Raw genomic sequence first — 230,686 nt, 5'->3', positions numbered from 1 at the left:
ACGAAAAGCTGAACATAACGACCGCCTAGCCATTCTTGGTGAAATAACCGCCGGTATAGCGCACGAGTTGAATACTCCTTTAGGAAATATCTTGGGGTTTGCTGAACTTATTCAAGAACATAATCAAGACGAGCAAACCATAAATGATCTTGAAAAAATAATCAAGGCAAGTATTTATTCTAGAGAAATTGTAAAGAAATTGATGTTTTTCGCCTGTGAAATGCCGCATCAAAAGCAACCACAGCAAGTAAAACCTATTATCGAACAGGCTTTATCTTTATTGGGTCCAAATCTCAAAAAAGCAGGTATCACTTGTAATTTTGAAATTGAGAAAGATAATATTGTTATTCCGTTAGATATTGTACAATTTACCCAAATCATTTTTAATCTAGTAATTAACGCCATCTACGTTTCACCTCCTAAAAGTATTATTCTAATTTCAGTTACCCATACTAAAAATAATATCCTGATGGAAATTAAAGATCAGGGGCCTGGAATTCCAAAAGCGCTGCGAAAAAAAGTATTCCATCCCTTTTATAGTACAAAGCCACTTGGGGAAGGTTCTGGTTTAGGACTAAGCGTTGTGCACGGAATTGTAAAGGCACACCAAGGAGAAATTAAAATACTAGAAAATATACCTACCGGAAGTAACTTTCAGATTTTATTACCGATATAACTTTAACTATGACATTTAAAAAAGCTAATATCTTGATAGTTGATGACGATTTCGATATGCTAGAACTGCTTCAACGGCAACTTCAAGATCAAAACTTTCATGCCTACAAAGCATCCAGTGTTATGGAAGCTATAAATATTCTAAAATATAGTCAGATTGACTTACTTGTTACCGATTTGCAAATGCCACAAATCGATGGAAGAGAATTATTAAAATATGTATCCGACCATTACCCAGCTCTTCCTGCTCTAGTTATCACAGGATTTCCGTCTATAGATGGTGCTTTAGAAACTATGAGATCTGGCGCAATGGATTATCTAATTAAGCCATTTACCAAAGAAGAATTAAAAAATGCGATAGCCAAAGCTTTACCTAAAAACTTACAAAAAACTCCCCAACATCAAGCTGGTCAAAGTATTTCCTATGCCGGAATTATTGGAAATTCTGAGCCCATGCAAAAACTTATCGATCTTATAGAAAGGGTTAAAGACAACAAAGCTACGGTTTTAATCCAAGGAGAAAGTGGTACCGGCAAAGAGCTCATTGCAAGAGCGATTCATTATAAAGGAAGATTTGCCGCTCAGCCTTTTATAACTGTTAATTGCGGCGGAATTCCTGAGGATCTGCTCGAAGCAGAATTATTTGGATATACTAAAGGTGCATTCACGGGTGCTTTAGAAAACCGTCAAGGATTTTTTCAGGCTGCCGATAAAGGAACTATATTTTTAGATGAAATCGGAAATGCTCCTATGAAGGTTCAAACTAGATTGCTAAGAGTACTTCAGGAAAAACAAATACAACGCATCGGTGAGCAGGAAGCTAAAAAAATCGACATTCGCATCATTGCAGCTACCAATAGTGATCTTTTCAAAATGGTGCAAAACGATAAATTTAGAGAAGATCTTTATTATCGTTTAAATGTGGTAAATATAAGTACTCCTCCCCTGCGTTCGCATAAAAGTGATATTCCATTTCTGGCGAATAATTTTTTAAGAAAATATGGATCGGAATATGGAAAACGAGCAAGACTTAGTGAAAAGGCCTTAGAATTATTACAGAATTACGATTGGCCCGGAAACGTAAGAGAACTTGAAAACATTATTCAGCGTGCATTAATTTTAAGCGATGATGAAATTAATATTGCGCAACTTCCAGATCATTTTAAATATAGCATTAATACTAGTGATATAGCTTTTAATTCTTTAGCTGAAATTGAAAAAGAATATATTCTAAAAGTGTTAGCATATACCGATCAAAACAAAACGCAAGCTGCAGAAATTCTAAAAATAGATCGTAAAACACTTCGGAATAAACTAAAGTAATAAACGGTGCATTATTACCCGGCTGGGTTAAAACCCCCAGCATCGGGCAAAAAACAAAAGTTTTTTAGAAATATAAAAACCTATAAACCAATATTATAAATATTTCAATTAAAATATTCCTCTTTTGGGTATAGCGTTTGACTTTGTGGTATAGACGAAGCTCAATTATTATGAAAACGAATCTTATCAACAAAAAGTTAACCTCAAAAAGTTCTTTAGGTAGCCTCTTACCGCAAGAAATGCTTAAGGGACTTTGCTTTAATTGTGATCACCAAACAAACTGTACCTGGAAGGACCACCGAAAGTTGTTTTGTGAACATTTTAAATAATACTCATGAAAAAGGAAAAAACAAAAAAACAATCAATGCATGCTACGGTAATGAGCCAGTTTAATAAAACGGCAGACCGTATGGACCTCAATATTAATATTAGAAAGATCCTTTCCATTTCCAATAGTGAAATTATAGTTCACTTTCCAGTTAAAATGGATGACGGAAGTGTAGAAGTTTTTACAGGATATCGTGTACAGCATAACAATGCCCTTGGCCCTTACAAAGGAGGTTTGCGTTATCACGACACCGTAGATATTGATGCTGCCAGAGCTTTGGCCATGTGGATGACTTGGAAAACCTCGCTTGCCGGTTTGCCCTTTGGTGGAGCTAAAGGAGGAATAGAAATAGATCCCAGAAAATATTCCATTGGAGAACTAGAGCGAATAACTCGTAGATTCACTTACGCATTGGGAGAAAACATAGGACCCGAACATGATATTCCTGCTCCCGATATTAATACTAACGCCCAAACAATGGCATGGATTGCAGATACCTATATGTCGACCATTCCAACTTCAGAGCGTTCTCATAATAGACATATTGTTACAGGAAAACCATTAGGCGTAGGCGGACTAGAAGGTCGAGATAGAGCAACTGGCTATGGTGTATTTCTTTCAGCAAAACTTTATTTAGAAAATAAAGGCGAAAGTTTAGGGGGTAAAACATTTATTGTTCAGGGCTTTGGTAATGTTGGCTATTGGGCTTCTCATTTTCTGGTAAAAGAAGGAGCGCGTTTATTGGCCGTGCAAGATGCTCATGCAACCTTATACAAAAAAGAGGGCATCGATGTAGAAGGATTAGCGGTACATTCTAACCCTAGAAAAGGTTCTATTGCAGATTATCCTGATGCATTTACTATTGATCCCGAAGATTTCTTTGGTTTAGAATGCGATATAATTATTCCCGCAGCACTGGGCAATCAAATTACTGCAGTTGTCGCTGAAAAAATAAAAGCAGCACTAATATTGGAAGGTGCTAATGGTCCAACAGATAGTGAAGGTGAAACTATTTTATTAAGAAACGATATTACTATAATTCCGGACATTTTCTGTAATTCAGGTGGGGTAATCTCAAGTTATTTTGAATGGCTTCAAAACCGTAATGGCGAGTTATGGGATTTGGAAGAAAGTATGGGGAAACTTCAGAAAAAACTTACTGAAAACTTTAAACGAATTCAACGCGAAGTTGAAGAAAAAAAGATTGATTGGAGAACCGCAGCTTACATGCTCGCTATATCTAGAATTGAAACTGCTTATCAACAAAGAGGAATTTTTCCTTAAGCATTAATGCAGAAAGATAAAAAGTGAGATTAGATATTTAAAGCTTTTTTATGAAAAATGAACCAGTACTAAACGATGAAAATAATGTCGCTACAATGGAAAAGTATGCGAATGACTGGCTTAAAAGTCTTCAAATTATCGATTTTGAACTTGTATTTTATAAATCCTATTTGGAAGATCATCATGCAGGAAAAACGGAAACTAAAAAAAGTTCGATCAATTTACTATTAACGTACATTAGTGAACAGATGGGACAGAACAAATTTCATCTACGTACTTGTTTATTTTATAAAAATAGAGTTTCAAAAATTAAGGAATGTGATGATGTGGCTTGTGAGCAAATTTATCTAGATGCCCATTCTTTGTTTAGAAATAGGCTTCAGGATCATTTCAAAAAAATTAATCTCCTTAAGCATCAGATAATTTATAAAACAAAGAAATATTCAGCATTAAAAATTGAATAAAATAAACAAATTAACTAGCATAAAACTCATTTACAATTACGTTGAACTGTTTGTTTAGATGTTTTTTCCGCTGCCGGACGCCTGCTGAAAGTGTAAATTTTAGAGCTTCACTTTTTATGCTAGGTGTTCGGTTTTTTTGTTGAAGTCAGATAAATAAAAAAAACGAATGCCATATCCTACAATATTGATTAATTCGTAAAATTCCGTGTTTTCTAAGGTATTTGCGATCTCTTAAAGACACTATTAGCATATTTATTTGAGCCATTGCAACATGTTCGGACTTCTGAATAAACTCAATCTATAAAGGATTTTTATATACCACTGCTTTTTAGTTTTATATAAATCGTATTTTTGCGGGCTCTAAAAAAGGATTAGTATGTCCTACAGTAGGTTTCTCTTTTTATTTATTTTTCAATGCATTTTTATATCGGCGAAGGCGCAGGATAAGTATTCTAATTTTAAAGCTTTTCCTATACTTCCCTCCAATGTAGACCATGTTCTTTATGAAAGATTAGAAGATACGAATAAACCAGAAATACGTCTTGCTTATCTAGATACCATTGCCCAGATTTTTGATAAAACAGACTTGGCAGATTCTTTATTGGTATATGGTGAGCGTATTCAAAAATCTGCGTTACAATTACCAGATAATAACTCAGAATATACATTTTATTTTTACCGCGGAATATATTATGAAAGTGCTGCCAAAAGAAAAACAGGATTACTGGATGAGGCTATTGCAACTTACATTCGAGGTATTGAAAATATAAATACTGAAAAAGATAAATTATTTTCCAGCTATCTTAAATTAGGTCTAGCAGAAACCTATTTACAAAAAGAGGAATTAAAAAAAAGCAAGGAAATTCTGGATAAACTTTTACCGGTTGCAATAACACAGGATACCTTTAATTCCTTTCTTACCGCTGCATTTGGTGATTATTATTATAGAAAACAAGAATGGGAATTAGCTGTAGCTTCGTATAATAAAGCATTACAATTACCTGCCACAAAAAAGCTTAAGAAATTATTCAACCGCATACAATTAAACCTGGCTAAACTTCAGGCACAAGAGAGTACTTATCAACAAACATTAGAGAAATTTCAGCGACTAAAAAAAGATTGTTTAAATCAAGGCTTTTATGGTTTGTATATCGAAGCTGTAATAAATGAAGGCTATGTTTATTTGAACGAAAAAAATTATGAAGCTGCTGAAATTGCCTTGAGTTCCGCCTATATTAACACCGTTTCTTGGAATCGATTAGAGTTACAGAAAAAAGTAAATAGAGCTCTTGTAAATCTTAATGTTGCCAAAGAAGATTTTGAGAATGCTTATAATTTAATGACTCAATATGAGTCTATTAATAAAATAATTACAGCGCAACAAAATGAACGACAGGTTAGAGAATTAGAAGAAAAATACGAAAGCCTAGAAAAAGAGCGGGAGATTATAAAGCTTCAGGAATCTCAGCTAAAAGATCAAATAGAAATTGATCGCCAACGCACTATTAAAAATGCGGTTTTAATTGGTTTTCTAATCATTTTGATTCCTATAATTTTATTGCTAGTGGTGTACTATCAAAAGTTACAGGCACAAAGTGAAATAAATCGGCAACAAGAAGATTTAAATCGCAAAGAGATGCAAAGCCTGCAACAGGAGCAAGAATTAAAGCTTGCCAGAACTTCCATGAAAATACAAACCAAAGAGCGCGAACGAATTGCGCAGGAGCTTCATGATAGTATAGGTGGTAATCTCGCAGCTATTAAACTTCAGATGAACAGGCTTTATCTAACATCAGAAACAGCTATCAATCTAAAGAACCAATTGGATAGTACTTACGACCAAGTTCGTGAGATTTCACATAGTTTATTACCCAAAGAATTTAAAGAGCAGTCTTTCGTTCCCATCGTAGAAAATTATATTGAACAATTTAACGATCCTGAAAATAAGTGCTATTTCTTTAATGCCTATCCTGAAGAAGCCATTAATAATTTACCTACGAAACTACAGGTTACCATCTTCAGTATCATCAAAGAATTAACAACAAATGCAGTGAAACATGCCCAAGCCCATCAGATTGTGATTCAACTAAATTATATTTCTGAAGAGGAAAATCTGTTTTTAATGTATGAAGATGACGGGAAAGGTTTTGAAACCGAAAAATCGGAAGGTATAGGTTTAAAAAATCTAAAAAATAGAATTTATGAGCTTAAGGGGAGCTTATCTATAGATAGTAATTTGGGCAAAGGAACGGTAATTAGTATTAGTATTCCGAAGGAATAAGAAAACTTAGCAAGAGCATGAAAACAGCTTATAACATTATCATTGCAGATGACCATAAAATGTTTGTAGACGGTCTACGAAGTATTTTAGAACAGGAAGACGATTTGCATATTATACATACAACATCGAATGGAGAAGAAGTTTTGAAATATCTAAAAATAAATCAAAATGAGCAAATTGACTTGCTTATTACAGATCTTAATATGCCTGGAATGGATGGTGTAGCACTGAATCAAAATATTAAAAAGAAATTCCCCGGAATTAAAACAATGGTGATAAGCATGCTTGAGGACGGAGCTAAAATTAAAACCTTAACCGAAGATGAGGTTAATGGTTACCTTTCTAAAAATGCGGAACAAAATGAATTACTGAGAGCAATTAGAAAAATACTTTCAGGAGAAAATTACTTTTCTTCTCGTATTCAATCTATATTAATAAAGACACTTACAAGTAATAGAAAAACTTCTGAAGTTAGATTAACTCAAAGAGAAAAAGAAGTTTTACAACTCATCGCAAAAGAATATACCACCCAAGAAATTGCAGATATGCTTTTTTTGAGCAAACATACAATTGAAAGTTATCGCAAAAACCTCATCAATAAGCTAGAAGTAAGAAATTTAGCAGGACTTACCCGCTATGCAATAGAAAATAATATGATTTAATTATACCCTGTTTACAGGGATATCAATTTCACTGGTTACCGGCTAATATAAGGCTAGCTAACAGTGGATATTTGTATCTAGATAAACTTAAATAATTATATTATGATTTATGGAATTTCGTTAATTCTACTCAGCATCATTGCTGTACCTTCCTTGATTCTTTCTAAGAAACCAAATGCAAAAGAACTACTGGATAAAGTGGAGCCATACCAGGGATGGATTGGAGTTATATTTTCAATTTTTGGTATTTGGGGAATTATTTCTAGCATGCTTAGTTTAAATGTTTTAAGCAATGCTCCTATTTGGTGGATTACCCTATTTATTGGGAGTATTGTTGAAGCTAGTTTAGGCTTTCTTTTAGGTTTCCCTATCATTAACAAAATGCTTGCTAAAAATGCATCAAACTATCAGAAAAAAAGCGAAGAAATAAGGGGAAAACTTGTACCCCTTCAAGGGAAGCTTGGTATTTTGGGATTAATTTCAGGAATATGGATAATTACAGCTTCTTTTTTATTTACAGTTTAATCAAAAGAAAATATAAGTTATGAAATGGTATTTAAAAGTATTCCGTCAATATTCAGATTTTAAAGGCAGAGCTAGAAGAAAAGAATATTTTATGTTTGGGCTAATCAACGCCATATTTTCTATATGTTGTATGCTCTTAAGTTTTTGTCTAAGTAATTGGTTAGAAACTCCGGCTTTTATAGGTATTTATGTTTTATACATGTTAGCTTCCTTACTGCCATCGCTCGCGGTATCGGTAAGGCGTTTACATGATATTGGTAAAAGCGGATGGATGTTATTAGTTGGGTTTATTCCATTAGTAGGATCTATATGGATGCTTATCCTGCTTATTACAGATAGTGAGCCAAGTGACAATCAATACGGCCCAAACCCCAAAGAGGATGTGGTTCTAGAACATATTTAGAAGAGATCTAAAATAAGACATATGATAATTTCTAGGGGTTGGGGACTATTAGGATTATTAATCCCGATTACTATATTATTAGGTGGTATTCATTTTTTTAGCGACGATGGCAATGCATCAAGAACTATAATAGCTAACAGTTTAATAATTTCAGGCATCCTTAATCTATTTACCGGAATTATTATTCATCAAAAAAGTAACAAAAATCATGATCTATTTTTTATGCCCCTAAGTATTTGGGGCATAATTTGGATCATTCTTGGTTTATTCATAGCGATAGGCACATAGAAAGTATCTTATAAAACAATCATTGTTACAAGTGAATTGCCTTTGAAGAAAAAAGGAAAAAAATTATCGCTATTCAAATTGAAATAAATCTATAATAGATCAAAAGGTTTTAATATAATAGAACCACTGCAATAAAAAAAGCCATCCTAAGAAGGATGGCTTTTTTATTGAAAATCGCTAATAAAGCTTTACGTAGCAATCATTCAATTACTATCTACTGCTGATAGCCTGGGTTTTGTTCGATAGCTCCACCACTTCTTTGAATCTCTGCAAAAGGTATAGGTAAAAAATACTGTCGTTCTACCCAATTTCGGTTTTGCTGAGTTACAAAATCGTAATTATATTCAAAATCACCATTAGATAATTTATAGACATCGACACCCATTGCCGGTTGATCCAAAATCTCATCAGCAATCATCCATCGTCTTATATCAAAGAATCTATGATCTTCTAAAGCAAACTCTACTCTGGTTTCATTTCTATAATCGTTAATTAATTCATCTCCAGATGAAGTTACTTCAGGCATTCCTCTAGAAGTTCTAACTTCATTAATTGCTTCCTTGGCTTCAGCTTCGTTACCTAATGCTATCTGCGCTTCAGCATAATTTAAATAGAACTCTGTTTTTCTGAAGAAAATATAACGTCCTGTATTTCCATCGAATTCTCCCAATTCCGGCAGACTCCATTTTAAAAAGTTATATCCCGTTCTAGTTGCATTATGCGGAGATATGCTTGAAATTCTTGAGTCCAGACCAGCTAATTCAGCATTTTCTGGTTCATCCTTATCTAAATAAGGATCGTATGTCCCGTCTTTAAATGAAGCTCCGTTATAAAGAATTGTTTCGTAGAATCTAGGATCCCTATTTTGATAAGGATTTTGCGGATCATAATTTGATGATTCTGATGGTCGTTCACCAGTGCTAAGCAATTCAAAACTATCTACCAGACTTTGCGTAGGTGTTGTAGTTGCCCAACCACCATTGCTGTTTGGGAACAACCAAATATTTACACCATATCCTTGGTTGTTTTGCTGTGAGTATTGTTTTTCGAAAATAACTTCTTGATTGTTTTCTCCTCTAAACATTGCTCCCCAGTTGCTCATGTCTACCAAAGAAATAGATTCTAAATTCATCACATCTCGATTTGCTTCCATAGCTTTTTGCCATTTACCCTGATCGTTAGAATCGTTGAATAATGGACTTGCGGCATAAAGTAATGTTCTACCTTTTAATGCCATTGCGGCTTCCATTGATGCTCGACCTGTAATTACAGAATTCATCCCGGGTAGTTGACTTATCGCTAAATCTAATTCCTGAACAATAAAATCTACCGTTTCATCTATAGAATTTCTTTCTACAGCATAACTATCTTGATCAAGCTCAAAAGTGTCATTAATTAATGGTACACCGCCATACCACTTCAATAATTGAAAATAATTATAGGCTCTTAGAAAGTGCATTTCTCCTTCCATTACCGCTAATTCATCTTCGTTAATTGGAGAACCTTCAATTTGCTCAAAAAATAAATTAGTTCTACGGATATAGTAATAAGCATTCGCCCATAAATTAAAGGTTACGCTTTCACCATTATCACGGGTTACCTCTCCCTGGTTGTAACGTCTTATTTGTGCTTCGGCACTACCATGTTGATTATAAGCATTATCGCTAAGGCCATCTGTAAAAGTGTTTTCATCTCTAAATGGTGTTCTTAGCCCTCCATAAGCTCCATTCACATAATTTCTTAGTAGTGAAGCATCTGAAAATACAGCAACATCGCTATATCCATTTAAAGGTTTTGTATCTAAAATATCATCGGAACAGGACTGGAAAGCAAAAAGGTTTACTAGCCCAACGATATATAAAAGTTTATATGTTCTTTTCATCATTAATTTTTTAAAACGTTAAATTGAAACCTAAACTTACATTCTTGGTAATAGGGTATTGCCAAGCCTCAATATTAATCGATTCTGGATCTGTAAGTCCATCACCTTTAAGATTATCCCATGTAAGTAAGTTATATCCACTTAAAGAAATTCTAGCATTCGTTAGACCAACTCCCGTAATCCAGTTTTTTGGTAAATTATAAGCTAGCTCTGCAGAACGAAGTCTTATAAAAGATATATCTCTATAAAACATCGTACTCCTATCCACTATATTTCCTCTATTAAGTGATGGGAAAGTACCATTAGGATTTGTTTCGGGATCATAAGCAGTTTCAAGGAAATATTTTAGTCCGTTATTACCGGGAGCGAAACTATATCTTAGATATTGGGTAGCTCTAGCCTGACCTGCAAAAACAGTGTTTAGTTCAAAGCCTTTATACTCTCCACCTATTTGAAAACCATATTGTATTTGTGGAATATTCGTTAAATCCTGTCTAGTTCTATCGGCATTGTTTATTTCTCCATCCCCGTTAACATCTCTAAAGATAGGGTCGCCAATGCCTCCGCCGTAACCAGGAAGGTTTTCTAATTGCTCTTGTGAAGTATAAATACCTGTATATTCGTAAGCAAGTTCTGCTCTAACAGGGTAACCTTCTGCACTTTGATAATCTTCTGGATATAAACCTTCTTCATCAAGATATACTTGGTTACTCTTAGCATAAGTGAAGTTTCCACCTACATAAAAGCTAAATTCGTTCACTTCTCCCTCGTACATAGCTTCTAACTCTATACCTTTATTGTGTACTTCTCTAATATTTTCATCTGGTAAGCTTAAGCCGGTATAACTAGGTACACTTAAATTTCTTGGACCTAAAATATTATCTCTTACCTCTTTAAATACGTTCGCGCTAAAGTTTAATTTATAGCCGAAAAAACGTGTGTCTATACCTAAATTGTAACTCTTAGATACCTCCCAGGTAATATTTGGGTTTGCTGCAACTCCGGGAAATAAAGCATTAACGTTCTCATTACCAAACACTAATCCTCCGCCTAGAGTATATAAGTTAAGGTATTGAAATTGATCTACTCTATCGTTTCCTAATTCACCATAGGAACCTCTAAGTTTTAGAAAGCTAAGGAAATCGCTGTTTTCTAAAAAAGATTCGTTTGATACAATCCAACCGAGAGTTACCCCTGGAAAAAATCCAAATCTATTATCCTCTTGAAAAATTGAAGATCCATCATATCTGAAGACAAATTCAGCTAAATATTTATCGTCAAAACCATATTTTAAACGTCCAAAGTAATTCTGTCTAGTCAGAAGACTTGCTGAGCCGTTGTTACTTTGTAACTCTGAGTTAGCACTTCCAGCAAATAATTCATCTATTTGATCGGTCTGAAAGCCATTACGTTGCACCCAATATTCAGATCTATCATCTCTATTTTGCTCATAAGCTAAAAGCAAATCAAAATCGTGATCACCAAAATGCTCAATATAGTTTATACTTGCATTTAAAGTAACAGATTTTCTATTTTGAGAATCCAAACGTAGAAATGTATTATTAAAACTTGGTCCACCTCTATATTCTTCAACTACGCCGTCTACTTCCTGATAGTATGAAAACGGTTGATTAAAGTGTTTTCTTTCGTTTCTATAAATATCTACAGCCATCCATCCAGAAACACTTAGTCCATCCAAAAACGGAACAGCGTAGTTCGCTTTAAATGTACCATTGAAAATATTGTTGTCCTGCTTTAAATATCCATTTCCCTGAGCAATAGCCAACGGATTGTTAGCTTCTCGCCCTCGTGCTGGTAATCCATTCACTGTTGCAGGAATATCTGGAGCGGCTCTTAGAGTATTACCGTAAATGGTATTGTTATCGGACTGAAGGAATGAGCGTAAATCCTGTCTTCCTAAAAGATCTAAGCTTAATGTAAGATCCTCAGTAACATTGGCATCTAAATTGGTTCTAAAGTTATATTGCTTAAAACCGCTAGTTTCATCTCCACTAATAAGTCCATCTTGATACGATGTTCCTAAGGATACGAAGTACTTAACTGCTTCGCCACCACCACGGATGGTAAAACTTTGTCGCTCTTGTGAAGAATGTGGCTTATAAACCTCATCAAGCCAATCTGTTGTAGGTGTGGTTCCATCTTCAAAATTCTGAATTTGTTCCTGGCTGTAAACCGCTTCTTGACCACGCTGACTTGAATACGAGTTCACGCTACGCGCATATAATGCACCATCTGCCAATTCTACATCTCGTGTAGGACTTACAAAAGACCGACTATAACTATAATTAATTGTTGGCTTTCCAGACTTACCCCTTTTTGTGGTTATCAATATCACTCCGTTTGCTGCTTGTGCACCATAAATGGCTGCTGATGCATCTTTAAGTACAGAAACACTTTCTATATCATTTGGATCAATTCTGGAAAGATCATCGCGATTAGCCACTCCGTCGATCACATATAAAGGTGTATTGTCTCCTGTAGTACCTAATCCTCTAATCAAGATTCTAGCATCATCATTACCAGGTTCTGAATTATTTTGATTAACAATCAAACCAGGAATTCTTCCTGATAGAGCATTTCCTGCATTAATAACAGGAGTCTGATTTATGCTTTCTCCATCCACCTGTTCGATGGCTCCTGTAACTTTACTCTTCGACTCTGTACCGTATCCAACTACAACAACTTCATCTAAATTTGCTGTTTCAGGTTCCAATTGTACGTTGATCTCAGATCGACTATTTACTGGAAATTCTAAAGTCCTAAATCCAATGTATCTAAACTCTAAAATAGAATTCTCAGAAATCCTAATATTGTAATTTCCATCAAAATCTGTAATTACACCGTTGGATGTTCCCTTTTCAATAACATTGACTCCGGGAATCGGCATTCCATCTTCTGCGCCAGTAACAGTACCTGTGACTGCTATCTCTTGTGCTTGAGCTTTCATCTGAAAAAAGATGAAAAACAAAAATACGAGTAAGTAAATTTTCTTCATAAATTCTAAATAGTTGTGAAATTTTAAGTTTTATTAACAAATAATTATTGCCAAAACTAAGAATAACAGCACTTAGAAATGATCACAAATTTTGCAATCATTTGAACGATATTTGCTTTTTTTAAATAAACTTAAATGAGTTAGTGTATTTTTTACAATAAGATTAAAATAATAGCATCATTTTTCACATAAAAAGTATAATAATAAACACCGCTCTTCTTAACTTGTCCTCAAATTATTACTGGAATCAGTAAAACGGAATTCATCATTCATTAACATAAAGTTTATACATCCCCTTCATCAATTATTTTATGAAAGCGCAATTGCAAAACAATGGACTATATGATAATGTCACATGTATACGTAGAAAGCAGGAAAAAATTCAGGAATCTTGTCACTATCATCCCGAGCTTGAAATTATTTATATTTTAGAAGGTAAAGGAACTAGTCTTATTGGTGACTTTGTAACTAATTTTGATTCTGGCGATTTGTTTATAATTGGTGGAAATTTACCTCACACTTTCAAAAATAAAATTAAAAATTGCTCTAACCCTGAAGTTATCATCCTATATTTTAATGCTAATTTTTTGAAACGTCTCTCGGAATTTGAAACAGATTTTCACTTTCTAAAGGAGATTCTTAGGTTATCACGACTAGGTATAAAATATTCTATTCAACATGATAAAACGATCACTAATCAGCTAATAAATCTTGCAAAACATGGAAATAGTTGCTCATTGCAAGCCTTAGCATTTCTGAACGAATTGCATAAGAGTCAGGAAAACAAAATCATTGGCACTTTAAATTCTATGAATGATGAAAATCATAGAGACGAGAGACTTCAACTAATTACCGACTATACCACCACAAATTTTAAAGAAGATATAAACCTGAACTCTATAGCGTCAATAGTAGGCATGAATAAAAGTGCTTTTTGTAGATTTTTTAAAAATAAAACAGGAAAAACTTACGTTACTTACCTAAATGAGGTTAGAATAAATAAAGCCTGCCAAATCTTAAAATTAAAAAATGCAAGTAATACTATTTCCGTAGCTTGCTTTGAATCTGGATTTAATAACCTCTCCTATTTTAATCGAATCTTCAAAAAATTTATGGGGATTACACCTTCTCAATATTTGTGCGAATAATTTCGAATTTGAATTAAAGCATATATCATTCAATAATCCACGAAAATTAGATATAGTTCCTTCACTACCCATTTTCAATAATAATTCTTCGAAGACATTAATTTATTAATAAAACATAGTACCTTCAAGCTAAAATCTGGCTACAAAATAAATTATGTTTAGTGAACTTTATGACCAACTCGAAGAAAAAATTGAACTAACCGAAAGCGCTAAAAAGAGTATTCCTAATTTCTTTGAAACCCAAAAACTGCAAAAAAAGCAATTCTTATTGCAGGAAGGGCAATATTGTAGAAATTTGGCTTTTGTTGCAAAAGGAGCCTTAAAATCCTATACCATAGACGATAAAGGACAGGAACATATTAGTTTACTGGCTTTAGAAGGTTGGTGGGTATCAGATTTTAAAAGTTTTATAGGGGACGAAAAAGCAATTATGTACATCGATGCTATTGAAGACAGCGACGTGTTATTGATTTCTCGAGCTAACTATGAACAACTTCTCCTCGAAGTACCTTCTATGGAGCGATATTTTAGAATTTTATATCAAAACAGTCTTGTGACAAAAGATAGAAGGTTAATAAGTTCTAATACGCACACTGCAGAAGAAAAATACGCCCATTTCTTAAAGTTACACCCAACAATTTCACAGCGTATTCCGCAGCATTTAATTGCGTCTTATCTTGGTTTATCTCCAGAAACCATTAGCAGAATCAAGAAAAATCTAACTCAAAATAATTGATTCACTCAATTTTGGTTCTTGATTTACATCAATGCACAGCAATCAAATTCAACTTAATTTTGTAATAATTTAGAAAAAGAAATTATGAAAGATATAGCATTAATAGTTGGAGCTAGTGGAATTGCAGGAAGCAATCTTGCGCAAGAGCTACTCGAAAATAACTGGACCACCTACGGTATTACCAGAAGTTCTGATGTAGACCTTAAAGGATTCAAAAATATTAAGGCAGATTTGCTGGATCCAGAAGCCTTAGAGAAAGCTTTAAAAGATGTAAAACCAACTCACGTATTTTTTACCGCCTGGATATTAAAAGATTCAGAAGAAGAAAATATCAAAGTAAATAGTAAGATTGTTAGAAATTTACTAGATGTTTTGTCTCCGAAGAAATCAGTGAAACATGTTGCTTTAGTAACCGGACTTAAACATTATTTAGGGCCGTTTGAAAATTATGCGAAAGAAGGATTTTCACCAGAAACTCCTGTAAGAACAGAACACCCAAGATTAGAATTAAAGAATTTCTATTACGCACAGGAAGATGAAGTTTTTGAAGCGTCTAAACGTGATGGATTCACTTGGAGCGTACACCGCGCACATACGATGATAGGACAGGCTGTTGGAAACTTAATGAATATGGGAACCACATTAGCCGTTTATGCAAGTATCTGTAAAGAACACGGCACACCTTTTATCTGGCCAGGTTCTGAGGCACAATGGAATGGAATTTCTGATGTTACTGATGCTAATATTTTAGCCAAACAATTTGTATGGGCTGCTACTACTCCTGAGGCAGAAAATGAAGCCTTTAATATTGTAAATGGTGACGTATTCCGTTGGAGTTGGCTGTGGAAAGAGATAGCAGATTATTTTGGTGTTGAATATCAGGGTTATGTTGAAAACAACAAAACGCTTGAGGAAATGATGAAAAATGATGAAGACATTTGGAAACAAATTGCCGAGCAATACGAATTAGTGGAATCTGAGTTAAAGAAACTAGCTTCTCCCTGGCATACAGATCTGGATTTGGGAAGACCAATAGAAGTGATGACAAATATGGCCAAAAGCCGTAAACTAGGATTTAAAGAATATCAAGATACTAGAGAATCATTCTTTAACTTGTTCGATCAGCTAAAAGAACAGAAGATCATTCCAGCTAAATAAAGTTAATAATTGAATCTTATAATTATCAACGGTTTGAGTCTCTACTCAAACCGTTTTTGTTTGCAGTATGTGGTATAACTCCGAAGTCTATCACAATCTAAATCCAGTAATTTTTGCCTTACAAATCAGGGTGAAATTTTAAAATTATCTAAACATAATGTTATTTATGTCAAACTCTTTGTTTCGGCAAATTTTATTGATGAGATTGAATCTTAAAAATAAGAGTTATGAGTAACAAAGAGAATAAGACCGAAGTTGTAAGATTTCACGAAACTGGTTCAGCTGATGTATTAAAGATTGAAGAAATCGACTTACAAGAGCCTAAAGAAAACGAGGTAAGAATAAAGGTAAAAGCTCTTGGACTGAATCGCGCTGAAGTAGCCTACAGAAGCGGACAATATTTAGAAAATCCTAGATTCCCATCTTTAATCGGTTATGAAGCCAGTGGTATTGTTGATGCTGTAGGAAGCAAAGTTTCAAGCGTAGCTGTGGGTGATAAAGTGAGTACTATTCCTTCCTTTTCTATGAATGATTACGGAACTTATGGAGAAACAGCCATTTTACCAGAACATGCAGTTAGCCACTATCCTGATAATCTTTCACCAGAAGAAGCTACCGCGATATGGATGCCATTTATTACCGCTTACGGCGGAATTATAACCAACGGTGAAATTGCTAAAGATGATGCTGTCCTTATCACCGCAGCAAGTAGTAGTGTAGGATTTGCTACCATCGCCTTAACAAAGTTAAAAGGAGGTATTGCAATTGCCACCACTAGAAAAGAAGAGAAAAAACAGCAATTATTAGATGCAGGCGCCGATCATGTGATTGTTACTGATGATGAGGATCTAGTGGAAAGAGTGATGGAAATCACGAATAACAACGGTGCCAATATTATATTTGATCCTATTAGTGGTCCTATAATTGAAACATTAGCTAAAGCTGCTGCACCATTAGGTAGAATCGTTGAGTATGGATCTTTATCTAGTGAATCCGCAAAATTTCCGTTTGGTCAAATGCTTCAAAAGCGATTAACAATTCAAGGGTATATTTTAATGGATATTACCACAAATCCAGAAAAATTAAAGCCGGCTAAGAAATTTATTTTCGAAGCATTAGAGAAAGGAAAACTGAAACCTACAATCGACAATACGTTCGATTTTGAAGATATCAAAAAAGCCCATGAATACATGGAATCTAATCAGCAACTTGGTAAAATTATAGTTAAGCTGAATTAAATATAAACTGAAGAATTTTTTAAAAGGCAATGATCAAAATTCGCTATTTTCATTGCCTATTTTATTTTGAAGTAGAGTATGAATTCAGAAAAAATTATCCATCTGCATCTAACTTGAAATTAGAAGATGCTACGGCATTTGAAGTTTCAGTATAAACCAAATTAGGTGCAAGTTCAAAAAGATGTGCCTGGGTTTCAAAAAAGTGCATCATATAACCCGCAGTATTTACAAAAACCACGATATCATCAATTTCAGGAAGTTTTGGTAGTGTTACTTTTCGTTTTAATAGAACATCTCTCTCTAAACAATAGGCTCCGGTAAAATAAACTTCTACAGATTTATCTTCTGTTTTATTTTCATCTAAATTAGCATACATCACATAGGGATCCAGCATAAAATCGGCACTAGAACTCATCATCTGGCTCATATTCATTTCTAAACCAATTAACCACTGCCCTTTCGCATCTTTTTTTCGATGAACTACTTTTGCCATGGTAATACCAGATTGGTTTACCAAAGATCTTCCGGTTCTATTCGTATTTCTATATTTTCCTTTTTAAGTAAAGAAGCTACGGAATTCCCTTTTTGATTTGAATATTTTAAAATCTTATCCAGAAATTTATCTGAATTGATTTCGTTAAAATAAGGATAGGTTTTTCTTTCCCCTTTTATAATTCCGTCTTCTAATCTATAACCCAATCCATTTTTATTGAAGGTAACTGGAGAAATTTCTCCTTTTAAGCTTTGTTCTAATCTCGTATCAAAATCCAGCCATTCTTCTTTATGTTTCAGGTAGTTAATTAAAATTCCTCCACCCATATCAATAAATCGAAATGAAAAATCATGCTCTTTCAACCTTTGCGTTAATTTTATACATTGCAATAAAGCTTCACTTCTTTGCTGGGTAGAATAGCCATCTAAATGAAAATGCAAGCCTTCTACTTTGAAATTATTATAGGCTTTACCTTCACCAACATGGTTAATCAGGTATTCTTCAATTTTATCGATATCGAAGCCAAAACGACTATAGAGTTTACTTCCCTCGACATGAAAGCCACTTAAACGAAAAGCTACACGAGCTTTCTTATTATTTTTTTCAGCTATATTATTAACCAAAATGCATTCATCATCGTTATCTAATACGATCGGAACATTATTCTGAATCGCAATTTCGATTTGCCTTTTAGTTTTGATTGCTGAAGTTAATACCAAATGCTCCCCATCTCCACCAAGTTGAAGGGATTGTAAAAGTTCCCGCTCACTAGCGGTATCTACTCCAATGTTTTCTTTGAAAGCCTGTTTTACAAATGCCTTAGCTTTGTTGGCTTTTCTAGCGTAGAAAATTCCATACTTCACCTCATTGCTCTCAAAAACTTCTTTAAATTTTATACAATTTTGAGTAAAAGAAGCAGGATTAAGAATGTTTAGCGGAGAGCCAAACTTTGTGAAAAGCTCATTTATCACTTTTGGATGACTCATAATTTCTTGCATCCATTGCGATGTAATTGGCGTTAATCCTTTTTCCTGATTTCCCTTGATATACTTACTATTTATCATTTAATATTATTAGAATTTGAAATATTTTTTTTGAAATGATGTATTACATTTTTTGCCCAGATTGATGAAAAATCATTTCGGTTTCTGGATAGCGTATCATTATCGAAAGTAACACCTTCAGTAGGTGTGCCATAAATCGTAATATTATCTATACATTTTCCATCAATATTTATTGGATGTCCTTCCTTCGTGAGGTCTAACCCTCCGGTTTCGTAATTTCCGGTTTCATCTGTATTCTGAAATAATTGCATTTTGTTCTCTCCAAAAAGATTTCTAAAAAGTAAAGAAGACTGTGAAGGGATTTTCATTTTAGGAATTCGTGCATCGATATGATAATCTACGATTGAAGTATTATCTGCTTCCGAAGAGAAATTTGATAATTCAAACTTTCCATATTGAAGTTCTTTGACTTCCGGAGATTTAGCAAATGAGAAATCTAAAATTACGGCTTTAATTAAAGCTAAAACTTTATACATATTCTCTAGCGGTGGCCCGTAACTAATTCGGTTAAAAAATGGAGCGTATTGATGATCAAAAATTTGGTGAGACCTCGCTGTTAATCCTCCAAAACTATACAGTTCATTAAAAATCGGACTTATATCGTGCCATGCGCTAATTGCTGCAAGTAACGGACTTTTTACTCCGAAAGATACCATTGATATGGTTTCTTCTAAAATCTTTGCTACATCCTCAGTATTAGTGGTTTCAGAATTTAAAAAAGGTGATTGTAATTCTTCAAATGAAAATCGCTTTTCCGACGGATATTTTTTGTGAAAAATTTCAATTTCTTCCAGCATTTCAGAAAAACCTAAAGTTTCCTTCAAATTTTCATCTAAATTTCTGAAAGCTAACTTATAGTATCTATAAGTAAATTCTTGCCTGATTAAAAGTAGTAGTTCTTCTGAAAAATCGAATTTATGAGCGAAATTTTTTCGAATATTATTTAATTTTTCTGAAGTAAAAAAACGTAACTTGGGAACCTTAGGCATCTCTCCTACTCTTGGAATCATCAAAGCACCAGACCTCGAATATGGATAAATAATAGCAGGTTCGTTTCCTAAAGGCAAATATTGCATGTTTTCACCGTCACCATTAAAACGACCTCCTCTTCCTTCAGTTAAAGCTAAAGCAGCATCTATAAAAGTTAATCCCATTCCTTTAATCGCTACAATCGAATTTGATTGAATTCCGGCTAATTTTTTTTCAACAGGATATACAAAATCAATATTTGAAGAATTTCCTTTGTTTTCTGAAACCTCGCTACGATTTCCCGCATGACCTGTAGTTAGTAGTACATTATGGACTTTTACGAGCGTTTTATCCTTTGATTCAGAACGTGTTTCTAGTTGTAGCAGTCCCTCGTTTTCCGTAATATTGATAACTTCCTGGATACGACGATGTATCTTAATATTTTCTGGAGCTGAAGAAATTAGATCTTCCAAACTGGCGCTGAGATATTCACCTACCATTTTACGAGATGAAAATTTATCTTTTAACTGATTTTCATCAATTCCAGTAGATGCGCTAAGCCATTGCACATAACTGCCCGTATTATTAATCGATTCTGGTTGCTTATGCGAGCGAACATCAATTTTAGTATTCGCGAAATTCATTTTCAAAAAATCTGGCTGATCCATTCGATATACATCACCAGCACCAAAATACTGGTTATTATTATAAAGATGAATATTTACTGTTTCCTGAACATTTTCACTTTTTAAATGAGCTAGCAAACGTTCCAGACCGTACAAGCCTTTAGGCCCAAGCCCTACAATAGCTACATTATATTCTGATGAAGGTTTTATTTTCCATCCACCAACGGGCGTTAAAGCATCATAGGCGCCCGGTATATTGTTTAGTAACCATTCTTGATTAAATATAGTATCTAAATATCTGCTTCCGCCATCACTTAGTATAAACGCACAACGTGAACCTTCTTCCATCTGGTGCTCGTATTTCTGAAATGCCTTTATAATCGCTCCCGAAGAGCCGCCCACAAGAATACTTTCTTTTTCTAGTAATTCCCAGCAGCCTACAGCACATTCCAGATCATTTACCTTTACAAAATCATGGATATAATCTTCATTTAAAAATTGAGAATTTACACCCGCACCGTGGCCAGGTATTTTTCGGGTTCCAGCTTCACCTCCAAAGAGCACACTTCCAACTGCATCTACAGCTATAATTTTTGTATTTGGATGATTGGCTTTAATATAATCTGCACATCCCATTAAGGTTCCGCAAGTACTTGTAGCTACAAAAAGATAATCTAATCTTCCATCTAAAGCTTCATAGATTTCTTTTGTAGTTTGATAGTGCGTTTTGGGATTATCCAGATTCCCGTATTGATTACTCCAAAAGCTATTTTTCGTCGTTTTAAGCAACTCTTTTACCTTTGCTAAGCGAGCACCTAAAAATCCACCCTCTTCTAAAGGTTCGGTAACCATCTCTATAGTTGTTCCATAGGTTTCTAACAACTGCGAAGTGAGTTTATTTAATTTAGGATCTACAACAACGATCAATTTTAATCCCATAACTAAACATGCCTGGGCTAGACCAATCGCCATATTGCCAGAGCTGGACTCAATAACCGTGTCTCCTTTACGTAATTCTCCGGCTTCCATTGCTTTCTGGAGAATATTATAAGAAGTTCTAGCTTTTACACTTCCGCTAGGATTAAAACTTTCTAATTTGCCATATACTTCGACTTTAGAATCAAAAAAAATATTCTTCAATCGTACTAGTGGCGTATCTCCTATAGTTTCTAAAATAGAATTAGAAACCTGAAGTTTATCTTTCAAGCTTACGTTCAAATTCAACAAGATTGGATTAATTAGAGAATAAATTTAAATACATTTATTCAGGAGAAAATTCATATTAGTTAAACAATAACATATTTGGCATAATTATAACATATGAAAGCTTTTTGATTTCAGGATTTAAGTCTTGAAAAAATTAAAAATAGTTCCGAAGGTCTTTGCTTATGAATATTTGTTCTGAGAAGAATAAAAGTGATAATACTTTAGTGATTTTCTTCTATCGAAGGATTAACAAATACTGCATTATAAGATCTGAAGTCTATATCAAATCCCATTAACAGCTTGCTCTTGAATGTATTTATTCTAAATTCTATTTAATAACCAATAATTCTTATGAAAAGCACTTTTAGCTTGCAAAAGCTAATGAATATACTTCTCGCTGATATAATAATTATTCATTTTATCTAATTTCAATTTGTTTTAACGCTTTACAAACAAGTATCATTCTTCGCTATTTTAATTTAAAAGGATGGCCAAGTATCTGTCCTAAAAGGTGAGGCCGGCAGGCCTTCTTTATTATATAAATTTGCTTTATCTGGATTGTCTGCCCAGCCATATCGAACCGCTACAGGTTTTTTAATATCGGGACTAAAAACCATTATTTTATCTCCTTTAAGTGTAGCTTCTGCCCAAACAAAGTTCTGATCTTTTCCTGCAATGGCAAAACCTCCTAATTTGTTTCCGTCTTTTATTTGCAGGCCACTGCCTACATTCTCGAAACTAAGGATGATAGTGTCGCTTTTAATTACTGAAGATTTATAAATTGGCCCAGAGCCTACAACTGAAGTTTCCCCGTAAGCAGTATGTTTTGCAGCCCTGGCCAATCGATCTGCCACCGTATTTATAAGTTGGTCGGGAGAATTGTCTCGAGATATAGCTGAAATTTTAAGACAATGGATTCCTGGAGTAATACAGGCAGCAAAACCCTATTATTCACCTGATGACATAACAAAAGGAACTAGATGGAATTCAGAAATATCAAAAGAACTTGATGCGTCTAAAGTTGGTATTATTTGTCTGACAAAGGACAATTTAAATAGTCCTTGGATAATGTTTGAGGCAGGTGCTCTATCAAAAAACCTTGAAAAATCAAAAGTCTGCCCTATACTTTTCGGAATTGAACCGTCAGATATTAAAGGTCCATTAATACAATTTCAGGCTTCTAAATTTTCAAAAAAGGAAATCAAAAGAGTTACCAAAATGATTAATGAAGAATTATCGGATTCTTCATTGTCAAACGATGTATTGGAAAATGTATTTGATATGTGGTGGCCAAGATTAGAAGAACAAATTAATGGAGCTTTAGAGAAAGCAAGAACTGTAAAAGATAAAGATTTAAGAAGCGAAAGGGATTTACTAGAAGAAATTTTATCGCTTTCAAGAAGTTTATCTATCAGTCGAAAGCGAAGAAATGATGATTTTATACATCCGGGAGCCATAGAGGACATAATTGACACGATTGAAAATTTAACAAATTTAGCGACTGAACAGAGTAATTCAGTCATCTTAGATTCTTTAGAAAAATTTAGACCGCCACTTGATTACATTATTGATAGATTAGAAGAATTTGTTGGGTCCAGAAGAACAAATTTGATTAGAGAAAAATGGTCTAATATAGAATTTGAAAGATTTACTTCAAACAAAAGAAATATTTTTCGAAAATCCCCTTTACCACCACCTCCTTCTACAAAAAATAACTAATGGCAACAATGGCTATAAGTAATTGCTTGTTCTCGTCTACTTCTGAAAATCCTCGCGGATTTTCAGTTTGGTGTGTACTTGCAAAGTTAAGTGCTAACCCACGCAACTACTCATAGCCGAGACCGTTGGCGGTAATTTAAAAAAACAAGTGAAGTACATAATAATAGGCATAATTGCAATAGTAATTATTTTAATTCTTTTCAATCAGTTTGGAGGGAAAAAGGAAGACAATTTAATTAGTCAAAACACTAATAGTTTTGGGATTAAAGAAAATACCGCTGAACAAGAAAAATCGACCCTCGGAAAAATAAAGAAAATAAATAGCGAAGATTACGACAGATTTATACTTACAAAAAGCACAACTGAAAGTTACATTCTCAAAGGAATTAAAGAATATGGAGAACTTTCAGGAAATGAAGAATATAAAATATACAGTTTCGGAATTGCAGAATACGGAGATTGGAAAATAATCAAAGTTGACCAATCGATTAGCTTTTACGTTTATCACAATCTTGTTGGTTGGTTAAGTGGATATGAGGAAAACACAGCGATTCCCGAACATTCAATTGGATTTTCTAAAAATAAATCTGATTCACAAGAAGATTACTTATTCTTTTTAGACCCTGAAAACGAATATGGAGACACGCAAATCGGAACTTTTAGAAACGGAAAATCATTTTCAATCTATTTACCAGAAGCTTATGAAGAATATGGAAATTTGACCATTAAAAAAGAAATTCAAGTTTCAATGAAAGAAAATGTGGACTATATTTCTAAACAGGGATTTAATATTTCGGACATTGAATCTTTGAAAGATACTGAACACAAAATAAAAATGAACGACTAAAAAACTACCGCCAACAATGGCTATAAGTAATTGCTTGTTCTCGCATACTTGTGAAAGTCCTCACGGGTTTCCTATCTGCTATTTATTTGCTAAATTAGGTGCTAAACTACGCAACTACTCATAGCCTAACCCGTTACCCAACATTTGAGAAAAACGATTTTCATATTAAACTTTATTTTCAGCACATTAATTTTTGCTCAAAATCCTGAATCATCTACTCTGTATGAAAAAGAGTATTATGATTTACTAAACTACATTCCAAAAAATCTAGAAACTGATTCTATTCATAAATTGGAAAATCCAATTTTAAAAGGTAGCTTAAATACAATTGGGAGTCTAAAACTTTACAACGGATTTAGAGAAGATTTTAAATTATCAGATAATGACAAAAATTGGCTGGAAAATAGAATTGACCAAATCGCAACCGAATTATTTGTTGATGGAAAAAGAATTTTGATAAGTGCAGTTGGTGGATATTCTGGTTGTCCAGACAAGATGATTGACACTTTCAGATTAGAAGATATTGAGATTACCAACCTAAAGTTTTGCCATACCTGTACTGACTTTTATCGAGACGAAAATTTCATTGAAAGATTTAATAACAAAATGTATTCTTTAATGAAAATTGAACCACCGAATGGAAAAACGCATAGATTCTATGGGAAATTTAGTGGGTATAGAAAGAATAATAGCGGAATTGAATTAATTCTGGCTAAAGACAGAACATTTAGATTTTGGAAAAGAAAAGGACACGGTTCTGATTTTACCGAAGGGTTTTGGAAAAATAAAAATGATACGCTGATTTTAAACTCGAAAACTCTGAACAGAACAGATAGTTTGACTTTTGCATTGTCAAGTGCAAAATGGATTGAATTTAAAGATTTAGAATTTCGATTAAAAAAAGAAAAACTGACTGAATTAAATGGCGGAAATCGGAAATTAAAACAAAAAGATGAATAAAAAACGTTGGGTAACACCGTGTATAATTAATTGCTTTGGTCGTTGCCTACTTGGAAAATTCCTTCGGAATTTTCTCGCGTTCGTTTTTGTTTACTAAATTAGTTGCTGAAACACGCAACTAATCATACACAATCACGTTAGCATACATTATGACTCGTCCTGAATAAAGGCTACATAATTTCAAACATTATGTATAAAAATGACAGAGTAATCAGACGGTATTCCGAATCGTTCAAACTAAAAATTTTAGACGAACTTACGGCAGGAAAATTAAACAAGTATCAACTAGGTAAAGCTTACGGTATTGCTCCAACAACCATAAACGAGTGGATCAGGAAATATAACCGTAAAGACCTTATGAACACCAGAGTGACTGTGAAAACAAAAGATGAGATTACACGCATCAAACAGCTTCAAAAAGAAATTGAACAGCTGAAGAAACTTCTTTTGAAAAAGGATATAGACGCCCTTATAGAAGATTCTTATCTTGAAGTGGCAGCAGAACAGCTGGGCTATAAATCAGTGCTTGAACTTAAAAAAAAACTAAGTATCAAGCCTTGATCAAAGCAAAAGAGAACGCTAAAGGATCTGCTACTCTTTCAGCTATAACAGCTTGTTTTGGCCTTAAACGGGATGCATACTACAAATACAAAAGTAGAGAGGACAAACGTTTGAAAATAGAGAAAAAAGTTATTGATATAGTCAAGAAAAAGCGCAGATCACTTCCCAGAGAAGGGGTTAGAAAACTTGCCAGATCACTGAGCAAAGAGTTTACAAATGCCGATTTAAAAATAGGCAGGGATACCTTATTCAACATTCTTAGAAAACACAATATGCTGACACTTAGAAAAAAATACAGCTCTAGAACAACGAACTCATTACACAGGTTCTACAAGTATAAGAATATCATTAAAGATGTAGAAACAACTAGATCAAACCAAATCTGGGTGAGCGATATCACTTATATCAGAACTATAAAAGGCTTTTGTTACCTAGCACTCATTACAGATATGCATAGTCGCAAAATTGTCGGCTATGACATCAGCAATAGCCTAGAACTAAAAGGCTGTGTAAGAGCTTTGAACAAAGCCTTATATCAAGCTAAAGATATTGACGCACTTATACACCATTCTGACAGAGGTATCCAGTATTGCAGCAATGTATACACACAGATCCTTAAAAGAAATAATATAGGAATCAGTATGACCGAAGAGAACCATTGCTACGAAAACGCGATGGCAGAACGTGTAAATGGCATATTAAAAGACGAGTTCTATCTCGACCAGACCTTTGATAGTCTACAACACGCTAAGAGGGCTACAGAAAATGCAATTAATTTGTATAATGAAATAAGATTACATTTATCTTTAGACTATCAAACACCAAATATGGTTTATAAATTAACAGCTTAAATCAATTTTAACCTGTAGCCATATTTTAGGACTAGACATTAATAAAATAAAAATAAAGATACGGACAAATACCAAAAACAAAAAAAGACTTTATAAAAAAATTAAATGAATCTTTTGGAAACATACTTTTACATAATTATTGTATTATATCAACTCTTTAGTCTTTTTATTGTGACGACCAGTGAAGATTTAAAAGAGAATAAATATTTTAATAAATATTTTAAAATAACAATAATAATAGGTCCATTAGGGTTAATATTTGAATTATTTAATTGGATCTATTTGTGTAAATACAATTGTATTTTATTGACATTCTCACCTTTAATTACTTTACTAACTTCTAAAGGAATTATATCATTTTGTGAAAAAATAATTAATAAAGAAGGTTTTGCTGTGGGCATTAGAGGCGTTCTATTAGATGGAATTTGGGTTAAAAATAAATGTAGTTCAAAAAGCGTATTCGATCAATTGTATAATGCTATATACAGTTTAAGCTTATCAATTATTCCCTATTTAATTATTGAAGGAACATTCGACCTTATTGAAAAAAACGTATGCTAACAATGTATAAAAATAATAGCGGTTTAATCGCTAAAACAAAGATAAATAAATATAAAAAAGGTCTGTGTTTAACCGAAAAGTTAGTGCGTGAAAATCCGCTACAATTCTTATACTAGACAGTTACCCAAAATAGCTCCTGACAAAATCGACCGAAGAAAATTTATAATCAAAATTAGTAAAATTCAGAGTAAATTATTTTAGAAACTCAAGAAATAATCAAGCAATCAAATATTGCGCTGAAATTAATTTAAATGAAAATTCTAATTTAAAAAACTAAGCAACACCGCGGACAAGTAATTAAAAAATATTAGTGAAATTGTAAAATCTGGCTGGTATTTTTTGGGATATAGAGCACTACGGAAAACTAATAATTAAAATAACTTCAATTTAAAATTCAAACTTAAAAAGCTAATGCTGCGCGGAACCAATCTCTCTCCGATTTAAATTAGAAAAATTCAACTTAAAATTTAATCCCACGATGGAGAAACTTCAAATTGTAAAATTCTATTATCAATTTGGACGTTCAAAAACCTCTCTCCTACTCTAAAAAATTTAAGAATTAAAATCACATCTAAACCGATATTCGATAAATCTGACAACATTTTAAAAAAGGATAAGAACAAAACCAATCAAAGTGTGTCGCTACATTGGGTAACATCGGTTATAATTAATTGCGGCGGAATTTTCTACTGAAAATTCCAGGAATATTTGCTAAATTACAGCCGTAACCGAAAAGTCCTAGCGGACTTTTCCGCAACAAATCATAACCGGAGCCGTTGTGAGCAATAAGCGCGGCTTTTACACCAAAAGGAGTATTTTCTAGAATCAATAAAGGACGTAGCCTTGCGTAAGTGTGATAGTTGGGGAATGGCAATTCCTCAACCCAGGCTTTTCGATGAGATCGTATGAAAGTGCACTTTCAAATACGAGCGAACTCGTATAAAAGCCTGAGTTAAGGTAATGGATTTTTTTGACAAAATCAAGTACCTTAATCACAATGGAGCAAGGCTACGGACTCCCCTATCTTACTTTGATCCTAGAATTTTGGCAATAACTGCGCATATCAGTCCCGACCTTGATAATGAGCAATTATTGTCAAAAACATACCCTTTAAATGATTGCGCCGCGCTTACTCCGTAATTTTTTGAATAATTGAAATAGACTAACATAATGATCTTTAAAAGGTCGCTGCTAAGGACAGTTCAAAAAATTACTGCACACAACAGCGGATCATCGAAAATAGCCAAATGGAGGTCTATTGGAAAAGTTTTAGTATTTTTACTCTAAACAGTGATAACAGACTAGCCAGTAATTAAATGGCTACTTTCGATATCCGCAGACGTTGTACACCATTATTTAGATTAACATTTTTAATTATATTAAAGTAAAATCTGGTATTTAGTAAAAGCTCAAACACTTATGAGATGTATAAATAGAAATTTAATTTTGCTTATGATCATTGCTATAGTTTTAGGGTCTTGCAAAGAAAAAGAGAAACGAGATTTAAATGAAAGAATTAATACTAAACGTCACTCAGATTCTTTGATGAAAACTAACTTAGCTTCAAAAATTAATTTTACCGATACGATTAAAAAAGCATTTAAGGGAACAATAGCTCCAGATTTTAAATTAGAAACGGTATCTGGTTCAGAATTTCAACTAAGTTCGATAGAAGACAAAATTATCATTTTAGATTTTTGGGGGTCTTGGTGTGTTCCTTGTTTAAGGGATTTTCCAAAAATGAAAGAATACTACAATAGATATAAAAGCAAAATAGAGATTATTGGTATAACTAATTTAGATAGTAAAAAGAACTGGAAATTATCAGTTAAAAAACATAAATTAGAATGGATTAATGTAATTAATGAGGGAACCAGTGATCCAGATTTAACTTACATATATGGAGTTGAAAGTTTTCCTACAAAATTCATTCTTGATAAAGACCGGAAGATAATTGGCATATATGGAACAACAGATGATTTCTATACAAAAATTGATGAATTAATTAGAAATTCGGAATAGCAGTTAATTTGAAAAATTAAATTTCTAACTTAATATAAGGTTGAAGGTCAATAACGGTGTACAACAACGGTTAATCGCCAATAGCCGGTAGCGTTAGTAAGAAAATAATTAACTTGACCCACAAACCAATACTAAGCCGACAAATCCGCGTGACCTACTCCGCCAACTGGCGATAACCGAAACCGTTGGCAAGAATATCTATGAAAAACAGAATTACAATTTTAATTTTTTTAATCAGTTTTAGTAAAATTTCCTTTGCACAAATTGAGAAGCATATTTATCAAATGAATTCCATTGATAAATTATTAACTGAAGATGTAAAAAATATAGTCTCAGAAAATATTGATGGAAAAAGAATAGTATTCTTAGGAGAGTCAGCGCACCACATTGGATCGGATTTTTTAGCAAAAACTGAGTTTGTAAAATATCTCGTTAATGAAAGAGGCTATAAAAACATTGTTTTTGAGAGTGACTTTTTTGGATTGTATTTTGACCATAAGAAATATAATATTTTCCCACATTGGACAAGGTCTGTACAATGCCAGGATTTATTCAAATTTGTGGAAGAAAATGAGATAACCATTTGGGGACTAGACAATCAAACTCACTCATACTTTACTTATCATAATTTTGCAAAGAAATTAAGTGAGTATTTAAAGCAAAATAATATTTCGGTGAGTGATAGATTTATTCCATTAACGGATAAATTCATCAAAACGGCAGGAGACGAATTAGGGAAAGATGAAGTCGGCTATCTTCTAGGCAGCTTAGATTTATTATTATCAAATGAGAAAATTAATCCACTTTGGCACCAGTTTTTAGAAAGTTTTAAAAGCACTGTTGAGATTTATACAATTCATAGTAGTAAGAAAGAAGGTATTCCAATTAGAGATGAACAAATGGCAAAAAATTTAGATTTTCTAGTTAATCAAAATCCAGAAAAAAAATTTATAGTTTGGGTTGCAAATGCTCATATGGCAAAAGTTGAAAAAGACTTTATGGAAGGTCAAACTATGGGAAGCGATTTTGTGAAAATGAATCCGAATATTTCTTATCACCTTGCTTTCACCTATATACATATGCCGTGGATTAAAGAAAGAAAAGTAGAAAAAGCCCAAAAGAACCAAGATAATCTTCTCCGTTACCTACCAGATACCAATCAAAATTATTTCATTGATTCGAACGGATTGATAGAAGAAAATATAGAATTTTCAAATAAAGAATATGATGCCTTTTTCGGATTAAATAGCGATATAACAAATTACTTTAAACAATTTGATGCTTTAATATATATTGGAAAAGGTATTCGGTCTAAATTAATTGAGTATGAGTAAGAAGATACTCTTGCCAACAACGATTAATCGCAAATAACGGGTATTGCCAAAAAAGTGTAATTTTAGATCCAAGGAAAGAAACTAACTAAACCGACAACCCCGTGTTCCTACTCCCGCAACTTGCGATAATAGGGGACGTTGCCCACAATTATGAAAAAACTACTACTTCCATTTATATTAATTGTTTTTACCGCAAATGCACAGCAAAGAGAAACCGTTGATTTGAAATGGAAAATTGCTGATACTTTGACTTACAAAACTGTAATGCAAGATGTGATTCTTGAGAAAAGTAAAGAACAAACCGAAAATGATTCGATTGCCGAAAAGATGAGCGGAATGTTTAAAGCAATGCAAGAGCAATTGAGCGACTTGAAATATGAAACAAAACTATTTCCTGACAAAAACGGAAATGTGGACATTGCAATGATGCTCAAAAAGAACAAAACAGATACAACCGAAACTTTATTTTCAGGAATGGCTAAAATGACCGGAAATATAGTTTTAAGAGGAAAAGTAAGTCCACAAGGAGAATTATTGAGCTTTTACTACAAAAGTGCTCAAAACAATTTGATTTCGATATTATTTGAACTTCCGACTAAACCGGTTGCAATTGGAGATGAATGGGATTTGAAAGTTGATATGATTTCGATGGACCAAAACTTTAAAGCGGACACTCTTTACAAGAAAAACGTGGTTAGACTTAAAGACATCAAAAGGAATAACGGAAATAAGATTGCTGTTATCGAATATGATATTGAAGAATTCGTTTCTGGAGATTTCGGGAATGGAATGATGGCGATGTTTTCAAAAGATAAAGCTGATAAAAAAACATTTATGAGAATGTCCCACAAAGCAACAGCTGAATTTGATTTAGAAAAAGGATATTGGATATCATATGACGGAATTATGGACGTTGAGACTAATTTTTCGCTTATGGGAATGAGTGGAAATAAACGAACTGAATTTAAACTTACACCTGAAAAATAACTGTGGGCAACAACGTATATAGCTCATAGCTAATCAGTTGCTTAAATGATGTAAAGGCATATTTGGAAAGTCGCCAAATTTTTAAATTTGACGATTTCCAATAAAAAAGATAAATAGTTAAATTTAAAAATCTGGCTTGTGCTTAATCCGAAAATAATTTTCTAATTTACATGCTACGAGCCATATACAGAGACGTTACCCAAAATTATAAACCAAGTTTTCGTTGCTAATGAAAAATCCGATTTTAAGCGTTGATGAGTTAAATGAAATTTTAGCAAATGAAAATATTATAATATTAGATTGTAGCACGGAATCTAATAAAGCAGGACTTCAATCAGATTTTGAAAAAATTAAGATCAAAGGAGCGAGATATTTTGACCTTAAAAATGATTTTAGAGACTCTGAATCCATTTTTCCCAACACGCTACCTAATCCTGAGCAATTTCAAATTAACAGCAGGAAATTAGGTATTAATGACTCAAGCAAAATAATATTGTATGATAATTTAGGTGTTTACCATAGTCCAAGAGTTTGGTGGATGTTTAAAATTATGGGTCATAAAGATGTTTCGGTTCTTAATGGAGGATTACCAGAATGGATTAAAAGAAAATTTCCAACTCAACAAGAATATGATTTGGAATTTAATGAAGGAAATTTTAAATCCGACTTCCAGTATTATATGATTTCAGATCTAAATTTTATAAAACAGAATTTAGAAAATGATGAAATATTAGTAATTGACGCAAGAAATTCTAAACGATTTAATAGTTTAGAACCAGAGCCGAGAAAAAACCTTAGAAGTGGAAACATACCAAATTCAATAAATATTCCTTTTGAAAAAGTTCTAAATAATGGGAAATTTAAAGAACCAGAGAATTTGAAATTAGTATTTAAAAACATTAATGCAACTTCTACGAAATTGATCTTTAGTTGTGGATCAGGAGTAACAGCTTGCATCGTTTATTTAGCGAGTGAATTAGTACTAGAAAACAAAAAGTCTTTATACGATGGTTCCTGGACTGAATGGGGAACTTTGGAGAAAATCTAAATATTATAACTTTGGGTAACAACGATTCATCGCAAATAACGGGTATTGCCGAAAAAGTGTAATTTAGAAAACCAATAAATAAAACGGTAAGCCGACAACTCCGCATCCTTACTCCCGTGACTTGCGATAATCGAAACCGTTGTGGGCAATTTAAAAAAACATTCATCTAACATTAAATATGCATACTGATTCACCACTTATTGACCCAAAAAATGATAAACTTGGCAGATTATTATTCGCAACTGAAATTGCCTCAGGTTTAGTTTATTCATTTGAAAAAAATAATGAAAGTGTTGTCTTAGGTATAAATGGAACTTGGGGTTCAGGAAAGTCAACTTTGATTAACTTCATCATAGATGAAGTTGAGCGTATATCGCAAAAAAGCGGACAAGATATTATTACTTTAAGATTTAATCCTTGGATGTTTTCAGGACAAAAAGAACTTCAAAATGTTTTTTTAAAAGAACTTTTTTTAAAGCTTGACGCAAACAAAGAAAAATTAAAAGATGCTTCCAAAAAAATAGCACAATTTTTGGGACATTTAAATTGGTTAAAATATGTCCATTCTGGTGCAGGCGAAGCTGTTAAAGATGTTAAAGATTTTTTGGATGGTATTAATCAAGAAAAAGATTTAGCACAGCTAAAAGCTGATGTTGATGAATTACTTATCGAATCCAAGGTAAAGTTATACATAACTATTGATGATATTGATAGATTAACACCTTCAGAAATTACCGACATATTTCAACTCGTTAAGCTAAATGGTAATTTCGCAAATACGATATTTATTCTCGCATATGATCAAAAGGTTGTTACTTCTGCTTTAAGACATCAATTTGGCGAAAATGGAAAAAAATATATTGAAAAAATAGTTCAAGTTGATTATACTCTTCCTTCTGTATCTAAAGAAAATATTTCAAGAATTTTCATCGATAGTTTAAACAACCTTTTTGATAATGAAGTGATTGAAATATGTATATCTGAATTAACGCCAAAAATTAAAAACCAATCTTTTATTAAATTCTTTAGTTCATTAAGAGATATTTATAGGTTTAATAATAGCATAAAATTAAGATTACCATCAATTTTTCAAGAATTAAATATTCTTGACTTTTTGAAAATAGAAGCATTAAGAATTTTTAATCCAGAAGCTTACGAATTTATTATTAATTCAAAAGATGCATTAGTCTACCAAAAAAAGAGAAAACTTACTCAGTTGGGATAAATAAGGAAAATGAAACTAAAGATTTTATAAACGATAAAGACTTCGGTAATCTTACTAAGCAAATACTAATCGAATTATTCGTTATCAATGATACTTGGGCTTTTAGTTCTGAAAAACCTGATGATCTCATTAGAGAAAAGAGAGTAGCAAATCAGAATTATTTTGACAGATATTTTAATCTTCAGCTTGGAAGTCTAGATATACAAGAAAATCTATTTGAAAAATTTATCAATGAATCAACAATTACAGAAAAAGTAGAGATTTTAGAAAACATAATTGATGATAAAAAGCTCTTTCAATTTTTAAATTGGATAGAAATAAAATCTAAAAGAACTGAACTGCCTAAACTTAAAAGTATTGTGGAAGCGTCGTTTAAAGTAACAGATAAAATAGCTTACTCGAAAGAAGCCTTTTGGGGATATGATACTGATTTTATGATTATACAACGATTTTGTTCTAGAATTATAGAGCAATTTCCAGAAATTAAGGACAAAAGAAACTCTGTAATCAATCATATAAAAAAAACTAAAGATGATTTTTCATTTTCATCACTTTACAATGCTGATAGCTTGATTTTCGCAAAACAAAAATTGGATGAAGGGAAATTATTTCACCATCAAATGTGGAACGGATTATTTTCGAGAGAAAAGATGGATGATGATAAATTCATAAAAAAAATTCTCAGTTTTCAAAAGAAAATATCTAAATACCTTTTCGAAAAGGAATTAGAGAAGAAAGGAACTCTAAATAATGATGAGTTAACTTTTGTATTACCTTTAGTTAGTAAATATTACACGAAATTTTATGATGAAAAGTTTCCGCTATTAATCAAAACTGACGCTAATTTAATTAACTACTTATGGTTATCAATTAAAAGGAGTTATATGACGTCTGGCACTCAAGTTGGTTATCAAGTAGCAGAGTACCAATTATTTTCAGGTATTGATAAAGAAGAATCGAAAAATAGATTAGAAAAGTTAAATGAAAAGGATTTTTCCCAAGATGAAATAAAAATCGTAAAATTATTTTTGAAAGCTTATAATGATGGTTTTAAAGAGAAAATATTTTATAATATTGATACACTTGAAACAATGGGAAACTGGTAAAAAAACTGCCCACAACAACGTATATAGCTCATAGCTAATTAGTTGCTTAAACGAAGTTAAGGCATATTTGGAAAGTCGCCAAATTTTTAAATTTGACGATTTCCAATAAAAAGATAAATAGTAAAATTTAAAAATCTGGCTTGTGCTCAACCGAACAAAAACCGCTTATTTGCAAGCTACGAGCCATATACAAACACGTTGCCATTAATTATAAGAAACATCGTCACATTCGACAAAATTTATCGTCTTTAAAGAAAAATACATTGAATGAAACATCAATTTTATAGTTTATTGATTGTCTTATTAATTCTTACTTCCTGTCTGAATAGTGCTAAAACTCAATCAGAAGAAAAGAATATTCAGACCGAACAACTCGATTCATTGTTCAATTTCAGCCACTCGAATGGAATGTTTAATGGAGCTATTTTGGTTACAAAAAATGATTCCATTATTTACAAGGAATCATTTGGTTACGCCCACGAAAAAACGAAAGAAAAGATAACAACTGAATCTGTTTTTTACATCGCATCAGTTTCCAAACAATTTACTGCAATGGGAATTATGATGTTACAAGAACAAGGCAAATTATCATATGACGATAAAATCAAAGACATTTTCCTAGATTATCCAACCTATTTAAAAACTGTAACCATAAGACAACTTTTAAACCACACATCAGGACTTACGGACACGGAATATTATAAGTTGACCGAACCAAGCAACAAAGATGTTCTTGAAACCCTTATGAAACAGGATTCCCTTGGACTGGAAAACGGAAAACATTTTCGTTACAGTAATTCTGGTTATGTAATGCTCGCTTTAATAATACAAAAAATTTCGGATAAACCAATTGACCAATTCTTCAATCAAGAGATTTTCGAGCCTTTGGAAATGAAAAACACCACAGCGACAAATGCCAGAATAGAAAATATTTCTAACAAAGTAGCCGGATACAATCTAATTGGGTCAAAGGTTGATTATGAATCTTCTGTAATCGGACCAGGAGGAATTTATTCAACTCTAAACGATTTAGAAAAGTGGAACAAAGCATTGAATACAAATAAGTTAATCTCACAAAAAACGCTTAAAGAGGCATTTAAAAATGGGAAACTAAATGAAAATTCAATATCCATAAATATGAACGATCAAGAATATGGTTACGGTTTTGGTTGGATGCCATACGAGAAAAATGGAAAAAAGTATGTTCAACACGATGGAACTGTGGAAAATTACAGGTCTTTAATAAAGAAAAACCTAACCGATGGTTATGACTATATATTTTTGACAAATCAAGGTGGTAGATTAGCAATGAACGAATTGACAACATCAATTGATAACATCCTTGAAAACTCGAAATACATAAAACCTGAAATACCGATAGCGAACAAAATTGTGCAGGAATTTGAAAAAAACGATACAAATAAAGCAATCACTATTATAAAAAATGCAATTAGTGGAAATCCGAGTGAATACAACATTGACGAAAATAATATAAACAGACTTTCTTATACCTATTTAAGAGATGGTCAAATGATTAAATCTATTGAAGTTTTCAAACTAAATACGGAGTTGCATCCGAATTCAGCCAATGCATTTGATAGTTTGGCAGAAGGCTATTTTGCGAATAAACAGTTTGGACTTTCAAAAGAAAATTATCGAAAATCATTAGAATTAAACCCTGAAAACGAGAATGCAAAGGTTATGATTGAGCGAATCGGAAAAATAACTAATGGCAACAACGTATATAAAAAATAGCGGTTTTATCGCTTAATCGAAACAAAATGAATAAATTAGAGGTCAGTTATAATCCGAAAAGTTAGTGCTAAAAACCCGCTACTTTCTATATACAAACTCGTTGTGTGTAATGCAAAAAAAACAAATCTAACTATGAAACAGATATTTACAATTTTATTTTTCTTTGCTTTTTTGTTTTCATTTGCGCAAACAAACTCCAATCACGTGTATGTAAGCGGCTACTACAAAAGCAATGGTACTTATGTTCAACCGCATTATCGGACTGCACCAAATAGCACGAATAGAGATAACTTTTCTACTCGCGGAAATACTAACCCATATACAGGACAACCTGGTTATATTACGCCCGACAGTAATACATCTTCAACATACACCCCAAGCACATATTCTAATTCAACTACAACCTACCCTAAAACTACTTACAGCACAACATCTACGAGTTCATCAAATAACTCATATAACACTGCAAATATTTATACGACTACAAGCTCTTACGGACAACTATGGAGTAAACCATCCCAGTTTGATGCTATTCGCCCAATTAAAAAAGGTAGTCGAGTAAAAGTTATAGAATATGAAGATGGATTTTATAAGGTTATATCAAATGGAACAATAGGCTATATAAATAGTATAACCATTAATGAAAACTCAACAATGAAAAGCCTTAAAAAAGGCGAAATAGAATATTCAAATACAACAGAAACCAAAGCTACTGTAAATGAAATATTTGACATAGAAGTATCGAAAATATATGCACTACCAAGTAAGTACGTTTCTGCAAGAGAAGCTAATTTGCGATTAGGACCGACCACAATTACTAATGTTTTGACTACAATTAAGCGGAATGATAAAATAAGGATTATTGACAGCTCAACTTATAGTTCTTGGACGAAAATAATTGTAGAAGCTGATGACGGATTTTATATCGGATTTCTGAGTAACAGTTTAATCTCTGATGACAAAATAGAAAATAAAGAACAGACTGACGGCCCAACTTCAGTTGTAAAAAGTTTCCTTAAGCATTTAGGCGAAGAAGAATTTTATAGTGCATTCTCATTGACAAATAGCCCAAGTTGGAATAAAAACGGTGGATATAGCTGGTTTTCTTCAACAGATGCATATGGCGGAATTGATTATGTTTCAATTTATGAAGTTAGACTTGAAAATGCTTACGAAGACCAAGCTGTGGTATTTGCCGATTATTATGCCAGCGACCCTTTACATACTTCCAGAAGATGGAAGCAAATTTTGATTTTGGAATACCAATATGGAAAATGGAAAATAGTCAAAACCAAGTTAGCGGAATAGCACTACACACAACAACGTATATAACTCATAGCTATTCAGTTGCTTAATCGAAGTTAAAGTATATTTGGAAAGTCGCCAAATTTTTTAATTTGGCTTATTGAGAAAAGATAATAAGAAAAATTAAAAAATTCGGCTCGTGCTTCATCCGAAATAATTTCATAATTTGCACGCTACGAGCCATATACAATACCGTTGGCAATAATTTGAAAAAAGACAGAGTAAATATCGTAGGAATTGGAATTCTATATATAATTATCTTGATTTCTTGTAAATCAGGTTTGAATTATTATGAAAACCAAAAGATAATAACAAAATCCTGTGAATTGGAAAAGTTGATAAACACTTCGGTGGTTGTTCAAGGAGTTTATTATGAATGTATGGAATATAATGGATTTCAAACTTCCGATAAAGGTTCTTGTAAAGAAAAATTTGATATTTATTTGAATTTTGAACAAATTGAGATTCCTGAAAATTTATTAGATAAGTTCTATCAAATACATGGTTGTACTGGAACAATAAAAATGACTATCAAAGGAATTCTAAAAAATGACAGTGAAAATGGATACGGACATTTAGGTTCGAACAATTCTGAATTGATTGTTCAAAAAGTCATTGATTTCGGAAAAGTAAAGTATATTAAACCATAAAATACATAAAACTCTGAAAATATGAGATTAATTTCAACACTCATTTTTATGTTAACCCTTAACAATATTTATGCTTGTACTTGCGAAAGTTTGGGAAAAATAGATATTAATCAATTCAATGAATATGACTTAATTGCAACTGGAAAAATATTAAGTGTAGATTTTGGAGAATTTACTCAAACAATTGAAATAGGAATTCATAAAATTTTTAAAGGTAAGGTAAAAAAAATGACGGTTAACCTATTATCAAGTAGTCAATCTGAAATGTGTGGGATTTTTCCAAAAGTTGGAGAAAAATGGTTGATTTATGCAAATGGAAAAGACATTGAATTTTCAACTGACCTATGCACAAGAACACAAAATATGACTCGAACAAATGACAAAGAAAAGAGAATAATAAAACGAGATTTGAAATTCTTAAAACAAAATTCAACTCGAAATAAAAACTATTGCCAACAATGGCTATAAGTAATTGCTTGTTCTCGCCTACTTCTGAAAATCTTTGCGGATTTTCATCTTGGTGTGTACTTGCAAAGTTTCGTACTAGCCCACGCAACTACTCATAGCCGACACCGTTGTGCGTAATTTTATAATTTATGAGGAACACCAAACTTTTACTAATTTTTATACTTTTTCCTATTTCTTTAATATCTCAAGTTAAGTTACAAGATTCAACATTACTCAAATTTCAAACCAGAATTGACTCAATTTCAATGCAATATGATAGGTTGAAAAACTCTTATAATCATCAAAATTTAATTTATGAGAAGACATTAAATGGTATATCAAACCAGCTCTCAGCTGCTTCCTACAACCTAACTATTTTTAGTATACTTTTTGCCATAGCCGCTATAGGACTCGGTGTATATGTTACTTACATAGAAAGAAAGATTGTCAAAATGAGAGAAGAAAATACTTCCCTCTTAAAAAAATCAATAGAAGCAAAAGAAAAGGTTGAATCATTGAATAAATCAATTCAAAAAGATATCTATGGACTATATATCAAAATTAAAAGAGAAGAAACTTTAAATATCCTAAATAGATTAATTAAAGTTCCTCGTGATATAGTTAATGTAACTAGTCAGTTATTTTCGAGAGATTTAAAAGAAGAGGATTTTACTTTATTAAAGAAAGCATATGTAGAATTAAAAGATGAACAAGCTAGTGTCCCTAATAAAAATTATGAGAGAGATAGAAGAGTTTATTGTCTTTTATTTTTCCAACAGTTTCTAGATCTGAGTATTAAAGATTCGGATATTGGAGAGGAAATTTTAAGATACTACGGTTTATCGGTTAGAAGTGCTAATACTAAGGATATTATTAAATCCACAGAGGATTTCGGAAAAGCTATTATGGACCTAGGATTTCAGTCTCGGAAAAAGGAGATTAATCAATTTTTTAAGGCTATATCAAATTCTAGTTTCTCTAACTTTAATAAGATTTATGAAATTCTGTTAACCGATTTGTACAGTCGAAATAATCAATTTAAACTCTATGAACTTTTATCAAAGGATAAAGATTTAAGAAAAAGTAAATCAGCATATGGGTTATTATTAAAAGAAAAATATGCTAATGATAACCTAACTATCTCAGAAGAAAATGTAATAAAAGATGCTGAAAAATTACAAGAAGAATTAGAAAAAGATGAAGAGGATGCAAAACAAAAAGTTTAGCAAAAATAAAACTACGCACAACAACGGTTAATCGCCAATAAGCGGTATCGTAAGTAAGAAGATAATTAACTTGACCAACGAACAAATACTAAGCCGACAAATCCGCGTCCATAACTCCGCCAACTGGCGATAACCGTAACCGTTGTGCGTAATTTGAGAAAACATCATAAATGAAATTAAAAATCCTTTTTACAATTATATTAACTCTCAATGTCGCCATTTCACAAGCGCAGAATTTACTCAGTAAAAAACAGATAACTGAAGATATTGAATTTCTGACAAAGACTTTAAATGAAAAGTCTTCCTATGTTTACCTAAATGCCTATGATTTTAATACCGATTTTGAAGACTATTTAAAAACTTTAAGCGATTCCACCCGACTTGAAAACTTTGGAATGTTTATTACCAATACTTTAGCGAAAATTGGAGACAGACATTCTTCCTTAAGTGGAGTAAGAGGTTATGATTTAAAGGAATCGCTGTTTTTACCATTCATTTACGCACCTTTAAATGATAGAGTTGTTGTTTTAAATAAAAATCAAAATAAAGAGTTAGAAATACTCAATCCTAAATTTCCTTATCTCAAAAAAATTGACGGAATTGACATTAATGATTTCCTTCAAAAAACACGACCAGAAGACATAAAAGCACCGCAAGAAACCTATTTTACATATGCTGTAAGAGATATTCGGGACATTGAAAAAAATTATATGCTTCTCAATAAAACACTTTCTAAAGAAATAGAATTGACACTTTCAGATTCTACTTTCAACAATGACACTATTTTGACTGTTATACCAATTAATAAATCGCAAAGGCAACGACCTTGGGATGAAAGATTTGAGGTAGATTATCTTAGAGTAAAAGATGAAGATTATAATAAACCTGTAATAATCGAAAAGCTCTTTAGTATAAAAGAAAACATTGCATATATCAAAATTCCCGAAATGGTTGATAAAGATGAAGCACCTCTTCTTTTTGACAAAGTAAATTCCTTTATGCAATCAATCCAAAATGATAGCGAAGCCTTGATTATTGATGTAAGAGCAAACAGTGGCGGAACCCGTGATTTGTTGTATGAATTCGCAAAATACTTAATCCATCCAGATTCTATATATGTTGTAAATGCTACTAAACAAAGAGGCCCACTTCCATTACCAGAAGATTACAAAAAAAGTTTACACAACCGTTTTTTATATACCTTATCCGAATTAGACGATGAAGAACAAAAAAAGGCAACAGAATTTTTAAAAAGTTTTAAGCCAATCTATGAATTGGATGAAAACAAATACAGCGAATATTATTTTGGATTGTTGAATGGAAAGAAGCTAGGTAAACCAACTTTTTACTATAACAAACCTGTCTATATTTTAGCCAATGAAAAAACATTTAGTGCAGCATCTGTTTTCGTTTCTGCTTTCAAGGGCTTACCAAACATCAAGATTGCAGGAGTAACAACAGACGGCTCAAGTGGAAACAGCGAATGGGTTGACTTGCCAAACTCAAAACTATTTGGAAAAATAAGTACAATGGTTTCTTTTCAAAAGAATGGGGAAATTTTGGACGGTTTCGGAACAGAACCCGACATCAAAATTGAAAGAGGACTAAATCAGGTTCTTTGGCTATCGGATACGCAACTTGATAAATTAAAAGAGTTGATATTAACACGAGAATAAAAAACTACGCACAACAATGGCTATAAGTAATTGCTTGTTCTCGCCTACTTTGGAAATTCCTGTGGAATTTCCAACTTGGTGTGTCCTTGTAAAGTTAAGTGCTAAAACACGCAACTACTAATAGCCGAGACCGTTATGCCACATTTGATTAAAAATTCGTTGTCAGACAACCATTTCACCAAAAATTACGTCTATAATAATAGAACTAAAAACTAAACGAAATGCGAAAACTAATGCTTTTGGGGATTTTAATCTCATTCCTTTCTTGTAAAACAGAAAAAAAACAAATCGACAAATTCAACGTTGATTTCAATAAAAACATAGAAACTTACTTCCTGGCAGAGATACTTTCCATAGAGCATAGGAAAACCAATAAACAATGGGAAGAATACAAACTGAATACCTGCAAAGAATATCAGCCAATAGTAGCAAAAGCACTAACCTATTTTGGTGATTTAAAACAAAGCAAAATTGCTATAAAAACTGCAAAGTTGAATGATACATTGATTAGTTTTGGATATGGTAACGACGTTATGATGGGAATTTTATTGGAACAGCCAGAATTCAATGTTTCTAAAAAACCTTCCGATTTCAAATTTTCACAAACACATTTAAATGGAGAAGATAAAAATCGATTGGAGGAAATAATTTCAAATTATTTACAATCCCTTTACGACTTCTATCAAACCGAAAATGTAGAGGATTTTTATAATAAAAATGTCAACTTCTATAATGGTGCAATCAATGAAGTTGTATCTCATTTACCACAAGGGTTTACAGATGCTATGGAAACTTATTACGGAGATAGTAGAGAAAAATACATTGCACTGGTAAGTCCTATGATGATTTGGCCAATAGAAGATAATGAAGGTCGCGGAATTGGCGCAACAGTCGAACACAAAAATAGCAAAATTGTTTATGAAATTATGAGTCCATACGTACAAGTTCCTTTTAATTCAGATAATGAAGATTACGACAAATTCGGCTTTGACTACAAACCGAGAGCAACAACATTAACGGTACACGAATTCGGACATTCTTTTGTAAATTCAGAACTTGAACCGTATCAAGAAAAAATTGAAAACTCTTCATACCTATTTACAGATAAGCTAAAAAAGAAGATGGAATCAAAAGGCATTCAAACTTGGAACGTTTATGTAATCGAAAGTCTTGTCCGTTTAGGAGAGATTAGAGTTTCGGAAATACAGAATGATAAAGAACGAGCTGATTATTTGCGTAATTATCATACAAATCAAGAGGACTTTATCTTCATTCCTCAATTAGAGAAAAAAGTACTTGAGTATGAAAATAACCGAGAAAAATATCCGATGTGGAAAGATTTTATTCCAGAACTTTTAGAGGTTTTCAGAGAAAATAAAAGTGAGTTTGTAAATGAACAGTTGAGTCAAAAAAACGTGGCATAACAATGGCTATAAGTAATTGCTTGTTCTCGCCTACTTCTGAAAATCCTCGCGTATTTTCAGCTTGGTGTGTACTTGCAAAGTTAAGTGTTAAACCACGCAACTACTCATAGCCGAGACGTTGGCAACAATTTAAAAAATGAGTAAATCAATAATAATAATACTGATTTTAATAACACTTTTATCTTGTAAAACTGAAAAGTCAACTGAGATAATAGTTATTGGAACACTTCATAAACCAGAATATAATTTTAATTCTGAGATTCTCTTCAATATATTGGAAAATGTACAACCCGATTTTATATTAGAAGAATTAGACTCTTCTTTCTTCACTTCTAATTTTAGACACAAAAATGTTTCAAATAGTAATGAGCGAATGGCATCGGAAAAATATATTGAAAAATACCCGACAACTAAATTGAGACCATATGAATTTGAAGGTAGAAATGAATATAGGATAAATACTGGCTCACGACCTACAGATGGATTAACAACAAAACTCATAGATAGTTTAAATAATGTTGGTTTATTATCTGATAAAGAAGCTAAAATTCATAATAAATACAAAGCGCTCTTAGATCCATTAATAATATTAGCATCTAAATCCCCCGAAAAATTCAATAACGCATCAACTGACAGTATTTGTGCCATAAGACAATATTATCAATATAAAATGCTAAAAAAAATAACGAATAAAAGAGATGAATTTGCAACTCGTTTTCATACCAAACCAAACGGAGAAAAAATTAGTTACCGAGATGGATATCAGTTAGCTGATGATTTTTGGGATTTAAGAAATCAAACAATGGCTAAAAACATAATGCAAATTTCTGAAAAGAATCAAGGTAAAAAAATTGTTGTGCTTTGCGGATTTATGCATAGATATTATATTTTAAGTGAATTGAGAAAATTAAAAGAAGGGAAAAATATTATCTTAAAAGAGTTTTACGAAAAATAAAAACTGTTGCCAACACCGTGTATAATTCATTGCTAGTTCTAGTCTACTTACGAAAGTCCTCACGGACTTTCTATCTGTGATTTATTTGTTAACTTTAGTGCTCAAACACGCAACGAAATCATACACAATCACGTTATAAGCCATTTTTCATAGAAAATTTGATTTATATAATTTGATTTTTAAAAATAAAACCTTTACCTTAGCGTCGTGTTATCGTATACGATAACACGATATAGTATTATTTCGCTAAATACGATAAAAACTAACTTGAATATTTGCATTTTTATTAATACCTTTGCATACTATAATCGTATACGATTATAGTAAATAGTAATAATAATGCGAAAAGAATCATTTGAGGCAGCCCAACCCAGTATAAAAGAATATTTTTCTCAAATAAATGAGAAAGCATTTACTACACATGATTTGTCAATAATATTCGAAAATAAAAGATTCGATTGGAAAATAGCCACCTATAGAAATTCAAAACACTTTATAAAGTTTTTAGCTGATAATAACATTCTCAACTCAACTAAACTAAAACATCAAGTATCTGGATCAATAAAAACCATTCTCTCAAAACAAAATGGTAATTTTTACGACATTGCTCTTACAATAAAAAAAGATGGTTATCTAAGTAACTATACAGCAATGGCCATCCATGAATTAACTCTACAAATACCTAAATCCATTTATATAAGTTTTCTAAAAAGTGATGACAGAGTAACACAAAAAACCATAGTTAAATTATCTCAAGATAGCATTGATAAAGCTTTTTCAAAAAAGCAGCGACAAACATCTGAAATTTATAAATCTGAAAAAGAGAATTACAGAATTTACTTAATTCAGAAAAATTTTACATTAGATAATGTTGGTGTGATTACTAAAAACGGTCTAAGGTATACTGATTTAGAAAGAACACTATTAGATATAGCAATAAGACCTGCATATTCTGGAGGTGTATTTGAGGTATTAGATGCTTTTTCAGCAGCAAAAAAGAAAGTAGATTTAGTTAAATTAGAGCGATATTTAAATACTTTAGATTACACTTATCCTTATCATCAGTTAATTGGTTTTTATTTAAATAAAGCAAATTATAATCAAGAAGAATTAAGAATTTTTCAAAATAAAATAACCAATTATAATTTTTATCTTACTTATAATATTTCAAATAAGGAATTTGATCAAGATTGGAAAATATTCTATCCTAAAGGATTTTGATTCTTTCAATTAAATCCATTACATATTCAAAATAAAAATCAAATCCCAAATTCTCTGAACCTAATGTATCCTCGACACTGCTCCAGTTTTCCTTCTGCAAATCATGATACTCATTAAGTAATCCTAAAAATTCAATTGGCACCCTTTTGGCTTGGAATATTTCTTTCATTAAATTCTTATTTTCTTCAGTAGAAAGATCCATGGAGAATTGATTACAAATATTCCAAATATCATAAAAATCTCTAGCCCTTCCTTTTGTTCTAGCAGTAGAAACAATTTTCTGATATTCTGGAATAGATTGACAGAGTGCTCTTAATTTTTCAATTACAATCATTGCTGGAGTATATACCATAAGTACAGTACCATCAAGATCGTGTTTCTTTGCGCTCTGGATATATTCAAAACTACTTATATCAATCGAAAATTTAGTAGATTGTCCAAGTATCTTGATAGCTTCCCTTCTTGTTTTATCTAAATCTTCATCATACCAATTTTCTTTATGAGCAATCTTAAATTCAATATTATATCCTTTCCATTCCTTGACTTTATTAGTTTTTGGCTTTTCTTTAAACCTAATATCAAAAGCTATTAAATTCTCTTTATGAAATTCATCATTTAAAAGTGCATCCAAAGCTCCATTAATTCTATTGTAGTCCAAATCCGAAAAATCCCCTTCAATCGAAAAATCAATATCCATTTAAGCCCTGTCTGTTATATCATAAACCAACTGCAAAGCATTTCCTCCTTTCAAAACCAACCCGTACATCAATTGCTCATCATGCATCAAAGCTTTTAGAGTTAAAATCTTTATTTTATCTAACATTTAATTTTTAATTTAATTCAAATATAGTTTTTTCAAAACGGCTTATAACAACGCATATTCGCAATTGCGGCCATTGTGCTAAAAGAAAGTTTAATAGAAACCAGGAACAAAAAATACTTTATCGGACAAATCCGTATCTTCATTGCCACAACTGACGAATATACGAGACCGTTGTGAGCAATAAGCGCGGCTTTTACACCAAAAGGAGTATTTTCTAGAATCAATAAAGGACGTAGCCTTGCGTAAGTGTGATAGTTGGGGAATGGCAATTCCTCAACCCAGGCTTTTCGATGAGATCGTATGAAAGTGCACTTTCAAATACGAGCGAACTCGTATAAAAGCCTTAATCACAATGGAGCAAGGCTACGGACTCCCCTATCTTACTTTGATCCTAGAATTTTGGCAATAACTGCGCATATCAGTCCCGACCTTGATAATGAGCAATTATTGTCAAAAACATACCCTTTAAATGATTGCGCCGCGCTTACTCCGTAATTTTTTGAATGATTGAAATAGACTAACATAATGATCTTTAAAAGGTCGCTGCTAAGGACAGTTCAAAAAATTACTGCACACAACAGCGGATCATCGAAAATAGCCAAATGGAGGTCTATTGGAAAAGTTTTAGTATTTTTACTCTAAACAGTGATAACAGACTAGCCAGTAATTAAATGGCTACTTTCGATATCCGCAGACGTTGGCAGTCATTGCGAAGAAACAAAACGAATGAGGAATGAAAAGATTTAGATTAATACTGATAATGTTCTTGGGAATATTAATGATGCCCAAAATATCAACTGCCTGTTCGGTACTTTATTACATTGATTCAGCGACAGGGAAAATATATGCCGTTAATAGTGAAGATTACTTTTTGGACGTGGATGCGTACATTCAAATTGAACCAAAGTCAAAGAACAAATTTGCAAGATTATGGTACGGATGGGACAAATTCGCCCAAGGAGGCATTAATGAAGAAGGTCTTTTTTTTGATGCTGCCGTTACACCTGAACAACAGAAAATCAAAGGATACGGAAACCCAAAAAATAACTTGGGAGACAAAATTTTAGCGAATTGCTCAACAGTTGACGAAGCACTGAAATTTTTGGAAAGAGAGAAAATAGCGTTAAACAAAAGCCATATTATGTTCGGAGATAAAACGGGAAAAGCAGTTGTAGTAGAATGGGTAGATGGCAAAAGAAAACTTCATTGGATTAAGGATAACAAATTGATTATGACCAATTATCTCTTGTCTGAACCAGAAGCGGGTAATTATCCTTGCTATCGGTATGAGAGCATTGAAAACAGGATTTCGGAACTTGAAGATAATGGAGAGGAAATCAACCTTTTAAGGGTTGGGAATACTTTCGGACAAGCTGGACAGCCTGCAAGAGAACTTGAGAACGGAAGAAGCGGAGGAACAGTTTATACCTCATTTATTGATATTACGGACAACAAATTTTTTCTATCCTATAAATTGAGTAATAAAAATGTAATTCAACTTGATTTGAATAAGGAGTTTACCAAATCAAAACGACAGAAAATTGAACTTAAGGAATAACAACGAACTGCCAACAATGGCTATAAGTAATTGCTTGTTCTCGACTACTTCTGAAAATCCTTGCGGATTTTCAGTTTGGTATGTACTTGCAAAGTTTCGTGCAAAACCACGCAACTACTCATAGCCGAAACAGTTGTAAAAAATAGCTCCTGACAAAATCGCTATCAAAAACCGAACTGAGCGCAAATGGGTAAAATTAGATCAAATCGGATAATATTCTTACAAACAAAAACGGACAATTCACGCTCTAAAACTAATCTAAACAAAGAAAATTATATTCAATATTCGATAAAATCAGAACTAATTATTTAAAATCTAAACTGACAAAATCACGCTCTCAAATTCACTCAGAACAAAATTAGAACTTAAAAGATTAGCAACACCGCGGATAATAAATCAGAAAATATTGGCGAAATTGCATAATTAGACATTAGTTTTCTAGCTTTCAACATAACGGACAACTAACCTGGCTGGAGAATGAAATTAAATAATATATAAAAGCTAAAAAAGTCTAGCATTGCGCGGAATCAATCTCTCCCAAAATTCAAATTGAAAAATCAACTTAAAAATTAAAAAACCAACGCTGGATAAACTTTAAATTATAAAAAATTACCATCGATTTTAACGCTCAAAAGCTTCTCTCCCGCTCTATAAATCTAAAAAAGATGAAATCTGATAAAATTCATATTCATTAAAAAAAAACAAGAATTTAAAGATAAGAAAAAAGGAAATATTGTTTATCAGAACGTGTCGCTACATTTTACAACAACGTATAATAGCAATTGCGGCTTTGTGTAATTCGGATAAAATCAAGCAAGCATAAAATTCAGTAATTTTAGTTATCTTAGTTTTCAACCAACCAGCAACTGACGATTATACGAAGACGTTGGCAGTAATGTGAAAAAATTTTAGTAAGAATCTTTTATGAGGTACATTTGCAAAATGTTTTATAGAAGAAAAATTATATTGTCATTATTACAGCTTTTGGGTGGTGAAGTGGAAAAAACTAAGCTCCAAAAACTACTTTTTTTATATAGTCAGAGAAAGCAAAAACCTGAATATGAATTTGTTCCATATAAATATGGTTGTTATTCATATTCTGCTAGTGCTGATTTGAAAACAATGATAAAAAAAGAATACTTATTAAATAAGGAAAACGGTTACGTAAAAAATGATGAAAAAGACTATATAAAATTATTAAAACCGGCAGATAAAAAATTATTGGTTAATACAGTCATTACATATGGAGAAATGAATAATGATGCTTTAATACAACATACTTACATCAATTTTCCTTATTTTGCGATTAATAGTACAATCGCAGAACAAGTACTGAATGAAAAATTTTTCAAGAGAATTGTGGAAGCTAAACCAAAACAAAAGAAAAAAACACTTTTTACTATTGGTTACGAAGGAATATCATTAGAGAATTATTTAAATAAATTAGTAAAAAATAATATTAAACTTTTAATTGATGTTCGTAAAAATCCTTTAAGTATGAAATTTGGTTTTAGCAAAACCTTACTTAAAAAATATTGTGAAAACTTAGGGATAGAATATTTACATATTCCAGAAGTAGGGATTGACTCTAGCAAAAGAAGAAAACTAGAAAATCAAGAAGACTATGATTTACTATTTGAAGATTATAAAAATACAACTTTAGAGAAAACAAAAGATAATCAAAACATAATTCTTAACCTTGTAAATAAATATAATAGGGTTGCTCTAACTTGTTTTGAAGCCGATATTTGCCAATGTCACAGATTACCGCTATCAGAATCTATTGGTGAAATTCAGCATAATTTAGAGATTAAGCACATATGATATAATGGCACTTACCAAAGTCTTACTAACAGTAAATACATATCCATTACCATCAAGAAGTTATGATGAATTGGTTTGTACCGCTGGAATATTAGAAGATGGTAGTTGGATTAGAATATATCCTGTTCCTCTGAGCTTTTTATTAGGCCAAAGAAAATCGGGTAAAATGAGTTCTTTCAAGTATAACTGGATTGAAATTGATTTAGAAAGAAGAACAGATGATTTTAGACCAGAAAGCTATTCTCCAAAAAATTATGATTTTAAAGATTTAAAAGTAATAAAGCGCTTAGACACAAAATCTAATTGGTATTTGAGAAAACAATATTGCTTACAAAATGTTTATAAAAATTTTGATGAGCTTATTTTAGAATGTAGAGAGCCTAAATACAAATCTTTAGCAACTTTTAAACCTACAGAAATAATAGGTATTGAATTTCAAAAAGATGACCCTGAATGGAAAAATGAATGGAAAGAATTGAGAAAACAAGGTGATTTATTTAGTCAAGACAAAAAACCAGAAATCTTAATTCCAAAATTGCCGTTTAAATTTTATTACAAATTTAAAGATGTAACGGGGAAAATAAGAAGATTAATGATTGAAGATTGGGAAATTGGAGCGCTATATTGGAAATCTTTAAGTTTTTATGAAGGGAATGTTTCTTTAGCTTTGGATGCTGTAAAAAATAAATATGAAACAGAATTTATAAAAAAGAATGATATTTATTTTTTCGTTGGGACTACAAAACAATGGCATATGAGAAAAGCACATAATCCTTTTGTTATAATTGGAGTCTTCTATCCACTAAAGGAAAATCAATTAAGTTTGTTCTAGAAAAAACACTACTGCCAACAACGTATATAAAAAATAGCTGCATCTTTTCTAAAACGAAATTTTCGGTATATTTGGTAAGTCGACAAATCTTTTGATTTGGCTTTTTGAAAAGTAAAGATAAAATCAAAATGCAAAAGTTTTGGCTTGTTTTATAACGGAAAAATAATCACTAATTTAAACGCTACTTTTCATATACAATCACGTTGTGTTCAATACCTTTCAAAATCAACTTATAAATGAAAACCCTAATTCTTGTTACTTTTAGCTTAATTTTCTTTACTTCTATAGCTCAACAAAAAACAAATAAATTTGAAAATGAAATCTCACATAATTTCTATAAGAATTTGGATTCATTAATAGCTAAATATAATATTGAAGATATTCGAGAAGATAAAAGTCAAGCAATAAGGATCTGGAAATCAAATGAAATTATTTTATTAAAAGAAAAAGAAGCTATTTATACTTTTCACACTTCCAATTCAAAAAAAGAAATTATTAAACAAAAGAAGTTTAGAAGTGAAAGTGATCTAAAATCCGAATTTGAACTAATAGAAAAAATTTTAGATTCAAATCAAGATAACAAATATGCTATAGATGCATTTCCTATTATTATAGAATTGAAAAACTCTAAGCGGTATCGAATAATATCATTTAATAGGAATGCGAATTTAGAAGAGATCCTTGAGACAATCAAAATAGAAAACTCAATTAATAAAGTAAAAAAAGAGATAATCCATACGCTTCCTGCTGGTAATTACAGGATTGGAATGTCATCTTTAAAACTTGATTACATACCCCGAAAAAACAAATCAAATTTCTATCGAAAATTAGAACCTGAAATTAAATCAATACTTAAAATTAATAATAAAACTGAGCCTACTAAAATGCCTTTGGTTTTAATTAATAATAAAATAAAATACTTTGGGGATCTAAATAACCTAAAAATATCCGATGTAGAGAATTATAAAATAATAAGTGATAATTCTAAAATTCTTTACGGAGAAAATGGCAAATATGGAGTTATAAAGGTTACAACTAACTAGACGGTACAGCACACAACAACGCGTATAGCCAATTGCAGCTAAATACTTAATCGATATTCGATGTTTTTAGCTATATTTATTTTAAACGGACAAAATCTGGCTAACCAACCCGCAACTGGCCATACTCAATACCGTTGGCAACAAGCTAAAAATAATGACATGAAAAACAAAACTAATGAACAATTAGAATCAAATTTAAATTTACTTAAAGGTATTACAATAGCTCTTATTTTTGTATTGACACTATTAATTGTAATTTCAATCTATGGGTTAATAATGAAAGAGAACAATTCGACATTTGTTGCTTCTATTACTGTTGCAATTTCTTGTAGTGCAATTCTTCCTTTACTGTTAATAAATATGAACAAAATTAAAAAGGAGCTGAATTCGAGAAAATAAAATGTTTAAATACAAATAATGAACTTCAAAACAACTTTTCATTATATAAGTTATCTGCAATATCCGCTAATGATAATTGCTCTTTATTTTGCGTTTAGTCCATATTTCTTGGAATTGGAAAAATTAAAAGTAAACCCTGATTTGATTTTTCAAAACTTAAATAATGTATTAATTTTTATGGGACTTGCAGTAAGTTTTTCCTCTTTACAAGATACTACTAAAACACAAAATAAGATTTCAAGAAAAATTTATGAAAGCCCGAGAAAAGGAAAAACCTTCATTATACTATTGTGTTTAATAATTATATCCATATTAATCTCTGGCTTAATTGGTTACTTTAATAGTGTTGATGGTATTTTAAAAGATTTATCCGTTGGACTTATTATATTGAGCTTAGGTATGTTTGGCTTTTTAAAAGCTGTAATCGAAATGTTTGAAAATCATAGAAAAGATAAAAATATTACTGTTGACAATCTAGTAAACAATTAAAGATAAAACAGAAATTTAAAAAGAGGTATTAAAAAAGCCAGTTGCCAACATCGGTTCATCGCAAATAACGGGTATTGTAGAAAAAGAGTAATTTTAGAAACCAGGAAAGAAAATGGTAAGCCGACAAGTCCGCGTCCCTACTCCCGCAACTTGCGATAACCGTAACCGTTATGCGGCAGCTAAAAAAAACGACAGTTTAATAAACAAATAATGGCAAATTTTTATAGAATATTGGTTTTATCAATCATATTTGGACTGACTTTAGTTTCGTGTAAACAAAACAAAGTTGAAGGGATTTTGATAGACCATACACTTTATGAAAATCAAAGCTTTTCAAAAAATCAAGAACTAATTCAGCTAATTAAAAAGACCTTAAATAAAGATGAAGAAGCATTAGCAAAACTAAATGACTTTTGGTGTGGTGGCGGAGCAGGATGTTACGACCTAGGTTTCATTTTTACTCAAATAATTTATAGAATTGGAGAGCAGGACTTTATTAAAATGGTTGAGAAACTTAGCTATGAAAAAGTAAAAGGACTTAAATGGTGGATTATGCTTGGTCTCGAGTATGGAGATAATGATAAGGATGGAAAAATGGATCATAGGAAAATTGAGAATGAGTTTCCTGAACTCTTAAGTCTTATAAAATCTAAACAAGAAAATGAATAAGTGGAAAGTAGCTTTTTGGTGTTGTTTGATCCTTTTGGTTACAGTGACAATTTTTGCGTCCTATTCAATCATTGACCAAGCCTACACATTAAATTATCACAAAGTTAATTACGTTGACACAGAAAGCGATTTTGAAAATTTGATAGAAATAATAAATAAAACTGACTTTACAAAAACCCAAGTTCAAAAAGTACTTAAAGACCATAATAATTATGAGTTTATGGAATTTCAAAAAGATACAATTTCGTTAAACCAAATAAAATTAATTTTTTAAAGTGGAAAATTGAGTAATATTAAAGAACAACGATAGAAAAAGCCGACCGCATAACACCGTATATAATAAATAGCTGCGTTGTTTCAAAACCGGAAATTTCGGTATATTTGGGAAGTCGCCAAATCTTTTGATTTGGCAACTAAAAATGAAAAAGTAGTTACAAAACACAAAATTTTTGGCTTAGGTTGCGGTCGAATGTTAATCGTAAATTTGCACGCTACTTATCATATACAAACACGTTCTAAGCAATTTGAAAAACATACTCAAAATATTAATTCTGACTCTGATTTTTGTTTCTTGTAAAACAGAAATTAAAACTGATTTACCTAAATCTGACTTTGTTTTAAAGAAAGATTATGCGGAATTGACAAGTAAAATAACAGAATTGGATACGATAAAAGTATGGATGAATTTAAGTCAATGTATGTTTCAAGGAATTGAGAAATTGAAAATCACAAGACAAGGAGATTCTATTACAATCCAACCTGAATTTGCAGAATCTGCATTTATAGGTACGGAATTTAAAAAATCCAAACCTATTCTTCTTTCAGTAAATGATACTATTTGGAAGTTCAATGATTTTATTAAAAAGAATAAAAACAGATTAGAAACTGACAGTCTAAAATATGGTCGAATGCAAATAACCTTAAATAAAGAAAGGTTGAATTTTATGACTGAAGGTCTTGGAGATTCTGCTAAATTTATGATTGAATATTGTAATACGATGAAGAATATTATGCCGAATAGTGATTATCATATCTATGCAGGTACCGACATAACTATTGAAGAGGAATAAAAGCGGAGAAAAACTGCTTAGAACAATGTATATAAAAAATAGCGCAAGACTCTGCAAACACTAAGGCTTGGGTGTTTTTGGAAAGTCGCCAAATTTTTAAATTTGACGATTTCAAAAAATAAATAAATAGTAAAATTTAAAAATCCGGCTTGTGTTTAAGCCGAAAAGTAACAGCTTATTTTCAGCGCTACTTTTCATATACGAGACGTTGGCAACAATTAAAAAAATTTAAATTATCATTCTAAGTTTTGAATTATCTGAAAAATTGAAATACTTAGATATGACATCAAGAGGTAAAGAAAAAGCTTCCGCTAACTCGTGGTCAGTGTAATTCAATTCTGTTTTATGAAGTTCATAAGCGTTTTTAAAGGCAATTGGACCATCAATATCGACTATAGTTTTTTCGACCTTTCTCTCTCCCATTCGACTTAATTCAATCATAAAATAAGTAGCTTTTTTATCAGAAATAGCTTTCAAGTCTTTCGCTCTTCTAATAATAGACTGTTTTGAAGTATGCCAATATTTTTTAAGAGGTGCTAAATCATATAAACTTAAACCAATTAAGGAGTTTTTTATACCTTCTTCAGGCATTAGAAATTCAGAAGCAAATCGATTAGCTTCAATTTCTTTTCTTTTTTCATCTCTATGCTTTGGTAAAGGAAAATCACCCGTTATATGCATTAAAATATGTCCTAACTCGTGAGCTAGTGTAAATCTCTTTCTGTCATTTGAAAAGTTTTTATTAATAATAATTATTGGAGTACCCTTATCAGACATTAAAGAAACACCATCAAACTTTTCAGTTACATCATCAAATTCAATTACAATAATCCCTTTACTTTCTAACAAATTAAAAATATTAAATACTGGTTCTCTTTTAGTAAGACCCATTAGCTTTCTAGTAAATTTAGCTACTTCTTCAGGTAAAAACTCTTCTGGATCTAATGGTTTTAAAGAAAATTCTGGAAAATCAATTGATTGATTTAATTGATCAACTATATAGCCTAAAAGTCTATTATTAGTTTCAATTTGAGTTTTTAGTCCTTTTGTTATACCTGACCTTTTTCTATAATGAGCAATTTCAATATCATTATTAATTACTTTGCCAAAGAAACTTTTTGGAAAACCAAGGAATTCAATAAGTGAATCTATTACTGATTCAGATAAAACATCGAAGCCTTTTTCAAATTTAGATAAGTTTGATTGAGATAACCCTTTAACTTGTTTAGATAATTCAGTTTGACTGATACCTTTAAACTCTCTAGCGAAAACGAATTGAGAATGGTTGATTTTCATAATTATTAAAAATTAAAGAAAACTTTATTCTATGACTTAAGGTGTCTATTATTAATTATTGATTAGAAGCTTTTCTCCTAACGAGTTGCTCCTTTACAGAGACATTAACTGATTTATTAGAATTTTTTGATTCAAATAAAGTTTCAACAGAGGTAACATCACTTTCAGACACTATCCATTTAACTTGATCTTCATCAATATAAACTATTTGAGGAGAAAAAACTTCTCCCATTCTATCAATTTTATATCCAAAAAACAAAATTGGATCATCTTGATAAACGTCATTATCAAACAAAGATAAACTCAATTGATTTGAAATCGTGTTTACGTGTTTGGTTTTAATATTCATAGGTTTATTCCCATTATTAAATTTTTTAACCAGGAAGATATAATCTCCTAGTTTCAGGATAAACCTTTTGTACTTGCCCCATTTCCAATTGTTTGAAAATTCATCTTGTAAACTTTCAACAATAGACGTATTCAATACAGAAGCATCGAAACGAACTTTAGAATTAGGGTTAAACATTGATGCTACCTTATTATATTTTTTTACAGCCCTGTTAAAAGCTAAAAAAAACTTAGGTAAATCTTTCTTTAAATCTAATAGACATTCCTCCCTTGAGATCTGCCTTCTTTTACCGCGTCGACTTGCGGATTCAATTTTTGTAACTATATTTGCCATATAAAATATTTGTTTTTGACACCTTAAATCAAAGAACATTATAAAGAACTCTGCGCCAACAGAGTTTTTTTACATCTACAAATATATAAAATAAAAGTTTTATTGTAATACAAATTACGAAAAGTTGTAAACTTATTTTCAACAATTTTTAGCAGTTGCCAACATCGGTTCATCGCAAATAACGGGTTTAGTGGAAAAAGTGTAATTTTAGAAACCAAGAAAGAAAAAAGTTAATCCGACAAGTCCGCGTCCCTACTCCCGCAACTTGCGATAACCGTAACCGTTAGCGGCAAACTTCGTTGAACATCTTGCTATTAGTTTTATGAATAATGTTCCTGTAATAAGAAAAGAAAAATTTAAAGATTATTGGATTAATGGTTGTTTTGGAGGAATAATAACTGGAACTATTGTTTTCCTACTATCTCTAATAGAAAATAGTTTATTAAACTCATTTTATAATGGGCTAATATGTTTTTTTACAATGATTTTTATTTTTTGTGGTGTAGGCTTTTTAAGTGAAGAATATTATTTGAGAAAAAAGAAAATTAAAGAATTACAGTCTGTAAAGTATAATTTCTTAGATAAAAACAACTTTAAATTAAATCCAGATCTATTTTTCGAAGGTGTTTATAAAAGTTTTTATTTCAAAATCTATAATATTAGCGAAACTGTGAAAGTCGATAAGAAAAATAGAAAATTGCAATATGAAATTATTGAAGCTTTTTATGATTATGATCAAAAATTAAATGATAATGATTTCGAGGATAAGTTGAGCGGTGATTATTACGTTGGTAATGTTACATTTGAAAATCATCACGCCTTTTTAATCCCTAAAGATTGGGAAAATCCAAATTTTGAGGAAAATATGGATGCTCTAATTGAAATATTTCATTGGTCTAAACTATATCCGTTGACTGCAGAAAAATGGGAAAATACGATCGGTAAAGAATTAGAAAAAAAACAACTAGAAAATGAAAAGTTGAGAACAAGACAGATTTTGAAAATTGGAAAACTCGACATAAAATATATAAAAAATGAATAATCAGTCAGCCGCTAACAACGCGTATGGTCAATTGCGGCTAAATACTTAATCGATATTTGATGTTTTTAGCTATATTTATTTTAAACGGACACAACCTGGCAATTCAACCCGTAACTGTCCATACTCGTAACCGTTGGCAACAAGGTTGACTCGTCCTGAATAAAGGCTACATAATTTCAAACATTATGTATAAAAATGACAGAGTAATCAGACGGTATTCCGAATCGTTCAAACTAAAAATTTTAGACGAACTTACGGCAGGAAAATTAAACAAGTATCAACTAGGTAAAGCTTACGGTATTGCTCCAACAACCATAAACGAGTGGATCAGGAAATATAACCGTAAAGACCTTATGAACACCAGAGTGACTGTGAAAACAAAAGATGAGATTACACGCATCAAACAGCTTCAAAAAGAAATTGAACAGCTGAAGAAACTTCTTTTGAAAAAGGATATAGACGCCCTTATAGAAGATTCTTATCTTGAAGTGGCAGCAGAACAGCTGGGCTATAAATCAGTGCTTGAACTTAAAAAAAAACTAAGTATCAAGCCTTAATGAAGGCCAAGCAGAAATCCAGAGGATCTGCATCCCTCTCAGCCATAACAGCCTATTTTGGGCTTAAACGTGATGCTTACTATAAATACAAACATAGAGAAGACCAACGTTCAGAAGTAGAAAATAAGGTTGTTGCCATAGTCAAGAAAAGGCGCAGATCCCTTCCTAGGGAAGGTGTTAGAAAACTGACCAGATCACTCGACAAAGAGTTTACAAATGCCCATTTAAAAATAGGTAGAGATACTTTATTCAACATTCTTAGAAAATACGATATGCTCACACTTAGAAAAAATACAGCTCTAGAACAACGAACTCATTACACAGGTTCTACAAGTATAAGAATATCATTAAAGATGTAGAAACAACTAGATCAAACCAAATCTGGGTGAGCGATATCACTTATATCAGAACTATAAAAGGCTTTTGTTACCTAGCACTCATTACAGATATGCATAGTCGCAAAATTGTCGGCTATGACATCAGCAATAGCCTAGAACTAAAAGGCTGTGTAAGAGCTTTGAACAAAGCCTTATATCAAGCTAAAGATATTGACGCACTTATACACCATTCTGACAGAGGTATCCAGTATTGCAGCAATGTATACACACAGATCCTTAAAAGAAATAATATAGGAATCAGTATGACCGAAGAGAACCATTGCTACGAAAACGCGATGGCAGAACGTGTAAATGGCATATTAAAAGACGAGTTCTATCTCGACCAGACCTTTGATAGTCTACAACACGCTAAGAGGGCTACAGAAAATGCAATTAATTTGTATAATGAAATAAGATTACATTTATCTTTAGACTATCAAACACCAAATATGGTTTATAAATTAACAGCTTAAATCAATTTTAACCTGTAGCCATATTTTAGGACTAGACAGATCAACTTATCCTAAAGGAGGGCTGTTATAACTGCGCTGATTCTGAAGAAACAGAAGCTACATGGGAAGATGAAGATGGTTCAATCGATGAAAAAGCCAAAGGTCTGAAGGCCATTTATGCCGGTGGCGAGGACAATACCGGACTAGGTATGTATATAGAAATTGACGGCGAAGTTTTAAGAATTAGTGACCTTAAATCATTCTATAACCGTAAGGGCTTAACACTAACCATACCTGCTTCCGTAGCTATAAAACTACAAACCGGGAATTTAGGCAATGTGATCATAGAAGATCTAACTAACGAACTGGAAATTAATACTGTTGTAGGCTATATTAAATTAACAAATGTCACCGGACCTATAACAGCACATAGCTCTACCGGAAATATTGATGCCATCTTTAGTAGTGTTAATCAGAGCGCTCCGATTTCCATCACCTCCTCTACAGGGATGATCGATGTAAGCCTACCTTCGAATACCAAAGCCTCCGTGGAATTAGGTTCCACTATGGGGTCGGTATTCACTAATTTTGACCTGATTAAACCTAGAGAGGATGGTCTTAAAGCCGTAGGTGGTCAAAAATCAATTGCGGGAAATATCAATAAAGGAGGTGTCAAAATAGCTTTGAAAGCTTCTGTTGGAAATATCTATCTAAGAAAAAAGTAAAATTTAAAATCAATCAAAAAATGAACATTATGAAACAGTTTATCACGTGTACACTCATCATCCTTTTTACTTCGGTTATCCAGGCCCAACGGGCAATCGAAGAAAGTTATAACGTATCTGAAAAACAACAGATCAGTTTAAACTTCAAATTTGCTTCTGATATAAAAGTCATCCAATGGGATAAAAAGGAAGTCAACATTAAAGCCAGCGTTCTTGTTGAGAATGGAAAAGGTAATGAATCTTATAATTTGAAAACAGAAGAATCTTCCGGAGAGATTTATATCTCTTCAGATTTCGGAAATTACTTCAAGAAAAGAAACAATATCATGCTCAACAACAGTGATCAAAAAACTGAAATCAATTATTTGGTTTACGTGCCTATAAATAGTGAACTGAAAATAAAAAGCATCACGGGTAATGTTATTGCTGAAAACTTTTCAGGAAAACTGGAAACCGATCTGATCTCAGGAAGTGTAGAATTGAAAAGATATGAGGGAGAGCTCTCTTTAAAGACCATTAGCGGAAATTTAGATGTGACCATGAAAAAAGCCAAAATAGATGCTAAAACACTTACCGGAACTATATATTCGGATCTTGATATCGATATGAATGATGATAATAAGAAACCTTCAGTTTCCAGTCGGGTTCAGGGAATTGTTAGTAATGGAAATCAAAGAACCAAGCTTGAAACCATTTCCGGTAATATCTATATGCGTAAGGAGTAAATAAACCGACTTCTTGTTTGCATATAAATTATTATAGCCATTCAGAGAATTTATAACTATATTCTCTAAATTTTTAGTAGCGGAAAACAAGTGGCCACACCTAGTGCATGATTGACCAACAAGGATTGATAAAAACAGCCTTATTAGAAAGTAATCCATAGCCAAATCCTGAAATTTCAGGGTTTGGTTTTTTAATTCATAAAATGTTTATATCCCCAACTCTACTATTCTGATTGAATATCAATAAATATCTCTCTGAACATAAATCAAAAAAATCCAGTTTAAGGTACTGGATAAACCTTTAAATGCTATACCATTTCTAAAACGGTATTAAATAACTTTTGATCCAGACGCTTTTGTTGCTGAAAACTTTTCTTAAGTCTGGTGTGTAAAACGTGATTTAAAGCATTATAGCCTAGCCAAAAATTAGGTTCTTCATTAAACAATTTCGATTCTTGTGATAGGATATCTAATACCTCTCTGGATTTCTTTGAAGGCTCAGGATTTTTATCACTGCATTCATATCTAAATAAGTTCAGGTGCTCTACAATATCTTTCACGAATTGCCTGGTATCTAACAGCTTTATGGACTGTAATTTTCGGAATTTGGAAACCACACTATAGTATTCATTCTCGATAAATTTCTCAAATAGGTCGCTCATTTTGGGCACTACTAATTCAGTATTATTTCGGGTATGTCTCACTGAAAAAGCTATTGATGTATCTGCTACATGTAAACCATTACTACATACTTTACGAAAGAAGCCAAAGTGTCCAGTTGTGTTCTCACTTCCATCGTAAGAATTTGTAAATCTAAGCATGGGTAAGATCTGATCATTTTCATTTTTAACTCTAAACTGGTTTTGATCCTCAATGATCAAGTCGAGTACAAAAGAGCGATCGTTACGATTAATACTCCGTCTTTGAAAGCTCAAACCAGCTTCAATTAGCATGTTTTCTGCTTTTTCAAAAAACAAACGATTTGATAGATGTCCATAACTTTTGGAGACTACATTAACGATCTTTCCATTACTTAGAATAGCATTCTCAAGACCTTTTCGTGATGGATAACCGGTTAGCAGATCAAGGGCTACCATCTCATTCGGTAAGTAAAGGTTGTCTTGTTGAAGATTTGATAAATACATAATATGTGAATTTAGTTAAACAATAATTTTAACCTCATCACAAACGGAAGACAAAATTCCAAACCAGAAGGAAACGGAATAAATAGCAAGGCATCGAGCGGTTTATGCCGTAGTCTTATGGAAAGGGATATTTTGCGAGTTTAGCTTTGGTTTAAACTATTGATTATTAAAATCAATTACTAGGCTATAGTATTTAATTTCGATAGGTACAATTAAACTGTAAAGGGCTTATACATGCCTTATTTGAAGTTCGAATTTGACTGAAACAAACACGAATTAATTTTAGCTGCATTTTACAATCTGCTTCTATAGCTATAAATGGTGCTAATTAGCTAATCTAAAATCGATAAAATTAAAAGAAGTTATCCTTTTCAGGAATGCTCAAATTGTTTTCCAAATTATTCTAATTGCTATAAAGCAATCGAGAATCTTTAGGAAGCATATTTAAATGCCACCAACAATATATTTTCCATGATAAGCCGATGCATTAATAGTTTTATGAAGATGGTCAAAATTAGCTGGTGATATATCGCCTTGAGCCATAATCTCTATTCTATCTCCTACAAGAGTCATCATTTTTTTGAGCATATCAGCTCCTTCTCTTGCATTTAATTTACCACCAGATGTTAACACCGTACTTATTTCGGGGATTTGAAGTAGCTGTTTCAGGGCAATCAGAATATCAGGTGTTTCATCTATCGCTTTATGAATAACTACTTTTAAAGGAAAGGCTAATTTTGCAAATTTGGAAATAGCTTCCAAATCGAGGGTTTTGTCTGCCTTAAGAATTCCAAATACAACCCCGTCTACGCCTATTTTTTTACACGACTCAATACCCGCTGCAATACATTTTAATTCACTATCAGAGTATAAGAAATCACCAGAGCGCGGTCGTATCATCACCCGTATGGGTATGCAAACATTTTGCAATACTTGCTTTATCAGATGTTCCGAAGGAGTTAACCCGCCATCAACCCACCGTGTAACAAGTTCCAACCTCGTAGCCCCAAGCTTTTGAACTTTTATAGCTTGCTTAATACTTTCTACACACGCTTCCTTAATCACTTCTTTCATGGTTATTGCTTTTACTTTTATTTGGCTAATTCATTCATAAAACCATAGTTTTACCAGTGCTACAAGAGCGCACCTTATATTTTTGAACATCCTATCAAAATAAAAAGTATACCAGTGGACACAGGCTATTTTTTTAGGTGCATGTAATTAAATTTTCTCGGTGATTTAGTTCTTTTACAATAATTCGCTGCCAAAAGGGATCAACAGGATAGATGCCTTTGAAAAAGTCGAATCCCAGCAGAGTTAAAAAGGTTACAAAGAGCCATAAAAGACTTAATGGTAACACTATCATCTTATATGTTAACTAAACACCGCTTGTTTTAGCAATATAAAGAAGAGCCCGGTCCTCAACGCACTAATCATAAAAAATAAAACTAAACAGGTGATAGGCATTGGTATTGATCAAAGCAGATGTTGTGAATGTTTTCAAAAAGAATCTCTTGAAATTTACCTGTAGGCCCGTACAAAAATAAGGTAGCCTAGGGATAGGTAGTTTTCATAGGTTTATGATGACTTTCTTTTAAAAAAGTACAGGGATAATATCTATAATTATTGCTCTTCGTAAAATTGAATACCGAGAAACTCCCACCTCCTTTTTATCTGCTCCAGATTCTGCTTAAAACGAGTGAAATCTTTGCTTTCGGCAGGGGTCCAGCCTACTTCGGCATAAGCAGCAAGACGGGGAAAAATTTGTTTTTGCATCTGGGCGACTGTAGGAATCCATTCGCTCCACATTTGTGCTCCCGCTCCCAAAATATGCGACTTATATTGTTCATTCAATCCTTCCGGAACTGGATCAAAAGCATAGGATTTTGATAAAGGAATACGTTCGTAGGTGTAATCGAGATAGGTGTCCCAGTGATTGGAATTAACCACATCATAGCCTTCTTCCACCGCCTGGTTTATCAGATTCAAATCCCCTTTCCAGAAATGGACAATAGTTGATTTTGCCAATTTCTGTTTAACTGCCGCAGCATCTTCACCACGTTCGTCGTGAATATCGCTTCCCATAATATCATTCCAACCCATCATGCGTTTTCCTTTATGATCCAGATAATTAGAAATCTCATTGGTAAAATAAATCTGCAGGTCTACAGGAGATGCTAATTCTTTTTTCTTCATAAAATCCAGGACTTTCGCAGAATGTTCCCAAGGTTTAAAATTTACCTCATCACCTCCTATATGGATGACTGCCCCGGGAAATAGTACAATTACCTCGTCGAGAATATCTTTTAGGAATTGTACCACCTTAGGGTCGGCGATCTGAAAGGAATCGTCAAATTTGCCAAAGGTTACGGCCACCTCCTGCGGCGTTTCCATCGCCCCCACCCAAGGATAGGCTGCAATTGCTGCAGTGGCATGTCCCGGCATTTCGATTTCCGGAACCACTTTGATGTGTAAACGTTTAGCATACTCTAGAATCTCTTTAATTTCGTCCTGCTTATAAAAACCACTATGGGGCTCACCCGTTCGCAATTCACTATTCCTGCTAATCTGGGTATCCTTTCGTTCCGAGCCAATCTGTGTTAATTTTGGGTATTTTTTGATCTCAATACGCCAGCCCTGGTCATCGGTTAGGTGCCAGTGAAAGGTATTCATCTTGAGCATGGCCATTTGGTCGAGTAAATCTTTAACTACTTCTTTCCCTTTAAAATGACGTGATTCATCAAGCATTAAAGCCCTCCAGGGAAACCTTGGACGATCTATGATTTCAAGGCAAGGTATTTTTACAGATTGATACTGTTTACCGTATTCAAAAGTTATGGGTAAAAGCTGTCTGATTGACTGTATTCCATAAAAAATACCTGCAGAAGTTGCTGCAGTAATTTTTATCCCCTCTTCTTCAACGAGGAGCTTATATCCTTCCTCTCCAAGAGTACTTAAACGGTTTGCATCCAACATTAATTGAATATCTCCATTTTTAGAAACCTGTTTAGGACCTCTTGAAAGTCCCTTTTGTAACAAAGATTGTAATAATTCCAGTTCTGACTGAAGTTCAGCAGGAGCCTGGATGCATACCTTCTGATTTAACACTAGCTCTCCCTTACCATAGGACAAAGAAGTAGGTTGAGGAATGATCTGTACCTTGCCATCAGCAAGGGAATTGGTTGATTTAAATACCGCCAGAATCACAATAAAGAGGCTTAGTGCGTATTTTATTTTTGTAAACTGTATCATTATGTTATTAGAATTAAATAGTGTAGACTAGTTCTCCTCCCTTCAGAGTTTTATGAAGTCTTGTTTTTGAATTCTTTAGTTCAAAGACAATCAGATCGGCATGACTCCCCGGCATCAACTCATAGTGCTCCCCGCCCCCCAACAACTCAAGTGGTTTTAAAGAAGCCATCTCAAAAACATCCGCTGGTTTTACTCTATTGAGTTCAAGGAGGTGGTTAACACAATCGAGTAGAGACTTCGCAGAACCTGCAAGCATTCTGGGGTTACCCTGAATGCATAATTTACCGGCCTCATCTAACTCTACTGCTCCTCCGATATGACTTTTATAGACACCTGGAGGCAATCCTGCAAATCGAGTCGCATCGCTCACTAATACACTTTTGCCTTTTTTGACCTTTAGAAATACGGAAAGAATTGCCTGAGGCAAATGAAATCCATCTGCAATTAAGGTGGCCCAGAGTTGTTCCGTTGCCAGCTGTTCCCATATGTAATTATCATGTCTGGGTAGGAACTGATGAGAGGCATTTCCCAAATGGGTTGAGCAGGTGGCACCTGCAGAAACAGCATCCTGTATCTGCCGCGCATTTGCTGCTGTATGCCCCAAAGCTACTTTCACCCCGGATGCCACGCATTTTTTAATAAAAGAATCAGCTCCCGGTAACTCGGGGGCAAGGGTGATGAGTTTGATCATTCCTTTTGACTGCTCCTGCCATTTGCAAAAAAGATCCCAATCTGGAGCTTTAATATATTTTAAAGGATGGGCTCCACGGGAGCCTTCTTCTGCAGACAAAAATGGTCCTTCAAGATGAATCCCCATAATACTATTTCTTACCAGAGGAAAGGCTTCGCAACTTTTTACGAGGACTTCAATGGTCTTACTAATTGCTGCATCGCTATTGGTGATCAGGGTGGGAAAATAACCGGTAATCCCTGTTTTAAAAAGTTCTTGTGTTACTGTTAATACCTGCTGCTGGGTTAGATTTACCTCATTAAAATCAATGCCTTTAAATCCGTTAATTTGTAAATCTACCAGCCCTGGAGCTATAATCAATTCTTCTTGTAACTCCTGAAGTGGGCTAATACGGGAAATGTAGCCGGAATTTATCTCCACTTCAATGATCTCATGAGTTTTATAATGTATTCCCTGTAAACGAATTCCCATTGCTCTTATTTTAATGATTCTTATCCAGATTGGTATGAAGCTCCTTAACGTGCTGCGGCACCTCTTTGGTACTGATAAATCCTGCAAAAATGTAAACTATCAGTGAGACCAGTGTAGGCCCACCCACTTCCAAAGCGAATGAATCTACCGCAACCCATTTAAATACAAAAAAACTACTCAAACCGCCTACTATTGAAATTAGGGCTATAGTGCCATTACTTTTACTAAATGCAGGAAGCAGTCCTAAAATCATAGGAATGGCTATGGGACCTAGCAGTGCCGCAAACCACGAAATTATCAATCCGAAAACCCCGCCGAAAAGGCCGGCATTAAGGGCAGTAACAATAGTCAGCAAGGTAAATCCAAAGGTGGTTCCACGTGCCAGCACCAGCAATTGTTTTTTGGAGTATTTTTTTACTTTAGGAAATATATTGGGTAAAATATCACGGCTAATCACTGCCGAAACGGTATTAGAATCTGACGCTGTCATAGATAGGGTGTTTGCAAATAACGAAGCCAGCACCAACCCCACCAGGCCGGTAGGCAGAAAATCAAGTACCAATTTACCATAGGATAAGCTTGGATCTGAAAGATTTTCAAAAAATAAAGGGGCCGCAAACATGGGGTATAATAAAATAAGAGGCCAAACAAAATACAAACAGGATGAGAAAAGGGCGGCTTTTCTTGCAGTTTTCCCAGAAGAAGAGGATATAAAACGGGTGGCAAGATTCCAGGTTCCTCCACTGTAACTGAAAAAGTTGATAACCAGCATTACCAAAGCAAAGTTAATGGTATAGGGATCATTAAAGAAAGTGGCATTTCCTTCCGGCAATTCATCCCACATCTGAAAAATCCCACTTATACCCATGTCGAGTTTTAGGATGACCATGATAAACATCGTCAGACCTGCCAATAGTTGTACAATAAATTGTCCAAAATCATTCCACACATCTGCCCAAAGTCCTCCAATAGTGATGTATATAAGCGAAATCCCGCCCACAAGAAGAATCCCAAAGGTGATTGAGGTCCCGCTAAATACATTTAATAGTACTGCTATAGCCGCCAGTTTTCCTCCCGTATCAAAAACTTTTATGATTGCTCCGGTCCAAGCTATAAGTTGCTGTGTAGTTAAATTATAACGTAATAACAAATATTCGGTAGGCGATTGAATGCCTGCATAGATACGAAGACGTGACCATCTGGGAGCTATAAAAAAAGCTGCTATGAGCGTAGCTACACCTACCGTAAAAGCCCACCATATATAAAGGGTAAAACCATGGGTGTAGGCAATTGCTGCATAGGCTACAAATACCGCACCGCTATAGCCCGAAACATGATGCGAAATCCCGGAAAGCCACCAGGGCAATTTTCCACCGGCAGTATAAAAATCTTCAGAGTTCTTAACTCGAAAGTATGACCATAATCCTATTGCTAACAGCATTACAAAGTAAATCGACAGAACTATCCAGTCTAATAATTGCATGGGGGCTAGGCTTTTAATATGAGTTTTATTTTAATTTTGACAAGCGATCGTACAATACCTCTAACTTCTGTGTACGCAGATGATTTTGCTCCTCAATTTCAGCATCGTACAGAAAGCCTTTATTTAGCTTTGAGAAACGCTCATTCAATGTCTGGGCTTCTGCGAGTAGTTCATCAAGACGTGCAAGAAGCAGGGGTGCCTTTTCTAACGAATAGGAAGGATCGTTATAGCGCACCTCTACTTTTTTGAAATTAAGATAATGCATTCTTAAATCAGCCATCAGTTTAAAATGATTGAATTCTTCTGCATAGGAAGTAACCTTAATGCTTTTTAGTTTATTCCTGATAGGATTAAAGTAACTTATCATTTCATCAATACTTGAACTTCGTTGAGGTTTTCCATCTACAATCAATTCGGGATTGCTATATAGAAATTCCAAAAAACTGTCAGTAGCTTTTTCAGAGAGGCCAAAACGCTCTTTAGCATATTTCTGAATAAAATCACGGGTATTTACGGTATCTTTCGTGTTCAGGGTCTCGGCATAGCTAGCAACCAGTATTCTAAATCCGGAAAGCGGATAGGTATTACGGAGCTGCACCATATCTACTACGCTGTAGTCTACGTCCCATGTGAAGCCATACACCCCACTGGTAGACCAGGAAGTCATTATCATTCCTTCATAACCAGAGTTACGGGCGTAGGGAATAAAACGTTCCTGATTGTTGAAATGTGTTTTCCAGTCAGTAACATACCAGTTATCAGGATGGCTGCGTATTGCCGGGGCTCCCCAAAAAGTAAAGCCCTGATCCTGAAGTTGGGGAATATCTCCAAAGTGGTTGATTTTCCAGCCGTAGTTCCAGTCTACAAAAATGGTCTCTTCAGGGAGTTCCTGGGCAGCTTCCGGATGTTTTAAAATAATATCGGCCCACATCACCGGTTTTTTCCCCAGATCAACGACTAACTTACAAATCATAGCCATGTAATCTACAAACAGCTTAGAGGTGCCGACCTCCTCTACCTTTTTTTGACATAAGGGGCAGTGTCCCAAAAGTCTGGTTTCATCACCCCCAATATGTATATAGTCTGAATTATGGATTTCTGCCATATCAGCAAACAATTCGCTAAAAAGCTTTTTGCTTTCCTCTATTTGCATGGGACAAACCTGAGAGATATCTTTTCGATCTTCTTTTAGTGCACCATACCTGGGATTCCTGAGGACGTATTCCAAATGCCCCAGGCTCTGCTGAAGAGGTATCACTTCAATCTCCAGATTGTTGCAATACTTTATAAAATCTTCAATTTCGGCACGGGTATACGCATATTCATTAGCGATTGTAGCATGTTTTTTAAAAGGATAGGTCGCTTCATATTCCATCACAAGGGTATTCATTCCTAGTTCTGCAAGCTCTTTGGCAAATGCTTTCAATGCATTGGGAGTCATCACCTGGATACGAAGATCGAGATGAAAACCCTTAACCTCAAAACCGGAATCTTGCTTAACCTGGGCAATACTGCTAGAGGAACCATAAAATAAGAGCGTTACGAATAGAATAAAGTGGTACAAAGATGGAAACTTCATAATGCTGTTTGTTTTAATTATCATATACAGTTTTGACTTTTGCTAATTCTTTAAATGCCGCTGTATCAAAAAAGAATTCACATTTTTTATGCGTTGTCAAAATCGACGCCGGACACCAAGTATTTACCCCGGCAAAGGTATCTTTTACAGCCTGGCTCTTTTTCTCGCCTACCACCACACAAAATAAACGCTCACCGCTAAAAAGCACAGGGATGGTAAGGGTAAGCGCACGTTGTGGCACTGCGTCAATCGAAGAAAAACACCCGTCGTTAACCTGCTGCATGCGACAAGAAGAGTCTAAGTTAACTTCTTTTAGGATAAGAGGATCGTTAAAATTTGCTACCGGGGGATCATTAAATGCGATGTGCCCGTTCTCACCAATCCCCAGGCATACGATATCTATAGGTGCATCCTGTATTAAACGGCTATATCTGTTAATCTCTTCCTCTATTGATGCTTCAGCATTGATGGTATGCTTCTCCTTAAGCTTTACTTTAGAAAACAAATGGGTTTCCAGATAATGTGCAAAAGTCTCAGGAGCCTCAGAAGAAAGTCCAATATACTCATCCATGTTAAAAGCGACAATTTTATCCCACCGGATTCTTTCTGATTTTGACAAATACGCAAGCATTGCATCCTGTGAGGGTGCTGCTGCAAAAACAATACGAATGCTGTCCTTTTTTTCCTGTAATTCTTCGATATGACGTTCTACTTGTATACCGGCATTGCTGCCGGCCAGCTTAGCTGTAGTAAACACATGGATATCTTTACTGGATTCTAACATTTACTTTACTTTTTAAATTGATTTTTATAAAAATGGCACCAATAGGTTATACCATCATTTTTCACTATAATAGAACGGACTTTAGTAAACCTCAACCCGGTCTATGATCAGTTCACCTCCGGTACCATTGACCGGAGCCGCTCCGCGGAATAACCACAAATTTATTTTTAGACGCTCGTTATTTTCAGGTGGAATGTTTTCGTCTGTATAATTCCACGTACTATATATATCAGACGCTTCCGGCTCCAGAGTATGCCCCCTGTAACTTGCAAATGTTATCTGGTCGGGTTTCCAGTCAAAGAAATGTGTAGAGGTATTGCTTTCCATATCCATATCAAACCGTTCCTTGTTCTCGGCTTTGGAAGAAGGCTGCACAGCAAACTGCGCGTTTTGATTTTCAGGATCTGCCCATCGGGAAAACTCGATATCAATTTCCTGGCTATCGGTTTTATGGGTAAACAGCCCCGCAATGATATTCTCATCGAGATGATCTACACGACTAGAGAGGTAAAACACATACTTTTTAAAGCCGAGGGAACTACGCATAATAACCCCTGAACAGTACCAGTTTCCGTTTCGTTTCACAAGCCTTAGGTGGAGGCGGCCTGCTGCATCAACCCAAACATTCTCTTTGGAGTCTGAAAAGTAATTGGGGCCCGGCCCTACTTTATCCCCATCAGAAGTTCTCACGATCCATTGGTAGCCGGAAAACTCTATAATCCGGGTGGTTTGTACCTCAGGTAACTCCTCATTTTGCTGAGAACTGTCACAGGAACTAAAAAGCAGTAAAGTCAGGAAGGAATAATAAACTAACATCGAACACATGCTTATTATTTTGAAATAAATTATACTCGTTTTTGATTATTGAATTGCAATATCAAGCAGAAAACTTTCAAGGCTTGATCCTGCCCGGTCTCTTGCAGAAACTACAATACCGTCACTAGTTCCAGAACCGTTGCTGATGTATATCATATTTCGGGAGTTGACATCAAACTGGGTAAAACGATCACCGGGCTTAAGAATATCGGCTCCGCGGATGAGCCAGCCATTAAGCGGTGCTTCCTCCAGATTGTAAATAATATCTGAGGCGTCAGCTCCGGTGACTTCGACAATCTCGTTGCTCAACACAAAGGTTTCACCGCCTTGCACCGTAAAACCCTTATTGGTTTGAAGTACCAGCACATTATTTCCGGAGGCTATGGTAGCGATAAGTATAGGGGCATTATGGGTGGTGTTTTCTTTTGTGGCAAACTCATCGGTTTCATCAGTACCCGGCTCCCCATCGAGAACAAAAGAAACCTTTTGTTTATTATCAAGTGAGTTATAATAGTCAGTGACATCAAATGCAAAAGTGCTTATCTTCGTCGTGGTCAAACTGGCAATTGGATCTCCTTCAGGTAAGGTAGCATTATCAAAGGTAAGGCTTGTCTCATTCCACAGGGTATCCTTAGAAGTAAAAAGATTCATAGCTACACCTTTAGCTGCGGTAAATTTCACCGCCATTTCCAGCTTCACATCAGTAATAACTCCCTCATCATCAAAATCTTTCAGATCAAACATAAGAAAGCCCTTTCGGTCATAATCTCCATTATCTGTTACATTTTTTACTTTTATAAGCACATCCCCACCGTAATTAACCCCAGAGCTGCTCCCCCCATTGATATAGGTATCATGATGCGGATAAATGGTGTCAGTCTTTACAGAAGAATCCGGAATATTTAAATTGCCGGCCGGGGCAGAAAAGTAGACGATAGAAGATACCACATGAATCGCTCCATTTTTAGGTTCCAAATTAGAAGTCACAATGGTCCATTGCTTACTGGTTTCTTCATTCACTAAACCCTGATAATTAGTATTATGAGACAAGAACATCAGCTGTCCGTTTTCTGTATCGTAGGCTATAGGATTGTTACTTTCGGCCAGGTCAGGATTCGTAAACAATACGACCTCTTTAACGATATGATATTTCAGTGTGTTTTTGAGAATAGGGAGTGGTACCTCCTCCAGACTGGCATAAGCATTAGTGGCTAAATACTGCTTGAAAGCCTGATTTGTGGGAGCTATAAATGTTCTTGCATCCATCCCATTATATAAAGACTCCAGGTTGGCTTTACTTATTGCAGATTCAAGCAATGTCAAAGAGTCATTAGCCTGAATGAACTCCCATGCAGTCACCCCTAATTCTCCAGTGGTTCCCGATTTCTGGTATTCAAAATTTTCCTGAATTTCACAACCAATTAGCAGGCATAACATTGCCCCGCATAGTAACAGGTAAGTTCTTTTAATAGTTTTCATCACATTTAGTTTTAAGAATTATACAGTGATTAGGATTTAGTTACCGGGGGTAAAATGAATTTTGTTCCAAGCCTGGATTTCTGTTGAGCGCATCTTCGTGAAGTGGCCAGATCAGATTTGCCTCATCACTTAACCCATTTATAGGCTGCATCAATTCAAGGGCTGTACCGGTACGCACCAGGTCAAACCAGCGATGTCCTTCGTAAGACAATTCGATAAATCGCTCATGAAGAATTGCTGATTTCACATCACCATAAGCTGCAATTGCACCTTCCTGATCCAGTTGGTCAAGTCCTGCTCGAGTTCTGATTCGGTTTAAAAGTTCCAGGGCTTCTTCTGGTTGATTCAATTCGTTAAGTGCTTCTGCCTTGAGCAGGATAATATCGGCCAGACGCACCAGCACGATATTGTTTGAAGAAGGATCAGGACTCTCATCATTAAATCCTTCTCCAAAATACTTCCAAATTTTACGAGGCTGAGCCGCAGTAGTATCGTAGATTTTAGCTTGTCTTAAATCGCCATCTTCAAAAGAATTTCGAAATTTTTCGCTGGGAAAATAATCGCTGTCGGAGCCCAGAGCATATAATACCCGTAAAGCGTTTGTCTGAATATCATTATAGCCTACCTCAAAGATGCTTTCGTTTGAAAAACCGGTGGTGAAAATAGAAGACCAATCGGACATACTTACTAAGGAATACAGGCTGTTATCCAGTACGCGGTCCGCTGCGGTAATAGCATTTTCATATTGTTTTCTCCACATATACACCTGGGTCAGCAACGCATTGGCTCCGCCCTGTGTAATCAAAACGCGGTCGCGCTCACCGCCAAATCTCGCACTGCAGTTTTCTGCTGCAAAGCTAAGGTCTTCCACGATCTGGTCTAAAACTAGTTCTTTATCCGTACGTGCTACAAAAAGTTGTTGCTCTGCGCTTTCATAAGGCTCCGTAATAAGCGGGACATCCCCCCAAATACGTACCGCGTAAAAATACGAAAGAGCCCTGAGTGCACGCGCCTCTCCTACTAAACGCAACCCCAGTTCAGATTGCGATACTTCGGGCACATACTTAATAGCATAATTGGCCCGGCTTATGGTCTGGTAGAGGGTATTCCACTGTGCTGAATTCATGGTTTTACTAAGGGTATTCTGGCTCAAGAGCAAGGGATCTCCAGAATGGTTTGTCTCTATGGCATCTGCCCGACCCTCACCCCAGTAGGCAAAATTGATGCGGTAATCTGACTGTAAAGATTCATAAATACCGTAGACACCTGCCTGGGCATCACTGGTCGTTTTATAAAACCCCTGAGCCGAAAAATTGCTTAATGGTTCTTTATCCAGGATATCTGAACATGACCCCATGGTAAAGGCCAATATTAAAACCATCAGTTTTTGTACTTTTCCCATAATGTTATTTTTTAACGTATTAAAATCCAAAATTCAATCCTAAAATAAAGGTACGACTTTGCGGGTATGAGCCTTCATCAACACCAGAGCGCAGGCCACTGTAAGAATTTACATCAGGATCAAAACCGGTATATTTTGTCCAGGTTATCAGATTAGTTCCGGTGAGATAAACAGCAAACTTTGAAAGTCCCAGTTTACTTGTAAATTCCTGAGGAAGCGCATAGCTTAAGTTCACATTCTTAAGTTTCAGGTAGGACCCGTCCTCCACCCAACGGCTTTGTATGCGACTGTCGCTTTGTAAAGGGTCATCCCTGACCGGTTTAGGGAAATCGGTCACATCGCCCTGCTCCCTCCATCGGTAAAGCGCATCGGTAGAGAGGTTATTATAGCGTACTACAGAATTGCGCTGGTGATTAATCTCACTGTAGATATCATTACCATACGAAAACTGGAAAAATACACTAAGACTAAAGTTTTTATAGGAGAAATTATTAGTGATTCCTCCGAAAAAGTCAGGAGTGGCGTCACCTATAATCTGACGATCATCTTCATTAATAATATTATCACCGTTTACATCTTCCCAGATAGGGTCTCCTCCTTTAAAAATAGGGCCTTGCGCCCCATTGGTAACCGCAGCAATATTATCTTCGTCTCTAGCATAGACTCCATTGAAACGGTAGCCGTAAAAAGTTCCAATAGGCAGTCCTTCCCGCAAGATATGATAACTTCCGTTCTGGATATATCCATTGGTTAAAAGTTCATCCGGCAAATCGGTAACCTCATTGTGGTTTGCACTGATATTGAAATTGGTATCCCATTTAAAATTCCCTACCAGGTTTCGGGAAAATAATGTAAACTCCACTCCGGTATTGCGTATGCTTCCTATATTTTGAGTAATATAGGTGAATCCGGTGGTCCGTGGTATAGGGACATTATACAACAGGTCATCGGTTTGTTTTATATAATAGTCCGCGGAAAGATTGATCCTGTTTCTCCACAACGAAAGATCTAAACCAGCATCATATTGGGTGGTAGTTTCCCAGGTAAGTCCGGCATTAGGCATCACTGTAGGCGCTGCACCGGAATAATCCAGATAATTTATACCAACTGCAAATTCCCCCTGGGAAGTATAGTTCCCTATGGCCTCATTACCTGTTTGTCCTGCACTAAAGCGCAGTTTGGCATCGGTAAGTACTTGATTGTCTCTTAGGAATGCCTCATCGGAGAAACGCCACCCCAGCGAAGCTGAAGGAAAATATCCAAAACGATTATCTGCACCAAAACGAGAAGAACCATCTGCCCTTAGATTAACTTCAGCAAGGTATCTTTCTTTGTAGTCATAAGATAGTCGCCCAAAGTATGATAACATGGAATGCTCTGTAGCAATATTAGCCTCCTGGCCTGATATCGTCCCGGCACCATTAAGGGTTCTTATATTATCACTAGGGAAGAACATGCCGTCAAGGCCGGTTTGTTCATAACTCCATTTTTGAAAGCTCATACCGGCTAGGGCCGAAATGTTATGCACCTCGCTAATCTGGCGGTCGTAGGTAAGAAAGGTTTCGTTGCCCCAGGTCAAATTAGTAAGTGAGCGCACAGCCCCACTGTTATAGCCCTCCCTGTAGTCCAGGCTTGAAGGTATGAACTCATCTTCCTTCATGGACACAAAATCCAAATTTACATTACTGCGTAGTTTTAAGCCCTGGCTAAATTGATATTCGGCATACTGGTTACCGATAATACGGTTTGTTTTATTAAGGTGTGTTGCCAATTCTGCCAGTCCCACGGGATTTCGTTTTCCAAACTGATAACCGTTAAGTGAACCGTCTGGTAAATACATGGAATAAGAAGGGGGTCTTATCAACAATTCCCTGACCACACTCAGGTTTCCCGAACCTCCCGCATTAATACGATTATTAACCGCATTGGTATACGAAATGCTCTGCCCAAACTTAAGCTTATCTGAAGCGTTAAAGTCTACGTTGAGCCGGGAAGTCACTCGTTTATAATTATTGTTTAAAATAATCCCGTCCTGATCCAGGAAAGACGAACTCCAGGAATACTTTACATTTTCTGAACCGCCACGTACGGAGAGTTCCACTTTATATTGTGGTGCTACGCGCAGCAACTCATCCTGCCAGTCTACATCCCCGTTATTCCTTGGGCTCAAAGAATCGAGCACTGCAAATATAGGCTCCACAGGATTCTCCATATTGCGATATGAATCCAAAATCACGGTGCGGTATTGACTCGCATTTAGGACACTAAGTTTACGGGTGATCTCACTTACCCCGGAAAATACATTGAAATTAATTTGTGCTCTTCCTGCAGCACCTCGCTTAGTCGTAATCATCACCACCCCGTTAGCGGCACGGGAACCGTAGATAGCCGTAGATGAGGCATCTTTTAAGACTTCAATAGACTCGATATCTCCAGGGTTAATATCCGCTAGTGGGTTAAGTCCAAAATTCTCGGTGCCGTTAAGGGATGAAAGGCTGTTGGACTCGATAGGGACACCGTCCACTACATACAAGGGATCATTTCCTGAGTTGAGCGAAGAGTTACCCCTTACCCGTATAGTCATTCCCCCACCCGGGGCACCCGAGTTAGAAGTGACCTGTACTCCGGCAGCACGGCCCTGAAGTATAGAAACGGGATCCTGCTGATTGGCACGTTCTATCTCTTCACTACCCACGGAAGCGATAGACCCGGTTAAATTTCTTTTTTTCTTTTTTCCATAGCCAACAATGATTAGTTCATCAAGCTCACTGGCTATGGGACGTAGAGATACATTGACTTGGGGTTGAGCATCTACAGCAACCTCTTCAGACTCAAAACCCATATAGGTAAAGATCAGAATACCGTCAGCCGGTACCCGGGTTAGCGCATAAGTCCCATCAAGCTCTGTAGAAACCCCTTTAGATGTTCCTTTAAGAATAACGTTTACGCCAAATAAAGGCTCTTCCGTACCTACCTGAGTCACCTTGCCGGTAACAGTGATTTGTTGAGCGTGTGCAAAAACGGTGTTGAAAAGCACTAGCAATAGGATTACCAGACCACTAGTCGCTTTGTGTTGTCCACCTATTTCAAACGCTATTTTGAATATTGGTTTACCCATAATGAAGATGAATTTATTTAGTTATTAAGCTCTTGCTTGCTTCAAATGTATCATTAAGAAGTAATTTATGCAAACGTTTGCATAAATTATTTAAATAAGTTTTATGTTAAATAAACATAAAAAATCACCTTAAACCCCATTAATTCTTAATTTTTTATAAAATTTCAATACCAATAAAAAAATAATTACGCACGTCATTTTAGGTATTAATCTTATATTTACGCAAACGTTTGTATCTATTATGAAAAGATCACAGATCACCCTAAAAGATTTGGCTAAGGAATTGGATTTATCTGCCTCTACAATCTCAAGGGCTCTTGGTAATCATCCTGCAATAAGCGAAGCTACCACCAAGCTGGTGCAAAAAAAAGCGGAAGAACTGGGCTTTACCCCTAATTCTATTGCATCGAGCTTTAGAAAGAAAAAAACTCAGTCCATAGGCATCATTGTGCCCCGTATCGATATTTACTTTCATTCTCTGGTTATTAGTGGAATTGAGGATTATGCTTACAAAAAAGGATACAATGTAAGTATTTTTCAATCTAAGGATTCCCTCAAGCGCGAACAGGAGATTACCAAAATCCTCCAAAATAAAATGGTCGAAGGACTTATTGTATGTTTAACTATTGAAACCGATACATACGATCACTTCAAAAAATTTAAACGTCTGGGTATTCCCTTGGTATTTTATGATCGCGTACCTAAAGACCAGGATGTCAACAGCATTATAATCAATGATTTTGAAGCATCCTATAAAGCTACGGAACATCTTATTGAAAAAGGTTGCAAACGCATTGCTCATATTGCTGGCAACCAGTTTACTCCAATTTTTAAAGCCCGTTACGAGGGATATAAGGCCGCATTACAAAAACATCATATCAAACAAGACCCCAATTTAATAGGGTTTACAAAAAACCTAAATTACGAGGAAGGAGTGCTGCAGGCAAAACATTTTTTGCAGCAGGCCAGCATACCCGATGGAATTTTTTGTGCCAATGATTATACCGCAGTAAGTGCCTTACAGGTTTTTAAAAAAGCCGGTATAGATATACCTGAAGATACAGCCATTATTGGGTTTAGTAACTACCCTATATCTCAGGTTATTGAACCTCATATTACTACAGTTAACGACCGCGCCTTTACAATGGGTAAGGAAGCCGCCAAACTATGCATACGCTTAATTGAAGACGAGCAAGAGTCAGTAAAAGAAACAATTTCGATACAAACCGAACTCATCATACGTGAATCTACCCTAAGAGGACACTTAAACTAATAATATTTTGGAATTACTAATTCTCTAAATCTTAAAGCTCTTTTCTAAAATGCTCAGTTATTGGTTGCAAAATATAAGTGTTTTTATGATTTAGATCTTTTGTAACATCAAGAAACGGAAAGTGAACTTACAAAAAAGGAAAAAATTAGGCTAAAACTTTGAAATGAGACAATTCCAGATACTAAATACAACTGGAACATTATATCGGGAACAATTGCTTCATCTAAGAACAATCATGGATGAAAGTCGTTTTCAGGAGGAGCTTTTTATTCCTGGTGGTTTATTTAAGAAAAGTATTCCTTAAATTTAAAATCATCGTTGCTGCATTTCGGGCATGCGCATCATGACTAAACCGAACATTCAAATGATCGATGCCTGTCACATCCACCTGTTCAGCCTTTCCAATGATGACACTGTTCCCAATGGAATTGCACTATCCCCTACACTGCATCGGGCTTTTGACCGTGGGCTTATAAGTATAACCAGTGATTATAAAGTAAAAGTATCTAAGCTAGTAAATGACAAGGCTTCTAAGATTACATTATCACAATTTGAGAATCAGTCGATCGATCTACCGGAAAAAGAAAAATGGTATCCTGCTATTGAATCCTTAATCTGGCACCAAGAGCAAATATTTTTAGATTAAATCTCAACATTAAATTTTTACTTATAAAGACTACCAGCCGACTCTAACTTCTTTTTGATATTTCTTCTAAGATCTCGAGGTATCTGGACTTCTATACTATTAAGTATCTAATAGCAATCGCTCCAATTCAGAATTATGATATACTGTAATCAAAAAATAGTAAATATAAATTTCAAAAAATAATCATTGAAATTATTTGATTTCTAACGTAAAAAAACTCAGCCTCTCATATTGAGGCTGAGCAATTAAAATTTCAACTTTCAAGCCGCTTTCTCAAATCATCCATATTCTTACTTATTTTATCTTCTAAAACACGAGCGTAAATTTGAGTAGTCGCTATTTTAGTATGTCCTAATAGTTTTGATACTGTTTCTATAGGCACTCCGTTGCTTAGGGTCACTGTGGTCGCAAAAGTGTGTCGAGCCATATGAAAGGTTAAATTCTTTTTAAGTCCGACAAGCATAGCAAGTTCTTTAAGGTATAAATTTACTTTTTGATTGCTACACTGTGGTAATAACTTATCGGTGACCTGTGTAACAGGATGATTTTTATACTTTTCTAAAATTTTGAGGGCTGGTTCTAGTAAAGGTACTTTAACAGCGCTATTCGTCTTATTCCGTTTTGTAATAATCCAAGCTTTTCCATCAATACCAATGTTTATTTCTTTTTCGCTTAGCTCCATCAGATCACCATAACTTAAACCTGTATAACAACTAAAAATAAATAAGTCCCGTATTCGATCCAGTCGATCTATTGGAAGTTCCGCATGCTGTAGATTTGACAACTCATTTTTAGATAGAAATTCACGTTCCCTCTTTTCAAAAGTCATTTTCCACCTTCTAAAAGGATCTTTATCGAGCCATTCTAAATGAAACGCCAGGGTTACCATTTTACGCAAGCGCTGAATATGTTTCATCACCGTATTATGGCTCATCGCCTTATGATGACCTCTAGGATAGTAATTAAAAAGAAAAGCTTCAAAATCACTCAGAAACTTATAATCTAATTGGGAGATAAAAATATCTGATGTCCGCATCCTCTGATGTACATATTCTTTAATATACTTCTCACTTACTTTAAAATTACGAATACTTCCAGCGCTATGGGTATTCCTAATTTTATTCTGATGATATTCGATTAGCTCATTTAAGGTTTTGGAACTCCCTCCTTCACCATTAAATTCAGCTTTAACCAAATCTGAAGTAATCAGCTTTCCTTTGAATTTTAAATCCTGATAAATCTGAAAAAATCTTGCATTAATTTGATCTAAAAATTCATTGAGTTCTACGACTTTTCTAGAATTTCCTTTTAAACGCTTTGTTTTCGAATCCCATAGGCTAAAAGGAATTGATCTCTTTAGACTAATATTAGCTCGTTTCGAATTTACGGTGATACGAGCATAAATTAGGCATTGGTTATTTTTGACCTTCTTTTTATTAAGCCAAAAAACAACTGAAAATGTTTTTGATGTACGCATAATGATGCATGTTTAAAGTGAATAATTCAGTTACTGGAAAGTCAAATCCACCTTTAAAAATCATTACATCGAAATTTATAAAATACACCTGAGGTGTATTTTTAATTTAGAGGTATACTTTAGCTACCAAATAGAATGATATCATACCATTTTAAATGTACCTCTAAAAACGCGAAAACCACGCAATTCCTAGGATTTGCGTGGTTTTGTAATCATTTGTCTTCTCTAAAAGTGACCCCGGCAGGATTCAAACCTGCAACCTTTATTATTTGTTTTCATTTCATGACAAAAGAATTCTAATAAGTATAAAAAATATAATAAAAGTGAAATCTCATATTGAATAAAATATCATCCCTTCAAATTTAAATCAACAAACTTCTGGATCTATAATTTATCTTTCAACAATTCCATTTCCTTCGAAATCTTGGAATCAACCACCCTTGCATAAATCTGAGTGGTAGAAAGCTTGGAATGCCCTAGTAGCTTAGATACCGTCTCAATTGGTATACCGTTTGATAAAGTTACTGTAGTAGCAAAAGTGTGACGTGCTACATGAAATGTCAGTTTCTTTGATATTTTAGAATGCTTTGCTAACTCTTTTAGGTACTGATTAATTTTCTGATTGGAATATACGGGAAGTAAAAATCCACTAACTTCAGATTCTCTTCGATATTTTTTAAGAATTACCTTTACCTTAGGAAGTATCGGTACTTTAAAAAGTTTACCGGTTTTTTCTCTTTCTTTTACAATCCATTTATTGCCGTCGATACCTTTAACGATATGTCTACGTTCTAATGATTTTGCATCACCATAAGATAATCCCGAATAACAGGAAAATATAAAGATATCTCTGGTTCTTAATAAAGTTTCTCTCTCAATATCTAGGTTTTCCAAAGCTTCAATTTCTCTTTTCAGCAAGTAATCTCTTTCCTTATTTTTAAAATGCAACGAATACCTCGCAAAAGGATCCTTTTCAATCCATTCCATTTTCAAAGCCAAATTTGTCAACTTTTTTAAGCGTTCCAAATGCTTCATAACCCCATTATTAGTAGGTCTGCGTCGATGTGTTTTCGGTATGTAATCACGCAGGAAGTGTTCGAAATCTGTTATAAAGCGATAGTTAAGCTGCTTGAGATAAACATCTTTAGTTTTCATCTTGACCCCAAGGAATTCTAAAACATATTTTTCCGTGGTATAATAATTTTTCATCGTTCCCGGTTTTAATACCGAAGTCATTTTGGTATTGTGATAGGTCAGAAGTTCGACTAAAGTCTTGTAGGATTCATCTAACCCCAAATAACGAGCTTTAATGCTTTTAGCACTGATGTGCTTATTTTCCTCTTGAAGTTGCCTAAATGACTCATAAATTTTATTGAAGATACGATCTAAGGATTTGTTCACCTGCAAACTCTCTTCGCTGTAGCCTTTTAGTCGGCTTCGCTTTTCATTCCAAAGGCTTAAGGTAATTCTACGTTTAAGGCTAAGCTCAGTACGTTCTCCATTTACAGTAATTCGTGCATACAAAGGAGCTGTTCCATTTTTTGTTTTAGAGAATTTTGGAGTAAAAATAACTCCAAAACTTACAGCATTTTTCATAGTGTTCCGTTTTCAAATTAGACAAAAGGCGTGAAAACGAAAGTCAAATCAATATAAGCTACAAGATAACCAAAAAAAGGTCACCGAATAGGTCACCGAATAGGTCACATTTTTAATGATTTTAAATGATCTTAAAAAACATCATAAAAACAAAAAACCTTGAAAATCAATAGATTAACAAGGTTTTTAATACCATTTATATATGGTCTCAGTCGGGATGACAGGATTTGAACCTGCGACCCCACGCCCCCCAGGCGTATACGCTACCAGACTGCGCCACATCCCGAATTAACAACCACAAATTAAATAGGAACGTTTATATTTTCCAAAATATTTTAAAAAGATATAACTAAAGAATTACCTAATTTTAATTTATTTATCAGCAAAATGTTCCATAAAGTGATCGGGGTGTGCTCCCGTTCTTTTATCATTATCCAAAGAATCAATCTGTTTTACTTCTACTTCAGATAATTCAAAATCAAAAATAGCAGCATTTTGTTCAATTCGATCTTGATGCACACTTTTCGGAATAGTGATCACTCCTTTTTGCAAATCCCATCGAAGTACGACTTGTGCAGTCGATTTTCCATATTTTTCCGCTATATTTTTTATAATGTTATTATCCAAAATTTGTCCACGCATCAACGGTGACCAGCCTTCGTATTGAATGTTGTTTTTGGCGCAAAAATCAAGCATATTTTGCTGAAGCAATTTTGGATGAAACTCATTCTGAAGCAACATCGGTTTGATACTTCCGTTTTCAATAACTGTATCCATCTGATGTTCCACGCAATTGCATAAACCAATTGCTTTTACTTTTCCAGACTTATAAATTTCTTCCATAGCACGCCAGGTTTCATTCAAAGTATCTGGGACAGGCCAATGAATTAAATAGAGATCTAAATAGTCCATTTTCAATTTTTCAAGACTTTCATCAATCGCTTCTAAAGTGCCTTCGTAGCCTTGATCATCATTCCAAACTTTGCTGGTAATAAAGATTTCTTCCCGCGCTATTCCACTTTCTATAATAGCCGCTCCTACTCCTTCTTCATTTTTATAAAAACTAGCAGTATCGATATGGCGATATCCTGCTTTCAATGCATAATGAATAGCATTTCTAACCTCTTCACCGTCTTTAGTTTTATATACACCTAAACCCAAATAAGGCATATCTAAACCATTATTTAGTTGTACTCTTCCGTTGATATCTGTAATCTTCATGAGCTCTTTTTTTAAAGGTAATATCTATAAGTTAGACGGAAAATTAAAATAATATATTAACATTATAAAAATTCGTTAAATAGGTTATTATTCGTTTTTTTGCCATCGTTTTTAAAAGAAGCAATAACTTAGGAGTGGCATTAAATTATGAACGGCAACATTATTTACGAAATACTTTTAATTTCTAGTTGTGATGGCGCTTTTAGTTTTCAGCGGCATTTAAATTCCTCCATTTTCTCTGCAAACTTAAACATGGTAAACTCTCCGCAAGAAGGAATAGACTTTATCAATAAAAATAGAACACATATCATTTTCTTGGCGTTCGAAACTAATTTGAAAGATAGCCTTGAAGAACTTCAGAAAATATATTCCTTTACTCGTTCCATACCGATTGTAGTTATTGGTAATGAGTTAAATACGAATTTCCGAATAGAATGCTTACAAAAAGGAGCATCAGACTATCTAATTACCGCTCATCTTGATTCTTTTTCTATCTATAACGCACTACGACAAAATTTAGACCGTCCCAATTATTTTAATGATTTAGCAGAAGTGAAATCTCGTTATAGACAATTATTCCATATGAGCCCTCAGCCCATATTTGTTTATGATCTCAAAACTTTACGTATTACAGATGCTAACAAAGCAGCACGAATTAAGTATGGATATTCGTACAAGGAATTCCTATCCATCACTCTTTCAGATATTAAATCAGAAAAGAAAGTACCAATTTTTTTAAAAACGGCTTACGAGCAAAATAAAGACTTCAATAAAAGCTATCGAGGCATCTTCAAACATCGTACAAAAGGTGGTGATGTTTTAGATGTAGCAATTCATAGTAATCTAATAAAATTTAGTGACGAGCCGGCAAGAATCGTAATTGCTATTGATATTACAAAACAACTTAATATTATTAAAGCGGTTAAAGATCAAAACAAACAGTTACAGGAAATTGCCTGGACGCAAAGCCATATGGTGCGCGCCCCTCTGGTAAGAATAATGTCTTTGGTTTATATGCTGAATGAAAATTTTGATGAGGATTCTGATTTTTACCTTCGGGAAATAACAAGTTCTGCAGAAGATCTTGATCGCATAATCCATGAAATTACCGAAAAAACGACTCAGGAATTTGAAATCTAAGTCACTAATATTGAAAATTATTGAGAAAATCGGTTTTCCGATTTCTTTATCTAATTAATTTATTCAATAAATAGTATTAAATTTTTATATTCATAGCACCCAAATTTTTTGAGCTACACATGCATATCTTTAAAATGAAGTTATTTAACGATTCCGCTTTTAATTACTTTATAGCTACTCTCTGTTTTCTATGCCTGCAAACAAATATTTTCGCGCAGGATTATGGCTCAGACGAATTATTCACAATGGCCAGAAATGCTGCTTTTGAAGAAGATAACTATCCAAAAGCGATTAAACTATCTAAGCAGGCTTTAGATCAAAGTCCAAATTATACTGGTATTCGAGTATTCTTAGGTAGATTATATACGTGGAGTAAAAAAACAGATAGTGCCCGGGTTGAATTCGAAAAAGTATTAAAAGACAATCCAGGTCACGAAGATGGATCTTTTGCCTACGGAAGCTTAGAATATTGGAATGACGACTCTAAAAAAGCTTTAAACCTTGTAAATAATGGTTTGGAAGCGCATCCAGATTCAGAAAATTTATTATTACTGAAAGCAAAAGTGCTTAAAGACCTCAAAGAATATAAATTAGCGCAAGAAGCGAATAGCCGACTTTTAAAAATTAATCCAGGTAACACTGAAGCGCGCTCTTTAAGTCAGCGGTTAACAACACTTTCTGCAAAAAACCAGATAGGTCTCACCTACGATTTTGTTTATTTTGACGAGCAATTTGATGATCCGTGGCATCTTTCCAGCATCGATTATAGCCGACAAACAAAATTAGGATCTGTAGTTGCCAGAGTCAATTATGCAAACCGCTTTAATACCGATGCTTCTCAATTTGAAGTTGATGCTTACCCAAGTATTTCAAAGACTTTTTATGCATACGTAAATGCAGGAATTTCAGATAAAGAAGGAATTTTTCCGGATTATCGGGCTGGGTTCTCATTATATGCCAATCTACCGTGGGCTATGGAAGCTGAAGCTGGTTTCAGACTACTTGGTTTTGATGATGAAACATGGATCTATACCGCTTCCGTAGGGAAATACTACAAAAGCTTTTGGTTCAATTTTAGAACGTTCCTAACTCCCTCTAATAATTCAGTTTCTCAATCTTTTAGTTTTATGACGCGGTACTATTTGGGTGGCGCTAACGATTATCTGAACTTAAGAGTTGGTACGGGACTTTCTCCCGATAATCAGACGAACAATATTTTATATAATAATGGCAATCAATATCGCCTAAAATCGAATAATATTTTTCTTGGTTATCGCAAAACCTTATGGTCTACAAATGTAGTCTTTATAGAAGGTGGATTCGAAAATCAAGAATATCGCCAGGGAGAAAAAGGGAACCAATTTACTATAGGTATTGGATATTTAAAACGTTTTTAAAATGCTAAAAAAGCGTTTAAAACACATTATTTTAATTTTAGTACTGCTAACTCCGGTTTTCATGTTTTTGGCGTGGTTTTTTACTCCTAAGACTAAAATGGTCGCGGCCATAATCGACAAAACGGTGTTAACTAAAGAAGGCCAAGAACACATTTCGTTAGATTGGATACTAAATTATAAAAAGTACACAAAAACAGCTACTAAATTTTATGACCGAAGCGAAGACTATTTTGGATTTTTCCCTAAAGAAAATGAAGAATTTGATCTTCGAGGTTTAGAGCGTTTTTCTTCAAACAAAATAGAACAGCTTAGCACAGATGCCGATTTGGTTTATTTTACCGATACCTACGGAATTTACACCAACGAATGGTACGAGCAAAAAAACCAGACAGAACGATCGGGCATCGTTTACGGCGGATTGAAGGAAAATGACATGGAACTTCTTCAGAAAATGAAGCAAAAAAACAAACTCATCATAACCGAGTTTAATACGTTTGCCTCACCAACCAAATATACCATCCGGCGTAAATTTGAAAAGACATTCGGTATTGAATGGACTGGCTGGACAGGCCGCTATTTCGACAATCTAGATACCTTAGTCAATAAGGAACTACCGCGTTGGCTTATACGCAATTATTTAAATCAGCATGATAACGAATGGCCATTTAAAAAGTCCGGAATTGCTTTTGTGCATGAAAACGATCAGGTAACTATTTTAGAAGACAGCATTCACTTAAAACGGGACATTCCGCAAATTTTAAGTAATAACTACGGAAAAGAGCGATTTTCACTTCCCGAGGAAATGAAGTATCCTTTTTGGTTTGATATCGTTCAGAACAATTCAAAAATCAATAAAACTGCTGCTAATTATAAGATTTACACTACTGAAAAAGGAAATGAAGAATTAAAGAAACATGGCATTCCAAATGCATTTCCGGCAGTAACATATCATATCGATAGTGATTATGAATTCTATTATTTCTCGGGTGATTTTTGTGACAATCCAATAACTATGACGACCTCTTACTTTAAAGGAATTGGCTTATTTAAGCGCTTTTTTTATAGCGAACAGGATAAAACCGAGAGAGCCAGCTTTTTCTGGAAGTTTTATCGCCCTATGGTGCAAACCATCTTAGAAGATTATCAGACGAAACTTGAAACAAAAAACGGAGAAAATTAATTAGAATATTTGGCGTAAATCGAGTCTGGAACTATTTTTCCGCCATTTGTTATTTTAGCATTTTTTTGTTTAAACCGAGTATAGGCATTCATAACACTTTCTTTCTGTTCGGGAACATTTACCGATCGTGTTTCCATATTGCTAGTTAATTCGTACAAGCGATCTCCGTTTAGATGATAGTTTCCTACCACATAATCTTTCATATTTACCTTTGTTTGTATTAAAGGGATTTGATGAACATTTCTAAAGCTTACAACAGTGTCAAGTCCTTCTCCTAACCAGCTGGTGTTTTCAGGTAGATCAAAACTGTAATTCGATTTAAGCATTCTTAAAATACTAGGTGCAATATCGATATGCGAGGATATAGAAGCCATTTCTGATGCTCTCTCCAGCATAGGTGAATACATAATCAATGGAACGTGATATCGATCTATAACCGTAGCCATTGGGATTTCTGGCAAACGATGATCTCCCGTAATTAGGAATATTGTATTCTCAAAATCTGGACGCTTCTCATAATCTTCGAAAAACTTTTTCAGCATCGCATCTGTATACAAAATACTAGCATATTGGGCTCGATAGGTTCTATAATTTTCTTTTTTACTTTCGGTAAAATCCAGCTCATCCAATCGTTTTTCAAAGCGCTGATCGAATTCCTGCTGACAATTAATTTTGAAAGGATTATGGGAAGAAACAGTAAGCAAAACATCCAAATGTGGTTTTATGTTTTCGCCAAAAGCTGTATTTTTTAGAAATTCATTATAAAGTGCTTGGTCATCGTAGCCCCAGGTAAAACCATTGGTTTCTGGCAACAATCCGGTGTTTCCAGAAAAATCATCAACATCGACCAGCTTATCGACCTTATTTCTATTTAAATAAAGCGCCATATTATCGAAACTTGCATCGCCGCCATAGTAAAATGAAGTTTCGTAGCCATTATGCTTCAAAAGATTTAACAAGGAAAGTTGATCGGGCATTTGCTCTCCCAATCCCAAATAACCACTTTGTGCAAATGGTAGCGATCCCAAAATAGAAGGTAGTACAGCAAAAGTTCGGCCTCCCTGACTAAGGAAATTTTTCCAGTATAAACTCTTAGTAGAAAGCGAATCTAAGAAAGGTGTGAAATTCCCTAAATACGCACCTTTATTTGTAAATGCACGTCCTAAACCTTCAACCAGAACAATAACAATATTCGGCTTTTTTTCATTTAAATTAAAAAACGGAGAAAGAACATCGCGATCTAATTCGGTGTGATAAAATGGATAATTTCCTTCATCTAAATATTCAAATTCGACAATCGAGTTATCTAAATTATCATAAATGCCGATATAATTATCTGCATAAATATCGATGTCATAATCTGTTTTGGGAAAAAAGTAATAATATGAGCTTGTAAAGAAATAATCTGATTTATTGGCTACTAGGTTGCTAGCATAAGTAGTTTTCATACTTAACTGACTCCATCCTGAAATATCTGGTGTAAAAAATACAATAACAGAAGCTAAAGGATAGATTGCAGAGACAAACAATGGTAATTTTATGAATTTTGGTAACCACCACAAAATAGTGATGCAAATACCAACAACGACTAAAAATTGAAGTATCGCTATAAAACTCAAGCCCCCAGACGCTCCCAAGGTTTGCTGAACATCTTCTATTGAATAACTAAATATATCTGCTCCTAGTAAATTTAAAGAAGTTGTAAAATATAAAACCAAACCCGTTTGAACTATCGCTGCAACACAGATAAAACTTTTAAACGCTATTTTTGCTGATTTTGGATGAAAAACATAAAGAATCACATAAAAAATATAACAGAAAACGCCCCATTTCAACCAAAGTAGAACATCCATCCAGCAGCTGTAAAGCAGTAAATTGAAGAGGCTTTCTGGTAAAGAATGAAGTGCTGCGTTATAAATTAGCTCCAATATACTCAAGATGAAGAGTAGCAGTAACCAAACTATCGATAACGAAAAGAAGTCCCTAGTAGCATAAATTAGCTTTTCTCTAAAACTTAAATAATCGAAGGATTCCTGAGACATAAAATAAAATATGGATCACTAAACTACTAAAATAAGGTAATTGAAACTTAATTTAATGATAAATACTAATTGTACTAAGCAATTGCCAATTCCCCTACTATACGAGAAGATAGAATTGATGTCAAATCCTGTAGATCATCATAATTAAATCCTTTGATGTCTATCACTTTACCGTGATGAGAATCAGATTTCAAAATTAGCATATCCTTCTCTATGCGGAATTCAAAAATATCTTTGAATAGGATTTTTTTCGATCTTAATTGCTGACCAGCGTATACTAATTTTTCATCATCCCAATAAATTGTAGCTTGTTTTGGATAATAAAAATACATTACCAAGTTTAGGCTACCAGCGAATAGAAACATTGAAAACAAAAGCGTACTTATGGGATGATCGGCTTCCAATAAATTAGCTATACCTGAAACAATAAAAAACACTCCTGAAATTAAAGGCAGATGTTTTACCCAAAATGGCGAATTTCTCTTAATTGTATTTTTCATCTTATGCAAATTGTAGATTAGCTTCTGAATTAAAATCTTTCTGTAATTGCTGAATATCTTCCGCTTTAAATCCTTCTAAACTTAACATTGTTCCGCCAGCTGCTCCTTTCTCAATCGTTAGGTGATGATCTGAAATATTGAGGTGATCTACTTCGGAAAGAGAATAAGCTACAGGTTTTTGGCGCCACTTCTTTAAAATAATCTTTTCACTATCCCAACTTATTGATTCTTCTGTAGAGCCACCGTAATAATATTGAATAACAAAATATGCAATTCCAATTATAAAATAGCCATAATACATCAAACTGAAATCATCTTCAAAAAAAAGCAATGCAAATGCAATAAGCGTGTAGAGCAAGCCAAAGACATTATAATAACGCCTTCTAAAAAAGCCATGATGTTTTTCAATTTTCTGCATAAAAAAAGGATTTCAGTTAAAAATACTGAAATCCTTTAATATTTCCTATAATAATTTATGCTAAACCGTTTTTACTTTTAATTCTTTACGGGTTGGTTTTGCTTCTGCATTTAGAGGCGTTCCGTATAAATCGAAATCGGCAGCTTCTGTAATCTCAATATCGTAATATTCGCCAGTTTTGAGATAAATTTCAGTAGCATCAATTAAGACTTCATTATCTACATCTGGCGAATCAAATTCGGTTCTACCAATAAAATAATTTCCTTCTTTACGATCGATAATTACTTTAAAAGTATTGCCTATTTTCTGCTGATTCAATTCCCACGAAATTTGCGACTGTATTTCCATAATCTCGTTTGCACGTTCCTGCTTTACATCGTCTGGAACATCATCTTCCAGATTATAGGCATGTGTGTTTTCTTCGTGAGAATAGGTAAAACATCCTAAACGTTCAAAGCGCATCTCTTTTACCCACTCTTTCAATTCCTGAAAATGCTCTTCGGTTTCTCCCGGATAGCCAACAATAAGCGTTGTTCTAATCGTCATTTCTGGTACGATTTCACGAAATTTATATAAAAGATCTGTGGTTTTTTTATGAGTAGTTCCTCGACGCATTGATTTCAATAGATCATCTGAAATATGCTGCAATGGAATATCTAAGTAATTACAAATTTTTGGTTCTCGCTTCATGATATCTAAAACATCCAAAGGAAAACCGGTTGGAAATGCGTAATGCAAACGAATCCATTCTATACCTTCAACCTTAACTAAATTCTCCAATAATTCAGCTAAATTTCTTTTCTTATAAAGATCAAGACCATAATAGGTAAGATCTTGTGCAATAAGAATCAATTCTTTTACACCGTTGGCGGCAAGTTTTTCAGCCTCAGTAACCAGATGTTCGATTGGTGTAGATTTATGTCCCCCACGCATTAAAGGAATCGCGCAAAAACTACAAGGACGATCACAACCCTCAGCAATCTTCAAATAAGCGTAATTCTTTGGTGTCGTCGTTAATCGTTCACCAATCAATTCGTGTTTATAATCAGCTTCCAATGCTTTCAATAACCCAGGAAGTTCTGTTGTACCAAAATATTGATCTACATTTGGGATCTCGTTTTGTAAATCTGGCTTATATCGCTCACTTAAACAGCCAGTTACAAATACTTTATCTACATCGCCCTGCTCCTTCTTTTCTACAAATTCGAGAATAGTGTTTACCGACTGTTCTTTTGCATTATCGATAAATCCACAGGTATTAATAACAACGATATTTCCATCTTCTTCGTGAACAACGTCTTTATCATTCGCTTTTAACTGCCCCATTAACACTTCGCTGTCGTAAACATTCTTACTACAACCAAGGGTTACTACATTTATCCTGTTCTTTTTTAGCGACTTAGTCCTCATGTAAAATCTTCGTTTAGGAGTGCAAAAGTAGTGAAGATGAACGAAATACTAAGGCTCTCATGGAAAAATTAGCGCTTTTGCTGAATTTAGGATAATTTAATGATCTCCAGAAGTGGGTTCTTCTTTTGGTTTCTTCCAAAGACTCAAGCAAATACCTGCTGAAATTAGTAAAGAAACAACAATACCTCCAATTACAATTCCGTAGCCATCCTCTGCTAAACGATCCATATCGTAATCCATAAATAGAAAAAGATAGCCAATAAAAAGTATATCTAAAGTGAGTTGAATAATCCAGTATGCAATCTTTCCCTTACGAGTTAGCTTTTTGACGATAAGTAGGTCTAACATAAATTGATTTTTTTTTGATTTGGGTTTTTAAAAACGGTGCAGAAATTCAATTATTATCTGAGAAAATAAAAAATGAAAATTTTGAAAAAACGATTTACCGATCTGTTGATAAAATTATTTTAACTATTTCCAAAAATTGTAAAGCTAAACTAGCTGGCATACCCATTAGGTATTTACCAGAAAATTATTCACTATTTCGAGACAAGCTTCGTAAGATTTAATCCCGATTATCGAGTAAACTATAAAATAGTTATTCCTAATTGCTTTTTAACTTCTGAAGAAAATAAGTGCTGAAGTTTTCTTGTAATGCTCCCTATTTCATTTCCAATTTTGATGTCTTTATCGGGAAAATGAAGATTTTTAATAGCAGTAATCTGAGTAGTTGTTCCGGTGATAAAAACTTCGGTTACTTCATTTAATTCTGAAACCGGAAGTGCTTTTTCAACAATCTCAATATTGTTTTCTTTACACAACTTGATTAAAAGATTTCGGGTAATTCCTGGTAAAATGAAAGGGCTATTAGGATGCGTGTATACAATATCATCTTTTACAAAAAACAAAGAAGAATGTGAACCTTCAGTAAAGAAACCGTCTCTAATCATTATATTTTCAGCAAAACCAGCTTTTTTTGCTTCTGTATTTGCCAAAATATTCGCCATCAAAGAAACTGATTTAATATCGCAACGATGCCAACGTATATCGCTGGAAACCAAAACATCTGAAAATTGATTTTGGAATCCACTTAAATCAGTTTTGTAAGCATACATTAAAATCGTAGCCTTATAATTCTCGGGGAAAGAATGTGTTCGTGGCGCCATACCTCTGGTAACCTGAATGTAAATTGCGCCATCCTCTTCATTCAACTCTGCCATCTCTATAGCTTTTAAAATTAAGCTGTCGAAATTGCTTATATCGCAATTCAGTTCTACTTCTTTGAGAGAATATTTTAGACGATCTAGGTGCTCTTTTGCCAGAAAAGCTTTTCCCTTATAGAAAGGAATTACCTCGTAAATACCGTCACCAAATAGAAAACCACGATCAAAAACCGAGACTTTAGCATCTTTAGAGTTGATCCAATTTCCGTTTAGATATACTTTACCAGGGTAGTTTAGTTTCATGATCAAGATTGAAAACTAAAATTAGCACATTATGTGCTATAAAAAAACTGCCTTACAGATAATTCTACAAGGCAGTTCTGAAACTCTATATATGAAATTTGAATATTCCTTTCTACTGAATCTTGAGATTCTTTATTCACCTCCAAAATAATTGTGTAATCCCAAGAGCCATCCTTGCTCAAAATATCGAATTGCACTTATTAAAATTGCTGCTAAAATCACATAAAACCAGTTGTACTTTTCTTTCTTAGCAAAATATGCACCTAATAAACCCAGCAATAATAACGGAAAAGCCATTATAAGATTTGCATAAAGCCAGGCACCCTGAAATACGGCGAACACCTTCATGAAAACATAAAAAAGACAGTAAATAAATATTAATTTGGTTAATATTATTAGATATCTTCCTCTCATTATTTGATATAATCTTTTGGTGGTTTTCGTTCTTTAGACTGCTTTTCGTAGGCATAGGCCCATCGTAATAAATTTTGCTCAGAATATGGAATAGAAATGAACGTCAAACCCTTAGGCTCTCCATACTTATCATATCCCATAGGCACGGTAATGGCCGGGTATTCTGCTACTGCTGCAAAACCAGCATGGTAATTATTTATGGAAAGAATACCGTCTAACCGATGGTTTTCCATAGGTGTATTAAAAAATTCCCTTCCTCTAGTCTTTAACGTATCCTTAATTGCCTGAAATTTTTCAGTTGAGGCTGAATCTTTTACCACACTTTCAAGTAATGCCTGTCCGTATGGAATTCGCTGCACAGAATCTTCAATATTAAAATTAACTATTTCTTCTATAGATTTCACGTCTACTCTCTTAGCGTAGCGCTCTAAGTAAGCCGATAAATCCTTTTTCATATCCAAATTCAGTAACCTTTTAAAATCGGGCAAATCAACATCTTTGGCATCAAAAATAACGATTTTCGCACCTGCTTTTTTGAGTTCGTCTACTGCTCTACTATATAATGAGTCTTTCATCAACTCTTTGATGGCTCCAAATCTAGAACCTTTAAGGCTGGTAGTGTCTGTTAAAGCGGAATAATAATCTTTTTTGATCTCTATTGAATCAGCATAAACCTTACTATCTAGAGTATCTCTTCCTGCCATTGCTGAAAGTAAAACTGCATTATCGCGTACTGTCTTTGTTATAGGTCCAGGAGTATCTAAAGTACTTGAAATTGGAATAATTCCTCGCCTACTCAATAAACCCACTGTAGGTTTTAATCCAACAAGACTGTTTTGACTAGCTGGAGAAAGAATAGATCCCGAAGTCTCAGATCCAACCGATATAGGTGCGAAATTCGCTGCAACAGCAACAGCACTTCCAGAGCTTGAGCCTCCTGTATCAAAAATTCTTCGACCATAAGGGTTTAAAGTCTGTCCACCAACTGCAGAATATCCACTCGGGCAATCTTCACAGAAGTAATAGGCCCATTCACTTAAGTTTGCTTTCCCCAAAATTAAGGCACCATCATTTACTAATTGTGTTGTAATAAATGCATCTGGAGTAGTATTACCCTGTAATGCAACAGCGCCAGCTGTCGTTGCCATAGTGGCCGTATTAATATTATCCTTCAGTAAAACGGGAATTCCGTATATCGGACTTTTATCCTTGGTATTTTTATAATTTCTATCTTTAAGACGCGCTTCAGTTAGAACATCTGGATTTAATGCAATAACAGAATTCAAGGATAATTCATTCTCTCTATCCAATTTTCGCATTCTATAAAGATAGAATAATGTCAACTCCTCATAAGTAAGGCTATCTTGCGCAATGCTATTCTGTAATTGTGTGATATCTTTTTCGAGAATAATTCTTTTTAAGCTATCATATTTTTTCTCTGTTACCTTGTATAATTCAATCTCGAAAGGAGACCACATTACCTTATTTTCAAGATATTTAGAATCTAAAACCTTAAATTGCAACATCACATCGCCTTGGTAATCGCTTGTTCCAGTTGAATCTGAAACAAGAATTTCTTCAGTATTCTTGTTATTCTTTTTATCCTTTCCGCAGCTAATAAAAGCTAGAGAAATAAATAGAAATAAGACCTTTTTCATATGGGGGAAATAATTAATTTGTTTGGGTTATTAAGTAACTACTTGATCTTAATTCTCTTTACTGAATAAAAAGTTTTAATCACTTATATTATTTGAAGAAAGAATCTACAAACTCAATTTTGTTGAAAACCTGCAGATCTTCTACACGTTCACCTACACCTATATATTTAACAGGAATTTGAAATTGATCGCTAATACCAATTACTACTCCACCTTTAGCCGTCCCATCTAGTTTTGTAACCGCTAATGAAGTAACTTCAGTAGCTGCAGTGAACTGTTTAGCCTGCTCGAAAGCATTCTGACCGGTAGAACCATCTAAAACTAATAGAACTTCGTGTGGTGCATCTGGAATTACTTTTTGCATAACTCGTTTCACCTTAGAAAGTTCTTTCATAAGGTTTACTTTATTATGCAATCTACCAGCGGTATCTATTAAAACAACATCTGCATCCATTTGCACAGCTTTTTGCACTGTATCGAAAGCTACGGAAGCCGGATCACTGCCCATTTCCTGACGTATAATAGGTACATCTGTACGATCTGCCCAAACTTGTAATTGATCTATAGCTGCTGCTCTAAATGTATCGGCTGCTCCTAAAACAACCTTTAAACCTCTATTCTTAAATTGATTGGCAAGCTTTCCTATAGTTGTTGTTTTACCAACTCCATTAACTCCCACAACCATCATCACATAAGGTTTCTTATTCGGGACAACAAAATCAGTCGCTTCGCCAGAATTTGTTTCAGATAGTAAACCTGAAATTTCTTCTCTTAGAATTTTATTTAGCTCTTCGGTTCCTAAATATTTATCTCTGGCAACGCGATCTTCGATGCGATTTATGATTTTTATAGTAGTGGCAACTCCTACATCACTGCTTACTAAAACATCCTCAAGATCATCTAAAACTTCATCATCGACCTTAGATTTACCAGCAACAGCTTTACTCATTTTAGATAAAAAGCTGCTTTTACTTTTCTCCAGCCCTTTATCTAGAGTTTCTTTTTTCTCTTTCGAAAATATTTTTTTAAATAAACTCATTTTTCAAAGTTGGTTTTAATGAGAATAGTCTTTTTTTGCTAAAAGACTTTGTAATTAGGGGCAAATATACATAAAAAGAAAAAGCCGTCCCGATAAGAAATCAGGACGGCCTTTTAAAAAAATTATAATTTTTTATCCAATTACTTTTTTAAGTAATCGCTAACTTCTTCAGGAGCCATAATAGCTTCAACGAAAGTATATGCACCTGTTTTAGGAGATTTAACCATCTTGATAGCTTTAGTTAATCTCTTAGATCCTGTTTGTAATGCTGCTACTGATTTCTTTGCCATGACTCAAATTATTTAATCTCTTTATGAACCGTCATTTTTTTCAAGATTGGGTTAAATTTCTTTAACTCCATTCTATCCGGCGTATTCTTTTTATTCTTAGTAGTAATATATCTAGATGTACCTGGTTTACCAGAACCTTTATGTTCAGTACACTCTAAAATAACCTGTACTCTGTTTCCTTTCTTTGCCATCTTACTTTATTTTTATAGGTAAAGGATTATTTCTGAAGAAATCCTTTTGCTCTAGCCTCTTTGATCACGGCAGAGATTCCTTTTTTGTTAATATTTTTAAGCGCAGAGGTAGATACTTTCAAAGTAATCCATTTATCCTCTTCAGGAATAAAAAAACGTTTTTTTACCAAATTGGCGTTAAATTTACGCTTGGTTCTATTCATTGCGTGAGAAACATTGTTCCCAACCATCGCTTTTTTACCTGTAAGTTCACAAACTCTTGACATTGCTCTATACTTTATCTCGTTATTTCAAAACAGGGTGCAAATTAACGGTTTTTCTACCTAATTCACAACACATTTTGAGAAAAAAATTTACAATATTTATTTCTTCAATATTGAGTATTAAATTATTGGCTAAAAACCAAATTATTTAAGACCATATATTTCATCCAATATGAGCTCTAAGCTTTTATTTACAGCCTTTCCAACCACCTTTTCGCGATGATTCCCAAAGCTATATTCTTTTGCATAAACAGTTTCTGGCGTCGCTATCGCTATAAAAACGGTACCAACATCGGCATCGCTATCTCCCTTTTCGGGACCTGCATTGCCAGTCGTCGCGATCGCATAATCGGTTCCGTATAAAGCTTTTACTCTTTTTGCCATTTCACAAGCAACCTGATTACTAACTACTGAATATTCTTCGATAAGTTCTTTAGGAACTCCCAAAATATTCAACTTAGCTGAAGTTGCATAAGCTACAACACTACCTTTAAAAAATGCTGAAGATCCTGGATACTCCGTAAATAAAGAAGCTAATCTCCCACCGGTAAAACTTTCAGCGGTAGCTAGCGAAGCATTTTTTTTCTTCAGTAAATGACCAATTTGAACTTCTATTGGATCTTCTTCCTCAATTCCTCTTATAATCTCTCCAATAATATTTTTTAAGGAAGCTATCTGATCATTAATCTCTTGCTCCATAGCGGCGAGATCACTTCCTTTTGTACTTAACCTTAAACGTACTTTGCCAAGATTAGGCAAATACGCTAAACGAATATGTGGTGGCAAAGCGTCTTCCCAATCTTCGATCTTTTCAGCAATGGCACTTTCTCCCATTCCGTAAGTAAGCACTGTCTTATGCAAAATTACCGGCCTTTTAAAACGCTCTATAATTCGTGGAATCACCTCGACTTCCATTAAGCCTTTCATTTCGTAAGGAACTCCGGGCATGGAAACAAAAACAGTATCATCTTTCTTAAGCCACATCCCTGGTGCCGTACCAAACTTGTTAGTTAGTACTTCAGCTTTAGAGGGAACTAAGGCCTGCATTCTATTTAAATCTGAGATTGGAGTATCGATATATTTTCTAAAAAGCTCCTCTACATGCGCCAAAACCCCTTCATCTTTAACGAGCTCGTCATCAAAAAATTCACAGAGACATTTTTTGGTTATATCGTCTTTGGTAGGCCCTAAACCTCCGGTAATAATTACGATATCTGCTCTTTGTTGCGCATCTTTAAGCGTATCTAGAATATGATCCCAATCATCTTCTATAGAAGTGATTTGATGAATACTAACACCTATCTTATTAAGCGCTTTTGCAATATATGCTGAGTTGGTATCGATAATCTGGCCAATGAGAATCTCATCGCCAATGGTTATAATTTCTGCGTTCATTACAGATTAAAATCTTCTTTTAATTCTTCACATACCTTATCGACTTTGGTAGTAATAATCCTACCGGCCTGTGGCACGTCTTCTTTATTCTTCCCTTGTTTAGACCATTGCTCAATAATGGTGATCTGCGGCATTAATTTTAAACCAAATAATTTAAGATTCGGCTTCATTTTGTGAGCGTATCTATAAGCCAATGTTGCGTTACCATTTGCTATAGCTTCGTTCATGGCAGCTACATCTGGGGGGATTTCTTCAAGGAATGTTTGCACAACTACCATCAGAAATTCCTGATCGCCGTCTGCCATTTCCTCAACGTCTTTTAGATTATAGGTACTCATAGGGATTATTTGATATTTATAGAGAACATTTCTTCATTTTCAATAAAACCTGTTAATTGATCTTCTGGTGCTACCGGACCAACTCCGGCTGGGGTACCAGTAAAGATAATATCTCCGATTTTAAGGGTAAAGAATTTTGAAATATAAGAAATTACTTCATCAATTTTCCACAACATCAAAGAAGTGTTTCCATTTTGAACAATTTCTTCGTTCTTTTTTAAACTGAAATTAATATTATTTAAATCTGAAAACTGATTTTTATCGAGCCACTTCTCTCCTATTACTGCTGCGCCATCAAAGCCTTTTGCTTTTTCCCACGGAAGTCCTTTTGCTTTTAATTGTGACTGAAGATCACGTGCTGTAAAATCGATCCCCAAACCAATTTCATCATAATATTTATGTGCAAATTTTGGCTGAATGTGTTTTCCTACGCGAGTAATCTTTATTAAAACCTCTACTTCGTAATGTACATCATTAGAAAAATCTGGAATAAAAAAGGGCTGTTTTTTAAGTAATATTGAAGTATCTGGCTTCTGAAAAACTACAGGATCTACTGGTTTTTCATTTTCCAATTCAGCAATATGATCGGTGTAATTTCTACCTATACAAATAAGCTTCATCTACAATTCTTTTAATCTGTTAATATAATTTTGAATGCTGGTACGGGTAATTTGCCTGAAAATGCATCATTCGAATTATCTAATGTATTCATTTTTCTCCATCCACTGGTGTCTTTGTAATACGAGCTAAAATTAGGAGAATACTCTTCTAAAACTCCTTTAAAAACTGGTCCATATTTTCGTAATTCTACGTTTTTATAAATTATCGTATCATTTACACGATAATCTTTCTTTTCGTAATAACTATTCTCCTTTATAAAAAGATGCTCTACAGCTACGAAAAAACCACTTTCCGGAACAGGAATTTTATAAGGAAGCATATCAATTTTTGTCTTAAATTGATTTTGCGCTTTTTCTATAATTATGCCATCACTTAAAAGATCATAAGATGGCTTTCCATCTTTATCTACAGCCATAATTCGCAAACGATACTTTGCGTTTCCGTAAAGTGTTTCTTCTACTGAAAAGTATCGTACTTCAATTTGTTTTATAAAACACCCCTCTTCAAATTTAGCAGGTTTCTCATAATATCTGGCCACGATACTTGGATATTGACCGCCGCTAAAGTTCCCTAAACCTATTGATTCCCCGATTCTAAAATCGTTGATCCTTTTTGTTTTTTTATTCTGAATCGTATATAAATAAACCTCAGCTAAACCATCTATTGATGGCGATAACTTAACAACCTTTCCTTTTAATTCTTTTAAGCTGATATATTTAGATTGGTAGCCCACATAACTAAACCTAGCTTTAACTTCTCCTGAAACATCCTTTACTACAAAAGTATATCTTCCCTGTTGGTCGGTAGAAATTCCTTTTCGTTGCTCTTCTAAAAGAATATTAACGTAAGGTAAAGGTTCTAAAGTTTTAGCATCTACTACCTGCCCAACTGCTCTAATTGTCTGCGCATAACTGCTAACAGAAACAAGCAAAAAAACAGTGAACAGGATTCGCATTTTTTACAATTTGGTATTTAACTTACGCAATTTAATAGCCGTTAACACCTTTTTGGTGTACAAAGGAAAATCGGCATTTTGCAACCAGCCAAAATAACCTGGTTCTTTTTCTAAAACCTCTTCTACCAGTTTCCCACGGTATTTCCCAAAAGAGAAAATTTCCTGACCTTTTTTATTGAAAGTGATAAATCCGGCAAAATCTGCAAAAGTCTTTCTAGCACTATATTTTGATAACCATTTGATATCATTTTCAAGATCATCGTATTTATCTAACTGAGATTTTAATACTTCAAAAGTAGCTTCAGTATCGGCAGCGGCACTGTGCGCATCGATAAGATCTTTTCCGCAGTAAAATTTAAAAGCAGCGGCTAGGGTTCTTTGTTCTTTTTTATGGAAAATTGTCTGCACATCTACAGCAAGCATATTTTTCATATCAAAATCGATATCCGCACGCAATAATTCTTCTGCAAGAAGGGGAATATCAAAACGATTAGAGTTATATCCTCCCAAATCGCAACCTTTGATCATATCATAGATTTGTTTGGACAAATCATTAAAAGTGGGCTCGTTGGCTACCTTTTCGTTAGAAATACCGTGAATTTCGATAACTTCCTGTGGGATTTCCATCTCGGGATTTACCAACCATGTTCTACTCTCTTTATTTCCGTTAGGAAAAACTTTTAAAATTGCGATTTCTACAATCCTATCTTTAGCCAGATTCGTACCAGTTGTTTCCAGATCGAAAAAACAGATAGGTTTTGTAAGGTTTAATTCCATGATATTTTTTTGTTTTCTTAATAGCAAGATAAAAATAAAACCGGAACCGCTTATTAAAAGCAGCTCCGGTTTTTATCTAATTCTTTATAAATTATTATATTTCTCTGTTTTTATCGTATCCTTCCAAATACTGGGCAACTCGTTGTACAAACTGACCTCCAAGGGCTCCGTTTACTACACGATGATCATAACTGTGCGACAGGATCATTTTATATCGAATCCCGATAAAATCACCTTCAGGAGTTTCGATAACTGCAGGCATTTTACGAATCGCACCTAAGGCTAAAATCCCTACCTGAGGTTGATTGATAATTGGTGTTCCCATAATGCTTCCAAAGGTTCCTACATTGGTTACGGTATAAGTCCCGCCCTGGATATCATCTGGTTTCAGTTTATTTTGTCGCGCTCTACTTGCAAGATCATTAACGGCTTTAGCCATTCCTACAAGGTTTAATCGATCTGCATTTCGAATTACCGGAACGATAAGGTTACCATCTGGAAGTGCTGCTGCCATCCCAAGATTGATATCTTTCTTTTTGATTATTTTATCGCCGTCTACAGAAATATTAATTAAAGGAAAATCTCGAATAGCTTTGGCTACCGCTTCCATAAAAATAGGCGTAAATGTTAGTTTTTCGCCCTCTTTCTGCTGAAAGGAATCTTTATGCTTATTTCTCCAGTTCCATATATTCGTAACATCGGCTTCTATAAATGATTGTACATGTGCTGAAGTTTGAGCACTATCGACCATGTGTTTACTGATCATTTTGCCCATTCGGCTCATCTCAATAATTTCATCTTTTCCTGAAGCGACTACATTTTCTTGATTCTTAAATGCAGGTTCTAAGTGATCTGATTTAGGAGCCGAAGATTTTTTCTGATTAGTTTTTTCAGCATCGTCAGAACGATTTTCTACATAAGCTAAAATATCGTCTTTAGTAACGCGACCATCTTTACCAGTACCTTCAACTTTTTCTAATTCCTCCAGGCTGATATTCTCTTCTTTGGCTATGTTTTTTACAAGCGGAGAATAAAAACGATCTGAATCTGAATATTCTGTACTTCCAGCAGTTTCCTTCGCACTGTCGACAGCTTCTTCAGCCTGGGCAGCATGTTGTTCTACTTCCGCTGAATCGTCATCATCCTCTTCCTCATCAATATCTATATCAAATTCGTCGTCTTCCTGCTCAATTTCACTTTCCGTTTCTATAATTGCGATCGTTTGGCCAACTTCAACTACATCGTCTGCTTCAAAAAGTATTTCTAAAATTTTACCATCAACTTCACTCGGCACTTCACTATCTACCTTGTCGGTAGCTATTTCTAGTACTGGTTCATCAGCTTCTACGGTATCGCCTACTTCTTTTAACCAACTGGTTATGGTTGCCTCAGCAACACTTTCACCCATTTTAGGTAATTTAAGTTCAAATTTTGCCATATCTATATCTGAAAGCTATTTTTTATTATTTCGTTTGCGAATTTAATTAAATAAAAGCTTTTTAAATATTAAAAAATCAATAAAATATAAATTCACTAAAAAATATTCTATATCAAATTTCAATAAAAACCGCTGTAAATTTACAATTTCATCGTTCAACCTGAAAGTAGAACTCCAAATGGTTTTTAACTTTTTAAGCTATTTTCAAACGGAACTCTATTGGTTATACTTCTCCCAAGAGTTACTTCATCTGCATATTCTAGCTCATCACCAACGCTAATTCCTCTTGCTATCGTAGAAGTTTTAATACCGGTCCCTTCTAACTGTTTGTAAATATAGAAATTGGTGGTATCCCCTTCCATAGTACTACTTAAAGCGAAAATTATTTCTGTAATTTTCCCATCTTTCACTTTATCTATAAGTGGTTTAATAGTAAGTTGTGATGGTCCTATTCCATCCATGGGGCTTATTTTTCCACCCAGTACATGATACATTCCACGATATTGCCCTGTATTTTCGATGGCCATTACATCGCGTATATCTTCTACTACACATACCAATTCTTCCTCTCTAGAAGGATTGGCACAAATGTCACATAATTCGGTATCGCTAATATTATAGCAATTTCGGCATCGTTTTACTTCTAATTTAAGTTTAGAAAGTGCCTTGGTTAGCTGCTCGGTTTGCGCTTCGGGCTGTCGTAATAAATGTAATACTAGCCTTAGTGCGGTACGTTTTCCTATACCGGGCAACTGGGACATTTGGTCCACAGCCTGCTCCAATAATTTCGAAGAAAAATCCATAGCGACAAATTTACGATTTTTAAATCGATGCTAATAGTTACGATTATGCTAAGTTTGCAAAGCATTTGGTTAAATTTATAGATATGGAGCCCATACACATTGTCCTGCTTATCGTTATTTATTTTGGAGTTTTAATGCTCATCTCTTATTTCACTGGTAAGGAAGATAGTAACGAAGCTTTTTTTAAAGCCGAAGGTAAATCGCCATGGTACATCGTAGCATTTGGAATGGTAGGAGCCTCATTATCCGGAGTTACTTTTATATCGGTACCGGGTTGGGTTAGAGATTCACAATTTAGTTATATGCAGGTGGTGGCCGGTTATCTATTTGGCTATTTGGTCATTTCTTTTGTCTTGCTGCCTATTTATTATAGTCTTAATGTAACATCAATTTACCAATATTTAAATAATAGATTTGGTAATGTTAGTTATAAAACCGGTGCATTTTTCTTTTTTGTTTCCCGTGTTCTAGGAGCCTCATTTCGACTATTTCTTGTGGCAACCGTATTACAGTATTTTGTTTTTGAAGCATGGAATGTTCCTTTTGTAGTTACCGTAGTCCTTTCTATATTACTTATTTGGATCTATACCTCGCGAGGCGGAATTAAAACAATTGTCTATACCGATACACTACAAACCTTATTTATGCTCGGTTCTGTAGGTATTGCTATTTATTTTATTTCAACCGAATTAAACTGGACGTTTAACGACTTTTTTACTGCACCAGAACTTGCGCCATATACCGAAACTTTTCATTTTGATAATTTTCTTGAAAAGGATTATTTCTGGAAAGCTTTCTTTGGCGGAATGTTCATTACTATTTGCATGACGGGCTTAGACCAGGATATGATGCAGAAAAACCTAACTTGTAAAAGTCTTAGAGACGCACAAAAAAATGTGATGTCTTACAGTTTGGTTTTTATACCAGTAAACATATTATTTCTATTCTTGGGAGCACTATTATTTATTTATGCTGAACAGAATGGAATTAGCATCCCCACGCTAGATGGTAAAGAGAAAACAGATCTTCTTTTTCCTGAAATTGCTTTAAATGCTGAAATGGGAATGGGACTTGCCATTATATTTTTACTTGGTCTCATTGCAGCTGCATATTCTAGTGCAGATAGCGCGCTTACCAGTTTAACCACCAGCTTTTGTGTAGACTTCCTCAATATTGAAAAGCGAGAGTTAAGTGATCAAAAAGGTATTAGAAAGCGTGCTCACATTTTAATAAGTGTATTATTGGTAGTAGTGATCATCGCTTTTAAATATTTGCTTGATAGCAGTGTGATCGATCTCTTGCTAAAAGCAGCGAGTTACACTTACGGTCCCTTATTAGGTCTTTTTGCTTTTGGGATTTTTACCAAAATGAAAATCAAAGATCATCTGGTATGGATCGTTGCCATCATCTCTGTGGCTTTAACTTTTGTAATTGGTAATATACCGCCAGAATATCTTGGCGGCTATGTTTTCAATTATGAATTGCTAATTGTAAATGGAGCAATTACCTTTTTAGGATTAATATTGATTCGTACCAAGCATCACTAAAGTACAGGCATTTTCGAATTCAATATTATTATCTTTTAAGATTCGATATAATTCTGGGTTCTCTGTACCAGGATTAAAAATCACTCGTTTTGGGCTTAAGGCTACTATATATTCGTAATATTCGGGCTGATTTCTTGGTCCAACATATAATGTAACCGTATCAATATCAGGAAAAATTATTTTTTCGTTTTCGATCTTCACTCCATCAACTTCGCCTTCTCTTAATCCTAGAGCTACGATGGGTTGCTGTTTACTTTTCAACTTTTTAATCGCCATATTAGAGTATCTGGCTGGATTAGCTGATGCTCCTATTACTAATGTCTTTTTCTTCATATTATTTAATTAACTCAGGGCAAGCCCATGATTTTTTTTAAAATTTATTTTATGTCAAGGCAAATCTCAACATGTAATATCGATTATCGAGTAAAAATACTTTTTAAAATTTAGTGTAACAAGTTTAAAACTTATCAGTCTTTATGATAAGACTAGTCTAAAAATGCTGTTGCTATCTTTTTTTTGATGGTTAGAAGATAGCTATGCTTTTAAGGTTCGCGCTGGTTGCAAGGCGCGAACTTTTTAATATTTTTTCAGAGTTTCTGTAACATATTATTTTTAGTGTCGTCTATATAGTAGAAACCATTAAAATGCAGAAAGACACAAATAAGTATTATGCAATACAAAGTATCTTTTATTGCATTACATCATCAAATAGTAAACATCAGTCAAAAAATGAAACAGTTATTTTTAATCATTATCGTAGCCTTTACCAGTTTCAATTCTGTTGCAATGATCGAACCATTCGCTAGAATTTCCGGGAAAATCATGGATAGTCAATTGCAGGAACCTGTTCCTTATGCGACTATTAGCTTGCAAGATACTGAAGGCAACATCATCACAGGTACAACTTCTGAAGAAGACGGGTCATTCATCATCAAAAAAGTAAAACCGGGGAATTATACGCTAGGCATTCAATTTATCGGTTACAACAAATTCTCAAAGGAAATTGAAATTACGCGAAATTCCGGAGCAATGGATTTGGGAGTCATTAACCTTGATCCTTCTGTTGCTGAAATGGATGAAGTCACCGTAGTTGCCGAACGCTCTACAATCGAACAGCGAATTGATCGTAAGATTATTAATGTAGGCAAAGATCTAACCACAACCGGTGCAACAGCTTCAGAAATTATGAATAATGTGCCATCGGTTAATGTAGATCAAGATGGTAACATTGCGCTTCGAGGAAATTCTAATGTGCGAATTTTAATTGACGGCAAACCAACAAATATGGATCCTGCGCAATTATTAAAGCAGATCCCTTCTACTTCAATCAAAAAAATTGAACTAATTACTAATCCTTCAGCAAAATACAACCCTGAGGGTATGAGCGGAATTATAAATATTGTTCTGCATAAAAATGCGAATAACGGATTCAACGGAAATTTAAACACCGGACTCACTTATGGCGAAAATGCACGTGTAAATGGTTCTTTGGATCTTAACTATCGCCAGGGAAAATTTAATTTCTATGCCAACCTAGGAAGCAATTTCGGAAAACGCCAAAATATAAATAATATCAATTTGGTAGGAAGAGACGCGAAGCAAAATCTGGATATGCTGAATAATAACAATTCCTATATTTATAAAGTTGGTATAGATTATTTCTTAGACGATAATAATACTTTTAGCTTCTATACTAATCAAAACATTTTTGATGGTGGGTTAGATGCGACAGTAAGCGCAATTTATCTAAATACTCCTTCAAACAATTTTGACCAATTTCTGAACATTGATTTTGAAAGTAATAATGCTACTTACAATTTCGCATTTAAACATTTGTTTGCTAAAGAAGGTCACGAAATTCTATTTGAAGCAGATTATAATGATTATGACGGTGATGAAGATTTCACTGCCAATTTCAGCGAAAATGCTTCTTTTAATTCTTATACTGAAGATGTAAATGAAGAAAGAGGAACTTTAATAACAAATATAGATTACACCTTACCGATTGGAGAGCGATCTAAATTTGAAGCAGGCGCCGAGGCAAGAATCTTAAATAACGAACAAGATTATAATACCAACAATCCATTAGCGCAGGACTCTGATTACAACTACGAACGTAATATCTATTCGCTTTATAGCACCTTTGGGCAAACCTACGAGAAATTTTCATACCAAATAGGAGCACGTCTGGAGCACTTTGATATTGATGCTGAAGTATATGGTGAAAATATTTTTAGCGACGATTATATTACGCTATATCCTTCCGGTTATTTCAATTATACTCCAAACGAGAAAAATACCTATCAGGTAAGTTATAGCCGAAGAATTGATCGTCCCAGTTTAAGTCAGATAAGTCCTGTTAGACAGATAAGCACTCCAACAATTACGGTATTAGGAAATCCAGATTTACAACCACAGTTTACTAATTCTATAGAATTCAATTATACCAGAAATCTTAAAAACGGAAGTTTTACAGGAGGTGTTTTCTTCAGAAATATTAATGATAACATTAATCAGTTAATCGAAGAAGATCCATCAGATCCCGCGAGCCTTTTTATTTCCTTTGCCAATTTTGATGACACAAATGCTTATGGTGTTGAATTATCTTCTAACTATAAATTTACTGAATGGTGGAGCGCTAACGGAAGTTTTGAATTGTACCAACAAACCCAAAGTGGTGTTGTAGGAAGTGATTTTGTTGAAGTAGATAATACTGTATACACTGCAAGAATCAATAATAGCTTTTCTGTCACCGAAGATTTGACTTTGCAGTTATTCGGTTTTTACCGAGGACCAAGCCAGGAACTTCAGTTTAAAAATGAAGATGTATTTTTTGCGAATATTGGCGGGCGCTATTCGTTTTTGGATAACAAAGCTACCGTTAGTTTAAACTTCAATGACGTTTTTGGAACACAAGAATATAAGTTTAGCACTACCAGACCTTACGAACAAAACGGAGTTTTTAAAAGTGAATTTCAAAACGTATATGTAGGATTTAGCTATCGTTTTGGAGGTAATAATGCTAAGAAATTAAAAAGGAAACAAAGAGATAACGATGAAGCCCAAGGCGGCGGAATGTTTTAAAGAAAACAAGTTATATCATTTGATAAAATTTGTTTGTTTAGCCAGAAAAGCCTGAAGTAAAACTTCAGGCTTTTTATATTTTATAGAATAGTCAAATTCCTTAATTTAAGAATACATTTTATCACGTTGTTCTTTAATTTTAGAATCACTCATATACTCATCAAATGTCATGTAACGATCTATCACCCCGTTTGGCGTAAGCTCGATAATTCTATTTGCTACAGTTTGTGCAAATTCGTGATCGTGTGTAGTAAGCATCACCGTTCCTTTAAAATTCTTTAGTGAATTATTAAAAGCGGTAATAGATTCCAGATCCAAATGGTTTGTTGGCTCATCTAACATCAAAACGTTAGCCCTCATCATCATCATTCGGCTTAACATACAACGTACTTTTTCACCTCCAGATAATACATTACTAGTTTTAAGAGCTTCTTCCCCACTAAATAACATTTTCCCTAAAAAACCACGAATAAAGACTTCTTCTCTTTCTTCTTCTGTCTGCGCATATTGTCTAAGCCAATCTACAAGCGTAAGATCATTCTCAAAATACTCGGAGTTATCCAATGGAAGGTAAGATTGTGAAGTTGTTACTCCCCAACTATATTTACCAGAAACGGGTTCTTCTCTTCCGTTTATTATTTCGTAAAAAGCAGTAGTCGCACGACTATCTCTAGAAAAAACAACCACTTTATCGCCTTTAGATAAATTGATATTTATACCACTAAAAAGCGTTTCATTTTCAATAGAAGCTTCTAACTTTTCTATATTCAGAATTTGATCTCCTGCCTCGCGATCTCTATCAAAAATAATAGCGGGATAACGACGACTAGAAGGTTTAATTTCTTCAATATTCAACTTATCGATCATCTTCTTACGAGAAGTTGCCTGTTTAGATTTTGCAACATTCGCGCTAAAACGCTGGATAAATTCCTGAAGTTCCTTTTTCTTCTCTTCAGATTTCTTGTTTTGCTGTGCACGTTGCCTCGCTGCTAATTGAGAAGACTCGTACCAGAAAGAATAATTACCACTAAAGTGGTTTATTTTACCAAAATCGATATCAGAAATATGTGTACATACCGCATCTAAAAAGTGACGGTCGTGAGAAACAACAATTACCGTATTATCGTAATGAGCAAGAAAATTTTCTAACCAACTAATTGTTTCGTAATCCAAATCGTTGGTAGGCTCATCCATAATTAAAACATCAGGATTTCCAAAAAGTGCCTGCGCTAACAACACTCGTACTTTTTGCTTACCATCCAGATCTTTCATTAAAGTATAATGATGCTCTGTTTTAATCCCTAAATTCGATAAAAGCGAAGCAGCAGCACTATCGGCATTCCATCCGTCCATTTCTTCAAACTGCACCTGTAGCTCGCCAATACGCTCAGCATTTTCATCTGAATAATCTGCATATAAAGCATCGATTTCAGTCTTGATTTCGAAAAGTGGTTTATTCCCTCTCAAAACAACTTCTAAAACCGGATAATCGTCAAATAAATTGTGATTTTGCTCCAGTACCGACATCCTTTTACCAGGCTCTAAATGTACATGCCCGGAGGTTGGATCGGATTTTCCTGATAATATTTTTAAAAATGTAGATTTACCGGCACCGTTGGCACCAATAATTCCGTAGCAGTTCCCATCAGTAAAAGTGGTATTCACTTCATCAAAAAGAACTCTTTTACCAAACTGAACCGAAAGATTTGAAACTGAAAGCATAAATTCCTTTAAATTTTTGGCAAAAGTAGCATATATTGTACACTTTCTAAAAGATTAACGTTTTTAAAATTCCTTTTAACTCGTGCTTAACATGCAAGGTTTTGGGCACCATCTATATTTGCTGTTAATAGAAATCAGTTTTAGCTATGGATATATAATTTTTTTGGATGAGAAAATTTTTTCTTTTCAGTATTATTTCTACAGTGTTCCTCTTCGTTTGTTGCAAAAATGATAGCGCAAATAATGGGAACATTTATATTGGCGGTAAAATTGTTAATCCAAATACGAATTATGTGATCATCTCTAAAGATCAGGAACCGATAGACACGATCCAGTTAAACGAGGATAATCAATTCGGTAAATATCTTCCAAAATTAGATGCCGGGATTTACACTTTTCAGCATAATCCAGAAAACCAAGTAGTTTATTTAGAACCGGGAGACAGCATTATTGTATGGGTTAATACATACGATTTTGACCAATCTTTAAATTTTAGTGGTAGAGGAAGTAAAGAAAGTTCTTTTTTACTTGATTTATTTCTAAGAAATCGAGCTAATAACAATTTGGTATTAGATTATTATAAAATTAAACCTAAAGCATTTAAAAAAATTAGCGATTCGATCCACAAAACCAGAATGGCTGAATTTAATAAAAATGTGGAAGGTCACGATTTAAGTGAAAACTTTCTTGAATTAGCTAAGCAAAGTATCGATTACGAATTTTATGATTTACGGGAACGCTATACTTACCTTATAAAAAAATATCATTCAGATTTTACTGATCTTATTCCAGAAGATTTCAACAATTATAGAGATTCCATAGATTTTGATAATGAGCTTCTTCAAAATTACTACGTTTACACCAATACTATAGACGATTACTTACGCACGAGAGCTATAGAGCATTGTATAGAGAAGCATAAAGAAAGAGATTGCTATAATATATCTAATTTTGAAAACGTAAAACGCAGGGCTTCTCTAATAGATTCACTTTCTAACACCCCGGCCATAAAAAACAAATTTTTAGATATCCTTCTTAGTAAAGCGGTAACTATGGCCTCTAACGAAGAAGACTTGAATGAGGTTTTAGATTTTGCAAAAAAAATAAAATATAGCGATATCGATGAAATAAATGAGCTCGCAGACATTCAAACAAATTATTTTACGGGAAAGTCCATCGCCGATTTTACGATTCGAAATAGCAACGGCGAAGAAATTACTTATAAGGATGCTATAAATAGAAAGACGATAGTATATTTTTGGTCAGCCAATAATTCAAGGCGCTATCTTTGGCAATTTCAAACAATCCAAAATTTAAGAGAGAAATATCCTGAATTAGATTTTATTGGAATTAATCTGGACATAGGTCAGCATAAAAAATGGCTACGGGTTATGGATGAAAATAACTACGATAAATCCAACCAATATCAATTATCAAACAGAGCGTTTGGAGAGAATGTTGCTACCAAATATTTATACCGAATAAACTTCTTAGATAAAAATGCCGTTATCGTAAAAGGTGATGAAGCACTAAGCACATCTGCTGAGTTTGAATCGAAACTTCTGGAATTTATAAATAACTAGGAATTACTTTTTCTTTCAGTTATCAGATTGAAATAGAACTTAGTTGAAGAAAAAGTCGGAGATAAGAATATAAAAAAAGCTGCCCTAGGGCAGCTTTTTCAGTTTTATATATTCAAGGAAATTACTCGTTTCCTTTTTTATAATCAGCTAAGAATTTCTCTAATCCAATATCAGTTAATGGATGTTTCAACAATCCTTCGATAGAAGAAAGTGGCCCTGTCATTACATCTGCACCAATTTTTGCACAATCGATAACGTGCATGGTGTGACGTATAGATGCTGCTAAGATTTCAGTTTCGTAACCGTAGTTATCATAAACTAATCTAATTTCTTCGATTAGGTTAAGACCGTTTGTAGAAATATCATCTAAACGACCTAGGAATGGAGAAACATAAGTTGCTCCTGCTTTAGCAGCTAATAAAGCCTGTCCTACAGAAAACACTAAAGTACAGTTGGTTTTAATTCCTTTATCGCTAAAATATTTTATCGCCTTAATACCTTCTTTGATCATTGGTACTTTAACAATAATTTGATCGTGAAGCGCTGCAAGCTCTTCTCCTTCTTTTACAATATTATCAAAATCTGTAGAAATAACCTCCGCACTTACATCACCAGTTACGATTTCACAGATTTTTTTATAATGATTAATAATATTTTCTTTCCCGGTAATTCCCTCTTTTGCCATTAAAGAAGGATTGGTAGTTACACCATCTAAAACACCTAATTCCTGAGCTTCTCTTATTTGATCAAGATTAGCTGTATCAATAAAAAATTTCATATTACAGATTTTTTTAAGTTTATGATCTATTCAATTTAAGTGTAAAAATAACACTTTATGTGTACAATTTATAATTTATAGTGATTCATTAGCATCTTCTCGTACGCCTTGTCTGGCAAAATCTTTTTAAGTACAATACTCGCTTTTTGTAATAAATCACCAACTCTATAATGCCCTTTTGGTGCTTTTTCGTTTATAATATTAAGCACAGCTTTACCCATCATATTTGGATCCTGCCCGGCATCTACATGCGCGTTCATCAATTTTAAAGTTTCTCCATAAGATTTCTTGTAAGGAGAATCACTTAAAACCGGCGCATGATAACGCCCCGAAGCTATGTTAGTAGCAAAATCTCCCGGAGCTATACTTGTCATTTTAATATTAAAACCCTTTACTTCCATTCGTAAAGCCTCTGCAGCAATTTCTAATGCCGCTTTAGATGCCGAATAAATTCCGCGATAGGGCAATCCCATATATCCCGCTATAGAGGTAACATTAATAATTAGACCTTCATTTTGCTTTCGCATTATCGGTAAAACCGCTTTGCAAATGTTTATAGGGCCGTAAAAATTAGTTTCAAAAGCATTTCGAATTTCGTCGGTAGGCGTCTCTTCAATCGGGCCTGTTATTCCAACACCAGCGTTATTTATTAAAATATCTATCCGCTCTTCCTTGCTTAGCACTAAATTTACTGCTTTAAAGATACTATCTTCCTTAGTAACATCTAAATCTATAAGATTAAAATTTGATGATTTTCCTGTAGAATTTCTACTAGTGCCGTAAACCTTAAAATTATGCTGAGTTAAATAGTCGCCAATCGCTTTACCGATACCTGAAGATCCGCCGGTAATTAAGACTACTTTTTGAGAGAAAGTATCTGTTTTCATAGCGCAAATATGCGATTATTTTTCTTAATTTCCAGATACAAAAAAAGGCAAGTAACCCACATCACACCGCTGCGACCACTTACCCTTGCTGCGTTCCCGCCCTGGGGGATTCAGCAGGAGCTGGTTGTGTGGGACTTGCCGGGTGCAAATATACAATCTTTAGTACTTCTGGCAAGCATTTTTTAAACAGAATTAGTTAATTTAGCCCTACAAAATAGTAGTATTAAAAATGATGAAATTTAAATCTCTGTTAATCTTAGCATTAGCTTTTCTATATTTTTCCTGCGGAAGCAATTCAGGATCAAAAAAATCGCCTTTTAGTGTAAAAATTGCAGAAAACAAGAAGGAATTTAAACTTGGCGAACGTATTTCTGGGCACATTGAAAATAAAAAAGAGCTCAAAATCGATTCAGTTATCGTGTATTTAAATACTGAAAAAATCAGTGCAAAATCACCAAACTGGTCTTTCGATATTTCTTCTGAAGATCAAAAATTAGGAAATCAGGAGATCATAGCTGAAGTTTTCTACGAAGGCGAAAAAGATACCACGACCAAATCCATCAAAATTTATAATAATACTTCGCCAAAAGCATACACTTACGAAATCGTAAACATTTATCCTCACGATCCCAAAGCGTATACCCAGGGATTAGAATTTTTAAATGATACTTTATATGAAAGTACCGGGGAATATGGCGAATCTGATCTTAGAAAAGTTGACCTAAAATCTGGTGAAGTTTTAAAAATAATCGATCTGGACGATTCTGTTTTTGGTGAAGGTATGACCATTTTTAAAGATCAAATTATACTATTAACCTGGAGAGCCAAAGAAGGCTATATCTATAATCTCGATACTTTCGAGAAAACAGGAACATTTAGTTACAATCAAAGTAAAGAAGGCTGGGGATTATGCCATGATGGTGAGCATATTTATAAAAGTGATGGAACCGAAAAAATATGGTTATTAAATCCTGAAACTTTAGCTGAAGAAGATTACATACAAATTGCTACTCATAAAAATATAGTTTCTAAAATGAACGAATTAGAATGGGTAGATGGAGAAATCTATGCAAATACGTATCAAAAAGATGGTGTTGCCATTATAAATCCTAAGAATGGCGCTATAGATGGTCTTATCGATTTTAGAGGTTTAAGAGATAAACTTGACAATAAAAACGAACTAGACGAAACAAACCATGTTCTTAACGGAATCGCTTACAATCCTCACACCAAGCAACTTTTTGTTACCGGAAAACATTGGGATAAGTTATTCGAAGTAAAAATCGTAGAGAAATAATATGATTACCAAACCCCAAATTTTTCAATTAGAGCTGAAAGTAACTGAATCTGATCTTGATGACCAAAATCATGTAAACAACGTGCAATACGTACAATGGATTCAAGATGTAGCTAAAGGACACTGGGAAGATCGCGCTTCTGTAGATCAAAAAAAGGAATATTTTTGGGTGGTTGTTCGGCACGAAATCGATTATAAGCAACAGGCTTTTCTGGATGATGATATTTTGCTACAAACTTATGTTGATGAAATTACGAATGTTACTTCCATTCGTCACGTCCTCATAAAAGATAAAAACACCGATAAGATCCTAGTAAAAGCTCAAACAACATGGTGTTTATTGAAACATGGCTCTAATAGACCAGTAAGAATTGATGAAGACATGAAACTTTTATTTCAGGAAACTTCAGATTAAGCTCTTTTATCCATCCATTTATTCAGCAAAAGTATTTCTAATAAAAAATAAGTGGCAAAAAGCGCTAAGGAAATAGCGAATACTTCAGAATTTAAAATGCTGAAATTTGATGAATCGAAACTCGGTTTAAAAAAAGATCCAAATTTGTCCCAATTACTCATCATTTCTTCTGAAGCCATCACAGCTGAAGAATAGTATGGGGAAATGACCAATATCAGCAATAGAGCTGCAATCATTGTCCAACCGCTTTTGGAAATTAGAGGCTTGTATTGAAATTCACTATGATCAACCTTAAAATCTATTTCAGGCAAATCTGTCATTACCTTGTTCGTAAAATCAAAAGTAGGTGTTTCCAGATCGGTTTCTTTGAAAATTTTCTGAGTAAATTCGTCTAATTTCTTTTCTTTAGTTTCCATAATTCAGCAACATATCATTCGACAATTTTCTTTTTAAAATCACTGCAAGTTGTTTACGGCTTCGATATAGTTTCACTTTCACATTAGATTCGGAAAGTTGCATTACCTCAGCAATTTCTTTAACCGACTGATCTTCGTAATAATGCAAAGTCAGCAAAAAAGCATCATCTTCACTTAGCATTTTGATACAGCTAAGAATTGCCATTTTCCGCTCTTTTTCTTCTAAATTATTAATAGCACTATCTACATCTTCAATTTCAAAACCTTCATAGTCATCTACACTTAACTCCTGAAATTTGCGTTTTTTAGCTTTCAGAAAATCGAGACAATTATTATAAGTAACACGATACACCCAGGTTGAAAATTTAGACTTCCCTTTAAATTTATTTAGAGATTTATAGATTTTCACGAAACTATCCTGTGCCAGTTCCTCGGCCTCTTCCCTATTCTTAAGCAAGCGCAAACATAATGTAAAGACCAGATTTTTGTAACGATCTACCAGTACCGAAAATAATCGCTTATCTCCGCCAAGAATCTGATTGATGATAATTTGATCGTCTTTGATGGTCATTTAAGTATACGACGACAAGCTACAAGTAATGGTTACATAAATCTTTATATTTTTTCTGAAATAAATTTGTAACCTATTTTAGAAACATATCGTCTTAACTTTTGAAACCGCTTGTAAAAAATTATTCGTCAAATAAAAAATTAAATTATGGATCCAGCTATTATAATACCAGTATCAATGTTCGCCAGTATCTTTGGTGTTTTCTATCTATTCTTTTCTACCAGAAACAGGGAACGTTTAGCGCTTATAGAGAAAGGTGAAAGTGCTGAAATTTTTAAAGCGAGATTAGACAGAGCATCACCTATATGGAAAGTAGTTCTTTTAAATCTCGGCCTTTTACTGATATTTATGGGTATAAGTTTTCTAGTTGGTAACGCATTAGAAACGAATACTGTGATTCCTGATGAAATTGCTTATTTAGCCCCTATGTTTTTCTTATCCGGAATTTCGTTGTTGCTAGGTTTTTATCTAACTAAAAAATTGAAGTTATAATTCATCTAACATCGTTGTATAAAAAAAGCTACCATCTCTGGTAGCTTTTTTTATTATATATAGAAAATCCGATTAGGCTTTAAATAACGGACGGCCGTGCATTAAAGAGTTTACTTCAGATTTCACTTCAGCTAATTTTGCGTCATTATCGATATTCATAATTACTTTATCGATCAATTCTACAACCTTTGGCATATCCTCTTCAATTAAACCTCTTGTAGTTACTGCAGCAGTACCAATTCTAATTCCAGAGGTTACAAATGGTGATTTATCATCAAACGGCACCATGTTTTTGTTTACTGTGATATCGGCTTTAGTTAAAGCTTCTTCAGCCTCTTTACCACTTACCTCTTTATTTCTTAAGTCGATAAGCATAGAGTGGTTATCGGTTCCGCCAGAAATGATTTGATAGTCTTTTTCAACAAAAGCTTCAGCCATTTTCTTTGCGTTTTTCTTTACCTGTACGGCATAATGCAAAAACTCATCTGTCAGAGCTTCTCCAAAAGCTACCGCTTTTGCAGCAATAATATGCTCTAAGGGTCCACCTTGATTTCCTGGGAAAATAGCACTATTCAGTAATGAAGACATTTTCTTAAGATTTCCGTTTTTCAACTTCAATCCAAATGGATTATCAAAATCTTTCCCCATCATTATAATTCCACCTCTTGGTCCACGAAGTGTTTTGTGCGTGGTAGAAGTTACAATATGGCAGTGTGGCATTGGATCGCCAATTACTCCCTTTGCAATAAGTCCCGCAGGATGTGCAATATCGGCAAATAAAATAGCACCTACGCTATCTGCAATTTCTCTAAAACGTTTATAATCGATCTCACGAGAATAAGCAGAAGCACCAGCAATAATCATTTTTGGCTTTTCTTTTTCTGCAATTTCAGCTACTTTATCATAATCGATTAGCCCGGTTTCTTTATCTACTCCGTAAAATACAGGTTCGTATAATTTCCCTGAGAAGTTTACTGGAGAACCGTGTGTTAAATGTCCACCATGAGAAAGGTCGAAACCTAAAAATTTCTCACCTGGCTTTAAACATGCCTGGAAAACTGCAGTATTGGCTTGAGATCCAGAATGTGGTTGTACATTGGCATACTCTGCTCCAAAAAGTTCTTTCAAACGATCGATAGCTAATTGCTCTACTTCATCTACTACTTCACATCCTCCGTAATAACGCTTACCGGGATATCCCTCTGCATATTTATTGGTAAGCACAGATCCGGCGGCTTCCATTACCTGCTCACTTACAAAGTTTTCACTTGCAATAAGCTCTAAACCATGCAGTTGACGCTCTTTTTCCTTCTCGATTAAATCAAAAATTTGTGTATCTCGTTGCATCTTAATTATTTACGTTAAATATTCATCAAAAGTAATAAATACATTCGGTTAATTACAGGAAAATAATATATTTGAATCATTCAGATTTTAACAAATTTTTATTTTTCTATGTCTATTACCGCAAACGATCCCAGCAGAAAAACCTGGCTAGATATTTCAAAAGACACTGATTTTCCAATTCAGAATATTCCTTTTGGAGTTTTTCTAACCAGAGATGACATTATCACTATCGGAACCAGAATCGGGGATTTTGCGATCGACCTTGGTGCATTACATCAACTTGGGTATTTTGAAGGCATTCCTTTAACCGATGATATTTTTCTTCAGGATACTTTAAATGATTTTATTTCAGATGGTAAAAAAACCTGGCGTTTAGTACGAAATCGTATTGCTGATATTTTTGACGAGAAAAACGAAGCTTTAAAAAATAATCAGGATCATCGTAATGTTGTTCTTTTCACTTTAGATGAAATAGAAATGCAGATGCCGGTTCAGGTTGGAGATTATACCGATTTTTATTCTAGTAAAGAGCATGCTACCAATGTAGGAAGTATGTTTCGCGATAAAGAAACTGCATTATTGCCAAACTGGCTTCACATTCCGGTAGGATATCATGGTAGAAGTTCCTCTATTGTAACCAGCCACATTCCTATTCACCGTCCAAAAGGTCAAACCATGCCAGAAGGCGCAAGTGAACCTGTATTTGGACCTTCAAAACAAATAGATTTTGAAATGGAAATGGCTTTTATCACTACAGATGCCAATTTACTTGGTGAGCCAATTCCTGTAGATGAAGCTGAAGAATACATCTTTGGAATGGTGATGTTTAATGATTGGAGTGCTCGTGATATCCAGAAATGGGAATATGCGCCGCTAGGGCCATTCTTGGCTAAAAACTTTGCATCTTCTATTTCTCCCTGGATTGTAACCATGGATGCTTTAGAACCTTTTAGAACCGAAGGACCAAAACCTGAAAAGGAATTGATGTCTTACCTTCAATACACAGGTGATAAAAGCTTTGACATTAAACTTGAAGTGTACTTAAAGCCTGAAAATACAAGCGAAACCTTACTTTCTAAAACAAACTACAAATATTTGTATTGGAATATGAGCCAGCAACTGGCACATCACACCATTAATGGATGCCCGGTAAATTCGGGAGATATGATGGCTTCTGGAACAATCTCTGGTCCTACACCAGATACTTACGGTAGCATGTTAGAACTTTCGTGGAAAGGTGAAAAACCATTAGTTTTAGAAGATGGTAGTTCGCGTAGCTTTGTAGAAGATAATGATACTGTAATTATGCGAGGGCACTGTGAAAATGAGAGTATGCGAATTGGTTTTGGTGAAATTAACACCAAAATTTTACCTGTTTTCGAACCTAAAAAGAAATAATCCAAAAATATATAGCATAAAAAAAGCTGCCAAATTTGGCAGCTTTTTTTATCTCACTCTATTATAACTTCTGAATTCTCGCGACTCACGCATTGCAGCTTCTAAAGCTTTTTTCTCTTCAGAGCTTCCGCCTGATTTTCTATCTTCAGGGAGATTCGCTTTGCTGTGATCTTGGAACTCTCTTTCTTCTCTATTGTTTTCCTGACTTTCCTTGATGGCTTCCCATCTTTTTTCCAGTTCTGTAAAATCTATTTCTTTATCCATAACTATGATTAATCTTATTCGTTAAATCAAAATTACGAATGATCATAATTTTAATCAGATTGATTAATAATCTTTAACAATGGTTTCTAAAATTAAATTAAAAAAACTAAAAATTCAAATTTTATAGAAAATCCTTAATATTTTGAACTTCTATATCCTGATGCGAACTGTGGTGAACCACCTCTTTTCCCTTAAGCAAGATAAGCTGCGGACTTTCGTGTCTTACACTAAAACGGTCAGCTATTTTATTTGAAATATCTCTATGATTAAGAAGGTCTAAAAAGTATAATTTCACCTCTGCATCCTCAGGAATGTCGTAAGAATTTTCAAATTGTTTTAACACCATACGACTAATTCCACAACGTGTAGAATGCTTTAAGATCGCTACTAATTGTTGCTGAGATTCCATTTCAGCTATTTCTAATTGCGAAACATCGGTTAAAGGCGTCCAATTAATAGCAGACGTCTTTTTTTCTTCCTTCTCTCCTCCTCCAAATACTTTATCAAAAATTCCCATAATTCAATTTTAAACAAAGATAAAACCTTCAAAGCGAATGCTTAGCTTAAATACAATGTTTTCATTATAATTAGCATTTATGACGTTTTGTCTTAAAATTCATTAAAAATAGTGTCATTTTGTCTAATTATCTTTAGGGTATAGCATTTGCTATTTAGAATATGAAAAAGAAATAAAACATGAACTTTAATAATTTTACCATAAAATCACAGGAGGCTATCCAGCAGGCGCAACAGCTTGCTCAGGAGATGGGCCATCAGCAAATTGAAAACGAGCACTTATTTAAAGCGATTACTATTGTAGACGAAAATGTGACTCCGTTTTTGCTGAAAAAATTGAACATAAACGTTAACCTTTTTACACAAATTTTGGATAACACGCTACAGAGTTTTCCAAAAGTTAGCGGTGGAGATATTATGCTGAGTCGGGAAGCCGGCAAAACAGTAAATGAAGCGTCGAGCATTGCTAAAAAAATGAACGATGAATATGTTTCTGTAGAACATTTAATCTTAGCCATTTTTAAATCGTCTAGTAAAGTTGCGCAAATCTTAAAAGATCAAGGCGCCAACGAGAAAGGTTTAAAATCAGCTATTGAAGAATTGAGAAAAGGAGACCGAGTAACTTCACAAAGTGCTGAAGAAACTTACAACTCCCTTAATAAATACGCAAAAAACTTAAATGAGCTTGCTGAAACTGGCAAACTAGATCCGGTAATTGGTAGAGATGAAGAAATTCGTAGAATTCTACAAATATTGTCTCGAAGAACCAAAAACAACCCAATGCTGGTTGGTGAACCGGGTACCGGTAAAACTGCAATTGCAGAAGGTTTAGCGCATCGTATCGTAGCTGGTGACATCCCCGAAAATCTTAAAGACAAACAAATTTTCTCTTTAGATATGGGTGCTTTAATCGCCGGTGCAAAATTTAAAGGTGAATTTGAAGAACGTCTAAAAGCAGTTATCAAAGAAGTTACTGATAGCGATGGAAATATCGTCTTATTTATCGATGAAATCCACACGCTAGTTGGTGCCGGTGGTGGACAGGGCGCTATGGATGCAGCCAATATTTTAAAACCTGCACTTGCCCGCGGTGAACTTAGAGCTATTGGTGCAACTACTTTGGATGAATATCAAAAATATTTCGAAAAAGATAAAGCTCTAGAACGTCGTTTTCAGAAAGTGATGGTGGAAGAACCAGACACCGAAAGTGCAATTTCTATACTTCGAGGTATTAAAGAGAAGTATGAGCAGCACCATAAAGTAAGAATTAAAGATGAAGCGATTATCGCAGCGGTAGAATTATCGCAACGCTATATCACTAACCGATTCTTACCAGATAAAGCGATCGACCTTATGGATGAAGCAGCATCTAAACTCCGCATGGAAATTAATTCCAAACCGGAAGAATTAGATGTGCTGGATCGTAAAATCATGCAACTTGAGATTGAAATTGAAGCGATTAAACGTGAAAAGGATGAATTAAAACTGAAATCGTTACACGCCGATTTAGCGAATCTTAAAGAAGAGCGAAACGAGATCCATGCACAATGGAAAAATGAAAAAGAAGTCGTCGACAATATCCAAAGTGCAAAAACTGAAATTGAAGAGTATAAATTAGAAGCAGATCGTGCTGAACGTGAAGGAGACTACGGTAAGGTAGCCGAATTACGTTATGGAAAGATAAAAGATGCTCAGGAAAAACTAGAACGCCTGCAAAAAGAAGTTCAGGAGAAAGAAAGCGGAAAATCTTTAATTCAGGAAGAAGTTACTAATGATGATATTGCTGAAGTAGTAGCGAAGTGGACAGGAATACCTGTTACTAAAATGCTACAAAGCGAACGCGAAAAATTACTCCGTTTAGAAGATGAATTGCATAAACGTGTTGTAGGTCAAGAAGAAGCTATTGTTGCAGTAAGTGATGCGGTTAGGAGAAGTCGTGCTGGCTTGCAAGACCAAAATAGACCTATTGGATCGTTCTTATTTTTAGGAACTACCGGTGTAGGAAAAACAGAGTTAGCCAAAGCTTTAGCCGAATATTTATTCGATGACGAATCGGCTATGACGAGAATTGATATGAGTGAATATCAGGAACGCCACTCTGTTAGCCGATTGGTTGGTGCACCTCCGGGATATGTGGGTTATGATGAAGGTGGACAGTTAACGGAAGCAGTGCGACGCAAACCTTATTCAGTAGTTCTTTTAGATGAAATTGAAAAAGCACATCCAGATACTTTTAATATTTTATTACAAGTGTTAGATGAAGGGCGATTAACCGATAATAAAGGGCGCTTGGCAGATTTTAAGAACACGATCATTATTATGACGTCTAACATGGGAAGCCAGATTATTCAGGATAAATTTGAAAATATTCCGGATGTTGAAAGTGCTATGGAGGCATCAAAAACAGAAGTTCTTAGTTTATTAAAGCAAAGCGTAAGACCAGAGTTTATTAACCGTATCGATGATATTGTAATGTTCTCGCCACTTACTCAGCAAGACATCAAACGTATTGTTGGTTTACAATTAAAAGGCGTTAAGAAGATGCTAGCGAAACAGAATATTGTTTTAGATGCTACTGAACAGGCATTGTCTTTCTTATCAAAACGAGGATTTGATCCGCAATTTGGAGCAAGACCAGTGAAGAGAACGGTACAAAAAGAAGTATTGAATAAGTTATCCAAAGAAATTCTTTCAGGAAAGATAAGTACCGATAGTATTATTCTTTTAGATGAATTTGACGACAATTTAGTTTTCAGAAATCAGGAAGAATTAGCCGAATCTTAATTACTATAAAAAAAATCATGAAAAAAGGGACTGCAAATGCAGTCCCTTTTTATTTAAGGCTTACGCTTTAACTACCACTTATCTATCTCTTTTCTCAATTCTGCTTTAGACTTTCCGGTTCTTTCCTGAAGTCTTCCAAGCATCTCGTCAAATTTCCCTTCAGAATAGGTGGTGTCGTCGTCGGTAACTTTACCATACTTTTGCTTAAATTCACCTTTCATCTGTTTCCATTTTCCTTCTAACTGATCATCATTCATAACTTTTGTTTTTACTGGTTAACTATATAAAAATACAATTAGATTTAACCGATTAGTCATAAGGATTAGCCATATTTTACTTAAGCTTTTGTTATTTTCGTCCTGAAAAATTTTATGATGAAAAAATTAATATTCTTAGCTATTTCTGGACTTTTCCTTACCTCTTGTGCGACCACCAATAGAGTAAACGACGAACGTGTTCAGGTAAAATTTCTGGATGAATATATTATCGATAAAGACTTAATGGTAGATGATACCAAAGTCGGCGGGTTGTCTGGAATCGACTATAAAAATGGCAAATATTACCTTATTGTTGATACGCCATCTGATGCACGGTTTTACGAAGCTGAAATAGATATTGCTTCAAATAAAATTGATTCGGTAAGATTTGATAAAGCCGTTTTTATTGAAAAATCGGCTGAATTCTTCAAAGATCATCCTTTAGATCCTGAATCGATTCGGTTTTTACCGGAAGTAAATCACGTTTATATTACTAGTGAAGGGAATATCAACAATCAGCAAGATCCTTCTATTTTTATCTTAGACGAAAATGGGAATTTTGAAGATGCTTTTGAAATTCCTCAGCATTTTACAGCTACCGGTGAGCAAAAACCTAGACATAATGGAGTTTTTGAAGGATTGACTGAATCTAAAGATCGCCAAGGCATCTGGGTTTCAACAGAATTACCGTTGGAGCAAGATGGACCTAAACCAAAACTATTTCCGACTAAATCATTTACCAGAATCACTTACTTTGATAAAGATTCTAAAAAAGCAAGTAAACAATTCGCTTATAAGTTAGACGGAATTTCTAAAATTCCGTGGCTTTATTTTGCGATCAACGGCGTTACCGAAATTTTAGAATATAAAGAAAATAACTTTTTAGTATTAGAACGCGCATATTCAGCGGGGCATGGTTCGAAAAGCAACACGGTAAAGATTTTTGATGTCGATGCCGGTAATGCTACAAATATTCTAGAGCAACATTCATTAAAAAAAGCAAGTTTTACTCCTGCTGAAAAAAGATTGGTTTTTGATTTTAAATCGGTAAGAGATCAATTAACAGATAAAATTATTGATAATATTGAGGGTATTTGTTTTGGCCCAAAATTGCCAAATGGAAAACAATCTCTCCTTTTAATTTCAGATAATAATTTTAATAGCTTTACTAAACAGCTCACACAGCTGATTTTATTAGAAATAGATATCAAATAAATCATGACCAGATCGATCACGCTTTTAGTACTTATGCTCACATTTTTGTTTTCCTGCCAAACTACGCCAGGCAATAAGAATGATAATAGCCAAAATAAGTCAGAAAAATCAACAACGTATTATTTTATAAGACATGCTGAAAAAGATACTTCAGACGCTAATAACAAAAACCCTGAATTAACTGCGGAAGGAAAACAGAGAGCTGAACAATGGAAAATGATTTTTACTGAAGCAGATTTTGATGCGATTTACAGTTCAGATTTCATTAGAACAAGAGAAACAGCACAACCCACTGCTGAAAGTAAGAATCTTTCTATTGAAGTTTACGACCACAAGAATCTGAATTCAGAAAAATTCAAAAAAGAAACTTTGGGCAAAAAAGTATTAGTTGTTGGACATACAAATACGACTCCATATTTTGCCAATCGAACCTTAGGTTACGATCATTTTGAAGCTGATATCGACGAATCTGAACACGGAAAGTTATTTATCGTACAGGTAAATCCTAATGCAGAAAATACAATTCAAAACCTCACATTTAACTAAATAAAAAAGCCGCGATTAATATCACGGCTTTTTTTCCAACCAATTGCGCTGTAACTAATTCCAGCGACTTAACTACATTTATTTCTATCCTTCTAGGATATTGATTGCTTTGGTATTTACAAATTCTTTCATACCAAATCCTCCATGCTCTCTACCATAACCAGAGTTTTTAACTCCACCAAATGGCATATTTGGTTGTGCTACACCGAATGAGTTAATAAACACCATTCCGGTATCAAAATGTTTTTCAGCTAGTTCGATTGCTTTTTTCTCATCTTTAGAGAAAATTCCGCCACCTAAACCAAATCTACTATCATTTGCAATTCGCATTGCATCTTCATCATCTTTCGCTTTGATCACAGATGCTACTGGGCCAAATAGTTCATCGTCGTAAGCAGGTTGTCCTGGATTTACGTTCGCCAATACAGTTGATGGGTAAAAAAATCCGTCTCCATCTGGAATTCCTCCACCACATAATACTTTAGCTCCGTTTTTCACACTTTCTTCAACCTGGTTGTGCAATTTCTCTCTTAGATCTTCACGAGCCATTGGTCCAATATCAGAATCTTCATTTGTTGGATCGCCCATTTTTACATTCTTCATTTTCTCTACAAATGCTTCTAAGAAAGCGTCATAGTTTTTCTCTGTAACTACAAATCTTTTTGCAGCAACACAAGTCTCCCCATTATTATAGGTTCTACCTTGAGCACTCCAATTTACAGCAACATCGATATCTGCATCATCCAATACTAAATACGCATCGTTAGATCCTAGTTCTAAAACAGTTTTCTTTAGGTTTCCAGCTGCTTTTTGAGCTACAGCTCTACCACCGTTTGGACTTCCTGTAAAGGTTACTCCTCTTACAAAATCATTATCGATAATATCATCAGATTGATCGTGATCAATAATTAATACGGTAAATAAGTTTTTAGGTAAACCGGCTTTTTCGAAGATTTCTTGCAACATTAATCCAGATCCAGTTGTTCCTTCAGCATGCTTCAATAATACTCCGTTTCCTGCCATCAAGTTTGCAATAGCGTAACGAACTACCTGATATGCTGGGAAATTCCATGGTTGGATTCCGTAGATTACTCCAATTGGAGAATAAGTGATTATTCCGCGTCCTCCTCCTGGAAGTTCACGTTCTGGCTCATTTGCCAATTCTTTTTGTCCAGTTTCTGCACTATAATCGCAGATCGCCGCACAAAGTTCGATTTCTTCCTCGGCCTGAGCGATGATTTTCCCCATTTCGCTTGTCATAAGCTTAGAAAATTCATCTTTATAATCCTTAAGTGTTTTTCCTATATTTTTAAGCACTTCTGCTCTTTCTGCTAAAGAATAATGCTTCCACTCTACAAAAGCTTCATGACATTTTTTTACAGCTTCACTCGCTTCTTCATTCGTCATTAGCGGATAATCCTTAAGACTTTTACCAGTCGCAGGATTCACCGTCGTGATTGTGTTGTTTTCAATTAATATACTCATAGCTTTTTCAATTTTTTTCTAAATTACGATGAAGTGAGAGGCTTTGCTTATAAAGCCCCGTTAAAGCTTTTTGAAATTGAAGTTAATTGAGACTTATTAACATAAAAAACCTTTTTCTTAAATCTTCTTTTGGATTATGAAGCTCGGTATTTTTGCCTAATTTTATTTTATAGAAAAACATGAAATATCTTACTCAATTCTCTAAACGATAATCTAAAATTTAAAAAACATGGCAACCTGGGATGCTACCTTATATAACACAAAACACGATTTTGTTTTTCACTACGGAAGTTCGCTAATAGAGCTTTTAAAACCGAATGCGGGAGAACGAATTTTAGATTTAGGATGCGGAGCAGGACAACTAACTCAACAAATTGCTGATGCCGGTGCTGAAGTTATTGGAATGGATGCCTCTGAAAGTATGATTGAAAATGCAAAAACTCATTTTCCCAATATAGATTTTGAAGTTGGCGACGCTGCAAAATTTCATTTCAATAAAAGGTTCGATGCTATCTTCTCTAACGCTACTTTACATTGGGTGAAAAATTATCATGCTGCAGCAAATTGCATGTTTGAAAACTTAAAAAGCAATGGCCGACTTGTAATTGAGTTTGGTGGTAAAGGAAACGTGCAGAAAATCGAGCAAACGCTTAAAAAAGTTCTACTTGAAAAAAACTATCCTAAACAGGCCAATATCAAGTTGTGGTATTTCCCTTCTGTTTCTGAATATACGCAGGTTCTAGAACAGACTGGCTTTGAAGTACATTTAGCTGAATTATACGACCGTCCTACAAAATTAGCCGATGCTAAAAGCGGAATTACAGATTGGCTTTCGATGTTTGGTAAATCTTTTTTTGAAGGTATTCCCGAAAAGGAATGCGACATCATCAAAAATGAAGTACAATCCAGATTACAGCCTGAACTTTTAAAAAAAGATGGCTGGTATGCCGATTATCGACGATTACGAATTATTGCTTACAAAAATAGCTAATATGGTTTTTAAAAATCTGGAATATTTAAGGACTGGAAGTGAAATTCAAAAGCTTGCGTATAAGGAGATTTTGGATCTAAAAATCATGTCGATATTAGCCGAATTTCAGCCTGTACTTACAGGAACAATTCCATTAGATATTGCGATCGCCTCTAGCGACCTTGATATTTCGTGCTATGTAGAAAACCATACTGAATTCAAGGAAAAACTAATTGCTAATTTTGGTAATAACGATGACTTCAAATTATGGAAAACTTCAAAATTTACAGAATTAGCCACCGTTTGCAGTTTTAAAACTCGCTATTTTGAAATTGAGATCTTTGGTCAAAATCTACCTGTAAATCAGCAAAATGCTTATCGACACATGGTTATTGAGCATAAGATTCTTCAGGAAAAAGATGAAAACTTCCGAACTGAAATTATAAAACTTAAAAACCAAGACTTAAAAACCGAACCTGCTTTTGCCAAATTACTTCAATTGGAAGGTAATCCCTACCAATCATTATTAGATATCGAAAATCAATTATTCTGAAAGATCAACTTCTATATCTTCAGTAATAATTTCAGAAAATAATTCAAGTTCCCCAGCCTGATAGAGATCGTCCAACTTTTCTAAAGGCGTAGAAAGATCTTTTTCAGCATAATTTTTATAATCTACAAATCGCAATCCGTTAACTACTCTTGGATTAAACGCTTCTCGAAACCTAATACCACCGCCATTTACATGATAACTATAGGCTAGATAATCTACTGTGAAAGAATCGGCGTTTATCCAATACATATATTCGTCTTCGTAATCGGTGCCACCACCATCCTGATCGAAGCTTACTTTAATTTCGTAGTACTCCTTATTGTTAATGCTATCCTTACCAATTAATTTTTTATTTACAGCATCACCCTCAAGTCCAAAAGGTAGCTGCACAAAATAATGCACTGAATTTACTGAATTGGAGTATTTTTTAATTGCACGATCAGACAAAGAAACGGTGGTATCATTTACATTTCTAACAAATCCTTCATTACTTAAACGATCTACGATATTGTTACCTAACGAATCTATATGAAAACGTTCTAACTGATATTTCCCATTTTTCCGTTTACTTCTATATTTTTTATCCCGAAAACGAAAAGAAATTTCCGCAGATTTATATTTGTCGCCACCTGAAGCTTCGATGGCTTTATCTACAATCTGAGCCGGAGCAAGTTCTTTTTGATTGCAAGCAAGAATAAATAGGAAAACAATTGTAAGTAGGGTATATTTTCTCATAGGTTAAAATTGTCGGCAAATATAGTAAATCCTTTCAGCAACTTATATTTGAATTGAAATCGACCAGATTTATTACTTTTGTTTGTTACGATTTTTGTAAAAAGACCTAATATTCATTTAAAGCTTAGTATTTTTGTCGACTATGAAGCAGGCAAGCACAATAAATATAAAAAACCGTAAGGCTAAATTTCAATATGAATTTCTAGACAAGTATGTCGCAGGAATTAAATTGGCCGGAACTGAAATTAAAGCGATCCGCCAGGGTAAAGCGAGTATCGCAGAAAGTTTTTGTGAATTTCAGGCGGGTGAATTATATGTGATTAATATGCACGTGGAAGAATATTCCCATGCTACCCATTTTAATCACAATCCAAAAAGTGAGCGTAAACTGTTATTACAGAAAAGAGAACTTAGAAAATTAGAAAAAGAAGTGAAAAATGGTGGTTTAACGATCATCCCGCTTCGCCTTTTTATAAATGATCGTGGCCTTGCTAAATTACAAATTTCCTTAGCTAAGGGTAAAAAGCTTTATGATAAGCGGGAAACTTTAAAGGATAGAGACAACAAACGAAAATTAGATCGCATAAAAAAGGAGTATAATTAAAAACTATACTCCTTTTCGTTTGGAAAAAAAATCTACTCTAACTCTCCATAACTAAAAGCCTTTTCTAAATTGGCTTTTAATGTTTTACGATGAATAAAAAAGTCTTTATCATCGGTTCTTTTTAATACTGCATAAGTTCCCTTCTTAGTCTCTTCTAAAGAAACAACTTCTACCTCTAGACCATTTAATTTTTTATAGTTTGGACGCTCTCCCTGTTTTACTAAAAAATTAAGCTTCGGAAGTTTTAACGATTGAAACTTTACATTACTGGAAGATTTTAAGGTAAATGTATCTCCCATTTCTACATTTTCAGGTTGTTGAGCAAAACCCAATCCTGAAATTACTAAACACAAGCTGAATAAAATTATAGTTCTCATTGGTTTCTTATTTTATATCAAACCTAGTGGTCTGAATTTAAAATATTATTGGATTCAGATTAAAATGCGATTAGAAATCGTTAATTTATTAATAAATTATACTAATTTTTATCAAATCATTAATATCATAAAATACAAGTATTTGATTTTCAGGCAAATAAAAAACCTGCTTTAGTTTTCACTAAAACAGGCTTTTCGCTGTTTTGAAATATTTTTTTTGGTCTATTCTTCTTCGTCTTTAGTCTCTACATTTTCTTCTTTAGAAAAATCTGTGAAACCATTTTTGGTAAGAAGATTATACCATTGGATGATCTTTTTTATATCACTAATATATACGCGATCAACGTCGTAATCTGGCAATACTTCAGAAAAGTAACTCTCTAGCTCATTTTTTGAAGACTTGTGGCTAATTGCCTCTCCCCCGTCTTCTTTTTCTTTAATATTTTCGAGAACCTGACCAAGAGGTACTTCTTCAGTATATGTATAAATTGCAATTTCGCTAAGAATGCTCACATTGTGACGCATATTTACAGCAATTTTCTTTCCGTCCAAGATTGATTTTGCAATAAATCCACCTCTAGTTTGTGCAGCAAGCTCATACAAACCTGGTTTTCCTGATATTGCTAAAATTTTATCTAATCCCATATTGTGTTTTGAATTTGGGTGGCAAATATCACACCCCGCTTTAAATTATCAAAAATATTAACGACCTTTTTTTGCGCTTGGAAAACGCATTCTATAGTCAACTTTTATTTTTCCTGAAGAAATCTTTTTTAAACGCCCGTTAATCAGTCGTTTTTTAAGACTTGAAATTTTTTCAGTAAAAAGAATTCCCTCGGTATGATCATACTCATGCTGAACTACTCTAGCAGCTAAACCGGTAAAAGTTTCTCTTTTTGTCTCGAAATTCTGATCTTGATATTCTATAGTTACTTCAGGTTTTCTAAAAATATCCTCTCTTACATCTGGAATACTTAAACAACCTTCAGAAAAAGCCCACTCATCTCCTGTCTCCTCAATTATCTGGGCATTTATGAATACTTTCTTGAATGACTTTAATTGCTCTTTTTCAGCATCACTCAAATCGTCATCTTCAGCAAATGGAGCGGCATCTATAACAAATAAACGAATAGGCACTCCCACTTGTGGAGCTGCCAAACCAACACCATAAGCATTGTACATGGTATCCCACATATTAGCGATTAGTTCTTCTAATTTGGGATAATCTTTATCAATTTCCTTTGCCTTCTTTTTTAAAACGGGATCACCGTAGGCAACTATTGGTAAAATCATATAATTATAATCTTTAATGTCTTTCTATATTAGACTCAACGCGCTTTCAGTATTCTTGCAATAGCCCATAGTTTCCAAGTAATATTACTAAAGAAATTAAGCTGAAAAACTTAAACCTACTTTAATAAAAATTTGATTTAATAAAGATAGGATTGAAGTATGATGGTAGCACTTACCTCATCGACTAAAGCTTTATTCTGGCGCTTTTTCTTTTTGAGTCCGCTATCAATCATTGTTTGAAAAGCCATCTTACTGGTAAAGCGCTCATCTACTCTTACGAGCTTAATATTAGGAAATTTCTCCGTAAATTTCTTTAAAAATTCAGTGATAAAAACTTCACTTTCACTGGCAGAATTATCCTTTTGTTTAGGCTCTCCCACGACAACAGTCTCTACTTTTTCTTTTTTGAAATAATCTTCTAAAAAGACCAAAAGCTCTGAAGTAGCTATCGTTGTAAGACCGCTGGCAATCATTTGGAGCTCATCGGTAACAGCTATTCCTGTTCTTTTTACTCCATAATCTAGTGCCATTACTCTTGCCATACTTCAAATTTTATGCAAAGGTAAGGTTTATATCCATAGCGCCCCAAAAATTACAATGAAGCTGTTATATTTGCTAAAAATAAGATTTATGGATCACTTAAAATCGAAAATTGAAGCAGCCTGGGAAAACCGAGAGCTGTTAAAAGATAAGGAAACTACCGATGCTATTAGAGAAGTAATCACGCTTCTTGATGAAGGTAAACTAAGAACTGCCGAGCCAATTAAAGGTGGATGGCAAGTTAACGAGTGGGTGAAGAAAGGCGTTGTGCTTTACTTCCCTATTCAGAAAATGGAAACTTTAGAAGCCGGTATTTTTGAATATCACGATAAAATGCCATTAAAAAAAGGCTACAAAGAGAAAGGAATTCGTGTAGTACCAAATGCTGTAGCAAGACACGGAGCTTATATCTCTAGCGGAGTGATAATGATGCCTAGTTATGTAAATATTGGAGCTCATGTTGAAGAAGGTACCATGGTAGATACCTGGGCAACTGTTGGTAGCTGTGCACAAATAGGTAAAAATGTTCACCTAAGTGGTGGTGTTGGTATTGGTGGTGTTTTAGAGCCATTGCAAGCCTCTCCAGTAATCATCGAAGACAATGCATTTTTAGGCTCACGTAGTATCGTGGTAGAAGGTGTTCGTGTAGAAAGAGAAGCTGTTCTTGGAGCTAACGTTGTTCTAACAGCCTCTACAAAAATTATTGATGTTACCGGCGACGAACCTGTAGAAATGAAAGGTAATGTTCCTGCAAGATCTGTAGTAATCCCTGGTAGCTATACTAAAAAATTCCCAGCGGGAGAATATAATGTGCCTTGCGCATTAATTATTGGAAAACGTAAAGAAAGTACCAATAAAAAGACTTCTCTAAACGATGCACTTAGAGAATATAATGTAGCGGTGTAATGAAAATACTGGTAATACAGCAAAAAATGATTGGGGACGTTCTTACGTCCTCAATTTTATTTGAAGCACTTCGGGAAGCTTATCCCGAGGCGCAATTGCATTACCTAATTTATCCGCACACCAAAGCAGTTGTAGAAAATAATCCCTTTATAGATAAAGTAATATTTGGAAAGGAAGACCTTCCTTTTTATAAACTAGTTTCTCAGATTAGTAAAGAAAATTATTACGCTATAATCGATGTTTATTCCACTTTAAAAACTGCTATTATTACAAATACATCTGGAGCAGATTATAAAATTGGTTTTAAAAAAGCCTATACTACTCCTTTTTACACGCATGTTTTTAGTAGAAATATACAGGCAGAAACAAATGCTGGCGCAGCAATAGAAAAGAGGATGCAGTTACTAAAACCCATCATCAAAGATGCGCCAATCCAAATAAAGCCGAAAATATATTTAAGTGCTACTGAAAAGAATAAAGCAAAAGAAAGTTTATTAAATGGAGGAATTAAACTTTCAGATTCCATTTATATGATTGGAGCTTTAGGAAGTTCTGAAAAGAAAACTTATCCACTCTCCTATTTAGCCATGGTCTTGGATCATATCGCAGCTAAAGAAAATACGTCCTTTTTGCTGAACTATATTCCCAGTCAAAAAGACCAAATCGAGAAATTACTGGCCTTCTGTAACAGTACCACACGAGAAAAAATCTACACCGATATTTACGGAAAAAGTCTTCGTGAATTCTTAGCGCTTACTAGTTTCTGCGATGGTATTATTGGCAATGAAGGTGGTGCCATCAATATGGCAAAAGCTTTAGACATTCCGTCATTTGCCATATTTTCTCCAGCTTTAAATAAAGCCAATTGGAATATTTATGAAGATGGAAAACACAATGTTTCTGTTCATTTAAAAGATTTCGAACCACAAATATTCTTAGATAAAGACCAGGAATATTTACATAAAAATGTTTTTGAACTTTACGAGCAATTTTTGCCTAATTACATGGAGAAGCAATTAGATAATTTTCTAAAACTGAATTCCAAATGAAGTATCGTTTTCTTATTTATATAAGCCATACCTACGCATTGCCTATTGGTATACCTCTTCAGGAGGAAATTAAGAGACGAAATTTTGATATGAAATGGTTCTCTGAACTCGATCCTCCAAAATCCTATTTTCCTGAAAATGGTGATTTAATAGCGCATATTGAAGATGCTATTGACTATGAACCGCACATCGTTCTTTGTATTACAGATGTTGTTGCCGATTTTTTACCCGGTTTGAAAGTTCAAATATTCCATGGATTTTTAGCCAACAAACATAGCGATGCAAAAGGACATTTTAGAATCAGAGGCTTATTTGATCTTTATTGCACGCAAGGACCGTCGACTACTATTCCTTTTAAAGAAATTCAGCAGAAAAAGAAGTATTTTTTAGTACGAGAAACGGGATGGTCTAAAGTAGATCCATTATTTAAAATTGAAGAAAAAGAACGAAATAAACCTACTATTCTTTTGTCTTCTACCTTCTCTCCCAAATATAGTTGGTTGTATAATACAGAAGTTATAGAGGAAATAAAAAGATTGTCTAAAACTGGAGAATTTGAATTCTTAGCAGTGCTTCATCCAAAAATGGATAAAGAAAAAATAGCGATCATAAAAAAATTGCAGCACGAAAACTTCAAATTTTATGATACTACGAATATTATTCCGCTATTTCGTGAAGCCGATATCATGTTTTCAGATACTACCTCAGCTATAACAGAATTTATTCTTCAGAAAAAACCGGTAGTTACTTTCAGAAATAATAAACCCGCTCCTCATCTTATCAATATTACCAATCCTGGGGAAATCGAAGATGCGATACGAAAAGCCATTTCATCTCCAGAAGATTTATTAAGTAATATTAATGCTTACATCCACGAAACTCATCCTTACTTTGACGGTAAAAGCAGTGAACGTGTAATTTCAACTTGTATTGAAGTTTTGCTCGCTGAAAAGCAAGATTTGGCAAAAAAACCACTGAATTTAGTAAGACGATATCAGCTAAGAAAAAAACTAGGATATTTTACATTGAAAAGCTATAGAAAACCTTTTACGCTAAATAGAAAGGATTAGTTTTTCCAAAATTTAAGCTGTTTCTTCAATCTTTTCTTTCTATAAAATTTCTCCTGAAATTCTTCTGTGAATCCCCACATGGTTTCAAATACTTCGTGCTCGTTCCATGCGGTAAGTATCGAATATTCATTTGCCATAATCTGAATCATTTCTTTTTTAGGCGTTAAACGAGAGAAATTCTTCATCCGCTGTTTAAAATCCAGCTGTTTAAAATTCATTCGGTTTAAATCTACCAGAAAGAAATTAAAATGATCACCATCTACCTGAATTAAGGTATTACCTGGAGAATGATCTAAAAACTCAATATTCTTCTCGTGTAGATCGTATGTAAACCTGGTAAAAGCTCTAAGAACAGATTCGTACTTCTCAGTGTCCTCTATTTTTTCAATATCCCTAAAAGTAAAATCGTATTCTAAGTGATCACTAATGTAGTAGCTGCGCCCAAAGGTAAGCCAATGGCATTCTTCAGCATAAGCAACAGGAAAAGGTGTTCCTATTTCTCTGGATAATAAATATTCTGCATAATTAAAACTACGTTCGGCTTTCGATTTTCTAAAAAAACGATAAACGAACATATTAATAAGATTGGGAACTCTAAAAGACTTTACATTTACTTCTCTTCCATTAAGGTCAAATGTTTTAATGGTATTACGACCATCACTAAGCACTTTACCTTGTTCTGAAAATTCAGATAAAATTTGTTCTATTCTTTTAGCTTCCGCCTTAAAAGCATCTGCATATACTATTTTCATACTACAAAATTACAATTATAGAAACTTATTGACTAATGAATATATGAATAGTATGTATGCTTTATTAATAAAAAGTTTATATTTTATGGTTCAATATCTTTTGCCATCATATTCTTTTCATTTATATTATATATAAAATTTATCCATATTTGCAATTAACTTTTAAATACAAGACTTGAAAGAGAAAAAGGTTTACATTTTACATAAAAATGGAGCTAATAGGCACTACGCAGGGCTTCAATATTTATTGGAAATGCAAGGAGGATCTATATACTATCGAGAATTCTCGATATTTACAAAAATTGCAAAAGCTGTAAAACGTTTAGATTCTCAACTCTTTATAAAGCAAATATCAAATCTCTTTTTCTTAATAAATTTAGTTTTCTCGAAAAACAAAAAAGTTGTTTTAGGCATTCCTCCTTTCGATAAAAAGCTAATTTTTTTATTGAAAATTTTAAAACATCATCGATTATTTTATCATACTTCCTGGACTTGTTGGGACAAAAGTTTTCATCCTAAAAAGCATGAACATAAAAAGGGAGTCATGAAAGCATGGAATTTTTTTCTTGAAAAAAAAGTGGAATATATATTTACTGTCACTAAAGAATCGAGCCAACAAATAAGCTCTAATTTTAAAGTAGATAATGATCGATTAGTAGTTGTGGCGCATTCCCTTACTATAGATTTTAAAGATATTTACAATTATGATAAGGAGGATAATAGTTTTATTTATTTAGGAAGATTGGTTCCGCAGAAAGGAATAGAGCAAATGCTATCCTGCTTCTCTAAAAAACCATCAGCGAAATTGACTATTATTGGTGCAGGATGTGACCAGTCATTAGTTGAAGATTTTAGTAAGCGGTTTAAGAATATAGAGTATCTCCCTTATATAAATAATAAAAAAGCACTTTCAAAAATAATGGCTCGGCATCAATACCTTATTTTGAATTCACAAAAAACTGAAAAATGGGAAGAGTTGTTTAGTTTGATTATTATCGAAGGCATGTCTTTAGGATTAATACCAATTTCAAGTGATCATACCGGCCCAAAAGAAATTATAACCGAAAAAACCGGATATTTATTTGAAGAGGGAAAAATAGAGGAGGCTTTAGAGTTTGTATTGGCAAAAGGTTACAATCCTATGTTGGCTAAAAATGCTATTAAACAGTCAAAACAATATTATCCCGAAAAAATTGCCGAACACTGGAAACCCATTCTATTATGAGAATCGCTATAAGTTGTATTATCGTTAATTATAACACAGCCAATTTCACACTAGATTGTGTGGCTTCAATTTTTGACATGCATCAAAGTACTGAAGCAATAGAAGTTATAGTTGTAGATAATGCTTCAGAAAAAAAGGATTATTTGCTTTTAAAAACTAAACTTCAGCAAGAAAACTTTCCAAACACAAAGCTTATTAGAAGTAAGCAAAATTTTGGTTTTGGTGCAGGAAACATGATAGGTATAAATGCAGCTTCGAATTGTGAATATTATGCTTTTATCAATAACGATACGCTACAGCTTACCGATAATTGTCTTTGGATTTTAAAGGAATTTATGGATTCTACGCCAGATGCCGGCGTATGCTCGCCTCAAATGCTGGACGAAGATAAAAAATTTAGAAGCACTATAGATCATTTTTCCTCGCTAAGTAGAGAAATATTAAAACGCTCATTTTTGGAAAAAGTAAATCCAAAAAAATATCCCAGCCGGAAAAATTTTTTCCACAAGCCAACCATCGTAAATTATGTGCAGGGATCTTTCATGTTTTTTAATGCAGAAGATTTTAATGAAATAGGTGGTTTTGACACCAATTTATTTCTGTTTTATGAAGAATCAGATCTTGGTTTAAGACTTTTAAAAGAGAGAAAAAAATACGCCTATATTTTTCCTGAAACGCAATACATTCATTTTAAAAGCATAAGTATCAAAAAGAATATTAATATCCTTATTAAAAGAGAACTAAAGATTTCATTACTCTACCACACCTACAAACATTACGGTTTTTTTGCGCATCAATTTTTACTGAATTTTCTTCGCATCAGGTATGGTTTGACCTCCATTGTAAAACCTAAATATTTTCAACTATTTAAACTGTTAATAAGAGGTGCACACCTTTCTGAATCTTTAAAGCAAAAACAGTCTTTAAAAAAATTATAATTTCCATAAGTATTTTCGTAAACCTATATTGTATTCTAAAAAAACTGTTAGTTACATTAATTTCTATTTTTGCCCATGTTTGAAGTTTCCATTTACTATTTTGATAAAAGCAATAAAATAGTAAATGGAAATTCAGGTTTTTCTGTAATTACTATTATCTAATAATATGGAAAATTTGTAACAATGAATTGATTATCTATACTACCAAGAAACATTATTTATCCATTTATTACTAGATGAATCCCCAATTATCTTCTGAGTTATGGTTCCATAGCAGCTAGTATCCCAATATGTTTCACTTTCTATTAAAGGACCTGCGTGTGTATGCGTTCTTAAAAGAAAATTCTGATTTGAACTGCAATCACTAGACCAGTTCAATACATAAGGATAAGGGTGATTTGTATATGTATCAGGATAAGTTCCGCCCCAATTATTTCTCAGGATTGAATTATCACTTATGCTAATCTCTATTTCACGCCCCTCAGTAGTTCCCGTCCATCTATTATTTCTTGGATTATACTCTAATTTAACACGTAACCATAAAGCATAATTATGAACACCATAAACACTTCCTGTTCGAATATGTTCTGAATATAATTCATTAACAAATTTAAATTTTTTCGATTTGGGCCCTTTATGTACTCCATTACCACAATCATCAATATAATCTTCTCTATAAAATTCCCATATGTAGTGGTCGATCTCACCGGTAATACTCATTTGTGATTTAGTTTGACTCCTTGATCCTTCATAAGGAATAGATTCTACATTTATTTGACCAAATGCAATTAATTCGTCTTTATTTTGCTTTTGGCTTAATAAATCTTTGTTTAAATCAAGTTCATATATAACTCCATCAGAAACCCAAAATGATTTATCCCCAATTAAGAATTGATTATCACTCCCCAAAATGGCCTGTAAAGCAGGCGAAAATGGTGATTCAGTATCTATTGCATAGCCGAATGCTGTTTCTAATTCTTGTAGATTTAATTCACTATTGGCATAATAGCGCTTGTAAAAATCATCCCAAGAATCAAACTTTTGATCGGCCTTAGTTAATTCCAAAATCCTATCAGATTTAACGAAATTTTCTGACTCAATTTGGTCATTTGAGCATCCAATTAAAAATGATGCAAAAACATAAATTAAAATAATTTTTCTCATGATTACATATTAGGTTATTTTCAAACTTAATATATAACGGTTACGAATAAATTAAGTTTAACATAATTTTAACAAAACCAAACTCCAGATAATTAAATAAAAATCTAATTAGCTTTTAGATTAAAATCCCTGCCTTTTATTTTTTCTGAAGTATCTTTGCCGGTCGTTAGCAAGGTAACTATGGAAGATAAAAAGACTGAAATTCAAAACTGTTTAGCCGTTTTAAAAAAAGGCGGACTTATTCTTTATCCTACCGATACGGTTTGGGGAATAGGTTGTGATGCCACCAATGCAGATGCTATTGATAAAATTTTCGCTTTAAAGAAAAGAGCAGAAAGCAAATCAATGATTTGTTTGGTAAACGATTTCAAAATGCTAAATGAATATGTGGAAGATATCCCCGAAGTTGCGTACGATATTCTTAAATACGCAGCAAAACCAACTTCCATCATTTATGATGATCCTATTAGAGTAGCTGAAAATCTAATTGCTGAAGATAATACGCTTGCGATTAGAGTGACCAAAGATCCTTTTTGTAAAGAACTTACCAGAAGACATCGTCGTCCTATAGTTTCTACATCTGCTAATATTAGTGGTGAACCCACTCCAAATTCATTTTCGCAAATTAGTCCTGAAATTTTAAAAGGTGTGGACTATGTAGTAAATTTGCACCAATCTAAAAAATCATCAAAACCTTCAGCAATAATAAAACTGAGCCTTGATGGAAAGGTTAAAGTGATACGGAAATAAAACATGCCTAATTTACAGAATTACAAAGAAGCTTTAGATCATCAGATTTTTAAGGTAATTTCTCAGGCTGCCGAAGAACTTCAATTAGAAAGTTACGTTATTGGTGGTTTTGTAAGAGATTTTATCTTGCAACGCGGTAATGCAAAAGATATAGATATTGTTGCTGTAGGCAGCGGCATCGATCTTGCACTAAAGGTCTCCGAGCTTCTTCCGCATAAACCAAAAGTACAGGTTTTTAAAAATTACGGTACCGCAATGCTACGCGCTTTTGATTTGGAAGTCGAATTTGTAGGCGCGCGCAAGGAAAGCTATTCTGAAGATAGTCGAAATCCGGTAGTAGAAAACGGAACTCTTGAAGATGACCAAAATCGTCGTGACTTTACGATAAACGCATTAGCATTAAGCTTAAATAAAAGCAATTTTGGTGATTTACTTGATCCGTTTAATGGACTTGAAGATCTAAAAACACAATTACTAAGAACACCGCTAGAACCGGGAATCACCTATTCAGACGATCCTTTACGAATGCTTAGAGCCATTCGATTTGCCTCTCAGCTGAACTTTGTAATCCAGAAGAAATCTTTAGATGCCATAAAAGAAAATTATAAGCGCATCAAAATCATTTCTAATGAAAGGATTACTGAAGAGTTGCATAAAATTTTATTATCTGAAAGACCTTCTAAAGGTTTTGCTCTTTTACATAAAACGAAGCTTTTAAAAATCATCCTTCCTGAACTTACTGCTCTAGAAGGTATCGACGAGATTGAAGGCCAACGCCACAAAGATAACTTTTGGCATACGCTTGAAGTTGTAGATAATATTAGTGAAAATAGCGACAATCTTTGGTTAAGATGGGCTGCTTTGCTGCACGATATTGGTAAAGCGCCAACCAAGAAATTTCATAAAAAGATTGGTTGGACATTTCATGGGCACGAGTTTGTAGGATCTAAAATGGTCTACAAACTTTTTAAGCGACTTCGAATGCCATTGAATGAAAAAATGAAGTTTGTTCAAAAAATGGTTTTAATGAGTTCTCGACCAATCGCAGTAGTCGATGATGATGTAACCGATTCTGCCGTGCGTAGATTAATATTTGATGCCGGTGAAAACATCGATGATTTAATGACCTTGTGCGAAGCCGATATTACCACAAAAAATCCACGTCGTTGTAAAAAGTACCACAACAACTTCAAGATTGTTCGACAGAAAATGAAAGAAGTTGAAGAACGCGATCACGTTCGTAATTTTCAGCCACCGGTTAGTGGAGAAGAGATAATGAAAACCTTCAATATAAAACCTTGCCGCGAAGTTGGGATCATAAAAGATGCTATCAAAGAAGCTATCTTAGAAGGTGAAATACTCAACGATTACGATGCTGCACATCAATTTATGCTGAAAAAAGGAAAAGAACTAAAATTACAACCTCAATAAAACTAATCTATTCTATCAACTAAAGAAGAATGCTTAAAAATAAAATGATCTAGGTTTTAAAAAGATAATTGAAAATTACGAATCTCAATTATCAGAAAAAATATAATGAAGACGGTAGATAATGAAAGACAATAAAAAAGTAGTATACTGGCTGTTAACAGGATGTGCCCTAATTTTTGTTATGGTAGTAGTTGGCGGGATTACTCGCTTAACCAACTCGGGGCTTTCGATATCAAATTATAAATTGATTCATGGTGTTATACCGCCAATGAATCAGCAGGAATGGGTAGAAGCTTTCGAACTTTACAAGCAATACCCCGAATATCAAAAACTTCATTATCATTTCAATTTAGAGGATTTTAAGCAAATTTATTTCTGGGAATGGATACACCGGGTAATCGGTCGACTTATCGGTGTGGTATTTATAATTCCATTTTTATATTTCTTACTTAGAAAACAGCTTTCTAAAGCTACGATCCGCAAAGCTAGTATCTTATTAGCCTTAGGTGCTTTTCAAGGTTTTATGGGTTGGTACATGGTAAAAAGCGGATTGGTAGACCGACCTTCTGTTAGCCATTATCGATTGGCAGCCCACCTTATGACGGCGTTTATAACTTTTGCCTATTCATTTTGGGTGGCGCTGGATATTATTTACAAAAACAACGTAAAACCGGCAGTTCCCAAAATGAAAAATTGGATTTGGGCAGGAATGATCGTGCTAATCCTACAGATAACCTGGGGTGCTTTTGTAGCAGGACTTGATGCAGGTTTTATCCATAATAGCTGGCCGCTAATGACAGACGGTAAGTGGATACACGAAACGGTTTATATTGAATTAGAACCGGTGTGGAGAAATTTTATTGCTGGTAAAAGCGGCGTTCAATTTGTACACCGCTATCTTGCCTGGTTCGTGGTAGGTTTTATAGTAATTATTTGGATAAAAGCTAAAAAACTAAGCTTAACAAAACCTCAGAAAAACGGAATCAATAGTGTTCTTATCATTGTTTGTCTTCAGTTTTTATTGGGCATATTCACTCTGATTTATCAGGTTCCGGTTTGGTTAGGTGTAACCCACCAGGTAGGTGCTTTTTTCTTATTAGCAAGCATGACTTTTATTTTGCACAGGTTCAGTAAATAAATTTCAAAATCCTTAAAGTTCTGGCGCAATGTATTTGCCAAATACAGTTTTGAAATTGTATCTTTGCTAACCAAATTTTCAATTATGGTTTATCGATTTAGAGTAATTCTAGACACGGCAGAAGATGTTTTTAGAGATATTGAAATTTTAAAAACCGATACGTTAGAAGATCTACATAACACTATCGTACAGGCTTTTGGATTTGACGGATCTGAAATGGCTTCATTTTATTTAAGTGATGAAGAGTGGAATCAAGGTGAAGAAATTCATCAATTTGACATGAGCGGTGGTGATGACAGCATTCGCTTGATGAATGAAACTACCTTGGATAGTGTTGTTTCTGAAGAGCAAACCAAATTACTTTACGTTTACGACTTTTTTAATATGTGGACGTTTATGGTAGAGCTTGCACAAATCGCCGAAATTGAAGAAGGTAGAGATTATCCTAATTTGATGTTCGTCCACGGGCAAATTCCATCAAACGCACCAGATAAAGAATTTAAAGCGGAAGGTGATCCTGAAGCTGACGAAAACTTTAATGATGATTTTGATGTAGACGATTACGACAGCTTTTCTTTCGACGAAAACTGGAACTAAGAAGCTATATTTTTCTAGCTAATTTTATCGATTTTAACTTTTACACGAAATGATCAATTTATACAACGCCCAGATCGAATCTTTATCGATTCATCGTGTGGGTAACAAAAGTCGTAATGAAAACATTTTTCTATCGGCTGCACCCTTTCAGTTAAACGACGAGATCACACCATTGATCAAGGAATATTTCTTAAAACCCTTCAGAGAAAAAGAAGAGAATTATTACAAATTTCAGCATGAAACAGATATAGAGTTCAATGAACTTTACAATCTTGCGAATGCGATTTTTGATAATCCTGAAAATATACACGAAGCTTCAAAAAAAATAACAACATTACTTTTTGAGCAATCTGCACATCCCCACATTAAAAGTGGTGAAGTGTATGTGGTTTATTTTGAAAATGCTCAGCTAGATAACGAAAAACTGCCGGCAATCGGAATTTTTAAATCTGAATTGAAGCATGATTTCTTGCAATTTCAGGAAAAAGGAAGCATTCTAGAAATGATTGTTCAGCAGGGAATTAATCTTCAGAAATTAGATAAAGGCGCCTTAATCTTCAATAAACAAAGAGAAGAAGGATATAAGATATTATCGATCGATTCTAACAAATATGATACTAAATATTGGTTAGAAAACTTCTTAGGAGTTGATGTCATGGCCGATGAAAATTACTACACTAAAAAGTATTTAAAATTCTGCCAGAATTTCGCTAAAGACGTAGTGTTACCTGCGGAAGACAAAAAAGAGGAAGTTATGTTTATGAACCGAAGTATGGACTACTTCGCAAAAAACGACGATTTTGAAGAATCAAACTTTCTTAACTCAGTAATCGATAATCCAGATTTGGTTCCTGAATTTCAGAATTATAAAACTGAAAAAGCACCAAAATATAAGATCGAAGATCTAACTACATTTCCAATTGCCAACAAAGCAGTAACCGATGCTCGTAAGAAGCTAAAAAATGTAATTAATTTGGATACCAATATTCAGATTAAAATGGATTTTGTAAATGCAGATTCGGCAGATAAATTTGTAGAAAAAGGTTGGGACGAAGAAAAACAGATGTATTATTACCTGGTTTACTTCAATAAAGAAGAAAAAAGCTAGACACTAGAATTTAATAAATAAAATAAAGGCCGAAATTATCGAATTTCGGCCTTTATTTTTTATTAGTTATCGGGTAACTTCTATAGCTTCAAAAGTATAAGATTCGCAATAATCATCGAGAATACCAGATTGAAATTTGCAAGATTTAGTCAGAAATTCTGCTTTAAATATTTGCTATTTTTTATCGTATTTTGATTTATAAATAAAATTCCGGATAGTAACTATTAGAGCTTTACTGCAGCATTCTTTTCATGTTTACATCTTCATAATTGCGCTGTACAAAATCTAGTGCGGTTCGTAAAATCTGTCCCATTGTGCTGGCGCGTTTAAATTTTACATCTTTGGTGAAATGATATAACTCGGTTCGTAACTGATTTACATTTTCTCTTGTAGAAACATGATCGTTACTCATACATTTTATCAATCGCTTAAACCTTGCCTGTGTATTAATCATCCTTTTAGCCAAAAGCGAACGTTCTTCTTTTCTATACTGCTCGATCGAAGACAATTGTAAACGTTCTGAAACTAATTTCACCATCATGTAATTCTCTTTAAAAAATTGCGGACGATAAACTTTAAATTTCCCTTCAAAACATTGTTGATCGAAATCTATGGCTCGTATTTGATATTGAACGTGATCAAAATCATGCGTTGGGATAACGACATAATTATAAGAACGCATATCGCCTAAAAGCCTAACCGTACAACGCTCATTAAATTTTACAAACTGTTTGGCAATTTGTGCTTTTTCCCATTCACTTAATTTCGGCAAATGATCTTCGATAAAAACATCACCCGGAATTCCTGCAATATGAGCTTCAATTAAGGTGTCTTTATAAACTAAAAAAGTAATACGGTGCGGTGATAGTAGATGCTCTAATTCTAAGCCATAAATTCGAGAGGCATCGGCTTTTTTCACATAAAAATACGTAAAAACATCGTTTAGAATATTTCTGACCTTTATCCGGAAGGGTTTAGAATTTCCGAAGGTGCAGTAATCGATAGCATCAACAGCAAGAAATTCTAACATGTCGTCACTACCATCAGAATGCAAAATGTTATAAATCTTTTTCAGACTTTCATCAATCTCCTGCCGCTCAAATTCAGGATAATAACAACGCACCCAAAATGTATCTTCATCATCCTGATCATAAACTACGATGGAACCAGAGAACCGTAATAAATCCTCGTAAAAAACAGGGATTTTTGTGTTTCGATTGTAACGTGCCAGATAGTTATTGAAACGATCGTTTACTGCAAAAGAAGGTTTCTTTTTAGACATCAATTTAGGTTCCATAATTCTTGCGCTTTGTTTAAACTCTTCCGAAGAAAGTTTATAAGATATTCAAATATTGATAAAAGAGACTACTTAGGGAAGCAATCATATTATTATTTCTGAAAAAAAATAATCAATGCCTGTTTCCAGAGGATCTTAAATTTCTATTATTGAGTAAAAGTAAAGATAGTAATACGAAAACTGTAACAAAAATGTAAATTAGTCGTCGAGTAGGTAAACGATCTCTTGGCTAAACCACGAGATAATTATTTAAAATTATTTTTATTTTAGAGGACAACCTCTAAATATTTAATCTCGATTATCGAGAAAAGCAACCATCTATTTTGGAAACAATACTTAGCATTAATCAATTAACAAAAGTCTACGGCCCGTTAAAGGCGGTAAACAATCTTTCTTTTACGATCGAGAAAGGAAACGTATACGGAATCTTGGGCCCTAACGGAAGTGGAAAATCTACCACGCTGGGAATGGTACTGAACGTTGTCAATAAAACTTCTGGTGATTTTCAGTGGTTTGATGGCGCCGAATCTACGCATGAAGCGCTTAAAAAAGTTGGAGCTATCATCGAGCATCCCAACTTCTATCCTTACATGACGGCATCGCAAAACCTTAAACTGGTTTGTAAAATAAAAGGAGTTTCTGAAAATAAAGTTGAAGAGAAGCTTAAGATTGTTGGACTTCTAGATAGAAAGGATAGTAAATTCAAAGCTTTTTCTTTAGGGATGAAACAGCGTTTAGCTATTGCCTCTGCCCTATTAAACGATCCTGAAATTTTAATTTTAGATGAACCAACCAATGGATTAGATCCACAGGGAATCCATCAAATTAGAGAAATTATACGAAACATTGCCGCAGGAGGAACTACCATTTTACTGGCGTCTCACCTTTTAGATGAAGTTGAAAAAGTGTGTAGCCATGTGGTAATTATTAGAAAAGGAGTTAAGCTTTATAGCGGACCGGTAGATGGCATTAATGCCAGCCATGGTTTCTTTGAATTAGAAGCTGAAAATACTGAATTACTTCAGCAATTATTAAGAGAACATCCGTCCATCGGAAAAGTTAGCTTAAACGGAACGCTGGTAACTGCAATCATCGAAAATCCCATGGGAGCTTCAGAAATTAACAGCTATCTTTTCGAAAAAGGACTTTCCTTAAGTTATCTGATTAAACGTAAAGAAAGTCTGGAAGAACAATTCCTTCAACTAACCAATCAAACTACCGCGTAATGTTACGACTCTTAAATATAGAATTTCTAAAACTTAGATACAGCCGATCGTCAAAGATCTTAATTCTAACTTATTTCATTTTAATAACTTTTATAGCTTTAATCGCATCGATAGAATTTCCTATTGGGCAGGTTAATTTCAGGATAGCAGATCAGGGGATTTTCAATTTTCCATTTATCTGGCATTTTAACAGCTATATTGCTGCAACACTAAAGTTATTCTTAGCAATTGTTATCGTGTCGATGATGTCCAATGAATACAGCAATAGAACGCTGAAACAGAACCTTATCGACGGACTTTCAAAAAAGGAATTTATTTTATCAAAATTCCTTACCGTGATGGCATTTTCTGTAGTTTCGACCATATTTTTATTTGTTGTATCACTTATATTAGGCCTTTCATTCTCAGATTTTAATGAATTCTCTATCATATTTTCTGATCTTGAATACATTCTGGCCTACTTTATAAAACTAACCGGATTCTTTGCATTCTGCCTATTCTTGGGAATCTTGGTAAAACGTTCCGCATTCGCGCTTGGATTCTTATTTATCTGGTGGATCATAGAAAGTATTTTATATGCCGTTTTAAGATGGAAAATTTTTGGAACCGAGATTGCAGATAAAATCGTTCAGTTTTTTCCGCTAGAATCAATGAGTAATTTAGTGAAAGAACCTTTTTCCAGACTTAATGCGGTGCAATCTGCAGCCAATCAGTTAGGATCGGCTTTCGAAAAAGATTATGATGTACACTGGTATCAACTATTGATTGTTTTAGTTTGGACAGGGCTATTCATTTATTTGTCTTATGCATTATTGAAGAAAAGAGATTTATAGACCAGAACGTTAATTTTTATTAGCTTTCAGTTTTCTTTTATACATTGTAGCATCATCAATCTCACATCCATGCTCAAAGAATATATCTTCCTAACACTAATATTGTTGGGCACATATTCTATTACTCTACATGCACAGAACAATCTCCCGAACGATTGTGTAAATGCTATTTTAGTTTGTGGAAATGGAGCTATATCTTCTAATGCAGAAGGTCCCGGTGATTTTCAGGAACTCAATGATCAAAATTCCTGTGGATTTCGTGAGATAAGTAGTGTATGGTTAGAAACTAGAATTGAAAAAAGTGGAACACTGGGTTTTAAAATCACACCTCAATCAACCGATCTTTCCGTCGATTATGATTTTTATGTATTTGGACCAAATATTACCTGTGGAAATCTTGGAAATACAATTAGATGTAACACTACCAATCCATTAGAATCACAATTAGGTTACAATCACACAGGAATGACTGACACAACAGACGTTCTTTATTCGGGTCCCGGTGCAGATGGAAATGGATATGTAAGATCGCTAGATGTGAAAGCGGGAGAAGTGTATTATATAGTTATCAACAGGCCTCATGGCGGTGGCGGTTTTGATCTTGAATGGAATGGTACTGCTATGCAAGACGGAAATGCATTTCCTGAGGGTGTAACCGCAAATACTCCAAACCCTATCATTGCTTGTGCGATAAATAATAAGGCTATTTTCGACTTATTCAGCACGATAAACGAGATAAGAACCACCACTGAAGATACTGTTACCTTTTACAGTTCGTTAGCGAATGCGAATGATCAAACTAATTCACTAAGTCAATACTTTGAAACTTCCTCATCTACCACTGTTTTCGCTAGAGTTTCTAATCCACAGGTAGAATGTTACGAAATTGTGGAATTAGATCTTGAAGTAAATTATGGTCCCGATGTGAAAGAGAATGTGACGCTCATCACATGTGATATTGGTAATAATGGCGAAGAACTTTTTGAATTGAATGCTGTATCATCCGAAATTCTAAATACTTTAAATAAAAACGATTATCAAGTAAGCTTTCATCAGGATAGTATTTCAGCAATAAACAACACAAACTTGCTAGCAGAAAATTATACCGCAAATCCGATGGAAATCTATGCTCGTGTTACCGAACTTAATGATTTGGGTTGCTTCAGTATATCAAATATTTCTTTGGAACTTATTCCAACTCCTATTGTAAATGATTATAAACTAATTCAATGTGATGTTGATCCAAGCAATTCAACTGACGGAATAACAAGAACAAATTTAACTGAAGCTGAAGCTTTTTTGGCTAACATTGATAGCACTTACACCTATACTTATTTCAGAAATCAAAAAGATTTTGATAATAATGATCAAATTCAAAATCCCGAGCGTTTTTTAAACAATCTTGCTTTTCAGCAAAATTTAATTGTGCGAATAGAGAATGAAGATACGGGCTGTTTTTCTACGGCAAATTTATTTTTGGAAATACTAGAAACAACTGCAAGTTTGCCAGAATTCGGTCCATATTACAGCTGTGATAAGAGTGAAATCAACGAAGAAATTTTTGGAGAATTTGATCTTGCTAAAATTGCGGAGGACTATCAAAATTTAGAAGTTAACTTTTATGAAACTTTAGAAAATGCTACGCTGGAAGTTGATGCATTACCTGAAAACTACTCCACTGGCACTACCACTATTTACGCTCGACTAGAAAATTTGAATGAATGTCAGGGTATTGAAAAAGTAGAATTGATCGTTCGAGAAAATCCAGATATTCAATTAAAGGACACTTATAGTTTGTGCTTAAATGAAGGAACTTTACAAATTCAGGCAACAAATTTTAGTAGTTATGAATGGCTGAAAAAGGACTCTTCAGCAGCATTTATAACTATAGGTTCGGGAAAATCAATAAATATTACTGAAACCGGCGTTTATAAATTGATAGCAACGAATACAGCAAACGGCCTTTCCTGCTTTTCAGAAAAAGAATTTAATGTCGAAGTATCTAATATTGCTAAAATATCCAAGGATCCAGATGTCAGCGATATTTCAGACATTAATATCGTCACACTATTTGCTAGTGGCGAAGGTGATTATGAATATGCTATGGAAACACCAGACGATTTTCAGGATAGTAATACGTTTGAAAATGTTCCACCTGGATTTGTTACTTTTTTTGTTCGCGATAAAAATGGCTGCGGAATATTAGAAACTGAGGTTGCGATAATTGGCTATGATAAATTTTTCACGCCAAATAATGATGGGATTAATGATTACTGGAAAATAAAAGGAATAAACTCTCAAATCCAAGCTAAAAGCGATATTCAGATCTATGATAGGTATGGTGTAATTGTCGCAAGAATACGTCCCGAAGATGCCGGCTGGGATGGAACTTTTAGAGGGAAAACATTTCCAGAAGATGATTATTGGTTTAAAGTTGAATTGGAAAACGGAAAGATCTTTAAAGGACATTTTAGCTTGCTGCGATAATTTCTTAGCCCCTATTTGAATAGGCACATTTATTGCTTAACTTCGTAAGGCTAAGAAAAAGAACGCATGAAATTTAAGATTGAATCTGAATACAAACCTACCGGAGATCAGCCAAACGCCATAAAGGAATTGGTTAGCGGGATAGAAAGAAACGACCAGTTTCAAACCTTACTAGGGGTTACCGGTTCTGGTAAAACATTTACGGTGGCAAATGTGATTGAAAAAGTCCAAAAACCGACTTTGGTTTTGGCTCATAACAAAACACTTGCGGCACAGCTGTATTCAGAATTCAAGCAATTTTTTCCTGACAATGCGGTAGAATATTTTGTTAGTTACTACGATTATTATCAACCGGAAGCTTTCATTCCTTCTTCAGGAACTTACATCGAGAAAGATCTTTCGATAAATGAAGAGATCGAAAAATTGAGATTAAGCACTACTTCCTCCCTACTTAGCGGAAGGCGTGACGTAATCGTTGTTGCGTCGGTTTCTTGTCTGTACGGTATTGGTAACCCGGTTGAGTTTAAAAAGAATGTGGTTTCCATTGAAAGAGATATGGAAATTTCTCGAACTAAATTCCTCCATAGTTTAGTGCAGAGTTTATATTCTAGAACTGAAGCAGAATTTGTGCACGGAAATTTTAGAATTAAAGGCGATACCGTAGATGTATTTCCTAGCTATGCCGACAATGCATTTCGTATTCACTTTTTTGGAGATGAAATAGAAGAGATTGAAGCTTTTGATCCGGCTACAAATGATATTCTTGAAAAATACGAGCGATTAAATATTTACCCGGCGAATATGTTTGTGACGTCTCCTGATGTGTTGCAAAATGCGATACGCAGCATTCAGGATGATCTCGTAAAACAAGTGGATTATTTTAGGGATATTGGCAAACATCTGGAAGCAAAAAGATTGGATGAAAGAACGAATTTCGATTTAGAAATGATTCGAGAACTTGGATATTGCTCTGGGATCGAGAATTATTCTCGTTATCTTGATGGGCGTCATCCAGGAACGCGACCTTTCTGCCTTTTAGATTATTTTCCAGATGATTTTTTAATGGTGGTAGACGAATCTCACGTTACCATTCCGCAAGTGCATGCCATGTACGGTGGTGACCGCTCTCGTAAAGAAACTTTGGTAGATTATGGATTTAGGTTACCTGCTGCGATGGATAACCGTCCATTGAAATTCGAAGAATTCGAAATACTTCAAAATCAGGTAATTTATGTTAGTGCCACACCTGCTGATTATGAATTGCAAAAAAGTGAAGGTGTTTACGTAGAACAAGTAATTAGACCAACCGGACTGTTGGATCCTATTATTGAAGTTCGTCCTAGCCAAAACCAAATCGATGATTTAATTGAAGAAATACAAGTAAGGGTTGAAAAAGATGAGCGGACTTTAGTAACCACACTTACCAAAAGAATGGCTGAAGAACTCGCCAAATATTTGACTAGAATTGATATTCGTTGCCGTTATATCCATAGTGATGTGGATACTTTAGAACGTGTTGAAATTATGCAGGATCTAAGACGCGGAATTTTTGATGTGCTTATTGGAGTGAATTTATTAAGAGAAGGATTAGATTTACCTGAAGTCTCTCTAGTCGCAATTATTGATGCTGATAAGGAAGGTTTTTTAAGAAGTAATCGCTCTTTAACGCAAACTATAGGGCGTGCTGCTCGTAATGTTGAAGGGAAAGCCATTTTGTATGCTGACAAAATTACCGACAGCATGCAAAAAACAATAGACGAAACCGAATATCGTCGTACTAAGCAAATGAATTATAACACGGCTCATAATATAACACCTAAACCGCTAACGAAAAAACTAGAGACTTCAACCTTAGTAAAGAAAAAATTAGAGATTTTTGAAGGTGATAATAAACCACCAATGCAAGCTGCAGAGGAAGAGGGTGCTTATTTGACCAAGCCTCAAATTGATAAAAAAATTAAAGAAAAGAGGAAATCTATGGAAACTGCTGCTAAAGAACTTGACTTCATGGAAGCAGCCAGATTGCGCGATGAAATTAAGATACTTCAGGATAAATTGAAAGAATTAGCATAGTTTTATAAAAAATTAAAATATAATTAACTCATAAAATATTGATATAAAGGGTTTTATAATTTAATTTTAGAGAACTTTTTCTCATAACCCAAAAAACCGAGGCTTTATAAGTAATTTAAAATTAACTACTTATGAAGAGTCAATTCTTTATTTTATCGTTATTCGCTGTCGTTTTTTCTATTAATGCTCAGGTAGGAATTAATACTGATAACCCTAAAGCTTCTTTAGACATCGCTAGTTCGGATGCGGATGATCCTTCGGTTACTGACGGAATACTAATTCCACGTATTTCAAAATTTCCTTCAAAAACACCAAGTACGAATCAAGATGGAATGATGATCTATCTTATCAGCGATTTTAAAAATTACTCTAGAGGCTTTTATTTCTGGAATGCTGAAGAGAAAACATGGGCACCTATAAAAGGTAAATTTTCGGAAGCAAACTTTTACGGAATCTATACCAAGGAATCCCCCAATAATATCGAAGATGCTCTCTATAGAGCCGGGAATGTTGGTATCGGCACCGACGATGTTGAGTCTAAAATTCAGATTGAAGTTCGCGAAGATGAAGATGACCCAATTAAAAAAGGTATAGAGATTGACAATCAGAATTCTGAAGAAAATGTAAAGACCACTTATGGAATAGAAAATACAAACCGAAGTGCAACCAATGGAAAAAAGTACGGAATCAAAAACAATGTAAACGGAACAGGTTCTGGAATTCATTACGGTATTTTCAATGAAACTTTTCAAAATACAGGAACAAATGACATATATGGTTTATTTAATCGTGTAGGTCGTACGTATGGAGCGAAAAGCGATAATTATGGCATGTATTCGATCATTGGAAGTTCTACTGCTCAAGGGAATATTTACGGAGTATATGCCAAGGCCGAAGGCGATCGAAACGCTAAAGTGTTTGCAGGCTACTTTGCAGGTCGACTAGGAATTGGCAATACACCTTCCACAGAATATATTTTCCCTGCTGAAAGAGGATTAGAAAATATGATCTTAGCACTTGCTGAAGATGGAAATTTAAGATGGCGACCGCCGACTTTTTATCCGTATGTTTCTTCAACCAGCACTACCGGAACTTTTGTAATACAAGAAGATTTAGGTGCTTTAAGGATCAATAATAGTCTAAGTAGCATTAGAATTCCTGATGCTTCAGAAAATAAAGGAAGAACTATTATTTTAGCCTGCTGGTCTACTACTTCAGATAAACCATTGGATTTTGTAAACGGAGATGACTTATTTGACGTTACCACAAACAGCTCTGTATCGAATATAGAAGCTGGCACCGTTTTAACCATTTTGAGCGCAGGCAATAGGTGGCTGGTAATTAATAAATATGATAAGTAAATAATTCTGGCGCAAGCCCAAGGAGCATTTTAGCGGAATTCATTTTAAACTTTAAAAATTTACTAGCGAAACAAGTATTGGTGTATTCCTTCATAAAATAAAAAAAGCCGAATCTCGCGATTCAGCTTTCAATATTTTTATTCTTTATTTTTAGACCTTACTTGCAAAAAGACTCACATCTTCTTCAGTAATTTCCTTTCCTCCCAAAATTAATAAACGCTCTACAACGTTTCTCAATTCTCGAATATTACCCGTCCAATCGTATTCCTTCAACTGATTAAGAGCTTCCGAAGTAAAAGTCTTTTTATTCGTTCCCTGTTCCGTAGCAATCTTTTCAGAAAAATAATCGACTAAAAGCGGAATATCATCCCTTCTTGAATTAAGAGAAGGAACCTCAATTAAAATAACAGCTAATCTATGATATAAATCCTCTCTAAACTTTTTATCTTCAATTTCCTGCTTCAAATCTTTGTTAGTAGCTGCTACAACGCGAACATTCACTTTAATATCTTTATCACTACCAACTCTGGAAATTTTATTTTCCTGCAATGCTCGAAGTACCTTAGCTTGCGCAGACAGGCTCATATCACCAATTTCATCAAGAAAAATAGTTCCGCCATTAGCGGCTTCAAACCTACCTGCACGATCTTTATTTGCTGAAGTAAAAGCACCTTTAACATGACCAAAAAGTTCACTCTCTATCAATTCTGAAGGAATTGCTGCACAGTTCACTTCTATCATAGGACCTTTAGAGCGATCACTTTTTTGATGCAACCAATGCGCAACAAGTTCTTTACCCGTTCCGTTTGGCCCTGTAATTAAAACACGAGCTTCTGTAGGCGCAACTTTTTCAATAATATCTTTAATACGATTGATCTCTTCAGACTCTCCAATCATTTGGAAATTTTTGCCTACTTTCTTTTTAAGTCGGGCATTTTCCTGCACCAATTCTTTTCTATCTAAAGCATTTCGAACGGCATTCAATAGCCTATTTAAATCTGGCGGTTTAGAAATATAATCAAAAGCGCCCATTCTCATGGTTTGCACTGCAGTATCTAAATCACCATGACCAGAAATCATCAAAAATGGAATTTCAGGTTTTATTTTGTTTGTAGCTTCCAACACCTCAACACCATCCATTTTAGGCATTTTAATATCACAAAGAACAAGATCGAAATCTTCTTTTTTGATCAATTCCATTCCTGCCAGACCGTCTTCGGCTTCAGTAACGTTATAATCTTTATTTTCTTCGTTTAGAATTTTTACAAGCACCCGTCGAATGGCTGCTTCATCTTCTATTAATAAAATTTTTGACATTAAAATAAGCTAAATTTAAGTCCGCTTCGCGCATAGAACGTGTTTACATCATTAATAGTATAAACATCATTCCTATCTTCATCACGTAAGCGAATATCATTTATAAGTGTATGGCCTGCATAAATGTAAAACGCGAGATGATCTGTGATGCTATATTCGTAACCCAAACCAGCCAAAACGATTGTCATCGACATACTATTAGCATGTTGATCACCCTGATCGAAAGGAGTCGCATCAAAATTATCCTGAACGTTTGCATAAAAGCCATCTAAAGTTACAAAAGCCTGCAAGACATTCCGGTCATTTACGTTATATTTTATATTAGTTTTAGGAATTCCAAGCATGTAAGACCATTGCGGTCTAAATTCTTTGTAATAATTAACTACAGGTAACGGAAATGGAAAACCCGCGGTTGTAGAATAATTTAACCCTAAAATTAATCGAGTCGCCTTCTCGACATTTTCTCCTTTTTTAATCCTGATTAAATAAATGGCTCCTTTATAGATCAAATCATCTTTAAGCAGTTCGTTTGTAGAAAAATTTGAAGCTGCTTTTGCTCCAGTTTGAATAGCTACTTTCCAGTCTTCATTCCAATTAAAAACATAGCCGAGTGTAGCGGTAAATGATTGAAATCTATTTAAGTGATAGGTTCCAAAATCGGTATTATCTTCAAACTTAAAATTTACATTTCTATATTCTAAACCAGGTACTAAATACGTTCCTTCTTTTCCTAATTCTATGGGAAAATTGGCGAATGTTCTATACCTTCTAAAAGAATTATCTGAACTTGATTGCGGAAAATAAGTATATTCTACTCTAGCCAAATCAGATAACTGAGCTTTTGTCGAAATTGTACTTAAAACGATCAACAATAAAAATAAAAGCTTCTTTAAAGGTTTTTTCATATCATTCTTTTTCAGTATTATTTGGATAAAACATGTGGACATCTCTTTGTGGGAATGGAATTGTAATTCCGTTTTGTCTAAAACTATCGTCTATTTTAAATCGCAATTCACTTTTAACTTTAGGATCTGTAAAACTATCGCTTAGATAAAAGTAAAGTCCAAATAGTAAAGCGGAGTCTCCAAAATCTTCAAATAAAACAAATGGTTTTGGCGTTTTTAAAATACCTTTTTGCTGTGTGACACAATCTAATAAAAGCTGCTGTACTTTTTTGGTATCGCTTCCGTAAGCTACTCCTACCTTTACATTCTCCCTTGTAGTTCGATGATTTTGAGTGTAATTATAAACCGTATCACTTATAAATTTGTGATTAGGTATTATCATTACTTTATCGTCTCTGGTTAGCGCCCTGGTTGTTCTCAATTTAATTTCGAAAACTCTGGCTACTTTATTTTCAATTTCGATAATATCTCCTACCAAAAGTGACTTATCTAAAATAATAAAAATACCACCAATAATATCCTGAAACAATTCTTGCAAAGCAAGACCAACACCAACGAATAAAGCAGCTGAAGCAGTAAGTAATATCGAAATATCGATACCGGTAGAACTCAAAGTGATTAAAATTACAATGAGATAAACCACATATTTTACAAACTTAAAGACACTTATAAACTTTAATTTATCCTCATCTAAAAGTTTACCAGCAATGAAATTACGAATAACACGCAGTAGCACTGAGGTTAATACGAAAACAAAAATTACTAGAATCACCGTTCCTACAGTTAATTCGAAAGGCTTTTCTAGTAAAGGAAAATTTAAGGCACTTTTAATATTCCCCCAAACATCCTGCTCTAATACTTCAGAAATTTGATTTGCTGTGTCGTTTTCTTGCATTCTAATATTTCAACCATTTATAAATTTCTTTATAACTGGCTTTTTTACCATACATTAATATCCCAACTCTGTAAATCTTGGCGGCAAGCCATACTACTCCCGCGTTGGTTATAAGCAATATAAGAATAGAAAGTGAAATTTCCCACCATGGCACTCCAAATGGAATACGCATTAACATAACTATAGGAGATGTTAGCGGAATCATGGAAAAAATAGTACTTACCGTTCCGTGTGGATTTTCTATAACGGCGAAAAAACCAACATAGATCCCGAGCATAAGCGGAATAATTACCGGAAACATAAACTGCTGCGTATCGGTTTCACTATCTACCGCAGCTCCTATCGATGCATAAATGGCACTATATAAAAAGTATCCTCCTAAAAAGTAGACCAGAAAATAAATGATTAAACTCAAGATTGGAAGATTGAGTACATCTGCTACAATCTGATTTATTTCTGGAATATTTATTTCATTAAGGCTTGCTTGCGAAGGTTGCGCATTCATTAGGTCTATCCCGAAGTATAGACCCGCAATGGTATACAAGATTCCGCCTAAAATCACCCAAATGGTAAATTGTGTAATTCCGGCTAGAGATGTTCCTAAAACTTTCCCTAGCATTAACTGAATTGGTTTGACAGAAGAAACTATAATTTCTATAATACGGTTTGTTTTCTCTTCAATCACCGATCGCATTACCATATTACCATAAATGATAATAAACATCATAAGTAGATAACCAGCTGCACCTCCAAAAAACATCCTAAGGTAATTCACCATTTTTGAAGTACGCTCTCCCGAGAAATTTTGTATTTCTACGTTAACTTTAGTTTTTGCTGAATCGATCTGACTTACATCAACACCTCTTGAGATCAGCTCATTGCGCTGCAATTTATCTGCAATTATTTTCTCTATATGCTGTACAGTTCCTAAACCTGGCGACTCTTCACCAAAAAATTCAACCCTACCGGTAAGTTCGTTATGATTATCGGCAGTAGGAATATGTATAAGGCCATAATATTCATTTTCACGAACAATTTTTTTAGCCTCTGTTAATTCTTTATCTGAAAAATTTAGATACTGCAAGTTTTCATCATCCTGAAATTCCTTCAGAAATAAACCTGTTTCATCGTGCAATCCGATAATTCGCTGCTCGCTGCTATTCAGCATACTCAAGTAGGCAATCAACGCAAACATTCCCACTAAAATTACAGGACTCAAGAATGTCATTACAATAAAGGTTCTATTGCGAACTCTTGCTAAATACTCTCTTTGAATGATAAGTCTTAAACTACGCATTATGAGTAACTGTTTTAATAAAAATATCGTTTACAGAAGGAATAACTTCTACAAAATGGTTGATTCTAGCCTTCGTTAATAAATACTGAATTAGATCGTTTGGACTATCCAAAGGATTAAGCTGAATGCTAACTTTTAAATCATCATTTATACTTTTAAATTGCGCTTTACCGATCTTGAATCTATCCTGAAGTTCTTTTAATAGCGCTTCCTCGTTCTCTGTCTCCAGACCAACTTCAAAAGTATTATTTTTATATTCCTTTTTAATTTCTGAAACTTTGCCGTCCAGCAATTTATTGGATTTATTAATTAAAGCCATATAATCACAAAGTTCTTCTACACTTTCCATACGATGGGTAGAAAATAAAATTGTGGCGCCCTTTTCCTTTAATTCTAAGATCTCGCGTTTTATGATATTGGCGTTTACGGGATCAAATCCGCTAAAAGGTTCATCAAAAATCAACAATTTGGGATCGTGCAAAACGGTAATTACAAATTGTACTTTTTGAGCCATCCCTTTAGATAACTCCTGGATTTTCTTATCCCACCAACCAGTAATCTCTAGTTTTTCGAACCAATACTTTAATCGCTCTTTCGCTTCAGCTTTAGAAAGTCCTTTTAATCTTGCTAAATACATGGCTTGCTCGCCAACTTTCATAGATTTATAAAGACCTCGCTCTTCTGGTAAGTAGCCAATATGCCGAATATCGTCTTGATGCAAAGGCTTACCGTCAAGATATACGCTACCTTGATCTGGCATGGTTATTTGGTTGATGATCCTTATAAATGTTGTTTTACCTGCACCGTTTGGCCCTAGCAAACCAAATATGCTACCTTTAGGGATGGTGATTGAAACATTATTTAGTGCAGTATAACCTCCAAACTGTTTGTAGATATTCTCTGCTACCAAGAGATTTTCCATAAATTTATTTTGAAGGTGTAAATATATTCAAATCCTAATAGAGACTTTAAAATTGCCGAGAATATTTAATCTGAGTATTTGTCATAAAAAAAGCCTGCTCTAAATGAGCAAGCTTAATAATTTAAATTTTATAAAATTCTAGTAAGAACTTGAAAAATAATCTGTTGTAGTTAGTAATTGATCTACTACATGCACTACTCCGTTTTTGGTTTCAATGTCACTGCTTATAATATTTGCACCTCCAATTGAAACACTATTTCCATTCATATCAGTATTAATCTTGATTGACTCATCTTCAGAAATGGCAATTACCTGAGAATCGTTAAATTGGTTTTTATAAACCTTCTCTGGTACAATATAATGTTTTACAAAATCGATTAATTTCGTTTTATTTTCAGCGCTGGTAAGTTCTGAAAGCTTACTTACTTTCATTTCACCAAAAGCATCATTGGTTGGGATAAAAATGGTAAATCCATCAGCATATTCCATAGAAGTATCTAAACCAGATGCTTCTAAGAAACTTAAAAAGATAGAAAATTGATCGTCATTTTGCGCCAGTTCTAAAGCTGAATAATTTTCAGTATCATCTACGGTAGAGAAGAATTCTTTTTCCTGAGCGAATGTAAAAGTTGTTATAAATCCTAACAACATCATTAAAAGTAAAGTTTTCTTTTTCATGATTTTATTTTTGTTTCCAGAAAAATAGAAAAGAAGAACCAACTAACGAAGACTTTTATAGCAGGTTTATAATAGGTTTAACGAGCCTGTTAAAAAAACAAAACCCACCCCTAAATAATTAAGGATGGGAAAAAAATTGCTATGAAAAAGAAAAATTATCACTAAAAGTCTTAGTGAGAATCAAATATATAAATTTTTTCTTAAAACCAAGGATCTAAGAAAACATATCTTTAACTTTTTCAAAAAATGATTTATCGCTTTTTTCGGGATTCGGCTGGAAGTTCTCGTCATTAGCCATCTTCTCGAAAAATTCTTTTTGTTCTTTTGTTAGTGTTTTTGGTGTCCAAACATTTACATGAACTAGTAAATCTCCTTTACCATAACCGTTCAAATTGCTAACACCTTTACCGCGTAATCTTAGTATTTTTCCAGATTGAACTCCTGGTTCCACTTTGATACGCACTTTACCATTAACAGTATGGATTTCTTTAGAAGCACCTAAAGCAGCTTCAGAAATACTTACATAAAGATCATAGTGTAAATTATCACCCTCACGCTGTAAACTTTCATGAGCCTTTTCTTCTATAGCTACTAAAAGGTCTCCTGCAATTCCATTACCTGGAGCATCATTACCTTTTCCAGAAACTTTCAATTGCATTCCATCTTCAACACCCGCAGGTATTTTAATAGAAACCATTTCTTCCTGAACTTTTAGACCCTGTGCATCGGCATCAGCAGGCTTTTGATCTATCATCTGTCCGCTACCTCCACAAGTCGTACAAGGAGAAGCCGTTTGCATTCTTCCCAGAATCGTATTAGTAACACGGGTTACCTGTCCCGTACCATTACAAGTTGAACAAGTTTTGTAGGTTGTGCCAGCTGCCTGAACTTTTCGCTTTACTTTTATCTTCTTCTCGACACCATTAGCAATTTCTTCTAAAGTTAGAGAAACTCGAATTCTTAGATTGCTACCTTTGGCACGACGTTGACCACCGCCACCAAAACCACCGAAACCGGAGAATCCGCCGCCGCCAAAGCCGCCACCACCGAAGATATCACCAAATTGGCTGAATATGTCGTCCATATTCATACCACCTCCGCCGCCTCCGCCGAAGCCGCCGTCGAAAGCCTGATGACCAAATCGATCGTATTTTGCGCGTTTTTCTTCGTTTCCTAAAACTTCGTAAGCTTCAGCTGCTTTCTTAAATTTATTCTCAGCTTCTGTATCACGGGATTTTTATCAGGGTGATATTTGATCGCCATCTTACGATAAGCTTTCTTAATTTCAGCTGCAGATGCACCTTTACTTAAACCTAATATGTCGTAATAATCTTCTTTCATGTCTAAAATTTGTTATTTTTCAAGATGTTTCGGTTTACTTACCGGTAACAACTTTTGGATAACGAATTATGCGCTCCCCTAATTTATATCCCTGCTCTACAACATCAACGATTTTTCCTCTAAGATCGTCGCTAGGAGCCGGAATTTGAGTTATCGCTTCGTGAATATCAGCATCAAAAGCATCTCCTTTATTTACTTCAACAGGCTCTAAACCTTTATTTTTAAGTGTTTCGCTAAATTTGGTATGGATCAGCTCAACTCCTTTTAAAAGGTTTTTGTCTTCTGTTTTCCTAATTTCAATTAAAGCTCTGTCAAAATCATCAAGAACTGGCAACATTGCAATCATCACCTCCTGATTGGCTGTTTTAAACAACTCTAACCTTTCCTTAGAAGTACGCTTTTTGAAGTTTTCAAATTCAGCAAAGAGACGTAAAAATTTATCTTTCTCTTTTTGTACTTCTTCTTTTAATTTATCAGTTTCAGAAATTTCTTCCTCGGCATTATCGTTATCCTCAGCCTTTTCGGCTTGCTCATTCTCCACTTCGTCGATTGCTTTATCGATATTTTCTTCTACCTGATCTTTTACAGAATTTTGATCCTTATCGTTAGCTTTCTTTGTCATTGTCTTAATATCAATTTTTGATGCAATAGTATAGACAAATTTATTGCCATTCCTAGGATTGTGTCAAAATGTCACAGATATTTTTTAATATTATTTTAGTACAATTATTTTTATTTCATTGTACTTTTGCCGCTCAACCAAATTGCAAAAAACTAAATTTCTAAAAAGATGAAGAAAAACATTGTAAAAGGATTTATGGCGTTAAGCCTTATCGTAGGTCTAGGAAGTTGTAAAAACAACAACGGGCACGAAACATCTGCTGAAGATGCTAAAGAGGCAGCAGAAGCAACTGCTGAATCTATGGAGTATACAGTAGATACTACTGCATCTACCATTAGCTGGATTGGAGAGAAGCCAACTGGACAACATACTGGAACTATCCAAGTTTCTGATGGTACTTTTATGGCAAACGATAGCATTATCGAAAGCGGAAACTTTACTATTGATATGACTTCTATTGAAGTTACTGATTTAGAAGGTGACGATAAGAAAAGCTTAGAGGCTCACTTAATGGGTACTGTTGAAGGTAAAGAAGGTGATTTCTTTAACGTAAACGAATATTCTGATGCTTCTTTTGAAGTTACTGGAATTTCTGAAACTGAAGGAAAAATGATGTTAGAAGGTAATCTTACTATTAAAGAAGAAACTAAAAACATTTTTTTCCCAGTGTCTATTAATAAAACTGATAACGGATACGAAATCTCTAGTGAAGAGTTTAAAATCGATCGTACAAACTGGAACGTAAATTACGGTTCTAAATCTGTATTTGATGGTTTAGGTGATAACTTCATTTATGATGACATCACTTTAAAATTAGATATTAAAGCGAATAAGAAAGCTTAATTTTATCTAAGTTAAGATTATAAAAAAAGGCTAGCAATTTAAATTGCTAGCCTTTTTTTATTTATTGTATTTTGATTTTATAGTAAATCATCTAAAGCTGGTTGTAAATGAAGATACTGAAAATGGTATCCCTGTTCTTCAATTTTCTTACTACTTACTAATTGGCTGGAAAGTAACAGCGTTGCCATCTCACCAAAATAAGTTTTTAGCACAAAACCGGGTACATTAGGCAACCAAAGTGGTTTATTTAATTGATTTGCCACTTCTTTAGTCATTTCTTTATTAGTTACAGGATTTGGTGCAACACCGTTAAAAGTTCCGCTTAGGCCATTTTCGAGGACGTACATAAAAATGTTGGTTAGATCACTAATATGAATCCAAGATTGCCATTGTTTTCCAGTACCTAAAGGAGCTCCGATGTTAAACTTCACAGGCTCTTTCAGCTTTTCTAGCATTCCGCCATTTTTAGCCATTACCAAACCAATTCTAATCTTAGAAACTTTTAAGCCTAAATCTTTAAAGTTGTCAACGGCACTTTCCCATTTAACGACCACATCTCCTACGAAAGAATCATCTATAGCATCTTTGTCTTCAAAATAAAGCTTTTGCAGTGAGCTTGGATACACTCCAATAGCACTAGCAGATACTATTTGCTTAATTTGATGGTCATTTTTAGATAAGGTGTTACAAAGAAGATTTGTACTTTCTACACGACTATTTAGAATTTTGCGCTTATTTTCATCTGTCCAGCGCTGGGCAATACTAGCACCTACTAAATTAATAATAGCATCTACATTATCGATTGCTCGTTTATCGATTTCACCCTTTTGAGGGTTCCATAGAAATCCCCGATAATGATCTTTATGCTGAATCTTATCTTCACTTGTGGTAAGATAATTTACATCAATGCCTTTTTCATGACATAATGCTGAAATTTTAGTACCGATAAGGCCGGTTGCTCCAGTTATTAATACCCGCATTTTTTTCTTTTGAAGATACTGTTTATCAATTAACCCCAGAATTGATTTAGCGAGGTTTAACAGCTAATAATCCTAATTTTTAACGGCTCTTAACATTTCTCTTTTACCAGGAGGTCCAGGCAATCGCTCTACCTGAAATCCTACAGCCTGCATCGCTCTGCGAACACTGCCCTTAGCGGCATAAGTTACTAATACACCCTTACTTTTTAAAGCATCGAACATTTTCTTAAAAATAAGCTCTGTCCACAATTCTGGTTGTAGCCTGGCGCCAAAGGCATCAAAATAAACAATATCGTAAGATTCCTGGTCTTCTATTTCCTGAAATATTTTTTGCTGTTTTCTTAAACTGAAATTAGATGCTATTTCACTGAATTCTTCCCAGTCTATTTGATGCATCTTATTAAAGATATCATCGGCTTTTTCGAAATTTGGCAAAACTGAAGCATAATCTAAGACCGCCAATTCTTCAGGCTTTACCGGATATGCTTCTACTCCGGTGTAATTTACTTTAAGATTGGTGGTATAAAAATAGGTAAGTAAAGCATTTAAGCCAGTGCCAAAGCCTATTTCTAAAACAGAAAGTTTAGATTTTTTATTTTCAGCAACCCAAAAATCCAATCCCATTTTAATAAAAACGTGCATTGCTTCTTGTAAAGCCCCGTGTTTAGAATGGTATTGTTCGTCCCATTCTGGAATATGAATGGTGGACGAGCCATCACCGGTTTTAATAATTTTTCGTTCCAAAAACTATTTCTTTAAAAGCACACCATTTGCTAAAAATGCAAATTCGTGCTTTGGTTCTGTAATCGATTGGATTTCTTCTTCAGATTTACCAGCATCTTTAGCGTAATGCTTTTGATCTTCAACAGAAACCTCCTGAATAAAAGCCTTTCCCTCAACGACAACTTCTTTACCTTCTATATCTTTTGGTACAAAAAATTCGTAATTCTTAAATTTAACGCTCACATCTTCATCACCGGGAATTTCTAAATCCATCCAACAACCTTTCATTTTGCAAACCGCATTTACTGTAGAGGTAAAACTCGTAGCAATCGTATCGCCAGGTTTTAGCTTCTTATAATCTTCAGCAATAGCTTCAGCATCCACTGCTCCTTCCGCAGAAATTTCTTCCCCATAGCTCGCGTATGCTAGCTCATTATTTTCTTTTTCCTGAACTTCAACTGTATTTTCAGCTTCTACTTTCTTTTCTTCAGAATTTTTACAAGCCAGAATTGAACAGCAAATTAGTGCTGAATAGATTAGTTTTTTCATAAGTAAAATAGATTAGTTAGCTATTTATAGCATCAAAATTACCAAAACTTTAGATTTTAAATTTGTTTTTATTTAGGTAAATTTGAAGTTCTTAAATAATACAAAATGGAAAACATCGCAACTAAAGTAAAAATCACTAAAACATCTTCTTCTAAATTATCTACTACAGATTTTAGCAATCTTACATTTGGTAAAGTTTTTACCGACCACATGATGGTTTGTGATTATAAAGATGGTTCCTGGCAAACACCCGAAATTGTTCCTTATGGACCGCTAATGATGGATCCATCTGCAAAGGTTTTTCACTATGGCCAAGCCGTTTTTGAAGGTATGAAAGCCTATAAAGATAATGATGATCAAATTTGGCTTTTTAGACCAGAGCAAAATTTTGAGCGAATTAATAAATCTAGTAATCGTCTTGCAATTCCTGAATTCCCTAAAGGTCATTTTTTCAATGGGTTGGAAGAATTATTGAAATTGGATAAAGAATGGATCCAAAAAGGATTTGGGAATTCGATGTATTTACGCCCTTTTGTAATTGCAACCGAAGCTGGAGTGTCTGCCTCTCCTGCAACTGAATATAAATTTATGATCCTATGTTCTCCTGCACAGGCTTACTACAGTGGCGAAGTACGAGTTAAAATCTCTGAAGATTATAGCCGTGCTGCCGATGGTGGCGTTGGTTTTGCAAAGGCAGCAGGTAACTATGGTGCTCAATTCTTCCCTACAGATATCGCACATAAAGAAGGATACCAGCAAATTATCTGGACCGATGCAAATTCGCATGAATATCTGGAAGAAGCAGGTACAATGAATGTTTTCTTTAGAATAGGAGATAAACTAGTAACTGCACCTACCAGCGATAGAATTTTAGATGGTATAACTCGTAAAAGCATTATCGATCTTGCAAAAGATGCTAATATAGAAGTTGATATTCGTAGAATTAAAGTTTCTGAAATTATAGAAGCAGCTAAATCTGGAGAGCTGAAAGAAATCTTTGGATCTGGAACTGCTACCGTGGTTACTCCTATCTTAGGATTTGGTTATAAAGGTGAAAAACACGAATTGCCTAGCATAGAAGATTCTTATGCGAATTCCTTTAAGGATCGCTTATTAAAAATACAATACAATCAGGCTGAAGACAAATTTGGATGGCGACATGCCGTTAAATAATTCTGATTTTAAGTTTTCTATAAAATGCGCTGAAATTCAGCGCATTTTTATTTTAAATATCTTCCCTCCCTTTAACACAGACTAAATATTTCGATTAAAAAAAAATACATAAGTTTGTCGGGATCTGGAAAAAGGAATATGAGTTGAGATACGCTTTTATATTAATATTATTCTGCTGCTTTTCGGTATCTGCTCAAAATGACAGTTTAAGCCGTTTTCCTGTTCGCGATTCTACACAATTAGCGAAAGATCTTAGTTTCTATAAACGACTGCAAGAAAGGACTAAAAATAGCAAGTTTACTCGTATGCTTTATGATTTGATGTTTGACCCTGTAGATCCGGCAAATTCTAAAAAAGCAACTAAAAAGATAGAAGATCAATTACAGCGAGATTTTAAGCAATATCAGGGCAAATCCATAAGAGATATTAAGATTAATTCTTTAGACCCTTTTGGCTATAGCGAAAAGGATACTGCAGTGCGCCCAACAAAAGGCATCCAAAAAATAGGAAATGTTCTACACGCGCGCACCAAAAGTTTTACTGTTAGAGGGCTTTTGCTAATCGAAAAAAATACTAAGCTGGATTCTTTACAAATACTGGAATCTGAACGTGTCCTTAGAGCTCAGAAATATATTAGACGTGCACTAATTCGACCTGTTATCTTAGAAGACGATCCTGATAGCGTAGACCTATATGTTTATGTCTTGGACAGCTGGAGTTTATCTGTAGACGGGGATGTATCCAGCCGAAAAGTGGAATTAAGAATTCGGGAATATAATAGCTTCGGTTTAGGACATCAAACCACATTAGCATATAAACAAGGATATGATGATGAAATTGGCTTTGGGTATACCGTTGGATATCGAGCGCAAAATTTATTCGACACCTATATTAATGCTGAAGCAATAAGAGATCTGGAAGTCGACAAATCATATAAAAATTACGCGAGCATAGATCGAGAGTTTTACTCTCCTTACGCGCGCTGGGCCGGCCAACTTAGTATGCGGGAAAATCTATATAAAGAAAATATTTATCATCAGGAGTTAGATACCTTATTAAGAGAGCCTTTAAAATTTAGAGATTTTAATGCCTGGGGCGCTTACGCCATCCCAATTGCTAATAAAGATTCTGAAGAAAAACTACCTACTAACTTAGTTATTGCAGGACGATTTACGAAACGATTCTACATGGACAGGCCGGGAGAACAGATCGATTCGGTTTCTTATTTTACCAATAGTAATGTTCTTTTGGGATCTATAGGGGTTAGAAATATAAATTTTACCCGTGATCGCTATATTTTTAGAAATGGTGATATCGAAGATATTTCTCTTGGTTACAGCTATATTCTGAATGCCGGAGTACAGCGAAATTCAAGTACTCAAAATTTTCTATATCTGGGAATAGATTTAACTTTTTCAGACTATCTTAAAAATTTTGGATACCTGGCGACCAATATTGGCTACGGAAGTTATTTTAGAAATGGCGCCGCAAGACAATCCTTATTCAGATTAGAAAATACCTACTTCACTCCTATTTTCAGAATCGGAAGTTGGTTTTTTAGACAGTTTATAAAAACCAATATGGTAGTAGGCATTAAGAGAAAAGACTTTATAAATGATAGAATATCAATAAATGACGACGATGGCATTTACGGTTTTGACACGCATGAAGTTTATGGAACGCGAAAATTTGTATTTAACTTCCAAACCCAGTCTTATGTTCCTTTTAACTGGCTAGGTTTTAGGATGAGTCCGTTTGTTAATTTCGATTTAGGTTTTATTGGTGAAGAACCCACCCCATTTTTCCAAAATGAGCTTTATACCAAATTTGGATTAGGCGTTTTAATAAGCAATGATTATTTTGTTTTTGACAATATTCGCTTATCCTTCGCCATTTTCCCGAATATCCCAGGGAGAGGTCGTAACGTCTTAGATTTCGATGTGAATACCGATAATCAATTTAGATTAGAAAATTACCGCTACGAGCCTCCGCATATCTTAGAATTTCGATAACTTATTTATCAAGAATAGCTTTAATATTGGGTTTGAAATAATTTGGCCCTTTTAGAACTTTACCATCTTCTCGATATATAGGTTTTCCATCAGCACCTAATTTACTCATATTGCTTTTCTGTATTTCTTCAAAAACTTCTTCAATTTTATGTTGCATCCCGTGTTCTAAAATAGTTCCGCATAAAATATACAGCATATCACCAAGAGCGTCTGCTACCTCAACCAGGTCATTATTTTCCGCAGCTTCTAGATATTCTTCATTTTCTTCCTTCATTAATTCAAAACGAAGTTTGTTTTTTGCTTCGCCCAAACTGGCTTTTGGATGTTCACTAACCCCTAAACCAAATGCATTATGAAATTGTGTAACATCTTCGATTCTTTTTTTCATGTGTTTTTTAGCTTATTCATTTAAATTTGCATAAAAATAGACAAAATGTTTAGTACAGGGCAGTGGATATTTGCGGGGCTTTTTCTGATTACTTTTATTATAGTAATGGTCTTTATGTATCGAAAGGATTTAAAATTACATCGAAAATATTATAAAAATAGCATTTATGTCTTAATAGGCTTTATTGCATTTATAGCCTTACTCTTTGTAATTAAGCTTTATCTTAACAAGTAGGCTGTCGGCTATTTTCTTATATTAGCACCAATTGTGATATCTTAACCTATGAAAATTTTTAAATATCTACTTTTTTTACTTCTTATCGTTCTTATTGGAGGTTCTATTTATATAGCAACTAAAGATGGAGATTTTAAGGTCGAAGAAACACAGGTCTTCGATGCTCCACAAGAATTGATTTTTAATGAGGTTAATGATTTTAAAAATTGGGAATATTGGGCAGCCTGGTCTACATCTTCAGAAGCAACAGTTAATTATGGCGATATTATTAAAGGTGTTGGAGCTTCTTACGAATGGGAAAGTGATGATATTGGTGAAGGACAATTAAAAACAATAGAGACTAAACCTTTTACACAAATTATCCAGAAAATTAAGATTTCAAATCTTTTGGGTGAGGATCATAGTAAAGTATCATGGAATTTTGAACCTATTGAAAATGATCAAACCAAGGTTACTTGGATCATGGAAGGATCACAAAGCTTCAAAGAAAAATTCCTGTCATTGTTCGAAGATCGATCACTTTCTGAAATGATGCAGCCTAAACTAAGTGCAGGTTTGACAGCGATGCAGCAGGTCATAGATAACAAAATGAATGAATATAACATTAGCGTTGATGGTGTTGTGAATCATGGTGGCGGTTATTATATGTATATGACGACTGCAAGCAAAATAAGCCAAGTAAACAGTAAAATGCAACCAATGGTTACCCAAGTATCAAATTTCATGGAAACTCAGGGTTTTGAGAAATTAGGTAATCCTGTTGTCATTTATAACGAATGGAATCAATCTAACAATTCTGCAATTTTTTCTGCTGGTTATTTCACTCCAAACGAAGTTCGTACCCCTATAGATGCTGATGTTTTGAATGGTAGTATGCCGAATCAAAAGGTATTAAAAACGGTACTCAAGGGGAAATATGATAATATTGAAGAAGCCTGGAAAAAAGCGTATCAATACATTGATAACAACGGACTTGAAATTGCTGAAAGTGCTAAACCTTTTGAAGTATACCAAACCAATCCTATAGAAACTGCTAATCCTGCAGAATGGATTACAAATATTTACATCCCGATAAAGGAGATAGAAAATGATTAAAAGTGCATTGCTGGTATTTTTGGGAGGTGGCTTAGGCAGCGTTTGTCGTTATTTAATTAGCAGAGCATTGAACAGCACCGGAACTAATTTGCCCTGGGGGACATTTACTGTAAATATTCTAGGCAGCTTTTTGATCGGATTATTTCTTGGCATTGCGATAAAAAATAATACACTTAATAGCGCTACTAATTTAATTCTGGCTACAGGATTTTGTGGTGGCTTCACTACTTTCTCGACCTTTTCTTTTGAAAATCAAGCACTTTTAAGATCTGGTGACTACTATAATTTTGTGATTTATGCACTTGCAACACTAATTATTGGTATTTCTTCAACCTTTTTTGGCCTATTTCTTTCCAAAATTAGCTAATAGCCATTAAAAACTTTCTACTGAAAACTTACATTTCGTCATTTTAATTATTTACCCCATAAAATGTTAGGGGTAATATTCTCATATTCACATTAATTTAAGCTTACCCCCTCTTTATTTAACTTTATTTAAGAATTTTTAATACTTTTAAATCACTAAACCTGAAATTCTTATGAAGAAAATTGAAGCTATTATCAGAAAGTCAAAATTTGACGAAGTAAAAAAAGCCTTGCACAGCTCTGAGGTTGTTTTTTTTACGTACTGGGATGTAACAGGGGTTGGAAACGAAAAACAAGGACATGTATATCGCGGGGTATCTTACAGCACTGCCGATATCCAAAGAAGAAAATTGTCCATAACCGTTTCTGACGAATTCCTGGACAAAACCATAAATGCCATTTTAGAATCTGCTTATACCGGTTCTGTTGGCGACGGTAAAATTTTCGTTTCTACCATAGACGAAGCTTACCGTATACGTACGAAAGAAAAAGGAACCGACTCCCTTAAATAATTAACTAACTAAGAAATAACGAAATTATTATGGAAACAGATGCTGTATTAGATTTAATGTGGATTATAATTTGTGGAATACTTGTTTTCTTTATGCAGGCAGGTTTTACACTTGTTGAAGCCGGATTCACGCGAGCAAAGAATACCTCTAACATTATTATGAAAAACCTTATGGATCTTTCTGTGGGGTCTTTAGCTTTTTGGGCTATTGGATATACAATCATGTATGGTGATTCTATTGGTAGCTTTATAGGAACACCTAGTTTATTTTATGATGTTCGTGGAGACATGCATAATTTATTTTTCCAGACAGTTTTTTGCGCGACAGCCGCAACGATTGTATCTGGTGCTATCGCAGAGAGAACAAAATTCTCTACATACTTGATTTTCTCTTTATTATTAACAACTGTAATTTATCCTATCTCGGGCCATTGGGTATGGCAAGGAGACGGTTGGTTAACCGGTCTTGGGTTTATTGATTTTGCAGGCTCTACCGTAGTACACTCAGTAGGTGGTTGGGCAGCTTTGGTTGCCGCTGCTTTAGTAGGACCTCGTATCGGTAAATATACTGACGGAAAATCTAATGCATTACCTGGTCACAATATGCTTTACGGTGCACTTGGGGTATTTATCTTATGGTTAGGTTGGTTCGGTTTTAATCCGGGTTCTGAACTTGCAATTTCTGGTGACAGTGCTAACAATGTTGCCGGTATTGTAATCACTACGAACCTTGCAGCCGCAGCCGGTGCTGTTGTTGCCTTATTCCTTACCTGGATTAGATATGGCAAAGCCGATATTTCAATGACCTTAAACGGTGCCTTAGCTGGTCTTGTAGGAATCACTGCAGGATGTGCGGCAGTAGACCCTATGGGAGCATTTATAATCGGAATCGTATCTGGTATTGTTGTAGTATTCTCTATCGAATTTATTGATAAGGTACTTAAGATCGATGATCCTGTGGGAGCAATCTCTGTGCATGGTGTTGTTGGTGCTGTAGGTACATTATTAGTAGGAGTTTTTGCTACTGATGGCGGACTGCTTTACGGTGGAGGATTTGCACAACTTGGTGTACAGGCTATTGGTGTAGTCTCTATCGGGGCTTGGGCAATGATTACAACCTTTATCTTACTTTCTATTCTTAAAGCTGTTATGGGACTAAGAGTTACAGAGAAAGAGGAACTTGATGGATTAGATATTCACGAGCATGGTATAGATTCTTATCCAGAATTTGGTAGAGATAAATAACATTTGCTATTCCATTATTAAAACATAACAAACACACACGTTTACTTTTACAGACTGAAAAATAAAAAAGGAGCACTTGGCGGAGTGCTCCCATTTTGAGAATTTTTCATTCTGCTTACTATTAATTCATTTTTGTCGAACAAACTAATTCATGTAAACATGTCAAAATTCAATTTTGCAAATATCCGACTTTTTCTAGTATTATCAATGGTAACCGTACTAAATGTAGATGTACAGGCTCAGGAAGAAGAAGAGGAAAGTTTTTTATCGAAAATCAGTATTTCAGGTACTGTAGACGCTTACTACCGTGCTAATTTCAATGGCCTTAATAAAGAAGACGTAAATGATGCTGGTGACGAATTTCTTGGTACCGCACCGGGTTCTTCTTTCGCAAATTTACCAGGATTTGCTTTAGGTATGGCCAACGTTATTATTGGTTACGAAGGAGAAAAAGTTGGTTTTGTAGCCGATCTTGTATATGGCCCACGAGGAGCCGATGCAGTTTTCAATTCTCCACAGGCAGGCGATTTTTATAGATCCTCAAACATTATTAACCAATTATACATGTATTATAATGTAAGTGATAATGTTAGATTAACTTTGGGTAACTTTAATACCTTCCTTGGTTACGAAGTAATTTCTCCCGCAGCTAATTTCAACTATTCAACCTCCTACTTATTCTCTTATGGTCCTTTTTCTCATACAGGTTTAAAAGCAGATTTCACCATAGATGAAAATTGGAGTGCTATGTTAGCAGTAATGAACCCTACAGATTATACAGAATATAATCCAATTGGAAAATATTCCTTTGGAGGTCAGTTAGGGTATTCCAACGATGCCGGTAGCGCTTACCTTAATTTAATTTACGGGGAACAAACAATGGCTGATGATGCATTGTTTCAAATAGATCTTACTACAGGTTGGGACTTAAGTGATACATTCTATTTAGGTTTTAATGGTTCTTATCAAACAACAGACGGTGCAGGTTTTGCAGGTGCTGCAATCTATCCACAAATAAGCACTTCAGATAGTTTCGCTATTGGATTAAGAGCTGAGTATTTTAATGAATTAGAAGATGGCGGAGTGGTTTATAACGCCGATGCTACTACTACTGCATTCACTTTAACTGGAAGTTACACTTACGGAAATTTGATAGTAAAACCTGAATTAAGATTAGATAGCGTAGATGGTGCTGAACCATTTGTAGATTCTGACCTTATGCCACAAGATAATTTATCATCTTTTATAATTGCAGCGATTTATTCATTCTAACGATCAGAAATCAACAATTAACTAACCAATTTACTAATGCATATTGATATGCATCCTGTCATTGCTTAATAAGCCTTTACTCCTGCAGAGATCTTCAAATCAAGATTATTCTCTGTAGGAGGAACAGGACAGGAATAGCCTCCGCTATACGCACAATATGGATTATAAGCTTTATTGAAATCTAAGATTATTTCTTTTGTTCCTTCTTTAGGAATTTTTAAGTCAATATATCTTCCTCCAGCATAAGAACCTTTTCCGTTTGTGTCATCTGTAAAAGGTAAAAATAGATAATCAAAATATTTAGGATCATCTTTTAAAGTCTGACTTTGATAAACAGCTAGTTTTAATTCTTTTCCCTTCAGTGTAAAATATAAATCTGCATACTTTACATAAATTGGTTGACGATCAGAGGATGTTTGCATTCTGAAAGGAGACTCAAGAGCTGTTCTTACAAAGGTTGCTTCAACTATAAATGAGGTATCAATTTCATAAAAATCATGTCCTTTAAACGCTAAACGTTCTTCTTCAGATAAAGGGGATTCTTCAGGGCTTCGATATTCTTCATTTAAATGTTCCTGAAATGTTTTTATCTGATCAATAGGATCTTTAGTTTTTTCTTGGCAGAAACTAGAAAAAATAGTTCCGAATAAAATTAAAATTAATGGCAGCTTTTTCATCGAATATTAATTTTGTTCCGTTGAATTTTCTTCTGACTGTTCTTCTGTATCAAAAACAAGATACTTTGCAGTTCCACCATATTTTTCAATCATTTGATTAAACTCATTACTCATCTGAAGATCGAGAACTCCTTCAAGTTCATAAAGTTTCGGAAAGTTGTCATAACCTGTCTTCAATAAATCTTCCAGATACAACATCGCAGTTTGGTAGTCCCCATCGTGGCCCGCCAACTGTATAATGCTTAAGTATCCATCTGGATTTTCCTTATCGACAATTGTTTTTAATATAGAGATGTAGATTTTTTGGTCTAAAAAAGTTTCAGAAGAAATTAAATCTTTATAAGTACTTCCAATAATTGTATTTAAATAACCTTCTAATCGAAAAGCTTTATTTCTTTCAAGTAAATCATTATTCGATTTCCCTTCTTCAAGATTATCTATTTGAGAAGCCCACCAACCTATATTTTCGAAATTTGCTGTATACACATCGGTTTCCAAAAAATAAGTGTAATCTTCACGTTGCAGCATTTCCTCCTCTTTAACGGTATACCAATTACGGCGCTGCTGCTTAAAAGCTTTATTTCTTCTAATACTTTTTTTCAATTCTTTTAATTGATCATCAAAACGATCATATTCTTCAAATTTATCTTCCGCTTTTTTAAGCTGTACCCAGGCTGTATAATAAGAACGCTCTCTACGTAAAGATTCTATAGCAGCAATTTCGCTTTCAAAAATTTTATTCACCAAAGAATCGTCTTTTTGGCGTTTTTCTTCTTTAATGGCATTCAATGTAAAACTAGCAACAGCATTGTAAATCGTATTGGCATCTGGCCAGCTTTCAGGACCACCTTCAAAATAATTAATTTCTGAAGGGAAATCTTCATCTTTTAAAAAATCATTAATATTCACTATAGAATAACGCGTGTAATCTTTAGTTCCTACGATAGCTGAAAAAGAATAGGATGTTTTTCTATTTTCCGTAAATTCAGTATTTATCCATGCATTGTTAATCGCTAAAACTCCATTTACCCTTTCGTTTACTAGAGGCAAAGCCGAAGCAATCTGGCCAGCATCATTGAAACCCGCAATGTAAAGTGAATTAGGATCTACGGGAACAGTTCTATAAAAACTATTCATAAACTCTAGCGTCTGCTTAAGGTTATTCTCTATGGAAGCATCATCTATTTTTCGATTACTCGACGCAACTACATAAGATTGCTCCTCGGCTGTTTTTCTAAATAATTGAACAGATTGCCTGGCATTTCCATCTGGATCTATAATAAAAATTACTGCAGGTGGATTTTTAGAATCATAATTCTGCGGGAGATAAACTGCATAGGTTCCTTCTATAGAATCGTTTATTCTTATATTATCGGTAACATCCCCTTTTTTCAATCTAATCTCCTGCGAATTCATCGTAACTGAGAAGAAGAAACTAAAGAAAATAATTATAACTTTTTTCAAATACATAGGTGTATATTTAATTCTAGTAAATATAGTATGTTTTAAATTTAATGCATAAAAAAAGCTTTCACTAAAGTGAAAGCCTAAATTCTATATAAAATCGATAATTTTTATCTCTTTTTAATTCGTTGCAGTTTTAATTTCTTATTTGGGAAAAACATTTCTGACAGCAAAGAAATTACGAAAATGTCGGCAGTAATTAAACAAACAACACGTATAACCTCAATCCCCGTAAATCGTAGTCCTGTAAAACCTACTAACCCTGAAGTTACGGCAAGAACTAAAAACAACACTGTATACTTTTTCATAACAATTTTTTATTTGTTCAAAGATACAACCAGAAAGCTAAACATTTTATTAAAAAAAATTCAATTTGCCTAAATTTAACTAATGCTATACACTAATTTAACAATGCGAAATTTAGGACGTTCTATTCCTGATTTTGCTTTGTGAGAATCTGAACTCTAAAGTATATTTGCAAGACTAAAATTATCGTATTGCAACAAGGACACTCTCATAATTATTTTGGATCATATCGCGATTTTTGGTGGAACAAAGGATTTCTTGATCTCACTGCACAGCGTTTAGAATTGAGTAAATATTCTAATATGCTAGATGTTGGTTGTGGCCAGGGTCATTGGACTAAAACGTTGGCACCCTATTTAGCTCCGGAAGCTAAAATTACCGCTATCGATAATGATGAGAACTGGTTTAAAAGTAATATGGAATTAGAGCATTACTTCAGTATATCTCAAGTCGATTTCAGTTTGAAGAAAGGAGATGCCGAGGATATTCCTTTTGATGACGAAACTTTTGATCTGGTAACCTGCCAAACCGTTTTGATTCATCTTAAAAATCCGAAAAAGGCTTTGAGCGAAATGACTCGTGTACTAAAGCCGAATGGATTATTACTTTGCGTAGAGCCAAACAATATCGTACAAACGCTTACCAAAAATTCTATTTCTCAAAACGATAGTATCGATGAAACTTTAGATCACATCAAATACCGACTGATTATCGAAAAAGGAAAGAAAAAATTGGGAGAAGGAGATAACTCTTTGGGAGATTTGTTACCCGGTTGGTTTGCTATGGAAACGATGAAGGATATTCAGGTACGTTTATCAGACAAAGCGATTGCTATGTATCCGCCTTATGATAATAAAGAGCAGATCGCTACGCTTAAGCAATGGATGCAGGGAAGCGCCTGGAAATCTGAAACTCGAAAGGACATCGATTATTTTAATGCCGCGGGAGAAGAATATATGCCATTTTATTTTGAATATCAGGAAAAGTACGACACACGATCAGACCATATTATGGGTGCGGTACAACGGGAAAAATACCATGCCGCCGGTGGCTCATTGATGTATCTTGTAAGCGGAATTAAGTAATATTGCGGTTTCTTACCGGTGCATGCTCAATCACATTCGATAAAATAATGTGTGTTTTTGTTTCGCCGTAGGTAATTAATTTATCGATAAAAACTTCTAAATGTCCCTGATCCAGGAATATTACTTCCATTATAATGTTCTCATTACCTGTAATTCGGTAGCAATTAATTACTTCTTTAAACTCGGTTACTTTTTCTAAAAAAGGTTTTAGTCTACCCATAAAAGCACGCAACGTAATAATCGCTTTTAAATGATGTCCTGTTTTTTGGTAAGAAACTTCGGTTTTATAACCTTTGATCACCCCGGCATCTTCCATTTTCTTTACCCTTTCGGCTACTGCGGGCGAGCTTAAACCTACTTTCCTACCGATTTCAGAAAAAGAATATCTAGCATTTTGCTGAAGTAAATCCAGAATAGCCCAATTCAATTTATCTACATTCATATTTAAAGCATTTTGAGCAAATATATTTAAAATCTAAGGGATTTTGTGAATTTGGCTTTAATATGTAAATACAGAGTAATCAAATTCTCGGTAATTTTATAGTAGAAATTCCCGAATTATGAATGCTTACCAACTGCCTGTTTATCAAAAAGCGCTTGAAATTTTTAAAATATCAAGTGCCGTTTCCTCTTATTTCTCTAACAATCGTCACGTTATTGAAATGGAAATATCTTCAGTTCCGGCTCATAATTATGCAGGAAGATTGGTGACCGAATCTTTGCAACTTGCTCCAGGTATAGCAGGAGTGGTAACTGCGCGCAGTATCGAAGTTAAGCAAAGACGCATAGAAAGAATAAAAAAAGCGGCAAAAAGAATTAAATCTAATTGCCGCAATATCGAGATTACCGGTATTAAAGAAACCGAATTTTTAGATCTACTTCGAAAAGAAATTCATCATTTTGAGCATTTAGTTTCAGATTGGCTGCACCACGATCACAAATAATATTTTCTAAGAATTATTCAAAGAAAGCCAATTTTATACCTTCAATAAGCATATTGGTACCAATAATTGCGATGATTAATCCCATAATCTTTTCAACCACTACAATTTTGTTTTGTCCAATATAACGCACTAAGTAATCACTGGATAAAAATGCAAGATGATTTAACCACATAATTAAACCGAACATTACCAAAATCACTAATAATTCTAAATAACCAGCGTTTGTAGTGTAGTTCATTGCGGTTACAATAGACCCTGGTCCTGCCAAAATCGGGATAGCTAACGGCGAGGTAGAAATACCTTCGTTAAAGTTTACTTCGCTCTGGTTATCAATACTAGATTCTTGCGCACGAATCATCTCGAAACCTACAAAGAAAATAAGTAGCCCTCCGGTAATTTTAAACGCCGGAATTGTTAAGCCAAAAAGACTAAAAATATATTTTCCTAAAATCACAAAGCCAGAAACAATGATAAAAGCCGTAATTGTGGCTTTTTTTGAAATCTTTTTTCGCGTTTTACGGTCGGCCTGCTTCGTTAAACTAATGAAAACAGGTATGTTACCAATTGGGCTATTAATTGCAAAGAAACCGGTAAACACCGCAATTGCAAATAACCAAACATTCTCTATCACTGCCAGTTGTTTTAAAAATTATTACTGAAAAGCCCTTCTAAAAAGCCGGCAAAAGTAGATTGGAATTATCGATTTACAAACAAAAAAATCATCTTTTTTCAAATTAATAAAAGATGATTTTTAATGCTGATTTTCAGTGACTTCAATTAAGATTTTACTGAATAACTTTTCTGGTTTAAAATTACATATTTCGGCGATATTGTCCACCTACTTCAAACATCGCATTGGTGATCTGCCCAAGACTACACACTTTAGTCGCTTCCATCAAAATTTCGAAGATATTTTCATTTTGGACTGCTGCCTCTTGAATGGCTTCCAAAACTTCTTCGGCTTTGGTTTCCTTTGCTTTATGTAAGGTTTCTAAAGTTTTAATTTGATGTTGCTTTTCTTCTTCCGTTGCTCTAATCACTTCTCCCGGAGTAACCGTTGGCGAACCTGTAGAACTTAAAAATGTATTTACACCAATAATTGGATAATCTCCATTATGCTTTAAAGTTTCGTAATACAAACTTTCTTCCTGAATTTGCCCACGCTGATACATGGTTTCCATAGCTCCTAAAACGCCACCTCTTTCAGTAATCCGATCAAATTCGGCATACACTGCTTCTTCAACCAAATCGGTTAATTCTTCAATAATAAATGAACCTTGAATTGGATTTTCATTTTTCGCTAATCCTAATTCCTTATTAATAATAAGCTGAATCGCCATAGCGCGTCTTACTGAAGCTTCTGTTGGCGTGGTAATCGCTTCATCATAGGCATTGGTATGTAACGAATTACAGTTATCGTTAATTGCATACAAGGCCTGAAGCGTAGTTCTTATATCATTAAAATCGATTTCCTGAGCATGCAGTGATCGTCCTGAAGTTTGAATATGATATTTCAGCATTTGCGCTCTAGAATTTGCGCCATACTTATTTTTTAAAGCTTTAGACCAAATTTTACGAGCTACACGACCAATTACGGCATATTCGGGATCTACACCGTTGCTAAAGAAAAAGGATAAATTAGGACCAAACTTATTAATATCCATCCCTCGGCTTAAGTAATATTCTACATAAGTAAAACCATTTGCGAGTGTAAATGCTAGCTGTGTAATCGGGTTTGCTCCAGCTTCAGCAATATGATATCCTGAAATAGAAACTGAATAAAAATTACGAACTTTCTCTTTGATGAAGTATTCCTGAACATCGCCCATTAAACGCAACGCATATTCCGTAGAAAAAATACAGGTATTTTGTGCCTGATCTTCTTTTAAGATATCGGCTTGTACGGTTCCACGAACCGAAGCTAAAGTATTTATTTTTATTTCCTGATAAATTTCCTTCGGAAGGATTTGATCGCCAGTTACTCCTAAAAGCATTAAGCCTAAACCATTATTTCCTTCTGGCAATTCTCCCTTATAACTAGGACGATCGATATCCTGATCGTCATAAAGTTCTTTTAGCTTTGCTTCAACCTGATCTTCTAATTCATTTTCTTTTATGTATTTCTCACATTGCTGATCGATTGCTGCATTCATAAAAAATCCAAGCAACATCGGCGCCGGCCCATTAATCGTCATACTTACCGATGTAAATGCATCGGCTAAATCGAAACCAGAATACAACTTTTTAGCATCATCTAAACAGCAAATCGAAACTCCGGCGTTACCAATTTTACCATAAATATCAGGACGATGATCTGGATCGTTACCGTAAAGCGTAACCGAATCGAAAGCAGTAGACAAACGTTTTGCCGGCAAGCCTAAACTTACGTAATGAAATCTTCGGTTAGTACGTTCTGGCCCGCCTTCTCCTGCAAACATCCTTGTAGGATCTTCTCCTTGGCGTTTAAACGGATATAAACCTGAAGTGTACGGAAATTCTCCCGGTACATTTTCTTGCAAACTCCATTGCAAAATATCACCCCAAGCCGAATACTTTGGTAAAGCAACTTTAGGAATTTGCGTATGCGAAAGCGACTCGGTATGTGTTTCTATCTTAATTTCTTTATCACGTACTTTAAACGAATAAATTGGATTTACGTATTTATTTACTTTCTCCTGCCAACCTAAAATAATCTCCCAGTTGTATGGATCTAAATCCATTTTTACACGATCAAACTCTTTAAATAATAAGCCTAAAAATTCATGTTTTTCGGTTTGATGGTCATCTAAAAATTCTTCTTGTACAAGGCCGTTTTTATCTAAATGCGCATTATATTTTTCTTCGGAAATATTCGAAACACTTAAAATGGTCTTATAAATTCCGTAGAGTTTTTGTGCAATATCAGCTTGCTTTACCGCAGTTTCATTGTATAACCGATTGTTATCAGCAATTTCAGAAAGATATCGCGTTCGTTTTGGCGGAATAACAAAAATCTTCTCGCTCATTTCTCGAGTAACTTCAAAAGTAGATTTTAATTTTGAAGCTGTCTTTTCATCAATCGTATCCATTATCTTTCGATACAAAGTATTCATACCGGGATCGTTAAACTGAGAAGCTATCGTTCCAAAAACCGGAAGCTTTTCAGCATCTTCATGCCATAATTGATGATTGCGCTGATATTGTTTTTTTACATCTCGTAGTGCATCTGGCGCGCCACGTTTATCGAATTTGTTAATAGCTACCAAATCGGCAAAATCTAACATATCGATTTTCTCAAGCTGAGTTGCCGCACCAAATTCAGGCGTCATTACATATAAAGAAACATCGCAATGATCGATTATTTCAGTATCAGATTGGCCAATTCCAGAAGTTTCTAAAACAATAAGATCATATTCTGCTTTCTTCAATACTTCAACAGCTTCCTGAACATATTTAGACAATGCCAAATTGCTTTGTCTTGTTGCCAAAGAACGCATATATACATGCGGATGATTAATAGCATTCATCCTAATTCTATCCCCAAGCAAAGCTCCGCCGGTTTTTTTCTTTGAAGGATCTACCGAAACAATTCCTATATGTTTCTCCGGAAAATCGCTTAAAAAGCGTCGCACTAATTCGTCTACCAAACTAGATTTCCCGGCTCCACCAGTTCCTGTAATCCCAAGAACCGGAATGTTTTTTTCAGTTTTAGGAACGGCATTAAAATGAGTTTCGAATTCAGAATGCTTATTTTCAGCAAGAGAAATTAATCTTGCAACAGTGTTTGTGTTTTTGGATTTTAGACTTTCCGCGATATTAATAGTTTCAGGAAGAGAAGGAACTTCATTATCTACCGTCTTCACCAAATCGTTAATCATCCCTTGTAATCCAAGCTCTCTTCCATCGTCGGGAGCATAAATTCTCGTAATTCCGTATTGCTGAAGTTCTTTAATTTCTTCCGGAAGAATTACACCTCCGCCTCCACCAAAAATCTTGATATGACCGGCATTTTTTTCCTGCAACAAATCGTACATATATTTAAAATACTCGGTATGCCCGCCTTGATAACTTGTCATCGCAATAGCATGCGCATCTTCTTGTATGGCGCAATTCACAACCTCATCTACACTGCGATCGTGACCAAGATGGATTACTTCTACCCGGTGGACTGTATAATCCGACGCATAATATTTATCGCTGCATCGTGACCATCAAAAAGCGAAGCCGCGGTTACAATTCTTATTTTATTTTTAGGTATATAGGGAGACTGTTGTTCCATTTTCAATAAAGTCTTAATTTACAACCTGCAATTTACGAAAATTGTAAATAATTTTTGATTATTATGAAAAAAGCACAAAACTGAACTACAGTTAGTGCAATTAAAGTGATTAAGGTAATTTTACTATTCGTCCAGGCGATACTCGAGGACTCCTTTTACAGCAACTCGATTAGTTAGAATTATTTCTATACAAAACAAGCAATATGGCTAAAGTTACATTACTTATAAATTGCAAAGATACTAGCGGAATCATCGCTGCTATCACCAATTTTTTTAATGACAGAAACGGAAATATTGTTTATATCGACCAATATGTAGATACTGAAAACGGTATTTTCTTTATGCGTTTAGAAAATGAGTTTTCTGAACGTTTTGATATTGCTGAAATAAGGGCAGGTTTTGAAACTCATATTGCTGAAAAATACAACATGAATTGGAAAATTTATGCTGAAGAACGAATCCTGAAAATGGCTGTTTTTGTATCAAAATATGATCATTGCCTTTATGATATTCTGGGTAGATATAAAGCCGGTGAACTTGGTGTTGAAATACCATTTATTCTAAGCAATCATGCCGAACTTGAACCTATTGCCAAAGCATTTGAGATCCCTTTTTACCATGTTCCTGTAACTAAAGCTACTAAAGCCGAAGCAGAGCAAAAACAATTGGCATTATTGAAAGAATTTGAAGTTGATTTTATTGTTTTGGCGCGTTACATGCAAATTATTTCTGATGAGCTTATTGCTGAATTTCCTAATAATATTATCAATATTCATCATTCATTTTTACCAGCTTTCGCTGGCGCCAAACCATATCATTCAGCTTACAAACGCGGAGTAAAGATTATTGGTGCTACCTGCCATTATGTTACTGCCGAATTAGATGCTGGACCGATTATCGAACAGGATATTGCTCGCATTTCGCATTCGCACTCTATTAAAGATTTAATTTTAAAAGGTCGGGATTTAGAAAAAATTGTTTTTTCTCGCGGAATAAAACTTCATATTCAACGAAAAACTATGGTATTTAATAATAAGACCGTCATTTTTACATAGAAAAAGCGCCCGGAATTGGGCGCTTTTTAGTTTCTATGACAACAGAAATAATTACTGCATAAATTGATTCCTATCAATCTCTATTCCCAATCCACTTGCAATTCTTGCACCTAATTCGGCATCTGCTCTAAACCATTGCCACAACTGGCGCATAATGATTTCATCTTTCTTCTCTCCAGAAATCTAACTCAAAGATCCAACTGTGTTTGAAACTAAATTAGATTTTGCTTCTTCGTTCATCACTCGGTATAAATTACCCGGTTGTGTGTAGTTCATTCTTAAATATTATATTTGAAAAAAATCCCAATGAAAAAGATCTTTAGCCTAATTCTAGTATTCACATTAGTATCCTGTTCAGAACTTCAAAATATAGCAAGCCAGTTACCGCAGAGTGGTTATGGTGTTTCAAATAACGAGATTGCTTCAGGCTTACGCCAAGCCTTAGATTTTGGGATCGATAAGCAAGTAACCAAGTTAACGCAGGAAGATGGCTTCTTCAGAAATGAATTAGTTAGAATTGCGCTTCCGCCGGAATTACAAAAAGTAGATAAAACCTTAAGAGATGTTGGTTTAGGAAGTTTAGCCGATCAAGGTCTAAAAGTATTAAATCGCGCTGCCGAGGATGCCGTGAAAGAAGCAACTCCTATTTTTGTTGATGCAGTAAAAGGCATCACGTTTAATGATGCTCGCACGATTCTTTTAGGACAGGAAGATGCTGCCACTCAATATTTAGTTGGCAGAACGAAAACACAACTTTACGATAAATTTAATCCGGTAATTACCAATTCTCTAGAAAAAGTTGGAGCGTTATCTGTTTGGAGCAATATAATTGAAAAGTACAATAGCATTCCACTAACAAGAAATGTAAATCCCGATCTTGCGGACTATGTTACTACTGAAGCATTGCAAGGCGTTTACACGATGATTGCGGTAGAAGAAAAAGATATTAGAACCGATCTTTCGGCAAGATCAACAGAGTTACTTCGACGTGTATTTTCACTTCAAGACTAAAGACTCAAAATTTATTTAACAGTTTACCTGTATTTATCCTAAACTTTAAATTAACATTAACTGGTAGTTAGCAAATCTTAAAAACACCTCATTGTATCTTTGCGATATTGATGAAGAAATTTAGGAGAATGTTTAAAATACTAAGACAAAAATCGAAAGAAGAATGCATGTGTGAGAAATACACCCAGCTAATGCATAAAGCCTATAAGTTGGCACTTGTAGATAAAGAGCGTAGTGATAGAATTAACGCTAAAGCAAAAAAGATATTGCAGGAATTGCGAAGAATGCATTATCCTGAAGTTGAAAATTGGGCAACTGAATAAATAAAATAATCTATAGCTTTTTCTAATCTCGATCCATACCAACTAAAATATTCTCCGTCTACTTTAATAGCGTTTAATCCCAATATTCTTAATTGCACTACATGATCATCGTTAAAAGGAAAAGGTTCACTAGATAACAAAACCATATCTGGAGCATATTCTTTTAACTGCTCTAAACTAACCTCTGGATATCTCGTTGATACAATTTTATTTTCCAACTTATTTAATTGCAGTAATTCATTGATAAAAGTATCACTACCTGCAGCCATATATGGATCCTTCCAAATTAAATAAACGCAAGATTCCCATTTTTTATTCTGAATTTTTTCTGAAAGAATTTGTAATTTACTTTCAATTTTACTTACAAAAAATTCAGCTTCCTTTTCAGCATTGAAGAGTTTTCCATATTCTGTAATAAGTTGAAGCGATTGCGCTACACCAGAAACCTCAGAAACATGAACAGGAGCAATTTTCTCTAATTCCGCTACCATTTCTTTGGTATTTTCTTCCTTATTACATAAAATAATATCAGGATTTAGCTCTGCGATTTTATCGAAATGAACTGATTTTGTACCGCCGACGACTAATTTCTGTTTTCGAAGATTTTCGGGATGAATGCAAAATTTAGTTATGCCAACTAAACTATCTATCAATCCCAGATCGACCAGAAGTTCTGTTTGGCTAGGCACCAAAGAAACTATACGTTTCGGAGTGTTAGGAAAAGATAATTTTCGGCCTAAATGATCAAAAATGACCATTTTTATTTGAATTTCTTTAATTCCTCTGCCATTTGCTGTTGCAAGATTTCTGCTTTTGCTGCAGCAACTTCAGCGAAATTATTATTTGTGGATGCATAAATAATCTTACGAGAGCTGTTTACTAACAAGCCTACATCTTTTGTCATTCCATATTTACAAACATCTTCAAGTTTACCTCCCTGAGCTCCTACTCCGGGTACTAATAGAAAACTTTCAGGAACGATTTTACGCACTTCTGCAAGATATTCTGCCTTCGTTGCTCCCACTACATACATCAAATTCTCTGAGTTTTCCCAGGTTTTAGAAGTCTCTAATACTCTTTTATAAATTTCAGTATCATCTGAAGTTAAGGTTTGGAAATCGTAGGCACCTTCATTCGAAGTTAAAGACAATAAAATAGTATGCTTATCTTCGAATTCTAAAAAAGGTTCTACTGAATCTTTTCCCATATAAGGAGCAACAGTAACCGAATCAAACCCCATATCCTTCAAGAAAGTCTTGGCATACATTTTTGAGGTATTACCAATATCTCCTCTTTTTGCATCTGCAATGGTATAAATTTCAGGATAGTTATCGTGTAGATAGTCAATCGTCTTTTGTAAGGCCTGCCAACCTTCTATACCGCAAGCTTCATAAAAAGCGGTATTTGGTTTATAAGCCACGCAAAATTGGTGCGTAGCATCTATAATGGCTTTATTAAAACTAAATATAGGATCTTCTTCGGAAAGCAGATAAGTTGGAATTTTTTTAAGATCCACATCCAGACCAATACATAAAAATGATTCTTTTTTTCTAATCTGCTCAACTAATTCCTGGGTAGTCATATTTAGTTTTTAGGGACATCGTAAAGATGCCGAATATTAAAATATATCTGAGTTCTCTTTAAGCTTCTCTGTATTCTCTACTAATCGAAGTTCGTCAATTATTTTTTGAATATCACCATTTACAATATTTGATAGATCATAAAGTGTAAGATTAATACGGTGATCTGTCACACGACCTTGTGGATAATTGTAAGTTCTAATTTTCGCACTACGGTCTCCACTAGATACCATAGAGTTTCTTTTAGCGGCATCGGCTTCCATCTTTTTGGCAAGTTCCATTTCGTACAGACGAGAACGTAACACTCTAAAGGCTTTTTCTTTATTTTTGTGCTGCGATTTTTGATCCTGACATTGCGCAACTAAACCGGTAGGTTCGTGCGTTAAACGAACAGCCGAATAGGTTGTATTCACCGATTGTCCACCAGGCCCTGAAGAACAGAAATAATCGATACGCACTTCTTTTGGATCAATTTGCACATCAAACTCCTCTGCTTCTGGCAACACCATCACGGTTGCTGCTGAAGTATGTACACGTCCCTGAGTTTCGGTTTGTGGTACACGTTGTACACGATGCACTCCCGCTTCAAACTTCATCGTTCCGTAAACATCCTCTCCAGAAACTTCAAAAATCATTTCTTTAAAACCTCCGCTGGTTCCTTCACTAAAGTCAACGATATTATGACTCCAACCCTTACTTTCTACATACTTCGTGTACATTCTGTAAAGATCGCCAGCAAAAATACTAGCTTCATCGCCACCGGTTCCTCCTCTAATTTCTAAAACAACGTTTTTGGCATCCTCTGGATCTTTAGGCACCAACATCATTCTTATTTTTTCCTCTAAAGCGGGTATTTCTACTTTTGCTTCCTCTTGCTGTAGCTTAGCCATTTCAGTCATTTCAGGATCGCTCCCATCTGAAATTATTTCTTCAGCTTCCTTAAGGTTATCAGTAAGTTCGATATATCTTTCACGCTCATCCATAAGCGCTCTAAGATCTTTATATTCTTTATTTAATTCTACATAACGTTTTTGATCTGAAATAATATCCGGTTGGATAATCAAATCATTTACCTCATCAAAACGTTGCTTAACAATATTTAGCTTCTCTAACATACAATTCTCAAGAATTTAATATAGCAAATTTACAATAATTTGATTGAACTTTTATATTCTCTAAACTTTACCTGATATTTTTCTTAATTTAGAAAAAATCACAATAAAGACGGTATCTATACTGTTCTATATAGATCATCAATCTAAAAAAGCATCTTCATGCCTTATCATTTTTTAGTCCTTTTTCAATTTTACCGCAAGTTTTTGATTCCGTCGCTATTACTCAACTTTCTAATCATAGCAATGGGAAGTCCCATTTTCATTTTATTTATAGACAAATTATTTATTGCTTTCATCATCTATTCGTTGTACAAATTCACTTCGCTCAAAAATAATCTCCACTTTTTTTACAATCTCGGCTTTAGTCGCTTACAAATTTTTAGTGTAGCCATACTTGCAGATCTGTTTTTACTTATTCTTTGTATTATCCCAATATACTTTTTATGATTTTTGAAATTGATAATGTAGAGCTCTATTACGATGAAAAGCCAATTTTAAAATCGGTATATCTAAAAGCTGAAACTGGAAAAATAACAGGATTATTAGGGCGAAATGGTAGCGGAAAAAGCAGCCTTTTGAAAATTTTCTTCGGAACCTTAAAACCAAAATACAAATTAATACGAGTTGATGGCCAACCCCTTCTAAAATCTTTCTACAAAACAGGAACTATCGCTATGCTTCCGCAGTTCCCTTTACTTCCTCCCACTATAAAAATGCAAAAACCTTTTGAATTATATGAAGTTGATTTTGGTGAATTTTGTGAGTTATTTTCAGAAATGAAAAGTAAAAATAATCAGAGAATAAGAGAACTTTCCGGTGGGGAACAACGAATTATTGAAATCTATCTGGTCTTGAAGAGAAATGTCAATATTGTGCTTCTGGACGAACCATTTGCGCAACTTTCTCCTTTAATGATCGAAAAATTTTCAACAATAATTCAAAAAGAAAAAGAACAGAAAGCAATTATAATTACAGACCATCGCTACGAAGCGATATTGGACATTTCAGATGATATTTATCTCTTTCAGAATAAACAATCCAGAATCGTAAATTCCAGATTAGAATTGACGAATTTGGGTTATTTACCAAGCTGATTTTTTGAAATTTAGTCAAAATAATTCTAATTTCTCTTTATAGGTAGTTGTCGCAAAGAGCGCAAGAAATCCAGATCCCAAGATATTAAAAATACGGTCTGGATAATTGAATATTGAAAAATCTAAATAATAAGATATAAAAAAGGAAAGATCAGAAAGAATCATCCATAGAACCGCGCCTAAGTAAAAAAGACTCTTTTTATTATTGAATCGATTATTATAAGAAACTGCAATGATCATCGTAATAATTGTTATCCCTGCAAAGCCATAAAAGGCTGCCTTCCCCAATTCTTCGTGATCATGAAGCGTCATCATACTTTCCAGCTCAAACAGCAAAAAGCAATTTATACCAACAAGTATAAGCCCAACAGCCAACTCTATTTTCGAAATCCGAAATCGATTTAATCTAACAAAACCAATACTACTTACAGTGATAAAGGCCAAACCTCTACTGATAAAGGCCGCTGCATTGAAAGTAGGATCTTCATAAAATATTACTGAAAAGTCACAAATAGCAAATAAGAAAAAAGCGAGAAATAATCTCCAACCATAAGTGTTGATAAATACTAAGGCAATTAAATAAAATGCAGAAGTAATGAAGCGCATCCATCGCCCAAACTCATCATCAAAAACTAATAGTGTCGTAAAATTTAGTAATACCCAAAAAACTATAGATAGTGCAATAAACCTTCTACTCTCTTCCATTTATCGGCCTCGTTTGGAGGCAAATATAAACAAAGGTTTAAGATAAAAAAGTAGCGAAATTGATGCTATCGCAATTTTCTTTGGCGTTAATCTTTATTTTTAGAGTGAAAAATTGAATTATTAATAATTAAACTCTCCAAATTCGCTATTAATAGTAAGTGATTTCTTATCTGAAGCTTCTACTCTTCCAACAATCTGTGCATCAATATTAAAAGATTTTGAAATCGCGATGATATCCTCAGCATGCTCTGGTTTCACGTAGATTTCCATACGATGTCCCATATTAAAAACCTGGTACATTTCTTTCCAATCGGTTTTACTTTCCTGCTGAATTAATTTGAAAAGCGGCGGAACTTCAAAAAGGTTATCCTTAACAATATGAAGATTGTCTATAAAATGAAGAATTTTGGTTTGCGCTCCTCCACTACAGTGCACCATTCCGTGGATTTCCTTATTGCTGAATTTCGATAATATTTTCTGAATTACGGGAGCATAAGTTCTGGTTGGCGATAACACCAATTTACCGGCATCAAGCGGAGCATCTTCAACGGTATCTGTTAATTTTTTGCTTCCGGAGTATACCAACTCATTCGGGATAGAAGCATCAAAACTTTCAGGATATTTTTCAGCTAAAATCTTTGCAAAAACATCGTGACGTGCAGAGGTTAAACCGTTACTGCCCATCCCTCCGTTGTATTCTTTCTCGTAAGTAGCCTGTCCATAAGAAGCTAAACCAACAATAACATCTCCCGGTTCAATATTTTTATTGTCGATTACTTCACTGCGCTTCATTCTAGCAGTTACCGTAGAATCTACAATAATAGTTCTTACCAAATCTCCAACATCTGCAGTTTCCCCACCGGTAGAATGAATTTCTACACCAAATTCTTTAAGATCGGCAATCAATTCTTCAGTTCCGTTAATAATTGCTGAAATTACTTCTCCCGGAACCAAACTTTTATTTCTACCAATTGTAGAAGAAAGTAAGATTTTATTAGTTGCACCAACACAAAGTAAGTCGTCAATATTCATGATCAAGGCATCTTGTGCAATACCTTTCCAAACCGAAAGATCTCCGGTTTCTTTCCAGTACATGTAAGCTAGTGAAGATTTTGTACCTGCTCCGTCGGCGTGCATAATTACGCAGTAATCTTCATCACCAGTTAGGTAATCGGGAACTATTTTACAAAATGCTTTAGGAAAAAGTCCTTTATCTACATTTTTAATCGCGTTGTGCACATCTTCTTTACCTGCTGAAACACCACGCTGACTATACCTTTTACTTACGTCCTGACTCATGAATTTGGTTTAGACGTCAAAGATAATCAGTTTTAAATTCTTTAAGAAGTTTATAAAAAGAAAAAGCCCTGCGTTTCGCAGAGCTTTTATGATTAAGTTATCTAATCCTATCTAGTAAACCACCTATAGGCGATCCCATGAGACTTTTGCTAGATACTTATTGCAAGGCAAGCCTTATATTTTTATTCTCGATTATCGAGTAAATAACAACTCTCTATATTTAGTAAGTGGCCAGATTTCATTATCAACCAGTAATTCTAATTTATCGCAATGGTAGCGAATTTCATCAAAAAACGGTTTTACTTCGTGACAATAAGATTCTGCTTTCTTCTGAATATCTTCGTATTTGTTCGCTACTTTTCGAGCTTCGATCATAGCGCTCACTTTACTGTTAATTACTGCGATATGGTTAGAAACTTTTTCAACCAAGTCTAATTGTTCTTCAGCGTACTTTTTAAAATCTTCGCCGTAGATACTTTTTAAACCAGTAACGTTTTTAATCAAAACATTTTGGTATCTAATTGCGGTTGGGATTACATGATTTCTTGCAATATCACCTAGCACTCTGCCTTCGATCTGGATGCGCATTGCGTATTCTTCCAATTCGATTTCGTGGCGAGCTTCAACTTCTACAGTATTCATCACTCCTAATTCTTCATAAAGCTTAATCGCTTTTTTAGAAATTTGAGCTTTTAATGCTTCTGGAGTGTTTTTATTATTGCTTAAGCCACGTTTTTCAGCCTCTTTTTCCCAAGCTTCTCCGTAACCATCACCTTCAAATCTAATCTTTTTACTTTTCTTGATATACTCTCTAAGAACATTGAAGATAGCATCGTCTTTCTTCATTTTCTTATCCTTAATCAGCTTATCAACCTCAACTTTAAAGTCTTTTAACTGCTTAGCCATTATCGCATTAAGTACTGTCATAGGATTTGCACAGTTGGCAGTAGATCCTACGGCTCTAAATTCAAATTTATTACCTGTAAATGCGAAAGAAGAAGTACGGTTACGATCGGTGTTATCTAAAAGAATTTCTGGAATTTTCCCTACAACATTTAGTTTCAATTCTGTTTTTTCCTGCGGAGATAATTTCCCGGAAGTTACTTTTTCCAACTCATCCAAGACAGCCGTTAACTGACTACCAATAAATACTGAAATAATTGCTGGTGGTGCTTCGTTCGCTCCTAAACGGTGATCGTTAGATGCACTTGCAATAGAAGCTCTTAATAATTCTTCATTATCGCAAACTGCTTTGATCGTATTAATGAAGAAGGTTAAAAACTGAAGATTCTTCATAGGAGTTTTACCGGGAGATAAAAGATTAATGCCCGTATCAGTTCCTAAAGACCAGTTATTGTGTTTTCCACTTCCGTTTATTCCGGCAAATGGTTTTTCGTGCATTAACACCACAAAATGGTGACGCTCGGCAATCTTATTCATCACATCCATAATTAATGAATTATGATCTACCGCAAGGTTAGCTTCCTCAAAAATTGGTGCTAACTCAAATTGATTTGGAGCAACTTCGTTATGTCTGGTTTTCACCGGAATTCCTAAACGCATACACTCGATCTCCAAATCTCTCATATAGGCTAAGACACGTGATGGAATAGATCCAAAATAATGATCGTCTAATTGCTGCCCTTTTGCTGGAGAATGTCCTAAAAGTGTACGACCTGCTAATTGAATATCTGGTCGAGTCGCTGCTAAAGCTGAATCTACAAGAAAATATTCCTGCTCCCAACCTAAAGTAGCATTCACCTTAGAAACATTTTTATCGAAATATTTTGCAACATCTGTTGCCGCCTGGTCTACTGCTTGTAAAGCTCTAAGAAGTGGTGTTTTATAGTCTAAAGCCTCGCCCGTATACGAAACAAAAACTGTTGGAATACATAAAGTTGTTCCCCAAATAAATGCCGGTGAAGTAGGATCCCATGCGGTATATCCTCGAGCTTCAAAGGTATTTCTAATTCCACCGTTTGGAAAACTGGAAGCATCTGGCTCTTGCTGAACCAAAGATCCTCCGCCAAATTTTTCTATCGCTAGTCCATCACCTATAGTTTCAAAAAATGCATCATGCTTTTCAGCTGTTGCTCCTGTTAAAGGCTGAAACCAGTGCGTATAATGAGTAACTCCCTTATTAATAGACCATTCTTTCATTCCAGCAGAAATATGATCGGCTACTGTTCGGTTAATTTTCGCTCCGGTCTTCACAGCATCCATCACATTATTATATGCTTCTTTGGTTAAATACTGCTTCATAACCGACTCATTAAAGACATTACTTCCAAAAATCGCTGAGCGCCTTCCTGGCTCTTCGATATTTACAGATTTTCGGTTAAAGGTTTCTTCTATTGCCTTAAATCTAAGTGTTGACATGTTAAGCTATTATGATTAATAAAATATTACGATCAAATTTAAATATTTCTCACTACAACACCTTGAAAAACATTAAATAATGTTTACCCCCTAAAAATTAGGGGGTATTATTTACAAATTGAAAATTCTCAATAAATGCACCCTAAAAAAATATACATTTTATTCAAAAAATTATATTTTTGTTAACCTTAGACGTTCAATTTTATAAAAAAACGAATTAGATTATGACCAAATCAAAGTTGGAGTATATATGGCTTGATGGTAGTAAGCCAACTCAGAAGTTACGTGGTAAAACAAAAGTAGTAACTGATTTTTCAGGAAAGTTAGAAGATTGTGAGGTATGGTCTTTTGATGGTTCTTCTACAGGACAAGCTGAAGGAAATGCTTCTGACTGTTTATTAAAGCCAGTATTTATATGTCCAGATCCACAACGTAAAAATGGATTCTTAGTAATGTGCGAAGTACTTAATTCAGATAGTACACCTCACGAAACTAATGGAAGAGCTACTATAGACGATGAGGATGATGATTTCTGGTTTGGATTTGAACAAGAATACTTCCTTATTGATACTGAAACAGGTAAACCTTTAGGTTTCCCAGCTAATGGATATCCACGACCACAAGGACCTTATTACTGTTCTGTAGGTGCAAACAATGCCTATGGTAGATCTATCGTTGAGGAGCATTTAGATGTTTGCCTTGAAGCTGGATTAAACGTAGAAGGTATTAATGGTGAGGTTGCTGCCGGACAGTGGGAATATCAAATTTTCGCTAAAGGAGCTGCAGCTGCTGGTGACGAGATTTGGGTTGCAAGATATTTGTTAGAAAGAATAGGTGAGCAATACGGAATTGCAATTGATCTTCATCCAAAACCATTAGGCGATTTAGATTGGAATGGTAGTGGTATGCACGCCAACTTCTCTAACTCAACTTTAAGAAATGCTGGAAACCGTGAAACTTACGAGAAAATTTGTGAAGCTTTCCGTCCAGTTGTAAAAGAACACATCGACGTTTACGGTGCAGATAACCACATGCGTTTAACTGGTAAGCACGAAACTGCTTCTATCCACGACTTTAGCTACGGAATTTCTGATCGTGGAGCATCAATCCGTATTCCAATCGCAACTGTAGAGCGCGGATGGAAAGGATGGTTAGAAGATAGAAGGCCATCTTCTAATGGTGATCCTTATAAAATTGCAAGCCGTATTATTAAGACGGTTAAAAATGCAGAATAAATAACAGATTTAGGCTAGATTGTAATAATCTTAGATTAGGCGTTTCTTTCAGAAACGCCTTTTTTATTGCACTAATTTTATTAAATACTGAAATTAGGCTGTTTGAAACAATTTTTCAATAAAGGCCAAAAATTGAAACAGAAGTACTAAAATCTGCAATCAGATCACCAAATAAGAATCAAGATTGGTGATTCAGACGACTAATTTATGGCGTCTCATGCTCTATTTTCTATTATCAAAAGCTGTTACCTAAAAATAGTGATATAAAGAAATACCGAATATCCGGTTAGAATAACTAGGCCTTTAACTCTTCCAAATAGAAATTTCTTCGGAATAAAAGCCATGGGAACTAGTATGAAAGAAAAGGCAATCATCCAATAAATATCATTGCTCAAAACTTCCTGAGATTGCATCACGATCGGTTTAATTAAAGCAGTTATACCTAATACTGAAGCTATATTAAAAATATTGGAACCTATCAAATTACCAAAAGATAGGGCTTTCTCTTTCTTTAAGGCTGCTATTACCGATGCAGCAAGCTCGGGAATACTGGTACCTATAGCGATCATTGTTACAGAAATAATTCTTTCACTAACGCCTAAGTCTCTCGCCAACGCAACCGATCCATCTACTAATAATTCTGATCCTCCATACAAGGCCGCTCCGCCAATTACTAACCAGATAATAATCTTAAACCAGGAAGTGCCTTCTAGGCTTTCATCTACCTCTTCTACTACATTTTCCTTTACCTTTCTACTACGAATAATCAAGAAAAGTAGATAAATTAGTAGTCCAAGTACTAAAGCTCCACCTTCTAACCGGTCTATATCTTCCCCATTAAGTAAGAAGAAAAATAATGCAAATGAAAAGATCATCATCACCGGCCAATTAAACTTATAGAAGTCACTATCTACCGCAATGGGAGAAATAAGCGCTGTGATCCCTAAAACCAAACCAATATTAGCAATATTAGAGCCGATAATATTCCCTAAAGAAATATCTGAAAATCCTTCCATCGCTGCCTGCAAGCTCACTAATAATTCTGGTGCTGATGTCGCAAAAGAAACTACCGTTAGCCCAATGACCATACGAGAGATATTCATCTTAAAAGAAAGAGCGACAGATGATCTTACTAAAAACTCACCACCTACCACTAATAACACTAAACCAATTAGTATGTAAACAATATCCATACACTTTTTTGTGCTAATATAACTTAAACTTTAAAGCTATTCTATTAATGAAATACTGAATTAAAAACTACACATATAGTTTAAAAACTAAAAAAACCGTTATATTTAATTTATGAAACGACTTTTACTCTTAGCTATTTTATTTTCATTTCATATTCAGGCTCAGGAAGTGTATACTGGAAGAGTTCTAAATGCAAAAGATTCAACAGCTGTTCAGTCGGTTTCAATTTATTTTGACGGTACCAGTCTTGGTACTGTTAGCAATACGAAAGGTTACTTCAAAATCGAGAATTCATCTTCTAACATTTCACCATTAATTTTTAGATCCATCGGATTTAAAACAAGGACAGTACCTAATATTTCAGTTTTCAAGGATAAAAATTATCCAATTGTTTTTCTTGAAGAAAGTATGGATGAGCTGGGCACGGTAGTCCTGGAAACCGATCCCTGGTCTCGCAAAAGAAAACTTAATTACTTCCGCAGAGAATTTTTGGGGCATACAACTGCTGCGTTAAAATGTAAAATATTGAATGAAGATGCGATTAAACTTAAATATACCCCTTCACAAAACGAACTCATTGCGTATGCGAAAGAACCGCTAATAATTAAAAATAATCATCTGGGCTATTTTATAGAATATGAGCTTATAGATTTTACTATCAAATTTAGTACAGGAAGTTCTGGTCTTTATTTGATTGAATACACCTTTTATGAAGGAAGCAGCTTTTATAAAGAACAAAATGAGAAACCAAGAAGACGCCATTTAAAAAATCGTGAGGAAGCTTTTGAAGGATCCTTGCTTCAGTTTATGCGCTCCCTATCAAAGAGAAACCTTGCTCAAGATGATTTTAGAATTTTCTACGAGAGATTTGAAGTACCACAATATAAGTATTTCGATATTCAGCAGGCAGATCAATTTACAAAAGTGGCAATGACAAAAGACACGATTAGCATACTGCATAAAAACCAGCAATCTGGTCTTATATATAAAAGTCCGTTTTATATTGACAAATTTGGAAACTTCACTCCTACTCGAGCTTTCAATATTTCTGGCGCAATGGGACAGGCGAGAATGTCCTTATCCTTACCACTAAATTACGCGCTTTAAAATAATTACTACTTTTTTAGTTTGAAAACTATTTTTTTCGTTATATTTATCATCTACATATCTGAAGATAGACATCGACATGGAAAAGTTAACGAATAAAGAAGAAGAAATTATGCGGATTATATGGAAGCTCGAGGAAGCTTTCGTTAAAGAAATTATCCCGCATATTAAAGAACAAAAACTTCATTATAATACGGTTTCTACCATCGTAAGAAATCTTGAAGAAAAAAAATATGTTTCTTATAAAGCCTACGGTAAAACGCATCAATATTATCCAATTATTACCAAAGAAGCGTATAGGAAACAGTTTATGAATATCGCTACTAAACGTTTTTTTGACAATAGTTATAAAAGCATGGTTTCCTTTTTTGCTAAAGAAGAAAAAATTAGTGCTGAAGAATTGAGAGAAATTCTAGAAATTATTGAAAATAAAGAGAAGCAATAAAACGTGCAATTTTGGATTTACATATTGAAACATTTTCTAATCCTGGCGTTATTTTTTGCCAGATATGAACTGCTTCTCAAAAATTCTATAAATTATACTGAATTTCTTTTATCAATATATCTACTTATAAGTTTTGGGTTTCTAATACGATGCTGTGTTAAGCTATTTCAGTTGAAGTGGCTTATTGCTTCTGCAGAAATCATTTCAGAAATAAAAAAGATCAAGCATTTCTTCATCCTGAAATCAAAAATTAAAGTTGCAGAAAAGAAAATCAAAAATCACCAATATCAATTATTTTCTAAGCCATTTAAGACGTTAGAATTTCCAGTTTTATTACTCATCAATCAAGAAACCGAACTATCATGATTAATCAACATACATTCGCTAGATTACGATCTCTAAAACTAAGTTTTCTGCTTCCTCTTCTTAGCATAATGTTTTACAGTTGCAATGTCGATGAAATCGAAACTATGGAACAATCGTCCCAATATTCTTTCTATTTTGAAAATGATATTAGTAAAAAAGAGCTGCAAAACCGGGTAAAATTATTTAACCAATTTTATAGAGACTCGGTTATTATAAAGATCTCAGAAATCTCTTATCTTAATGGTCAATTAGATAGCTATACTATTAGTAGAAAATTTCCCGATGAGACTAATTTTAAAATTGGTGCTACTTTAGAAAATCAGGCTTATAAAGACAAACGCCCTAACCTTTTAAGCTTTAAGAATCAGAAAATTATTTTAAGAACCAGCAGCAATTTTCGATTTGAATTATCAAAAGATCTTAACGCCGGTATTTACAAGACAGAAGATAAATAAAATATAAACCAGTAAGCATGCAAGAATTAATTTTCCATCTTTTAAAATCTTCAGCTTTAATTGCTATTTTCTATTTGGCTTACTTTATTTTGCTGAAACAGGAAACAAGTTTTATGCAAAACCGTAAGTTTCTTTTAGTAGGTTTGGCGACTTCTTTAGTTTTACCACTTATTTATCTCACTCAGCAAGAATACATAGAATTGCCGTCCACCGAGATACCATATACTGTTATGAATGGCGATTTTCAGCAGGAAAACACGGTAATCGAAGAACCAACAGATTGGTGGCAAATTGGTTTTTATGTTTACTTATTTGGTGTTTCAGTAATGAGCTTACGATTTGCTTTTCAGATCTACAGCCTAAAGAAGGTTATTAATTCTGGATTCTTAAAAAAATACAAGAATTTAAAATTGGTGAGAACGACTAAGGATATTAAACCCTTTTCATTCTTTAATAATATCGTTTACAATCCTAAAAAACATCAACAAAAAGACCTAAAATTAATCCTGAAGCATGAGCAAATCCATGCAAGACAGTGGCATTCTTTGGATGTGATCTTCATTTCTATACTCTGTGTGGTATTTTGGTTTAATCCGTTTATCTGGTTATACAAAAAAGTTATCGTCCAAAACTTAGAATTTCTAGCCGATCAAGATGCAGTAGCTACAATAGCCAGCAAAAAAGAATACCAAAAAGCGCTAGTTATGGCAAGTGTTGGTATGCAGCCGGCCATGACTAATCAGTTTTATCAATCATTCATCAAAAAACGTATTATTATGCTTAACAAATCGAAAAAGAAAAACACCTCGTGGAAGACTATTTTAGTAATTCCATTTTTATGCCTATTCCTTTATAGTTTCAATTTAAAGAAAGAAAGTGTAGTGCTCAACTCTTCAAAGGGAAATAGATCTCAGTATACTGATACCGTAGATAATCCTGAAATCACGGGAATTGGAAGTTATACTGAAACTGAAAAAAATAACACTTACAAATCACCAAAACGATCAATTTCACTTGAGGATTTAGGTGAAAATGCCTTATATATTTTGGACAACCAAAATTATAAAAGAGATGAACTTGAAGGTAAAACTATAGTTTATAAATCTATCCAAGTGATAGCACCCGAAACTGCAGTAAAACAATTTGGTGAAAAAGGAAAAGATGGCGTAGTTAAACTTTCTAAAACCGAATTTATTGAAGATTTTCAAACCTATTTAAAAGATATAGATAAAAAACAGGAAGCAATCCAACTTAAGTTTTTGAAATTCTTAGATAAGAAAACACCTTCTATTATTACTCTAAATAAAGAAAAAAGTACTGAGAAGACGGTTGAAGAAAGTTCGAAAGATAAAGAGCGTAGTACGATTAATGGCAAAGGTAAAGTAGCGACTACTTCTTCTAATATTTTAAATGATACTCTTTATATTCTGAATGGAGTTCCACAGAAGAGCAATGCTTTTCTTAATGATATTGAGAAAAATGACATAGAAAACATCACTTATCTTGAAGGTAAGAAAGCTAGGGCTCTTTACGGAAGCCGAGTTTCTAAATACGGTGTTAAACTCTATACCACAAAAGTTCAGGATAATTCACTGATTATAAAAAATCAAAAACAAGCAGATTCTAGCCATATTATAATCTTAAGAAATAATCACTTAATTGATGGAAAACCATTATTGGTTATTAACGGAAAAGTTGAAGAGCAAAAAACTCTTGAAAACATCAAGCCAAATGATATCATTTTTATTAATGTTTTGAAAGATAAAAAAGCCTCAGAAAAGTATAAAAATGATCGTGCAGTTAATGGTGTTATTGAAGTTTACACTAAAACCTTTAAAGGTAAATTACCTCAAAAATCAACAACTTTCGTATATACTATTCATCCTAATGAAACAGATGCCGCCATTCAGAATATCATCAAAGCTATCCAAGAGACCTATGATATTGAAATTAATATTAAAAAATTGAAGCGTGATGATTCAGGAATTCTTACTAATGTAAAAATCAAAGCCAGACATAAAGGTGCTTCTTTTTGGAATGTGACGTATAGCGCTTCCAGTAGTGATTCGATTGATGAGTTTTATATGATAATGGATACTGAAAAAGACGATTTCAAGATTACGAGTGAGAAACCTAAAAAGAAATAAAAATTCTAAAAAACAGCTTCTTTTTTACTGAATATCAATATTTTAATATCTTTGATAGAAACTGACTAAGAATGAAAAAGAAGCTGTTTACATCATTAGCGAAATTGAATAAAAAAATACTGCCAAGTTATTCTAAGAAGCAATTAGACCTGGCTAATGCTAGTAAATTACAAATGGCTATTATTGGTTGGAAAACGTGGGTTACTAAAAATTCTTTAGATTAAAGAAAACCATATTCTTCTGCTTTGTCCAAAATTAATTTATCCCCTAATTCTTCTATTTCAAAAAGCTTCCTAATATTTCTTTTTCGCTTTTCAATAGCAGCTAAGGAAAGCGGAATATAATCGACCAGATTTTTTGTTTTGGTTCCTTTAGAAAGATAATATAAGATTTTCCTATCGTTTTCATCTAAGGTAATATCTCGTGTCATTTGGCTTCTAAACAATTCGCGTACCGTCTTACTGTAAAAAGGAATACCGTTGTTTATCGATAGAATTGCTGCGCACAGTTCTGTAGAACCTACATCGCTTTTGATCATGAAAGCCTCAGGATTTATGCTTTTTAGAATATTCTGAAGTCTATATTTCTCATTGAACATCGTAAGCACAACCAACTTAGAATGTGGTGTGATTTCGCGAAATTTCATCCCCAAATCTTCCCCAGAAATTATTCTACCATCCTTGGATGCAGGGATTTTAATATCCAATATGATAATATCGAAAAATTGTTCGGCATTACGCACTTGTAATAAAGCAGTATCCACATCGTTGGCGGTCTGCACGAGAATCTCGTGCTTACAGGATTGCAACGTGCTTTTATAACCTTCTATAATTATCGGGTGATCATCTACAATCAACACTTTTAAGCGGTTAGCCATATTTTACGATTTTGATTAATAGGTATCTGTATACTTATCGCTGTGCCTTCTTCACTAGACTTAAAGTTTATTTTACCATTTAGATTATTAATTCTGGATTTCATATTTTTTAATCCTATACCTTTTGGTGTCGCATCAATGTCAAAGCCTGTTCCGTCGTCTTTGATCATTGCAAAAAGATGCGTATCCTGATTTTTGAAGACTACAATAACTTTTTGAGCCTGGGCATATTTCGTTACGTTATAAGTAGACTCTTGCAGAACTCTAAACAAGTTAATTTTAATTTTGCTACTTACCTTATCCCATTCGATATTAGGGTCATTATTTAAAACCACTTCGTATTTTCCTATTATAGACTGCTCATTTAATAGCTCGTTAAGAATACTTATAAATCCAGATCGAGAATCGAATATATTGGCATCCAAATCATGAGAAATACTGCGAACCTCTTCCCCTAGCTTTTTCAATTCAGCAATATAATTTGATCTGGTTTCCACCGACTCGGTATCCACTTTGCTATTCAGACTACTTAATATTAACCGAATTCCGAATATTTTTCCAAGTATTCCGTCATGCAATTCCGCAGCAATACGTTTTTTCTCCTTTTGACGACCTTCCTCTAATTTGTTTTGCTGGTCGATAAGCAAATTGTAGATTTCTTCGTTAGATTGTTGCTGTTGTTTCTCTAATTTCAACTGTTTGTTTTTAATCTTTTGATGGCGTACTACAAATCCAAGTATTACAATAATCAGCAGAAATCCTGCACCTAAGATTATCCATTTTCGCTGTGCATTCAAATATTTGTTCTGCTCAATAAATTCATCGGTCTCATAACGTATTCGTGCGAATTGATTACGAGCAGCTCGCTCTTCTTTTTCTAAGCTATCTTTTAAGTGTATATATCGCTCAAGATGCGCATAACTGTTAGCCTTATCTAATCGTGCCTGTAATCTTAAAGATTCCATTAAACCTTGCATATGCTCCCTTCGCTGAGCTAATATTCTGCTTTTATCGGCATATTTTAATGCCTTATTTTTGTCAATACCTTCGTAATATTCGGCAAGATGCATACTAGAAAAAATAGCACCGTCTTCATCACCTATAGCTTCTCTTAGATGCAGTGCTTTAAAAAAGTCTTCAGGAATATGTTCTTTCTTTCCTATTTTAAATTCAGCAAATGCACGGTTATCGATAATTTTAGCATAAACCTGAGGTTCTTCTTTTTCTAATTCTGAAAATTCTAATGCTTCAGCATAAACATTTATCGCATCGTCAAATCGCCCCATGTTTTCATAAAGCACACCTATATTATTTAATGTTGAAGCTTTCTGGTAGGTATTATTGCCTAATTCCTGCTGAATCTCGTAGGCTTTTTTATGGTAGTCTAATGAATTTTCAAAATCATTCATTTGGTTGTAAGCCACCGCCAGATTATTATAACAGCGATAAATGTATTCTTTTGCATCCAAAGGCTTTAAAACTTTTAAAGCTCTAACCGTAGTTACTTCGCTTCCCACATAATCTTTAATATCAGATTGAAGAATCGCCATATTTATTAGCAATCTCCCTCCCAATACTGGCTTGTCGTTTTTTAAATAAAGTTCACTTGCCTCTTGATAGGCATCGTAACTTTGACGATATCCACCAATTTCTGAATAAAAATATCCACGATCCCAAAAAGCGCCGGCAAGCCCTAAACTATCTTTTAGTTGTGTTGCATAAGCTATAGCCTTGGAATTGGCTTCTAAAAATAAAGCGGAATCTATCGAAGCTGCGTAATAAGAAGCATGCAGGTAATTTTTCTTTTTAAGCGTATCATCATTAAGTTTTGAAGTCTGAATTAAATATGCTTTCAGTTTCTCCTTTCTAACTTCTAAATCTAGAGAATCCAGCTTAAAATCGTCTGAAATTTCGATAGCATCCTTAGAAAAGGACTCATCCTGTGACTGGTATAGATCACAGGATGAAAGCATTAAGACTAATAGTAAAAATAAAAAATAATTCTTCTTCAATATTCAGTTGTTTAGATGCCCAAACTCTGAATTAAAAAATATTAATGTTGTCTCGTATTGATATATAGATTTGGGCATCGATCAATTTAAGAATTTAATCATAAATTTCTCAAATTTATTTTTGTTTAGAAGATTAATCTTGCTCTTCTTATTCAGGCGGATCTCTTCTTTCCTGTTCATTTTCCTCTCTTCCAGAAGAATCAGCATAAGTATCGATATCTATTATTTCAGATTCTTCAAGTGTTTCGGCATTAGATACAGGTAGAGCTTCAGGTTCGCAAGAATAAGTGACTGCCATTAGCGTTCCCAAAATTAGAAGTGTAAATAAATTTTTCATGGATGATTGTTTAATGTATTATTAAAAAAGTGAAGACATTCTCTTACAAAAGGATATGCTTGCGAGAGACAGAAAGGATAAATAAGAACACCCGGCACTTAGACATACATGCCATATTAATAAGTAGGTTTGGAGATTCTAAGAAAGTTTTCTCGCCGGGTGACTTTGGGCTAATTACATTTAAAAATAATGCTCTGTGGTTAGTATAAATATTCTAGAGCCTTCTCGTCGTCACCACCAAAATTTCCACTTTCGTTGGCGCTAAAACATGCTAACATTACAGAGTTCGCATCATACCCCGTCTCGGTACCCGGGATATGCACCGCTCCGTCTGGATTTGCAGATTCACCACTTTGGCCACAGCTCTGTCTAGAAAACCAATCGGTATGGCGCAATCCTAAAGTGTGTCCAATTTCGTGAGTGATTACATGTTCGTTGGTTGATGTACTATAGCTTTCCATTCCTGAAAAAATCTGTACAAATTTGTATGGATTTCCGCCTGATGGAAAACCGGCTACTCCACCAGCCTGTCCATTGCTAGTTTTATAAACAACAATGTCTGAAGAACTATAATTAGTACCGAAACTAAGATTGAAGGTTAGACCAATACTTAAATCGTTATAATTCGCTACAGCTCTTTGTAATGCCTGTTGCATTTTGTTGGAAAGATTTTGTCCATAGCCTGTACCCGTATAACCAATAACATTGATGGTTCTGGGACTACTAACCAAATTGTAAGTACGATACTGCTTACTGGTAATATCTGCGGTGCTAAGCTTATCTAATTGATCGGCAGACATTGCAATATCATTTTCAATTAAATAAGTGGTTTCTGTAGCACCTCCAGGTAAAGTAAGTTCGAAAGTTTCAATATAATCTGAATTGAAATGTAAATTGTTTACCTTTTCTATTACCTCTTTAGGAATTTGTGATGAACTTGGAGCCTCATTATTCAGCAATTCTTGAGTCTCTGGTGCTGTTTCATCTTTTTGACAGGAAGTAAAAAGCAGTCCTGTCGCTGCCAAAACGAGTGGTAGTTTGTTTAATTCCATTTAAGTAGGTTTTAAATTATATCTCAAATTTAACCTACTAGTTTCCAGTTGTTTGAAATTTAACCGTAGAATAAGTAAGGGAAAACCGTAATATAATATTCTCCAGTTTATACTAAAACTGAAAGCAAAAGCACCAATTTTCGACTATACTTCAAAAATTTATAAATCCCCTACCCCGCCAACTTTTCTAACTAATGCACCTAAGACAAGCTTCTGAAAGACAAAAACAAATTGCAACGATAATTACCTTTTTCACCATTCCACTTTCTGGGTTTATGACAGATATTTATTTGCCATCATTTCCATCGATGGCCGAGAATTTATCGGTTTCAGAAAAAAGTATTCAGCTTACGCTTACTTGCTTCTTTTTAAGCTATGGTTTTGCGCAATTGTTCGTAGGAAGTTTATTGGACAGTCTTGGGCGCTACAAACCTGTGTTATTTTCATTAATTGCTCTAATTATTAGTAGCCTTGCTATTACATGGACAGATCAGGTTTGGGTTATTTGCTTTTGGCGAATCGTACAGGGATTAGGAACATCGTTTATCGTGGTCGCAAAGCGAGCTTATTTTGTAGACCTTTATGATGAAGTAAAACGAAAACATTTTTTAAGCTTTTTTACCATCGTATGGTCTTGCGGGCCGATAATTGCTCCTTTTCTTGGTGGTTATCTGGAAAGCTTGTTTGATTGGCAGGCAAATTTTTACTTTTTAGCGATATATGCCGCAATTCTATTTTTTGCTGAATTAATTTTTAGTGGAGAAACGATTAGAAATGTCAAGAAATTTAATCTGAAAAAAACATCAATGCTTTATGCCGTAATGCTGAAGAATAAGGCGTTTGTTTTAGGAATCTTGATTTTAGGATTAGCTTATTCAACCGTGATGGTATTTAATATCGCTGGCCCGTTTGTGGTAGAACATCATTTTGGATTTGATGCAGTAACTACGGGGTATTGTACGCTAATCTTAGGAATATCCTGGATGATTGGCGGAATTTTAAGTAAGACCTTTGCTAGCCAAAATTTTCCTCAGAAATTACGAATTTCAGCTTTCGCACAAATTGTGCTTTTACTCGTGTTTATAGCCGCGGCAACGCAATTAGATCATCTTTACCTTTTAATTGCTTTTGCTTTTGTGATCCATATCGTTTCTGGGTTTATTTTTACCAACTACTTTACCCAAAACATGATTTATTTCCCTAGCAATGCTGGTATCGCTGGTGGACTTATTGGTGGATTGCTCTATATTATTACATCAATCTCAAGTTTCGTAATATCTTCTTCAGGGGAAATCGCCACTACTTTCGATATGTCACTGCGTTACCTTGGCGTGGGAATTCCATTAATTTTGGTTATTTTTTACTCAACTTTTTTAATTCTGAAAAACAACAAAAGAAAGGGAATAGCAAAAAATCATTAAAAAAAAAAGGGATCGAAGCTTAAAAGCAACGATCCCTTTTTTTATATCTAAAATCGATTATTCTTTTACTTATAATTCTCTAAACCTTCTTGTAGCCATCCCAAATAAGATTCTATATCTGGATCGTAAGCTGTTGGTTTATTCAAGTTATTCCCCTCATTATCGATTAACACGTAATAAGGTTGAGCATTTGCTTTATAATTTTTTATCTGAAAATCACTCCACTTATTCCCTATAGTTTCAATTTCTTTTCCTGTAGTTTCAGAAACATATTTTTCTTCTTCAGGCAATTCTTTTTTGTCATCAACATAAAGCGAAATAAGTACCACATCGTTTTTAAGGACTTGGCTAACCTGAGGATCTGGCCAAACGCGTTCTTCCATTTTACGGCAATTAACGCACGCATAACCTGTAAAATCCAACATCACCGGTTTGTTCTGACTTTTTGCATAAGCCATTCCTTCTTCATAATCCTTAAACATAACGATGTCTAAAGGACCAAGCTCGGCATTTGGAGGAAGTTCTTCGGCTGGACCACTAATACTTCCTTTGCTATTTCCTACACCGTAAGGAGATTCGCTATACTGCATTGGTGGAGGGAAACCACTAATCCATTGTAATGGAGCACCCCAAAGACCAGGAATTAGATAAACTACAAAAGCTAAAGTTAATAATCCTAAAGTTAATCTTCCTACTGAAATATGTGGTAAAGGACTATCATGCGGCAATGTGATTTTCCCGAATAAGTATAATGCAAGTCCGGCAAAAACTGCAATCCAAATCGCTAAAAAGGTTTCTCTTTCTAACAGATGAAGTTGTAAAACCAAATCGGCATTACTTAAAAATTTAAATGCTAGTGCAAGCTCTAAAAATCCTAATACTACTTTTACTGTATTTAGCCATCCACCAGATTTGGGAAGCGAATTTAACCAACCTGGGAATGCTGCAAATAAAGCAAATGGCAATGCGATTGCAGTTGAAAATCCAAGCATTCCTACAATAGGTGCAATACCTCCTTTAGATGCTGCTTCTACAAGTAAAGTACCTACGATAGGTCCTGTACAGGAGAAAGAAACAATAGCTAATGCCAGCGCCATAAAAAAGATACCTACAATCCCACCTCGATCGGCTTGAGAATCAATTTTATTAGCCCAAGAATTTGGTAACATGATCTCGAAAGCTCCCAAAAATGAAAAAGCAAAAAAGATCAATAAAATGAAGAATATGACATTGAACCATACATTTGTAGAAAGGGCATTAAGCGCATCTGCTCCAAAAATCCCGGTTACTACAGAGCCTAAAATCACATAAATTATGATAATAAATAATCCATAGAAAATGGCATTTCTAATTCCCGAAGCACGACTTTTACTTTGTTTGGTAAAAAAGCTTACCGTCATAGGAATCATAGGGAAAACACATGGGGTAAGTAAAGCCGCAAAACCGCCTAGAAAACTTAATATAAAAATTGACCAAAGGCTTTCTGAATTTTCACTTTCTCCATCTACTTCTTCAGTTGTAATAGTATCTTCATTAGCATCTTCAGCGCTATTATCAGTTTTGGCAACAGCATCAACCATATCTCCAGACACCTGCGGACTAATATTTTCTTCAACGGATTCTTTATCTTGTTCTACAGATTTTTCGGAATCAGTAGTCTCTCCATCGGTATTTGGTTCTTCATCTAAATCTGCCGCGGAAGCAACTTCCGTATTATTCAATTTAGAAAATTTAAATACTACATTTTTCTGTGTAGGTGGCAAACAACTTTCGTCGTTACAAACCATAAATTCGACCGAACCTTTTATTTGAAAAGCACCTTGAGACTTGCGTTCTATAATTTGCTTAAAAGTGGCTTTATCTGAGAAATATTTGATTTCCATTTCAAAAATAGGATCGTCTATAACATGACCTTCAGGCTCGATAACTTCGCCTTTTAGAGCATAGTTATCATTAGATGAAAATTGAAATGAAGTAGGAATAGGACCACCAGAAGGTACATCTTGCGAATATAAATGCCAACCGGGTTCGATAAAAGCATTAATTATTAAGGCGTACTGATTTTCGTTTACTTTTTCAACAGAAGTTTCAAAAGATACAGGATCATAAATTTGCGCCTGTGAGAATGTTGAAAAAAATAGAAGGATACTGGCAATAACTATTTTCATTGAAGACTATTTAATTGAAATTACTTTGTTTGATAAACTTTATGTATCCACTTAGTGATATCTGCAAGAACTTCTGGCGCGAAAACTTCTTCAAGTTCGCTTTGTTCTGAAGCAATACAGGTATGACAGTGTTGATACATATGGTTTAGGTTTGGATAGATTTTCGATGCAAAATTAGTTGATTTTGATAGATATTTCTGGAATCCAGCGACATTTTCTTCGGCGGGCACCTGAATATCCTCTGCTCCATTTAAAACCATTACAGGAATTTCAATTTTGGGCAAATAATCTTTAGGATTATAACGAATCATGTATTGATACGCATCTTTTTTTGCTTCCTTGTGAAATCTATAAATCAAATTTTTTTCACGGCCATTGGCCAATCCCATACTTTTTAGTAAATCTTCATCTTTATCCTGCATCCAATTATTTACCGCTTGTTCTAACTGCAGCTTTAAACTATCCTCTTCTTGGAGATTATAAACCGTTTTAAATAAAAAATTATACAATTCCATGTGATGTTCTACCAGGGAATCTTCAATATTCATAGATTTTAGTATCGCGCTGTTCTGTAGATCCAGAATTTGTAGTCCGTTAACTCCCACGCCAGAGAGACTCAGCATAAATTCAAAATCCTTATTTCTGGAAGCAGCAATAGAAGCCACTACTCCGCCCTCACTATGACCAATTATTCCCAAAAAGGAATGATCTATTTTATCCTGAGATTTTATAAAAGACTTTGCAGCTTCAAGATCCTGGACAAAATCTTCAATTGTTGAATGCTCAAAATCTCCGGTAGTTTCTCCAATGCCGCGATCGTCCATTCTAAAAGAAGCTATTCCTTCTCTGGCTAAAGCATCCGCAAGCACTGTAAAAAACTGATGCCCGGCATAGGTGTAGTTCCGTTCTTGTTGTCCACTTCCATTCAGCAAAAAAACTAATGGATAATGCTTTTTATGTTTAGGTAGCACCAACGTTCCACTATAAGTTACATTTGTTTTCTCACTATAAAATGTTACTTCTTTATTAATGTAAGGTAATATTCCTTTGGGATGCTGCGGAAAAGTAAGCGACTGTAAACTATCTGTTGAAATTAACTTTACTTGATGGATCCCAGTGTAATCGATATAATTAGCTCGCAAAGAATCCTGACTCAAATCACCCAATATCGTCTCGATTTTGAGACTGATATTATAATTCTCGTTCACTAAAAAAAGAGAATCCCCCTTCTTTTCTTGTTGAAGGGGGAGTTTTTTATACATATGTTCCGGACTACTTAAATAAAGTGAGTCTAAACCCTCTGAAATCGTTACTTTTTCTAACAAAATCCTTTTTGAATTGTACTGTCCTTGCCAAAGTTCCTGAGAATGACCAACAGCTGCAATAGAAAAGATTGAAAGGATTACAAGTTGCTTTATTTTAAGCATTAAGGTTTATTTTTCAGATTTCAAATATTCGATTATGATAGAAATTTCGTCTGCAAGCTCGCTTGGGCTTCCTGAGTAACCAGTAGATCGCCATCTTAATTTTCCATGTTGATCTATGATCATTTTTTGTGGAATTCCTGAAAATTCGAATGCTTTTGAATATTTAGCATAAGTATCGTCGAACTTACCTGATTCGGGATTTTTAGCGTCGTAAAGAATCTCGAAAGGATAATTGTTTTCCTCGATAAATTCTACTGTTTGCTTTTTATAATCTGAAATGTATTCCTGAGTATCTAGGAAGTAAAATTGTACATTTTTATCTTCAGAATATTTATCTACCGCCATCTTCATGCCGGGCATTGCTTTTTTACAAGGGGCACACCACGTAGCCCACATATCGATAATTACGATTTTTCCTTTTTGAGCAGACAACTTTACTGTTCCTCCTAAAGAGCTTTCCAGTTCAAAATCTTCAATAGGTTTATTAATTATTTCAGCAATCAATTCTTCTTTAAATTGATCTTGAGAATCGCCAGATTTAATAGCGCTTACGTAATCTTCAAAATTGGCGTTGCTCCCATTCTGTGCTAAAAAATCTTCCTTAAGTATAGAAAGCATTTGCGCTGTAGCATTATTACGCGAAAGGCTTTCTTTAATAAAATTAATCGCTGCTTCTTTATTACCCTGTCTTAGTAAATAATCTGCATAAAGCTCATTAAAATCTGTATTTTCATAAATATAGAATGATTTTACTTTTTCTAAATAATGATCTTCAGCTTCGTAATCTTTTAATTCATCAAGAATTTTAGCGTAGGTTAAATATTCTCGAGCAGATGCTTCCTGTGCTTTTTGTTTCCATTCCAGAATCGATAATTTCCCTTCGTATCTTTTAGGAATCTCTTTTTCTCGAACTTCTAATTCAGGTATGATTTTGCTTGCAATAGTATTTAAACTATCCACTGCTATAGACTCGTTATTATACGGAATACTTACAAAATGCCAGCTATAATCTACCAGATTATAAAAACCTGCATCTTTTAGATTGTCGAACACAAAGCTATAATTTCCGTTTTCTGTAATGTATCTATAAGCTATACTTCTGTATAATTTGTCGTAATACAAATCTTCAGTAAATGTAAAGACATCTTTAAAATCCTCTTTAGGAAAATTAGATTGAAATTCTTCAAATTCACGGATCTTTTTCTGAATATCACTTTCAGTAAACAAACGCTTCATCTCATTATCCCTTGCTAAAACTCCTTTAGGATATGTTTTCAGTAAAGCATCATTTACAGAATCAATAAAAGATTTATACTTTTCTGTATCTAATAACTGAAGTGATTTCTGAATTTTATATTGCTGAAGTTTAGTAAGATCCTGCTCTAAAATATGCTTAATTTCATTCTGAATTCGATTGCTATGATCACCTTCTTTCGAATCTTGCATTAATTTTAGTCCTTCGTAAAAATATAGATTTCGGCTTTCAGGAAATTTCTGTATTTCTTTATTGATCCACATTAATCCAATCTCGCTAGAGATATAAGCGCTATCGTCTACTATTGCAATACTTTCCTCTTGGAAAATTTTAGATCTTAAAATACCCCAGCTAGCATAAGAGCCCGGCTCTTTATCGAGTAACCAGGAATAAGTAGTTGTGCCACCTCTATCTACTAAAGTATCCGATTTAAAAACACAGCTTATAAGGGCTGTATTTTCAGGTAACGTAAAGGAGGTTTTCCAATGATTATCTTCGGTTTCCTGAAAAGTTAGATCGCTAGCCGACCATTGATGATCTGCATTTACATAGATCACCGCCTGAATGTCTTTAGCGTCTTTTAATACTGTATTCTCTGAGTTATAGTTTAACGCAACCTGATCTCCTGGATTAGGTAGTTTTGGACTTACAGAAAAAATTGGTTCGGTTTGCTGGGCATTTATAGTGAACTGCACTAATAGTATACCTAGCAATATTTTTATTTTTCGCATATTTTTATGAATCTAATTAAGTCCCCGGCTAATCCCGGGGACTATTATTTTTTATGGATTTTGCTCTAGGTTAGGCGCGTATTGGAATAAGGTTGAAGCAAAAGGAAATTGATATCTATCACCTCCCGGCTCTAACGTGTAGGTTTCATTTAAATACTCATGCTCTACTGTTCTGGCAAATCTTGGGTCTTTGTTTAGACGTTTTAAATCGAATAATCTAAATCCACCTTTTCCCATAAGTTCACGTCTTCTCTCTGCCAGAACTTTTATTAAAGCATCTTCAGGGTCACCAGCCCTTAAAGCGATATAATCTTCAGCTCTAAAACGCGCTTCTCTTAACGTATTTAATGCATCCATAGCAGCTTCTGTATTCCCAGCACGAGCTAGACATTCTGCTTTAATCAAATACATTTCTGGCACCGTTGGCCCGGCATTACGATTCTCTCCAGTTAACCTTGCTATACAGTAAGATCTTCCTTCTGTAATATCCCCATAAGTAAGCTCTTCGTTAGGTCTTGTATAAAGTTGATAACGCAAATCGGTGCTATCAAAACTATTCAACAAGTCGTCACTTAGAGATAACAATGTTGGTAGATAATTATAAGACCTCATCGTTTTTTTCGATAAAATAAGCTCTGGATCTTCTATTCGTCGTGGCCAGCTAAAATCTGGAGTTTCCGTATAATTCTCTAGATTTAGCAAGGTGTTTTGTAAAGCAAGGCTTTGCTCTGCATTTTCTAAAGCTTTGCTATAATCGCCCATATATAAATAGGTTCGCGCAAGCAATGCATGAGCACTGGATTTAGACGGAAAACCAACTTCTGTACCACTGCGAACTCCAGGTAAGCCTGAATTGGCTGCTGAGGTTAAATCTGTAATGATGCGATCGTAAACTTCCTGTACTGTCGCCCTTTTAATATCTTGATCTACGGTTGGTTCGATAAACATTGGAATTCCTAAATCTGTACTCGCCGTATTAGCATCATAAGCTTTTCCGAAAGTATTAACCAGGTTAAGAAATAAATAAGCCCTATGAACCATGGCTTCACCCTGCAAAGCATTTTTTTCCTGCTCTGCACCACTTGTGCTTTCTAAAACTTCAGTAATCACCACATTGGCGCTATAAAGTCCTTCGTACATCGCTTTTATCTCACTATCCATCTCACCAGTACGGTAAATGGAATCAGCAAAAATATAAGTATCCTTAAAGGGGCGATTGAACTCTGAATTTGCCGCATTAGTCTCAAAATATTGGGCATGATCATAACGCATAGAAATATCGTCTGTAGGTATATCTACCAGACTATAAGAGAGATCATAAATAGGAGTATTATTTAATAAATACCTGTAATTTTCGGTATCTTCTGGATATAATATTCCTTCTGTTCTTATATCGACATAATCATCACAACTCACTAAAGTTGTAGCTATTATAAATAAAAAGGTATATATATAATTTAGTTTCATAGTATCGAATTAAAAGTTAACATTTAAGCCTATAGAATACATCGCTGTAGGGGTAGGTCTTATTTGGTTTCCTGTTGTATATGGTAAGAAATCTGGATCTATATCATCGTTATTCGCGCGCCATAAAAGTCCTAGGTTACGAGCGGTGAATGATAATGAAGCTCCTCTAATAAAGCTTTCTGGTAAAACCTCAGAAAGGTCATAACTAAGAGATATTTCACGTAATCGAATATGATCTCCAGAGATTACCTTATCTTCACTTAACCTATATCTAGGATAAGAGTATCCTCCCAATCCTAAAACACCCGGTACACTGGTAGAATTTTCGTCTCCCGGTTCGCGCCATCTATCTGCAATATCTGTATTCAAATTGTAGCCGGTGAACTCATTGAAACGAGAAATATAATTATCAAAAGTAGGTTTGAATAGTTTATACCCCATCTTATAGGTCGCTAATACAAATAGTGAGAATTGCTTGTACTGTAATGTTGTATTTAAACTTCCATAATACCTAGGCGTGCTAGTTCCCATATATTTCATATCCTCGATATCGGTTAATAATTCATTAGAACCAACAATATCTCCATTGCGATCATAGACCTGAAAGGCTCCATTTTCATCTAATCCAGCAGAGCGAAATGCAAATACACTATTTAATGGATAGTCTACAATTGGCGGAGTACTTCCTGAACCATTTAGATATGTTGAATAATTTTCGAAACGAGAATCGGTTACTTCGTTCGTATTATAAGTAAAGATAAAATTAGAGCTAGCCGTAAAATTTTTAGATTGAATCCAAATACCGTTTAGGCTAAGATCTACCCCTTTCCCTTCTAAAGTTGAAGTATTTCTGGTAAGTGCGCGGTTGGGAACTCCATAAAATTCTGATACCGGGAATTCCTGAATTAAATCATCACTATTCTTTTTATAATATTCCAAACTACCTGAAATTCGATTATCCAACAATCCAAAATCAATACCAATATTTAATATTCCCGTTTTCTCCCATCTTAGTGAAGGATTTGCTGCTGCCGATACAAATGCGTAAGGTAATTGAGAAAGATTATAATCGGTATTAGCAATCGAAATTTTGGTAAAAGGGAATGTCGTTAAACTGATATTTCCGTTAAAACCATAGGAAGCTCTAAAACTCAGATTATTAATCGCTTCAACATTTTTTAAGAAAGATTCTTTACTGGCATTCCATTTAACACCAGTAGACCATAAAGGTGTTCTTCTATAACTTTTATCAACTCCAAAATTGTTATAATCATCCAGTCTAACACTACCAGAAACCACATATTTCTTTTTATATGTATAAGCTGCATTTCCGTAATACGATAAAAATCTTCTTCTTTGGTCGGTTAACTGATTGCCATAATTTAAAGTTGAGTTCCACCCTTCTACTGTAGTGTAATTTAGAGAGACTACATCTACCGAAGTTTGCGTTTTTTCGTTATAACCATATAAAGTTCCTGATGATACCTCTTCCCGAGTTTCTCTAAATTCTATACCAGCAATAGCATCAATTGAGTGATCTTTGAAACGTTCATTATAATTTAATTGTGCTCTAGTAGTCTGGCTTGTTAAAATATTTCTGTTTCTTCGATAAACTGAACCTAAAGGCAATCCTCTAGTAATAGTGTTAGTAGAAGGATCTAAATAAGTAGCATTGTTTATAAGGTTTCTGGTGTAATATGTATCTTCATTGTATAAGATTGGTCTGCTTCTGTTAGAACGTTCTATCAAATAAGTTCCCGATGCATTCAATCCTTTGAAAATTGGTAGAGAGATCTGGATATTAGCAGAATAGTTTTGCTCCTGAGCAGTTGAGTTTTTGTTTTCTAATTCATCTAAATAACTATATTCCCATGGTAGGTATCCAGCATCTTCAAAATCAGCTATTTGATCACGATAAAATTCACGAGCAAAACTAACATTATTACCATTTTCATCACGAAGTCTATCGTAAGGTAAATAAGAATAACGCTGCCCGGCTAATGGTTGCAAACCTATCCCGTTCTCATCAAAATTAAAAAAGGAACCTTTAAGGCTAGTGCTTACATCAGCATAATCAAACAGTTTAAAGTTTTGATTTATGGTAAACGTCATCTTATCACCCTCAGAACCTTTTCGCTGTGTCTTTTCATTCGAATAAGAAGCCGAAGTGAAATAACTGTAATTATTGCTACCTCCGCTTAGTGATAAATTATAGGTAGTAGCCGAAGCCTGCTGCATTAAGTATCTGGTTAATTGATTATAATTATTTCTTCCACGTAAATCATTTAAACGTGCTTCGCGCTCATCTAGACTTATATTTCCTCGTTTATATTCTAGCATACTTTCTACCCCATCACTTACAGGATAGGAACTAAAAAGGGCCCCTGACTGTGCAGGATCTGCAATAATATTTTTATCTACCAACTCCTGTTCTAAATCCAGCACCTGGCTAGAGTTCATTAAAGGAAGACCTGATATAGAAGGTTTTGTTGAGAAAGTATTGGTATGAGAAAAGTTAACCCTCATTTTTCCTTTAGTGCCTTTTTTTGTATCGATCACAATTACTCCATTTGCTGCTCTTGCTCCATAAATGGAAGCAGCGGCAGCATCTTTTAGAAATGTTATATTCTCGACATCAGCACTATTAATATTTTTTATATCCAGCTCGGTTGGGGCGCCATCGATAACAATAAGCGGACTTTTATTACCATCAATAGTCGACTGGCCTCTAATTTGAAAATTATAGCTGGTATTCCCCTCGGTTTCTCTTTCAAGATTGTCGTAAACAAATGTATTATCAGATTCTAAAATTTCGATTTGTAGACCAGGAACTCGCCCTTCCAACTGATGCATCACATTGTTTACCGGTACTTGTTGTAACTCTTCTCCGCTTATGGTAGAAAACGAACCTGTTGCACGCTCTTTATTGATTTTTTGATAACCGGTAGAAACCACCGTAACCTGATCTAAACCACTAATATCGGTTTCCAGCTTAATAGCTAAGTTTTTTTCGTTACCCAGCACATGTTCTTTGGTTTTAAAACCTATAAAACTAAAAACCAAAGTATCTCCGGTAACAGCCTGCATTCTGAACTTTCCATCTTCATCTGTAACAGATCCTACGCGAGAACCTTTTAACCAAACGGTAACTCCCATAATTGGGAAATTAGATTCGTCTTTTACCGTACCATCAATATAACGCTGTATATCGATACTACTAGTTTCAGGAGACGAAACTGGTTCTTTTTCTTTCAGAATAATTTGCTTTTTCTGAATGACAAAACTCACCGGTAAATTTTTGAACAGCTGCTTTAAAACATTAGTAATCTCTTCACTATCGCTATGAATATTGACCTGCCATTCTTCATTAATCACATCGTCTTTGTAAAAAAACTTATAATCACTTTGTTGTTTGATCTGTTCTATAACGTGGGTAACCTTAGCCCCATCCAGATCAATATTAAATTTTTGAGCAAGGGTTTCTAGTGCAGAAACCTGCAAAACACAAAACAAGGTTAAAATGAATGAAGCTTTCATCTTCAAATACTTTATTTTCATAATTTTGAATAACTTTTAATTGTTTGAGGAAATAGTTAATTGTTTGAGGGAATGTTGGCGCATTCCCTTTTTGTTTAAGCGCTAAGTCATCGTTTATTTTTTAATGGTTACTATATTATTTTTATAAGTATATTCGAAAAAGTCTACTGCTTTAAAGGCATCTAGTACATCCTCGATAGTTTCTGATTTGATATCGAAATCCCCGTTAAACCGTACGTCATTTAAATGGGCATTTTTATTAATAATTTGAACTCCGTAACTGCGCTCAATTTTCTTTTGAATTTCTGCAAAGGACTCGTTAATAAACAATAGACGATCGTCTACCCAAGCCATTTTATTAGCTACATTTACTTTTTCTACGCTCAGCACATCTGTATTTTGGCTAAGTATTCCGGCTTCACCTGGTTCTAGTTTAAAAACTTCATTGTCGTAATTTATCTGTACCGATCCTTCTGCCAGTGTAGTCGAAATTTGTTTAGATTGAGGATAGGCATCTACATTAAATCGTGTTCCCAAAACTTCTATATTCAGCATACCTGCCTCTACTATAAAAGGTTTTAAAGAATCTTTATGTACTTCGAAAACTGCCTCGCCGGTAATACTGACCTTTCGTAACTGTTCTGTTTTTGGAAAGTGAGAAGGAAATCGTAGTGAACTTTCAGAATTAAGATATACTTTCGTTCCATCTGATAACACTAATTGGATGCGCTTTCCTTTAGGTACATTAATCGTGTTATACGCTAACCTATTATTGTCTTTTTCGCTAGTATTTGGATTCTTTTTTACTTGTGATCCCAAATTTGAAACTTCTCCTTCTTCATTATATACGATCTGTTTAATTTGATAGTCTACGGTTATTTTTTCACCATTTTCATTCGTGATAATAATTTCTCCGGGCGCATAAGTAGTTTCTGCCGGATTAAAAAAGTAGAAGTATGCCGTACTGGAAGCTATAAGTGCAACAATAAAAATAGCTGCAAATTTCATCAAATTAGCACGCTGTTTTTTCGAATTTAGAGCAATTATTGGTTTTTTCAGATTTGATAAATTCGGAATTTCTTCTTGCTTTCGATAAAAAGATGAAATTAAATAGTCGGTCTGAACGCTCTTTATAAAATAATCGTTATTATCTTTACTATCTTTTACCCAATTTTCAAGCTCAGACAATTCTTCATCACTAATGCTTTTATTTTGAAATTTTGATATTAAATTATCAATATTACCCATCGTATATACACTATTTTACACATTAATGACGAAAAAAAATAAAGCTACCCTTAAAGAAAAATTAATTTTTTTTTAACCTTTATCGTTTCTTGCAGTAAATATGACTAATTCTGAATTGAATAATTTATGGGAAAAGGGGGATGAAAAGTCGTTCACCCTACTTTTCAATGAATTATACCAACCCCTGGTAGCCTATCTTTTACAGTATGCTGATAAGACTGCAGATGCCGAAGACATTGCTCAGAATACCTTTATTAAATTATGGGAAAAAAGAAATCAGATCAATTTAACAACTTCAGTAAAAAGTTATTTGTATACTTCAGCATATAATAGATTTGTTGATAATTTCAGAAAAGAAAAGAAAAACAAAAGCTACTTAGAGGGTCTAAAGCATCAAGCGCTTCAACTTTTAGTAGAAGAACCTGAAGAAGATTTTCAGAAAAAAATAAAACTGATTGAAAAGACCGTAAATGACCTTCCCGATCGATGCAAAATGATATTTAAAATGCATAAGCAAAAAGGCTATTCTTATAAAGAAGTTGCGGAAAAACTACAGATTTCTGTAAAAACTGTGGAAGCACAGATGAGTATTGCTCTTAAACGTATTAGGAAAGAATTTAAAGAGGAAACAGACCTATTGCTTATACTCTGTTTCGGAAGAATTTAATCAAAAAATGGCAAAGCTCAATTAAATAACATCCAGCAAAATAGCAGGCTCAATATCATAGTAGCTACTCCGCTGAATTTTTTATTTAAATCGTAGTGAATTAATGGATTTTGAGTTTAAAGTCTTCTAATTTTTAAGACACTTTTGAAAATCGCATTTCTCTATCAAATATTTGTCTGCACCGGTAGTCCATAATGCTCCATAAATTAAAACGGGTTGAAACAGTAATCGAACAAAACGTTTAGTGTCGCTATCTAAGCTAAATGCATCAATCTTATTTTGATATTGTGAAATATTGCCAGGAAAAATAAGTACATAGAAAAGCGCCAACATTAGACCGGTAGTTATCCTCTTTTCTTTCCATAAAATCATTAACAAGCCTAAAGTAATTTCTGTAATACCAGAACTAAGCACTGTCAAATCCATTGTTTTTTGGTCTGTTGGCAACCATCTTGGCACCTGTGCCTGAAATTCTTTTCGCTTAAAAGATAGATGAGCGATACCCGCAAAGACCATCGCAGATCCCATCAAAATTCGTAAAACACTTTTAACTCCTATCTTTCTCATACCTCTTTTTCATCTAAAAATACTTAGGATTTAAGGTATTAGCAATTATAGAGCAGGCTTTATCAAATCTTTGACAAAATTGTTAAGTTAAATGAAATAGAATATGATTCAATACTTACTCGTATAAATCTGCCAACTTCTTATCCAAAGCTTCCTCATCTGCTTTACTTCCGTCGTAACGCCCAACTATTTTTCCATCTGGATCTACTAATATCTTAGTCGGTAAAGAAGAAATATTGTATCCTTCTGTGATACCTTGATTGACTATTTTGAATCCTCCACTGGTGGTATCCACCTCCATCCCTCTTAAGATATGACGCCATACTCCTATTCTATCTTTTTTTACTGCTTTTAGCCATGCATCAGGATTTCTATCATCATCAGAAACACCTATTATTTCAAAACCTTTGTCATTATAATTATCGTATATCTTCAACAAATGCGGATTTCCTTTTCTACAGGGAATACACCACGAAGCCCAAAAATCTAATAATACATATTGTCCTTTAAAATCTTCTAATTTTAGAGGTTTGCCATCAATATCCACCTTACTAAAATTTTCAGCAGTTGCACCTACGATACCTTTTGACTTATCGTCGATTTGTTTTTTAATCACCGATCCAAGTTTTCTTTCTTTAAAGCTCTCTGGAAATTCATTATAAACTTTTCTGGCTTCTTCCTGAGTGAATTCCTCTATCATATAAAGTATATTTTCAAAGCTTATATACGATTTTGGATGTGTTGATATAAATTGTTTGACAAGCTCTTTTTCTTCTTCGAAATAAGGTTGAAGCTCACCTCTCAATTCGTCATCCTTCCATTTTAATTCTTCTTTTTTTTCAGGGTTTTTGGCTTTTTTTAGTCGCTCTCCATTAGCTGAATAAGCGCCAAGCTCATTTTTATATTTTAACCGCAGTTCCTTTTGCTTTTGCTGTAATGCTTCAGCGTCCTCCTGTGTTTGAGAACCTGTTAATTCAACACTTTCAAAATCACTGGTATTAAGTTGTAATTGCATACGAGTTGGTTCTATATAAATGCTGGCTTTATTATTACTTGAACGATAATTAGGCTGATCTGCAATATATGCTTCTAGTACATCATTCTCCAGACTGTTTCTGAAATTAAAATTTCCAGACTTTACATATAAAGTATCAACCTGAATTCCGCTCGGCTTTTTTGAAATAAGAAATAATTTTCCAGTCTCCATTCCTCGAACTTTACCAGAAATTTCATACTCACCAGGCTTTAATTTTATATCATCTCGACAAGCTATGAGTATCAGGATAACACAAAACAGTGCTATAAGCTTTTTCATTTCTAAGTGTTTTAAAATTTAATATTAGGTATTTCTGATTGCATAAGGATTATGGCAAATCACGGGTTTTAAAAGCCAGTGCATTATCCATACTTTTATTAAAATTAATCGTCATAACCTGGATTTTGAACAATCATATTCCCTCCTGCATCTATAGTCTCAGTTGGAATTGGTAAAATAAATTTTTCTGGATCTGTGGCTGATGCTTTAACATCAGATACCTGAAAACCTGAATTAAAACCATCGCTATAATCGTAGCGAATTAGATCGTACCATGTCTCCCCACCTTCTGAATACAACTCTGCTAATTTTTCATAACGAACAGCCGTAAGAAATTGATCTAAACTTATAGTTGTCGTATACTTCTCAAAACCGCCTTCACCAGTCGAAGTTGCCCCTGCCCTAAGTCGAATTGTATTTAATGCTTCCAAAGCTTCTGGTTTTACCATATTATTTGCTCTGGCATTTGCTTCGGCAAATATTAAATAAACTTCAGCCATACGCATATGGTAAATCATGTCATAATCTCCGTCTGTGAAATTTGAAGTGTATTTTGTTGAATAATATCCTCCATACGATGAGTTCGGAAAAAATATTTCTTCTGTTCGTTCTGAACCACCAATATTAATTGTCTGTCCATTAACATTCAACGATCCATTAACTGCATCTAAATAATCCTGAGTAATAGTGGCAAAAAAACCACTGTAATAAGATCCCATACCAATAGTAGCTGCAGGTTCCCCTCTTGTCCCAAATAAAATTTCTGAACTTTGAAATATTACGGATGATTCATGATCATCAAAAATAGATAAAAAAGTAGGTTCTAAACTGAAGTTACTATTGGAACTCTCAATTATTTCTTTTGCTACAATAGCCGCTTCGCTATAACGCTGCATATATAATAATACTCTAGCTTTTAATCCTTTTGCAAAGGTGCTATTAGTATAGCCTTTAGTTCTTAAACTAGGACCATTCTCAATACCATATTCCAAATCATTTAATATCGTTTCGTAAGTTTCTAAAACTGAATCTCTAGAGTATGCTTCAGCCGATTTGGCGGGCTCTAATCTTGTATTTATACCATATTTTGAATTAATATCGTAAAACTGACCAAAATTGCGTAACAAATAAAAATGTCCTAAAGCTCTTAGAATTTTAGCTTCAGCAATTATTTCTGTACGTCTTACTTGAGGTTCAAAAATATCATCGTCAAGTCCTTCTACAGTACTTATTATCCAATTTGTTCTATTAATAAATTCATATAAACCAGTATAAATGTTTAATGTTCTAACCGTACCAGTTGAAATTGGATCGTTTTGAATAAAGGCCGCTTCTTCTGGATCTGAAGAAAATATGCGCCCTACAGTGCTATAGCCACTTAAAACATCTGGAATAATAAACATATCTGGAAATGGGCTACCTAAACTTCTTTGTGTAAAACCAGAATATGCTCCAACTAACGCTAATTCTGCAGTCTCTTGTGTATCAATTGCATCTTCGGCGTCTAATGAATATAAGGGTTCATAATCGTCCAGCTCTTCGGTTAGTTGGCAAGAATATATAGTTACCAAAATCGTTAAAACGCTTATATATTTGTATAGTATTTTTTTCATCTTTTAAAATTTTTGTTTGGGATAATATGCTCTTGCATTCTATTTAAAAGGTCACATTTAGAGCAAATGTGAAAGTTCTAACATTTGGATACGAAAGTCCATCATCTGAGTTGAAATTGGTACTTCGGTTTGCAAAACCAAAACTAGAAACATCTTCAGGATCTAAACCGGGATAATCGGTAATAGTGATTAGGTTATTTCCACTCAAGGTTAATCGAGTATTAGAAATTCCTGTATCTCCAAACCATTTTTTAGGCAAATTATAACTAATAGAAGCAGATCTAAGTTTAATGTAAGATGCATCTACAATTGATTTTGAACTTGGAGTAGAGCCGTGACTTCTTGAACCGTGTCTGGCATAAGTTGCATCAGTATTATTTTCTGCCCATGTATTACTTACTAGATTGGTGATATTTGAGTTAATATCGATAGACCTTAATTTTGTTATCATTTCATATTCTCGTTGCGCTCCACTAACAAAATTCCAATTCATGTTTAAACTCCAATTTTTGTAAGAAAGTCGGTTGTTCCACCCCCCAAAGAAATCGGGATTAGGATTACCAATAGGTGTTCTATCATTTGTATTAACTTTACCGTCACCATTTATATCTTTAAAAAGATAATCTCCTGGTTGTCTTAGTGAAGATTGATAGCGACCATCTAGCGTACTATTTAATTCATCTATTTCTTCCTGTGTCTGAACAATTTTAATTACATCGTACCCCATTATTACGCCAATAGGCTGACCTTCTACAATACCAGTTTGATCTCCTGAATTTGAACCATACAAATGATCCACATTATTTTTAACAGTTGCGATATTAAGTGAAGAATTCCAAGTGAAATTTTTATTTCTGATGATATCTCCTCCTATTGTTATCTCCCAACCTTTATTCGAAACATCTGCAATATTAGTATTCCAAGAGTTGAATCCAGTTTCTGCAGGGATTGGGGAAAATAAAATTATACCGGAAGTATTTTTTTCATAATAAACAATCTCACCTTCTAAACGATTATTGAATAAACTAAATTCTGCACCAAGATCTAATTGATCGGTTTCTTCCCATCTAATTCCTGTATTTGGCACTCCTGTAACAGCTATACCGTTTTGGCCATCATAATAAGAATCTCCATTTTCTAACGCTTGATAGTAGGACAAGTAGGTAAAAGAAGGTAAATTGTCAGACCCTACGCGCCCCAAAGAAGCTCTTAGCTTAAGTTGATTAACAAAACTTACTTCTCTTAAGAAATCTTCGTTATGCATATTCCAGGCAAGAGCACCAGAAGGGAAAAATCCAAATTGATTATCTGGACCAAATTTTGTTGATCCGTCCCTACGTGCAGTAAATGTAGCTAAGTATTTGCTTTTATAATTGTAGTTTATTCTTCCAAAAATAGAGTTTAAGCCCTGCTGTAAACTCTCACTATTGGCATCATCAAAAAAACTTGCTGAAGCTATGTTAGTTAAAATATCATCGTCTGGAAAACCTCTATAAGTTTGTGATTCTGCATCATAACGACTCCGATCCCAAGAAACTCCAACAACAGCATCGATTGTATGATTTTTATTAATTGTTTTGTTGAAGTTTAGCGTATTTGTAAATGTCGTAGACCAGTTATTATTAGTTTGTACACCTAAAACAGCACCAGGTCGACTATAATATAAACCTTCATATAAAGCCTCTGTAGATTTTGAAGTGTAAAACTCATCGATATTATCTTCTTTCAAGCCAATACTAATTCGAGATTTAAACTTTAAATCATCTATAATCTCATATTCCCCAAAAATCGTGGCTAAAAGGTTTTTAGAAATTCTTTTATCCCTCATTTGGTTTCCATTGCCCAAAAGTGTAAACTGCTCACCATATTCGCCATCAAAAGTTGAATATGATCCATCATCATTATAAGGAGTTAAATCGGGTCTAAATTGTCCTTGACTTAAGGAAGTAAACCCCTTATTCTTATTAATGGAATAATTATAATTAATAGACGTCCCTACTTTTAAAAGATCGGTTACATTGGCATCTACGTTTGTACTTAAATTGTAGCGCTTAAAATTATTACCTATCATAGCTCCATCCTGATCTGAAATACCAAGAGAAGTGAAGTAACTGGCTTTTTCTGTACCTCCGCTAACGCTAAGACTATACTTTGTCCATAAAGCATTTTTATTCTTTATAATATCCTGCCAGTTTGCATCTGCATTTCCAAAATAACTATCTGGATTTTTTAAGATCCTATTTTGTACTGGGTAAGCAGATTCCCAATTTTCTTCAGGAACACCACTTAATATACGACGAGCATTGCCCTGAGTCCAGGATATATAATCTGAGGCATCCAAATAATCATAAGTATCCACCGGATTTTGAATGGTAGAACTTACATTAAAAGATAATCTTGGTGCTTCACCTCGTTTACCACGTTTTGTAGTTACTATTACAACACCATTTGCGGCTCTTGATCCATAGATCGCAGCTGCTGAAGCATCTTTTAAAATATCTACACGTTCAATATCATCCGGATTTATAGATAAAAGCGGATTTTCACGCGAACCATAATTAATAATCCCAAGAGATTCGGTATTTGGTGTGATATTTATTGGAACTCCATCAATAACATATAATGGTTGATTGTCTCCTCTAATTTGGCTGAGCCCTCTAACTTGCACAAAAGCTCCGGCTCCTGGTTGCCCTCCTCTATTTTGAACATAAACTCCGGCAACTTTTCCTATTAAAGCCTGATCTACCGTTTGTGTTTGAATCTGCCCTAACTCTTCAGCCTTCACAGATCCTACAGATCCTGTTAAATCCTTTTTTTTTGTTGTTCCGTACCCAACCACCATAACCTCTTCTAAAGAATTCATTTCTTCCTTCAAGGAAATAGAAACATTTTTCATTGTAGATTCTACTTTTTGGTAATACATTTCATACCCTACACCCGTAATAACTAAAAACTGTCCTTTGTCTGCTTGAATTGAAAATTTGCCATCAAAATCGGTAACAGTGCCTCTTACCATAGTTTTGCTTCCATTTTCACCTTGCTCCATATTCGGCTGGGTACTGGAAATATAAACAGTCAATCCAGGTAAAGGCATTCCCTGCTCATCGGTGATTGTTCCACTAACAAGCAGCTGTTGTTGAGTTGTGTTCGGTTTTTCTTTAAAAATAATTGTATATTCATTATCATATACAAAATCAAAGTTGCTATCTACCAAACTAGAATTAAGCAAATTGTTAGCCTTGATAATTCCTTTTTTTAATTCGACTTCTGGCAAGTCTTTGAACAAATCGGACTGATATACAAAAACATAATCAGTTTGACTCATCACTAAATTAAGTACCTCATCTACTGAAATTGTTTTATCAGAATCGATGCTAATATTAGCATTTTGAGATAAAATGTTAGTAGACGTAAAACTGAATACAGTTGTACAGAATAAAAAAACGAAACTTTTCATTAGAATTTTAATGTACCTCCTAAACTGAACAGTCGAGTTAGTAGTTAATTTTATTTTCATAAATTTAGAGGGTGTTAATTAGTTAATATATTTAACTGGTTATTAATTGAAGGGAGAAAGCATCAACTTTGGCGAGTGCAGGCTTTACTCCCTTTTTTATTATGTTATTTCAGTATAACTACGTTATTTTTTACTTCATAATTCGTTATAAAATTTGTGTTTTTAAACAATTCTAAGATATCTTTTAACTCTTGGTCTTTTCGAAGTTGTCCATTAAATTTTACTTCCTTCAAATTTTCATCCTCATAAATAACCTGAACGTTATACCATCGTGATAATACGGTCATAATTTGCTCTAGGTTTTTATATTTGAACTTGAATACACCTTCTTTCCAAGAAACTTCATAAGATATTTCGACGGGCGAAATAATTAGATCCTTATTTTGTTTGCTGAAGATTGCCTGTTCCCCAGGAACTAAATTTTTACTTTGGCTATCGGTACTATTCAATTTTACAACACCCTCGACTAAAGTTGTATAGATATTAGTATCTTCTTTATAAGCTTTTACATTGAATTGGGTTCCCAAAACCTCGATATCCTGTTCGCCCGTTTTCAAGACAAATCTTGATCCTTTATGTTCTGAGCTTGGAGAGACTTTAAAATATGCTTCCCCATAAATCAATTCTACTTCTCTTTTTTCTCCGTCTTCGAAATTTTCTGGAAAGGCAATTTTTGAATCTGAATTTAACCAAACCTCCGTACCATCGGCTAATTCAACAAAAAACTCTCCTCCTATAGGAACACTTAAATAATTATATGAAACCTTTGAAGCCTGATTGTCTTTTTCACCGTGATAGATTAGCTTCTTCCCATCACTATAAACCGATGCTGAATGATACTCTTTTCCATTTCCTAAATTAACACTACAACCATTTGCAAGGATTAGAGTTGCTTTATCACCCCCTATTTGCACATTAGAGTCCCCAACTAAGTCAATCTCATTTTTTTGATTATAATAGTAAAAGTTAATTGCTGCAAAAAATGCTATACTGGCAGCTATAGCATATTTAAAGAAACTTTTCGTATAAAGCGGTATTGTCTTTGTCTCCGGTTCATATTCCAATGATTGGAGAATAGAAATAAGCATTTTACTTTTAAGTTCCTTCTCCTCACCCATTTTATCAATCCAAACATCGTCTTTCTGAAAACTTTCATAATAATTTATAAGCTGCTGAAGCTCTTCACTATTAATATCACCGCTTAGATATTGTTCTATGAGTTTTTGGAACTTTGTATTATTAATCTCCAATATTTTTAAAATCTAATTTAAGTTTCTCTAAGTATAGTGTCATAAAGACTAACTACCCCCCTAATAGATTTTAATATTTTTATTAAATTTAACATAATTTAATAAAAATAACATTCAATAATTAACATTTAAAACACTAACATCAACCAATAACAAAGGTTTAATAATAGACTTTTATAGATGAAAAAGTAGTACTATAAAGTATATATCCCCAAGAGATGAGCGAAGAATTTTAAGAGCTATTGTAATGTGATTTTCTACTGTTTTAGTTGAAACACCTAACTTTTCTGAAATCTCCTTATGAGTCAGTTGCTCATATCTACTCAGTTTATATACGTTTTGGCATTTTTCAGGAAGATTATTTACTACGACTTTTATATGTTCTTTTAATTCCTCGTGAATAATCTTAGATTCGGGAGTAACTTGTTGTAATCTAGAGTCTATATTTTCAAATAACTCAACGTGCAAAGTTTTACTCTTCCTAAATTCTGAAAATACTTTATATCTCACGCATGCAAAGAGATAACTTTTTAATGAAACTCTAATCTCAACCTTAGATCGGTTATTCCATAGATCAATGAACACGTCTTGAATAATTTCTTCACAAGTCTCTCTTTTATTTAGAAGATTAAAAGAAGATATATATAACATTTTCCAATACTTATTATATAAAGCTGTTAATGCTCGCTTGTCTCCTTCTTTTAGTGTTTTAAGTAATTCATCATCCATGAAACGTTGTTTTGTACAAAAACAATATTTTTAACAAAAATAGCTATTTTGTTTACAAGAATTTAATGCTGTGATGATTTTAGTAAATTAATAATAGAACAGTTTTTAGATTTTGAATTAGGAATTCTCTGCGCTAAAACTAATACATATCTAAAAATTGATCTAAATCATATATTATAGTACACCACTAAATTTCTCCATTTTTAGAACAACAGTTATCCTACATAATGCATTAAATTTTAAAAAATTATAAAAGAAGAATGATTTTGAAAGATCATCAAAGACATGAAGTCTATAAAAAGTTATTGCAGAATAATTCAAAAAATGATTTCGTATAAAAAAAGAAAAGTTTATAAAGGATACTAGTACCCTTTATAAACTATAACTCAAATTATAAAAAATTAGTCTAATTATGTAGATTCTTAGATTTTAAAAACTCCAATAATTTTTCAGGTTCATCGGTCTGTATAATATTGGCTCCGTTCTTAAGTATTTTTTTCATTACATTTTCTATCTCTCCTTCTCGAATTTCAGAATCAAATTTCCCTAAAGTGTTTATCCAAATTTTGGCATTATTATTTTTAATTAATTCTACCACTTTACTAGTATAAAATTTATCATCTATATGAATTACAGCGGGCTTAAACCGAGTAATTGCCGAATCTGCCATCTGATATGAATATGCACGAGGCATCAATTGTGCTGATTTTTTTAAGTTTTGAATTTTATTTAATTGATTATAATCATTATCAAAATATAAAACTTCATTATCAATAGCATTTTTCGCTACATTAGTAAGAATTCCTTCCACATTATCAGTTTTCATATCTAGATCGACCATAATTTTACCCTTAGTTATCTTTAAGAACTCCTCGAAAGTAGGTACAGACTCCTCACTTATTTTTCCAGAAGATGATTTTAAGTGATATTGACGAATTTCTGCTAAAGTCATCTCCTCTACTTCCCCATTACCAGTAGTGGTTCGATCTATTTTAGAATCGTGCATTAAAACTAAATGTCCATCTTTAGTGGTTCGTAAGTCTACTTCTATGATATCTACGCCAATTTGGATAGCTTTTTTTGTGGATGCTATAGAATTTTCAAAATTATTTAAATGTGCTCCCCTATGGGCAGCCACCAAAATCATTTTTGAATTAGCATCGTTAAAAACTTCTATAGTGTCTTTGAGATTACTAGAAATTTTGGGTGCTGCACAAGAAATAAAAAAGGAGAATATCCCTACTATTACCAGCTTAAAAATCTTCATAACTTACTTGATTTACTTTACTACTGATTATTGAAAGTTGCTTTTTGATTACTGTTTTTATTTTTGTATTCAAGCTATGAAAATATGAACTAGAAGTATTTATATTTTCATAGCTCGCGGGAATACTTAATCTGGCTTCACAAAATCTTCTTTTAATCTTGTAGGAGTTTTTGGCATCATATTTATCAATTTCTTTTTACCATTTTTTTTGATGATTTTAAAGGAATCGTAAAGTGTACCTATTGGAGTATATGCTCCATAACTAATCGAATTCTCTGCAACCGTAATAATCTGAAAAAGTTGAGTATATTCTCCTCTTCTCACCATCCAGTTTTGGTCTTTTGATTCATACATTTTTGGTCCACTTACCGATACTGCATACACAGTACCTATATCTTTCACAACTGTTAGCCCTTTACCCTTATTTTCAGGAAAACCTCTTGCATATGTATGATCATGCCCTTGTAATACCAAATCTACTTTGTATTTATCTATAAGTGGTTTTATAGCTTCTCGTAGTTCCCAATTATCACGCCCTTCAGCAGTTGAATATACGGATAATGTGTAAAAATAGTTATCCATTTTTTTGTATTTGACTTTAATACAGATTCCAACCATTCTATTTGTGCATTTCTTGATTCCATACTTTCATCAAAAGCTTCACTATCTATCGAAATCAATTTCATATCCTGATAATCGATAGAAAAGCAGGTTTCTTTCAAATCCTCTGTAGGTCCATTTTCAGGAAGTGTAAATTGAGGTTTCCAAAGAGAAGTTAAAACACCATCCCTGTATTCATGGTTACCTGGAGTCATTACACTAGGTACTGTGGCATGAATAAAGCTACCTGCATAAAACCATTCTCCCATTCTAGATTAGAGTCTCGGTCATTAATCAAATCTCCTGCATGAAGCATAAAATCAACTTTTGGAAATTTACGATATGAACTGCGTATAACTCTAGACCATAATGACTTTATATTGTTTTGAGCATCTCCAAAATAAATAAAGCTAAAGGGCTCTTCGCTCCCTGTTTTAGCGGTTTTAATTTGAAACCATTCGCTCCAATAGTCATCATTTTTTTCGCCATTACCTACTCTATATACATAGGTCGTATTTGGCAATAAATCTGTAACCAAAGCAGAATGGTAAGTAGCTTTAACCAGCGCTTCATTTCTATTTTGATTTTCAATTTTCTCTGATATGGCATCTATTCTACGAACACCATCTAGTAAAAACTCGGGCCATCAGTTGCTAGCGCTACTTCTACTACCCCATTTAAAACCTGCTGATCTGTACGCCAATTCACAGCAAAGGTATGTGCTTGATCTTCTGTAAGATTAGATATAATACGATCTGGAGTGCTTGAAGGAAATATTAATTTGTGAGCCGGCGTTTCAACATGTTCTGTGTAATGTGAATGATGATGGGTTAAGCTATCTGAGTGCTTATGTTGTGCATGTAGTGTAAAATTAAGCAATATCACCACTGATAATGCTTGTAGACATTTTTGCATTTTAAATACTATTTTATTGAAATTTAATACCTCTATTCTATTTGTTTAAAAACCGTTTTATTCTGATGAAAAGATTTTAAACATATTACTGTCTTTAGGATAAACGGGCTTCAATTGTACATTACTATTTTGTGATAAATTAATTACCATAAGGTTATTTAAGGAATAATTCTAAAAGCTAGCGTAACACCTTACCTTAACAACGAATTCAAATAATCTTTATAAAAGAGATAAGCTTCAATTTTCTCACTTAAATAAGTTGAATACCTATAACTAGATAATTTAAAATAATTTATAGCTGAAAATTAATTCCAAGCCGTATTGCTTTCAAAAATTTAAACTCCGAATAATGGAATATTAGCCTAGATCTCACCCTCTCTTTCAAGAGCAAAAGAATATAAAAGCGAATAAGATTAATACAATTATTTTACGATTATCTCATAGAATCTTAACCATTAGGGATAAATTTTATATGTAATATTGAACCAAGAGTTAATATTACAGCACATGGAATTTATTTTTGACAAAATATATATCCCAAATAACCACTCATTTATTACCAGAGAAATTGCGCTTTCTGGCGAAACTATAATACACTCTCATAAAAACATTGAACTAAATTATATAGCATCTGGGACAGGCAGAAGAATTGTTGGCGATAACATTTCTAATTTTGAAAAAGGAGATCTAGTGTTGTTAGGTGCTGAGTTGCCACATTGTTGGGAACTTCTAGATAGAGAAAAAAATGAAGAGCCTAATTGCATAGTGACTCATTTTTCAGAAGAATTATTATTAAATGAGTATTTCAAAATGCCAGAACTCCAAAATATTCTTCTCTTAATCAAACAAGCGAGTCGAGGTATTCATTTTAAAGTCGAAAATGATTATGAAATACGTGAAATCTTAATAGGACTTTCCCAAAGTGAAGGCTTGGAATATTATATAGGATTATTGAGGATTTTTAATCTCTTATTAAAGATTAAAGACCGAAAAAAATTATCGAATCCTTTGAATCAATCTTCTGTATTCTCAAAAAATATTGAAAAAATCAATAAAGTTTATGAGTACGTGTTTTTAAATATTCAGGAAGGTATTAATCTGGAAGAAGCATCCTCTGTACTAAATATGGCTCCAAGTTCTTTCTGTAGGTTCTTCAAGAAAAAACAGGTATTACATTTATGGAATATGTTAAAAATGTACGAGTAGGAATGGCGGCCAAACTTTTAGCTAAAACAGATAAGCAAATCACTGAAATTTGTTACGAAAGTGGCTATAATAATCTAGCTAATTTTAACCACTATTTTAAGGTAAGTATGGGTGTAACCCCTACAGAGTATAGAAAAAACTTCAGATAACATCTATTTAAGAGATACGTATTTCAAAACTAGGTTCTTACTTTTAAATTGTCATTGCATCTCATATTGCACGGTTCTCTGCTTTAAGCCGTTCATCTTCCCAACCGTGATCAACATATTCCCACGAAAAATCCTCGCTTTCTACCTTTATTTTCACAAAGCCCTCTTTGGTATTATGTCTGCGGCCTTTCCAACCATTTCCTGCTATAGAACCTCCAGTTAAGAATTGGAATCTATCATTCACATCTCCGTATTCCTTCCAATGAATATGTCCTTGTAATACTAATTTCAAATTATAAGCTTCTAATATTATAAATACTTCAAAAGCATTAGCAACTGTACGACTACCTCCCTCTCCGTTCAATTGGGAATATGTACAAATCATAGGTATATGGGTGGTAATCACAATAGGGGTAGAATTATTGACTTTTTTGAGATCCTCTTTTAACCATTCTAACTGATCTTGGTTAAAAAACCCTTTATATTTTTTATCATGGGTCACGTCTAAAGAATTTAACGTAACAAAGTGCCATCCTTTGTGATCAAAAGAATAATAAGAATCTCCAAAATGTCTTTCCCACATTCCATATTTATAATCTGGGTGGTTCTCATCTTCAGGACTTTCTTCTTCATATATACCAAACAAATCATGATTTCCTATACAATTATATACTGGCATTTTAAATCCCTGAATCAATTGTTTATATAAATCAAAAAGTGATTCGCTCTTCTTATGATCTCCACGCATAACATCGTAAACCAAGTCTCCTCCGGTTAAAACAAAGTCTGGATTTAACTCGTTTACTTTGTTTATGGCCATTTGAAAACCTTTAGGAGCATTCATTTCAGGTTTGATATGAATATCCGTTAAAAAAGCAAATTCAAAAGAAGTTTCACTTGATTCTTCTTTAGGCTCTTTAGATGAATTTTGGCAAGATTTAGATAAAAATGGAAAAGAAGCTAAAGCTAATCCTGAACGAGTTATAAATGCTCTACGCCCAGAATTTTTATTTTTAATATGGTCATTATTTTGAAAAAATTAGATTTTCTATTTTTTGAAGTGAAGTATCCCTAATGCTTATAGTAAATCTAAACTTAGATATTTCTGAATCTAAATTCATCTATCTACTTCAATACAAATATAATGGTCAGCTTAGCACTTACACTACATTTATTTTGACTGGTCTACATAGAATACTACCCAAGGGACTAAAATCACTATAATTATGATCACCACAAAATGATTTTGAATTCTCAAAATGCCCCGAATCTAAAATAAAAAAAACATTAGATCGCGCAGAGAGTTCAAGAATAGAATTCAATATCTAGAAATCATTCTGGTAACAATCAAAAAATAGAATACACTTTTATAATTAGTTCACCCTGAATTTAAAAATCATGAATTTTAGTCAAAATTCTATGCAAACCATATAAAATATAAGTGGCAGTACACTTTTTAAATTAGTTAATTTGTTTGCAGACGTTGCAATATTTGATTGTTGATAGATAATTCGATTCAAGTATGTACTATAAATTATGACCCCTATGAAAAAAAATAAATCATATTATCTTTTATATTTCTTCTATACTTCTTTTATCCTGTGGTGATTCTATTAACAAAACAAAACCAGATCAAGTAGTTAATGTTTCAGCTTATAAAGACACCCCCTACCAGCAAGATTATAGTATAAAATATAATTCCGCAGATGATCAAAAGATTTCTGAAGCTTATATGGACAGGAATGGGGTGATACAATTACTTTCTAGTGATGGTATTTTACGCACCCATGATGGACAATTTTTATACCCCGGCACGCTAGTTAAAGATAAAACTTATAGACCTCTTACAAATAAAAAAATAAGTAGCTTTTTGGTATATAAAAATCAGTTTGTGTATTTAGATGATAAATCAGTATTTAGCAATGCTTGGGCGGGCGATCTATATATAACTCATGATCTTACCCAAGCGAAACTTTTTGCTGGTAGCGATAACTTCGAGTTTTTAATCAGCGATGGTAAAATATTACAACTTCTTTCAAAAGATGGAGCGGGATGGAAAGGAGATATCGGTGATGAAGTTTTAGAGATATTGTACGATTCTTCTAACAAATTATTTTGGATTTTAGGAACCCATAGTGTTTCAAGCTTCGATCCAAATAAAAATATATTAACAACTATAGAACAAGAGGAAGAATTAACATCCTTCACACTATTCAGCGGTAAATTAATTGTAGGAACATCACATGGATATGCAGAAATAGATACAACAACCAGCAAAATAGATGG

General features: G+C 34.1%; 216 protein-coding genes, 1 tRNA gene, 1 other RNA gene and 2 pseudogenes (1 of these 220 cut by a window edge). 108 read left to right on the top strand and 112 right to left on the bottom strand.

Going from position 1 to position 230,686, the window contains the following annotated elements; all coding sequences use genetic code 11:
- From QWY91_RS01265 to QWY91_RS01225, 9 genes are all read left to right on the top strand, one after another.
- On the top strand, positions 1-676 hold the 3' portion of the coding sequence (locus QWY91_RS01265; RefSeq protein ID WP_290230925.1) for a sensor histidine kinase. 416 nt of this gene lie to the left of the window's left edge; only the last 676 of its 1,092 coding nucleotides appear in the window; its start codon lies beyond the left edge, outside the window; it ends in the stop codon at positions 674-676.
- An 8-nt stretch (positions 677-684) separates the two neighbouring features.
- Entirely contained in the window at positions 685-1,998 is a 1,314-nt protein-coding gene (locus QWY91_RS01260; RefSeq protein ID WP_290230923.1) for a sigma-54-dependent transcriptional regulator, read from the top strand.
- Between the two features lie 334 nt (positions 1,999-2,332).
- The gene (locus QWY91_RS01255; RefSeq protein ID WP_290230921.1) at positions 2,333-3,610 is read left to right on the top strand and encodes a Glu/Leu/Phe/Val family dehydrogenase; all 1,278 of its coding nucleotides are present in this window, start codon (positions 2,333-2,335) and stop codon (positions 3,608-3,610) included.
- A 50-nt stretch (positions 3,611-3,660) separates the two neighbouring features.
- Complete coding sequence (locus tag QWY91_RS01250; RefSeq protein ID WP_290230920.1) at positions 3,661-4,074, top strand: hypothetical protein; 414 nt, start codon at positions 3,661-3,663, stop codon at positions 4,072-4,074.
- A gap of 376 nt (positions 4,075-4,450) precedes the next feature.
- Positions 4,451-6,355, top strand: coding sequence for a tetratricopeptide repeat-containing sensor histidine kinase (locus QWY91_RS01245; protein ID WP_290230918.1), 1,905 nt, complete (start codon positions 4,451-4,453; stop codon positions 6,353-6,355).
- A gap of 17 nt (positions 6,356-6,372) precedes the next feature.
- A complete protein-coding gene (locus QWY91_RS01240) occupies positions 6,373-7,017 on the top strand; it encodes a response regulator transcription factor (protein WP_290230916.1) in 645 nt (214 codons plus the stop codon).
- Positions 7,018-7,119: 102 nt separating this feature from the next.
- Positions 7,120-7,542 (top strand): hypothetical protein, encoded by a 423-nt coding sequence (locus QWY91_RS01235; protein ID WP_290230914.1) that lies wholly within the window; start codon positions 7,120-7,122, stop codon positions 7,540-7,542.
- A gap of 19 nt (positions 7,543-7,561) precedes the next feature.
- On the top strand, positions 7,562-7,945 hold the full coding sequence (locus tag QWY91_RS01230; RefSeq protein ID WP_290230912.1) for a DUF805 domain-containing protein: 384 nt from the start codon (positions 7,562-7,564) through the stop codon (positions 7,943-7,945).
- 21 nt (positions 7,946-7,966) lie between these two features.
- Complete coding sequence (locus QWY91_RS01225) at positions 7,967-8,233, top strand: hypothetical protein (RefSeq protein ID WP_290230909.1); 267 nt, start codon at positions 7,967-7,969, stop codon at positions 8,231-8,233.
- 214 nt (positions 8,234-8,447) lie between these two features.
- Here QWY91_RS01225 and QWY91_RS01220 read toward each other — a convergent pair whose 3' ends face one another.
- Together QWY91_RS01220 and QWY91_RS01215 are read right to left on the bottom strand one after the other, a co-directional pair.
- Positions 8,448-10,118 (bottom strand): RagB/SusD family nutrient uptake outer membrane protein, encoded by a 1,671-nt coding sequence (locus QWY91_RS01220; RefSeq protein ID WP_290230907.1) that lies wholly within the window; start codon positions 10,116-10,118, stop codon positions 8,448-8,450.
- Positions 10,119-10,125: 7 nt separating this feature from the next.
- A complete protein-coding gene (locus QWY91_RS01215) occupies positions 10,126-13,131 on the bottom strand; it encodes a SusC/RagA family TonB-linked outer membrane protein (protein WP_290230905.1) in 3,006 nt (1,001 codons plus the stop codon).
- Positions 13,132-13,442: 311 nt separating this feature from the next.
- On the opposite strand from QWY91_RS01215, the gene QWY91_RS01210 reads away from it, so the two are divergent.
- From QWY91_RS01210 to QWY91_RS01195, 4 genes are all read left to right on the top strand, one after another.
- A complete protein-coding gene (locus QWY91_RS01210; protein ID WP_290230902.1) occupies positions 13,443-14,279 on the top strand; it encodes an AraC family transcriptional regulator in 837 nt (278 codons plus the stop codon).
- A gap of 154 nt (positions 14,280-14,433) precedes the next feature.
- Complete coding sequence (locus tag QWY91_RS01205) at positions 14,434-15,015, top strand: Crp/Fnr family transcriptional regulator (RefSeq protein ID WP_290230899.1); 582 nt, start codon at positions 14,434-14,436, stop codon at positions 15,013-15,015.
- Positions 15,016-15,099: 84 nt separating this feature from the next.
- On the top strand, positions 15,100-16,173 hold the full coding sequence (locus tag QWY91_RS01200) for an SDR family oxidoreductase (protein WP_290230896.1): 1,074 nt from the start codon (positions 15,100-15,102) through the stop codon (positions 16,171-16,173).
- A gap of 227 nt (positions 16,174-16,400) precedes the next feature.
- Entirely contained in the window at positions 16,401-17,411 is a 1,011-nt protein-coding gene (locus QWY91_RS01195) for a zinc-dependent alcohol dehydrogenase family protein (protein WP_290230894.1), read from the top strand.
- A gap of 94 nt (positions 17,412-17,505) precedes the next feature.
- Here the strand turns inward: QWY91_RS01195 and QWY91_RS01190 are convergent, their stop codons facing one another.
- From QWY91_RS01190 to QWY91_RS01175, 4 genes are all read right to left on the bottom strand, one after another.
- The gene (locus QWY91_RS01190; RefSeq protein ID WP_290230892.1) at positions 17,506-17,904 is read right to left on the bottom strand and encodes a type III PLP-dependent enzyme domain-containing protein; all 399 of its coding nucleotides are present in this window, start codon (positions 17,902-17,904) and stop codon (positions 17,506-17,508) included.
- A gap of 17 nt (positions 17,905-17,921) precedes the next feature.
- A complete protein-coding gene (locus QWY91_RS01185; protein ID WP_290230889.1) occupies positions 17,922-18,968 on the bottom strand; it encodes a type III PLP-dependent enzyme domain-containing protein in 1,047 nt (348 codons plus the stop codon).
- Positions 18,965-21,769, bottom strand: a complete 2,805-nt coding sequence (gene sbnA / locus QWY91_RS01180; protein WP_290230887.1) for a 2,3-diaminopropionate biosynthesis protein SbnA — start codon at positions 21,767-21,769, stop codon at positions 18,965-18,967. The genes QWY91_RS01185 and sbnA overlap by 4 nt, the downstream gene beginning before the upstream one ends.
- Before the next feature lie 479 nt (positions 21,770-22,248).
- Positions 22,249-22,623, bottom strand: a complete 375-nt coding sequence (locus QWY91_RS01175; RefSeq protein ID WP_290230884.1) for a hypothetical protein — start codon at positions 22,621-22,623, stop codon at positions 22,249-22,251.
- 25 nt (positions 22,624-22,648) lie between these two features.
- On the opposite strand from QWY91_RS01175, the gene QWY91_RS01170 reads away from it, so the two are divergent.
- The 21 genes from QWY91_RS01170 (at position 22,649) to QWY91_RS01070 (ending at position 45,649) form a co-directional block, all read left to right on the top strand.
- A complete protein-coding gene (locus tag QWY91_RS01170) occupies positions 22,649-23,488 on the top strand; it encodes a TIR domain-containing protein (RefSeq protein WP_290230881.1) in 840 nt (279 codons plus the stop codon).
- Positions 23,489-23,636: 148 nt separating this feature from the next.
- Complete coding sequence (locus tag QWY91_RS01165; RefSeq protein WP_290230879.1) at positions 23,637-24,335, top strand: hypothetical protein; 699 nt, start codon at positions 23,637-23,639, stop codon at positions 24,333-24,335.
- Between the two features lie 144 nt (positions 24,336-24,479).
- Positions 24,480-25,295, top strand: coding sequence for a hypothetical protein (locus tag QWY91_RS01160; RefSeq protein WP_290230876.1), 816 nt, complete (start codon positions 24,480-24,482; stop codon positions 25,293-25,295).
- A gap of 189 nt (positions 25,296-25,484) precedes the next feature.
- Positions 25,485-25,856 carry a transposase gene (locus QWY91_RS01155; RefSeq protein ID WP_290230433.1) on the top strand — a complete coding sequence of 124 codons (372 nt, stop codon included), beginning with the start codon at positions 25,485-25,487 and terminating at the stop codon, positions 25,854-25,856.
- Positions 25,853-26,707, top strand: coding sequence for an IS3 family transposase (locus QWY91_RS01150; RefSeq protein WP_290230874.1), 855 nt, complete (start codon positions 25,853-25,855; stop codon positions 26,705-26,707). Before QWY91_RS01155 ends, QWY91_RS01150 begins: the two co-directional genes overlap by 4 nt.
- A 105-nt stretch (positions 26,708-26,812) precedes the next feature.
- Positions 26,813-27,268 carry a hypothetical protein gene (locus QWY91_RS01145; protein WP_290230872.1) on the top strand — a complete coding sequence of 152 codons (456 nt, stop codon included), beginning with the start codon at positions 26,813-26,815 and terminating at the stop codon, positions 27,266-27,268.
- A gap of 1,452 nt (positions 27,269-28,720) precedes the next feature.
- Positions 28,721-29,290: a peroxiredoxin family protein gene (locus QWY91_RS01140; RefSeq protein ID WP_290230870.1), complete on the top strand. Its 570-nt coding sequence runs from the start codon at positions 28,721-28,723 to the stop codon at positions 29,288-29,290.
- 185 nt (positions 29,291-29,475) lie between these two features.
- Entirely contained in the window at positions 29,476-30,624 is a 1,149-nt protein-coding gene (locus tag QWY91_RS01135; RefSeq protein WP_290230867.1) for an erythromycin esterase family protein, read from the top strand.
- A 150-nt stretch (positions 30,625-30,774) separates the two neighbouring features.
- Entirely contained in the window at positions 30,775-31,611 is an 837-nt protein-coding gene (locus QWY91_RS01130) for a hypothetical protein (RefSeq protein ID WP_290230865.1), read from the top strand.
- Between the two features lie 229 nt (positions 31,612-31,840).
- Positions 31,841-32,659: a sulfurtransferase gene (locus QWY91_RS01125; protein WP_290230862.1), complete on the top strand. Its 819-nt coding sequence runs from the start codon at positions 31,841-31,843 to the stop codon at positions 32,657-32,659.
- A 178-nt stretch (positions 32,660-32,837) separates the two neighbouring features.
- Positions 32,838-33,884: a KAP family P-loop NTPase fold protein gene (locus QWY91_RS01120; RefSeq protein ID WP_290230860.1), complete on the top strand. Its 1,047-nt coding sequence runs from the start codon at positions 32,838-32,840 to the stop codon at positions 33,882-33,884.
- A 359-nt stretch (positions 33,885-34,243) separates the two neighbouring features.
- Entirely contained in the window at positions 34,244-34,990 is a 747-nt protein-coding gene (locus QWY91_RS01115; protein ID WP_290230858.1) for a hypothetical protein, read from the top strand.
- A gap of 408 nt (positions 34,991-35,398) precedes the next feature.
- Positions 35,399-36,745: a serine hydrolase gene (locus QWY91_RS01110; RefSeq protein WP_290230856.1), complete on the top strand. Its 1,347-nt coding sequence runs from the start codon at positions 35,399-35,401 to the stop codon at positions 36,743-36,745.
- Positions 36,746-36,877: 132 nt separating this feature from the next.
- Entirely contained in the window at positions 36,878-38,053 is a 1,176-nt protein-coding gene (locus tag QWY91_RS01105; protein WP_290230854.1) for an SH3 domain-containing protein, read from the top strand.
- 203 nt (positions 38,054-38,256) lie between these two features.
- Positions 38,257-38,700, top strand: a complete 444-nt coding sequence (locus QWY91_RS01100; protein WP_290230852.1) for a hypothetical protein — start codon at positions 38,257-38,259, stop codon at positions 38,698-38,700.
- Positions 38,701-38,721: 21 nt separating this feature from the next.
- The gene (locus QWY91_RS01095) at positions 38,722-39,168 is read left to right on the top strand and encodes a hypothetical protein (RefSeq protein WP_290230850.1); all 447 of its coding nucleotides are present in this window, start codon (positions 38,722-38,724) and stop codon (positions 39,166-39,168) included.
- Positions 39,169-39,296: 128 nt separating this feature from the next.
- Positions 39,297-40,373, top strand: a complete 1,077-nt coding sequence (locus QWY91_RS01090; protein ID WP_290230848.1) for a hypothetical protein — start codon at positions 39,297-39,299, stop codon at positions 40,371-40,373.
- A gap of 170 nt (positions 40,374-40,543) precedes the next feature.
- A complete protein-coding gene (locus QWY91_RS01085) occupies positions 40,544-42,049 on the top strand; it encodes a S41 family peptidase (RefSeq protein WP_290230845.1) in 1,506 nt (501 codons plus the stop codon).
- Positions 42,050-42,270: 221 nt separating this feature from the next.
- A complete protein-coding gene (locus tag QWY91_RS01080) occupies positions 42,271-43,473 on the top strand; it encodes a DUF4932 domain-containing protein (protein WP_290230842.1) in 1,203 nt (400 codons plus the stop codon).
- Positions 43,474-43,609: 136 nt separating this feature from the next.
- Positions 43,610-44,428 carry a hypothetical protein gene (locus tag QWY91_RS01075; RefSeq protein ID WP_290230839.1) on the top strand — a complete coding sequence of 273 codons (819 nt, stop codon included), beginning with the start codon at positions 43,610-43,612 and terminating at the stop codon, positions 44,426-44,428.
- Between the two features lie 339 nt (positions 44,429-44,767).
- On the top strand, positions 44,768-45,649 hold the full coding sequence (locus tag QWY91_RS01070; RefSeq protein WP_290230837.1) for a type IV toxin-antitoxin system AbiEi family antitoxin domain-containing protein: 882 nt from the start codon (positions 44,768-44,770) through the stop codon (positions 45,647-45,649).
- Here QWY91_RS01070 and QWY91_RS01065 read toward each other — a convergent pair.
- Together QWY91_RS01065 and QWY91_RS01060 are read right to left on the bottom strand one after the other, a co-directional pair.
- Positions 45,636-46,346 (bottom strand): nucleotidyl transferase AbiEii/AbiGii toxin family protein, encoded by a 711-nt coding sequence (locus QWY91_RS01065; protein ID WP_290230835.1) that lies wholly within the window; start codon positions 46,344-46,346, stop codon positions 45,636-45,638. The two genes, QWY91_RS01070 and QWY91_RS01065, sit on opposite strands and share 14 nt — an antisense overlap.
- Positions 46,347-46,472: a hypothetical protein gene (locus tag QWY91_RS01060; RefSeq protein WP_290230832.1), complete on the bottom strand. Its 126-nt coding sequence runs from the start codon at positions 46,470-46,472 to the stop codon at positions 46,347-46,349. It lies immediately after the preceding gene.
- Between the two features lie 733 nt (positions 46,473-47,205).
- On the opposite strand from QWY91_RS01060, the gene QWY91_RS01055 reads away from it, so the two are divergent.
- The 9 genes from QWY91_RS01055 (at position 47,206) to QWY91_RS01015 (ending at position 54,356) form a co-directional block, all read left to right on the top strand.
- A complete protein-coding gene (locus QWY91_RS01055) occupies positions 47,206-48,030 on the top strand; it encodes a carcinine hydrolase/isopenicillin-N N-acyltransferase family protein (RefSeq protein ID WP_290230830.1) in 825 nt (274 codons plus the stop codon).
- Positions 48,031-48,996: 966 nt separating this feature from the next.
- A complete protein-coding gene (locus QWY91_RS01050) occupies positions 48,997-49,854 on the top strand; it encodes a DUF488 domain-containing protein (protein ID WP_290230827.1) in 858 nt (285 codons plus the stop codon).
- A 4-nt stretch (positions 49,855-49,858) separates the two neighbouring features.
- The gene (locus tag QWY91_RS01045) at positions 49,859-50,686 is read left to right on the top strand and encodes a DUF8758 domain-containing protein (protein WP_290230825.1); all 828 of its coding nucleotides are present in this window, start codon (positions 49,859-49,861) and stop codon (positions 50,684-50,686) included.
- 236 nt (positions 50,687-50,922) lie between these two features.
- The gene (locus QWY91_RS01040; protein WP_290230824.1) at positions 50,923-51,729 is read left to right on the top strand and encodes a hypothetical protein; all 807 of its coding nucleotides are present in this window, start codon (positions 50,923-50,925) and stop codon (positions 51,727-51,729) included.
- A gap of 60 nt (positions 51,730-51,789) precedes the next feature.
- Positions 51,790-52,128, top strand: coding sequence for a hypothetical protein (locus QWY91_RS01035; RefSeq protein ID WP_290230822.1), 339 nt, complete (start codon positions 51,790-51,792; stop codon positions 52,126-52,128).
- A gap of 18 nt (positions 52,129-52,146) precedes the next feature.
- Positions 52,147-52,617, top strand: coding sequence for a hypothetical protein (locus QWY91_RS01030; RefSeq protein ID WP_290230820.1), 471 nt, complete (start codon positions 52,147-52,149; stop codon positions 52,615-52,617).
- A 210-nt stretch (positions 52,618-52,827) separates the two neighbouring features.
- Entirely contained in the window at positions 52,828-53,286 is a 459-nt protein-coding gene (locus QWY91_RS01025) for a hypothetical protein (protein WP_290230818.1), read from the top strand.
- Positions 53,279-53,560, top strand: coding sequence for a hypothetical protein (locus QWY91_RS01020; RefSeq protein WP_290230816.1), 282 nt, complete (start codon positions 53,279-53,281; stop codon positions 53,558-53,560). Before QWY91_RS01025 ends, QWY91_RS01020 begins: the two co-directional genes overlap by 8 nt.
- A 385-nt stretch (positions 53,561-53,945) precedes the next feature.
- Positions 53,946-54,356, top strand: a complete 411-nt coding sequence (locus QWY91_RS01015) for a hypothetical protein (RefSeq protein WP_290230814.1) — start codon at positions 53,946-53,948, stop codon at positions 54,354-54,356.
- A gap of 228 nt (positions 54,357-54,584) precedes the next feature.
- Here the strand turns inward: QWY91_RS01015 and QWY91_RS01010 are convergent, their stop codons facing one another.
- Positions 54,585-55,652, bottom strand: a complete 1,068-nt coding sequence (locus QWY91_RS01010; RefSeq protein ID WP_290230811.1) for an ImmA/IrrE family metallo-endopeptidase — start codon at positions 55,650-55,652, stop codon at positions 54,585-54,587.
- Between the two features lie 55 nt (positions 55,653-55,707).
- Positions 55,708-56,334, bottom strand: coding sequence for a hypothetical protein (locus QWY91_RS01005; protein ID WP_290230810.1), 627 nt, complete (start codon positions 56,332-56,334; stop codon positions 55,708-55,710).
- 481 nt (positions 56,335-56,815) lie between these two features.
- Here QWY91_RS01005 and QWY91_RS01000 point away from each other — a divergent pair, with 481 nt between their 5' ends.
- The 6 genes from QWY91_RS01000 to QWY91_RS00975 all read left to right on the top strand — a co-directional run bounded on the left by QWY91_RS01000 (position 56,816) and on the right by QWY91_RS00975 (position 60,212).
- Positions 56,816-57,376 carry a hypothetical protein gene (locus QWY91_RS01000; protein ID WP_290230807.1) on the top strand — a complete coding sequence of 187 codons (561 nt, stop codon included), beginning with the start codon at positions 56,816-56,818 and terminating at the stop codon, positions 57,374-57,376.
- Between the two features lie 185 nt (positions 57,377-57,561).
- Positions 57,562-57,933: a transposase gene (locus QWY91_RS00995; RefSeq protein ID WP_290230433.1), complete on the top strand. Its 372-nt coding sequence runs from the start codon at positions 57,562-57,564 to the stop codon at positions 57,931-57,933.
- Positions 57,933-58,292 carry a hypothetical protein gene (locus tag QWY91_RS00990; protein WP_290230806.1) on the top strand — a complete coding sequence of 120 codons (360 nt, stop codon included), beginning with the start codon at positions 57,933-57,935 and terminating at the stop codon, positions 58,290-58,292. The genes QWY91_RS00995 and QWY91_RS00990 overlap by 1 nt, the downstream gene beginning before the upstream one ends.
- Entirely contained in the window at positions 58,277-58,783 is a 507-nt protein-coding gene (locus QWY91_RS00985) for an IS3 family transposase (RefSeq protein ID WP_353958659.1), read from the top strand. Before QWY91_RS00990 ends, QWY91_RS00985 begins: the two co-directional genes overlap by 16 nt.
- 188 nt (positions 58,784-58,971) lie before the next feature.
- Positions 58,972-59,487, top strand: a complete 516-nt coding sequence (locus QWY91_RS00980; RefSeq protein WP_290230803.1) for a DUF4097 family beta strand repeat-containing protein — start codon at positions 58,972-58,974, stop codon at positions 59,485-59,487.
- 29 nt (positions 59,488-59,516) lie between these two features.
- A complete protein-coding gene (locus QWY91_RS00975) occupies positions 59,517-60,212 on the top strand; it encodes a DUF4097 family beta strand repeat-containing protein (RefSeq protein ID WP_290230800.1) in 696 nt (231 codons plus the stop codon).
- A 308-nt stretch (positions 60,213-60,520) separates the two neighbouring features.
- Here the strand turns inward: QWY91_RS00975 and QWY91_RS00970 are convergent, their stop codons facing one another.
- From QWY91_RS00970 to QWY91_RS00920, 11 genes are all read right to left on the bottom strand, one after another.
- Positions 60,521-61,357, bottom strand: coding sequence for a DUF932 domain-containing protein (locus QWY91_RS00970; RefSeq protein ID WP_290230798.1), 837 nt, complete (start codon positions 61,355-61,357; stop codon positions 60,521-60,523).
- A gap of 444 nt (positions 61,358-61,801) precedes the next feature.
- Positions 61,802-62,431 carry a copper homeostasis protein CutC gene (locus tag QWY91_RS00965; RefSeq protein ID WP_290230795.1) on the bottom strand — a complete coding sequence of 210 codons (630 nt, stop codon included), beginning with the start codon at positions 62,429-62,431 and terminating at the stop codon, positions 61,802-61,804.
- 549 nt (positions 62,432-62,980) lie between these two features.
- Positions 62,981-64,609: a beta-N-acetylhexosaminidase gene (locus QWY91_RS00960; protein WP_290230793.1), complete on the bottom strand. Its 1,629-nt coding sequence runs from the start codon at positions 64,607-64,609 to the stop codon at positions 62,981-62,983.
- 13 nt (positions 64,610-64,622) lie between these two features.
- Positions 64,623-65,771, bottom strand: coding sequence for an N-acetylglucosamine-6-phosphate deacetylase (locus tag QWY91_RS00955; RefSeq protein ID WP_290230791.1), 1,149 nt, complete (start codon positions 65,769-65,771; stop codon positions 64,623-64,625).
- Between the two features lie 10 nt (positions 65,772-65,781).
- Entirely contained in the window at positions 65,782-67,254 is a 1,473-nt protein-coding gene (locus tag QWY91_RS00950) for a sodium:solute symporter family protein (protein WP_290230789.1), read from the bottom strand.
- A gap of 25 nt (positions 67,255-67,279) precedes the next feature.
- Positions 67,280-68,833, bottom strand: coding sequence for a family 20 glycosylhydrolase (locus QWY91_RS00945; RefSeq protein WP_290230787.1), 1,554 nt, complete (start codon positions 68,831-68,833; stop codon positions 67,280-67,282).
- Between the two features lie 13 nt (positions 68,834-68,846).
- Entirely contained in the window at positions 68,847-69,617 is a 771-nt protein-coding gene (locus QWY91_RS00940; protein ID WP_290230786.1) for a 6-phosphogluconolactonase, read from the bottom strand.
- Positions 69,618-69,698: 81 nt separating this feature from the next.
- Positions 69,699-70,163: a LamG domain-containing protein gene (locus tag QWY91_RS00935; RefSeq protein WP_290230782.1), complete on the bottom strand. Its 465-nt coding sequence runs from the start codon at positions 70,161-70,163 to the stop codon at positions 69,699-69,701.
- A 315-nt stretch (positions 70,164-70,478) separates the two neighbouring features.
- Positions 70,479-71,912, bottom strand: coding sequence for a CBM96 family carbohydrate-binding protein (locus QWY91_RS00930; RefSeq protein ID WP_290230780.1), 1,434 nt, complete (start codon positions 71,910-71,912; stop codon positions 70,479-70,481).
- Positions 71,913-71,952: 40 nt separating this feature from the next.
- Positions 71,953-73,314 carry a RagB/SusD family nutrient uptake outer membrane protein gene (locus tag QWY91_RS00925; protein WP_290230778.1) on the bottom strand — a complete coding sequence of 454 codons (1,362 nt, stop codon included), beginning with the start codon at positions 73,312-73,314 and terminating at the stop codon, positions 71,953-71,955.
- 19 nt (positions 73,315-73,333) lie between these two features.
- Positions 73,334-76,432 (bottom strand): SusC/RagA family TonB-linked outer membrane protein, encoded by a 3,099-nt coding sequence (locus QWY91_RS00920; RefSeq protein ID WP_290230775.1) that lies wholly within the window; start codon positions 76,430-76,432, stop codon positions 73,334-73,336.
- A 241-nt stretch (positions 76,433-76,673) separates the two neighbouring features.
- Here QWY91_RS00920 and QWY91_RS00915 point away from each other — a divergent pair, with 241 nt between their 5' ends.
- The 3 genes from QWY91_RS00915 (at position 76,674) to QWY91_RS00905 (ending at position 78,351) form a co-directional block, all read left to right on the top strand.
- Positions 76,674-77,705 (top strand): LacI family DNA-binding transcriptional regulator, encoded by a 1,032-nt coding sequence (locus QWY91_RS00915; RefSeq protein WP_290230773.1) that lies wholly within the window; start codon positions 76,674-76,676, stop codon positions 77,703-77,705.
- Between the two features lie 163 nt (positions 77,706-77,868).
- A complete protein-coding gene (locus tag QWY91_RS00910) occupies positions 77,869-78,009 on the top strand; it encodes a hypothetical protein (protein WP_290230771.1) in 141 nt (46 codons plus the stop codon).
- A 21-nt stretch (positions 78,010-78,030) separates the two neighbouring features.
- Positions 78,031-78,351, top strand: coding sequence for an HNH endonuclease (locus QWY91_RS00905; RefSeq protein WP_353958658.1), 321 nt, complete (start codon positions 78,031-78,033; stop codon positions 78,349-78,351).
- 253 nt (positions 78,352-78,604) lie between these two features.
- Here the strand turns inward: QWY91_RS00905 and QWY91_RS00900 are convergent, their stop codons facing one another.
- The 4 genes from QWY91_RS00900 to QWY91_RS00885 form a co-directional block, all read right to left on the bottom strand.
- Entirely contained in the window at positions 78,605-79,828 is a 1,224-nt protein-coding gene (locus QWY91_RS00900) for a site-specific integrase (protein ID WP_290230768.1), read from the bottom strand.
- Positions 79,829-80,212: 384 nt separating this feature from the next.
- Entirely contained in the window at positions 80,213-81,424 is a 1,212-nt protein-coding gene (locus tag QWY91_RS00895; protein WP_290230766.1) for a site-specific integrase, read from the bottom strand.
- 212 nt (positions 81,425-81,636) lie between these two features.
- A tRNA-Pro gene (locus QWY91_RS00890) sits at positions 81,637-81,710 on the bottom strand.
- 86 nt (positions 81,711-81,796) lie between these two features.
- Positions 81,797-82,645, bottom strand: coding sequence for an aldo/keto reductase (locus tag QWY91_RS00885; RefSeq protein ID WP_290230763.1), 849 nt, complete (start codon positions 82,643-82,645; stop codon positions 81,797-81,799).
- 147 nt (positions 82,646-82,792) lie between these two features.
- On the opposite strand from QWY91_RS00885, the gene QWY91_RS00880 reads away from it, so the two are divergent.
- The 3 genes from QWY91_RS00880 (at position 82,793) to QWY91_RS00870 (ending at position 86,362) form a co-directional block, all read left to right on the top strand.
- Entirely contained in the window at positions 82,793-83,785 is a 993-nt protein-coding gene (locus tag QWY91_RS00880; RefSeq protein ID WP_290230761.1) for a PAS domain S-box protein, read from the top strand.
- Between the two features lie 119 nt (positions 83,786-83,904).
- Positions 83,905-85,182: a YaiO family outer membrane beta-barrel protein gene (locus QWY91_RS00875; protein WP_290230759.1), complete on the top strand. Its 1,278-nt coding sequence runs from the start codon at positions 83,905-83,907 to the stop codon at positions 85,180-85,182.
- A 1-nt stretch (position 85,183) separates the two neighbouring features.
- Positions 85,184-86,362 carry a hypothetical protein gene (locus QWY91_RS00870; RefSeq protein ID WP_290230757.1) on the top strand — a complete coding sequence of 393 codons (1,179 nt, stop codon included), beginning with the start codon at positions 85,184-85,186 and terminating at the stop codon, positions 86,360-86,362.
- On the opposite strand, the gene QWY91_RS00865 is transcribed toward QWY91_RS00870, so the two are convergent.
- The 19 genes from QWY91_RS00865 to recR form a co-directional block, all read right to left on the bottom strand.
- Positions 86,359-88,404: an LTA synthase family protein gene (locus QWY91_RS00865; RefSeq protein ID WP_290230755.1), complete on the bottom strand. Its 2,046-nt coding sequence runs from the start codon at positions 88,402-88,404 to the stop codon at positions 86,359-86,361. The genes QWY91_RS00870 and QWY91_RS00865 overlap by 4 nt on opposite strands.
- 74 nt (positions 88,405-88,478) lie before the next feature.
- On the bottom strand, positions 88,479-88,904 hold the full coding sequence (locus tag QWY91_RS00860) for a hypothetical protein (RefSeq protein ID WP_290230754.1): 426 nt from the start codon (positions 88,902-88,904) through the stop codon (positions 88,479-88,481).
- A 1-nt stretch (position 88,905) separates the two neighbouring features.
- Positions 88,906-89,322: a hypothetical protein gene (locus QWY91_RS00855; protein ID WP_290230752.1), complete on the bottom strand. Its 417-nt coding sequence runs from the start codon at positions 89,320-89,322 to the stop codon at positions 88,906-88,908.
- A gap of 60 nt (positions 89,323-89,382) precedes the next feature.
- Positions 89,383-90,732 carry a 30S ribosomal protein S12 methylthiotransferase RimO gene (rimO, locus tag QWY91_RS00850; protein ID WP_290230750.1) on the bottom strand — a complete coding sequence of 450 codons (1,350 nt, stop codon included), beginning with the start codon at positions 90,730-90,732 and terminating at the stop codon, positions 89,383-89,385.
- A gap of 96 nt (positions 90,733-90,828) precedes the next feature.
- Entirely contained in the window at positions 90,829-91,080 is a 252-nt protein-coding gene (locus QWY91_RS00845) for a hypothetical protein (protein WP_290230747.1), read from the bottom strand.
- 239 nt (positions 91,081-91,319) lie between these two features.
- Positions 91,320-92,198: an aminotransferase class IV gene (locus tag QWY91_RS00840; protein ID WP_290230745.1), complete on the bottom strand. Its 879-nt coding sequence runs from the start codon at positions 92,196-92,198 to the stop codon at positions 91,320-91,322.
- A gap of 132 nt (positions 92,199-92,330) precedes the next feature.
- A complete protein-coding gene (locus QWY91_RS00835; protein WP_290230743.1) occupies positions 92,331-92,546 on the bottom strand; it encodes a hypothetical protein in 216 nt (71 codons plus the stop codon).
- A 65-nt stretch (positions 92,547-92,611) separates the two neighbouring features.
- Entirely contained in the window at positions 92,612-94,270 is a 1,659-nt protein-coding gene (locus QWY91_RS00830) for an amidase family protein (protein ID WP_290230741.1), read from the bottom strand.
- Positions 94,271-94,358: 88 nt separating this feature from the next.
- On the bottom strand, positions 94,359-95,309 hold the full coding sequence (gene ftsY, locus QWY91_RS00825) for a signal recognition particle-docking protein FtsY (protein WP_290230738.1): 951 nt from the start codon (positions 95,307-95,309) through the stop codon (positions 94,359-94,361).
- A gap of 140 nt (positions 95,310-95,449) precedes the next feature.
- Positions 95,450-95,599, bottom strand: a complete 150-nt coding sequence (locus QWY91_RS00820) for a DUF4295 domain-containing protein (RefSeq protein ID WP_290230736.1) — start codon at positions 95,597-95,599, stop codon at positions 95,450-95,452.
- A gap of 8 nt (positions 95,600-95,607) precedes the next feature.
- Entirely contained in the window at positions 95,608-95,790 is a 183-nt protein-coding gene (gene rpmG, locus QWY91_RS00815; RefSeq protein WP_270060733.1) for a 50S ribosomal protein L33, read from the bottom strand.
- 26 nt (positions 95,791-95,816) lie between these two features.
- Positions 95,817-96,056 (bottom strand): 50S ribosomal protein L28, encoded by a 240-nt coding sequence (gene rpmB, locus QWY91_RS00810; protein ID WP_290230731.1) that lies wholly within the window; start codon positions 96,054-96,056, stop codon positions 95,817-95,819.
- 141 nt (positions 96,057-96,197) lie between these two features.
- Positions 96,198-97,448 carry a CinA family nicotinamide mononucleotide deamidase-related protein gene (locus QWY91_RS00805; protein ID WP_290230729.1) on the bottom strand — a complete coding sequence of 417 codons (1,251 nt, stop codon included), beginning with the start codon at positions 97,446-97,448 and terminating at the stop codon, positions 96,198-96,200.
- The gene (locus QWY91_RS00800) at positions 97,448-97,786 is read right to left on the bottom strand and encodes an Hpt domain-containing protein (protein ID WP_290230726.1); all 339 of its coding nucleotides are present in this window, start codon (positions 97,784-97,786) and stop codon (positions 97,448-97,450) included. The genes QWY91_RS00805 and QWY91_RS00800 overlap by 1 nt, the downstream gene beginning before the upstream one ends.
- 5 nt (positions 97,787-97,791) lie before the next feature.
- Positions 97,792-98,406, bottom strand: coding sequence for a fumarylacetoacetate hydrolase family protein (locus QWY91_RS00795; RefSeq protein WP_290230725.1), 615 nt, complete (start codon positions 98,404-98,406; stop codon positions 97,792-97,794).
- An 11-nt stretch (positions 98,407-98,417) separates the two neighbouring features.
- On the bottom strand, positions 98,418-99,362 hold the full coding sequence (locus QWY91_RS00790; RefSeq protein WP_290230722.1) for a carboxypeptidase-like regulatory domain-containing protein: 945 nt from the start codon (positions 99,360-99,362) through the stop codon (positions 98,418-98,420).
- A 3-nt stretch (positions 99,363-99,365) separates the two neighbouring features.
- A complete protein-coding gene (locus tag QWY91_RS00785; RefSeq protein WP_290230720.1) occupies positions 99,366-100,139 on the bottom strand; it encodes a 3'-5' exonuclease in 774 nt (257 codons plus the stop codon).
- 94 nt (positions 100,140-100,233) lie between these two features.
- Positions 100,234-101,577: a dihydrolipoamide acetyltransferase family protein gene (locus tag QWY91_RS00780; RefSeq protein ID WP_290230718.1), complete on the bottom strand. Its 1,344-nt coding sequence runs from the start codon at positions 101,575-101,577 to the stop codon at positions 100,234-100,236.
- 185 nt (positions 101,578-101,762) lie between these two features.
- The gene (gene recR / locus QWY91_RS00775; RefSeq protein ID WP_290230715.1) at positions 101,763-102,380 is read right to left on the bottom strand and encodes a recombination mediator RecR; all 618 of its coding nucleotides are present in this window, start codon (positions 102,378-102,380) and stop codon (positions 101,763-101,765) included.
- 83 nt (positions 102,381-102,463) lie between these two features.
- Here recR and QWY91_RS00770 point away from each other — a divergent pair, with 83 nt between their 5' ends.
- Entirely contained in the window at positions 102,464-103,927 is a 1,464-nt protein-coding gene (locus tag QWY91_RS00770; protein WP_290230712.1) for a sodium:solute symporter, read from the top strand.
- Here the strand turns inward: QWY91_RS00770 and QWY91_RS00765 are convergent.
- Positions 103,898-104,260 carry a CoA-binding protein gene (locus QWY91_RS00765; protein WP_290230710.1) on the bottom strand — a complete coding sequence of 121 codons (363 nt, stop codon included), beginning with the start codon at positions 104,258-104,260 and terminating at the stop codon, positions 103,898-103,900. The two genes, QWY91_RS00770 and QWY91_RS00765, sit on opposite strands and share 30 nt — an antisense overlap.
- Positions 104,261-104,656: 396 nt before the next feature.
- On the opposite strand from QWY91_RS00765, the gene QWY91_RS00760 reads away from it, so the two are divergent.
- Complete coding sequence (locus QWY91_RS00760; RefSeq protein ID WP_290230708.1) at positions 104,657-107,011, top strand: TonB-dependent receptor; 2,355 nt, start codon at positions 104,657-104,659, stop codon at positions 107,009-107,011.
- Between the two features lie 105 nt (positions 107,012-107,116).
- On the opposite strand, the gene QWY91_RS00755 is transcribed toward QWY91_RS00760, so the two are convergent.
- Positions 107,117-108,733 (bottom strand): ABC-F family ATP-binding cassette domain-containing protein, encoded by a 1,617-nt coding sequence (locus tag QWY91_RS00755; protein ID WP_290230707.1) that lies wholly within the window; start codon positions 108,731-108,733, stop codon positions 107,117-107,119.
- 167 nt (positions 108,734-108,900) lie between these two features.
- Between QWY91_RS00755 and QWY91_RS00750 the strand changes: the two genes are divergently transcribed.
- Positions 108,901-110,316, top strand: a complete 1,416-nt coding sequence (locus QWY91_RS00750; RefSeq protein WP_290230705.1) for a TlpA family protein disulfide reductase — start codon at positions 108,901-108,903, stop codon at positions 110,314-110,316.
- Between the two features lie 121 nt (positions 110,317-110,437).
- Here QWY91_RS00750 and fsa read toward each other — a convergent pair whose 3' ends face one another.
- The 3 genes from fsa to ffs all read right to left on the bottom strand — a co-directional run bounded on the left by fsa (position 110,438) and on the right by ffs (position 112,122).
- Positions 110,438-111,094 carry a fructose-6-phosphate aldolase gene (gene fsa / locus QWY91_RS00745; RefSeq protein WP_290230703.1) on the bottom strand — a complete coding sequence of 219 codons (657 nt, stop codon included), beginning with the start codon at positions 111,092-111,094 and terminating at the stop codon, positions 110,438-110,440.
- A gap of 68 nt (positions 111,095-111,162) precedes the next feature.
- The gene (locus QWY91_RS00740; protein ID WP_290230701.1) at positions 111,163-111,981 is read right to left on the bottom strand and encodes an SDR family oxidoreductase; all 819 of its coding nucleotides are present in this window, start codon (positions 111,979-111,981) and stop codon (positions 111,163-111,165) included.
- Between the two features lie 42 nt (positions 111,982-112,023).
- Positions 112,024-112,122: signal recognition particle sRNA small type (gene ffs / locus QWY91_RS00735), an RNA gene on the bottom strand.
- An 88-nt stretch (positions 112,123-112,210) separates the two neighbouring features.
- Here ffs and QWY91_RS00730 point away from each other — a divergent pair.
- Together QWY91_RS00730 and QWY91_RS00725 are read left to right on the top strand one after the other, a co-directional pair.
- Entirely contained in the window at positions 112,211-113,278 is a 1,068-nt protein-coding gene (locus tag QWY91_RS00730) for a glutaminyl-peptide cyclotransferase (protein ID WP_290230699.1), read from the top strand.
- 1 nt (position 113,279) lies between these two features.
- The gene (locus QWY91_RS00725) at positions 113,280-113,693 is read left to right on the top strand and encodes an acyl-CoA thioesterase (protein WP_290230698.1); all 414 of its coding nucleotides are present in this window, start codon (positions 113,280-113,282) and stop codon (positions 113,691-113,693) included.
- Here QWY91_RS00725 and QWY91_RS00720 read toward each other — a convergent pair.
- Together QWY91_RS00720 and QWY91_RS00715 are read right to left on the bottom strand one after the other, a co-directional pair.
- Entirely contained in the window at positions 113,690-114,109 is a 420-nt protein-coding gene (locus QWY91_RS00720; RefSeq protein ID WP_290230696.1) for a hypothetical protein, read from the bottom strand. The two genes, QWY91_RS00725 and QWY91_RS00720, sit on opposite strands and share 4 nt — an antisense overlap.
- Positions 114,099-114,680 (bottom strand): RNA polymerase sigma factor, encoded by a 582-nt coding sequence (locus QWY91_RS00715; protein ID WP_290230694.1) that lies wholly within the window; start codon positions 114,678-114,680, stop codon positions 114,099-114,101. The genes QWY91_RS00720 and QWY91_RS00715 overlap by 11 nt, the downstream gene beginning before the upstream one ends.
- Before the next feature lie 147 nt (positions 114,681-114,827).
- Between QWY91_RS00715 and QWY91_RS00710 the strand changes: the two genes are divergently transcribed.
- Positions 114,828-115,172, top strand: a complete 345-nt coding sequence (locus QWY91_RS00710) for a DUF6249 domain-containing protein (RefSeq protein WP_290230691.1) — start codon at positions 114,828-114,830, stop codon at positions 115,170-115,172.
- A 72-nt stretch (positions 115,173-115,244) separates the two neighbouring features.
- Here QWY91_RS00710 and glyA read toward each other — a convergent pair whose 3' ends face one another.
- On the bottom strand, positions 115,245-116,519 hold the full coding sequence (glyA, locus tag QWY91_RS00705; RefSeq protein WP_290230689.1) for a serine hydroxymethyltransferase: 1,275 nt from the start codon (positions 116,517-116,519) through the stop codon (positions 115,245-115,247).
- A 108-nt stretch (positions 116,520-116,627) separates the two neighbouring features.
- Here glyA and fahA point away from each other — a divergent pair, with 108 nt between their 5' ends.
- A complete protein-coding gene (gene fahA / locus QWY91_RS00700; RefSeq protein WP_290230687.1) occupies positions 116,628-117,917 on the top strand; it encodes a fumarylacetoacetase in 1,290 nt (429 codons plus the stop codon).
- 48 nt (positions 117,918-117,965) lie between these two features.
- Here the strand turns inward: fahA and QWY91_RS00695 are convergent, their stop codons facing one another.
- Complete coding sequence (locus tag QWY91_RS00695; RefSeq protein ID WP_290230684.1) at positions 117,966-118,181, bottom strand: hypothetical protein; 216 nt, start codon at positions 118,179-118,181, stop codon at positions 117,966-117,968.
- Positions 118,182-118,302: 121 nt separating this feature from the next.
- Positions 118,303-118,698: a bacillithiol system redox-active protein YtxJ gene (gene ytxJ / locus QWY91_RS00690; protein WP_290230682.1), complete on the bottom strand. Its 396-nt coding sequence runs from the start codon at positions 118,696-118,698 to the stop codon at positions 118,303-118,305.
- Positions 118,699-118,877: 179 nt separating this feature from the next.
- Here ytxJ and clpB point away from each other — a divergent pair, with 179 nt between their 5' ends.
- On the top strand, positions 118,878-121,481 hold the full coding sequence (gene clpB / locus QWY91_RS00685) for an ATP-dependent chaperone ClpB (RefSeq protein WP_290230681.1): 2,604 nt from the start codon (positions 118,878-118,880) through the stop codon (positions 121,479-121,481).
- A gap of 71 nt (positions 121,482-121,552) precedes the next feature.
- Here the strand turns inward: clpB and QWY91_RS00680 are convergent, their stop codons facing one another.
- Positions 121,553-121,738 (bottom strand): CsbD family protein, encoded by a 186-nt coding sequence (locus QWY91_RS00680; protein WP_290230679.1) that lies wholly within the window; start codon positions 121,736-121,738, stop codon positions 121,553-121,555.
- 114 nt (positions 121,739-121,852) lie between these two features.
- On the opposite strand from QWY91_RS00680, the gene QWY91_RS00675 reads away from it, so the two are divergent.
- Both QWY91_RS00675 and QWY91_RS00670 read left to right on the top strand, forming a co-directional pair.
- Positions 121,853-122,953 carry an esterase-like activity of phytase family protein gene (locus QWY91_RS00675; protein ID WP_290230677.1) on the top strand — a complete coding sequence of 367 codons (1,101 nt, stop codon included), beginning with the start codon at positions 121,853-121,855 and terminating at the stop codon, positions 122,951-122,953.
- A 3-nt stretch (positions 122,954-122,956) separates the two neighbouring features.
- The gene (locus QWY91_RS00670; RefSeq protein WP_290230674.1) at positions 122,957-123,499 is read left to right on the top strand and encodes a phosphoglycerate mutase family protein; all 543 of its coding nucleotides are present in this window, start codon (positions 122,957-122,959) and stop codon (positions 123,497-123,499) included.
- Between the two features lie 84 nt (positions 123,500-123,583).
- On the opposite strand, the gene QWY91_RS00665 is transcribed toward QWY91_RS00670, so the two are convergent.
- The gene (locus QWY91_RS00665) at positions 123,584-124,984 is read right to left on the bottom strand and encodes an NAD-dependent succinate-semialdehyde dehydrogenase (RefSeq protein ID WP_290230672.1); all 1,401 of its coding nucleotides are present in this window, start codon (positions 124,982-124,984) and stop codon (positions 123,584-123,586) included.
- Between the two features lie 229 nt (positions 124,985-125,213).
- Between QWY91_RS00665 and QWY91_RS00660 the strand changes: the two genes are divergently transcribed.
- Both QWY91_RS00660 and QWY91_RS00655 read left to right on the top strand, forming a co-directional pair.
- Complete coding sequence (locus tag QWY91_RS00660; RefSeq protein WP_290230670.1) at positions 125,214-125,975, top strand: class I SAM-dependent methyltransferase; 762 nt, start codon at positions 125,214-125,216, stop codon at positions 125,973-125,975.
- The gene (locus tag QWY91_RS00655; protein WP_290230668.1) at positions 125,929-126,507 is read left to right on the top strand and encodes a DUF4269 domain-containing protein; all 579 of its coding nucleotides are present in this window, start codon (positions 125,929-125,931) and stop codon (positions 126,505-126,507) included. The genes QWY91_RS00660 and QWY91_RS00655 overlap by 47 nt, the downstream gene beginning before the upstream one ends.
- Here QWY91_RS00655 and QWY91_RS00650 read toward each other — a convergent pair.
- The gene (locus QWY91_RS00650) at positions 126,499-127,242 is read right to left on the bottom strand and encodes a DUF6503 family protein (RefSeq protein ID WP_290230666.1); all 744 of its coding nucleotides are present in this window, start codon (positions 127,240-127,242) and stop codon (positions 126,499-126,501) included. The two genes, QWY91_RS00655 and QWY91_RS00650, sit on opposite strands and share 9 nt — an antisense overlap.
- Before the next feature lie 142 nt (positions 127,243-127,384).
- Here QWY91_RS00650 and smpB point away from each other — a divergent pair, with 142 nt between their 5' ends.
- Positions 127,385-127,846 (top strand): SsrA-binding protein SmpB, encoded by a 462-nt coding sequence (smpB, locus tag QWY91_RS00645; protein WP_290230664.1) that lies wholly within the window; start codon positions 127,385-127,387, stop codon positions 127,844-127,846.
- Between the two features lie 32 nt (positions 127,847-127,878).
- Here the strand turns inward: smpB and QWY91_RS00640 are convergent, their stop codons facing one another.
- The 4 genes from QWY91_RS00640 to ruvX form a co-directional block, all read right to left on the bottom strand.
- Positions 127,879-128,223: a hypothetical protein gene (locus QWY91_RS00640; RefSeq protein WP_290230662.1), complete on the bottom strand. Its 345-nt coding sequence runs from the start codon at positions 128,221-128,223 to the stop codon at positions 127,879-127,881.
- 222 nt (positions 128,224-128,445) lie between these two features.
- Positions 128,446-128,868, bottom strand: a complete 423-nt coding sequence (locus QWY91_RS00635) for a DUF5606 family protein (protein ID WP_290230660.1) — start codon at positions 128,866-128,868, stop codon at positions 128,446-128,448.
- A gap of 57 nt (positions 128,869-128,925) precedes the next feature.
- Positions 128,926-129,516 (bottom strand): peptide deformylase, encoded by a 591-nt coding sequence (def, locus tag QWY91_RS00630; RefSeq protein WP_290230657.1) that lies wholly within the window; start codon positions 129,514-129,516, stop codon positions 128,926-128,928.
- 137 nt (positions 129,517-129,653) lie between these two features.
- A complete protein-coding gene (gene ruvX, locus QWY91_RS00625; RefSeq protein ID WP_290230654.1) occupies positions 129,654-130,058 on the bottom strand; it encodes a Holliday junction resolvase RuvX in 405 nt (134 codons plus the stop codon).
- 88 nt (positions 130,059-130,146) lie between these two features.
- On the opposite strand from ruvX, the gene QWY91_RS00620 reads away from it, so the two are divergent.
- Genes QWY91_RS00620 through QWY91_RS00610 form a run of 3 tightly spaced genes read left to right on the top strand, consistent with a single transcriptional unit; the run spans position 130,147 to position 133,081 of the window.
- On the top strand, positions 130,147-130,962 hold the full coding sequence (locus tag QWY91_RS00620; protein ID WP_290230652.1) for a 2,3,4,5-tetrahydropyridine-2,6-dicarboxylate N-succinyltransferase: 816 nt from the start codon (positions 130,147-130,149) through the stop codon (positions 130,960-130,962).
- A complete protein-coding gene (locus tag QWY91_RS00615) occupies positions 130,962-132,011 on the top strand; it encodes a glycosyltransferase family 9 protein (RefSeq protein WP_290230651.1) in 1,050 nt (349 codons plus the stop codon). Before QWY91_RS00620 ends, QWY91_RS00615 begins: the two co-directional genes overlap by 1 nt.
- Positions 132,008-133,081, top strand: a complete 1,074-nt coding sequence (locus tag QWY91_RS00610; protein WP_290230648.1) for a UDP-N-acetylglucosamine 2-epimerase — start codon at positions 132,008-132,010, stop codon at positions 133,079-133,081. Before QWY91_RS00615 ends, QWY91_RS00610 begins: the two co-directional genes overlap by 4 nt.
- On the opposite strand, the gene QWY91_RS00605 is transcribed toward QWY91_RS00610, so the two are convergent.
- A complete protein-coding gene (locus QWY91_RS00605) occupies positions 133,078-133,833 on the bottom strand; it encodes a lipopolysaccharide kinase InaA family protein (protein ID WP_290230645.1) in 756 nt (251 codons plus the stop codon). The two genes, QWY91_RS00610 and QWY91_RS00605, sit on opposite strands and share 4 nt — an antisense overlap.
- Positions 133,834-134,008: 175 nt before the next feature.
- On the opposite strand from QWY91_RS00605, the gene QWY91_RS00600 reads away from it, so the two are divergent.
- Together QWY91_RS00600 and QWY91_RS00595 are read left to right on the top strand one after the other, a co-directional pair.
- Positions 134,009-135,058 (top strand): glycosyltransferase, encoded by a 1,050-nt coding sequence (locus QWY91_RS00600; RefSeq protein WP_290230643.1) that lies wholly within the window; start codon positions 134,009-134,011, stop codon positions 135,056-135,058.
- Entirely contained in the window at positions 135,055-135,996 is a 942-nt protein-coding gene (locus QWY91_RS00595; RefSeq protein WP_290230641.1) for a glycosyltransferase family 2 protein, read from the top strand. The genes QWY91_RS00600 and QWY91_RS00595 overlap by 4 nt, the downstream gene beginning before the upstream one ends.
- Positions 135,997-136,197: 201 nt before the next feature.
- On the opposite strand, the gene QWY91_RS00590 is transcribed toward QWY91_RS00595, so the two are convergent.
- Positions 136,198-137,160 carry a hypothetical protein gene (locus QWY91_RS00590; protein ID WP_290230638.1) on the bottom strand — a complete coding sequence of 321 codons (963 nt, stop codon included), beginning with the start codon at positions 137,158-137,160 and terminating at the stop codon, positions 136,198-136,200.
- A gap of 180 nt (positions 137,161-137,340) precedes the next feature.
- On the opposite strand from QWY91_RS00590, the gene QWY91_RS00585 reads away from it, so the two are divergent.
- From QWY91_RS00585 to QWY91_RS00565, 5 genes are all read left to right on the top strand, one after another.
- Complete coding sequence (locus QWY91_RS00585) at positions 137,341-137,910, top strand: L-threonylcarbamoyladenylate synthase (RefSeq protein WP_290230636.1); 570 nt, start codon at positions 137,341-137,343, stop codon at positions 137,908-137,910.
- A 3-nt stretch (positions 137,911-137,913) separates the two neighbouring features.
- The gene (locus QWY91_RS00580) at positions 137,914-139,341 is read left to right on the top strand and encodes a CCA tRNA nucleotidyltransferase (RefSeq protein ID WP_290230634.1); all 1,428 of its coding nucleotides are present in this window, start codon (positions 137,914-137,916) and stop codon (positions 139,339-139,341) included.
- 121 nt (positions 139,342-139,462) lie between these two features.
- The gene (locus QWY91_RS00575; RefSeq protein ID WP_386270460.1) at positions 139,463-140,479 is read left to right on the top strand and encodes a COX15/CtaA family protein; all 1,017 of its coding nucleotides are present in this window, start codon (positions 139,463-139,465) and stop codon (positions 140,477-140,479) included.
- An 84-nt stretch (positions 140,480-140,563) separates the two neighbouring features.
- Positions 140,564-141,076, top strand: coding sequence for an IS1096 element passenger TnpR family protein (locus tag QWY91_RS00570; protein WP_290230632.1), 513 nt, complete (start codon positions 140,564-140,566; stop codon positions 141,074-141,076).
- 49 nt (positions 141,077-141,125) lie between these two features.
- Positions 141,126-142,184, top strand: coding sequence for a nucleoid-associated protein (locus tag QWY91_RS00565; protein WP_270060689.1), 1,059 nt, complete (start codon positions 141,126-141,128; stop codon positions 142,182-142,184).
- A gap of 232 nt (positions 142,185-142,416) precedes the next feature.
- On the opposite strand, the gene QWY91_RS00560 is transcribed toward QWY91_RS00565, so the two are convergent.
- Positions 142,417-143,481 (bottom strand): hypothetical protein, encoded by a 1,065-nt coding sequence (locus QWY91_RS00560; RefSeq protein WP_290230629.1) that lies wholly within the window; start codon positions 143,479-143,481, stop codon positions 142,417-142,419.
- 323 nt (positions 143,482-143,804) lie between these two features.
- Here QWY91_RS00560 and QWY91_RS00555 point away from each other — a divergent pair, with 323 nt between their 5' ends.
- From QWY91_RS00555 to QWY91_RS00535, 5 genes are all read left to right on the top strand, one after another.
- Positions 143,805-144,707 carry an ABC transporter ATP-binding protein gene (locus QWY91_RS00555; RefSeq protein ID WP_290230628.1) on the top strand — a complete coding sequence of 301 codons (903 nt, stop codon included), beginning with the start codon at positions 143,805-143,807 and terminating at the stop codon, positions 144,705-144,707.
- A complete protein-coding gene (locus QWY91_RS00550) occupies positions 144,707-145,540 on the top strand; it encodes an ABC transporter permease (RefSeq protein ID WP_290230626.1) in 834 nt (277 codons plus the stop codon). Before QWY91_RS00555 ends, QWY91_RS00550 begins: the two co-directional genes overlap by 1 nt.
- 69 nt (positions 145,541-145,609) lie before the next feature.
- Entirely contained in the window at positions 145,610-148,027 is a 2,418-nt protein-coding gene (locus QWY91_RS00545) for a T9SS type B sorting domain-containing protein (protein WP_290230624.1), read from the top strand.
- Positions 148,028-148,093: 66 nt separating this feature from the next.
- Entirely contained in the window at positions 148,094-150,100 is a 2,007-nt protein-coding gene (gene uvrB, locus QWY91_RS00540; protein ID WP_290230621.1) for an excinuclease ABC subunit UvrB, read from the top strand.
- 131 nt (positions 150,101-150,231) lie between these two features.
- A complete protein-coding gene (locus QWY91_RS00535; RefSeq protein ID WP_290230620.1) occupies positions 150,232-151,461 on the top strand; it encodes a phage tail-like protein in 1,230 nt (409 codons plus the stop codon).
- A 150-nt stretch (positions 151,462-151,611) separates the two neighbouring features.
- Here QWY91_RS00535 and QWY91_RS00530 read toward each other — a convergent pair whose 3' ends face one another.
- The 8 genes and pseudogenes from QWY91_RS00530 to QWY91_RS00495 all read right to left on the bottom strand — a co-directional run bounded on the left by QWY91_RS00530 (position 151,612) and on the right by QWY91_RS00495 (position 159,438).
- Positions 151,612-152,778 (bottom strand): sigma-54-dependent transcriptional regulator, encoded by a 1,167-nt coding sequence (locus QWY91_RS00530; RefSeq protein ID WP_290230618.1) that lies wholly within the window; start codon positions 152,776-152,778, stop codon positions 151,612-151,614.
- Positions 152,778-153,683 (bottom strand): DUF6268 family outer membrane beta-barrel protein, encoded by a 906-nt coding sequence (locus tag QWY91_RS00525; protein ID WP_290230617.1) that lies wholly within the window; start codon positions 153,681-153,683, stop codon positions 152,778-152,780. Before QWY91_RS00525 ends, QWY91_RS00530 begins: the two co-directional genes overlap by 1 nt.
- A gap of 1 nt (position 153,684) precedes the next feature.
- On the bottom strand, positions 153,685-154,578 hold the full coding sequence (locus tag QWY91_RS00520; RefSeq protein WP_290230615.1) for a mechanosensitive ion channel family protein: 894 nt from the start codon (positions 154,576-154,578) through the stop codon (positions 153,685-153,687).
- A 1-nt stretch (position 154,579) separates the two neighbouring features.
- Entirely contained in the window at positions 154,580-155,875 is a 1,296-nt protein-coding gene (locus QWY91_RS00515) for an ABC transporter permease (protein ID WP_290230614.1), read from the bottom strand.
- Positions 155,868-156,797: an ABC transporter ATP-binding protein gene (locus QWY91_RS00510; protein ID WP_290230612.1), complete on the bottom strand. Its 930-nt coding sequence runs from the start codon at positions 156,795-156,797 to the stop codon at positions 155,868-155,870. Before QWY91_RS00510 ends, QWY91_RS00515 begins: the two co-directional genes overlap by 8 nt.
- 138 nt (positions 156,798-156,935) lie before the next feature.
- Entirely contained in the window at positions 156,936-157,475 is a 540-nt protein-coding gene (locus QWY91_RS00505; protein ID WP_290230610.1) for a fasciclin domain-containing protein, read from the bottom strand.
- 214 nt (positions 157,476-157,689) lie between these two features.
- Positions 157,690-158,816 (bottom strand): annotated as a pseudogene (gene dnaJ, locus QWY91_RS00500) (molecular chaperone DnaJ).
- A 34-nt stretch (positions 158,817-158,850) separates the two neighbouring features.
- Positions 158,851-159,438 (bottom strand): nucleotide exchange factor GrpE, encoded by a 588-nt coding sequence (locus QWY91_RS00495; protein ID WP_290230608.1) that lies wholly within the window; start codon positions 159,436-159,438, stop codon positions 158,851-158,853.
- Between the two features lie 168 nt (positions 159,439-159,606).
- Here QWY91_RS00495 and QWY91_RS00490 point away from each other — a divergent pair, with 168 nt between their 5' ends.
- Positions 159,607-160,281, top strand: coding sequence for a YceI family protein (locus tag QWY91_RS00490; RefSeq protein WP_290230606.1), 675 nt, complete (start codon positions 159,607-159,609; stop codon positions 160,279-160,281).
- 77 nt (positions 160,282-160,358) lie between these two features.
- Here QWY91_RS00490 and QWY91_RS00485 read toward each other — a convergent pair whose 3' ends face one another.
- The 3 genes from QWY91_RS00485 to QWY91_RS00475 all read right to left on the bottom strand — a co-directional run bounded on the left by QWY91_RS00485 (position 160,359) and on the right by QWY91_RS00475 (position 162,533).
- Positions 160,359-161,261: a TIGR01777 family oxidoreductase gene (locus QWY91_RS00485; RefSeq protein WP_290230605.1), complete on the bottom strand. Its 903-nt coding sequence runs from the start codon at positions 161,259-161,261 to the stop codon at positions 160,359-160,361.
- A gap of 72 nt (positions 161,262-161,333) precedes the next feature.
- Positions 161,334-162,005, bottom strand: a complete 672-nt coding sequence (mnmC2, locus tag QWY91_RS00480) for a tRNA (5-methylaminomethyl-2-thiouridine)(34)-methyltransferase MnmC2 (protein ID WP_290230603.1) — start codon at positions 162,003-162,005, stop codon at positions 161,334-161,336.
- Positions 162,006-162,008: 3 nt separating this feature from the next.
- Complete coding sequence (locus QWY91_RS00475) at positions 162,009-162,533, bottom strand: DUF4920 domain-containing protein (protein WP_290230600.1); 525 nt, start codon at positions 162,531-162,533, stop codon at positions 162,009-162,011.
- Positions 162,534-162,638: 105 nt separating this feature from the next.
- On the opposite strand from QWY91_RS00475, the gene QWY91_RS00470 reads away from it, so the two are divergent.
- Entirely contained in the window at positions 162,639-163,706 is a 1,068-nt protein-coding gene (locus tag QWY91_RS00470; protein ID WP_290230598.1) for a branched-chain amino acid aminotransferase, read from the top strand.
- A gap of 143 nt (positions 163,707-163,849) precedes the next feature.
- The gene (locus QWY91_RS00465; RefSeq protein WP_290230594.1) at positions 163,850-165,718 is read left to right on the top strand and encodes a BamA/TamA family outer membrane protein; all 1,869 of its coding nucleotides are present in this window, start codon (positions 163,850-163,852) and stop codon (positions 165,716-165,718) included.
- 1 nt (position 165,719) lies between these two features.
- Here QWY91_RS00465 and QWY91_RS00460 read toward each other — a convergent pair whose 3' ends face one another.
- Positions 165,720-166,106: a pyrophosphohydrolase domain-containing protein gene (locus QWY91_RS00460; RefSeq protein WP_290230591.1), complete on the bottom strand. Its 387-nt coding sequence runs from the start codon at positions 166,104-166,106 to the stop codon at positions 165,720-165,722.
- 282 nt (positions 166,107-166,388) lie between these two features.
- On the opposite strand from QWY91_RS00460, the gene QWY91_RS00450 reads away from it, so the two are divergent.
- The 5 genes from QWY91_RS00450 to QWY91_RS00430 all read left to right on the top strand — a co-directional run bounded on the left by QWY91_RS00450 (position 166,389) and on the right by QWY91_RS00430 (position 170,829).
- Positions 166,389-167,435, top strand: coding sequence for an SRPBCC family protein (locus QWY91_RS00450; protein ID WP_290230586.1), 1,047 nt, complete (start codon positions 166,389-166,391; stop codon positions 167,433-167,435).
- The gene (gene crcB / locus QWY91_RS00445) at positions 167,428-167,802 is read left to right on the top strand and encodes a fluoride efflux transporter CrcB (RefSeq protein ID WP_290230584.1); all 375 of its coding nucleotides are present in this window, start codon (positions 167,428-167,430) and stop codon (positions 167,800-167,802) included. Before QWY91_RS00450 ends, crcB begins: the two co-directional genes overlap by 8 nt.
- Before the next feature lie 172 nt (positions 167,803-167,974).
- On the top strand, positions 167,975-168,313 hold the full coding sequence (locus QWY91_RS00440) for a P-II family nitrogen regulator (protein ID WP_290230582.1): 339 nt from the start codon (positions 167,975-167,977) through the stop codon (positions 168,311-168,313).
- A gap of 29 nt (positions 168,314-168,342) precedes the next feature.
- On the top strand, positions 168,343-169,557 hold the full coding sequence (locus QWY91_RS00435) for an ammonium transporter (protein ID WP_290230581.1): 1,215 nt from the start codon (positions 168,343-168,345) through the stop codon (positions 169,555-169,557).
- Positions 169,558-169,716: 159 nt separating this feature from the next.
- Positions 169,717-170,829, top strand: a complete 1,113-nt coding sequence (locus QWY91_RS00430) for a porin (RefSeq protein WP_290230578.1) — start codon at positions 169,717-169,719, stop codon at positions 170,827-170,829.
- 65 nt (positions 170,830-170,894) lie between these two features.
- On the opposite strand, the gene QWY91_RS00425 is transcribed toward QWY91_RS00430, so the two are convergent.
- The 3 genes from QWY91_RS00425 to QWY91_RS00415 form a co-directional block, all read right to left on the bottom strand.
- Complete coding sequence (locus QWY91_RS00425; protein ID WP_290230575.1) at positions 170,895-171,506, bottom strand: DUF1684 domain-containing protein; 612 nt, start codon at positions 171,504-171,506, stop codon at positions 170,895-170,897.
- Between the two features lie 6 nt (positions 171,507-171,512).
- Positions 171,513-172,976 carry a hypothetical protein gene (locus QWY91_RS00420; RefSeq protein ID WP_290230573.1) on the bottom strand — a complete coding sequence of 488 codons (1,464 nt, stop codon included), beginning with the start codon at positions 172,974-172,976 and terminating at the stop codon, positions 171,513-171,515.
- A gap of 104 nt (positions 172,977-173,080) precedes the next feature.
- Positions 173,081-173,278, bottom strand: coding sequence for a DUF1328 domain-containing protein (locus QWY91_RS00415; RefSeq protein WP_290230571.1), 198 nt, complete (start codon positions 173,276-173,278; stop codon positions 173,081-173,083).
- Positions 173,279-173,467: 189 nt separating this feature from the next.
- On the opposite strand from QWY91_RS00415, the gene QWY91_RS00410 reads away from it, so the two are divergent.
- Positions 173,468-174,361, top strand: a complete 894-nt coding sequence (locus QWY91_RS00410; protein ID WP_290230569.1) for a class I SAM-dependent methyltransferase — start codon at positions 173,468-173,470, stop codon at positions 174,359-174,361.
- Here the strand turns inward: QWY91_RS00410 and QWY91_RS00405 are convergent.
- Complete coding sequence (locus tag QWY91_RS00405; RefSeq protein ID WP_270060657.1) at positions 174,354-174,803, bottom strand: Lrp/AsnC family transcriptional regulator; 450 nt, start codon at positions 174,801-174,803, stop codon at positions 174,354-174,356. The two genes, QWY91_RS00410 and QWY91_RS00405, sit on opposite strands and share 8 nt — an antisense overlap.
- Positions 174,804-174,921: 118 nt before the next feature.
- Between QWY91_RS00405 and QWY91_RS00400 the strand changes: the two genes are divergently transcribed.
- Positions 174,922-175,305, top strand: a complete 384-nt coding sequence (locus tag QWY91_RS00400; protein ID WP_290230561.1) for a hypothetical protein — start codon at positions 174,922-174,924, stop codon at positions 175,303-175,305.
- A gap of 13 nt (positions 175,306-175,318) precedes the next feature.
- Here QWY91_RS00400 and QWY91_RS00395 read toward each other — a convergent pair whose 3' ends face one another.
- Complete coding sequence (locus tag QWY91_RS00395) at positions 175,319-175,933, bottom strand: MarC family protein (RefSeq protein ID WP_290237045.1); 615 nt, start codon at positions 175,931-175,933, stop codon at positions 175,319-175,321.
- 184 nt (positions 175,934-176,117) lie between these two features.
- Positions 176,118-179,563: pseudogene (locus tag QWY91_RS00390) on the bottom strand (methylmalonyl-CoA mutase family protein).
- 203 nt (positions 179,564-179,766) lie between these two features.
- Between QWY91_RS00390 and purU the strand changes: the two are divergent.
- Entirely contained in the window at positions 179,767-180,618 is an 852-nt protein-coding gene (gene purU, locus QWY91_RS00385; protein WP_290230559.1) for a formyltetrahydrofolate deformylase, read from the top strand.
- 183 nt (positions 180,619-180,801) lie between these two features.
- Here purU and QWY91_RS19400 read toward each other — a convergent pair whose 3' ends face one another.
- Positions 180,802-180,894: a catalase-related domain-containing protein gene (locus QWY91_RS19400; protein WP_386270457.1), complete on the bottom strand. Its 93-nt coding sequence runs from the start codon at positions 180,892-180,894 to the stop codon at positions 180,802-180,804.
- Between the two features lie 30 nt (positions 180,895-180,924).
- Between QWY91_RS19400 and QWY91_RS00375 the strand changes: the two genes are divergently transcribed.
- Positions 180,925-181,629 (top strand): DUF4197 domain-containing protein, encoded by a 705-nt coding sequence (locus QWY91_RS00375; RefSeq protein ID WP_290230556.1) that lies wholly within the window; start codon positions 180,925-180,927, stop codon positions 181,627-181,629.
- Positions 181,630-181,757: 128 nt separating this feature from the next.
- On the top strand, positions 181,758-181,952 hold the full coding sequence (locus QWY91_RS00370) for a Lacal_2735 family protein (protein ID WP_290230552.1): 195 nt from the start codon (positions 181,758-181,760) through the stop codon (positions 181,950-181,952).
- On the opposite strand, the gene QWY91_RS00365 is transcribed toward QWY91_RS00370, so the two are convergent.
- Genes QWY91_RS00365 through prfA form a run of 3 tightly spaced genes read right to left on the bottom strand, consistent with a single transcriptional unit; the run spans position 181,919 to position 184,647 of the window.
- Positions 181,919-182,710 (bottom strand): ABC transporter substrate-binding protein, encoded by a 792-nt coding sequence (locus QWY91_RS00365; RefSeq protein ID WP_290230549.1) that lies wholly within the window; start codon positions 182,708-182,710, stop codon positions 181,919-181,921. The genes QWY91_RS00370 and QWY91_RS00365 overlap by 34 nt on opposite strands.
- A 2-nt stretch (positions 182,711-182,712) precedes the next feature.
- Positions 182,713-183,534, bottom strand: a complete 822-nt coding sequence (gene pyrF / locus QWY91_RS00360; RefSeq protein ID WP_290230547.1) for an orotidine-5'-phosphate decarboxylase — start codon at positions 183,532-183,534, stop codon at positions 182,713-182,715.
- A 36-nt stretch (positions 183,535-183,570) separates the two neighbouring features.
- Positions 183,571-184,647, bottom strand: coding sequence for a peptide chain release factor 1 (gene prfA, locus QWY91_RS00355; RefSeq protein WP_290230544.1), 1,077 nt, complete (start codon positions 184,645-184,647; stop codon positions 183,571-183,573).
- 443 nt (positions 184,648-185,090) lie between these two features.
- Between prfA and QWY91_RS00350 the strand changes: the two genes are divergently transcribed.
- Positions 185,091-185,741 carry an ATP-binding cassette domain-containing protein gene (locus QWY91_RS00350; protein ID WP_290230543.1) on the top strand — a complete coding sequence of 217 codons (651 nt, stop codon included), beginning with the start codon at positions 185,091-185,093 and terminating at the stop codon, positions 185,739-185,741.
- Positions 185,742-185,756: 15 nt separating this feature from the next.
- Here QWY91_RS00350 and QWY91_RS00345 read toward each other — a convergent pair whose 3' ends face one another.
- The 3 genes from QWY91_RS00345 to QWY91_RS00335 form a co-directional block, all read right to left on the bottom strand.
- The gene (locus tag QWY91_RS00345; protein ID WP_290230541.1) at positions 185,757-186,446 is read right to left on the bottom strand and encodes a hypothetical protein; all 690 of its coding nucleotides are present in this window, start codon (positions 186,444-186,446) and stop codon (positions 185,757-185,759) included.
- A 120-nt stretch (positions 186,447-186,566) separates the two neighbouring features.
- Positions 186,567-187,745, bottom strand: coding sequence for an AIR synthase related protein (locus tag QWY91_RS00340; protein ID WP_290230539.1), 1,179 nt, complete (start codon positions 187,743-187,745; stop codon positions 186,567-186,569).
- 192 nt (positions 187,746-187,937) lie between these two features.
- Positions 187,938-190,124 carry a glutamine synthetase III family protein gene (locus tag QWY91_RS00335; RefSeq protein WP_290230537.1) on the bottom strand — a complete coding sequence of 729 codons (2,187 nt, stop codon included), beginning with the start codon at positions 190,122-190,124 and terminating at the stop codon, positions 187,938-187,940.
- Positions 190,125-190,348: 224 nt separating this feature from the next.
- Here QWY91_RS00335 and QWY91_RS00330 point away from each other — a divergent pair, with 224 nt between their 5' ends.
- Positions 190,349-191,359, top strand: a complete 1,011-nt coding sequence (locus QWY91_RS00330) for a glutamine synthetase beta-grasp domain-containing protein (protein ID WP_290230535.1) — start codon at positions 190,349-190,351, stop codon at positions 191,357-191,359.
- Between the two features lie 245 nt (positions 191,360-191,604).
- On the opposite strand, the gene QWY91_RS00325 is transcribed toward QWY91_RS00330, so the two are convergent.
- Positions 191,605-192,552: a calcium/sodium antiporter gene (locus tag QWY91_RS00325; protein WP_290230533.1), complete on the bottom strand. Its 948-nt coding sequence runs from the start codon at positions 192,550-192,552 to the stop codon at positions 191,605-191,607.
- A 112-nt stretch (positions 192,553-192,664) separates the two neighbouring features.
- Here QWY91_RS00325 and QWY91_RS00320 point away from each other — a divergent pair, with 112 nt between their 5' ends.
- The 5 genes from QWY91_RS00320 to QWY91_RS00300 all read left to right on the top strand — a co-directional run bounded on the left by QWY91_RS00320 (position 192,665) and on the right by QWY91_RS00300 (position 197,297).
- A complete protein-coding gene (locus tag QWY91_RS00320) occupies positions 192,665-193,660 on the top strand; it encodes a carboxypeptidase-like regulatory domain-containing protein (protein WP_290230531.1) in 996 nt (331 codons plus the stop codon).
- A 79-nt stretch (positions 193,661-193,739) separates the two neighbouring features.
- Positions 193,740-194,105: a BlaI/MecI/CopY family transcriptional regulator gene (locus QWY91_RS00315; RefSeq protein WP_290230530.1), complete on the top strand. Its 366-nt coding sequence runs from the start codon at positions 193,740-193,742 to the stop codon at positions 194,103-194,105.
- A 470-nt stretch (positions 194,106-194,575) separates the two neighbouring features.
- Positions 194,576-194,926, top strand: coding sequence for a hypothetical protein (locus tag QWY91_RS00310; RefSeq protein WP_290230528.1), 351 nt, complete (start codon positions 194,576-194,578; stop codon positions 194,924-194,926).
- Positions 194,927-194,943: 17 nt separating this feature from the next.
- Positions 194,944-197,073, top strand: a complete 2,130-nt coding sequence (locus tag QWY91_RS00305; RefSeq protein WP_290230526.1) for a M56 family metallopeptidase — start codon at positions 194,944-194,946, stop codon at positions 197,071-197,073.
- Positions 197,074-197,144: 71 nt separating this feature from the next.
- Positions 197,145-197,297, top strand: coding sequence for an SsrA-binding protein (locus tag QWY91_RS00300; protein WP_290230524.1), 153 nt, complete (start codon positions 197,145-197,147; stop codon positions 197,295-197,297).
- Here QWY91_RS00300 and QWY91_RS00295 read toward each other — a convergent pair.
- The 4 genes from QWY91_RS00295 to QWY91_RS00280 all read right to left on the bottom strand — a co-directional run bounded on the left by QWY91_RS00295 (position 197,294) and on the right by QWY91_RS00280 (position 201,351).
- Positions 197,294-197,950 carry a response regulator gene (locus QWY91_RS00295; RefSeq protein WP_290230522.1) on the bottom strand — a complete coding sequence of 219 codons (657 nt, stop codon included), beginning with the start codon at positions 197,948-197,950 and terminating at the stop codon, positions 197,294-197,296. The genes QWY91_RS00300 and QWY91_RS00295 overlap by 4 nt on opposite strands.
- Positions 197,935-199,962 (bottom strand): tetratricopeptide repeat-containing sensor histidine kinase, encoded by a 2,028-nt coding sequence (locus QWY91_RS00290; RefSeq protein ID WP_290230520.1) that lies wholly within the window; start codon positions 199,960-199,962, stop codon positions 197,935-197,937. The genes QWY91_RS00295 and QWY91_RS00290 overlap by 16 nt, the downstream gene beginning before the upstream one ends.
- A gap of 148 nt (positions 199,963-200,110) precedes the next feature.
- Positions 200,111-200,299, bottom strand: coding sequence for a hypothetical protein (locus tag QWY91_RS00285; protein ID WP_290230519.1), 189 nt, complete (start codon positions 200,297-200,299; stop codon positions 200,111-200,113).
- 200 nt (positions 200,300-200,499) lie between these two features.
- Positions 200,500-201,351 carry a M57 family metalloprotease gene (locus tag QWY91_RS00280; RefSeq protein ID WP_290230517.1) on the bottom strand — a complete coding sequence of 284 codons (852 nt, stop codon included), beginning with the start codon at positions 201,349-201,351 and terminating at the stop codon, positions 200,500-200,502.
- Between the two features lie 194 nt (positions 201,352-201,545).
- Here QWY91_RS00280 and QWY91_RS00275 point away from each other — a divergent pair, with 194 nt between their 5' ends.
- Positions 201,546-202,772, top strand: coding sequence for an MFS transporter (locus tag QWY91_RS00275; RefSeq protein WP_290230516.1), 1,227 nt, complete (start codon positions 201,546-201,548; stop codon positions 202,770-202,772).
- Between the two features lie 65 nt (positions 202,773-202,837).
- Here the strand turns inward: QWY91_RS00275 and QWY91_RS00270 are convergent, their stop codons facing one another.
- The 6 genes from QWY91_RS00270 to QWY91_RS00245 all read right to left on the bottom strand — a co-directional run bounded on the left by QWY91_RS00270 (position 202,838) and on the right by QWY91_RS00245 (position 214,605).
- Entirely contained in the window at positions 202,838-204,940 is a 2,103-nt protein-coding gene (locus tag QWY91_RS00270) for a protein-disulfide reductase DsbD family protein (protein WP_290230513.1), read from the bottom strand.
- Positions 204,941-204,960: 20 nt separating this feature from the next.
- Positions 204,961-206,367 (bottom strand): alpha/beta hydrolase family protein, encoded by a 1,407-nt coding sequence (locus QWY91_RS00265; protein ID WP_290230512.1) that lies wholly within the window; start codon positions 206,365-206,367, stop codon positions 204,961-204,963.
- 6 nt (positions 206,368-206,373) lie between these two features.
- Positions 206,374-208,353, bottom strand: a complete 1,980-nt coding sequence (locus QWY91_RS00260) for a TlpA disulfide reductase family protein (RefSeq protein ID WP_290230509.1) — start codon at positions 208,351-208,353, stop codon at positions 206,374-206,376.
- A 51-nt stretch (positions 208,354-208,404) separates the two neighbouring features.
- Positions 208,405-209,820 (bottom strand): RagB/SusD family nutrient uptake outer membrane protein, encoded by a 1,416-nt coding sequence (locus QWY91_RS00255; RefSeq protein WP_290230506.1) that lies wholly within the window; start codon positions 209,818-209,820, stop codon positions 208,405-208,407.
- A gap of 9 nt (positions 209,821-209,829) precedes the next feature.
- Positions 209,830-213,378: a SusC/RagA family TonB-linked outer membrane protein gene (locus QWY91_RS00250; RefSeq protein ID WP_290230505.1), complete on the bottom strand. Its 3,549-nt coding sequence runs from the start codon at positions 213,376-213,378 to the stop codon at positions 209,830-209,832.
- Between the two features lie 93 nt (positions 213,379-213,471).
- Positions 213,472-214,605 (bottom strand): FecR family protein, encoded by a 1,134-nt coding sequence (locus QWY91_RS00245; protein ID WP_290230503.1) that lies wholly within the window; start codon positions 214,603-214,605, stop codon positions 213,472-213,474.
- Positions 214,606-214,705: 100 nt separating this feature from the next.
- On the opposite strand from QWY91_RS00245, the gene QWY91_RS00240 reads away from it, so the two are divergent.
- The gene (locus QWY91_RS00240; RefSeq protein ID WP_290230501.1) at positions 214,706-215,272 is read left to right on the top strand and encodes an RNA polymerase sigma-70 factor; all 567 of its coding nucleotides are present in this window, start codon (positions 214,706-214,708) and stop codon (positions 215,270-215,272) included.
- 126 nt (positions 215,273-215,398) lie between these two features.
- Here the strand turns inward: QWY91_RS00240 and QWY91_RS00235 are convergent, their stop codons facing one another.
- From QWY91_RS00235 to QWY91_RS00185, 11 genes are all read right to left on the bottom strand, one after another.
- Positions 215,399-215,839, bottom strand: coding sequence for a DoxX family protein (locus tag QWY91_RS00235; RefSeq protein WP_290230499.1), 441 nt, complete (start codon positions 215,837-215,839; stop codon positions 215,399-215,401).
- A 115-nt stretch (positions 215,840-215,954) separates the two neighbouring features.
- Positions 215,955-217,154 (bottom strand): redoxin domain-containing protein, encoded by a 1,200-nt coding sequence (locus QWY91_RS00230; protein ID WP_290230498.1) that lies wholly within the window; start codon positions 217,152-217,154, stop codon positions 215,955-215,957.
- A 104-nt stretch (positions 217,155-217,258) separates the two neighbouring features.
- Positions 217,259-218,767, bottom strand: coding sequence for a RagB/SusD family nutrient uptake outer membrane protein (locus QWY91_RS00225; protein WP_290230496.1), 1,509 nt, complete (start codon positions 218,765-218,767; stop codon positions 217,259-217,261).
- A gap of 43 nt (positions 218,768-218,810) precedes the next feature.
- The gene (locus tag QWY91_RS00220; RefSeq protein ID WP_290230494.1) at positions 218,811-222,224 is read right to left on the bottom strand and encodes a SusC/RagA family TonB-linked outer membrane protein; all 3,414 of its coding nucleotides are present in this window, start codon (positions 222,222-222,224) and stop codon (positions 218,811-218,813) included.
- A gap of 164 nt (positions 222,225-222,388) precedes the next feature.
- Positions 222,389-223,534: a FecR family protein gene (locus tag QWY91_RS00215; RefSeq protein WP_290230492.1), complete on the bottom strand. Its 1,146-nt coding sequence runs from the start codon at positions 223,532-223,534 to the stop codon at positions 222,389-222,391.
- Between the two features lie 174 nt (positions 223,535-223,708).
- The gene (locus QWY91_RS00210) at positions 223,709-224,263 is read right to left on the bottom strand and encodes an RNA polymerase sigma-70 factor (protein WP_290230490.1); all 555 of its coding nucleotides are present in this window, start codon (positions 224,261-224,263) and stop codon (positions 223,709-223,711) included.
- Between the two features lie 406 nt (positions 224,264-224,669).
- A complete protein-coding gene (locus tag QWY91_RS00205) occupies positions 224,670-225,530 on the bottom strand; it encodes a glycerophosphodiester phosphodiesterase family protein (protein WP_290230487.1) in 861 nt (286 codons plus the stop codon).
- Between the two features lie 126 nt (positions 225,531-225,656).
- A complete protein-coding gene (locus QWY91_RS00200) occupies positions 225,657-226,112 on the bottom strand; it encodes a metallophosphoesterase family protein (RefSeq protein WP_290230486.1) in 456 nt (151 codons plus the stop codon).
- Positions 226,034-226,399: a metallophosphoesterase family protein gene (locus QWY91_RS00195; protein WP_290230484.1), complete on the bottom strand. Its 366-nt coding sequence runs from the start codon at positions 226,397-226,399 to the stop codon at positions 226,034-226,036. Before QWY91_RS00195 ends, QWY91_RS00200 begins: the two co-directional genes overlap by 79 nt.
- Positions 226,345-226,668, bottom strand: coding sequence for a fibronectin type III domain-containing protein (locus QWY91_RS00190; RefSeq protein ID WP_290230483.1), 324 nt, complete (start codon positions 226,666-226,668; stop codon positions 226,345-226,347). The genes QWY91_RS00195 and QWY91_RS00190 overlap by 55 nt, the downstream gene beginning before the upstream one ends.
- 89 nt (positions 226,669-226,757) lie before the next feature.
- Positions 226,758-227,018 (bottom strand): hypothetical protein, encoded by a 261-nt coding sequence (locus tag QWY91_RS00185; protein ID WP_290230481.1) that lies wholly within the window; start codon positions 227,016-227,018, stop codon positions 226,758-226,760.
- Positions 227,019-227,552: 534 nt separating this feature from the next.
- Here QWY91_RS00185 and QWY91_RS00180 point away from each other — a divergent pair.
- Together QWY91_RS00180 and QWY91_RS00175 are read left to right on the top strand one after the other, a co-directional pair.
- A complete protein-coding gene (locus tag QWY91_RS00180) occupies positions 227,553-228,251 on the top strand; it encodes a cupin domain-containing protein (RefSeq protein WP_290230480.1) in 699 nt (232 codons plus the stop codon).
- Positions 228,224-228,400: a helix-turn-helix domain-containing protein gene (locus tag QWY91_RS00175; protein ID WP_290230477.1), complete on the top strand. Its 177-nt coding sequence runs from the start codon at positions 228,224-228,226 to the stop codon at positions 228,398-228,400. The genes QWY91_RS00180 and QWY91_RS00175 overlap by 28 nt, the downstream gene beginning before the upstream one ends.
- A 61-nt stretch (positions 228,401-228,461) precedes the next feature.
- Here QWY91_RS00175 and QWY91_RS00170 read toward each other — a convergent pair whose 3' ends face one another.
- Positions 228,462-229,385 (bottom strand): metallophosphoesterase family protein, encoded by a 924-nt coding sequence (locus tag QWY91_RS00170; protein WP_290237043.1) that lies wholly within the window; start codon positions 229,383-229,385, stop codon positions 228,462-228,464.
- Positions 229,386-230,132: 747 nt separating this feature from the next.
- On the opposite strand from QWY91_RS00170, the gene QWY91_RS00165 reads away from it, so the two are divergent.
- The coding region (locus QWY91_RS00165) for a hypothetical protein (protein ID WP_290230475.1) at positions 230,133-230,686 on the top strand (554 nt) is incomplete at its 3' end.

This window comes from Zunongwangia endophytica (assembly GCF_030409505.1).
In the GTDB taxonomy this organism is placed as follows: domain Bacteria; phylum Bacteroidota; class Bacteroidia; order Flavobacteriales; family Flavobacteriaceae; genus Zunongwangia; species Zunongwangia endophytica.
The sequence above is the reverse complement of the archived record's forward strand: the minus strand, read 5'-3'. Positions and strand labels throughout refer to the sequence as shown.

What these genes read in the sequence shown, in the direction of transcription:
- QWY91_RS01260 (WP_290230923.1), top strand. Translation starts at nt 685, where the DNA reads ATGACATTTAAAAAAGCTAATATCTTGATAGTTGATGACGATTTCGAT.
- QWY91_RS01255 (WP_290230921.1), top strand. Translation starts at nt 2,333, where the DNA reads ATGAAAAAGGAAAAAACAAAAAAACAATCAATGCATGCTACGGTAATG.
- QWY91_RS01250 (WP_290230920.1), top strand. Translation starts at nt 3,661, where the DNA reads ATGAAAAATGAACCAGTACTAAACGATGAAAATAATGTCGCTACAATG.
- QWY91_RS01245 (WP_290230918.1), top strand. Translation starts at nt 4,451, where the DNA reads ATGTCCTACAGTAGGTTTCTCTTTTTATTTATTTTTCAATGCATTTTT.
- QWY91_RS01240 (WP_290230916.1), top strand. Translation starts at nt 6,373, where the DNA reads ATGAAAACAGCTTATAACATTATCATTGCAGATGACCATAAAATGTTT.
- QWY91_RS01235 (WP_290230914.1), top strand. Translation starts at nt 7,120, where the DNA reads ATGATTTATGGAATTTCGTTAATTCTACTCAGCATCATTGCTGTACCT.
- QWY91_RS01230 (WP_290230912.1), top strand. Translation starts at nt 7,562, where the DNA reads ATGAAATGGTATTTAAAAGTATTCCGTCAATATTCAGATTTTAAAGGC.
- QWY91_RS01225 (WP_290230909.1), top strand. Translation starts at nt 7,967, where the DNA reads ATGATAATTTCTAGGGGTTGGGGACTATTAGGATTATTAATCCCGATT.
- QWY91_RS01220 (WP_290230907.1), bottom strand. Translation starts at nt 10,118, where the DNA reads ATGATGAAAAGAACATATAAACTTTTATATATCGTTGGGCTAGTAAAC.
- QWY91_RS01215 (WP_290230905.1), bottom strand. Translation starts at nt 13,131, where the DNA reads ATGAAGAAAATTTACTTACTCGTATTTTTGTTTTTCATCTTTTTTCAG.
- QWY91_RS01210 (WP_290230902.1), top strand. Translation starts at nt 13,443, where the DNA reads ATGAAAGCGCAATTGCAAAACAATGGACTATATGATAATGTCACATGT.
- QWY91_RS01205 (WP_290230899.1), top strand. Translation starts at nt 14,434, where the DNA reads ATGTTTAGTGAACTTTATGACCAACTCGAAGAAAAAATTGAACTAACC.
- QWY91_RS01200 (WP_290230896.1), top strand. Translation starts at nt 15,100, where the DNA reads ATGAAAGATATAGCATTAATAGTTGGAGCTAGTGGAATTGCAGGAAGC.
- QWY91_RS01195 (WP_290230894.1), top strand. Translation starts at nt 16,401, where the DNA reads ATGAGTAACAAAGAGAATAAGACCGAAGTTGTAAGATTTCACGAAACT.
- QWY91_RS01190 (WP_290230892.1), bottom strand. Translation starts at nt 17,904, where the DNA reads ATGGCAAAAGTAGTTCATCGAAAAAAAGATGCGAAAGGGCAGTGGTTA.
- QWY91_RS01185 (WP_290230889.1), bottom strand. Translation starts at nt 18,968, where the DNA reads ATGATAAATAGTAAGTATATCAAGGGAAATCAGGAAAAAGGATTAACG.
- QWY91_RS01155 (WP_290230433.1), top strand. Translation starts at nt 25,485, where the DNA reads ATGTATAAAAATGACAGAGTAATCAGACGGTATTCCGAATCGTTCAAA.
- QWY91_RS01145 (WP_290230872.1), top strand. Translation starts at nt 26,813, where the DNA reads ATGAATCTTTTGGAAACATACTTTTACATAATTATTGTATTATATCAA.
- QWY91_RS01140 (WP_290230870.1), top strand. Translation starts at nt 28,721, where the DNA reads ATGATCATTGCTATAGTTTTAGGGTCTTGCAAAGAAAAAGAGAAACGA.
- QWY91_RS01130 (WP_290230865.1), top strand. Translation starts at nt 30,775, where the DNA reads ATGAAAAAACTACTACTTCCATTTATATTAATTGTTTTTACCGCAAAT.
- QWY91_RS01125 (WP_290230862.1), top strand. Translation starts at nt 31,841, where the DNA reads ATGAAAAATCCGATTTTAAGCGTTGATGAGTTAAATGAAATTTTAGCA.
- QWY91_RS01120 (WP_290230860.1), top strand. Translation starts at nt 32,838, where the DNA reads ATGCATACTGATTCACCACTTATTGACCCAAAAAATGATAAACTTGGC.
- QWY91_RS01110 (WP_290230856.1), top strand. Translation starts at nt 35,399, where the DNA reads ATGTTTAATGGAGCTATTTTGGTTACAAAAAATGATTCCATTATTTAC.
- QWY91_RS01105 (WP_290230854.1), top strand. Translation starts at nt 36,878, where the DNA reads ATGAAACAGATATTTACAATTTTATTTTTCTTTGCTTTTTTGTTTTCA.
- QWY91_RS01095 (WP_290230850.1), top strand. Translation starts at nt 38,722, where the DNA reads ATGAGATTAATTTCAACACTCATTTTTATGTTAACCCTTAACAATATT.
- QWY91_RS01090 (WP_290230848.1), top strand. Translation starts at nt 39,297, where the DNA reads ATGAGGAACACCAAACTTTTACTAATTTTTATACTTTTTCCTATTTCT.
- QWY91_RS01085 (WP_290230845.1), top strand. Translation starts at nt 40,544, where the DNA reads ATGAAATTAAAAATCCTTTTTACAATTATATTAACTCTCAATGTCGCC.
- QWY91_RS01080 (WP_290230842.1), top strand. Translation starts at nt 42,271, where the DNA reads ATGCGAAAACTAATGCTTTTGGGGATTTTAATCTCATTCCTTTCTTGT.
- QWY91_RS01075 (WP_290230839.1), top strand. Translation starts at nt 43,610, where the DNA reads ATGAGTAAATCAATAATAATAATACTGATTTTAATAACACTTTTATCT.
- QWY91_RS01070 (WP_290230837.1), top strand. Translation starts at nt 44,768, where the DNA reads ATGCGAAAAGAATCATTTGAGGCAGCCCAACCCAGTATAAAAGAATAT.
- QWY91_RS01065 (WP_290230835.1), bottom strand. Translation starts at nt 46,346, where the DNA reads ATGGATATTGATTTTTCGATTGAAGGGGATTTTTCGGATTTGGACTAC.
- QWY91_RS01060 (WP_290230832.1), bottom strand. Translation starts at nt 46,472, where the DNA reads ATGTTAGATAAAATAAAGATTTTAACTCTAAAAGCTTTGATGCATGAT.
- QWY91_RS01055 (WP_290230830.1), top strand. Translation starts at nt 47,206, where the DNA reads ATGAAAAGATTTAGATTAATACTGATAATGTTCTTGGGAATATTAATG.
- QWY91_RS01045 (WP_290230825.1), top strand. Translation starts at nt 49,859, where the DNA reads ATGGCACTTACCAAAGTCTTACTAACAGTAAATACATATCCATTACCA.
- QWY91_RS01040 (WP_290230824.1), top strand. Translation starts at nt 50,923, where the DNA reads ATGAAAACCCTAATTCTTGTTACTTTTAGCTTAATTTTCTTTACTTCT.
- QWY91_RS01035 (WP_290230822.1), top strand. Translation starts at nt 51,790, where the DNA reads ATGTTTTTAGCTATATTTATTTTAAACGGACAAAATCTGGCTAACCAA.
- QWY91_RS01030 (WP_290230820.1), top strand. Translation starts at nt 52,147, where the DNA reads ATGAACTTCAAAACAACTTTTCATTATATAAGTTATCTGCAATATCCG.
- QWY91_RS01025 (WP_290230818.1), top strand. Translation starts at nt 52,828, where the DNA reads ATGGCAAATTTTTATAGAATATTGGTTTTATCAATCATATTTGGACTG.
- QWY91_RS01020 (WP_290230816.1), top strand. Translation starts at nt 53,279, where the DNA reads ATGAATAAGTGGAAAGTAGCTTTTTGGTGTTGTTTGATCCTTTTGGTT.
- QWY91_RS01010 (WP_290230811.1), bottom strand. Translation starts at nt 55,652, where the DNA reads ATGAAAATCAACCATTCTCAATTCGTTTTCGCTAGAGAGTTTAAAGGT.
- QWY91_RS01005 (WP_290230810.1), bottom strand. Translation starts at nt 56,334, where the DNA reads ATGGCAAATATAGTTACAAAAATTGAATCCGCAAGTCGACGCGGTAAA.
- QWY91_RS01000 (WP_290230807.1), top strand. Translation starts at nt 56,816, where the DNA reads ATGATTTTTATTTTTTGTGGTGTAGGCTTTTTAAGTGAAGAATATTAT.
- QWY91_RS00995 (WP_290230433.1), top strand. Translation starts at nt 57,562, where the DNA reads ATGTATAAAAATGACAGAGTAATCAGACGGTATTCCGAATCGTTCAAA.
- QWY91_RS00990 (WP_290230806.1), top strand. Translation starts at nt 57,933, where the DNA reads ATGAAGGCCAAGCAGAAATCCAGAGGATCTGCATCCCTCTCAGCCATA.
- QWY91_RS00980 (WP_290230803.1), top strand. Translation starts at nt 58,972, where the DNA reads ATGTATATAGAAATTGACGGCGAAGTTTTAAGAATTAGTGACCTTAAA.
- QWY91_RS00975 (WP_290230800.1), top strand. Translation starts at nt 59,517, where the DNA reads ATGAAACAGTTTATCACGTGTACACTCATCATCCTTTTTACTTCGGTT.
- QWY91_RS00970 (WP_290230798.1), bottom strand. Translation starts at nt 61,357, where the DNA reads ATGTATTTATCAAATCTTCAACAAGACAACCTTTACTTACCGAATGAG.
- QWY91_RS00965 (WP_290230795.1), bottom strand. Translation starts at nt 62,431, where the DNA reads ATGAAAGAAGTGATTAAGGAAGCGTGTGTAGAAAGTATTAAGCAAGCT.
- QWY91_RS00960 (WP_290230793.1), bottom strand. Translation starts at nt 64,609, where the DNA reads ATGATACAGTTTACAAAAATAAAATACGCACTAAGCCTCTTTATTGTG.
- QWY91_RS00955 (WP_290230791.1), bottom strand. Translation starts at nt 65,771, where the DNA reads ATGGGAATTCGTTTACAGGGAATACATTATAAAACTCATGAGATCATT.
- QWY91_RS00950 (WP_290230789.1), bottom strand. Translation starts at nt 67,254, where the DNA reads ATGCAATTATTAGACTGGATAGTTCTGTCGATTTACTTTGTAATGCTG.
- QWY91_RS00945 (WP_290230787.1), bottom strand. Translation starts at nt 68,833, where the DNA reads ATGAAGTTTCCATCTTTGTACCACTTTATTCTATTCGTAACGCTCTTA.
- QWY91_RS00940 (WP_290230786.1), bottom strand. Translation starts at nt 69,617, where the DNA reads ATGTTAGAATCCAGTAAAGATATCCATGTGTTTACTACAGCTAAGCTG.
- QWY91_RS00935 (WP_290230782.1), bottom strand. Translation starts at nt 70,163, where the DNA reads ATGCGTAGTTCCCTCGGCTTTAAAAAGTATGTGTTTTACCTCTCTAGT.
- QWY91_RS00930 (WP_290230780.1), bottom strand. Translation starts at nt 71,912, where the DNA reads ATGAAAACTATTAAAAGAACTTACCTGTTACTATGCGGGGCAATGTTA.
- QWY91_RS00925 (WP_290230778.1), bottom strand. Translation starts at nt 73,314, where the DNA reads ATGGGAAAAGTACAAAAACTGATGGTTTTAATATTGGCCTTTACCATG.
- QWY91_RS00920 (WP_290230775.1), bottom strand. Translation starts at nt 76,432, where the DNA reads ATGGGTAAACCAATATTCAAAATAGCGTTTGAAATAGGTGGACAACAC.
- QWY91_RS00915 (WP_290230773.1), top strand. Translation starts at nt 76,674, where the DNA reads ATGAAAAGATCACAGATCACCCTAAAAGATTTGGCTAAGGAATTGGAT.
- QWY91_RS00910 (WP_290230771.1), top strand. Translation starts at nt 77,869, where the DNA reads ATGAGACAATTCCAGATACTAAATACAACTGGAACATTATATCGGGAA.
- QWY91_RS00900 (WP_290230768.1), bottom strand. Translation starts at nt 79,828, where the DNA reads ATGCGTACATCAAAAACATTTTCAGTTGTTTTTTGGCTTAATAAAAAG.
- QWY91_RS00895 (WP_290230766.1), bottom strand. Translation starts at nt 81,424, where the DNA reads ATGAAAAATGCTGTAAGTTTTGGAGTTATTTTTACTCCAAAATTCTCT.
- QWY91_RS00885 (WP_290230763.1), bottom strand. Translation starts at nt 82,645, where the DNA reads ATGAAGATTACAGATATCAACGGAAGAGTACAACTAAATAATGGTTTA.
- QWY91_RS00880 (WP_290230761.1), top strand. Translation starts at nt 82,793, where the DNA reads ATGAACGGCAACATTATTTACGAAATACTTTTAATTTCTAGTTGTGAT.
- QWY91_RS00875 (WP_290230759.1), top strand. Translation starts at nt 83,905, where the DNA reads ATGCATATCTTTAAAATGAAGTTATTTAACGATTCCGCTTTTAATTAC.
- QWY91_RS00870 (WP_290230757.1), top strand. Translation starts at nt 85,184, where the DNA reads ATGCTAAAAAAGCGTTTAAAACACATTATTTTAATTTTAGTACTGCTA.
- QWY91_RS00865 (WP_290230755.1), bottom strand. Translation starts at nt 88,404, where the DNA reads ATGTCTCAGGAATCCTTCGATTATTTAAGTTTTAGAGAAAAGCTAATT.
- QWY91_RS00860 (WP_290230754.1), bottom strand. Translation starts at nt 88,904, where the DNA reads ATGAAAAATACAATTAAGAGAAATTCGCCATTTTGGGTAAAACATCTG.
- QWY91_RS00855 (WP_290230752.1), bottom strand. Translation starts at nt 89,322, where the DNA reads ATGCAGAAAATTGAAAAACATCATGGCTTTTTTAGAAGGCGTTATTAT.
- rimO (WP_290230750.1), bottom strand. Translation starts at nt 90,732, where the DNA reads ATGAGGACTAAGTCGCTAAAAAAGAACAGGATAAATGTAGTAACCCTT.
- QWY91_RS00845 (WP_290230747.1), bottom strand. Translation starts at nt 91,080, where the DNA reads ATGTTAGACCTACTTATCGTCAAAAAGCTAACTCGTAAGGGAAAGATT.
- QWY91_RS00840 (WP_290230745.1), bottom strand. Translation starts at nt 92,198, where the DNA reads ATGAAACTAAACTACCCTGGTAAAGTATATCTAAACGGAAATTGGATC.
- QWY91_RS00835 (WP_290230743.1), bottom strand. Translation starts at nt 92,546, where the DNA reads ATGAAGGTGTTCGCCGTATTTCAGGGTGCCTGGCTTTATGCAAATCTT.
- QWY91_RS00830 (WP_290230741.1), bottom strand. Translation starts at nt 94,270, where the DNA reads ATGAAAAAGGTCTTATTTCTATTTATTTCTCTAGCTTTTATTAGCTGC.
- ftsY (WP_290230738.1), bottom strand. Translation starts at nt 95,309, where the DNA reads ATGAGTTTATTTAAAAAAATATTTTCGAAAGAGAAAAAAGAAACTCTA.
- QWY91_RS00820 (WP_290230736.1), bottom strand. Translation starts at nt 95,599, where the DNA reads ATGGCAAAGAAATCAGTAGCAGCATTACAAACAGGATCTAAGAGATTA.
- rpmG (WP_270060733.1), bottom strand. Translation starts at nt 95,790, where the DNA reads ATGGCAAAGAAAGGAAACAGAGTACAGGTTATTTTAGAGTGTACTGAA.
- rpmB (WP_290230731.1), bottom strand. Translation starts at nt 96,056, where the DNA reads ATGTCAAGAGTTTGTGAACTTACAGGTAAAAAAGCGATGGTTGGGAAC.
- QWY91_RS00805 (WP_290230729.1), bottom strand. Translation starts at nt 97,448, where the DNA reads ATGAACGCAGAAATTATAACCATTGGCGATGAGATTCTCATTGGCCAG.
- QWY91_RS00800 (WP_290230726.1), bottom strand. Translation starts at nt 97,786, where the DNA reads ATGAGTACCTATAATCTAAAAGACGTTGAGGAAATGGCAGACGGCGAT.
- QWY91_RS00795 (WP_290230725.1), bottom strand. Translation starts at nt 98,406, where the DNA reads ATGAAGCTTATTTGTATAGGTAGAAATTACACCGATCATATTGCTGAA.
- QWY91_RS00790 (WP_290230722.1), bottom strand. Translation starts at nt 99,362, where the DNA reads ATGCGAATCCTGTTCACTGTTTTTTTGCTTGTTTCTGTTAGCAGTTAT.
- QWY91_RS00785 (WP_290230720.1), bottom strand. Translation starts at nt 100,139, where the DNA reads ATGGAATTAAACCTTACAAAACCTATCTGTTTTTTCGATCTGGAAACA.
- QWY91_RS00780 (WP_290230718.1), bottom strand. Translation starts at nt 101,577, where the DNA reads ATGGCAAAATTTGAACTTAAATTACCTAAAATGGGTGAAAGTGTTGCT.
- recR (WP_290230715.1), bottom strand. Translation starts at nt 102,380, where the DNA reads ATGGATTTTTCTTCGAAATTATTGGAGCAGGCTGTGGACCAAATGTCC.
- QWY91_RS00770 (WP_290230712.1), top strand. Translation starts at nt 102,464, where the DNA reads ATGGAGCCCATACACATTGTCCTGCTTATCGTTATTTATTTTGGAGTT.
- QWY91_RS00765 (WP_290230710.1), bottom strand. Translation starts at nt 104,260, where the DNA reads ATGAAGAAAAAGACATTAGTAATAGGAGCATCAGCTAATCCAGCCAGA.
- QWY91_RS00760 (WP_290230708.1), top strand. Translation starts at nt 104,657, where the DNA reads ATGAAACAGTTATTTTTAATCATTATCGTAGCCTTTACCAGTTTCAAT.
- QWY91_RS00755 (WP_290230707.1), bottom strand. Translation starts at nt 108,733, where the DNA reads ATGCTTTCAGTTTCAAATCTTTCGGTTCAGTTTGGTAAAAGAGTTCTT.
- QWY91_RS00750 (WP_290230705.1), top strand. Translation starts at nt 108,901, where the DNA reads ATGAGAAAATTTTTTCTTTTCAGTATTATTTCTACAGTGTTCCTCTTC.
- fsa (WP_290230703.1), bottom strand. Translation starts at nt 111,094, where the DNA reads ATGAAATTTTTTATTGATACAGCTAATCTTGATCAAATAAGAGAAGCT.
- QWY91_RS00740 (WP_290230701.1), bottom strand. Translation starts at nt 111,981, where the DNA reads ATGAAAACAGATACTTTCTCTCAAAAAGTAGTCTTAATTACCGGCGGA.
- QWY91_RS00730 (WP_290230699.1), top strand. Translation starts at nt 112,211, where the DNA reads ATGATGAAATTTAAATCTCTGTTAATCTTAGCATTAGCTTTTCTATAT.
- QWY91_RS00725 (WP_290230698.1), top strand. Translation starts at nt 113,280, where the DNA reads ATGATTACCAAACCCCAAATTTTTCAATTAGAGCTGAAAGTAACTGAA.
- QWY91_RS00720 (WP_290230696.1), bottom strand. Translation starts at nt 114,109, where the DNA reads ATGGAAACTAAAGAAAAGAAATTAGACGAATTTACTCAGAAAATTTTC.
- QWY91_RS00715 (WP_290230694.1), bottom strand. Translation starts at nt 114,680, where the DNA reads ATGACCATCAAAGACGATCAAATTATCATCAATCAGATTCTTGGCGGA.
- QWY91_RS00710 (WP_290230691.1), top strand. Translation starts at nt 114,828, where the DNA reads ATGGATCCAGCTATTATAATACCAGTATCAATGTTCGCCAGTATCTTT.
- glyA (WP_290230689.1), bottom strand. Translation starts at nt 116,519, where the DNA reads ATGCAACGAGATACACAAATTTTTGATTTAATCGAGAAGGAAAAAGAG.
- fahA (WP_290230687.1), top strand. Translation starts at nt 116,628, where the DNA reads ATGTCTATTACCGCAAACGATCCCAGCAGAAAAACCTGGCTAGATATT.
- QWY91_RS00695 (WP_290230684.1), bottom strand. Translation starts at nt 118,181, where the DNA reads ATGGATAAAGAAATAGATTTTACAGAACTGGAAAAAAGATGGGAAGCC.
- ytxJ (WP_290230682.1), bottom strand. Translation starts at nt 118,698, where the DNA reads ATGGGAATTTTTGATAAAGTATTTGGAGGAGGAGAGAAGGAAGAAAAA.
- clpB (WP_290230681.1), top strand. Translation starts at nt 118,878, where the DNA reads ATGAACTTTAATAATTTTACCATAAAATCACAGGAGGCTATCCAGCAG.
- QWY91_RS00680 (WP_290230679.1), bottom strand. Translation starts at nt 121,738, where the DNA reads ATGAATGATGATCAGTTAGAAGGAAAATGGAAACAGATGAAAGGTGAA.
- QWY91_RS00675 (WP_290230677.1), top strand. Translation starts at nt 121,853, where the DNA reads ATGATGAAAAAATTAATATTCTTAGCTATTTCTGGACTTTTCCTTACC.
- QWY91_RS00670 (WP_290230674.1), top strand. Translation starts at nt 122,957, where the DNA reads ATGACCAGATCGATCACGCTTTTAGTACTTATGCTCACATTTTTGTTT.
- QWY91_RS00665 (WP_290230672.1), bottom strand. Translation starts at nt 124,984, where the DNA reads ATGAGTATATTAATTGAAAACAACACAATCACGACGGTGAATCCTGCG.
- QWY91_RS00660 (WP_290230670.1), top strand. Translation starts at nt 125,214, where the DNA reads ATGGCAACCTGGGATGCTACCTTATATAACACAAAACACGATTTTGTT.
- QWY91_RS00655 (WP_290230668.1), top strand. Translation starts at nt 125,929, where the DNA reads ATGCCGATTATCGACGATTACGAATTATTGCTTACAAAAATAGCTAAT.
- QWY91_RS00650 (WP_290230666.1), bottom strand. Translation starts at nt 127,242, where the DNA reads ATGAGAAAATATACCCTACTTACAATTGTTTTCCTATTTATTCTTGCT.
- smpB (WP_290230664.1), top strand. Translation starts at nt 127,385, where the DNA reads ATGAAGCAGGCAAGCACAATAAATATAAAAAACCGTAAGGCTAAATTT.
- QWY91_RS00640 (WP_290230662.1), bottom strand. Translation starts at nt 128,223, where the DNA reads ATGAGAACTATAATTTTATTCAGCTTGTGTTTAGTAATTTCAGGATTG.
- QWY91_RS00635 (WP_290230660.1), bottom strand. Translation starts at nt 128,868, where the DNA reads ATGGGATTAGATAAAATTTTAGCAATATCAGGAAAACCAGGTTTGTAT.
- def (WP_290230657.1), bottom strand. Translation starts at nt 129,516, where the DNA reads ATGATTTTACCAATAGTTGCCTACGGTGATCCCGTTTTAAAAAAGAAG.
- ruvX (WP_290230654.1), bottom strand. Translation starts at nt 130,058, where the DNA reads ATGGCAAGAGTAATGGCACTAGATTATGGAGTAAAAAGAACAGGAATA.
- QWY91_RS00620 (WP_290230652.1), top strand. Translation starts at nt 130,147, where the DNA reads ATGGATCACTTAAAATCGAAAATTGAAGCAGCCTGGGAAAACCGAGAG.
- QWY91_RS00615 (WP_290230651.1), top strand. Translation starts at nt 130,962, where the DNA reads ATGAAAATACTGGTAATACAGCAAAAAATGATTGGGGACGTTCTTACG.
- QWY91_RS00610 (WP_290230648.1), top strand. Translation starts at nt 132,008, where the DNA reads ATGAAGTATCGTTTTCTTATTTATATAAGCCATACCTACGCATTGCCT.
- QWY91_RS00605 (WP_290230645.1), bottom strand. Translation starts at nt 133,833, where the DNA reads ATGAAAATAGTATATGCAGATGCTTTTAAGGCGGAAGCTAAAAGAATA.
- QWY91_RS00595 (WP_290230641.1), top strand. Translation starts at nt 135,055, where the DNA reads ATGAGAATCGCTATAAGTTGTATTATCGTTAATTATAACACAGCCAAT.
- QWY91_RS00590 (WP_290230638.1), bottom strand. Translation starts at nt 137,160, where the DNA reads ATGAGAAAAATTATTTTAATTTATGTTTTTGCATCATTTTTAATTGGA.
- QWY91_RS00585 (WP_290230636.1), top strand. Translation starts at nt 137,341, where the DNA reads ATGGAAGATAAAAAGACTGAAATTCAAAACTGTTTAGCCGTTTTAAAA.
- QWY91_RS00580 (WP_290230634.1), top strand. Translation starts at nt 137,914, where the DNA reads ATGCCTAATTTACAGAATTACAAAGAAGCTTTAGATCATCAGATTTTT.
- QWY91_RS00575 (WP_386270460.1), top strand. Translation starts at nt 139,463, where the DNA reads ATGAAAGACAATAAAAAAGTAGTATACTGGCTGTTAACAGGATGTGCC.
- QWY91_RS00570 (WP_290230632.1), top strand. Translation starts at nt 140,564, where the DNA reads ATGGTTTATCGATTTAGAGTAATTCTAGACACGGCAGAAGATGTTTTT.
- QWY91_RS00565 (WP_270060689.1), top strand. Translation starts at nt 141,126, where the DNA reads ATGATCAATTTATACAACGCCCAGATCGAATCTTTATCGATTCATCGT.
- QWY91_RS00560 (WP_290230629.1), bottom strand. Translation starts at nt 143,481, where the DNA reads ATGGAACCTAAATTGATGTCTAAAAAGAAACCTTCTTTTGCAGTAAAC.
- QWY91_RS00550 (WP_290230626.1), top strand. Translation starts at nt 144,707, where the DNA reads ATGTTACGACTCTTAAATATAGAATTTCTAAAACTTAGATACAGCCGA.
- QWY91_RS00545 (WP_290230624.1), top strand. Translation starts at nt 145,610, where the DNA reads ATGCTCAAAGAATATATCTTCCTAACACTAATATTGTTGGGCACATAT.
- uvrB (WP_290230621.1), top strand. Translation starts at nt 148,094, where the DNA reads ATGAAATTTAAGATTGAATCTGAATACAAACCTACCGGAGATCAGCCA.
- QWY91_RS00535 (WP_290230620.1), top strand. Translation starts at nt 150,232, where the DNA reads ATGAAGAGTCAATTCTTTATTTTATCGTTATTCGCTGTCGTTTTTTCT.
- QWY91_RS00530 (WP_290230618.1), bottom strand. Translation starts at nt 152,778, where the DNA reads ATGTCAAAAATTTTATTAATAGAAGATGAAGCAGCCATTCGACGGGTG.
- QWY91_RS00525 (WP_290230617.1), bottom strand. Translation starts at nt 153,683, where the DNA reads ATGAAAAAACCTTTAAAGAAGCTTTTATTTTTATTGTTGATCGTTTTA.
- QWY91_RS00520 (WP_290230615.1), bottom strand. Translation starts at nt 154,578, where the DNA reads ATGCAAGAAAACGACACAGCAAATCAAATTTCTGAAGTATTAGAGCAG.
- QWY91_RS00515 (WP_290230614.1), bottom strand. Translation starts at nt 155,875, where the DNA reads ATGCGTAGTTTAAGACTTATCATTCAAAGAGAGTATTTAGCAAGAGTT.
- QWY91_RS00510 (WP_290230612.1), bottom strand. Translation starts at nt 156,797, where the DNA reads ATGGAAAATCTCTTGGTAGCAGAGAATATCTACAAACAGTTTGGAGGT.
- QWY91_RS00505 (WP_290230610.1), bottom strand. Translation starts at nt 157,475, where the DNA reads ATGAAAAAGAAAACTTTACTTTTAATGATGTTGTTAGGATTTATAACA.
- QWY91_RS00495 (WP_290230608.1), bottom strand. Translation starts at nt 159,438, where the DNA reads ATGACAAAGAAAGCTAACGATAAGGATCAAAATTCTGTAAAAGATCAG.
- QWY91_RS00490 (WP_290230606.1), top strand. Translation starts at nt 159,607, where the DNA reads ATGAAGAAAAACATTGTAAAAGGATTTATGGCGTTAAGCCTTATCGTA.
- QWY91_RS00485 (WP_290230605.1), bottom strand. Translation starts at nt 161,261, where the DNA reads ATGCGGGTATTAATAACTGGAGCAACCGGCCTTATCGGTACTAAAATT.
- QWY91_RS00475 (WP_290230600.1), bottom strand. Translation starts at nt 162,533, where the DNA reads ATGAAAAAACTAATCTATTCAGCACTAATTTGCTGTTCAATTCTGGCT.
- QWY91_RS00470 (WP_290230598.1), top strand. Translation starts at nt 162,639, where the DNA reads ATGGAAAACATCGCAACTAAAGTAAAAATCACTAAAACATCTTCTTCT.
- QWY91_RS00460 (WP_290230591.1), bottom strand. Translation starts at nt 166,106, where the DNA reads ATGAAAAAAAGAATCGAAGATGTTACACAATTTCATAATGCATTTGGT.
- QWY91_RS00450 (WP_290230586.1), top strand. Translation starts at nt 166,389, where the DNA reads ATGAAAATTTTTAAATATCTACTTTTTTTACTTCTTATCGTTCTTATT.
- crcB (WP_290230584.1), top strand. Translation starts at nt 167,428, where the DNA reads ATGATTAAAAGTGCATTGCTGGTATTTTTGGGAGGTGGCTTAGGCAGC.
- QWY91_RS00440 (WP_290230582.1), top strand. Translation starts at nt 167,975, where the DNA reads ATGAAGAAAATTGAAGCTATTATCAGAAAGTCAAAATTTGACGAAGTA.
- QWY91_RS00435 (WP_290230581.1), top strand. Translation starts at nt 168,343, where the DNA reads ATGGAAACAGATGCTGTATTAGATTTAATGTGGATTATAATTTGTGGA.
- QWY91_RS00430 (WP_290230578.1), top strand. Translation starts at nt 169,717, where the DNA reads ATGTCAAAATTCAATTTTGCAAATATCCGACTTTTTCTAGTATTATCA.
- QWY91_RS00425 (WP_290230575.1), bottom strand. Translation starts at nt 171,506, where the DNA reads ATGAAAAAGCTGCCATTAATTTTAATTTTATTCGGAACTATTTTTTCT.
- QWY91_RS00420 (WP_290230573.1), bottom strand. Translation starts at nt 172,976, where the DNA reads ATGTATTTGAAAAAAGTTATAATTATTTTCTTTAGTTTCTTCTTCTCA.
- QWY91_RS00415 (WP_290230571.1), bottom strand. Translation starts at nt 173,278, where the DNA reads ATGAAAAAGTATACAGTGTTGTTTTTAGTTCTTGCCGTAACTTCAGGG.
- QWY91_RS00405 (WP_270060657.1), bottom strand. Translation starts at nt 174,803, where the DNA reads ATGAATGTAGATAAATTGAATTGGGCTATTCTGGATTTACTTCAGCAA.
- QWY91_RS00400 (WP_290230561.1), top strand. Translation starts at nt 174,922, where the DNA reads ATGAATGCTTACCAACTGCCTGTTTATCAAAAAGCGCTTGAAATTTTT.
- purU (WP_290230559.1), top strand. Translation starts at nt 179,767, where the DNA reads ATGGCTAAAGTTACATTACTTATAAATTGCAAAGATACTAGCGGAATC.
- QWY91_RS19400 (WP_386270457.1), bottom strand. Translation starts at nt 180,894, where the DNA reads ATGAACTACACACAACCGGGTAATTTATACCGAGTGATGAACGAAGAA.
- QWY91_RS00375 (WP_290230556.1), top strand. Translation starts at nt 180,925, where the DNA reads ATGAAAAAGATCTTTAGCCTAATTCTAGTATTCACATTAGTATCCTGT.
- QWY91_RS00370 (WP_290230552.1), top strand. Translation starts at nt 181,758, where the DNA reads ATGTTTAAAATACTAAGACAAAAATCGAAAGAAGAATGCATGTGTGAG.
- QWY91_RS00365 (WP_290230549.1), bottom strand. Translation starts at nt 182,710, where the DNA reads ATGGTCATTTTTGATCATTTAGGCCGAAAATTATCTTTTCCTAACACT.
- pyrF (WP_290230547.1), bottom strand. Translation starts at nt 183,534, where the DNA reads ATGACTACCCAGGAATTAGTTGAGCAGATTAGAAAAAAAGAATCATTT.
- prfA (WP_290230544.1), bottom strand. Translation starts at nt 184,647, where the DNA reads ATGTTAGAGAAGCTAAATATTGTTAAGCAACGTTTTGATGAGGTAAAT.
- QWY91_RS00350 (WP_290230543.1), top strand. Translation starts at nt 185,091, where the DNA reads ATGATTTTTGAAATTGATAATGTAGAGCTCTATTACGATGAAAAGCCA.
- QWY91_RS00345 (WP_290230541.1), bottom strand. Translation starts at nt 186,446, where the DNA reads ATGGAAGAGAGTAGAAGGTTTATTGCACTATCTATAGTTTTTTGGGTA.
- QWY91_RS00340 (WP_290230539.1), bottom strand. Translation starts at nt 187,745, where the DNA reads ATGAGTCAGGACGTAAGTAAAAGGTATAGTCAGCGTGGTGTTTCAGCA.
- QWY91_RS00335 (WP_290230537.1), bottom strand. Translation starts at nt 190,124, where the DNA reads ATGTCAACACTTAGATTTAAGGCAATAGAAGAAACCTTTAACCGAAAA.
- QWY91_RS00330 (WP_290230535.1), top strand. Translation starts at nt 190,349, where the DNA reads ATGACCAAATCAAAGTTGGAGTATATATGGCTTGATGGTAGTAAGCCA.
- QWY91_RS00325 (WP_290230533.1), bottom strand. Translation starts at nt 192,552, where the DNA reads ATGGATATTGTTTACATACTAATTGGTTTAGTGTTATTAGTGGTAGGT.
- QWY91_RS00320 (WP_290230531.1), top strand. Translation starts at nt 192,665, where the DNA reads ATGAAACGACTTTTACTCTTAGCTATTTTATTTTCATTTCATATTCAG.
- QWY91_RS00315 (WP_290230530.1), top strand. Translation starts at nt 193,740, where the DNA reads ATGGAAAAGTTAACGAATAAAGAAGAAGAAATTATGCGGATTATATGG.
- QWY91_RS00310 (WP_290230528.1), top strand. Translation starts at nt 194,576, where the DNA reads ATGGAACAATCGTCCCAATATTCTTTCTATTTTGAAAATGATATTAGT.
- QWY91_RS00305 (WP_290230526.1), top strand. Translation starts at nt 194,944, where the DNA reads ATGCAAGAATTAATTTTCCATCTTTTAAAATCTTCAGCTTTAATTGCT.
- QWY91_RS00300 (WP_290230524.1), top strand. Translation starts at nt 197,145, where the DNA reads ATGAAAAAGAAGCTGTTTACATCATTAGCGAAATTGAATAAAAAAATA.
- QWY91_RS00295 (WP_290230522.1), bottom strand. Translation starts at nt 197,950, where the DNA reads ATGGCTAACCGCTTAAAAGTGTTGATTGTAGATGATCACCCGATAATT.
- QWY91_RS00285 (WP_290230519.1), bottom strand. Translation starts at nt 200,299, where the DNA reads ATGAAAAATTTATTTACACTTCTAATTTTGGGAACGCTAATGGCAGTC.
- QWY91_RS00280 (WP_290230517.1), bottom strand. Translation starts at nt 201,351, where the DNA reads ATGGAATTAAACAAACTACCACTCGTTTTGGCAGCGACAGGACTGCTT.
- QWY91_RS00275 (WP_290230516.1), top strand. Translation starts at nt 201,546, where the DNA reads ATGCACCTAAGACAAGCTTCTGAAAGACAAAAACAAATTGCAACGATA.
- QWY91_RS00270 (WP_290230513.1), bottom strand. Translation starts at nt 204,940, where the DNA reads ATGAAAATAGTTATTGCCAGTATCCTTCTATTTTTTTCAACATTCTCA.
- QWY91_RS00265 (WP_290230512.1), bottom strand. Translation starts at nt 206,367, where the DNA reads ATGCTTAAAATAAAGCAACTTGTAATCCTTTCAATCTTTTCTATTGCA.
- QWY91_RS00260 (WP_290230509.1), bottom strand. Translation starts at nt 208,353, where the DNA reads ATGCGAAAAATAAAAATATTGCTAGGTATACTATTAGTGCAGTTCACT.
- QWY91_RS00255 (WP_290230506.1), bottom strand. Translation starts at nt 209,820, where the DNA reads ATGAAACTAAATTATATATATACCTTTTTATTTATAATAGCTACAACT.
- QWY91_RS00250 (WP_290230505.1), bottom strand. Translation starts at nt 213,378, where the DNA reads ATGAAAATAAAGTATTTGAAGATGAAAGCTTCATTCATTTTAACCTTG.
- QWY91_RS00245 (WP_290230503.1), bottom strand. Translation starts at nt 214,605, where the DNA reads ATGGGTAATATTGATAATTTAATATCAAAATTTCAAAATAAAAGCATT.
- QWY91_RS00240 (WP_290230501.1), top strand. Translation starts at nt 214,706, where the DNA reads ATGACTAATTCTGAATTGAATAATTTATGGGAAAAGGGGGATGAAAAG.
- QWY91_RS00235 (WP_290230499.1), bottom strand. Translation starts at nt 215,839, where the DNA reads ATGAGAAAGATAGGAGTTAAAAGTGTTTTACGAATTTTGATGGGATCT.
- QWY91_RS00230 (WP_290230498.1), bottom strand. Translation starts at nt 217,154, where the DNA reads ATGAAAAAGCTTATAGCACTGTTTTGTGTTATCCTGATACTCATAGCT.
- QWY91_RS00225 (WP_290230496.1), bottom strand. Translation starts at nt 218,767, where the DNA reads ATGAAAAAAATACTATACAAATATATAAGCGTTTTAACGATTTTGGTA.
- QWY91_RS00220 (WP_290230494.1), bottom strand. Translation starts at nt 222,224, where the DNA reads ATGAAAAGTTTCGTTTTTTTATTCTGTACAACTGTATTCAGTTTTACG.
- QWY91_RS00210 (WP_290230490.1), bottom strand. Translation starts at nt 224,263, where the DNA reads ATGGATGATGAATTACTTAAAACACTAAAAGAAGGAGACAAGCGAGCA.
- QWY91_RS00205 (WP_290230487.1), bottom strand. Translation starts at nt 225,530, where the DNA reads ATGAAGATTTTTAAGCTGGTAATAGTAGGGATATTCTCCTTTTTTATT.
- QWY91_RS00200 (WP_290230486.1), bottom strand. Translation starts at nt 226,112, where the DNA reads ATGGATAACTATTTTTACACATTATCCGTATATTCAACTGCTGAAGGG.
- QWY91_RS00195 (WP_290230484.1), bottom strand. Translation starts at nt 226,399, where the DNA reads ATGGGAGAATGGTTTTATGCAGGTAGCTTTATTCATGCCACAGTACCT.
- QWY91_RS00180 (WP_290230480.1), top strand. Translation starts at nt 227,553, where the DNA reads ATGGAATTTATTTTTGACAAAATATATATCCCAAATAACCACTCATTT.
- QWY91_RS00175 (WP_290230477.1), top strand. Translation starts at nt 228,224, where the DNA reads ATGGAATATGTTAAAAATGTACGAGTAGGAATGGCGGCCAAACTTTTA.